The 220223-nt window shown below is 66.6% G+C and carries 231 protein-coding genes, 4 tRNA genes and 5 pseudogenes (2 of these 240 cut by a window edge); 112 read left to right on the top strand and 128 right to left on the bottom strand.

Going from position 1 to position 220223, the window contains the following annotated elements; translation table 11 throughout:
- The 3 genes and pseudogenes from ACGFK1_RS04615 to ACGFK1_RS04605 form a co-directional block, all read left to right on the top strand.
- Window positions 1-426, top strand: the 3' portion of a protein-coding gene (locus ACGFK1_RS04615) for an alpha/beta fold hydrolase (protein WP_393426187.1). 405 nt of this gene lie to the left of the window's left edge; the window shows 426 of its 831 coding nt (coding positions 406-831); its start codon lies beyond the left edge, outside the window; its stop codon occupies window positions 424-426.
- An 18-nt stretch (window positions 427-444) separates the two neighbouring features.
- Window positions 445-1800: pseudogene (locus tag ACGFK1_RS04610) on the top strand (molybdopterin-dependent oxidoreductase); the annotation flags it as partial.
- 301 nt (window positions 1801-2101) lie between these two features.
- Complete coding sequence (locus ACGFK1_RS04605; RefSeq protein ID WP_393426365.1) at window positions 2102-2419, top strand: molybdopterin dinucleotide binding domain-containing protein; 318 nt, start codon at window positions 2102-2104, stop codon at window positions 2417-2419.
- Between the two features lie 58 nt (window positions 2420-2477).
- Here ACGFK1_RS04605 and ACGFK1_RS04600 read toward each other — a convergent pair whose 3' ends face one another.
- The 15 genes from ACGFK1_RS04600 to ACGFK1_RS04530 form a co-directional block, all read right to left on the bottom strand.
- The gene (locus tag ACGFK1_RS04600) at window positions 2478-2897 is read right to left on the bottom strand and encodes an ester cyclase (protein ID WP_393426184.1); all 420 of its coding nucleotides are present in this window, start codon (window positions 2895-2897) and stop codon (window positions 2478-2480) included.
- Window positions 2894-3649 carry a YebC/PmpR family DNA-binding transcriptional regulator gene (locus tag ACGFK1_RS04595; RefSeq protein ID WP_393426181.1) on the bottom strand — a complete coding sequence of 252 codons (756 nt, stop codon included), beginning with the start codon at window positions 3647-3649 and terminating at the stop codon, window positions 2894-2896. The genes ACGFK1_RS04600 and ACGFK1_RS04595 overlap by 4 nt, the downstream gene beginning before the upstream one ends.
- 138 nt (window positions 3650-3787) lie before the next feature.
- Complete coding sequence (locus ACGFK1_RS04590) at window positions 3788-4459, bottom strand: SDR family oxidoreductase (RefSeq protein ID WP_393426178.1); 672 nt, start codon at window positions 4457-4459, stop codon at window positions 3788-3790.
- 77 nt (window positions 4460-4536) lie between these two features.
- Window positions 4537-5121, bottom strand: a complete 585-nt coding sequence (gene pdxT / locus ACGFK1_RS04585; protein ID WP_393426175.1) for a pyridoxal 5'-phosphate synthase glutaminase subunit PdxT — start codon at window positions 5119-5121, stop codon at window positions 4537-4539.
- Window positions 5118-5957 (bottom strand): acyl-CoA thioesterase II, encoded by an 840-nt coding sequence (tesB, locus tag ACGFK1_RS04580; RefSeq protein WP_393426172.1) that lies wholly within the window; start codon window positions 5955-5957, stop codon window positions 5118-5120. Before tesB ends, pdxT begins: the two co-directional genes overlap by 4 nt.
- Window positions 5958-5967: 10 nt before the next feature.
- The gene (pdxS, locus tag ACGFK1_RS04575) at window positions 5968-6921 is read right to left on the bottom strand and encodes a pyridoxal 5'-phosphate synthase lyase subunit PdxS (protein WP_393426170.1); all 954 of its coding nucleotides are present in this window, start codon (window positions 6919-6921) and stop codon (window positions 5968-5970) included.
- Between the two features lie 77 nt (window positions 6922-6998).
- A complete protein-coding gene (locus tag ACGFK1_RS04570; RefSeq protein ID WP_393426167.1) occupies window positions 6999-8027 on the bottom strand; it encodes an NUDIX domain-containing protein in 1029 nt (342 codons plus the stop codon).
- On the bottom strand, window positions 8027-9238 hold the full coding sequence (locus tag ACGFK1_RS04565) for a glycosyltransferase family 4 protein (protein WP_393426164.1): 1212 nt from the start codon (window positions 9236-9238) through the stop codon (window positions 8027-8029). Before ACGFK1_RS04565 ends, ACGFK1_RS04570 begins: the two co-directional genes overlap by 1 nt.
- Window positions 9238-10143, bottom strand: coding sequence for a phosphatidylinositol mannoside acyltransferase (locus tag ACGFK1_RS04560; protein ID WP_393426161.1), 906 nt, complete (start codon window positions 10141-10143; stop codon window positions 9238-9240). Before ACGFK1_RS04560 ends, ACGFK1_RS04565 begins: the two co-directional genes overlap by 1 nt.
- A complete protein-coding gene (gene pgsA / locus ACGFK1_RS04555) occupies window positions 10140-10817 on the bottom strand; it encodes a phosphatidylinositol phosphate synthase (protein WP_393426158.1) in 678 nt (225 codons plus the stop codon). The genes ACGFK1_RS04560 and pgsA (ACGFK1_RS04555) overlap by 4 nt, the downstream gene beginning before the upstream one ends.
- Window positions 10814-11371, bottom strand: a complete 558-nt coding sequence (locus ACGFK1_RS04550) for an HIT family protein (protein ID WP_393426155.1) — start codon at window positions 11369-11371, stop codon at window positions 10814-10816. The genes pgsA (ACGFK1_RS04555) and ACGFK1_RS04550 overlap by 4 nt, the downstream gene beginning before the upstream one ends.
- The gene (thrS, locus tag ACGFK1_RS04545) at window positions 11368-13422 is read right to left on the bottom strand and encodes a threonine--tRNA ligase (RefSeq protein WP_393426152.1); all 2055 of its coding nucleotides are present in this window, start codon (window positions 13420-13422) and stop codon (window positions 11368-11370) included. The genes ACGFK1_RS04550 and thrS overlap by 4 nt, the downstream gene beginning before the upstream one ends.
- Before the next feature lie 61 nt (window positions 13423-13483).
- Window positions 13484-13903: a TIGR02611 family protein gene (locus tag ACGFK1_RS04540; protein ID WP_393426150.1), complete on the bottom strand. Its 420-nt coding sequence runs from the start codon at window positions 13901-13903 to the stop codon at window positions 13484-13486.
- Window positions 13900-14520, bottom strand: coding sequence for a PaaI family thioesterase (locus ACGFK1_RS04535; RefSeq protein WP_393426147.1), 621 nt, complete (start codon window positions 14518-14520; stop codon window positions 13900-13902). Before ACGFK1_RS04535 ends, ACGFK1_RS04540 begins: the two co-directional genes overlap by 4 nt.
- Window positions 14521-14541: 21 nt before the next feature.
- Window positions 14542-15414 (bottom strand): aldo/keto reductase, encoded by an 873-nt coding sequence (locus ACGFK1_RS04530; protein ID WP_393426144.1) that lies wholly within the window; start codon window positions 15412-15414, stop codon window positions 14542-14544.
- Window positions 15415-15450: 36 nt separating this feature from the next.
- Here ACGFK1_RS04530 and ACGFK1_RS04525 point away from each other — a divergent pair, with 36 nt between their 5' ends.
- The 3 genes from ACGFK1_RS04525 (at window position 15451) to ACGFK1_RS04515 (ending at window position 17751) form a co-directional block, all read left to right on the top strand.
- Window positions 15451-15948 carry a DUF1990 family protein gene (locus tag ACGFK1_RS04525; protein WP_393426141.1) on the top strand — a complete coding sequence of 166 codons (498 nt, stop codon included), beginning with the start codon at window positions 15451-15453 and terminating at the stop codon, window positions 15946-15948.
- 57 nt (window positions 15949-16005) lie between these two features.
- A complete protein-coding gene (locus ACGFK1_RS04520) occupies window positions 16006-16731 on the top strand; it encodes a GAF and ANTAR domain-containing protein (protein WP_393426138.1) in 726 nt (241 codons plus the stop codon).
- Between the two features lie 150 nt (window positions 16732-16881).
- Window positions 16882-17751 carry a L,D-transpeptidase family protein gene (locus ACGFK1_RS04515; RefSeq protein WP_393426135.1) on the top strand — a complete coding sequence of 290 codons (870 nt, stop codon included), beginning with the start codon at window positions 16882-16884 and terminating at the stop codon, window positions 17749-17751.
- Window positions 17752-17876: 125 nt separating this feature from the next.
- Here the strand turns inward: ACGFK1_RS04515 and ACGFK1_RS04510 are convergent, their stop codons facing one another.
- Window positions 17877-18389 (bottom strand): hypothetical protein, encoded by a 513-nt coding sequence (locus ACGFK1_RS04510; protein WP_393426132.1) that lies wholly within the window; start codon window positions 18387-18389, stop codon window positions 17877-17879.
- A gap of 373 nt (window positions 18390-18762) precedes the next feature.
- Here ACGFK1_RS04510 and ACGFK1_RS04505 point away from each other — a divergent pair, with 373 nt between their 5' ends.
- The gene (locus ACGFK1_RS04505; protein WP_393426129.1) at window positions 18763-19173 is read left to right on the top strand and encodes a phage holin family protein; all 411 of its coding nucleotides are present in this window, start codon (window positions 18763-18765) and stop codon (window positions 19171-19173) included.
- Entirely contained in the window at window positions 19160-19456 is a 297-nt protein-coding gene (locus ACGFK1_RS04500) for a DUF3618 domain-containing protein (protein WP_393426127.1), read from the top strand. The genes ACGFK1_RS04505 and ACGFK1_RS04500 overlap by 14 nt, the downstream gene beginning before the upstream one ends.
- Here ACGFK1_RS04500 and ACGFK1_RS04495 read toward each other — a convergent pair.
- From ACGFK1_RS04495 to ACGFK1_RS04480, 4 genes are all read right to left on the bottom strand, one after another.
- Complete coding sequence (locus ACGFK1_RS04495; protein WP_393426124.1) at window positions 19383-20198, bottom strand: universal stress protein; 816 nt, start codon at window positions 20196-20198, stop codon at window positions 19383-19385. The two genes, ACGFK1_RS04500 and ACGFK1_RS04495, sit on opposite strands and share 74 nt — an antisense overlap.
- A gap of 70 nt (window positions 20199-20268) precedes the next feature.
- Window positions 20269-21990 (bottom strand): GAF domain-containing sensor histidine kinase, encoded by a 1722-nt coding sequence (locus ACGFK1_RS04490; RefSeq protein WP_393426121.1) that lies wholly within the window; start codon window positions 21988-21990, stop codon window positions 20269-20271.
- Between the two features lie 121 nt (window positions 21991-22111).
- On the bottom strand, window positions 22112-22537 hold the full coding sequence (locus ACGFK1_RS04485) for a DUF302 domain-containing protein (protein WP_393426118.1): 426 nt from the start codon (window positions 22535-22537) through the stop codon (window positions 22112-22114).
- A gap of 12 nt (window positions 22538-22549) precedes the next feature.
- The gene (locus tag ACGFK1_RS04480; protein ID WP_101949625.1) at window positions 22550-22819 is read right to left on the bottom strand and encodes a metal-sensitive transcriptional regulator; all 270 of its coding nucleotides are present in this window, start codon (window positions 22817-22819) and stop codon (window positions 22550-22552) included.
- Between the two features lie 367 nt (window positions 22820-23186).
- Here ACGFK1_RS04480 and ACGFK1_RS04475 point away from each other — a divergent pair, with 367 nt between their 5' ends.
- The 3 genes from ACGFK1_RS04475 to dosR are packed head-to-tail and all read left to right on the top strand — an operon-like array spanning window position 23187 to window position 25173.
- Window positions 23187-24188, top strand: coding sequence for an Acg family FMN-binding oxidoreductase (locus ACGFK1_RS04475; RefSeq protein ID WP_393426115.1), 1002 nt, complete (start codon window positions 23187-23189; stop codon window positions 24186-24188).
- 59 nt (window positions 24189-24247) lie between these two features.
- Window positions 24248-24484: a hypothetical protein gene (locus tag ACGFK1_RS04470; RefSeq protein WP_393426112.1), complete on the top strand. Its 237-nt coding sequence runs from the start codon at window positions 24248-24250 to the stop codon at window positions 24482-24484.
- Window positions 24485-24528: 44 nt separating this feature from the next.
- Window positions 24529-25173 carry a hypoxia response regulator transcription factor DosR/DevR gene (dosR, locus tag ACGFK1_RS04465; RefSeq protein WP_393426109.1) on the top strand — a complete coding sequence of 215 codons (645 nt, stop codon included), beginning with the start codon at window positions 24529-24531 and terminating at the stop codon, window positions 25171-25173.
- A 139-nt stretch (window positions 25174-25312) separates the two neighbouring features.
- On the opposite strand, the pseudogene ACGFK1_RS04460 reads toward dosR, so the two are convergent.
- The 3 genes and pseudogenes from ACGFK1_RS04460 to ACGFK1_RS04450 all read right to left on the bottom strand — a co-directional run bounded on the left by ACGFK1_RS04460 (window position 25313) and on the right by ACGFK1_RS04450 (window position 27197).
- Window positions 25313-26303, bottom strand: a pseudogene (locus ACGFK1_RS04460) (Acg family FMN-binding oxidoreductase).
- A gap of 198 nt (window positions 26304-26501) precedes the next feature.
- The gene (locus ACGFK1_RS04455) at window positions 26502-26708 is read right to left on the bottom strand and encodes a hypothetical protein (RefSeq protein WP_393426106.1); all 207 of its coding nucleotides are present in this window, start codon (window positions 26706-26708) and stop codon (window positions 26502-26504) included.
- A gap of 417 nt (window positions 26709-27125) precedes the next feature.
- Window positions 27126-27197, bottom strand: a tRNA-Val gene (locus ACGFK1_RS04450).
- Between the two features lie 212 nt (window positions 27198-27409).
- Between ACGFK1_RS04450 and ACGFK1_RS04445 the strand changes: the two genes are divergently transcribed.
- The 6 genes from ACGFK1_RS04445 to ACGFK1_RS04420 all read left to right on the top strand — a co-directional run bounded on the left by ACGFK1_RS04445 (window position 27410) and on the right by ACGFK1_RS04420 (window position 28899).
- Window positions 27410-27482 (top strand) — tRNA-Gly (locus ACGFK1_RS04445).
- Window positions 27483-27508: 26 nt separating this feature from the next.
- A tRNA-Cys gene (locus ACGFK1_RS04440) sits at window positions 27509-27582 on the top strand.
- Window positions 27583-27592: 10 nt separating this feature from the next.
- Window positions 27593-27667, top strand: a tRNA-Val gene (locus tag ACGFK1_RS04435).
- 87 nt (window positions 27668-27754) lie between these two features.
- Window positions 27755-27913: a hypothetical protein gene (locus ACGFK1_RS04430; protein ID WP_393426103.1), complete on the top strand. Its 159-nt coding sequence runs from the start codon at window positions 27755-27757 to the stop codon at window positions 27911-27913.
- 96 nt (window positions 27914-28009) lie between these two features.
- Complete coding sequence (locus ACGFK1_RS04425; protein ID WP_393426100.1) at window positions 28010-28390, top strand: hypothetical protein; 381 nt, start codon at window positions 28010-28012, stop codon at window positions 28388-28390.
- A gap of 83 nt (window positions 28391-28473) precedes the next feature.
- Complete coding sequence (locus tag ACGFK1_RS04420; protein ID WP_393426097.1) at window positions 28474-28899, top strand: hypothetical protein; 426 nt, start codon at window positions 28474-28476, stop codon at window positions 28897-28899.
- A 6-nt stretch (window positions 28900-28905) separates the two neighbouring features.
- On the opposite strand, the gene ACGFK1_RS04415 is transcribed toward ACGFK1_RS04420, so the two are convergent.
- On the bottom strand, window positions 28906-29262 hold the full coding sequence (locus ACGFK1_RS04415; protein WP_393426095.1) for a helix-turn-helix domain-containing protein: 357 nt from the start codon (window positions 29260-29262) through the stop codon (window positions 28906-28908).
- A gap of 107 nt (window positions 29263-29369) precedes the next feature.
- Here ACGFK1_RS04415 and ACGFK1_RS04410 point away from each other — a divergent pair, with 107 nt between their 5' ends.
- From ACGFK1_RS04410 to ACGFK1_RS04385, 6 genes are read left to right on the top strand one after another with little or no spacing between them, the layout of a single operon-like run.
- Entirely contained in the window at window positions 29370-30083 is a 714-nt protein-coding gene (locus ACGFK1_RS04410; protein ID WP_393426092.1) for a Clp protease N-terminal domain-containing protein, read from the top strand.
- A 35-nt stretch (window positions 30084-30118) separates the two neighbouring features.
- Window positions 30119-30601, top strand: coding sequence for an RNA polymerase sigma factor (locus ACGFK1_RS04405; protein ID WP_393426089.1), 483 nt, complete (start codon window positions 30119-30121; stop codon window positions 30599-30601).
- Window positions 30598-31191, top strand: a complete 594-nt coding sequence (locus tag ACGFK1_RS04400) for a methylated-DNA--[protein]-cysteine S-methyltransferase (RefSeq protein WP_393426086.1) — start codon at window positions 30598-30600, stop codon at window positions 31189-31191. Before ACGFK1_RS04405 ends, ACGFK1_RS04400 begins: the two co-directional genes overlap by 4 nt.
- Before the next feature lie 41 nt (window positions 31192-31232).
- The gene (locus ACGFK1_RS04395; protein ID WP_393426083.1) at window positions 31233-31655 is read left to right on the top strand and encodes a PPOX class F420-dependent oxidoreductase; all 423 of its coding nucleotides are present in this window, start codon (window positions 31233-31235) and stop codon (window positions 31653-31655) included.
- Between the two features lie 46 nt (window positions 31656-31701).
- Window positions 31702-32226 carry a hypothetical protein gene (locus ACGFK1_RS04390; RefSeq protein ID WP_393426080.1) on the top strand — a complete coding sequence of 175 codons (525 nt, stop codon included), beginning with the start codon at window positions 31702-31704 and terminating at the stop codon, window positions 32224-32226.
- 4 nt (window positions 32227-32230) lie between these two features.
- On the top strand, window positions 32231-32761 hold the full coding sequence (locus ACGFK1_RS04385) for a GNAT family N-acetyltransferase (protein ID WP_393426077.1): 531 nt from the start codon (window positions 32231-32233) through the stop codon (window positions 32759-32761).
- Window positions 32762-32834: 73 nt separating this feature from the next.
- Here ACGFK1_RS04385 and zapE read toward each other — a convergent pair whose 3' ends face one another.
- On the bottom strand, window positions 32835-33854 hold the full coding sequence (zapE, locus tag ACGFK1_RS04380; RefSeq protein ID WP_393426074.1) for a cell division protein ZapE: 1020 nt from the start codon (window positions 33852-33854) through the stop codon (window positions 32835-32837).
- A gap of 34 nt (window positions 33855-33888) precedes the next feature.
- Between zapE and ACGFK1_RS04375 the strand changes: the two genes are divergently transcribed.
- The 3 genes from ACGFK1_RS04375 to aftC are packed head-to-tail and all read left to right on the top strand — an operon-like array spanning window position 33889 to window position 37570.
- Window positions 33889-34662, top strand: a complete 774-nt coding sequence (locus ACGFK1_RS04375; protein ID WP_393426071.1) for a pyrimidine reductase family protein — start codon at window positions 33889-33891, stop codon at window positions 34660-34662.
- 25 nt (window positions 34663-34687) lie between these two features.
- A complete protein-coding gene (locus ACGFK1_RS04370; protein WP_393426068.1) occupies window positions 34688-36253 on the top strand; it encodes an alpha/beta fold hydrolase in 1566 nt (521 codons plus the stop codon).
- 21 nt (window positions 36254-36274) lie between these two features.
- On the top strand, window positions 36275-37570 hold the full coding sequence (gene aftC / locus ACGFK1_RS04365) for an arabinofuranan 3-O-arabinosyltransferase (protein WP_393426065.1): 1296 nt from the start codon (window positions 36275-36277) through the stop codon (window positions 37568-37570).
- 58 nt (window positions 37571-37628) lie between these two features.
- Here aftC and ACGFK1_RS04360 read toward each other — a convergent pair whose 3' ends face one another.
- Window positions 37629-40892: a LuxR C-terminal-related transcriptional regulator gene (locus ACGFK1_RS04360; RefSeq protein ID WP_393426062.1), complete on the bottom strand. Its 3264-nt coding sequence runs from the start codon at window positions 40890-40892 to the stop codon at window positions 37629-37631.
- Window positions 40893-41162: 270 nt separating this feature from the next.
- On the opposite strand from ACGFK1_RS04360, the gene msrB reads away from it, so the two are divergent.
- Window positions 41163-41576 carry a peptide-methionine (R)-S-oxide reductase MsrB gene (msrB, locus tag ACGFK1_RS04355; protein ID WP_393426059.1) on the top strand — a complete coding sequence of 138 codons (414 nt, stop codon included), beginning with the start codon at window positions 41163-41165 and terminating at the stop codon, window positions 41574-41576.
- Here the strand turns inward: msrB and ACGFK1_RS04350 are convergent.
- The gene (locus tag ACGFK1_RS04350) at window positions 41573-42316 is read right to left on the bottom strand and encodes a class I SAM-dependent methyltransferase (protein ID WP_393426056.1); all 744 of its coding nucleotides are present in this window, start codon (window positions 42314-42316) and stop codon (window positions 41573-41575) included. The genes msrB and ACGFK1_RS04350 overlap by 4 nt on opposite strands.
- A gap of 144 nt (window positions 42317-42460) precedes the next feature.
- On the opposite strand from ACGFK1_RS04350, the gene ACGFK1_RS04345 reads away from it, so the two are divergent.
- Complete coding sequence (locus tag ACGFK1_RS04345; protein WP_393426053.1) at window positions 42461-45391, top strand: RND family transporter; 2931 nt, start codon at window positions 42461-42463, stop codon at window positions 45389-45391.
- A complete protein-coding gene (locus ACGFK1_RS04340; RefSeq protein ID WP_393426050.1) occupies window positions 45391-45570 on the top strand; it encodes a hypothetical protein in 180 nt (59 codons plus the stop codon). Before ACGFK1_RS04345 ends, ACGFK1_RS04340 begins: the two co-directional genes overlap by 1 nt.
- A 158-nt stretch (window positions 45571-45728) precedes the next feature.
- Here the strand turns inward: ACGFK1_RS04340 and ACGFK1_RS04335 are convergent, their stop codons facing one another.
- From ACGFK1_RS04335 to hemE, 4 genes are read right to left on the bottom strand one after another with little or no spacing between them, the layout of a single operon-like run.
- Window positions 45729-47375: an NAD-dependent malic enzyme gene (locus tag ACGFK1_RS04335; RefSeq protein ID WP_393426047.1), complete on the bottom strand. Its 1647-nt coding sequence runs from the start codon at window positions 47373-47375 to the stop codon at window positions 45729-45731.
- 23 nt (window positions 47376-47398) lie between these two features.
- Window positions 47399-48094 (bottom strand): hydrogen peroxide-dependent heme synthase, encoded by a 696-nt coding sequence (hemQ, locus tag ACGFK1_RS04330; RefSeq protein ID WP_393426044.1) that lies wholly within the window; start codon window positions 48092-48094, stop codon window positions 47399-47401.
- 5 nt (window positions 48095-48099) lie between these two features.
- Window positions 48100-49452, bottom strand: a complete 1353-nt coding sequence (locus tag ACGFK1_RS04325; RefSeq protein WP_393426041.1) for a protoporphyrinogen oxidase — start codon at window positions 49450-49452, stop codon at window positions 48100-48102.
- The gene (hemE, locus tag ACGFK1_RS04320; protein WP_393426037.1) at window positions 49449-50513 is read right to left on the bottom strand and encodes a uroporphyrinogen decarboxylase; all 1065 of its coding nucleotides are present in this window, start codon (window positions 50511-50513) and stop codon (window positions 49449-49451) included. Before hemE ends, ACGFK1_RS04325 begins: the two co-directional genes overlap by 4 nt.
- A gap of 158 nt (window positions 50514-50671) precedes the next feature.
- Here hemE and ACGFK1_RS04315 point away from each other — a divergent pair, with 158 nt between their 5' ends.
- From ACGFK1_RS04315 to ACGFK1_RS04305, 3 genes are all read left to right on the top strand, one after another.
- Window positions 50672-51253 (top strand): DUF3000 domain-containing protein, encoded by a 582-nt coding sequence (locus ACGFK1_RS04315; RefSeq protein ID WP_393426034.1) that lies wholly within the window; start codon window positions 50672-50674, stop codon window positions 51251-51253.
- A gap of 2 nt (window positions 51254-51255) precedes the next feature.
- On the top strand, window positions 51256-52536 hold the full coding sequence (locus ACGFK1_RS04310) for an HRDC domain-containing protein (protein WP_393426031.1): 1281 nt from the start codon (window positions 51256-51258) through the stop codon (window positions 52534-52536).
- Window positions 52537-52607: 71 nt separating this feature from the next.
- A complete protein-coding gene (locus ACGFK1_RS04305) occupies window positions 52608-54281 on the top strand; it encodes an alkaline phosphatase D family protein (protein ID WP_393426028.1) in 1674 nt (557 codons plus the stop codon).
- On the opposite strand, the gene ACGFK1_RS04300 is transcribed toward ACGFK1_RS04305, so the two are convergent.
- The 3 genes from ACGFK1_RS04300 to nhaA all read right to left on the bottom strand — a co-directional run bounded on the left by ACGFK1_RS04300 (window position 54271) and on the right by nhaA (window position 58476).
- Window positions 54271-55170, bottom strand: coding sequence for an alpha/beta fold hydrolase (locus ACGFK1_RS04300; protein ID WP_393426025.1), 900 nt, complete (start codon window positions 55168-55170; stop codon window positions 54271-54273). The genes ACGFK1_RS04305 and ACGFK1_RS04300 overlap by 11 nt on opposite strands.
- 68 nt (window positions 55171-55238) lie before the next feature.
- A complete protein-coding gene (gene dxs, locus ACGFK1_RS04295) occupies window positions 55239-57155 on the bottom strand; it encodes a 1-deoxy-D-xylulose-5-phosphate synthase (RefSeq protein ID WP_393426022.1) in 1917 nt (638 codons plus the stop codon).
- A gap of 28 nt (window positions 57156-57183) precedes the next feature.
- Entirely contained in the window at window positions 57184-58476 is a 1293-nt protein-coding gene (gene nhaA, locus ACGFK1_RS04290; RefSeq protein ID WP_393426019.1) for a Na+/H+ antiporter NhaA, read from the bottom strand.
- A 110-nt stretch (window positions 58477-58586) separates the two neighbouring features.
- Here nhaA and ACGFK1_RS04285 point away from each other — a divergent pair, with 110 nt between their 5' ends.
- Both ACGFK1_RS04285 and ACGFK1_RS04280 read left to right on the top strand, forming a co-directional pair.
- The gene (locus tag ACGFK1_RS04285; RefSeq protein ID WP_393426016.1) at window positions 58587-59051 is read left to right on the top strand and encodes a hypothetical protein; all 465 of its coding nucleotides are present in this window, start codon (window positions 58587-58589) and stop codon (window positions 59049-59051) included.
- A 59-nt stretch (window positions 59052-59110) separates the two neighbouring features.
- Window positions 59111-59587, top strand: coding sequence for an Lrp/AsnC family transcriptional regulator (locus tag ACGFK1_RS04280; protein WP_393426013.1), 477 nt, complete (start codon window positions 59111-59113; stop codon window positions 59585-59587).
- Here ACGFK1_RS04280 and ACGFK1_RS04275 read toward each other — a convergent pair.
- Window positions 59584-62172, bottom strand: coding sequence for an ATP-binding protein (locus ACGFK1_RS04275; protein WP_393426010.1), 2589 nt, complete (start codon window positions 62170-62172; stop codon window positions 59584-59586). The genes ACGFK1_RS04280 and ACGFK1_RS04275 overlap by 4 nt on opposite strands.
- 152 nt (window positions 62173-62324) lie before the next feature.
- On the opposite strand from ACGFK1_RS04275, the gene ACGFK1_RS04270 reads away from it, so the two are divergent.
- Complete coding sequence (locus ACGFK1_RS04270) at window positions 62325-62615, top strand: DUF4242 domain-containing protein (protein ID WP_393426007.1); 291 nt, start codon at window positions 62325-62327, stop codon at window positions 62613-62615.
- 1 nt (window position 62616) lies between these two features.
- Here the strand turns inward: ACGFK1_RS04270 and ACGFK1_RS04265 are convergent, their stop codons facing one another.
- Genes ACGFK1_RS04265 through ACGFK1_RS04250 form a run of 4 tightly spaced genes read right to left on the bottom strand, consistent with a single transcriptional unit; the run spans window position 62617 to window position 68450 of the window.
- Window positions 62617-63096 (bottom strand): MSMEG_6728 family protein, encoded by a 480-nt coding sequence (locus ACGFK1_RS04265; RefSeq protein ID WP_393426004.1) that lies wholly within the window; start codon window positions 63094-63096, stop codon window positions 62617-62619.
- Window positions 63096-65204: a catalase gene (locus ACGFK1_RS04260; protein ID WP_393426001.1), complete on the bottom strand. Its 2109-nt coding sequence runs from the start codon at window positions 65202-65204 to the stop codon at window positions 63096-63098. Before ACGFK1_RS04260 ends, ACGFK1_RS04265 begins: the two co-directional genes overlap by 1 nt.
- Before the next feature lie 19 nt (window positions 65205-65223).
- Entirely contained in the window at window positions 65224-66459 is a 1236-nt protein-coding gene (locus tag ACGFK1_RS04255) for a class I SAM-dependent RNA methyltransferase (protein WP_393425998.1), read from the bottom strand.
- Window positions 66456-68450, bottom strand: a complete 1995-nt coding sequence (locus ACGFK1_RS04250; protein WP_393425995.1) for an APC family permease — start codon at window positions 68448-68450, stop codon at window positions 66456-66458. The genes ACGFK1_RS04255 and ACGFK1_RS04250 overlap by 4 nt, the downstream gene beginning before the upstream one ends.
- 98 nt (window positions 68451-68548) lie before the next feature.
- Between ACGFK1_RS04250 and ACGFK1_RS04245 the strand changes: the two genes are divergently transcribed.
- Together ACGFK1_RS04245 and ACGFK1_RS04240 are read left to right on the top strand one after the other, a co-directional pair.
- The gene (locus ACGFK1_RS04245) at window positions 68549-69223 is read left to right on the top strand and encodes a potassium channel family protein (RefSeq protein ID WP_393425992.1); all 675 of its coding nucleotides are present in this window, start codon (window positions 68549-68551) and stop codon (window positions 69221-69223) included.
- A 43-nt stretch (window positions 69224-69266) separates the two neighbouring features.
- A complete protein-coding gene (locus tag ACGFK1_RS04240) occupies window positions 69267-69953 on the top strand; it encodes a potassium channel family protein (RefSeq protein ID WP_393425989.1) in 687 nt (228 codons plus the stop codon).
- Here the strand turns inward: ACGFK1_RS04240 and ACGFK1_RS04235 are convergent.
- The 3 genes from ACGFK1_RS04235 to ACGFK1_RS04225 are packed head-to-tail and all read right to left on the bottom strand — an operon-like array spanning window position 69938 to window position 72418.
- Window positions 69938-71368 carry an MFS transporter gene (locus ACGFK1_RS04235; RefSeq protein ID WP_393425986.1) on the bottom strand — a complete coding sequence of 477 codons (1431 nt, stop codon included), beginning with the start codon at window positions 71366-71368 and terminating at the stop codon, window positions 69938-69940. The genes ACGFK1_RS04240 and ACGFK1_RS04235 overlap by 16 nt on opposite strands.
- Window positions 71358-71990, bottom strand: a complete 633-nt coding sequence (locus ACGFK1_RS04230) for a DUF3159 domain-containing protein (RefSeq protein ID WP_393426362.1) — start codon at window positions 71988-71990, stop codon at window positions 71358-71360. Before ACGFK1_RS04230 ends, ACGFK1_RS04235 begins: the two co-directional genes overlap by 11 nt.
- A gap of 56 nt (window positions 71991-72046) precedes the next feature.
- Window positions 72047-72418, bottom strand: a complete 372-nt coding sequence (locus tag ACGFK1_RS04225; protein WP_393426360.1) for an OB-fold nucleic acid binding domain-containing protein — start codon at window positions 72416-72418, stop codon at window positions 72047-72049.
- A 133-nt stretch (window positions 72419-72551) separates the two neighbouring features.
- On the opposite strand from ACGFK1_RS04225, the gene ACGFK1_RS04220 reads away from it, so the two are divergent.
- Entirely contained in the window at window positions 72552-73253 is a 702-nt protein-coding gene (locus tag ACGFK1_RS04220; RefSeq protein WP_393425983.1) for an alpha/beta hydrolase, read from the top strand.
- Between the two features lie 53 nt (window positions 73254-73306).
- On the opposite strand, the gene ACGFK1_RS04215 is transcribed toward ACGFK1_RS04220, so the two are convergent.
- Window positions 73307-74083 (bottom strand): DUF3710 domain-containing protein, encoded by a 777-nt coding sequence (locus ACGFK1_RS04215; RefSeq protein ID WP_393425980.1) that lies wholly within the window; start codon window positions 74081-74083, stop codon window positions 73307-73309.
- Window positions 74083-74547: a dUTP diphosphatase gene (gene dut / locus ACGFK1_RS04210; protein WP_393425977.1), complete on the bottom strand. Its 465-nt coding sequence runs from the start codon at window positions 74545-74547 to the stop codon at window positions 74083-74085. The genes ACGFK1_RS04215 and dut overlap by 1 nt, the downstream gene beginning before the upstream one ends.
- A gap of 25 nt (window positions 74548-74572) precedes the next feature.
- Between dut and ACGFK1_RS04205 the strand changes: the two genes are divergently transcribed.
- Window positions 74573-75058 (top strand): DUF3093 domain-containing protein, encoded by a 486-nt coding sequence (locus tag ACGFK1_RS04205; RefSeq protein ID WP_393425974.1) that lies wholly within the window; start codon window positions 74573-74575, stop codon window positions 75056-75058.
- Between the two features lie 6 nt (window positions 75059-75064).
- On the opposite strand, the gene ACGFK1_RS04200 is transcribed toward ACGFK1_RS04205, so the two are convergent.
- Window positions 75065-75367, bottom strand: coding sequence for a DUF4193 domain-containing protein (locus ACGFK1_RS04200; RefSeq protein ID WP_024445904.1), 303 nt, complete (start codon window positions 75365-75367; stop codon window positions 75065-75067).
- A gap of 164 nt (window positions 75368-75531) precedes the next feature.
- Between ACGFK1_RS04200 and cei the strand changes: the two genes are divergently transcribed.
- A complete protein-coding gene (gene cei, locus ACGFK1_RS04195; RefSeq protein WP_393425970.1) occupies window positions 75532-76188 on the top strand; it encodes an envelope integrity protein Cei in 657 nt (218 codons plus the stop codon).
- Between the two features lie 34 nt (window positions 76189-76222).
- On the opposite strand, the gene ACGFK1_RS04190 is transcribed toward cei, so the two are convergent.
- Window positions 76223-77059, bottom strand: coding sequence for an inositol monophosphatase family protein (locus ACGFK1_RS04190; protein ID WP_393425967.1), 837 nt, complete (start codon window positions 77057-77059; stop codon window positions 76223-76225).
- A 73-nt stretch (window positions 77060-77132) separates the two neighbouring features.
- Here ACGFK1_RS04190 and ppgK point away from each other — a divergent pair, with 73 nt between their 5' ends.
- The 4 genes from ppgK (at window position 77133) to ACGFK1_RS04170 (ending at window position 81289) form a co-directional block, all read left to right on the top strand.
- Window positions 77133-77942, top strand: a complete 810-nt coding sequence (ppgK, locus tag ACGFK1_RS04185) for a polyphosphate--glucose phosphotransferase (protein WP_393425964.1) — start codon at window positions 77133-77135, stop codon at window positions 77940-77942.
- 183 nt (window positions 77943-78125) lie between these two features.
- Window positions 78126-79667 carry an RNA polymerase sigma factor gene (locus ACGFK1_RS04180; RefSeq protein ID WP_393425961.1) on the top strand — a complete coding sequence of 514 codons (1542 nt, stop codon included), beginning with the start codon at window positions 78126-78128 and terminating at the stop codon, window positions 79665-79667.
- A gap of 27 nt (window positions 79668-79694) precedes the next feature.
- Window positions 79695-80135, top strand: coding sequence for a hypothetical protein (locus ACGFK1_RS04175; RefSeq protein ID WP_393425958.1), 441 nt, complete (start codon window positions 79695-79697; stop codon window positions 80133-80135).
- 77 nt (window positions 80136-80212) lie between these two features.
- On the top strand, window positions 80213-81289 hold the full coding sequence (locus ACGFK1_RS04170; protein ID WP_393426357.1) for a methyltransferase: 1077 nt from the start codon (window positions 80213-80215) through the stop codon (window positions 81287-81289).
- On the opposite strand, the gene ACGFK1_RS04165 is transcribed toward ACGFK1_RS04170, so the two are convergent.
- Both ACGFK1_RS04165 and ACGFK1_RS04160 read right to left on the bottom strand, forming a co-directional pair.
- Window positions 81290-82108, bottom strand: a complete 819-nt coding sequence (locus ACGFK1_RS04165) for an LLM class F420-dependent oxidoreductase (protein WP_393425955.1) — start codon at window positions 82106-82108, stop codon at window positions 81290-81292. It abuts the gene before it with no gap.
- Between the two features lie 65 nt (window positions 82109-82173).
- Window positions 82174-82956 carry a hypothetical protein gene (locus tag ACGFK1_RS04160; RefSeq protein ID WP_393425952.1) on the bottom strand — a complete coding sequence of 261 codons (783 nt, stop codon included), beginning with the start codon at window positions 82954-82956 and terminating at the stop codon, window positions 82174-82176.
- A gap of 80 nt (window positions 82957-83036) precedes the next feature.
- Here ACGFK1_RS04160 and ACGFK1_RS04155 point away from each other — a divergent pair.
- A pseudogene (locus ACGFK1_RS04155) lies at window positions 83037-83406 on the top strand (RidA family protein).
- On the opposite strand, the gene ACGFK1_RS04150 reads toward ACGFK1_RS04155, so the two are convergent.
- Window positions 83403-83762: a DUF952 domain-containing protein gene (locus tag ACGFK1_RS04150; RefSeq protein ID WP_393425949.1), complete on the bottom strand. Its 360-nt coding sequence runs from the start codon at window positions 83760-83762 to the stop codon at window positions 83403-83405. The pseudogene ACGFK1_RS04155 and the gene ACGFK1_RS04150 sit on opposite strands and share 4 nt — an antisense overlap.
- Before the next feature lie 131 nt (window positions 83763-83893).
- Here ACGFK1_RS04150 and ACGFK1_RS04145 point away from each other — a divergent pair, with 131 nt between their 5' ends.
- Complete coding sequence (locus ACGFK1_RS04145) at window positions 83894-84085, top strand: hypothetical protein (protein WP_393425947.1); 192 nt, start codon at window positions 83894-83896, stop codon at window positions 84083-84085.
- 27 nt (window positions 84086-84112) lie between these two features.
- The gene (locus tag ACGFK1_RS04140) at window positions 84113-85105 is read left to right on the top strand and encodes a YihY/virulence factor BrkB family protein (protein WP_393425944.1); all 993 of its coding nucleotides are present in this window, start codon (window positions 84113-84115) and stop codon (window positions 85103-85105) included.
- Here ACGFK1_RS04140 and ACGFK1_RS04135 read toward each other — a convergent pair.
- Window positions 85095-85331: a DUF3039 domain-containing protein gene (locus ACGFK1_RS04135; protein WP_041313890.1), complete on the bottom strand. Its 237-nt coding sequence runs from the start codon at window positions 85329-85331 to the stop codon at window positions 85095-85097. The two genes, ACGFK1_RS04140 and ACGFK1_RS04135, sit on opposite strands and share 11 nt — an antisense overlap.
- A gap of 67 nt (window positions 85332-85398) precedes the next feature.
- Between ACGFK1_RS04135 and ACGFK1_RS04130 the strand changes: the two genes are divergently transcribed.
- The 3 genes from ACGFK1_RS04130 to ACGFK1_RS04120 all read left to right on the top strand — a co-directional run bounded on the left by ACGFK1_RS04130 (window position 85399) and on the right by ACGFK1_RS04120 (window position 87706).
- A complete protein-coding gene (locus ACGFK1_RS04130) occupies window positions 85399-85800 on the top strand; it encodes a DUF3099 domain-containing protein (protein WP_393425941.1) in 402 nt (133 codons plus the stop codon).
- A 147-nt stretch (window positions 85801-85947) separates the two neighbouring features.
- Window positions 85948-86907 carry a sigma-70 family RNA polymerase sigma factor SigB gene (gene sigB / locus ACGFK1_RS04125; protein ID WP_393425938.1) on the top strand — a complete coding sequence of 320 codons (960 nt, stop codon included), beginning with the start codon at window positions 85948-85950 and terminating at the stop codon, window positions 86905-86907.
- Between the two features lie 109 nt (window positions 86908-87016).
- Window positions 87017-87706: an iron dependent repressor, metal binding and dimerization domain protein gene (locus ACGFK1_RS04120; RefSeq protein ID WP_393425935.1), complete on the top strand. Its 690-nt coding sequence runs from the start codon at window positions 87017-87019 to the stop codon at window positions 87704-87706.
- A gap of 8 nt (window positions 87707-87714) precedes the next feature.
- Here ACGFK1_RS04120 and ACGFK1_RS04115 read toward each other — a convergent pair whose 3' ends face one another.
- On the bottom strand, window positions 87715-88764 hold the full coding sequence (locus ACGFK1_RS04115) for a DUF4192 domain-containing protein (RefSeq protein ID WP_393425932.1): 1050 nt from the start codon (window positions 88762-88764) through the stop codon (window positions 87715-87717).
- Window positions 88765-88951: 187 nt separating this feature from the next.
- Here ACGFK1_RS04115 and sthA point away from each other — a divergent pair, with 187 nt between their 5' ends.
- Complete coding sequence (sthA, locus tag ACGFK1_RS04110) at window positions 88952-90358, top strand: Si-specific NAD(P)(+) transhydrogenase (RefSeq protein ID WP_393426354.1); 1407 nt, start codon at window positions 88952-88954, stop codon at window positions 90356-90358.
- Here the strand turns inward: sthA and ACGFK1_RS04105 are convergent.
- Window positions 90355-91170 (bottom strand): trypsin-like serine peptidase, encoded by an 816-nt coding sequence (locus ACGFK1_RS04105; protein WP_393425929.1) that lies wholly within the window; start codon window positions 91168-91170, stop codon window positions 90355-90357. The two genes, sthA and ACGFK1_RS04105, sit on opposite strands and share 4 nt — an antisense overlap.
- Window positions 91171-91378: 208 nt before the next feature.
- Between ACGFK1_RS04105 and ACGFK1_RS04100 the strand changes: the two genes are divergently transcribed.
- Genes ACGFK1_RS04100 through ACGFK1_RS04090 form a run of 3 tightly spaced genes read left to right on the top strand, consistent with a single transcriptional unit; the run spans window position 91379 to window position 94116 of the window.
- Window positions 91379-92350 (top strand): proteasome assembly chaperone family protein, encoded by a 972-nt coding sequence (locus ACGFK1_RS04100; protein ID WP_393425926.1) that lies wholly within the window; start codon window positions 91379-91381, stop codon window positions 92348-92350.
- Between the two features lie 32 nt (window positions 92351-92382).
- The gene (locus ACGFK1_RS04095) at window positions 92383-93405 is read left to right on the top strand and encodes an alpha/beta fold hydrolase (protein ID WP_393425923.1); all 1023 of its coding nucleotides are present in this window, start codon (window positions 92383-92385) and stop codon (window positions 93403-93405) included.
- Window positions 93406-93429: 24 nt separating this feature from the next.
- On the top strand, window positions 93430-94116 hold the full coding sequence (locus tag ACGFK1_RS04090) for a PhzF family phenazine biosynthesis protein (protein WP_393425920.1): 687 nt from the start codon (window positions 93430-93432) through the stop codon (window positions 94114-94116).
- Window positions 94117-94122: 6 nt separating this feature from the next.
- Here ACGFK1_RS04090 and nrdR read toward each other — a convergent pair whose 3' ends face one another.
- Together nrdR and ACGFK1_RS04080 are read right to left on the bottom strand one after the other, a co-directional pair.
- Window positions 94123-94587, bottom strand: coding sequence for a transcriptional regulator NrdR (gene nrdR, locus ACGFK1_RS04085; RefSeq protein WP_393425917.1), 465 nt, complete (start codon window positions 94585-94587; stop codon window positions 94123-94125).
- Window positions 94588-94748: 161 nt separating this feature from the next.
- Entirely contained in the window at window positions 94749-95210 is a 462-nt protein-coding gene (locus ACGFK1_RS04080) for a LysM peptidoglycan-binding domain-containing protein (protein WP_393426351.1), read from the bottom strand.
- A 210-nt stretch (window positions 95211-95420) separates the two neighbouring features.
- Between ACGFK1_RS04080 and lexA the strand changes: the two genes are divergently transcribed.
- Window positions 95421-96125: a transcriptional repressor LexA gene (gene lexA, locus ACGFK1_RS04075; protein WP_393425914.1), complete on the top strand. Its 705-nt coding sequence runs from the start codon at window positions 95421-95423 to the stop codon at window positions 96123-96125.
- Between the two features lie 5 nt (window positions 96126-96130).
- Here lexA and ACGFK1_RS04070 read toward each other — a convergent pair whose 3' ends face one another.
- Both ACGFK1_RS04070 and ACGFK1_RS04065 read right to left on the bottom strand, forming a co-directional pair.
- Window positions 96131-98038: a hypothetical protein gene (locus ACGFK1_RS04070; protein ID WP_393425911.1), complete on the bottom strand. Its 1908-nt coding sequence runs from the start codon at window positions 98036-98038 to the stop codon at window positions 96131-96133.
- A 248-nt stretch (window positions 98039-98286) separates the two neighbouring features.
- On the bottom strand, window positions 98287-99447 hold the full coding sequence (locus ACGFK1_RS04065) for an acyl-CoA dehydrogenase family protein (protein ID WP_393426348.1): 1161 nt from the start codon (window positions 99445-99447) through the stop codon (window positions 98287-98289).
- 174 nt (window positions 99448-99621) lie between these two features.
- Between ACGFK1_RS04065 and ACGFK1_RS04060 the strand changes: the two genes are divergently transcribed.
- The 3 genes from ACGFK1_RS04060 (at window position 99622) to ACGFK1_RS04050 (ending at window position 102731) form a co-directional block, all read left to right on the top strand.
- The gene (locus ACGFK1_RS04060; RefSeq protein ID WP_393425908.1) at window positions 99622-101910 is read left to right on the top strand and encodes a molybdopterin guanine dinucleotide-containing S/N-oxide reductase; all 2289 of its coding nucleotides are present in this window, start codon (window positions 99622-99624) and stop codon (window positions 101908-101910) included.
- Window positions 101907-102410 (top strand): hypothetical protein, encoded by a 504-nt coding sequence (locus ACGFK1_RS04055; RefSeq protein ID WP_393425905.1) that lies wholly within the window; start codon window positions 101907-101909, stop codon window positions 102408-102410. The genes ACGFK1_RS04060 and ACGFK1_RS04055 overlap by 4 nt, the downstream gene beginning before the upstream one ends.
- A gap of 81 nt (window positions 102411-102491) precedes the next feature.
- Window positions 102492-102731 carry a CsbD family protein gene (locus ACGFK1_RS04050; RefSeq protein ID WP_393425902.1) on the top strand — a complete coding sequence of 80 codons (240 nt, stop codon included), beginning with the start codon at window positions 102492-102494 and terminating at the stop codon, window positions 102729-102731.
- Between the two features lie 62 nt (window positions 102732-102793).
- On the opposite strand, the pseudogene ACGFK1_RS04045 reads toward ACGFK1_RS04050, so the two are convergent.
- The 7 genes and pseudogenes from ACGFK1_RS04045 to ACGFK1_RS04015 form a co-directional block, all read right to left on the bottom strand.
- Window positions 102794-103501 (bottom strand): annotated as a pseudogene (locus tag ACGFK1_RS04045) (GvpL/GvpF family gas vesicle protein).
- 252 nt (window positions 103502-103753) lie between these two features.
- A complete protein-coding gene (locus tag ACGFK1_RS04040) occupies window positions 103754-105454 on the bottom strand; it encodes an amidase (RefSeq protein WP_393425899.1) in 1701 nt (566 codons plus the stop codon).
- The gene (hflX, locus tag ACGFK1_RS04035; RefSeq protein WP_393425896.1) at window positions 105455-106870 is read right to left on the bottom strand and encodes a GTPase HflX; all 1416 of its coding nucleotides are present in this window, start codon (window positions 106868-106870) and stop codon (window positions 105455-105457) included. It lies immediately after the preceding gene.
- Window positions 106871-106915: 45 nt separating this feature from the next.
- Window positions 106916-107776, bottom strand: coding sequence for a diaminopimelate epimerase (gene dapF / locus ACGFK1_RS04030; RefSeq protein ID WP_393425893.1), 861 nt, complete (start codon window positions 107774-107776; stop codon window positions 106916-106918).
- Window positions 107777-107780: 4 nt separating this feature from the next.
- Entirely contained in the window at window positions 107781-108686 is a 906-nt protein-coding gene (gene miaA / locus ACGFK1_RS04025) for a tRNA (adenosine(37)-N6)-dimethylallyltransferase MiaA (RefSeq protein WP_393425890.1), read from the bottom strand.
- Window positions 108683-109360 carry a hypothetical protein gene (locus ACGFK1_RS04020; protein ID WP_393425887.1) on the bottom strand — a complete coding sequence of 226 codons (678 nt, stop codon included), beginning with the start codon at window positions 109358-109360 and terminating at the stop codon, window positions 108683-108685. Before ACGFK1_RS04020 ends, miaA begins: the two co-directional genes overlap by 4 nt.
- Before the next feature lie 16 nt (window positions 109361-109376).
- Window positions 109377-110246, bottom strand: coding sequence for a DMT family transporter (locus ACGFK1_RS04015; protein ID WP_393425884.1), 870 nt, complete (start codon window positions 110244-110246; stop codon window positions 109377-109379).
- 158 nt (window positions 110247-110404) lie between these two features.
- On the opposite strand from ACGFK1_RS04015, the gene ACGFK1_RS04010 reads away from it, so the two are divergent.
- On the top strand, window positions 110405-111799 hold the full coding sequence (locus ACGFK1_RS04010; protein WP_393425881.1) for a DUF349 domain-containing protein: 1395 nt from the start codon (window positions 110405-110407) through the stop codon (window positions 111797-111799).
- A gap of 64 nt (window positions 111800-111863) precedes the next feature.
- Here the strand turns inward: ACGFK1_RS04010 and ACGFK1_RS04005 are convergent, their stop codons facing one another.
- Window positions 111864-112472 carry a hypothetical protein gene (locus tag ACGFK1_RS04005; RefSeq protein WP_393425878.1) on the bottom strand — a complete coding sequence of 203 codons (609 nt, stop codon included), beginning with the start codon at window positions 112470-112472 and terminating at the stop codon, window positions 111864-111866.
- Window positions 112460-114073, bottom strand: coding sequence for a tRNA (N6-isopentenyl adenosine(37)-C2)-methylthiotransferase MiaB (gene miaB, locus ACGFK1_RS04000; RefSeq protein WP_393426345.1), 1614 nt, complete (start codon window positions 114071-114073; stop codon window positions 112460-112462). The genes ACGFK1_RS04005 and miaB overlap by 13 nt, the downstream gene beginning before the upstream one ends.
- A 121-nt stretch (window positions 114074-114194) precedes the next feature.
- On the opposite strand from miaB, the gene ACGFK1_RS03995 reads away from it, so the two are divergent.
- The 4 genes from ACGFK1_RS03995 to ACGFK1_RS03980 are packed head-to-tail and all read left to right on the top strand — an operon-like array spanning window position 114195 to window position 117402.
- Entirely contained in the window at window positions 114195-114923 is a 729-nt protein-coding gene (locus ACGFK1_RS03995; RefSeq protein WP_393426342.1) for an amino acid ABC transporter ATP-binding protein, read from the top strand.
- 25 nt (window positions 114924-114948) lie between these two features.
- Entirely contained in the window at window positions 114949-115764 is an 816-nt protein-coding gene (locus tag ACGFK1_RS03990; protein WP_393425875.1) for a glutamate ABC transporter substrate-binding protein, read from the top strand.
- A 17-nt stretch (window positions 115765-115781) separates the two neighbouring features.
- Entirely contained in the window at window positions 115782-116462 is a 681-nt protein-coding gene (locus tag ACGFK1_RS03985) for an amino acid ABC transporter permease (RefSeq protein ID WP_393425872.1), read from the top strand.
- A 52-nt stretch (window positions 116463-116514) separates the two neighbouring features.
- Window positions 116515-117402 (top strand): amino acid ABC transporter permease, encoded by an 888-nt coding sequence (locus tag ACGFK1_RS03980; protein WP_393425869.1) that lies wholly within the window; start codon window positions 116515-116517, stop codon window positions 117400-117402.
- A gap of 6 nt (window positions 117403-117408) precedes the next feature.
- Here the strand turns inward: ACGFK1_RS03980 and ACGFK1_RS03975 are convergent, their stop codons facing one another.
- The 3 genes from ACGFK1_RS03975 to recA all read right to left on the bottom strand — a co-directional run bounded on the left by ACGFK1_RS03975 (window position 117409) and on the right by recA (window position 119847).
- Entirely contained in the window at window positions 117409-118233 is an 825-nt protein-coding gene (locus ACGFK1_RS03975) for a TIGR03560 family F420-dependent LLM class oxidoreductase (RefSeq protein ID WP_393425866.1), read from the bottom strand.
- A 62-nt stretch (window positions 118234-118295) separates the two neighbouring features.
- Entirely contained in the window at window positions 118296-118829 is a 534-nt protein-coding gene (gene recX / locus ACGFK1_RS03970) for a recombination regulator RecX (protein ID WP_393425863.1), read from the bottom strand.
- Window positions 118795-119847 (bottom strand): recombinase RecA, encoded by a 1053-nt coding sequence (recA, locus tag ACGFK1_RS03965; protein ID WP_393425860.1) that lies wholly within the window; start codon window positions 119845-119847, stop codon window positions 118795-118797. Before recA ends, recX begins: the two co-directional genes overlap by 35 nt.
- Window positions 119848-120036: 189 nt before the next feature.
- Here recA and ACGFK1_RS03960 point away from each other — a divergent pair, with 189 nt between their 5' ends.
- The 20 genes from ACGFK1_RS03960 to ACGFK1_RS03865 all read left to right on the top strand — a co-directional run bounded on the left by ACGFK1_RS03960 (window position 120037) and on the right by ACGFK1_RS03865 (window position 136911).
- A complete protein-coding gene (locus ACGFK1_RS03960; RefSeq protein ID WP_393425857.1) occupies window positions 120037-120927 on the top strand; it encodes an alpha/beta hydrolase in 891 nt (296 codons plus the stop codon).
- A 68-nt stretch (window positions 120928-120995) separates the two neighbouring features.
- Window positions 120996-121325, top strand: coding sequence for a hydrogenase maturation nickel metallochaperone HypA (locus ACGFK1_RS03955; protein ID WP_393425854.1), 330 nt, complete (start codon window positions 120996-120998; stop codon window positions 121323-121325).
- Between the two features lies 1 nt (window position 121326).
- Complete coding sequence (hypB, locus tag ACGFK1_RS03950; protein ID WP_393425851.1) at window positions 121327-122082, top strand: hydrogenase nickel incorporation protein HypB; 756 nt, start codon at window positions 121327-121329, stop codon at window positions 122080-122082.
- Window positions 122083-122206: 124 nt separating this feature from the next.
- Entirely contained in the window at window positions 122207-123262 is a 1056-nt protein-coding gene (locus ACGFK1_RS03945; protein ID WP_393425848.1) for a hydrogenase expression protein HypE, read from the top strand.
- Window positions 123263-123359: 97 nt separating this feature from the next.
- Window positions 123360-125156 (top strand): nickel-dependent hydrogenase large subunit, encoded by a 1797-nt coding sequence (locus ACGFK1_RS03940; protein WP_393425845.1) that lies wholly within the window; start codon window positions 123360-123362, stop codon window positions 125154-125156.
- A gap of 3 nt (window positions 125157-125159) precedes the next feature.
- The gene (locus ACGFK1_RS03935) at window positions 125160-126050 is read left to right on the top strand and encodes a NifU family protein (protein ID WP_393425842.1); all 891 of its coding nucleotides are present in this window, start codon (window positions 125160-125162) and stop codon (window positions 126048-126050) included.
- On the top strand, window positions 126050-126694 hold the full coding sequence (locus tag ACGFK1_RS03930; protein WP_393425839.1) for a DUF5947 family protein: 645 nt from the start codon (window positions 126050-126052) through the stop codon (window positions 126692-126694). Before ACGFK1_RS03935 ends, ACGFK1_RS03930 begins: the two co-directional genes overlap by 1 nt.
- Window positions 126691-127338 carry a DUF6084 family protein gene (locus ACGFK1_RS03925; RefSeq protein ID WP_393425836.1) on the top strand — a complete coding sequence of 216 codons (648 nt, stop codon included), beginning with the start codon at window positions 126691-126693 and terminating at the stop codon, window positions 127336-127338. Before ACGFK1_RS03930 ends, ACGFK1_RS03925 begins: the two co-directional genes overlap by 4 nt.
- Window positions 127335-128603, top strand: a complete 1269-nt coding sequence (locus tag ACGFK1_RS03920) for a hypothetical protein (protein ID WP_393425833.1) — start codon at window positions 127335-127337, stop codon at window positions 128601-128603. The genes ACGFK1_RS03925 and ACGFK1_RS03920 overlap by 4 nt, the downstream gene beginning before the upstream one ends.
- Window positions 128594-128713, top strand: coding sequence for a DUF6893 family small protein (locus tag ACGFK1_RS03915; protein ID WP_393425830.1), 120 nt, complete (start codon window positions 128594-128596; stop codon window positions 128711-128713). Before ACGFK1_RS03920 ends, ACGFK1_RS03915 begins: the two co-directional genes overlap by 10 nt.
- A gap of 16 nt (window positions 128714-128729) precedes the next feature.
- Complete coding sequence (locus ACGFK1_RS03910; RefSeq protein WP_393426339.1) at window positions 128730-129212, top strand: hydrogenase maturation protease; 483 nt, start codon at window positions 128730-128732, stop codon at window positions 129210-129212.
- Window positions 129213-129214: 2 nt separating this feature from the next.
- A complete protein-coding gene (locus ACGFK1_RS03905) occupies window positions 129215-129502 on the top strand; it encodes a HypC/HybG/HupF family hydrogenase formation chaperone (RefSeq protein ID WP_393425827.1) in 288 nt (95 codons plus the stop codon).
- On the top strand, window positions 129499-131772 hold the full coding sequence (gene hypF, locus ACGFK1_RS03900) for a carbamoyltransferase HypF (protein WP_393425824.1): 2274 nt from the start codon (window positions 129499-129501) through the stop codon (window positions 131770-131772). The genes ACGFK1_RS03905 and hypF overlap by 4 nt, the downstream gene beginning before the upstream one ends.
- Window positions 131769-132467 (top strand): DUF6390 family protein, encoded by a 699-nt coding sequence (locus ACGFK1_RS03895; RefSeq protein WP_393425821.1) that lies wholly within the window; start codon window positions 131769-131771, stop codon window positions 132465-132467. The genes hypF and ACGFK1_RS03895 overlap by 4 nt, the downstream gene beginning before the upstream one ends.
- Window positions 132464-133180: a hydrogenase assembly protein HupF gene (locus tag ACGFK1_RS03890; protein WP_393425818.1), complete on the top strand. Its 717-nt coding sequence runs from the start codon at window positions 132464-132466 to the stop codon at window positions 133178-133180. The genes ACGFK1_RS03895 and ACGFK1_RS03890 overlap by 4 nt, the downstream gene beginning before the upstream one ends.
- A complete protein-coding gene (locus ACGFK1_RS03885) occupies window positions 133177-133848 on the top strand; it encodes an SIS domain-containing protein (protein WP_393425815.1) in 672 nt (223 codons plus the stop codon). Before ACGFK1_RS03890 ends, ACGFK1_RS03885 begins: the two co-directional genes overlap by 4 nt.
- Entirely contained in the window at window positions 133845-134930 is a 1086-nt protein-coding gene (gene hypE / locus ACGFK1_RS03880; RefSeq protein WP_393425812.1) for a hydrogenase expression/formation protein HypE, read from the top strand. Before ACGFK1_RS03885 ends, hypE begins: the two co-directional genes overlap by 4 nt.
- A gap of 13 nt (window positions 134931-134943) precedes the next feature.
- Entirely contained in the window at window positions 134944-135216 is a 273-nt protein-coding gene (locus ACGFK1_RS03875; RefSeq protein ID WP_393425809.1) for a HypC/HybG/HupF family hydrogenase formation chaperone, read from the top strand.
- Window positions 135217-135226: 10 nt separating this feature from the next.
- Window positions 135227-136351, top strand: a complete 1125-nt coding sequence (gene hypD / locus ACGFK1_RS03870; RefSeq protein ID WP_393425806.1) for a hydrogenase formation protein HypD — start codon at window positions 135227-135229, stop codon at window positions 136349-136351.
- A 125-nt stretch (window positions 136352-136476) separates the two neighbouring features.
- A complete protein-coding gene (locus tag ACGFK1_RS03865) occupies window positions 136477-136911 on the top strand; it encodes a hypothetical protein (RefSeq protein WP_393425803.1) in 435 nt (144 codons plus the stop codon).
- A 24-nt stretch (window positions 136912-136935) separates the two neighbouring features.
- Here the strand turns inward: ACGFK1_RS03865 and ACGFK1_RS03860 are convergent, their stop codons facing one another.
- Both ACGFK1_RS03860 and ACGFK1_RS03855 read right to left on the bottom strand, forming a co-directional pair.
- Window positions 136936-137130 (bottom strand): DUF3046 domain-containing protein, encoded by a 195-nt coding sequence (locus tag ACGFK1_RS03860; protein WP_393425800.1) that lies wholly within the window; start codon window positions 137128-137130, stop codon window positions 136936-136938.
- Window positions 137131-137139: 9 nt separating this feature from the next.
- Window positions 137140-138312, bottom strand: coding sequence for a glycosyltransferase (locus ACGFK1_RS03855; RefSeq protein WP_393425797.1), 1173 nt, complete (start codon window positions 138310-138312; stop codon window positions 137140-137142).
- A 73-nt stretch (window positions 138313-138385) separates the two neighbouring features.
- Here ACGFK1_RS03855 and ACGFK1_RS03850 point away from each other — a divergent pair, with 73 nt between their 5' ends.
- On the top strand, window positions 138386-138829 hold the full coding sequence (locus ACGFK1_RS03850; RefSeq protein WP_393425794.1) for a limonene-1,2-epoxide hydrolase family protein: 444 nt from the start codon (window positions 138386-138388) through the stop codon (window positions 138827-138829).
- Complete coding sequence (locus ACGFK1_RS03845; RefSeq protein WP_393425791.1) at window positions 138826-139239, top strand: DUF5313 domain-containing protein; 414 nt, start codon at window positions 138826-138828, stop codon at window positions 139237-139239. Before ACGFK1_RS03850 ends, ACGFK1_RS03845 begins: the two co-directional genes overlap by 4 nt.
- Here the strand turns inward: ACGFK1_RS03845 and ACGFK1_RS03840 are convergent.
- The 5 genes from ACGFK1_RS03840 to pgsA (ACGFK1_RS03820) form a co-directional block, all read right to left on the bottom strand.
- On the bottom strand, window positions 139236-140051 hold the full coding sequence (locus ACGFK1_RS03840; protein WP_393425788.1) for a hypothetical protein: 816 nt from the start codon (window positions 140049-140051) through the stop codon (window positions 139236-139238). The genes ACGFK1_RS03845 and ACGFK1_RS03840 overlap by 4 nt on opposite strands.
- 18 nt (window positions 140052-140069) lie before the next feature.
- On the bottom strand, window positions 140070-140882 hold the full coding sequence (gene pspA, locus ACGFK1_RS03835; RefSeq protein WP_393425785.1) for a phage shock protein PspA: 813 nt from the start codon (window positions 140880-140882) through the stop codon (window positions 140070-140072).
- Window positions 140883-140975: 93 nt separating this feature from the next.
- Window positions 140976-141302: a transcriptional regulator ClgR gene (clgR, locus tag ACGFK1_RS03830; RefSeq protein WP_393425782.1), complete on the bottom strand. Its 327-nt coding sequence runs from the start codon at window positions 141300-141302 to the stop codon at window positions 140976-140978.
- A gap of 109 nt (window positions 141303-141411) precedes the next feature.
- Window positions 141412-141900: a CinA family protein gene (locus ACGFK1_RS03825; protein ID WP_393425779.1), complete on the bottom strand. Its 489-nt coding sequence runs from the start codon at window positions 141898-141900 to the stop codon at window positions 141412-141414.
- On the bottom strand, window positions 141878-142474 hold the full coding sequence (pgsA, locus tag ACGFK1_RS03820; protein WP_393425776.1) for a CDP-diacylglycerol--glycerol-3-phosphate 3-phosphatidyltransferase: 597 nt from the start codon (window positions 142472-142474) through the stop codon (window positions 141878-141880). Before pgsA (ACGFK1_RS03820) ends, ACGFK1_RS03825 begins: the two co-directional genes overlap by 23 nt.
- 42 nt (window positions 142475-142516) lie before the next feature.
- Between pgsA (ACGFK1_RS03820) and ACGFK1_RS03815 the strand changes: the two genes are divergently transcribed.
- The gene (locus tag ACGFK1_RS03815; protein WP_393425773.1) at window positions 142517-143059 is read left to right on the top strand and encodes an amino-acid N-acetyltransferase; all 543 of its coding nucleotides are present in this window, start codon (window positions 142517-142519) and stop codon (window positions 143057-143059) included.
- A 73-nt stretch (window positions 143060-143132) separates the two neighbouring features.
- Window positions 143133-143375, top strand: coding sequence for a hypothetical protein (locus ACGFK1_RS03810; RefSeq protein WP_393425770.1), 243 nt, complete (start codon window positions 143133-143135; stop codon window positions 143373-143375).
- Here the strand turns inward: ACGFK1_RS03810 and ACGFK1_RS03805 are convergent, their stop codons facing one another.
- On the bottom strand, window positions 143376-145853 hold the full coding sequence (locus ACGFK1_RS03805) for a DNA translocase FtsK (protein WP_393425768.1): 2478 nt from the start codon (window positions 145851-145853) through the stop codon (window positions 143376-143378). It abuts the gene before it with no gap.
- A 98-nt stretch (window positions 145854-145951) separates the two neighbouring features.
- Between ACGFK1_RS03805 and ACGFK1_RS03800 the strand changes: the two genes are divergently transcribed.
- The 7 genes from ACGFK1_RS03800 to ACGFK1_RS03770 all read left to right on the top strand — a co-directional run bounded on the left by ACGFK1_RS03800 (window position 145952) and on the right by ACGFK1_RS03770 (window position 149565).
- Window positions 145952-146404, top strand: a complete 453-nt coding sequence (locus ACGFK1_RS03800) for a DUF2834 domain-containing protein (RefSeq protein WP_393425765.1) — start codon at window positions 145952-145954, stop codon at window positions 146402-146404.
- A gap of 59 nt (window positions 146405-146463) precedes the next feature.
- Window positions 146464-146778 carry a putative quinol monooxygenase gene (locus ACGFK1_RS03795; RefSeq protein WP_393425762.1) on the top strand — a complete coding sequence of 105 codons (315 nt, stop codon included), beginning with the start codon at window positions 146464-146466 and terminating at the stop codon, window positions 146776-146778.
- On the top strand, window positions 146778-147596 hold the full coding sequence (locus ACGFK1_RS03790; RefSeq protein ID WP_393425759.1) for a mycofactocin-coupled SDR family oxidoreductase: 819 nt from the start codon (window positions 146778-146780) through the stop codon (window positions 147594-147596). The genes ACGFK1_RS03795 and ACGFK1_RS03790 overlap by 1 nt, the downstream gene beginning before the upstream one ends.
- A 2-nt stretch (window positions 147597-147598) precedes the next feature.
- Entirely contained in the window at window positions 147599-148471 is an 873-nt protein-coding gene (locus ACGFK1_RS03785; protein WP_393425756.1) for an SAM-dependent methyltransferase, read from the top strand.
- A 109-nt stretch (window positions 148472-148580) separates the two neighbouring features.
- On the top strand, window positions 148581-148820 hold the full coding sequence (locus ACGFK1_RS03780; RefSeq protein ID WP_393425754.1) for a hypothetical protein: 240 nt from the start codon (window positions 148581-148583) through the stop codon (window positions 148818-148820).
- Complete coding sequence (locus ACGFK1_RS03775) at window positions 148808-149170, top strand: hypothetical protein (protein ID WP_393425751.1); 363 nt, start codon at window positions 148808-148810, stop codon at window positions 149168-149170. Before ACGFK1_RS03780 ends, ACGFK1_RS03775 begins: the two co-directional genes overlap by 13 nt.
- Entirely contained in the window at window positions 149167-149565 is a 399-nt protein-coding gene (locus ACGFK1_RS03770) for a hypothetical protein (protein WP_393425748.1), read from the top strand. Before ACGFK1_RS03775 ends, ACGFK1_RS03770 begins: the two co-directional genes overlap by 4 nt.
- Here ACGFK1_RS03770 and ACGFK1_RS03765 read toward each other — a convergent pair.
- From ACGFK1_RS03765 to thyX, 3 genes are all read right to left on the bottom strand, one after another.
- Window positions 149562-151238: a ribonuclease J gene (locus tag ACGFK1_RS03765; protein WP_393425746.1), complete on the bottom strand. Its 1677-nt coding sequence runs from the start codon at window positions 151236-151238 to the stop codon at window positions 149562-149564. The genes ACGFK1_RS03770 and ACGFK1_RS03765 overlap by 4 nt on opposite strands.
- Window positions 151238-152140 carry a 4-hydroxy-tetrahydrodipicolinate synthase gene (gene dapA / locus ACGFK1_RS03760; RefSeq protein ID WP_393425743.1) on the bottom strand — a complete coding sequence of 301 codons (903 nt, stop codon included), beginning with the start codon at window positions 152138-152140 and terminating at the stop codon, window positions 151238-151240. The genes ACGFK1_RS03765 and dapA overlap by 1 nt, the downstream gene beginning before the upstream one ends.
- 129 nt (window positions 152141-152269) lie before the next feature.
- The gene (gene thyX / locus ACGFK1_RS03755; RefSeq protein ID WP_393425740.1) at window positions 152270-153022 is read right to left on the bottom strand and encodes an FAD-dependent thymidylate synthase; all 753 of its coding nucleotides are present in this window, start codon (window positions 153020-153022) and stop codon (window positions 152270-152272) included.
- A 95-nt stretch (window positions 153023-153117) separates the two neighbouring features.
- Between thyX and ACGFK1_RS03750 the strand changes: the two genes are divergently transcribed.
- Window positions 153118-154077, top strand: a complete 960-nt coding sequence (locus ACGFK1_RS03750) for a hypothetical protein (RefSeq protein WP_393425737.1) — start codon at window positions 153118-153120, stop codon at window positions 154075-154077.
- Here ACGFK1_RS03750 and ACGFK1_RS03745 read toward each other — a convergent pair.
- The gene (locus tag ACGFK1_RS03745; protein WP_393425734.1) at window positions 154067-154846 is read right to left on the bottom strand and encodes a FadR/GntR family transcriptional regulator; all 780 of its coding nucleotides are present in this window, start codon (window positions 154844-154846) and stop codon (window positions 154067-154069) included. The two genes, ACGFK1_RS03750 and ACGFK1_RS03745, sit on opposite strands and share 11 nt — an antisense overlap.
- A 66-nt stretch (window positions 154847-154912) precedes the next feature.
- Here ACGFK1_RS03745 and ACGFK1_RS03740 point away from each other — a divergent pair, with 66 nt between their 5' ends.
- The 3 genes from ACGFK1_RS03740 to ACGFK1_RS03730 all read left to right on the top strand — a co-directional run bounded on the left by ACGFK1_RS03740 (window position 154913) and on the right by ACGFK1_RS03730 (window position 158390).
- Window positions 154913-155836 (top strand): proline iminopeptidase-family hydrolase, encoded by a 924-nt coding sequence (locus ACGFK1_RS03740; RefSeq protein ID WP_393425731.1) that lies wholly within the window; start codon window positions 154913-154915, stop codon window positions 155834-155836.
- 38 nt (window positions 155837-155874) lie between these two features.
- Window positions 155875-157284 carry an APC family permease gene (locus ACGFK1_RS03735; protein WP_393425728.1) on the top strand — a complete coding sequence of 470 codons (1410 nt, stop codon included), beginning with the start codon at window positions 155875-155877 and terminating at the stop codon, window positions 157282-157284.
- 224 nt (window positions 157285-157508) lie between these two features.
- Window positions 157509-158390, top strand: a complete 882-nt coding sequence (locus tag ACGFK1_RS03730; protein WP_393425726.1) for a cyclopropane mycolic acid synthase family methyltransferase — start codon at window positions 157509-157511, stop codon at window positions 158388-158390.
- Window positions 158391-158399: 9 nt separating this feature from the next.
- Here the strand turns inward: ACGFK1_RS03730 and ACGFK1_RS03725 are convergent, their stop codons facing one another.
- The 4 genes from ACGFK1_RS03725 to ACGFK1_RS03710 form a co-directional block, all read right to left on the bottom strand.
- Window positions 158400-159650, bottom strand: coding sequence for a KasA/KasB family beta-ketoacyl-ACP synthase (locus tag ACGFK1_RS03725; RefSeq protein ID WP_393425724.1), 1251 nt, complete (start codon window positions 159648-159650; stop codon window positions 158400-158402).
- Between the two features lie 134 nt (window positions 159651-159784).
- Complete coding sequence (locus ACGFK1_RS03720) at window positions 159785-161005, bottom strand: winged helix-turn-helix domain-containing protein (protein ID WP_393425721.1); 1221 nt, start codon at window positions 161003-161005, stop codon at window positions 159785-159787.
- Window positions 161006-161039: 34 nt separating this feature from the next.
- Window positions 161040-161561 (bottom strand): dihydrofolate reductase, encoded by a 522-nt coding sequence (locus ACGFK1_RS03715; protein WP_393425718.1) that lies wholly within the window; start codon window positions 161559-161561, stop codon window positions 161040-161042.
- Window positions 161562-161590: 29 nt separating this feature from the next.
- Window positions 161591-162391: a thymidylate synthase gene (locus ACGFK1_RS03710; RefSeq protein WP_393426337.1), complete on the bottom strand. Its 801-nt coding sequence runs from the start codon at window positions 162389-162391 to the stop codon at window positions 161591-161593.
- 43 nt (window positions 162392-162434) lie between these two features.
- Here ACGFK1_RS03710 and ACGFK1_RS03705 point away from each other — a divergent pair, with 43 nt between their 5' ends.
- On the top strand, window positions 162435-163175 hold the full coding sequence (locus tag ACGFK1_RS03705) for a dienelactone hydrolase family protein (protein ID WP_393425715.1): 741 nt from the start codon (window positions 162435-162437) through the stop codon (window positions 163173-163175).
- A 1-nt stretch (window position 163176) separates the two neighbouring features.
- On the opposite strand, the gene ACGFK1_RS03700 is transcribed toward ACGFK1_RS03705, so the two are convergent.
- From ACGFK1_RS03700 to ACGFK1_RS03675, 6 genes and pseudogenes are all read right to left on the bottom strand, one after another.
- Complete coding sequence (locus ACGFK1_RS03700) at window positions 163177-163635, bottom strand: hypothetical protein (protein ID WP_393425712.1); 459 nt, start codon at window positions 163633-163635, stop codon at window positions 163177-163179.
- A gap of 8 nt (window positions 163636-163643) precedes the next feature.
- Window positions 163644-164288 carry a phosphate signaling complex protein PhoU gene (gene phoU / locus ACGFK1_RS03695; protein WP_393425709.1) on the bottom strand — a complete coding sequence of 215 codons (645 nt, stop codon included), beginning with the start codon at window positions 164286-164288 and terminating at the stop codon, window positions 163644-163646.
- A gap of 4 nt (window positions 164289-164292) precedes the next feature.
- Window positions 164293-164508, bottom strand: a complete 216-nt coding sequence (locus ACGFK1_RS03690) for a hypothetical protein (RefSeq protein ID WP_393425706.1) — start codon at window positions 164506-164508, stop codon at window positions 164293-164295.
- A gap of 321 nt (window positions 164509-164829) precedes the next feature.
- A pseudogene (locus tag ACGFK1_RS03685) lies at window positions 164830-165563 on the bottom strand (SDR family NAD(P)-dependent oxidoreductase).
- The gene (locus ACGFK1_RS03680) at window positions 165550-166449 is read right to left on the bottom strand and encodes a TIGR03619 family F420-dependent LLM class oxidoreductase (RefSeq protein ID WP_393425704.1); all 900 of its coding nucleotides are present in this window, start codon (window positions 166447-166449) and stop codon (window positions 165550-165552) included. Before ACGFK1_RS03680 ends, ACGFK1_RS03685 begins: the two are co-directional and overlap by 14 nt.
- Before the next feature lie 87 nt (window positions 166450-166536).
- Window positions 166537-167160, bottom strand: a complete 624-nt coding sequence (locus ACGFK1_RS03675; RefSeq protein WP_393425701.1) for an NADPH-dependent F420 reductase — start codon at window positions 167158-167160, stop codon at window positions 166537-166539.
- 92 nt (window positions 167161-167252) lie between these two features.
- Between ACGFK1_RS03675 and ACGFK1_RS03670 the strand changes: the two genes are divergently transcribed.
- On the top strand, window positions 167253-167732 hold the full coding sequence (locus ACGFK1_RS03670) for a MarR family winged helix-turn-helix transcriptional regulator (protein ID WP_393425698.1): 480 nt from the start codon (window positions 167253-167255) through the stop codon (window positions 167730-167732).
- A 36-nt stretch (window positions 167733-167768) separates the two neighbouring features.
- On the opposite strand, the gene ACGFK1_RS03665 is transcribed toward ACGFK1_RS03670, so the two are convergent.
- From ACGFK1_RS03665 to dapB, 3 genes are read right to left on the bottom strand one after another with little or no spacing between them, the layout of a single operon-like run.
- A complete protein-coding gene (locus ACGFK1_RS03665) occupies window positions 167769-168221 on the bottom strand; it encodes a flavodoxin family protein (RefSeq protein WP_393425695.1) in 453 nt (150 codons plus the stop codon).
- Window positions 168218-168685, bottom strand: coding sequence for a hypothetical protein (locus tag ACGFK1_RS03660; RefSeq protein WP_393425692.1), 468 nt, complete (start codon window positions 168683-168685; stop codon window positions 168218-168220). Before ACGFK1_RS03660 ends, ACGFK1_RS03665 begins: the two co-directional genes overlap by 4 nt.
- Window positions 168682-169419 carry a 4-hydroxy-tetrahydrodipicolinate reductase gene (gene dapB, locus ACGFK1_RS03655; protein WP_393425689.1) on the bottom strand — a complete coding sequence of 246 codons (738 nt, stop codon included), beginning with the start codon at window positions 169417-169419 and terminating at the stop codon, window positions 168682-168684. The genes ACGFK1_RS03660 and dapB overlap by 4 nt, the downstream gene beginning before the upstream one ends.
- A gap of 641 nt (window positions 169420-170060) precedes the next feature.
- Here dapB and ACGFK1_RS03650 point away from each other — a divergent pair.
- Complete coding sequence (locus ACGFK1_RS03650; RefSeq protein WP_393425686.1) at window positions 170061-171767, top strand: hypothetical protein; 1707 nt, start codon at window positions 170061-170063, stop codon at window positions 171765-171767.
- 64 nt (window positions 171768-171831) lie between these two features.
- Here ACGFK1_RS03650 and ACGFK1_RS03645 read toward each other — a convergent pair whose 3' ends face one another.
- The 3 genes from ACGFK1_RS03645 to ACGFK1_RS03635 are packed head-to-tail and all read right to left on the bottom strand — an operon-like array spanning window position 171832 to window position 176129.
- The gene (locus ACGFK1_RS03645) at window positions 171832-172848 is read right to left on the bottom strand and encodes an LLM class flavin-dependent oxidoreductase (RefSeq protein WP_393425683.1); all 1017 of its coding nucleotides are present in this window, start codon (window positions 172846-172848) and stop codon (window positions 171832-171834) included.
- Window positions 172849-172901: 53 nt separating this feature from the next.
- On the bottom strand, window positions 172902-175604 hold the full coding sequence (locus ACGFK1_RS03640) for an AAA family ATPase (RefSeq protein WP_393425680.1): 2703 nt from the start codon (window positions 175602-175604) through the stop codon (window positions 172902-172904).
- A 9-nt stretch (window positions 175605-175613) separates the two neighbouring features.
- The gene (locus ACGFK1_RS03635; RefSeq protein ID WP_393425677.1) at window positions 175614-176129 is read right to left on the bottom strand and encodes an Lrp/AsnC family transcriptional regulator; all 516 of its coding nucleotides are present in this window, start codon (window positions 176127-176129) and stop codon (window positions 175614-175616) included.
- Window positions 176130-176222: 93 nt separating this feature from the next.
- On the opposite strand from ACGFK1_RS03635, the gene ald reads away from it, so the two are divergent.
- Window positions 176223-177338 carry an alanine dehydrogenase gene (gene ald / locus ACGFK1_RS03630; RefSeq protein WP_393425675.1) on the top strand — a complete coding sequence of 372 codons (1116 nt, stop codon included), beginning with the start codon at window positions 176223-176225 and terminating at the stop codon, window positions 177336-177338.
- Between the two features lie 610 nt (window positions 177339-177948).
- Here ald and ACGFK1_RS03625 read toward each other — a convergent pair.
- The 7 genes from ACGFK1_RS03625 to ACGFK1_RS03595 form a co-directional block, all read right to left on the bottom strand.
- Window positions 177949-178638 (bottom strand): LuxR C-terminal-related transcriptional regulator, encoded by a 690-nt coding sequence (locus ACGFK1_RS03625; protein WP_393425672.1) that lies wholly within the window; start codon window positions 178636-178638, stop codon window positions 177949-177951.
- A 147-nt stretch (window positions 178639-178785) separates the two neighbouring features.
- The gene (gene bla / locus ACGFK1_RS03620; protein ID WP_393425669.1) at window positions 178786-179682 is read right to left on the bottom strand and encodes a class A beta-lactamase; all 897 of its coding nucleotides are present in this window, start codon (window positions 179680-179682) and stop codon (window positions 178786-178788) included.
- Window positions 179683-179699: 17 nt separating this feature from the next.
- On the bottom strand, window positions 179700-181046 hold the full coding sequence (locus ACGFK1_RS03615) for a M16 family metallopeptidase (RefSeq protein ID WP_393425666.1): 1347 nt from the start codon (window positions 181044-181046) through the stop codon (window positions 179700-179702).
- Window positions 181024-183300 carry a polyribonucleotide nucleotidyltransferase gene (locus ACGFK1_RS03610; RefSeq protein WP_393425663.1) on the bottom strand — a complete coding sequence of 759 codons (2277 nt, stop codon included), beginning with the start codon at window positions 183298-183300 and terminating at the stop codon, window positions 181024-181026. Before ACGFK1_RS03610 ends, ACGFK1_RS03615 begins: the two co-directional genes overlap by 23 nt.
- A 287-nt stretch (window positions 183301-183587) precedes the next feature.
- On the bottom strand, window positions 183588-184403 hold the full coding sequence (locus ACGFK1_RS03605) for a class I SAM-dependent methyltransferase (protein WP_393425660.1): 816 nt from the start codon (window positions 184401-184403) through the stop codon (window positions 183588-183590).
- Between the two features lie 58 nt (window positions 184404-184461).
- On the bottom strand, window positions 184462-184731 hold the full coding sequence (rpsO, locus tag ACGFK1_RS03600) for a 30S ribosomal protein S15 (RefSeq protein ID WP_324398576.1): 270 nt from the start codon (window positions 184729-184731) through the stop codon (window positions 184462-184464).
- 95 nt (window positions 184732-184826) lie between these two features.
- Window positions 184827-185801 (bottom strand): bifunctional riboflavin kinase/FAD synthetase, encoded by a 975-nt coding sequence (locus tag ACGFK1_RS03595; RefSeq protein ID WP_393425656.1) that lies wholly within the window; start codon window positions 185799-185801, stop codon window positions 184827-184829.
- Between ACGFK1_RS03595 and mntR the strand changes: the two genes are divergently transcribed.
- Window positions 185773-186585, top strand: a complete 813-nt coding sequence (mntR, locus tag ACGFK1_RS03590; RefSeq protein ID WP_393425653.1) for a manganese-binding transcriptional regulator MntR — start codon at window positions 185773-185775, stop codon at window positions 186583-186585. The genes ACGFK1_RS03595 and mntR overlap by 29 nt on opposite strands.
- Here mntR and ACGFK1_RS03585 read toward each other — a convergent pair.
- From ACGFK1_RS03585 to ACGFK1_RS03565, 5 genes are read right to left on the bottom strand one after another with little or no spacing between them, the layout of a single operon-like run.
- A complete protein-coding gene (locus tag ACGFK1_RS03585; protein WP_393425650.1) occupies window positions 186582-188261 on the bottom strand; it encodes an MFS transporter in 1680 nt (559 codons plus the stop codon). The two genes, mntR and ACGFK1_RS03585, sit on opposite strands and share 4 nt — an antisense overlap.
- On the bottom strand, window positions 188262-188696 hold the full coding sequence (locus ACGFK1_RS03580) for a MarR family winged helix-turn-helix transcriptional regulator (RefSeq protein WP_393425647.1): 435 nt from the start codon (window positions 188694-188696) through the stop codon (window positions 188262-188264).
- A 40-nt stretch (window positions 188697-188736) separates the two neighbouring features.
- A complete protein-coding gene (truB, locus tag ACGFK1_RS03575; protein WP_393425644.1) occupies window positions 188737-189618 on the bottom strand; it encodes a tRNA pseudouridine(55) synthase TruB in 882 nt (293 codons plus the stop codon).
- A complete protein-coding gene (locus tag ACGFK1_RS03570) occupies window positions 189615-190289 on the bottom strand; it encodes a 4'-phosphopantetheinyl transferase (protein WP_393425641.1) in 675 nt (224 codons plus the stop codon). Before ACGFK1_RS03570 ends, truB begins: the two co-directional genes overlap by 4 nt.
- Window positions 190286-191236 carry a metallophosphoesterase family protein gene (locus ACGFK1_RS03565; protein WP_393425638.1) on the bottom strand — a complete coding sequence of 317 codons (951 nt, stop codon included), beginning with the start codon at window positions 191234-191236 and terminating at the stop codon, window positions 190286-190288. Before ACGFK1_RS03565 ends, ACGFK1_RS03570 begins: the two co-directional genes overlap by 4 nt.
- Window positions 191237-191390: 154 nt before the next feature.
- Here ACGFK1_RS03565 and ACGFK1_RS03560 point away from each other — a divergent pair, with 154 nt between their 5' ends.
- The 3 genes from ACGFK1_RS03560 (at window position 191391) to ACGFK1_RS03550 (ending at window position 194080) form a co-directional block, all read left to right on the top strand.
- The gene (locus tag ACGFK1_RS03560) at window positions 191391-191975 is read left to right on the top strand and encodes a DUF3558 domain-containing protein (RefSeq protein ID WP_393425635.1); all 585 of its coding nucleotides are present in this window, start codon (window positions 191391-191393) and stop codon (window positions 191973-191975) included.
- Window positions 191976-191985: 10 nt separating this feature from the next.
- On the top strand, window positions 191986-193671 hold the full coding sequence (locus ACGFK1_RS03555; RefSeq protein ID WP_393425632.1) for a CocE/NonD family hydrolase: 1686 nt from the start codon (window positions 191986-191988) through the stop codon (window positions 193669-193671).
- A gap of 130 nt (window positions 193672-193801) precedes the next feature.
- Entirely contained in the window at window positions 193802-194080 is a 279-nt protein-coding gene (locus ACGFK1_RS03550; protein WP_393425629.1) for a hypothetical protein, read from the top strand.
- 142 nt (window positions 194081-194222) lie between these two features.
- Here the strand turns inward: ACGFK1_RS03550 and ACGFK1_RS03545 are convergent, their stop codons facing one another.
- Entirely contained in the window at window positions 194223-194771 is a 549-nt protein-coding gene (locus ACGFK1_RS03545) for a DUF1802 family protein (RefSeq protein ID WP_393425626.1), read from the bottom strand.
- A complete protein-coding gene (locus ACGFK1_RS03540) occupies window positions 194768-195034 on the bottom strand; it encodes a DUF2277 domain-containing protein (protein ID WP_393425623.1) in 267 nt (88 codons plus the stop codon). Before ACGFK1_RS03540 ends, ACGFK1_RS03545 begins: the two co-directional genes overlap by 4 nt.
- Window positions 195035-195056: 22 nt before the next feature.
- Between ACGFK1_RS03540 and ACGFK1_RS03535 the strand changes: the two genes are divergently transcribed.
- Together ACGFK1_RS03535 and ACGFK1_RS03530 are read left to right on the top strand one after the other, a co-directional pair.
- The gene (locus tag ACGFK1_RS03535) at window positions 195057-195824 is read left to right on the top strand and encodes an enoyl-CoA hydratase (RefSeq protein WP_393425620.1); all 768 of its coding nucleotides are present in this window, start codon (window positions 195057-195059) and stop codon (window positions 195822-195824) included.
- Window positions 195821-196384, top strand: a complete 564-nt coding sequence (locus ACGFK1_RS03530) for a class I SAM-dependent methyltransferase (RefSeq protein WP_393425617.1) — start codon at window positions 195821-195823, stop codon at window positions 196382-196384. Before ACGFK1_RS03535 ends, ACGFK1_RS03530 begins: the two co-directional genes overlap by 4 nt.
- Window positions 196385-196437: 53 nt before the next feature.
- Here the strand turns inward: ACGFK1_RS03530 and ACGFK1_RS03525 are convergent, their stop codons facing one another.
- The 7 genes from ACGFK1_RS03525 to rimP all read right to left on the bottom strand — a co-directional run bounded on the left by ACGFK1_RS03525 (window position 196438) and on the right by rimP (window position 204037).
- Window positions 196438-197763: an MATE family efflux transporter gene (locus tag ACGFK1_RS03525; protein WP_393425614.1), complete on the bottom strand. Its 1326-nt coding sequence runs from the start codon at window positions 197761-197763 to the stop codon at window positions 196438-196440.
- Window positions 197756-198772 (bottom strand): bifunctional oligoribonuclease/PAP phosphatase NrnA, encoded by a 1017-nt coding sequence (locus ACGFK1_RS03520; RefSeq protein WP_393425611.1) that lies wholly within the window; start codon window positions 198770-198772, stop codon window positions 197756-197758. Before ACGFK1_RS03520 ends, ACGFK1_RS03525 begins: the two co-directional genes overlap by 8 nt.
- A complete protein-coding gene (gene rbfA, locus ACGFK1_RS03515) occupies window positions 198732-199238 on the bottom strand; it encodes a 30S ribosome-binding factor RbfA (protein WP_393425608.1) in 507 nt (168 codons plus the stop codon). Before rbfA ends, ACGFK1_RS03520 begins: the two co-directional genes overlap by 41 nt.
- A 14-nt stretch (window positions 199239-199252) precedes the next feature.
- On the bottom strand, window positions 199253-201955 hold the full coding sequence (infB, locus tag ACGFK1_RS03510) for a translation initiation factor IF-2 (RefSeq protein ID WP_393425605.1): 2703 nt from the start codon (window positions 201953-201955) through the stop codon (window positions 199253-199255).
- A 67-nt stretch (window positions 201956-202022) separates the two neighbouring features.
- On the bottom strand, window positions 202023-202403 hold the full coding sequence (locus tag ACGFK1_RS03505) for a YlxR family protein (protein WP_393425602.1): 381 nt from the start codon (window positions 202401-202403) through the stop codon (window positions 202023-202025).
- Between the two features lie 60 nt (window positions 202404-202463).
- Window positions 202464-203507 (bottom strand): transcription termination factor NusA, encoded by a 1044-nt coding sequence (gene nusA, locus ACGFK1_RS03500; RefSeq protein WP_393425599.1) that lies wholly within the window; start codon window positions 203505-203507, stop codon window positions 202464-202466.
- Window positions 203504-204037 carry a ribosome maturation factor RimP gene (gene rimP / locus ACGFK1_RS03495; protein WP_393425596.1) on the bottom strand — a complete coding sequence of 178 codons (534 nt, stop codon included), beginning with the start codon at window positions 204035-204037 and terminating at the stop codon, window positions 203504-203506. Before rimP ends, nusA begins: the two co-directional genes overlap by 4 nt.
- A gap of 146 nt (window positions 204038-204183) precedes the next feature.
- Between rimP and ACGFK1_RS03490 the strand changes: the two genes are divergently transcribed.
- Complete coding sequence (locus ACGFK1_RS03490) at window positions 204184-204696, top strand: hypothetical protein (RefSeq protein WP_393425593.1); 513 nt, start codon at window positions 204184-204186, stop codon at window positions 204694-204696.
- Complete coding sequence (locus tag ACGFK1_RS03485) at window positions 204693-205160, top strand: ferritin-like domain-containing protein (RefSeq protein ID WP_393425590.1); 468 nt, start codon at window positions 204693-204695, stop codon at window positions 205158-205160. The genes ACGFK1_RS03490 and ACGFK1_RS03485 overlap by 4 nt, the downstream gene beginning before the upstream one ends.
- Window positions 205161-205163: 3 nt before the next feature.
- Here ACGFK1_RS03485 and ACGFK1_RS03480 read toward each other — a convergent pair whose 3' ends face one another.
- From ACGFK1_RS03480 to mqo, 11 genes are all read right to left on the bottom strand, one after another.
- Window positions 205164-206906 carry a proline--tRNA ligase gene (locus ACGFK1_RS03480; RefSeq protein ID WP_393425587.1) on the bottom strand — a complete coding sequence of 581 codons (1743 nt, stop codon included), beginning with the start codon at window positions 206904-206906 and terminating at the stop codon, window positions 205164-205166.
- Between the two features lie 11 nt (window positions 206907-206917).
- The gene (locus ACGFK1_RS03475) at window positions 206918-207913 is read right to left on the bottom strand and encodes an ABC transporter permease (RefSeq protein ID WP_393425584.1); all 996 of its coding nucleotides are present in this window, start codon (window positions 207911-207913) and stop codon (window positions 206918-206920) included.
- A gap of 7 nt (window positions 207914-207920) precedes the next feature.
- The gene (locus ACGFK1_RS03470; RefSeq protein WP_393426334.1) at window positions 207921-208592 is read right to left on the bottom strand and encodes a VOC family protein; all 672 of its coding nucleotides are present in this window, start codon (window positions 208590-208592) and stop codon (window positions 207921-207923) included.
- On the bottom strand, window positions 208592-210097 hold the full coding sequence (locus tag ACGFK1_RS03465) for an MFS transporter (protein ID WP_393425581.1): 1506 nt from the start codon (window positions 210095-210097) through the stop codon (window positions 208592-208594). The genes ACGFK1_RS03470 and ACGFK1_RS03465 overlap by 1 nt, the downstream gene beginning before the upstream one ends.
- A 57-nt stretch (window positions 210098-210154) precedes the next feature.
- Window positions 210155-211639, bottom strand: coding sequence for an MFS transporter (locus ACGFK1_RS03460; protein ID WP_393425578.1), 1485 nt, complete (start codon window positions 211637-211639; stop codon window positions 210155-210157).
- Between the two features lie 129 nt (window positions 211640-211768).
- Complete coding sequence (cobA, locus tag ACGFK1_RS03455) at window positions 211769-212995, bottom strand: uroporphyrinogen-III C-methyltransferase (protein ID WP_393425575.1); 1227 nt, start codon at window positions 212993-212995, stop codon at window positions 211769-211771.
- Entirely contained in the window at window positions 212992-214341 is a 1350-nt protein-coding gene (locus ACGFK1_RS03450; RefSeq protein ID WP_393425571.1) for a cobyrinate a,c-diamide synthase, read from the bottom strand. The genes cobA and ACGFK1_RS03450 overlap by 4 nt, the downstream gene beginning before the upstream one ends.
- A gap of 105 nt (window positions 214342-214446) precedes the next feature.
- A complete protein-coding gene (cobO, locus tag ACGFK1_RS03445) occupies window positions 214447-215061 on the bottom strand; it encodes a cob(I)yrinic acid a,c-diamide adenosyltransferase (RefSeq protein ID WP_393425568.1) in 615 nt (204 codons plus the stop codon).
- Between the two features lie 10 nt (window positions 215062-215071).
- The gene (locus tag ACGFK1_RS03440) at window positions 215072-216895 is read right to left on the bottom strand and encodes a magnesium chelatase subunit D family protein (protein WP_393425565.1); all 1824 of its coding nucleotides are present in this window, start codon (window positions 216893-216895) and stop codon (window positions 215072-215074) included.
- The gene (locus ACGFK1_RS03435; RefSeq protein WP_393425562.1) at window positions 216892-217350 is read right to left on the bottom strand and encodes a GNAT family N-acetyltransferase; all 459 of its coding nucleotides are present in this window, start codon (window positions 217348-217350) and stop codon (window positions 216892-216894) included. The genes ACGFK1_RS03440 and ACGFK1_RS03435 overlap by 4 nt, the downstream gene beginning before the upstream one ends.
- Complete coding sequence (gene mqo, locus ACGFK1_RS03430; protein WP_393425559.1) at window positions 217347-218870, bottom strand: malate dehydrogenase (quinone); 1524 nt, start codon at window positions 218868-218870, stop codon at window positions 217347-217349. The genes ACGFK1_RS03435 and mqo overlap by 4 nt, the downstream gene beginning before the upstream one ends.
- A 78-nt stretch (window positions 218871-218948) precedes the next feature.
- On the opposite strand from mqo, the gene ACGFK1_RS03425 reads away from it, so the two are divergent.
- Together ACGFK1_RS03425 and mtr are read left to right on the top strand one after the other, a co-directional pair.
- Complete coding sequence (locus ACGFK1_RS03425; RefSeq protein ID WP_393425556.1) at window positions 218949-219962, top strand: alpha/beta hydrolase; 1014 nt, start codon at window positions 218949-218951, stop codon at window positions 219960-219962.
- Window positions 219963-219966: 4 nt separating this feature from the next.
- On the top strand, window positions 219967-220223 hold the 5' end (the start) of the coding sequence (gene mtr / locus ACGFK1_RS03420; protein ID WP_393425553.1) for a mycothione reductase. It continues 1159 nt past the right edge of the window; the window shows 257 of its 1416 coding nt (coding positions 1-257); the start codon lies at window positions 219967-219969; its stop codon lies beyond the right edge, outside the window.

Here is a 220223-nt window from a genome sequence, read left to right as displayed (position 1 = left end):
GCATGGCTTGCCAGCCGCAACACGCTCACCTTGTCGCTCGCGATGCGCCAGCTCAGGGTCGGCTGGCTACGCAGGCAGTGGCTGATATTCGGCCAGATGGCGAAAAAGCCTGTCCCCCAAGACATCGTCGATCACTGGATGGAAGCCGGGCTTGCCGACAGCCGACTGAGGCGCGACGTCGTCAAGTACTGTCACACCCGGTTCGACAACGCGGATCTGATCCGAGCCACCACTCGGCTGTCCGAATTCGACGGTGACGTGCTGGTGCTGTGGAGCCACAATGCGGTGATGCCTGACGAACATGCCATTCGCCTTGCCGACCTCACCGGCGGCACGCTGCGCTACGTCGACGATGCCAACGTGTTGATCATGCTGGATCAGCCTGCGCAGACGGCGCGGGAAATCGGGGCGTTCCTGACCGGCTGAGAGTAACGTTTCCCGACCGTGAGAACGGTGCGCAGCTTCTGCCGGATCTGCACATCGGTGTGCGGCATCCTCGTCGACATCGATGACGACCGGGTGATCGCGGTGCACGGCGATGCGGAGAATCCGTTCTCGCGTGGCTATACGTGCCCGAAGGGCCGCGCGCTGCCGCAGATTCACCACCATCCCGACCGGTTGGAGCGGCCGCAGATGCGGGTCGACGGCGCTCTGCAGGACACCACCTGGGACGCCTGCCTCGACGACCTCGGGGCCACGCTGCGCGAGACCATCGACACCTACGGACCCGCGTCCGTCGGGATCAACTTCGGCACCGGTGTCGGCATGGACGCGGTCGGCTATCGCGTCGCTCAGCAGTTGCACGCCGCGATCGGCACACCGGCGAAGTTCAGCCCGCTGACCATCGACGGCACCGCCAAGGTGCTGATGTCGGAGTTGATGGGCGGCTCATCGGCGCTGACCGCTCGGCCGGACTATGACAACGCCAGGCTGGCGATCCTCATCGGCAGCAATCCTGTTGTGTCTCACGGGCACAGCGTTGGGATGGCCAATCCGCGCGGCGTCATCCGCGATCTCGCGGAACACGCCGAGGTGTGGGTGATCGACCCGCGCTACACCGAGACGGCGCGGCTGGCGACCCACCACCTCGCGCCGCGGCCGGGCACCGATTATGCGGTGCTCGCCTACCTGGTGCGTGAGGTGCTGCGCGACGGCGTCAAGGCCGCGGCCCAGGATGTCGACGCGCTGGCCGCGGCCGTCGAACCGTTCAACGCGCAGCATGCGGCCGCGATCGCTGATGTCGCCGAAAACGATCTGGAACGGTTGCTCGGCGCGGTACGCAACGCGGGTCGTGTGGCGGTGGATACCGGCACCGGGGTCACGATGTCACCGAGCGCCAATGTCACCCAATGGCTTTCGTGGGCTCTACTGGTGATCACGGATTCGATGAATCAGCCCGGCGGGATGTGGTTCCACCCGGGCTTCGGCTACCAACTCGAGAGCTTCGAGCTGCCGATCACGCCGGCCGAAGGCCGCTTCGGGCCGGGCCCGCGCAGTCGTCCCGAGGCGCAGGCTTTCCTGCGGGAGTGGCCGTGCGCCGCGCTGTCCGACGAGATCGACGCCGGCAACATTCGCGCGTTCCTCAACCTGGGCGGCAGCCTGCTGACCGCGTTTCCCAACGCCGCATCGCTGCGGCCCGCACTCGAAAAGCTCGACGTGTTGGCGACCACCGAGATCCTGCCGAACGAGACGACGGCGTTGTCGACGCATGTGCTGCCCACGAAGGATCAGCTGGAGCGACCCGACGTCACGCTGTGGGACTTCCTCTGTCCACGAGTGTCGGCGCAGCACACCGACGCCCTGATTGCGCCTGTCGGACAACGTCGTTCGATGTGGTGGGTGTTGGCGGAGATCGGCCGCCGCCTCGGCCATCAGCTGGCCGATACCGCCGCGACCGATGAGGTGATGCTGGCGACAATGAACTCCGGCGGCAGGGTGCCGTACGGCGAACTCGTCGAAACCGGATGGGCGCAAGCCGATCACGAGCTGCCCGCGCCGTGGGTGGACCGGCACGTCCAGCGGCTTGGCGGCTGGCGGCTGGCGCCTCGCCCCGGGCGTGCTCGTCGCGCAGCTGCACACGCTGCGCGAGCCCGCCCCGCTGATGCTGGTACCGCGGCGCCAACTGCGGCGGCTCAACGCGCAACTGGAGTTCCTCGGCGAGACCCCAGAGATCGTCCTCAATCCGGACGACGCCGCGGCGGCCGGCGTCTCCGACGCTCAGCGGCTGATCGTGCGAAGCCAACACGGCGAGCTGACCGGGATCGCCCGGGTCGATGCGTCGGTGCGCCGTGGCGCGGTTTCGGTGCCGCACGGCCACGCCGGTGCGAACGTGAACGTACTGACCAGCAAGGACGACATCGACGTGGTGACCGGGATGACGCGTTATTCGGCGATCCCGGTCAGCGTGCACCCGGCATGATTCGCCTCGAAACTGCCGTTGTAGCTGACACCACAACCGCAATCTCGGCGATCACCCGTCAGGTCGGGATCACACCGATCTGCTTCATCTGCGCGTAAACGTCGACAACACCCCAGGTCTCGACGATGCGACCGTCGGCGAAGCGGAAGATGAACATCTCGTTGTAGGTCACCGGCTTGCCGGTGGGCGCGACGCCCATGAACTCACCGCGATGCGTCCCGCGCACCGTCGTCCTGGTCACCACCTTGTCCCCCTCGGCGATCATGTCTTCGACCGTGAGGTGGATGTCGGGGTAGATCGCGTACAGCGCCGCCCAGATCTGCTTGAGCGCTTCCGGGCCCGTCGTGTCGATGGGTAGCGGGGTGCGGATCACCGCGTCCGGATGGACCACCTCATCGATGGTCTTGGCGAGCACCGCCATATCGCCGGTGTTGGCCGCGTCGTGGAACCGCTTGACCGCCACCTTGTTAGCCGTCACTCCTCGTCGAGGAGGGCGGCGACGTCGTCGGGGATGTCGACGTTGGTGTACACGTCCTGAACGTCGTCGAGATCTTCGAGCGCGTCGATCAGCTTGACCACCTTACGGGCGCCGTCGACGTCCACGGGCACGCTGACCGACGGCTGGAAGCTGGCCTCCGCCGACTCGTAGTCGATGCCCGCTTCTTGCAACGCTGTCCGCACAGCAACGAGATCGCTTGGCTCACAGACGACTTCGAAACTGTCGTCGAGATCGTTGACTTCTTCCGCGCCCGCGTCGAGCACCGCGGTCAGCACATCGTCCTCGGTGAGGCCGTCCTTGGCCAGCGTCACCACGCCCTTGCGTGAAAACAGATACGACACCGATCCGGGGTCTGCCATGTTGCCGCCGTTGCGGGTGACCGCGACGCGCACCTCACCCGCGGCACGGTTGCGGTTGTCGGTCAGGCATTCGATCAGCACCGCGACGCCGTTGGGGCCGTAGCCCTCGTAGGTGATGGCCTGGTAGTCGGCACCACCGGCCTCCTCACCGGCGCCGCGCTTGCGGGCCCGCTCGATGTTGTCGTTGGGCACCGAGTTCTTCTTGGCCTTCTGTATGGCGTCATACAGCGTGGGGTTACCGGCGGGATCACCGCCACCGACGCGCGCGGCCACCTCGATGTTCTTGATCAATCGGGCGAAGTTCTTGCCGCGACGGGCGTCGATCACGGCCTTCTTGTGCTTGGTGGTGGCCCACTTGGAATGGCCGCTCATGCAGGTACTGCTCCGTTTCTTGCGTGACAAGTCCGAAGAACGAGTCTACGTGGACGTTTACCTGCTATCGACACCGCCCGGCGGTGCGGTTTGTGTGCCTTTTGTTGCGCTCAGCGCTGTAAATCGCCACAAATTGCGCTACTCGGACAGTCCGGCCTTCACCTGGCGAGTCAGGTCGTCGGCGATGATCTCCGGCTGACCCGCGAACAGGCCGTCAAGCGCGAGCTTCGCCACTACCGACGGGTCGGTCTTCTGGTCAGCCGGGACGGAATCGGCCATATCTGTGTCCATGTAGCCGACATGCAAAGACGCGACATGGATCCCGCGGGAGGCAAGCTCCTCGCGGAGCGCATCGGTCATCGCCCAGCCCGCCGCCTTCGCCGCGGAATAGGCGCCGAACACGGGCGCGTGGAACCACGACAACACGGATAGCACGTTGAGGATCGACCCGCCGCGGTTGGCCTCGATGACCGGAACGAACGCCCGGGTGACGGCGAGCGTGCCGAAGTAGTGCGTCTCCATCTCCAGACGCACGTCGTCGAACGACCCGGTCAGCAGCGACGCGCCGGTCGAGACGCCTGCGTTGTTGATCAGCACGTTGACGTCACTGGCCAATTTCGCGGCGTGGGAGACGGATTCGGGATCGGTGATGTCGAGCTGGACCGGGATGACACCGGGCACGTCGATGGTCTCGGGGCGTCGCGCGCCGCCGTAAACCTTCACGCCCCGCTCGACGAGTTGGGCGGCGAACCTCTTGCCCAGTCCGCGATTGGCTCCGGTGACGAATGCGGTGATCTGTTCTGTAGTCATGGCCGGTGCAAGGCGAATTTCGTACCGATCATTCCATAACTGGCGAATTGTGACACGCATCACGCCCCCGTCAGGGCCTAAAGCATGTCGACGAACAGCTTGTGAATGCGACGGTCACCGGTCATCTCCGGATGAAACGCCGTCGCCATCACGCGGCCCTGCCGAACGGCGACGATGTGGTCGCCTGCCCGGCCAAGCACCTCAACCTCGGGGCCCACCCGTTCCACCCATGGCGCGCGGATGAACACCGCGTGGACGCGGTCATTGAGCCCCTCGAACGGGAAGTCCCCTTCGAACGAATCGACCTGTCGGCCAAAAGCGTTGCGGCGCACCGTCATATCGATCGCTTTCAGCGGGACGGCGGCGCGGCCCTCGGCACCGGCGTCGAGTATTTCGGTGGCCAGCAGGATCATCCCGGCACACGACCCGTAGGCGGGCATGCCATCGGCCAGGCGCGCGCGCAACGGCTCCAGCAGTCCGAACTCGCGCAGCAGATGGCTCATCGTGGTGGACTCCCCGCCTGGGATCACCAACGCGTCGACGGCTTCGAGCTCGGAGACACGGCGCACGGTTGTGGCCTCGGCACCGGCTTCACGCAGCGCGGCCAGATGCTCGCGGGTGTCGCCCTGCAGCGCGAGGACGCCGACGCGCGGTGTGCTCATGGCCGATAATCACGCTGGTAGCGGGTCAACCCCTCCTGCATCACCGCCGCGACCATCTCACCGGTCTGGGTGAAGATCTTGCCCTGGGTCAGCGAGCGGCCCCCGCACGCCGATGGCGACGACTGGTCATAGAGCAGCCATTCGTCGGCGCGAAACGGCCGCATGAACCACATTGCGTGATCCAGCGAGGCGACCATCAGATGTTTGCGTTCCTCGACGTGGTTCACCTGCGCGGAGCCCAGCAGCGTGAGGTCGCTCATGTAGGCCAGCGCGCAGATGTGCAGCACGTGATCGTCGGGCAGCGGGTCGCGGTGGCGGAACCACACCTGCTGTTGTGATGCTTTGCCGGGCAGCAACTTCATCTCGTCGCGCGGGACGATGCGGACGTCCCACTCCGCGAACTGCGCGAACCCGGCGTCGTCAAAGGCGCCGCCCTTCGAGATGAACCCCGGCAGGTCGTCGGGCGGCGGTGCGAACGGCATCGCGTCCTGGTGCTCGATACCGCTCTGGTCGGTCTGAAACGACGCGGACATCGAGAAGATCGTCTCGCCGTGCTGGATCGCGTTCACCCGCCTGGTTGCAAACGACCCACCGTCACGCAGGCGTTCAACGATGAAGACGGTCGGCGCCTTGGCGTCACCCGGCCGCAGGAAGTAGCCGTGCAGCGAATGCACCGCAAAACGTTCGTCGACGGTGCGCACCGCCGACACCAGCGACTGACCTGCCACGTGGCCACCGAAGGTCCGCTGAAAGTAGCCCGACTCCGGACTGAAGACACTTCCGCGGTAGATGTTCACCTCGAGTTGCTCGAGGTTCAGGATCTCTTCGATCGCCATGCAGAGTTGTCTACCAGCCCCGTTCAGCAAGCCTATGCGGGGCTGGCACGTCTTCCACGTTGATGCCGACCATGGCCTCCCCCAGCCCGCGCGACACCTTGGCCAGCACGTCGGGGTCGTCGTAGAAGGTCGTTGCCTTCACGATCGCGGCCGCCCGCGCCGCGGGATCACCGGACTTGAAGATGCCCGAACCGACGAACACGCCCTCGGCGCCCAGTTGCATCATCATCGCCGCGTCCGCCGGGGTCGCGATGCCGCCCGCGGTGAACAGCGTGACCGGCAGCTTGCCCGCCCGCGCCACCTCGACGACGAGCTCGTACGGTGCCTGCAATTCCTTTGCCGCAACATACAACTCGTCTTCCGACAGCGATGTCAGTCGACGGATCTCGCCGCCGATCTGGCGCATGTGGGTGGTCGCGTTCGAGACGTCGCCTGTGCCGGCCTCACCCTTGGACCGGATCATCGCCGCACCCTCGGTGATGCGACGCAGCGCCTCGCCGAGGTTGGTGGCGCCGCACACGAAGGGCACGGTGAACTTCCACTTGTCGATGTGGTGGCTGTAGTCGGCGGGCGTCAGCACCTCGGACTCGTCGACGTAATCGACGCCGAGGCTCTGCAGAATCTGCGCCTCGACGAAATGTCCGATTCGCGCCTTCGCCATCACAGGGATGGTGACCGCGGAGATGATGCCCTCGATCATGTCGGGGTCGCTCATCCGCGACACGCCGCCCTGGGCGCGGATGTCGGCAGGCACCCGCTCCAGTGCCATCACGGCGACGGCACCCGCGCCTTCGGCGATGCGGGCCTGCTCGGGGGTGACGACGTCCATGATCACGCCGCCCTTGAGCATCTCGGCCATGCCGCGCTTGACCCGCGCCGTCCCGGTCTGGCTGTTGGCCGACCCGTTCGATCCAGCTGCCCCGGTGTTACCCCGGTCGCCTCGCTTTTGCTCGCCGGATTCCACTGCTATCTCCTCCAAATCGCTACTGATCCAGTCTAAAGGTGGCGGCAAATCCAATGAATCCGCAGCTTCCGCACTTGTCAGCGGATCGACTGCAACTGCCGGCGCGGCGCTGCGCCCCGTGCATCGGCCAGCGCGTTCGCCTCTTCGAGAAGCTCGCCGAGCTGCAGCGGATAGACGGTCTCACCCATAGCGACTAGCTCGGCGATCATTGTCGCATCGCACCACCGATGGCCGTGAATATAGGCCCGCTCCAGCCCGGTCCGACCGGCCGGCGACGGCTCGAACCGCGCGGTGCGGTGCACGAAGAACATCTCTTCGCTGCGGATGACCGCCCCGTTGAAGTCGATGACCGCTTCTCGCCGCCACACCGGCCCCACCACGTCGTCCGGCGCGACGTGTAAGCCAGTCTCTTCTTCGAGCTCGCGCACCGCCGCCTCGGGCAGCGTCTCCCCCTGTTGGGCCGCCCCGCCGACGGTGAACCACCACCGCGGCGCGTCCGACTTGGCGGGGTCCGACCCGCAGAACAGCAGCACGGCGCCTTCGTCGTCGAGCAGCACGACGCGCGCCGAGATCCGCCGATTGACGAGGCCGACGTCACGTGGGGTCACCTCCGCCCGTTCGGCGATTTCGAAATAGCTTGGCAGCGCGGCGGTTCCGCCGAGCCGAAGGATCCGCACGGCGGGCCGCTCGCGCAGCGCAAGCGTGTCGCGCACGGCGTCGTTGTGGAATCGACGGGCCAGCAGTACCCGCGCCTCGGCGTCGGCGAGCTCGGCGACAAGCGCCACCGGCAGCGACACCGGGTCCACGAGAGCCAGCGCCGCGGAAAGCTCGTTCTCGGCGGCCTCGCGACCGTTGCGCGGCGCCCGCTCCGCGGCGTCGGCCAGTGCCGCCAACCGCTTGCCGTCCGGTCCTCCCGCGTAGGCCTCCACGGCGACGGCTCGGGCCACCACCGCGCGCCGTGCCAATGCGCCGTCGAGCGCCTGCCAGGACAGGTCGTAGCGCACGTGCAGCCGGTCCAGCCGGTGCGCGGTCTGATAAGCCCAGGCGGCGGTCAGCAGCACGATCACCAGCAGCAGCGCCAGTGCGGTGACCACGAGCCAGGTCATCAACTACTCCCCCCGGTCGTGCCCTGCGCTTCGCGCGTGGGTCCACCGCTCTGCCCAGCGGTGCGGGGACTCCTGCCCGCCGTTCCCGCCACCCGCACCTTGGTGCCCGCGCCGGCCACAGTCTCGTAGACCCGCATGATCTGCCGCTCGACAACCGACCAGTCGTAGCGCCGCACCGCCTCGGTGGCCGCCGCCACGTAGTCGGTCCGCAGCGAATCGTTCTCCAGCATCTCGACGAGGCCTGCGGCAAGGCCCGCGGGATCGTCGACCGGCACCAACCGGCCTGCCTTGCCGTCGACGAGGACCCGGCGGAACGCGTCAAGGTCGCTGGCCACCACCGCGGTGCCCGCCGCCATCGCCTCGACCAGCACGATGCCGAAGCTTTCGCCGCCCAGGTGCGGTGCGCAGTACACATCGGCGCTCCGCATCGCCGACGCCTTCTGCGCATCGTCGACCTGGCCGAGGAATCGCAGATGCCTCGCCAGTTCTCCTGCGCTCTCCCGAAGCTCGTCCTCGTCGCCGCGGCCGACGATCAGGATTTCTACGTCAGGGAATCGCTCGGCCAGCGTCGGCAACGCACGAAGCAATACCGCCATGCCCTTGCGGGGCTCGTCGAACCTTCCGAGAAACAGCACCGTCTTGCCTGGCCGCGGGTAGCCCTCGAGAAGTGGCGCGTGCGCGAACGATCCCACGTCCACCCCGTTGGGGATTTCGACGGCGTCGCTGCCCAGCGCCTCCATCTGCCATCGTCGGGCCAGATCCGAAACCGCGATCCTGCCGACGATCTTCTCGTGCATCGGTCGCAGGATCGGCTCGAAGACGGTGAGCGTCAACGACTTTGTGGTCGAGGTATGAAATGTCGCGACAATCGGGCCCTCGGCGATGTTCAACGCCAGCATCGACAGACTCGGAGCGTTGGGCTCGTGCAGATGCAGCACATCGAATTCACCGTCGGCCAGCCACCGCTTCACCATTCGGTGGGTGGCGGGCCCGAACCGCAGCCGCGCCACCGACCCGTTGTACGGGATCGGCACCGCCTTGCCGCCGGACACCACGTAGTCGGGCAGTGAGGCGTGCGCGCCGGAAGAAGTCGGCGCCAGCACGCTGACGTCGTGGCCGCGTCGGTGCATCACCTCGGCCAGTTGCAGTACGTGCGACTGAACCCCGCCGGGGACGTCGAACGAGTACGGGCAGACCATGCCGATACGCATTACGCCTCCAGTTTCGCGCGGCGCTCGTCTGATAGGTCGGCTATCCATTGCGGCTGCATCATGTGCCAGTCCGCCGGGTGGGCGGCGATGTTGGTGGCGAAGTGGTCCGCCAGCTTCTGGGTGATCACAGAGACGTCGCAAGATGACGTGTCCAGCGGCTCGCTGACGCTGAGCCCCCACCCACGCTCGGTGAACCAGCAGTGCACCGCCATCAGGTCCGCGCCCGTCTCGATGGCCAATTTGGCCGATCCGGCAGGCATCCGGGTGGGTTCCCCGAAGAAGTCGACTTCCACGCCGTTGCGGCTGAGGTCGCGGTCGGCCATCAGGCAGACGGGGCCGCCGGCGCGCAGTCGTTCGGCCAGTATTTCAAACGGCGGCCGCTCACCGCCGGTCAGCGGCAGCATCTCGAAACCGAGGCTCTCCCGATAGGCGATGAACCGGTGGTAGAGCGATTCGGGCTTGAGTCGCTCGTTGACGGTGGTGAACGGGCCGTGCTTCCACACCAGCCACACCCCTGCCATATCCCAGTTGCCGCTGTGCGGCAACGCCATGATCGCGCCCCGGCCCGAATCCAGCGCAGTGGCGATGTGCTCTTTGCCGTCGAACCAAGGGTCGAGCAGTTCGCCCTGGCTCATCAGATCCATCGAGGGCAACCTGAATGCCTCCCGCCAGTACCGCGCGTAGGAGGACAGCGACGCACGAATCAACGCGTCAGGCACTCCCTCCGGCGCGGTACCGATGACGCGGGCCAGGTTCTTGCGCAGCTGTTTGGGTCCGCCGCCGCGGGCGGCATACTGAGCTCCAGCGTCAAACGCGTTGCGTGCCAGGAACTCCGGCATCGCCCGCACCAGCCGCCAACCGGTGGCGTATCCCAGATCGCTGATCTGCCCCCCGAGCGAGATCATGGCTGCGTCGCCTCGGGTTTCTCGCCGTTGCCGGCATCGGATTTGGTCAGCGGATCCATCGCGCCCGGTGACATTCGCACGCTGTGCATCCGCTGCCCCACCGTCACCAGGCTGGCCACTGCAAGCAACCACATCGCCACGTGCAACAGCCACGGCACATGTAAGAACCACACCCCGGAAAGCCCCGCGCCGACCAACACGATGATGAGTCGCTCGGGCCGCTCGATCAGGCCGCCCTCACCGGACAGCCCGCTGGCCTCGGCCCGCGCCTTGATGTAGGAGATGACCTGCGAGGTGACCAGGCAGATCAGCGTGGCCACCACCAGCGATGTGCTGCGTACACCGAATGCCGCCCACCAGAGCAGGCCACAGAACACCGCGCCATCGCCGATGCGGTCGCAGGCGGCGTCCAGCACAGCCCCGAATCGCGTACCACCGCCGCGCTCGCGGGCCATCGCCCCGTCCAGCATGTCGGCCAGCACAAAGATGAATACCGCGAACGCGCCCCACCACAACTGACCGATCGGGAACAACGTCAACGCGCTCAGGACGGTCCCGGCCGTGCCGAGAATGGTGATGCTGTCGGGTGTGAATCCGGCCCGCAGTGCGGCCTTGGCGACCGGCTTGGACAGCTTCGCATACGCCGCGCGGGTCATCAGGTAGAAATCGCTCACGGCTGCTTGGCCCACTCGGTGGCCAGCAGCTCACGCGTCTCCCGCAGTAGTTGCGGGACGATCTTGGAGCCGCCGATGATCGTGATGAAATTGGCGTCGCCACTCCACCGCGGCACCACATGCATGTGCAGGTGCTCGGCGAGTGACCCGCCCGCCGAACTGCCGAGGTTCAGGCCGACGTTGAATCCGTGCGGACGAGACACCGACTTGATCACCCGAATCAGCTTCTGCGTGAACGCCATCAGCTCGGCGCTCTCGTCGGCGGTGAGGTCTTCGAGTTCGGAGACCCGCCGGTACGGCACCACCATCGAGTGGCCCGGGTTGTACGGATACAGGTTGAGCACGACGTACACCAGCTCGCCTCTGGCCACCATCAGCCCTTCCTCATCGGGCATTCCGGGGATGTCGGTGAATGGTTCCCGAGACGCCGCCGACCCGCCCTTCATCGGCGCCTCGGCGATGTAGGTCATCCGGTGGGGTGTCCACAGCCGCTGCAGGTGGTCGGGCTCACCGACGCCGTGGTCGACGATCGTCCGGTCGTCGGGATCACTCACTTGTTCGAGCCCAACTTCAGCAGTTCGGCTGTCGGAGCGGCATTTTCGCGGCTGGTGATCCACTGGACAATTGCGGCGACCGCCTCCTCCCGCGGTACGCCGTTGACCTGAGTGCGGTCGCCGAAGCGGAAGCTCACCGCGTTGGCTTCGACGTCGCGGTCGCCTGCCACGAGCATGAACGGCACCTTCTGATTGGTGTGGTTGACGATCTTCTTCGCCATCCGGTCGTCGCTGACGTCGACCTCGGCCCGGATTCCGTGCATCTTCAGTTGCGTGACAAGGCCGTTGAGGTATGGGATGTGGCCGTCGGCCACCGGGATCCCGACCACCTGCACCGGTGCCAGCCACGCCGGGAACGCACCCGCGTAGTGCTCGGTGAGGATGCCGAAGAACCGCTCGATCGACCCGAACAGCGCGCGGTGGATCATCACCGGGCGCTGCCTGCTGCCGTCCGGGGCGGTGTATTCCAGTTCGAACCGCTCGGGGAAGTTGAAGTCCAGCTGAATGGTCGACATCTGCCAACTGCGGCCCAGCGCGTCCTTCACCTGCACCGAGATCTTCGGACCGTAGAACGCCGCACCACCCGGATCGGGCACCAACTCCAATCCTGAGGCTGCGCCGACCTCGGCCAACACGTTCGTCGCTTCCTCCCACAACTCGTCGGACCCGACGGACTTCTTCGGGTCCTTCGTCGACAGCTCGAGGTAGAAGTCGGTCAGGCCGTAGTCACCGAGCAGATCGAGCACGAACCGCAGCAGCGACGTCAGTTCATCGCGCATCTGGTCCCGCGTGCAGTAGATGTGCGAGTCGTCCATCGTCAGTCCGCGCACCCGGGTCAGGCCGTGCACGACGCCCGACAGCTCGTAACGGTAGACGGTGCCGAACTCGAAGAGCCGCAACGGAAGTTCGCGATACGACCGCCCGCGCGACCGGTAGATCAGGCAGTGCATCGGGCAGTTCATCGGCTTGAGGTAGTAGTCCTGGCCGGGCTTGCGTACGGTGCCGTCCTCGTTGAATTCCGCGTCGAGGTGCATCGGCGGGAACATGCCGTCGGCATACCAGTCGAGGTGTCCGGAGATCTTGAACAGTTCAGCCTTGGTGATGTGCGGGCTGTTGACGAACTGGTAGCCGGCCTCGATGTGCTTGCGGCGCGAATAGTCCTCCAACTCGCGGCGGATGATGCCGCCCTTGGGGTGGAAAACCGCCAAGCCGGAACCGATTTCGTCGGGGAAGCTGAACAGGTCCAGCTCCGCGCCGAGCTTGCGATGGTCGCGGCGCTGCGCCTCTTCGATGAACTCGAGATGCGCGTCGAGCGCCTCCTGCGACTCCCATGCAGTGCCGTAGATGCGCTGCAGACTTGCGTTGTTCTGATCGCCGCGCCAGTACGCGGCCGAGCTGCGCGTCAACTTGAACGCCGGAATGTAGCGCGTCGTCGGGATGTGCGGGCCGCGGCACAGATCACCCCACTCGCGTTCGCGGGTACGGGGATTGAGGTTGTCGTAGGCGGTGAGCTCGTCGCCACCGACCTCCATCACATCGGGGTCACCCGACTTGTCGTCGACGAGTTCGAGTTTGTACGGCTCGTTGGCGAGTTCCTCGCGGGCTTCGTCTTTCGACGCGTACACCCGACGGGAGAACAGCTGGCCTTCCTTGACGATCTGGCGCATGCGCTTCTCCAGCGCCTCCAGATCCTCCGGCGTGAACGCGCGGGGCACGTCGAAGTCGTAGTAGAAGCCGTCGGTGATGGGCGGCCCAATGCCGAGCTTGGCCTCGGGGAACATGTCCTGCACCGCCTGCGCGAGCACATGGGCGGTCGAGTGCCTGATCACGCTGCGGCCCTCGTCCGTGTTGGCGGCGACCGCCGTCACCTCGACGTCGCTGTCCGGCGTCCACGACAAGTCGTGCAGTTTGCCGTCGGCGTCGCGCACGACCACGATCGCGTCATCGGCGCCCCGGCTCGGCAGGCCGGCGTCACGAACCGCTGCCCCGGCGGTGGTCCCGGCAGCGACCCGGATCGGGGCTGCAAAGGCGGGGCTGGCGGGCGCGCTCATCGGTTGGTCTCCAAACTTTCAGGGGGTGTGTCGATCGCGACCATGCTATCGGTGCGAGTCGTCAGTCCCCCACGCCAATAGGACTGTTCAACCATGGGTGCTCGATCCCGACGAGCTCCGCTGACCAGTCGAGCGCGCCGAGCAGCCACAGCGTCGCGACCACGATGAGCGCGGTGAGCACCCCACCGAATACCTGCCAGGCGGCATGCTGCCGGTGAAACCAGTCCATCGCCTTGTCGTAGCGCGCCTTGGCATAGGCGAGCAGCCGACGCGCCCAATCGAACTCGGTGGCCAGGATGCCCAGGCCGAGGAACACGATGGCCCAGCCGGGTCCTGGATACGGGATCGCGAGGATGCCGACGCCGAGCACCGCGACCCCGACCACCGCGATCGCGATGCGGTAACCGAACTCGACCCGCGGCCGGTCGCGCAGCCGGTCACGCCACCGCGCCCAGCGCTTCCTGACGCCGGATACGTTCACGGCTGCCCCGGATTCAGCTTGACGAACAGCGCATTGGCCTCAGCCAGCACGGTGTCGCCGTCGAGCACCCGGCCCGAGATGAACATCTTGCGGCCGTCGACGCGGTCGACCCCGGCGTCGAGCTGCAGTTCCGTCTCGATCGGCACGATCTTGCGGTAGTCGACGTGCAGAAAAGCGGTCCGCTGATAGAGGCTCTGGGTGAGCCGGAACGCGGTGAAGCCGAGCAGCGAGTCGAACAATTGCGCGATGCATCCGCCGTGGGCGGCGCCGTTGCGACCCAGGTGGAAGCGGCGGAAGCAGACGGTGCCAGCGACCCGCCCGCCGTCGGTTTTGTGATAGTCGCCGGGGACGCTCAACACGCTGCCCCGGTTCGGCAGGTCCATCCGGCGACCCGACGGTGACGACCACTCGTCCGCGTCGTAGGGCGCGAGCAGCTTCGAGGCGGCCTCGATCAGGTCGGCGGCCTGCGTGATCACGTCGTCCGGGGCGTCCGCGGCTCGGGCATGGTCCTGCAGCGTGCGAACCGCCTCGACGAAGCGGCCGTAGTCGGGTCCGCCGTGGGCGGTCGGCTCGGCGGGGCTGAAGTCTCCGCCGCGATGCTCCTGTGCGTAGGCCACCCGGCCACCGTATTGGGTGCCTCAGCCGTCGGCGGACCCGGCTTTGCTCAGCGTGTCGAACTCGTCGTCCGACAACTCGATCTCGGCGGCGGCGACATTCTCCTCCAGATGCGCCACCTTCGACGTTCCTGGAATCGGCAGCATCACCGGCGACCGCTTCAGCAACCATGCGAGGGCCAGCTGAGACGGGGTGGCGTGATGATCGTCGGCGATGCGCTGCAGCGGCCCGCCCGGTGCGGCCAGCGGGCCGGCTGCCAACGGGAACCACGGGATGAACCCGAGGCCGCCGGCTTCGCAGGCGTCCAGCACGGGCTCGGCCGACCGAACAGTGATGTTGTACATGTTCTGCACCGACACGATCGTCGCCGTCTTCTGCGCCGCCTTTAGCTGGTCCACGTTCACCTCGGACAGGCCGATATGCCGGATCTTCCCTTCTTGCTGCAGCTTCACCAGCTCGCCGAGCTGGTCTTCGGCGGGGAACTTGGGGTCGATGCGGTGCAACTGGAACAGGTCGATGGTGTCGACGCCGAGTCGGCGCAGGCTCAACTCGCATTCCTGGCGCAGATAATCCGGGAATCCCAGCGGCGACCATTCGTCGGGCCCGGTGCGCACCAGGCCGGCCTTCGTCGCGACGACAACACCGTCATACGGGTGCAGTGCTTCGCGGATCAGCTCCTCGGAGACGTACGGCCCGTAGGAATCCGCGGTGTCGATGAAGTTGACGCCGAGCTCGGCTGCGCGGCGCAGCACGCGGATGCATTCATCGCGGTCGTCGGGCGGACCCCAGACGCCCTTCCCGGTGAGTCGCATCGCGCCGAAGCCGAGGCGATTGACCGTGAGGTCACCGCCGATGGTGAACGTTCCGGATGCTTGCGCGATGCTTTGCGTGGCCATTCACAGACCGTACGCCCGCGACGAGAATGTGTCCTTGTGAAGCTGCTGGATCTCGCGACGCTGCCGTTGACGTACACCGAAGTGGGCGCGACGGCGGGTGCGTTGCCCCCCGGGTATCACCATGTGCAGAAGTCGGCGGTGATCGGGCAGGGACGACGACGCTTCGAGGACGCCGCCGACGAAGGCATGCGCTGGGGCATGCTGCGCGGCGCGGGTCTGCGAGTCGACGCGACGAGCGAGGTCGCCGGCACGGGATCAGAAGTGCTGGTGCATTTCGGTCCAGTCGCTGCGCCGTGCCGCGTGGTGTACGTCGTCGACGAGCCGAACCGGCGTGGGTTCGCGTACGGGACGTTGCCGGGCCACGCGGAATCCGGTGAGGAACGCTTCACGGTGTGCTACGACCCGACCACCGAGGAAGTGCGTGCGGAAGTCACCGCGTTCTCCCGGCATGCGACGTGGTGGAGCAGACTGGGCTCGCCCGTCACGTCGCTGATTCAGCGAATCGTCACCGATCGGTACCTGCGCGCGCTGTAATCGGCTCGGTATCCGTGTTGCGGGCTTGAGCAGCGCGTACCCTAAGAATGGCCAGCCATGAAGGATGATCAGATGGTGACGGTGAACGACCCGGGCAGACTGGATGCCACCCACCTCCGCATCGCGGAACTGGTGCACGGGCTGCACAGCCGGTCGGACGCGGACTCCGACTCCGTGCTCGACGAATTGGTGGAACACGCCGCCGTCGAGATTCCGGGGGCCCAATATGCCGGCATCACGGTCACCCGCAACGCCAAACACATCGACACGCCCGCTGCGACGCACAAGTGGCCTATCTTGCTCGATGAGATTCAGCAACGTCATCGCGAAGGCCCCTGCCTGACAGCGGCCTGGGAAGAGAAGATCGTTCACGTGGCGGATCTGGAGACCGACAACCGGTTTCCGCGCTACCGCGAGGATGCGCTCGAGAGGACGCCCATTCGGGCCGTCATGGCGTTTCAGTTGTTCATCGCCGACGAAACCATGGGCGCGCTGAACGTCTATTCCGAGAGCCCGTACGTGTTCGACCAGGCGTCGAGAGACATCGGGCGCGTCTTCGCCGCACATTCGTCGGTGGCGTGGAACTCGGCGCGGCGTGAAGAACAGTTCAAACGCGCATTGGCCAGCCGCGACACGATCGGCCAGGCGAAGGGCATGATCATGGAGCGTTACGGCGTCGACGCGGTGCAGGCGTTCGAGGTGTTACGCAAGCTGTCACAGGACTCGAACGTGCCTCTGGTCGAGGTGGCCACCGACCTCATCACCAAGGCTCAAGACAGCTAGCCGCTTTCCTCGGCCACGCCACAGTTATCCGCTGTGGCCAAAGCGTGATGGATCCTTGACCGAAATGCCAAGGGGCACCTACACATAGAAATCCGCACGGCACCCTACGATCTAATTAACACTGTTGTTATTTCAAAGGAATCGAAAGCCATGCGTGGGGTTGCGCTATGTGTTCTCGCGGCACTCGGGATCAATGCGGTGGTGGCGGCGGGGCCTGCCGATGCCGGCGTGGCGATCCCGAACCGGTCGAACGTTGCTCCACCGGTGGCGAATCCGTTGTTCAAGCCGGCCATTGCTTCCGTTTTACCGGCGCGCGACGCGGTGGTGGGCGTGGCGCACCCAGTCGTGGTCACGTTCAACGCGCCGGTTCTCGACAAGCACGCCGCCGAACGGGCCATCGACATCACATCGGCCCCCGCGATGACGGGCAAGTTCGAATGGCTCGACAATCGCGTCGTGCAGTGGCTGCCGGACCGATTCTGGCCGGCGCATAGCACGGTGGCCTTGTCAGTGGGCGGCTTCAAGACGGAATTTGCAACGGGCCCAGCCGTTATCGGCGTTGCGAGCATCTCGGATCACACGTTCACGGTGACCATCGACGGTGTCGGCGCGGGACCGTCGACCGAGTTACCTTCGCCACACCACCGACCTCACTTCGGTGAGCCGGGTGTGTTCCCGGCTTCGATGGGCCGACCGGAGTATCCGACGCCCGTCGGCACCTACACGGTGTTGTCGAAAGAGCGTGACGTGATGATGGATTCCAGCAGCGTCGGCATCCCGGTCGATGCTCCCGACGGTTACCTGCTCGACGTGGAATACGCCGTACGTTTCACTCGCCGTGGGCTTTTCGTGCATTCCGCGCCATGGGCGGTCAATTCACTCGGGTATGAGAACACCAGCCACGGTTGTGTCGGACTCAGCACAGAGGACGCCGAGTGGTACTTCAACACGGCCAACGTCGGTGACCCAATCATCGTGCAGGAGAACAGCATCGAGGTTCCGCGCGCGGTACCGAAGTGACCCGCGCGGGATCATTGGCATCCCGCATGGAGTCCCGCACCGAGCAGTCGGTCAACATGTTTCGGCCCGGCGGCGGATCGGTACTCGCCGCCGGGCCGAACCCGGATCAGGATCTGTGCGCGTTGTCAGCCGGTCGGGCCGGGGATGATCGGTTGACCATCCACAGGCGCACCTGGCGCCGGCGGGCCCGTCGGCACACCCTTGCCCGTGCCGGCCATCTCGACGAGCGGTGCACCACCGGCCAGCGGCGCACCCACCGGAATCGGCGCGCCCACCGGCAGCCCGCCCAGGGGGACCGGGGCGCCCACAGGCACCGGCGCGCCCACGGGGACCGGGGCGCCGACGGGCACTGGAGCCGCCACGGGAACCGGGCCTGGTAAGGCCATCGGAACGCCGGCCATCTCAGACAGCGGCGCGCTGGGGGCGCATGCGGCAGGGCCCGCGCCTGCCGCGCCTGCAGCACCTGCCGCGGCAGGTGCTCCAGCGGCGCCACCCGCCGACGTTTGAAGGCATGCGTAATCTTCGCCGCCGGTTATCAGCGGGGCGGCCGCCGCCTGCGGGCCCAACGCCATCGCGACGCTGCACAATCCAGCGCCAGCAGCAACCACTGTGACGGTGACTCGATCAAAGATCGTCATCGACATCGAACCCTTCATTTGCGCTCAGCCATTCGGCATTCGTTTGGCGCGGCAAACCCGCGTACCGTACAGAAGTCGTGGTGAAACGACCGCGTCAATTATCAGCAGCCAACGTGGGCAACGCGCCGCGCCGCACCACACTGTGTCCAAACGGTGACGTTCGGTCTGCCATGCCGGATGTGACGATCGCGGCTCCCGCAAAACCCGTTGACGTGCAACGATCTTGAAAACGCAACCGCCGCCGCGACTCCACGGATCCGCGGTTACGCAACCGATGCCACGCCGATGCCGAGCCGTCACCGGGTTTCGGTTCGGCGCTGTTGGGCATCACTGATGAGGGAGGCCACCGAACTAGGACAGGGGTTGGTATGTGATGAGTGTTGAGTCCAAACGGGCCGCGGAGCCGACGATCGGCGAGTTGATGAGCCAGCTGTCATCACAGGTGTCACGGCTGATCCGCGACGAGATGCGGCTCGCGGAGAAGGAATTCCAGGAATCCGCCAAACACGCGGGCATTGGCGCTGGCCTGTTCAGCGTTGCAGGTCTGTTCGCGTTCTTCGGCGCGGCGGCTGTCCTCGCGGCGGCAGTTGCCGCCCTGTCGCTGGTGCTGCCGGTGTGGGCGGCCGCGCTCATTGTCGGCGCCGTGCTGTTCATCGCCGCCGGCGTCGCCGCGATCGCCGGACGCGGCCAGGCCAAGGAGGTCACTCCGGCGGCGCCGAGAACCGTCGAAACCGTAAAAGCCGATATTCAGGAGATCAAGGATGCCCGCCATGGCACGACCTGACCCCATGCCGCAGGAACCCGGCCCCGACGCGGGCGTCGACGACATTCAGGCCGACATCGAGCGGACCCGAAAAGAGTTGGGCGACACCGTCGGAGCGCTGTCGGAGAAGCTGGACGTGAAGCAGCGCGCCAAAGACAAGGCCGCCGAGACCAAGGGGCGCATCGTCGACACGACGCATTCGGTGGGTCAGATCGCGACGCAACCGAAGGTCAGTGGCCCAGTGATCGCGTTTGTGGTCGGCGCCGCAATTGTCGGGCTGGTGCTCTGGCGGCGCCGTCGTTAGTGCGGACCATCAACACCGAACAGTTTGGATATCCGAGAATCGGATGGCAATTCGGGGTGGTCAACGTGGCGACCGCTGCGGCATCCGAGTCGCCGACCACAGCTAGCTGGACGTCTGCGCCGTCGCCGTCCGACCGTCGGTATTGCCGACCGGTGCCTGCCGCCACCACCTCCACGGGCACATCCGGATAGCGGCGGATCCAACTGTCGACGCGGCGATCGATCTGTCGCACAGTGGCTTTCCGCAGCCGGCCTTCCTGCATTGCCTGGTGCACCACTTCGTCGTTGTCGGGGTGATCGTCGAGGACGACCGAGATGACGCCGCAGTCACGGGGTCGCCCGCCAGCGTCGGAGCGGATCACCGCCACGGGGCAACGGGCATGTTCCATCAGCGCAACGGCGATGGCGCCGAACAACTTTCCACTCGACGAGGCGGGTTCGCCGATACACACCATCGCAGCGTGGCACGACTCGGCGATCAGCACCTCAGCCGGCTCCCCCACCGTCCGTCGTAGCTCCAGCCCGACCGGCTTTCCCACGTCTTCGATGACGTCCTCGGCGGTGAGCAGCACGATGTCTGTGCAATCGCAAGGCCGTCCGGCCGCCCGGCGCTCGGGCACGGCGTGCACCAGGCGGATCGGAACGCCGCGGAATACCGCGTCTTTGACTGCCCACCTCAGGGCGTTGAGCGAGGCTGTCGATCCGTCGACACCCACCACGACGGGCTTGTCGTCATCGGGCATGGTTGCAGGTTATCGATACCGGTGAGGGCCTGATTAGGGCCTTTGGTCGTCTGCCCGGGGTTCGTTCGACCTATGACTGCAACGGCGCCGACCACCTGATCATGGTGCCGTTGCCGGCAACACTTTCGATCGCGAAACTGCCGCCGACGTCGTGGGCGCGTTTCTGCAAGTTGGTAAGGCCACTGCCGGTGATCTCGCCGGAGATCCCGCTGCCGTTGTCCACGACTTCGACGATCAAGTCATCTCCGACCGTGACGCTCACCGACAGCGTGGTGGCCTTCCCGTGCCTGATCGCGTTCCTGACGGCCTCACGGACAACGGCCTCCGCGTGGTCGGCCAGCGTCGCGTTCACCACCGACAGCGGGCCGACGAACTGCGTCGTGGTCCTCACGTCCGAATTGGCGAACTGAGCCACCGCTTCATCGAGACGCTGACGCAGACGAGTCGTCCCCGAGGACGCGCCGTGCAGGTCGAATATCGCAGTCCGGATTTCCTGTATCACTTCCTGCAGGTCGTCGACGCAGCACGAAAGGCGTTGTTGCACTTCGGGTACGCGTGCCCTTGAGATGGTCCCTTGAAGGGACAGCCCGACTGCGAAGAGGCGTTGGATGACGTGGTCGTGCAGGTCTCGTGCGATGCGGTCGCGATCGGTCAGGATGCTGAGTTCCCGCATTTGCCGCTGTGCGTTCGCAAGCTGCCACGCCAGCGCGGCCTGATCGGCGAATGCCGCCATCATGTCGAGCTCTTCGTCACTGAAGGGTTGCGCGCCCACAGCGCGCAGCGCAACGAGCACGCCCGCAACGGCGTCCGTCGCCCCCAACGGCAATACCAGCGCGGGCCCCGTCGACGCGGTCTCACTGGCAACGAGATCGAACCGGTCGAACCGGCCGGGAACGCGATCGATGAAGGCCTCGCCCACCGATGTCCCCTCGACCGGAATCGACACCAACTCCGTCGCCGGGCCGTCGCCGGATGTCGCGGTCACCAGCAGTTCGTCGACCTCGCTGGCCGGCACATCCGGATCCGCGGGAACGGCCACCAGCGTCACTTCGGCACCGCTCAGCGTTCTCACCTCGTCGGCGACCAAACGAAACACCCTGGTGGGATCGGTGCCGGACAGCAGCTCCGTCCCGACGTCACGGGTCGCTTCTATCCAGGACTGTCGCGTCTTGGAGGTCTGGTAGAGGCGCGCGTTGTCGATCGCAATGCCCGCCGCCGCGGCGAGGGCCTGGACCAAGACCTCGTCGTCCTCGCTGAACGGCTGCCCGTTGGCCTTTTCGGTGAGGTACAGGTTTCCGAAGACCTCGTCGCGGATCCGGACGGGTACCCCGAGAAAAGTCCGCATCGGCGGATGATTCGGCGGAAAACCCACCGATGCGGCGTGGTTGGCGATGTTGTCCAACCGGATGGGCTTGGGATCGTCGATGAGCACGCCCAGCACGCCGCGGCCCTCGGGAAGATGCCCGATCTGCTCGCGCATCTCCTCGTCGATTCCCTCGTAGATGAACTCGACCAATTCATGGTCGCGCCCACGGACGCCGAGCGCTCCGTATTGGGCGTCCACCAACTCGATCGCGGTGTGCACGATCGTGCGGAGGGTTTGGTCCAGTTCGAGGCCCGACGTGACCACCAGCATGGCGTCCAGAAGGCCGGCGAGCCTGTCGCGGCCCTCCACGATCGCTTCGACGCGGTCCTGGACTTCCAGGAGCAGTTCTCGCAGCCTGAGCTGAGACAACGTCTCGCGGAGTGGGCGCATGTTCGTTTGGACGCCCGACTCGACGGGGTCGGTCACCGATTCATCGTCGCATCGGCTAAGCGGATTCGCGAAGATTTCGGCAGACTATTTGACCTCGCCGACAGACTCCTGAACCGGTTGCGAATTGGCGCAGTCGGCGCGATCTTGATGTAGCCGTTCAGTCCTGCCCGCGGACGCGGCCCGCGGACGCTGCCAACGAGTCGATCGCAGTTTGCAGTTTCTCGCCGACTTCGTCGGCTACCGGGCGGAGTTCGGGCTCACTCGTAACATCAACGAGCACTTGAGGATCCATCGCCTCGACCAATACCCTGCCGCTGACATCGGGGTCGGACCGGACCACGACGTTGCAGGGCAGCAAGAGTCCGATCTGGCGGTCGATGTTGACCGCACGGTGCGCCAGCGGCGGGTTGCAAGCACCGAGGATCAGGTAGTCCTCCATGTCCTCGTCGAGTTTGGCTTTCAGCGTGGCCTTGACGTCGATTTCGGTGAGCACTCCAAAACCCTGCTCCGCTAGCGCATCCCGGGTGAGCCGAACGGCGTAGTCGAACGACGTGTGCAGCGCAGTGGCTACCGCGATACCCATATCAACTCCATCTCAGGCCAGCGCCAGGAACAGCTTCTCCAACTCAGCTTCGCTCATCGGCTTCGCGCCGTCGGCAGCCTCGCCTGTGACACATTCCCGCAGGCCGGTTGCGACGATCTTGAAGCCAGCACGATCCAGTGCACGCGACACCGCCGCCAGTTGGGTCACGACGTCCTTGCAGTCTCGGCCGTGTTCGATCATCGAGATCACGCCGTCGAGTTGCCCCCGCGCGCGCCGGAGTCTGTTCAGCACCGCCGCGATGGCGTCTTCATCACCAACCATGCAGCTACTCCCTTCCAAGCCTCGCAACTATGGTACCCGCCGGGGTATTCCGCGTATATCACGTCGCCCCAGCGGCGACGCCGTACCTGATGACCATCCGGCGCAGCGGGCAGTGGGCGTATCGGGTGGCAAATCGTATCTTCGACGAGAAATACCACTTCTGTGTGAGTTCCACGTACTCGGGCGTCAAGGCCGCCCCAGCCCAAAGCTGCCTTGCCTGGAAGAGCCGCTGACAGTTGCATGTCCCAACCCCCAACCAGGATGCGCGGTACCAAGGGTCCTAAGGCCCCGACATGGGGACCATCGACTCTGGTTCGCGGACCCCCGCAGAAGGACAGTGGGATGCCAACAGAAAGCGGAGGTCGTGATGCCCGCCACGATGGTGGATACCGAGATCATCAGGGAAGCCGTGCGACTGGCGTGCCGCGCACCGTCGCTGCACAACAGCCAGCCGTGGCGATGGGTGCTGGAAGGGAGCACCCTGCATCTGTTTGCGGATCCGTTCCGGGTTCCCCGTGCCGCAGACGAGTCGGGCCGAGAAACGTTGATCGCCTGTGGGGCCGCCCTCGACCATCTCCGGGTGGCGATGGCCGCCGCGGGGTTCGTCGCGCACGTCGAACGATTCCCGAATCCCAACAACCTCCTCCACGTAGCGGGCGTTGAGTTCACGCCCCTCGAATTCGTCACCGCCGGCCACCGTCAGCGTGCGAACGCGATTCTGCTGCGACGCACCGATCGGCTTCCGTTTGCGCCCCCTCCGGACTGGGAGTCCTTCGAACCGGCGCTTCACGACACCGTCCGGTCCGACCGCGTGCGCATCGACATCGTGCCCGACGATCGTCGTCCGCAACTCGCAGAGGCATCTCAGCTCACGGAGTCGGTCCGGCTCTACGATTCGACGTACCACGCCGAACTCCAATGGTGGACAGCGGCATTCGCGCTTTCCGAAGGCATTCCGCACAGTTCGTTGGTGTCCGCGGCCGAAAGCGACCGCGTTGATGTGGGCCGGACATTCCCCGTAACGCACCATCGTGAGCGCAGGCCAGAGATCGACGAAGACCATGCCAAAGTCGCAGTGCTGTCGACATACGACAACACGCCTCACAGCGTGGTTCTCTGCGGTGAAACGCTTTCCGCCGTGCTGCTCGACGCCGCCATGGTGGGACTGGCGACGTGCACGCTCACCCACATCACGGAGATACCGGCGAGCCGAGAGATCGTCGCGGAATTGATCGGCCACAGCACTCAAGACATCACGCCGCAGGTGCTTGTCCGCATCGGTCGGGCCCCGTCGATCGAAGATTCGCCACCCGCGACACCTCGACGACCGGTCGACGAGGTGTTCGAGGTGCGCACCGCGGACCAATGAACACGCAAAAAGGACTTTTGCCTCTCTGCGGTTTGCGACGACGTCGATAGCGTCAGCGCATGCAAGACGACAGGACGTCGGGGCGCGCCGTCGTGGTCGGCATCGACGGCTCGCGCTGCGCGGTCGACACTGCGATGTGCGCGGTGGATGAGGCGGTCAGCCGCGATAATCCGTTGCGGCTTGTGTACGCAATTGATCCGGTGTGTGCGGGTAGGGGCGCGCAGGACGCGGCGCGTGAGCTGGCCTGTGCGGCGTTGAACGACGCCCAGATTTGCGAACAGCAGCACGTATTGTGAGCAGTACGTTCAGGGTTCCGGCAACATCTACGGAAGGCCATCGCGTGGTCAAAGTCTTCCTCGTTGACGATCACGAGGTGGTGCGGCGAGGACTCGTCGACCTCCTCGGAGAGGATCCCGAACTCGAAGTGGTGGGCGAAGCAGGCTCGGTGAGCCAGGCTCTCGCGCGTATCCCCGCCCTCCAGCCGGATGTGGCGGTGCTCGATGTGAGACTGCCCGACGGCAACGGCATCGAACTCTGCAGAGACCTCCTGTCGCGGATGCCGAATCTGCGCTGTCTGATGTTGACGTCGTTCACTTCCGACGAGGCCATGCTCGACGCGATCCTGGCCGGCGCGAGCGGGTACGTGGTGAAAGACATCAAGGGCATGGAACTCGCTCAGGCCATCAAGGAGGTCGGCGCCGGCCGATCACTGCTCGACAACAGAGCCGCCGCAGCGTTGATGGCCAAACTTCGTGGCGCCGCAGAGCATTCCGATCCGTTGTCGGGACTCAGCGACCAGGAGCGGGTGCTGCTGGACCTGCTCGGTGAGGGACTGACCAACAAGCAGATCGCAGCCAGGATGTTCCTCGCGGAGAAAACGGTGAAGAACTACGTGTCCCGGCTGTTGGCGAAGCTCGGCATGGAACGGCGGACACAAGCCGCGGTGTTCATCTCCAAGTTGGATCAGTCGCACCGGCGGCAATAGCCCTCACGACGGTTCATTGCCGAAGTGCTCTGGGAGAACCATTTGATGTTTCGGTGCTCACGGACGCCGGGTAGCCGTGCACACGGCGCCTCGAGGGCTCGGTGTTACACATCACGGTCGAATTGGACGCGGGGACCCATCAGGTGAACGGTGAACCATCAAGCCGCGCAACCATTTTCGCCAGCGCACGCCGCGGCGTCGATGGCAGCGGATCGGCGTTCACCGGTGCCCAGCCGATGCGCAGCATCATTTGCGGATACTCGTCGTCGCCGAAAACGTCGGCCCGCACGGCGGTCCGCGTTTCTTCGATCTCCAACGGTTCCGTGATGGGGCAGTTGGCCAATCCCAGTGCGGTCGCCGTCAGCAACACCAAGCTGGTGGCTTCGCCTGCGCGTAACCGCGACACCTCGTCGTCGGCCGCGGTGCCCAAAGCAATGACCACGGCGTTGTCCTCTGTCGGATCGACGTCCGCTGTCTGGGCCAATACTGGACCGGCGAACACACGCGCCGGAATCGTTGCGGCCGAGACCGGTTCGGGAGTGGAACGCGCCGGGACGCCCGCGGTCGCGCCGTACCTGCCGCTCCACGCGGCCAACTCGGCCAGGTACTCCTGATCGCCGGCATGCCGGATCGCGGCCTGAGAGACAAGATCTTTGAGATGTTCAAGCCCATCGACTCGGCGCAGGGCGACACCCGCGAGCGCCGCCCGGGAAGCCATCAGGGCGAGGTCGCCTTGGGGCACCGGCCATGCGCTGTAGTGGCGCCTGTCGGTGCGACGGCGCGGGATGGCGGCGGCAAGGGTGATGTCTATCTCGTTGGCGGGTAGCGGTAGAGCTCGATAGAGGCCAGCCGGTGCTGTTCGTCCGGATTGGGCAGCCGATGGACCTTCGACTGCCATCCAGCGCGGCGAATGCGACGACGCAGTGATTCAATGCGGCGCCACAACTGAGCATCAGGTCACGACTGTCGGGGTCGGTGTGCCGCAGGTGCAGGTCGGGGTCGGCGTAGAGATGCAGGCTGTTGTCCCCGACCCGCCACTGCCATGGCTGTGAGTTGTGCACGGACGGAGCCCGGGCGGCCAGCGAGAGGGCGGACCGGATGGTCTCGACGTCTGGCAAACGTGCGCTCATAGCTCCACAATGGCGACTCGTCCCCGCGATGAGCAGAGCACAAAGACCCTGGTGCCGAGGACTAGGGAATCCACCCGCAACGACGGCTGTCGGACGATTGCGCCACATCCCGCGCAACCGATCGGACAGTGGAACGAAAGCGGCTCGCCGACCGCAAGTTGGGGTAAGTCAGGGAGATCGCGCAGCACTCTGCGGGGGTTAGTCGCCGTGGCGCTGGTGTCGCCGCCTGATGGTGCCGACCGGCCGTGTGCTCGGGTTGCTCAGCTGCGCTTGCTGGCGCGCGACTTCGGTGAGAAGCAGGGCCAGTCTCACCAGGTTCTGGTCCAAGTCCCGAATGAGGTTCTCCCATCGCTCGCCGGGATCGTCGTGCGGGTTGGGGAAGCGTGTGTGTGCGAAGTCGACCACTAGGGCGCCACGTAATCAGGCACCTGGGTTGCGGGCGCGAGTCAACGACTCGATTACTTCCGTCATAGCCGGCAGCGCGAGGCCGGGACCCAAGTCGCAGCCACTGCCTTAATCGACAGCGTTGGATACCCTGCGAACCACCGCCCGGCCCCGGTGGCGCGGCCGGAAAACGGCGCCAGCGCATCATGCACTCGGTTCACAACCTAACGGAAGTGCTTAAGGCACAACATCTCTCAGTACCTCGACCGCGTCCTGCAAAGCCCGAGCGCGGTGAGTGCGCCGCAAACGTGCGCTGAACACGGTCACTGACCGATGAAGCCGACGCCCAACTGGGCTCGGACTCGACGATGTGACGTGGCGTTCGAATTCGGAGGACGAGAAGAATGCCCAGGGGCAACTCGACCCCAGAAAATGTTGTGGTCCCGACTGGGATCGAACCAGTGACCTTCCGCGTGTGAGGCGGACGCTCTCCCGCTGAGCTACGAGACCGGGGAGCCCGACCCGAACAGGTCGAACGACGTCGAAGACTAGCACGTCGGGACACCCGACCCGAATCCGCGGTGGCGCGCGGCGGCCGCAGATTCCCGACTTCGCGCGCGGCGTGCCCGTTGTTCTGACCTCGGATCCATACAGATTTGTGCGGCCCCACTTTGGTGGACTATCGTCGTGCTTCGCGACGGGCGACGAGTCGTTCGTGGCGCGCGGATGTAGCGCAGTTGGTAGCGCATCACCTTGCCAAGGTGAGGGTCGCGGGTTCGAATCCCGTCATCCGCTCGAGGTGCAGTCGCATCAACCCCAGCGGTGGAGTGGCCGAGTGGTGAGGCAACGGCCTGCAAAGCCGTGCACACGGGTTCGATTCCCGTCTCCACCTCCACGTTGGACTCGCGCGATTAGCTCAGCGGGAGAGCGCTTCCCTGACACGGAAGAGGTCACTGGTTCAATCCCAGTATCGCGCACCACAGTTTCGCAACGAACCACGTGTTGTCAGCCTCCGCTCAGGTCTTGTGCCCAAAATGGGCTGGACCGGTCTGATCGCTGGAGCCCCCATGAACCCCTACGGCTGTCCCCGCCAGTGCGACTGCCACCACCCGGGTGAATGCCTCTTCAAGCAAGCCGCGCCCGAGCCGCCGAGCTTCGCAGTGGTGTGGATCGTGGGCGCGTTCGCCGTCGCGGCGCTAGTGGCCGTCCTCATCCTTCTGCTGTAGGCCCGCGCGGTATTGCTGCGCGCGCCAGTCCCGATACGGGCCAACTGATCCAGTTCACCTCAATGTTTGCTGTCACTTCCGGTAATTTCGGCAGACATGCGGCTAGCCGGAGCGTTCTTCGCGAACAAGGCGGAAGTCGTCGACGACATGCTCAATGTCGAGGGCGGCTTCTGGGCCAGCACGACCGTCCCCGCAGGCGCCACCAGCTTCCAGTCGAGTTGTGTCGTGCTGTGCGACACGAGGCGCCGCGACATCGGCTCCCACTACACCCTTCACATCGACGCGTCGGGCCCCACGGGGCAGCGCTGGGCGCCGGCCTGGTCGACGAGATTCCAGTTGCCCAGCGCCATGAAGTTCATGGTGCTCACCCAGATTGCGCTCCCGATGGAGCATGGCGGAGGCCGGCACGTCTACAGCTTCCGACTGGATGGCGCCCATGAGCGCTTCGACATTCCGCTCGACGTCCTCATCCGCTGACGGCTCGGAAACTGTTCACTGTCCAGATCGCAACCGTTAGGCTTCGCGGAGACCAACCGGTCACGACGACCAGAGGGTGGGACATGATTCGCATACTTCTCGCCGCCGCTGCGATCACGGGCGCCGCCGTCAGCACGGCACCGGCCGCGCTCGCCGACGACGGCGACAACCTGTATTTCGACAAGCCCACCCACTACTCCACCGACGTGCCGGGGATGAACTACGACGCCCACCTCAGCGCCCCGTGCGACAACATGGAACTGTTCACCTTCGGGCGCGGCCCCGGTGGCGAGGCGCTGCAATGCCGGTGGATCGAGAACCAGTGGCCGCCCGTCGACACCGGCTTCTGGGTGTCGACTTACGAGTTGTTCGGCGTCCAAGAGGTCGGCTCGCCATGCCCGAAGCCACAGGCCGCCGCCCAGGCTCCCGACGGTCGGCCATTGCTGTGCCTCGGTGACCAAGGCTGGCAACCCGGCTTCTTCACCCGCGAAGGCTTCTTCCCGCGGTAGCCGACGCTATGCGCCCCGCAGCGTCCGACTCGGCGGGGTCCCGAACGTTTCCCGGTAGGCGATGCTGAACCGGCCTGCATGGCTGAACCGCCATCGCCCGGCGATCGCCATCACGGTGTCAACTGCGGGATCGGCGGCCAGCAGATCGCGGTGCGCCCTGTCGAGGCGGACCTTCCGCAGATACTCCAACGGCGTCGTGCCGAGATGCCTTCGGAAGGTGTATTGAACCGACCGCGGAGTGACGTTGATCGCCGCGGCGATGTCGCTTAACCCGATGTCCCTGTGCGCGTTCTCGTGAATGAACGCGATTGCCCGGCGCAACGTGCGAGGTTGCGGTGCAGACGATTCGACGTAGTACCCCATTAGCCGGTGTCATACCCGGCGATCGGCGTCCCAAACCGAAGTCTTTGCCACTTTCCCGCGTCAACCGAGGGTTGACGGCGCTCCGACGTCAACCTACAGTTGACGCTATGACCGAGCCAGTCAAGATCTCCAACCCCGTTCGCCTCGACGACCTGATCGACGCGATCAAGACGGCTCACGACGAACCGCTCGATCAACTGACCGACGCCATGATCGCCGCCGATGCCCTCGGCGACATCGCCGACCATCTGATCGGCCACTTCGTCGACCAGGCCCGCAAGTCCGGCGCGTCGTGGACCGAGATCGGCAAATGCATGGGCGTCACCAAGCAGGCCGCGCAGAAGCGGTTCGTGGCCAAGGCCGACGCGGCACTCGACCCGAATGCGGGCTTCGGCCGATTCACGCCTCGCGCGCGCAACGTGATCGTCGTCGCGCAGAACAAGGCAGGCGAGGCAGGCAACAACGAGATCGGCACCGACCACCTTCTTCTCGGCCTGGTTGCCGACCCGGACGGGCTGGCCGCCAAGCTGCTCGCGGGACAGGGCATCGGCGCGGACGCCGTCACCAAGGCGATCACGCTGCCGCCGCGCGCCGACGATGTGCCCGTGCTGATTCCGTTCAATGGGCAGGCCAAGAAGGCGCTGGAGTTGACGTTCCGTCAAGCACTTCGGTTAGGCCACAATTACGTCGGCACCGAACACATTCTGTTGGCGCTGTACGAGGCCGAGGACGACGACGGCACGCTGCACCGGGTGGGCGTCGACCGGGACCGCTTCGAGCGCGAACTGGTCGCAGCGCTCGAGTCGCTGACCAAGGGCTGATCTCACACCCATGACCGCCGCGTCGTCTTCATGATGTGAGAGTGCGACCGTTTGAGGACGTGGTGGCCGAGCACGGCGCGACCGTATTGCGCGTCTGCCGGGCTGTCGTCGGTCCCGTCGACGCCGAGGACGCCTGGTCCGAGACGTTCCTCTCGGCGCTACGCGCCTACCCTGACCTGCCCGTCGACGCCAACGTCGAGGCCTGGCTCGTCACGATCGCCCATCGCCGCGCCATCGACGTCGGGCGCGCCCGCTCGCGGCGACCCCTGCCCACCGATACCCTGCCCGAGCGTGCCGCCGCCCACGCTGACCCGGCGGCACGCGACCCCGACTTGTGGACCGCGTTGGCGCGGTTGCCGACAAAACAACGTCAAGCGCTGGCCTACCACCACATTGCGGGCCTGCCGTTCGCCGAGATCGCCCAACTGCTCGGCAACTCCCCCGACGCCGCGCGCCGCGCCGCCGCCGACGGCCTCAAGACTCTCCGGAAGTACTACCGCGAGGACGAAACCGCATGACTGCCAATCTTTTCGACGCACCAGACGGCGATGCCGACGCGCTGGCCCGGCTGCACAACCGGCTCGAACGCGATGCCGCCGCCGCCGATCTACTCGACGTCGCATACCGCACCATCGACACCCCGGTCGGCACCCTGCTGCTGGCCGCGACCACCGCCGGCCTGGTCCGGGTGGCGTACGACATCGAAGGCCACGACGCCGTGCTGGGCGGCCTGGCCGACCGGATCAGCCCGCGGGTGCTGCACGCGCCCGCGCGACTGGACCCCGTGGCGCGCCAGATCGACGAGTATTTCGCCAAGTGCCGCACCGCCTTTGAGGTCGCGGTCGATCTTCGGCTCGCAGACGGCTTCCGCCGCACCGTGATCGAGCATCTGCGTGAGATCGGCTACGGGCGCCGCGAGAGTTATGCGACGGTGGCAGCCGCCGTCGGGAACCCGCGCGCCGTGCGGGCCGTCGGCACCGCGTGCGCGCACAACCCGTTGCCGGTCGTGATCCCCTGCCACCGCGTCGTGCGGTCCGACGGGTCGACGGGCCAGTACGTCGGCGGGCCGCTGGCCAAGACGACCCTGCTGGACCTCGAGGCCGCCTGAATGCGGGAATGAATACGCCGGTGTGGCGGTAGAAGTAGGACATGAAACTCAACGACGCCGCGCGCGACCTCATCGGTGAGGGCGCCGACGCGACGCTGGTCACCATCAATGCCGATGGCAGCCCGCAGGCCACCGTGGTCTGGATGACGCTGGAATCCACGCCCGACGGCGACGAACTCGTCTGCGCGCATCTGTCCGAATACCAGAAGACCCGCAACATTCGCCGCGACCCACGGGTGGCCGTCACGATTCTGTCCACGAAGCATCCCCATCAGCAGACGCCCTACCTGGCGATCACCGGAACCGCCCGAATCGAAGAAGGCGGCGCCCCCGCGCTGTTGAAGAAACTGGCCACGGTGATGTTGGGTAGCGACGAGCATTTTCCGCCGCCGAACGCGCCAGAGGGTCTGCTCACCCGCATCCGGATCGACAGGGTCGGCGGCCTGGGGCCGGGGGCGGCCTGACGACCAACTGGCTGTAACACGTTTCAGTTTGTGCCATCATGCGTGGATGCGCCGCTGCCTCGTGCTCCTCGTCGCCCTGCTGACGGCCGTCCCCGGGTTGCTGGCCCCACCCGCCTCAGCGGAAGGCACCCCGATCGGCAACCTCGGCGACACCCTGCGCGTGGAGTTCAAGGGCATCGTCGCCGACGTGACTGTGCATGACGTGATTCCCACGGATCCGCCGCCGGGCTACCGGGCGACCGGTTCGCCGAGGTGGATCAACGAGGGCGGCCCGTGGAAGGCGCTGATCACGGTGCACACCATCCAGGCGCCGAACCCGTACGCGATGGCCGTCGCCTTCGCCTTCAACGGCGTCACTCCGTACGCCGACGCGTACATCCCGAAGAACACCGATGCGCCCGACGGATTGCAGTACGCGCTGCAGAACGCGCCGCCGGGGTCGACGGTCAACGGCGCTGTCTACTGGCAGGTGTACCGCGCCCTGGTGACCAACGTCGTGTTGATCAACCCCGGGACGGGCACCCACCTCGCGCAGTGGAACATCTGGCAGCCAGGAGACCCACTACCGTAGAGACGTGGCCATCGACGTCGCCGCGGCCGCCGAGGCCGACCTGCCCGAACTCGCCGACGTTGCGGCCGTCACCTTCCCGCTGGCGTGTCCCCCCGGCGCGACGCCGGAGAACATCGCGGCCTTCATCGCCGAGAACCTGTCACAGGCCCGGTTCAGGGCGTACCTCGCCGATCCCGATCGTGCGGTGCTGGCCGCGCGATCGGCGGGCCGAATCGTGGGTTACGCCATGCTGATTCACGGCGTTCCCGACGATGACGATGTGCAGCGGGCAGTGACCCTGCGCCCCGCCGTCGAGCTGTCCAAGATGTACGTGCTGCCAGACGGCCACGGCGCGGGCGTCTCCGCGGCGCTGATGACCGCAGCGCTGCAATACGCCGCCGAACTGGACGCCAAGAGCGTGTGGCTGGGCGTCAACCAGCAAAACCAACGCGCGCAGCGCTTCTACGCCAAACACGGGTTCACTGTGAACGGCACCAAGACGTTTCGCTTGGGTGCCGGCGTCGAGAACGACTACGTGATGGTGCGCCCGCTTTAGCGTCGGCGAGCTGGGCCCACACCGCAGGTAGGGGAACGCAGAAGTGTGCGACACGCCGACGATTTACACGTTTCTATGTCTGCTCGCGGGACAGCGCCAGCAGCCGGGACATCGCCCGCAGATACTTCTTCCGGAAACCGCCCGCGAGCATCTCGGCCGAGAAGATGGTGTCCAGCTTGGTCCCCGACGCCACCACGGGAATGCCCGCGTCGTACAGCCGATCGGTCAGCGACACCAGCCGCAATGCGACGTTCTGGTCGTCGATCGGATGCACGCCGGTGATGAACACCGCTGTGACACCTTCGATCAGGGTGAGATAGCGCGACGGGTGCATGGTCGCCAGGTGATCGCACAGCGCATCGAAATCGTCCAGTGTCGCGCCCGGCACCTCGGCTGCACGCGTCGCGACTTGGTCATCGCTCGGCGGGTCAGGAGCCGGCGGCAGATCCCGATGCCGGTAGTCTGGCCCGTCGATCCGCACTGACGTGAAAATGCTTGCGAGCGTGTGGATTTCGCGCAGAAAGTCCTGTACGGCGAAGCGGCCCTCGCCGAGCTGGTCGGGCAGCGTGTTGGACGTCGCCGCCACCGACACCCCGCGCGCCACCAACTCCGACAGCAGCCTCGAGATCAGCGTGGTGTTACCAGGGTCGTCAAGCTCGAATTCGTCGATGCACACCGCGGTGTAGTCGGCCAGCAACTCGATGCAGTCGGCGAAGCCGAACACCCCGGCCAGCTGGGTCATCTCGCCGAACGTGGCGAACGCCTTCGGCCCGGGAAGTTCGAAATACGACGACGCGAGCAGGTGCGTCTTGCCGACGCCGAACCCGCCGTCGAGGTAGATGCCCACCCCTGGCAGCGCCTCACGCCTGCCGAAAAGCTTCTTCTTGCCTGCCCGCCGCTCGACGGCCTGCTCGCAGAAGTGCCGGCACGCGTGCACGGCCGCCGCTTGTGTCGGCTCCGCGGCATCCGGCTTGTAGGTGTCGAAGCTGACGTCGGAAAACGTCGGCGGCGGGACCAACTGGGCGATCAGTCGCTCGGGCGTGACGCTCGGGTGCCGACCGACCAGATGTGCCACCCCGCTGGACCCGTGCATGCACGCACCTTAGCGACGTGCTGCAATTCTGCGTATGCCTGACGACGGTGCCGGGACGCAGCTCACAGTGCTCGGCTCTACCGAATCGGTGGAGGAGCGACGCCTCGCCGAGTTCTACGCCTACCCAGACGGTCTGCAGTCGTGCTGGGTGCGCGGCAACATGATCGCGAGCCTCGACGGCGGCGCCACCGATGCGGGCAAGGCCGGTGGCCTCGCCGGAGCAGGCGACCGAGCGGTGTTCGCGTTGATGCGACAAACCGCCGACGTGATCCTGGTCGGCGCCGCCACCGTGCGCATCGAGAACTACTCGGGCGCCCAACTTCCGGTTGCCGCCCGACAGGAACGTCAGCGCCGCGGCCAGGCCGAGGTGCCGCCGATCGCTGTGGTCACCCGGTCAGGTGAACTCGATCCGTCCGCGCTGTTGTTCACCCGCACCGAGGTGCCGCCGCTGATCCTGACCTGCCGCCGGTGGTTCGACGACGCCGTGCGCAGGCTCGGGTCAGTGGCCGAGGTGATCGACGCGTCCGGTCCGCAGCCCGACACCGTCGACCCCGCCACGGTGTTGTCGATTTTCGCCGAGCGTCGACTGCACCGGGTGCTCACAGAGGGCGGCCCGATGTTCCTGGGGTCGCTGATCGAGGCCGCCCTGCTGGACGAGCTGTGCCTGACCATCGCCCCGGTCCTCGTCGGCGGGCCGTCCCAACGCATCGCCACCGGTACGGACCAGGTGCGCATCGGGATGCGCTGCGCTCATGTGCTCACCGACGACGAGGGCTACCTCTACACCCGCTACGTCAGAGGTGTCTAGGCCGACCATCAGTACCCTGGTCGGCATGGGTCGGCGTCGTCAGCTCGTCCAGGTTCTGAGCCTGGCAACCGTCTTGGCCTTCGTCGCCGCGTGCGCACCAGGCCTTGCAGCCAACCCCCGCTACGCGACCGATGCCGGTGCGCATCCGCAGGGCGCGCCGCAGACCACGAAACCGGCGGCAGGCCCGCCGCCGATCGCGGCGCCGAAGAACGACCTGTCCTGGCGTGACTGCACGTCACGTGTATTCAGCGAGGCCGCCGTCCAGTCGATCCCAGGCGTGAAGCTGGACTGCGCCAGCTACGACGCCGACCTCGACCCGATCAACGGCGCCACCGGGACAGTGAGCATCGGCGTGGTGCGAGCCACCTCGGTGCAGACGCCGAAGGACGCCGGCCCGCTGGTGATGACCACGGGATCGGATCTGCCCTCGTCGACGCAGCTGCCGGTGTGGCTGAACCGCGCAGGCGCCGACGTGCTCAAGTCCCGTCCGATTGTGGCGGTGGACCGCCGTGGCACCGGCATGTCAGGGGCGCTGGACTGCCGCGACCTCTACGACCGCCAGGAGATGATCGACCAGGCGCAGTTCCAGTCCGGCGACGACCCGGTGGCCAACCTCGGCGCGATCACGCAGACGGCCTCCACCAGTTGCACCGACACCATCGCGCCCGGCGACTCCGCCTACGACAACTCGCACGCCGCAGAGGACATCGAACGCCTGCGCAGCACCTGGGACGTGCCGACGGTCGCGTTGCTCGGTGTCGGCAACGGGGCGCAGGTCGCGCTGGCGTACGCGGGGTCGCATCCGAACAAGGTGGCCCGGCTGGTGCTGGACTCACCGCTGCCGCTTGGCATCGCCGCCGAGGCCGCCACCGAGCAGCGGGTCAAGGGTGAGCAGGCCGCACTGGACGCCTGGGCCGCGCAATGCCTGGCGACCAACTGCCCGCTGGCGCCGGACCCCAAGGGCGCGATCGACGCGCTGCTCGACTCAGCCCGAAGCGGCAGCGGACCGGGCGGGGCGTCGGTGTCGTCGGTCGCCGATGCGATTTCGACGGCGCTGGCCTATCCGCGCGGTGACCGCGTCAACTCCGGCAACGACCTGGCCGGGGCCGTCGCAGCGGCGCGGGCAGGCGACACCAACCAGATGACCAACCTCATCACCGCCGCCGAGAATCTGCGCCAGACCGACGGCCAGTTCGTCAACGGCTGCAGTGACGCGCTGAACCGGCCAACCCCCGACCGGGTCCGCGAGTTGGTGGTCGCCTGGCCCAAGCTGTACCCGCAGTTCGGCGCCGTGGGTGCGCTCAGCCTGGTCAAGTGCTTGAACTGGCCGAGCGGCTCGGCGCCGCAGGACCCGAAGAACCTGAAGATCCCGGTGATGCTGCTGGGCGTGCAGAACGATCCGATCGTCGGCAACGAGGGCGTGGCGGCGGTCGGCGCGACGATGATCAACGCAGGCACCACCAGCAAGCGGGTGATCTGGCAAGGCATCGGGCACGGCGCCAGCATCTACTCGCAATGCGCGCTGCCGCCGGTCATCGGCTACTTGGACAGCGGTAACCTCCCGCCGACCGACACCTACTGCCCGGCCTGACACGGGCCTGCAGGCTGATCGGTGTACGGTGCGCTGGTGGCGGCTGCTGACTCCATCCGAACCGGCCTGTTGAAAGCGTTCGCGCCCCGTACCTCGGCGCCAACCATCGCGACGGTGCTGCGGTCCATCCTGTGGCCGATCGCGATCGTGATGATCATCCATCGCAGCTATGTCCTGGCCACCAACGGCTACATCACCGACGACTACGGCCCGGTGTACCGCGCGGTCGTCAACTTCAAAATGGGCTGGGACATCTACAACGAACACTTCGACTACGTCGACCCGCACTACCTCTATCCACCCGGCGGCACGCTCATCATGGCGCCCTTCGGCTACCTGCCCGTCGACGCATCGCGCTACTGGTTCATCACGTTCAACACGATCGCGATCATCATCGCGGCGGTCCTGCTGGTGCAGCTGTTCAAGTTCTCGTGGACCTCGGTGGCGTTGCCCGCTCTGCTGGTCGCGATGTTCTGCACCGAAAGCGTGGTCAACACACTGGTTTTCGGCAACATCAACGGCTGCATCCTGCTGCTGGAGGTGTTGTTCTTCCGGTGGCTACTCGACGGCAAGGTCAACCACCAGTGGTGGGCGGGGGTGGCGATCGGGCTGACGCTGGTGGTGAAGCCGCTGCTCGGCCCGCTGTTGTTGTTGCCGCTGCTGAACCGGCAGTGGCGCGCGCTGGTGACCGCGTTCCTGATGCCGTTGATTTTCAACGCGGTCGCGTGGCCGTTGGTCAGCGACCCGATGAACTTCGTCACCGGCACACTGCGGTACATCTTCAAGACGCGCGACTATTTCAACAGCTCGATCGACGGCAACGGCACGTACTACGGCCTGCCGTCGTGGCTGATTCTGTTGCTGCGCTTGGCGTTCCTGGTGCTGGCGGTCGTCAGCCTGTGGCTGCTGTACCGCTACTACCGCACCCGCGATCCGCTGTTCTGGATGGCGACGTCGTCCGGTGTGCTGCTGATCGCGTCGTACCTGGTGCTGTCGCTGGGCCAGGGCTACTACTCGATGATGCTGTTCCCGTTCCTGATGACGGTGGTGCTGTCGAATTCGGTGATCCGCAATTGGCCTGCGTGGCTGGCGATCTACGGCTTCATGAGCGCCGACAGATGGCTGCTCGGGCACTGGCCGACGACCGGGCGGTACCTGGAGTACATGAAGTTCACCTACGGCTGGTGTCTGATGCTCATCGTTGTGTTCAGCGTGCTCTACTTCCGCTACCTCGACGCCAAGGCCGACGGTCGCCTCGACGACGGCATCGACCCGGTGTGGGTGAAACCGAAGGAACCGGTGCCGGTTCAAGCGTGAGCAGACGCAAAACTGCCTATTTCGCGCCAAAAATGGGCAACTTTGCGTCTGCTCGCGCTCACGTGTGCCTGCTGGCCTCTTGGGCCAGTTGCATCCGTGAGGTGACGCCCAGCTTCGAGTAGACGTGTGACAGGTGCGCCTGCACCGTGCGGGGCGACACGACCAGCCGCGATGCGATTTCCTTGTTGGCCAGGCCGTCGCAGGCCAATCGGACGACGTCGAGTTCGGTCGGCGTCAACGACGCCCATCCCTTCGACGAGCGTTTGCGCTCGCCGCGGCCGCGACGCACGTAGGCGATTGCCTCCTCGATGGTGAGCGCCGCACCCTCATCCCATGCTGACTGAAAGTCGTTGTCGCCCAGATTGTCTCGAACGGCCGCAAGTCGGTGTGCGTGTTCATCGTCGAATATCTTGAAGCGAGTGATGCCGGTTTGCCGCCGAGCGGCGTCAGCCATGCCGAACAGCCGAGCGGCTTCGCGGTGGTTACCGGCATCACCGGCCAGGTAGCCGAGGCAATCGAAGGTGTCCGGAATCATCACATAACCGTGGCATTCGGCGCCAAGGGCCAGCGCCTCACGCGCGTCGAGCTCCGCTCGTTCGGACTCGCCCTGGGCGAGGGCAACGCGGGCCCGCACCGCCACCCCGGCCACCAGCGAAATACCCGTCGACGCCGCCGCGATCTCGTCGGCCAAGCGACGGGCGGCACCGAGATCGCCACAGGCCACCAGTGGCAGCGGAGCGATCACGTACGTGGACACCGTCTGCGGCGTCAGCGGCGTGCGCTGCAGCGCCACTGCATAGGCGTCGCGCGCGGCGACAGCATCGCCGGCCGCCTGCCTCAACAGCCCGATCCCCGAGTGCACCACCCGGTCGACGAGGTCGCCGAGTGAAACCTGGTCGCTGAGAAGCACATCCAGCACCTCTTGAGCGCCGTCCACGTCGCCCCGCCAGGCCAGCGCGAAGAGCCGATTCAGCTGGGCGGTCAACTCGCAGAACGGATCGCGTGCAGTCATTGCTTCTGCCAGTGCGTCGGACAATTTTTCCACCGCCTGGTTCACTTCCCCGCGATACGTATGCGCGTTGCACACCCCCAGACGGCATATCCGTGCGTTGTAACCGTCGCCTATCCCATCGGCCAGCGCACTGCCTTCGCGCGCCACCGCTTCGATCGCAGCGTGGTCCCCCACGGCCATAGCTGCCATCACTTGCCAGCCGAGCACCTGACTCAACCGCCACTGATCGCCGAGTTCGCGAGCGACAGTGGCGGCTTCCTCAAAGTCAGCACGAGCAGTCCCGGCGTCTTGGGCATATCCGACACCGTGCGCGATGAGAGCGCTGATGAGGACGTGAGATTCCTCGATCTGCCGCGCGAGCGCAAGCGCCTCGTCAACGATCGGCATGCCTCCGGTGATGCCGGTGAAGCACATCAGCATGCCTTGATATGCCAGCGCTCGCACACGCGCCGGATCGTCCTTTGAGGTTTCTGCGGCGAGGGCGGCGGCCAGCCAAGCCAGACCTTCACGGTGACGCCACCTGCAAAACCACAGCGGCAACAGCGATGTTGCGAGCCTGAGAGCGGGTTCGCTCGCCTCGTTCTCCAGACTCCATGCGAAGGCTCCCCTGAGGTTGTCGAACTCGGTTTGCACATGTTCCAGCCGCTGCGCGTCTGCGACGTCACCCGGCGAGTCCAGACCGGCCGCCAACGAGGTGTAGTAATCGCGGTGCCGGTCACCCAGCGTTATGGCCTCCCCCGATTCGCCCAGCTTCTCCAGAGCGTATTGGCGCACGGTCTCCAGGAACCGGTATCGCGTTCTGCCGCTGACGTTTTCGGTCGTCAGCAGAGACTTGTCGACGAGCAGGCTGAGTTGGTCGAGCGTCTGGTAGCGCTGCGCGCCGTCATCCCCGGCGACGGCGTGGGCGGCCTCCAGATCGAATCCGCCCAGAAAGACCGCCAGTCGACGGAACAGCGTCCGTTCACCATCCGTCAGCAACGCATGCGACCAGTCCACCGACGCGTGCAGCGTCTGCTGGCGCCGCACCGATCGACGGGCCCCGCCGGTCAACAAACGGAAGCGATCGTGCAATCCGTCGAGAATTTCGTCGAGCGTCAGCGCCCGCACCCGCGCGGCGGCGAGTTCGATGGCCAACGGCATGCCATCGAGGCGTCGGCAGATCTCGCCCAGCGTCGCGGCATTGTGTTCGGCGACGGCGAATTCCGGCTGTGCTCGCCTGGCACGGTCGGTGAACAATTCGATCGCCTCGTCGTCCAGCGACAGTGATGGCACCACGAATGTCACTTCCCCTGGGATCCCCAACGGTTCCCGACTCGTGGTCAGCAGTTTGAGTTCAGGGCACGCGCCGAGGAGGGTGCCGATCATCGAGGCGCTGGCGTCGAGAAGGTGCTCACAGTTGTCGAGCACGATCAACAACTGCCGATCACCGATGAACCGGATCAGCGTGTCGTCGGTCGAGCGACCCGGTTGATCGGGTAGGCCCAATGCACGCGCGACCGCGACGGGCACCACCTCGGGATGCGTGATCGGTGACAGGTCGACGTACCAGACACCGTCGGGCACATGAAGTTGACCCGCGACTTCGATCGCCAACCGGGTCTTACCCGCGCCGCCCGCACCGGTCAGCGTCACCAGTCGGTTTTCGTCGAGTAACCGACTCACGTCGGCGATCTGAGCGCCGCGCCCGACAAAACTGGTGAGATGGACCGGAAGATTCTGTGCTGCAGTGGGTTTCGCGGCTCGTAGCGGTGCGAACTCGTTACACAGATCGGGATGGCACAACTGCACCACCCGTTCGGGACGGGGCAGGTCCCGCAGCGGATGAGAACCGAGTTCGCGCACCCACACCCCATCCGGAAGTCGATCCGCCACCATCTCGTAGGTCGCCCCGGAGAGCACCGTCTGACCGCCATGGGCCAGATCCCGCAGGCGCGCAGCGCGGTTGATCGTCGAGCCCATGTAGTTGCCCTCGTCGCGCAACTGCACCTCGCCGGTGTGCACCCCGACCCGCAGTCGCAGCGGCGCCAGTGGCGCCAACTGCAGATCCAGGGCACATCCGACCGCATCGCTGGCACGCGCGAAGGCCAGCACGAAGCTGTCGCCCTCGCCTTGCTCGACGGGGCGGACGCCATGATGGGTGGCGACCACCTCGGCGAGCACACCGTCCAGTCGCGCGACCGCCGCCGTCATCTCCTCGGATCGGCTCTGCCAAAGCCGGGTAGACCCCTCGACGTCGGCAAGAAGCAGCGTCACCATGCCTGTTGGCAGTAGCTCCGTCATGCCGAGGTCGCTCCAGTCGGTCTGGCTCATGTTAGCCAGCGTGGGGCCACCGCGACGGCGAAACATCGGCCAAATGGCCTACTCGAATGGCGCGAGCAGACGCAAAAGTGACCATTCCGCGGCAAAAATGGGCAGCTTTGCGTCTGCTCGCGACGTCGGGCGCGACGGCGAGCGGTACGCATGGACGCGGCTCAGCGTGGCGGAGTTCCGCGACGGACAGATGGTGACAGAGCGCGAGTTCGACGTCGCCCACGAAGCGGCCGCATTCGCATATGCGCACGAACGAGCTAGCGTGGAGCCATGACCACACCGGCCCCCAAACTGCAGCTCACCAACGACGAATGGCGTAAGAAGCTGACGCCTGAGGAGTTCCACGTCCTTCGCGAGGCGGGCACCGAGCGGCCCTTCACCGGTGAGTACACCGACACCAAAACCGAAGGCGTCTACGCGTGCCGGGCCTGCGGCGCCGAACTGTTCCGCAGCAGCGAGAAGTTCGAATCGCACTGCGGTTGGCCGTCATTCTTCGACCCGGCCGACTCCGATGCGGTGATCCTTCGCTCCGACGACTCGCTGGGCATGCACCGCGTCGAGGTGTTGTGCGCCAACTGCCACAGCCACCTCGGCCACGTCTTCGAGGGCGAGGGTTATCCGACCCCGACCGACCAGCGGTATTGCATCAACTCGATCTCGCTGCGACTGGTGCCGGCAGGCTAGTCGACCCGGCTGGCGTGTAGCTCCCAGAACGGCATGTGCATTCGGCCGTCGACCAGCCACGGTTCGATGACGCGGATGCGTTCGATCAGCGGAGCAATCTGCGCGGCGGCGTCCGGGTTGCGCGCCGCCATCGCCTCGAACGTTTCCAGGCTGATATTGCCCTGGTAGGTGGTCGGGCCCAGGTAGGTGATCTCCCAGCCCGCGGGCGGCAACACCAGGCGGAAGTCGTCTTCTGAAAGCGACCGCGGCATCTTGAAGCCGTTGACGTTGTGCGCGCCGAACTCGAACATGTACAGCCGCGCGCCCGGCTTGGTGGCGCGGTGCAGGGCCTGCGCATACGACCGCTGCAGGTCGGGCGAATCGGTGAAGACGTGATAGAAGGCGCAGTCGACGACCGTGTCGAACCGGCCGTCCAAACCGTCGAGCTTTGTCGCGTCGGCGACCTGGAACTCGACTTCGACACCGGCGACTCGAGCGTTCTGCCGAGCCCGTTCGATAGCCGCGGGTGATGCGTCGATGCCGGTGGCCGACAGCCCCTTCGATGCGTAATGGATTGCGTGGTGGCCGGGACCCGTGCCCGGATCCAGCACGTGGCCCTTGATCGCGCCGAGCGCCACCAGTTGCTGCACGACGGGTTGCGGACCGCCGATGTCCCACGGCGTAGCGGCGGGCAGACCATGAGATCTCCGCTGGTCGCGATACATCTCGTCGAAGCGGTCCGGATCCGTGGGAGCAGTCATGCCGCCGAGGATAGGCCGACTAACTGAACGCGCCGGTCAGAGCCCAGATCGGCCGCCGACCGGCCGCGAACGATTCGAACGGGAGCTAACTAATATCCGGCGGGATCTGGTTGACTAGGCGCAAACCAACCCCCGAGGACGGTGTTGAGCACTCCGACTATCGCCCCCGCAACCGCCGCGGACAAGTCACCGCGACTCGGCATAGCGAAGTGGATTCGCCGGTTGGCGATCCCGATCATCCTCGGCTGGGTCGCTCTGATCGTTTTCCTGAACCTGACCGTGCCGCAACTCGAGGTCGTCGGCGAAATGCGGTCGGTGTCGATGTCTCCGAAAGAGGCGCCGTCGGTGGCCGCGATGATGCGCATCGGCATGGTCTTCGAAGAGTTCGATTCCGACAGCTCGGCGATGATCGTGCTGGAGGGCGACAAGGCTCTCGGCCCTGACTCGCACCGGTTCTACGACGACATGGTCGCCAAGCTGAAGGTCGACAAGAAGCACGTCCAGCACATCCAGGACTTCTGGGGCGACCCGTTGACCCGCGCCGGCGCCCAGAGCGAAGACGGCAAGGCCGCGTACGTGCAGGTCTATCTCGCCGGAAACATGGGCGAGGCCCTTGGCAACGAGTCCGTCGCCGCGGTGCAAAAGCTCGTCGACGGCCTGTCTCCGCCGCCCGGCGTCAAGGTCTTCGTCACCGGAGGCCCCGCACTGCAGGCCGACCAGGAACAAGCGGGCAACAGCAGCGTCCGAATGATCGAGATTGCCACGATCGTCGTCATCATCACGATGCTGCTGTTCTTCTATCGCTCGATCTTCACCGTCGTGCTGGTGCTGCTGATGCTGATGCTGGGGTTGTCGGCGACCCGCGGTGTGGTCGCGTTTCTCGGTTATCACAACCTGATCGGGCTGTCGACGTTCGCCACCCAGTTGTTGGTGACCCTCGCGATCGCGGCCACCACCGACTATGCGATCTTCCTGATCGGCCGCTACCAGGAAGCCCGCACCGCGGGCGAGGACCGAGAGTCGGCGTTCTACACGATGTTCCACGGCACCGCCCACGTGGTGCTCGGTTCGGGCATGACAATCGCGGGCGCCACGTTCTGCCTGTCGTTCACCCGACTGCCCTACTTCCAGACGTTGGGTATCCCGCTCGCGGTGGGCATGGTTGTCGGTGTGTTCGCGGCGCTGACTCTTGGCCCGGCGCTGATCACCGTGGCAAGCCGGTTCGGATTGCTAGAGCCCAAGCGCGCGATGCGAATCCGATTCTGGCGACGTCTGGGAGCCGCCATCGTTCGATGGCCGGGCTGGATCTTGACCATGACGATCTTTCTCGCATTGATCGGCCTGCTGACACTTCCCGGTTACGAACCCAGCTACAACGACCGCAAGTACCTACCGCCCGACCTTCCCGCCAACGAGGGTTTCGCGGCGGCTGAACGACACTTCCCGGTCGCCAGGATGAACCCGGAGATGCTGCTGGTCGAGACCGATCACGACCTTCGCAATTCGGCGGACTTCCTGGTGATCGAGCGGATCGCCAAGGCCGTGACCAGAGTGCCCGGCATCGGTCGGGTGCAGGCGATCACGCGGCCTGAGGGTAAGCCGATCAAGTTCAGCACCATTCCGGCGCAGATGAGCATGAGCGGCACCTTTCAGGAGATGAACCGCGACTACATGAACAACGTGATGGCCCTGATGAAGGTGCAGGCCAACGACATGCAGAAGACCGTCGACACGATGGACCGGATGATCGTGCTGATGGAAGAGATGAGCGCGACGACGCACAGCATGGTCGGCAAGTCGAATCAGATGGCCGTCGACGTCGCCGAATTGCGGGACCACATAGCCGATTTCGACGATTTCTTCCGGCCCGTGCGTAACTACCTCTACTGGGAACCGCACTGCTACGACATCCCGATCTGCTGGTCGCTGCGGTCCACTTTCGACGCGCTCGACGGCGTCGACACCATGACCGACGACTTCATCAGTCTGCTGCCCGATCTGAATCGACTCGACGCTCTCATGCCGCAGATGATCGCGACGATGCCGCCGACGATCGAGACGATGAAGAACGCGCGCGACATGATGCTGAGCATGCAATCGAGTCAGTCGAGCATGCAGGATCAGCAGCATGCGATGAACGAGAACCAGACCGCGATGGGTGATGCGTTCAACGACTCGCTGAACGACGACACCTTCTACTTGCCGCCAGAGATCTTCAACAACAAAGACTTTCAGCGCGGCATGGACAACTTCATCTCGCCCAACGGCCATGCCGTCCGGTTCATCATCTCCCACGAGGAAGACCCGCTGTCGGCCGGCGGCATCAAGCGCATCGACGCCATCAAGAATGCCGCGTTCGAAGCCATCAAGGGCACGCCACTGGAGGGCTCGCGGGTCTACATCGGCGGCACCGCGTCGACGTTCAAGGACATGGAGGACGGCAACCGCTACGACCTGTTGATCGCAGGCGTCGCCGCGCTCACCATGATCTTCATCATCATGTTGCTCATCACGCGCAGTGTGGTGGCAGCGGCCGTCATCGTCGGCACCGTTGTGCTGTCGCTCGGCGCCTCGTTCGGGCTGTCGGTGCTGTTCTGGCAGCACCTGCTGGGCATCCAACTGCAATTCATGGTGATGGCGATGGCGGTGATCATCCTGTTGGCGGTCGGTGCCGACTACAACCTGCTGTTGGTGGCGCGGATGAAAGAGGAGATCCCGGCAGGAATCAACACCGGCATCATCCGCGCCATGGGCGGCAGCGGTTCCGTCGTTACCGCGGCGGGCCTGGTATTCGCCTTCACGATGATGTCGATGGCGGTGAGCACCATGGTGGTAGTCGCCCAGATCGGCACCACTATCGGCATGGGCCTGTTGTTCGACACGCTGGTCATTCGCGCGTTCATGACACCGTCGATTGCGGCGCTGCTCGGCACCTGGTTCTGGTGGCCGCAGCGGGTGAAGTCACAACCGATGTCGGCGCGAATGAGGCGGTTGGTCGCTGCCAGGGCTAGGGAATCGGCGCCTGCGGGTTCGAGTCCGGCCCCTCCCCCGCGTACAACGGGGCAGGACCCGTGATGCTGGGCACCGCTTTCGTGATCGCCGGCTTCGTTGGAGGTGTCGACGTGGCGGGACCTGCCCCGCTCGAGCTTCCCGCCGCGGTGACGTCGGCGCCCTGGGTATGGAAAACCGCCGCGCCACCCAGCACGATCAAGGTGCTGCTAGCCATCAGTGCGGCACACAACCGCAACTGCTGAATCGGTCTGAGGTTCATCGCTGTCTGCTCCATCGTGGACTGTGCTTTTAGTCAACGCCGCCAAACTGGAATCGGGCTGACGACAGGATGCGAATCGACTATGCGCACCGTTCACAGCGTTCAGGCAGCTGTAAGGCGCTGCGCCACAACGCCGTAGCTTCAGCTGTGGTACTGCGGAATCCAGCGAACCTCGGCGATTCGTTGGTTGAGCTGTTCGGCGGTGCGATGCGGAGCAACGCCGTCGGCGATGGCCTGCAGTCCCACCGCATGCGCAATGCGGATGGCGACCGCGGGGACGTCCGTCCAGGCAGGCAGCAGCGGCTGAGTCGGGTCGACCAGCGCGGGTGACTCGTCGCCGAGCGCGGCAGCGGCGACGCGCATCATCTCGTCGGTCACCCTGGTGGCCTGCGCCGCGGTGACGGCGAGGCCCATCGCCGGGAAGATATAAACGTTGTTGCACTGTGCTATTGGCCGTTCGACCCCGTCACGATGCAGCGGCGCGAACGGCGAGCCCGTGGCGATCAGCGCCCGCCCGTCGGTCCAGGCGTCCAACTCGGCGGGGTGCGCTTCCGCGCGACTGGTCGGGTTCGACAGCGGGAAGATGATGGGCCGTTCGGTCTTGCCGGCAAGCTCACGCACGATGTCTTCGGTGAAAGCTCCTGCCGCCGTGGATAAACCGAGCAGCACGCCCACATCGACGTGGTGTACCACGTCGGCGAGTTGCGCGGGACCCGACAGGCCCCAAGCTGACACCACCTCCGGTGGTTTCGCGAACTTCCGTTGCTCCGCAGACAGGTCGGTGCGGTCGTCGGTGAGCAGTCCGACCACGTCGACGACCCAGATCCGGTCCGCGGCATCAGCTTCGGTCAGTCCCTGGGCCACCATCTCGCGCTGCACCATGTCGAGAACGCCGATGCCCGCCGAGCCCGCACCGAGCATCACGACCTGCTGTTGCGATACTGGACGGCCGGCCACCTTCGCCGCGCCGTGCAGCGCGCCGAGCGTCACCGCGGCGGTGCCCTGGATGTCGTCGTTGAATGTCAGCAACTTGTCGCGGTAGCGCTCGAGGATCGGCAGTGCGTGTGACGTCGCGAAGTCCTCCCACTGCAGCAGGACATCGGGAAGTTCCTCGTGCACCGCGGCGACGAATTCGTCGATGAACGCGTAGTACTCGTCGTCGCCGATCCGCCGGTGCCGCCAGCCGAGATACTGGGGGTCCTCCAGCAATTCGACGTTGTCGGTGCCCACGTCGAGCACGATCGGAAGTGTGCGCGCCGGGTCGATGCCGCCGATCAGGGTGTAAAGCGAGAGCTTCCCGATCGGGATGCCCATTCCGCCGATGCCCTGATCGCCCAACCCGAGGATGCGCTGACCGTCGGTCACCACGATCACGTCGACGTCACGATGGGGACGGTTGCGCAGCACCTCGCGCAGTTCGGCCCTGTCCGGATACGACACGAACAGCCCCCGCGGTCGACGGTAGATCTCGCTGAACCGCTGGCACGCTTCACCAACCGTCGGGGTGTAGACAATCGGCATCGTCTCGGCGATGTTGTCGCGCAGCAGGCGGTAGAACAACGTCTCGTTGCGATCCTGAAGCGCGCGCAGGTAGATGTGCTTGTCGAGACCCTCACGGCGAGTGGAGAACTCGTTCCAGGAATGCTGGACCTGCTGTTCCAGCGTCTTCTCCGCGGTCGGAAGAAGTCCCAGCAGGCCGTACGTGCGCCGTTCTTCGTGAGTGAAGGCTGTGCCCTTGGTCTGCAACGCGTCGAACAGCAGGTCTCGTCCAGTCTTGGCCTCAGACAACTGGGGTCCTTCCGGCGGAGAGGTTACGGGAGTTTGTTGACCAACTCTTCCACTGGAATGCGCGGGCCGGTGAAAAACGGGGTCTCCTCACGCGTGTGTCGCCTGGCGTCGGTAGCCCGCAGGTCGCGCATCAGATCCACGATGCGGTACAACTCCGGCGCCTCGAACGCCAGGATCCACTCGTAGTCGCCGAGCGCGAAGGCGGGCACGGTGTTTGCCCGCACGTCCTTGTAGCTTCGTGCGGCCATCCCGTGCTCGGCCAGCATCCGGCGGCGCTCCTCGTCGGGCAGCAGATACCACTCGTAGGAGCGAACGAACGGATACACGCAGACGTAGTTGCCCGGTTCCTCACCCGCGAGGAACGCGGGGATGTGGCTCTTGTTGAATTCGGCGGGGCGGTGCAGCGCGACGCTGCTCCACACTGGAGAACTGGCCTGGCCCAGCGTGGTCGTCCTGCGGAAATCCGAATACGTCGCTTGCAGCGCCTCCACTGTCTCGGCGTGCGTCCACATCATGAAATCCGCGTCAGCCCGCATGCCCGCGACGTCGTACAGGCCGCGCACCACGACGCCACGCTCCTCCTGCTGTTTGAGGAACGTCGCCATCTCGTCGATCACACCCGCACGCTCGTCACCAAGTGCCCCAGGTTGTGCCGCGAACACCGAGAACATCAGGTAGCGGATGGTCGCGTTGAGCTCGTCGAAATCCAGCTTGGCCATACCGTCTATCGTGCCACGCGCGCGGTGACCAGCGACGCGGCCGCCCTTGTCGCGGCGGCCACACACGCGGGCACCCCGATGCCGTCCAGATAGCCGCCCGCCACCGCGAGCGTCGGGGGCAGGCCGGCCCGCAGTTCGGCCACCACGTCCTGGTGCCCGGGCCCATACTGCGGCATCGCGTCAATCCAGCGCTGCACATGGCAATCCACTGGTTCGACGGCGACACCGAAGACCGTGGCCAGATCCCGCGATGCCCACTCCAGCAGGTCCTCGTCGCCTGCGTTGCGCGCCAGATCGTCGCCGAACCGGCCGTACGACAACCGAACCAGTTCGACGTTGCCCCGTTGACCCCATTTGCGGCTCGACAACGTGATCGCCTTGGCCCGCACGGGTTCTCCGCCGGCCACCAGCACGCCCGACTGGTCCGGCAGCGGTGTGCCACCTGGCAGGCCCAACGCCACCAGCGCCGAGGACGCCACCTCGATGCGGCGTGCGGCCACGGCCGTTCGCGGTGCCACTGTTTCGATCAGCCGCGGCAACCGTGGCGCCGGAACGGCAAGCACCGCAGCGTCGGCGTGCCAGCGCTGCCCTTCGTCGTCGACCAGCGCCCAGCCCTGCGGCACACGGTCGAGGTGTTGCACGGCGACCTGGGCCCACCGGATCCCCGCCCTGCGCACCAACTCATCGACCAGCACCGCGTAGCCGCCATCGACCGCCCCGAACACCGGCCCCGTCGACGGGGGTGGCAGCGCATCGCGCACGGCCTCGGTCAGGCTGCGCGCTCCCCTGTCCAGTGCAGTTGCCAGGGTCGGGACGGCCGAGCGCACGCCGATCGTGGCCGCCGATCCGGCGTACACCCCGGCCAGCAGCGGATCCACCGACCGAGTCACCACCTGCTCGCCGAACCGGTCTGCGACCAGGTCGGCCACCGAGGGGTCGGCGCCGGGCCGCCACGAGAACGGCCGGGTCTGTTCGGCGAGCATCCACCCGATCGCGCTGTCGTCGACGAGCCCGGCCAGCGCCTGCGGCTGCGACGGAATGCCCTGCACAGTGGCGGCGGGCAGCGGGTGCAGCTTGCGCTGGCTGTAGATCAGCGGCCGGGCCCCCGTCGTGGCGATCTGCCTGCCTGTCAGGCCGAGTTCGGCCAGCAGCGCGGGCACCTCCGGCCGTCGCGCGATGAACGCCTCGGCGCCGACGTCCAGCGGCTGGCCGCCGATCCGCTCGGTGCGCAGCACTCCGCCAAGTCGATCGGCCGGGTCGAACACCGTGATCGTCGCGGTCGGCCATGCCACGCGCAGCCGGTAAGCTGCGACCAACCCCGAAATCCCGCCTCCCACAACGGCATACGAGGTGGTCACAACGAGTGCACCAATGTCACGACGTCGGTGATGACGGCCGGGTCGGTGCTCGGCAGCACACCGTGGCCGAGATTGAACACGTGGCCGACCGCACCGGCGTCCACGGCACGCCGACCGTCCTCGACCACAGCACGCACCGCGTGCTGGGCCACCTCGACGCCGGCCAGCAGGACGACGGGGTCGAGGTTGCCCTGTAAGGCGGTGCCGGGTTGTACCCGGGAGGCCGCGTCGGACAGCGAGGTCCGCCAGTCGACTCCGACCACAGCAGGCGCGCCATGCGCCGAGACCGCCTCGGACATCGCGCCGAGCAACTCGGCGGTGCCCACCCCGAAGTGCGTCATCGGCACCCCGGCACCGGCCAGTGCGGCGAACACGTTGGTGCTGTGCGGCAGCACGTAGCTGCGGTAATCGGCCAGCGACAGCGTTCCCGCCCACGAATCGAAGACCTGGATCGCGTCGACGCCCGCGTCCAACTGGGTTCGCAGGAACGCGATCGTGATGTCGGTCAGGGCCGACATCAGCGCGTGCCAGGTTCCGGGGTCGCCGAGCATCATCGCCTTCGTCCGCTCGTGATGTTTGCTCGGTCCACCTTCGACGAGATATGAGGCCAACGTGAACGGCGCACCGGCGAACCCGATGAGCGGGACATCGCCGAGCTCGGTGATCAACTGCGAGACGGCCTGCGCAACGGGGGCAACCTGTTGTGAGTCAACGTCTTTGATCGCCTTGACGTCGGCGATGGCGCGCACCGGGTGCTCGATCACCGGCCCGACGTCGGGCACGATGTCCAGTTGGACGCCTGCAGCGCGCAGCGGCACGACGATGTCGGAGAACAAGATAGCCGCGTCGACCCCGTGCCTGCGGATCGGCTGCAGGGTGATTTCGGTGATCAACTCGGGGTCGAAGCACGCCTGCATCATCGTGTTCTTGGCCCGCAGCGCCCGATATTCGGGCAGCGATCGGCCGGCCTGCCGCATGAACCACACCGGCACCCGGCTGGGTTTGCGGCCGGTGACCGCGGCCAGGTAGGGCGAGTCGGGCAGCGTGCGGCGGTTAGTCATCGGCTCCAATGCTGCCACGCCTGCTCAGCCGCCTCCTGCAGGTCGCTGCAGCAACCGTGCAGAACAAGATCATTACGCCTTGGAGTGGGGGTACCGGTCGGGCACAAAATCGGCGCGCCTGCGCACAGACCAGCCAATATGGTCTAGCGTCAAACGGCATGACCACCGCTGAACCGGCTCAGTTCCGTGAAGCGGTGGCGGCGATGAATGCCACCACCGTGCGACCGGAAATCGAGCTCGGCCCGATTCGCCCGCCGCAGCGGCTGGCGCCGTTCAGCTATGCGCTGGGCGCCGAGGTTCGGCACCCCGAAACAGCGATCGTCCCCGAGCGGTCCGAAGGTGATGCGTTCGGTCGGCTCATCCTGTTGCACGATCCCGAGGGCGCCGAGGCGTGGGACGGCACGATGCGGCTGGTCGCCTACATCCAGGCCGACCTCGACCCCAGTGAGGCCCTCGACCCGCTGCTGCCCGACGTGGCGTGGAGCTGGCTGGTCGAGGCGCTGGAGTCGCGCGCCGAGCACATGACCGCGTTGGGCGGCACGGTCACCGCCACCACGTCGGTGCGCTTCGGCGACATCTCAGGGCCGCCGCGCGCCCACCAACTCGAGCTGCGGGCGTCATGGACCGCGACCACGCTCGAGCTGGGCCCGCACGTGCAGGCGTTCTGTGCGGTGCTCGAGCACGCGGCGGGCCTGCCTCCGGCCGGGGTCACCGATCTGAGCTCCCGCACGCGCGCCTGACGATGGCGGATTCCGAACAGGCCGCCGAGGCGCTGCAGCAGGAGGCCGAGGCCACCCCGCTGCTCGCGCCACGTGACGGCGTGCCGCCGTTGTCGGTCAGCCGCAGCGAAATCGCTAGAGCCGCAGATGTTTTGGCATCAGGCCACGGGCCGTTTGCGGTCGACGCCGAGCGCGCATCGGGCTTCCGGTATTCCAACCGCGCTTATCTGGTGCAGATCCGGCGCGCCGGTGCGGGCACCGTGCTCATAGACCCCGTCAACCACGGCAGCGACCCGATCGAGACGCTGGCCCCGGTCGCCGCCGTGCTGGCCACCGACGAATGGGTGCTGCATGCGGCCGACCAGGATCTGCCGTGCCTGGCCGAGATAGGGATCAGGCCGCCGAAGCTGTACGACACCGAACTGGCGGGCAGGTTGGCAGGCTATGACCGGGTGAATCTGGCCGCTATGGTGCAGCGACTGCTGGGGCTGCAGCTGATGAAAGGTCACGGCGCGGCCGACTGGTCGAAGCGCCCGCTGCCGCACGACTGGCTGAACTATGCCGCGCTCGACGTCGAGGTACTACTCGACCTGCGCGACGCGATCGACGCGGTGCTGGCTGAACAAGGCAAAACTGATTGGGCGGCACAGGAATTCGAGTTCGTGCGGACGTTCGAGCCGACGCCGACCCGACGCGACCGGTGGCGGCGCACGTCGGGCATCCACAAGGTACGCAATCCGCGGGCGTTGGCCGCTGTTCGGGAGTTGTGGCAGACACGGGATCACATCGCCCGCCGACGCGACATCGCGCCGGGGCGGATTCTGCCCGACTCGGCGATCATCAACGCCGCAACGGTCAACCCGGACACCATCGAAAAGCTGACCGAACTACCGGTGTTCGGCGGCAACCGGCAGCGCCGCAGTGCACAGGTGTGGCTGGATGCGCTCGCCAGGGCCAGGACCGCGGAGCCCCCCGAGGCGCAGGAATCGACGAACGGGCCACCGCCCGCGTCACGCTGGTCTCGACGTAAACCCGAGGCGGCGGCCCGACTGGAGGCGGCCAGGGCCGCGCTCAATGAACTGTCGCAGAAGGTTTCGGTGCCGGCGGAGAACCTGGTCTCACCCGAAATCGTCCGAAGGCTGTGCTGGGACTGGCATCCGGTCGCCGATACCGTCGCGGCTGTCGACACCTTCCTGCGCGACGCCGGGGCCAGGCCGTGGCAGTGCGAACTCGCGGACCCGGTCCTTGCCGAGGCGCTCAACTCCGAGGGCGAGCCAGGGACACCGCCCGGCGACCAGACGTGAACTCGCACAAAACGGCGCCGCAGATGCGGGTTTGTGTCTGCTCGCGGTAGGTGGGTGCCTAGTCTGGGTTGGTGGCGCTGCTGCTCGGTCCCGTGCTCCGACATGTCGACGATACGACCGCGCTGGTATGGGTGCAGACCGATCGTGCCGCCACGGTCACGGTTCTCGGTTGCACCGCAACGACTTTTGAGGTCCAGGATCACCACTACGCGCTGGTCGAGGTGACCGGTCTCGCCGAGAACTCCACGACTGCGTACCATGTGGACATCGACGGCGAGCGGGTGTGGCCGCTCCCCGATTCGCCGTTTCCGCCCAGTGTGATCCGCACTCGCGGCGGGGACTCGGCACACCGGCTGAGCGTCGTCTTCGGCTCCTGCCGATATCCCAAGACTGGGGTGCCCGACATCGACGACGAATTCGGCGACGACGCACTCGACCGGTACGCCGACCGGATGGCCACGCAGCCGATCGATCAATGGCCCGACATGCTGATCCTGCTCGGCGACCAGGTGTACGCCGACGAACTCACGCCCGAGGCGCGCAGGCGCATCGCGGGCCGCCGACGCAGGCACGGAACACGGCCGCCCGAGGAGGTCGTCACGTTCGGCGAGTACGAGCAGCTTTACCGCCACTCGTGGAGTGACCCCGAGATTCGCTGGATCATGTCCACGATTCCCACCGCGATGATCTTCGACGACCACGACATCCGCGACGACTGGAACACGTCAGCGGCATGGCGGGCCGAAATCAACACGCAGCCCTGGTGGCGAGACCGGATCCGGGCCGGGTTGGCGTCGTACTGGGTGTACCAGCATCTGGGAAACCTCAGCCCACAGGAGTTGGCCGCCGATCAGGATTACCAGGGCCTGCGCGACATCGACGGCGACATCTGGTCGGCGCTGGTTGAGCTGGCCGACCGCGCGGACGCCGAGGTCGACGCGAACAAGGGTGTTCGGTTCAGCTACCGATGGGATCTGGGCCGCAGCCGGTTCATCATGATGGACAGCCGCAACGGCCGGATCCTCGACTCCGGGATGCGCATGATGATCGGCGAACGGGAGTTCGGTTGGCTCGAGGACCAGGCCGCCGACGGCATCGACGAAGTCGACCACCTCATCCTGGGCTCATCGGTGCCGTGGCTCCTTCCGCCCGTCCTCTCCGATCTGGAAACGTTGAACGAGATGGCTGCCGACCGCGGTGGGTGGCGCGGTAAGTTGGCCGAAAACCTCCGCCAGGCAGCAGATTTCGAGCACTGGGGGGCGTTCTTCAAGTCGTTTGTGCGCTTGACCGAGATGATCACCCGGGTGGCTACGCATTCGGGCGGCCCGACGACCGTCACCGTGCTCTCGGGGGACGTTCACCACAGCTACGTCGCCCGCGCTCGACTGCCTTCTTCGCGCCGCGGTTCGCCGACCGCGGCGGTCCATCAGCTTGTCTGCTCACCGGTACACAACAAGGTGCCCGGCTACGTCAAGCCAGCCTTCAAGATCGGATGGTCGCACCGGCTTGCGCCGGTGATGCGCCGGTGGGCACGGCGCCGAGGGGCGCCGGCGTTGCCGGTGACGTGGACCGATGTCTGCGGTCCGCTGTTCGGCAACACCATCGCGCTGCTGCAGATCTCCGGCCTCGATGCCGAAGTCGTCTTCGAGCAACCGACCGAATCGGGCGCCCTCGAAACCGTCAGCAGGGTGCCGCTGACCGCGCCTGACGCCGAGCGGGTGGGCCCGGTTCGCGCTAGGAGGTGACGCGCTCGATGTGGGCCAGAAAGTGTTCCAGCACCGCATCGGGCGCCTCGATCTGCGGCCAGTGCCCGATCGCGTCGTCGAGCATCACGACGTCGGGATCGGGGATGACCTCGAGATAGCGCTGCGCCATGTGCCTGCCCGAGTTCGGGTCGACGGGTCCGTCGATCAACCGCATCGGGACAGCCGTCTCCCGCATCGCCCGCACCCACCGATTGCGGTGCGCGTAGCGGTCGGTGACGAACCGGCCGACCTTGTGCAGCACACGCTTTCCGTCGTTGTACTCCAGCACTTCGTGGAACAGGTCGAGCATCCGCCGCGTCGGTTTGGTTTTCGGGCCGAACATCTCGTTGATCGTCGGCTCGATGATCCGCCTCGACAGCGGGCTGCCCTGCAGCGGACTCATGATGTCGCCCAACGGAGTTCGTGACATCAGCTTCTGCATCAACCGAGGGGTGTATGCCTCGTTGAACAGACCGCCGTTGAGCCAGGTGATCGACTCGATGTGCAACCCGCCGTAGACCTGTTCGCGAAACTGATGACGGGCCAACAGTTCTTGTCCGACGGAGTCGCCAAGGTCATGGGCCAGGATGTGCGCCGAACCGACACCCAGATGCGTCAACAGCGCCGCGTGCATGTCGGCGTGGTCGTGCACGGAGTACTCGTAAGCGACGGGTTTGGCGGAGAATCCCATGCCGAGCATGTCGGGGGCAACGACGGTGAAGCGCTCGGTCAGGCGATCCCACAGCGGCGCCCAGTCCCACGAATTGAACGGGTAGCCGTGGATGAGTACCAGGTGAGGCCCACTGCCTTCGACCCGGTAGAAAACGTCGAAACCCAGGTAGTCGAAGTGCTGCCCGCCGGACTTCCAGCGCTCGAGCTCAGCATCCATATCCGCGAGGCTCCTGTCTGGTCACGAGCAGACGCAAAAGTCCCCGACACGCCGCGCTTTCGGGCGAGTTACGTCTGCTCGCGGAGTGAGGGTTCGGGCTCTGAGGCGCGGGTACCGAGCGCCGCCACCCAACCGGTGATCTGGCGGGCGATGTTCGCATCGGTCAGGCCGATAGTGGCAAGCACTTCACCACGCGAGGCCTGGTCGAAGAACTCCTGCGGCAAGCCGAGGTCGCGGCACGGGACGTCGATCTCCGCACCCCGCAGCGCACCCGACACCGCCGAACCGATGCCGCCGGCGACGCCGTTGTCCTCGACGGTGACCACGAGCTTGTGCGAACGCGCCAACTCGCCGAGAGCCGCGGGCACCGGCAGCACCCAGCGCGGGTCGACGACCGTGACTCCGATGCCCTGGTTACGCAGCCGCTCGGCGACGGCCAACGCCATCGGGGCGAACGGGCCGATTGCGACGAGCAGCACGTCTTCCGACATGCCGTCGGCGGGCACGGCCAGCACGTCGATGCCGCCGCGCCGCTCGAGTGCCGGAATATCCTCGCCCACATCACCTTTCGGGAACCGAATGGCGGTCGGACCATCGTTGATGTCCAACGCCTCGCCGAGTTCCTCGCGTAGCCGGGCGCCGTCGCGCGGTGCCGCAACGCGCATGCCCGGCACGATGCCCAGCATGGACAAGTCCCACATGCCGTTGTGGCTGGCGCCGTCGGGTCCGGTGACGCCGGAGCGGTCCAGCACCATGGTCACCGGCAGCTTGTGCAGCGCGACGTCCATCATCACCTGATCGAACGCCCGGTTCAGGAACGTCGAATAGATGGCCACCACCGGGTGCATGCCGCCCATCGCCAGGCCCGCGGCCGACGTCATCGCGTGCTGCTCGGCGATGCCGACGTCGAAGAACCGGTCGGGGAACCGCTGCCGGAACGCAGTGAGGCCGGTCGGGCCCGGCATGGCGGCGGTGATCGCGACGACGTCACGCCGTCGCCCGGCGTAGCCGATCAGCGCATCGGAGAACGCCGACGTCCAGCCAGGCCCGGGCACCGAGGTGGCCAGACCCGTCTCCGGGTCGATCACGCCGCACGAGTGCATCTGGTCGGCTTCGTCGTTCTCCGCGGGCGGATAGCCCATGCCCTTGCGGGTGACGACGTGCACGATCACCGGCGCCTTGAAATTGCGGGCCTGGCGCAGCGCGGTCTCCACCGCGTGCTCGTCGTGGCCGTCGATGGGGCCGACGTACTTCAGGCCCAGGTCGGTGAACATCACCTGCGGCGACAATGCGTCCTTGATGCCCGCCTTCACGCTGTGCAGGCACTGGTAGCAGAGCTCACCGACGAGCGGTACACCGCGAAGTGCGCGCTTGCCCTCGTCGAGGACTTTTTCGTAGCCCGGTTGCAGCCGCAGTCCGGCCAGGTGTTCGGCGAAACCGCCGATGGTCGGTGCGTAGCTGCGGCCGTTGTCGTTGACGACGATCACGACCGGCCGCCGTGCGCCTGCGATGTTGTTCAGCGCCTCCCAGCACATGCCGCCGGTCAGCGCCCCGTCGCCCACGACGGCGACGACGTGCCGGTTACGGTGCCCCGACAGCTCGAACGCCTTGGCGAGACCGTCGGCGTAGGACAGCGCCGCGCTGGCGTGGCTGGACTCCACCCAGTCGTGCTCGCTCTCGCTGCGTGACGGATAGCCCGAGAGGCCGCCCTTCTTGCGCAGCGTGCCGAAGTCGTGGCTGCGGCCCGTCAGCATCTTGTGCACATAGGCCTGGTGGCCCGTGTCGAACAGGATGGGGTCGTGCGGGGAGTCGAACACGCGATGCAGGGCGAGCGTCAGCTCGACCACACCCAGATTGGGGCCGAGATGCCCGCCGGTTGCAGCGACCTTGTGGATCAGGAACTCGCGGATTTCCTGCGCCAGATCGCTCAGCTGCGACTGGGAGAGGTGCTGCAGATCAGCGGGACCGCGGATCTGTTCAAGCATTAGGCCAGTGTAGCCACGCGCCGGTGGCTCAGTCGTGCCGAGACTCGTAGATGTCGGGCACCCCGTCGTGATCCGCGTCCGCAGTTTCGGACAGGTGGATTCGACGGTAAGCCGCGTTGCGGCTCGACAACACCGCCGCAGCCAATACACCTGCGATAACGGATCCGACGAGCACCCCGATCTTGACGTCGATGCCGGCCGGGGTGCCGTGACCGAACGCAAGTTCACCGATCAACAACGAAACCGTGAAACCGATGCCTGCCAGCAGCGACACGCCGAATACGTCGCGCCATGCCAGGTCCTCGTCGAGGGCGGCATGGGTGAACTTGGCCAGCAGCCAGGTGGTGCCGAACACGCCGAGCGGCTTGCCGATGACCAGGCCGGCAATGACACCGAGCGCGGCGGGGTGTCCCAACGCGGCGCCAAGGCCCGACCATCCACCCACCGTCACCCCCGCGGCGAAGAAGGCGAACACCGGCACCGCAAGCCCCGCAGACAGGGGCCGCAGGAGGTGTTCGAAACTCTCCGCCGACGCGTGCCTGCCGAGCACAGGCACGGTGAAGCCGAGCAGCACGCCCGCCACGGTGGAGTGCACCCCGCTGGCATGCACCAGCGCCCAGGTGGCGACGGCCAACGGCACCAATAACCACCACCGCACGAACCCGCGCTGAACGGCCACCGCAAACAGCCCGGCCGGGATCAACGCCAGGGCCAACGGCACCGGTGCGAGGTGGTCGGTGTAGAAGCCCGCGATGACGATGATCGCCAGCAGATCGTCGACGACGGCCAGGGTCAGCAGAAAGGTACGCAGCGCGGTGGGCAGGTGTGTCGACAACACCGCGAGTACTGCGACCGCGAACGCGATGTCGGTGGCCGTCGGCACCGCCCAGCCGATCACATTCTCGCGATGGCCTGCGGCAAGGTTGATGACGACGAAGATCGCGGCGGGCACCACCATGCCACCGACGGCCGCCAGGATCGGCAGGGCCGCGCGCCGCGGATCGCGGAGATCGCCCGCGACGAACTCCCGCTTGAGTTCCAGCCCAACGACGAAGAAGAAGATCGCCAGCAGCCCGTCCGCCGCCCACGCTGAGACCGGCAGCTGCAGGTGTATCGACTGGGGGCCGACGGTGGAATCGGACAGCGTGTGGTAGAGGTGCGACCACGGCGAATTCGCCCATCCGACAGCCAGTCCCGCGGCGATCAACAACAGCACGCCGCCGACGGTTTCCTCCCGAAGAATCCCGGCGAACCGCTTGGCCTCCGACCATGAGCCGCGCGTCAGCAGGCGGTTGCGGGCCTTGTCGCGGCGATCGGTCATCGTGTGTGCTTTCTGGTCAGCGTCCATCGACTGCCGACCAGCCTTCCCGGCACACCTGCGGCTCAACGTAGCGCCCCGAAGGGCGGCGCGCACGTTTACCGTGAATCGTCATGATCATCGAACGGCAGAGCGTCATCGATGCGCCTGCCGACCAGGTCTGGGCGCGGGTGGTCACACCCGAGGGCATCAACGACGAAGTCCGCCCGTGGATGACCATGACGATGCCGCGCGCCGCCGTCGGGCTCACTGTGGACAATGTGCCGGTCGGCGTGCCGATCGGGCGGGCGTGGCTGCGGTTGTTCGGCGTCGCCCCGTTCGACTATGACCGGCTGACCATCGCGGAACTGCAGCCGGGACGCAGCTTCGACGAGCGCTCGACGATGATGAGTATGCGTGTGTGGCGGCACCAGCGCTCGGTCACGCCCGACGGAGGATCCAAAGCCGTTGTCCGCGACCGCATCACATTTCAGTTGCGGGCGCCGCTGCGCCCTGCGACCCCGATAGTGGCAGCGGCGCTGCGCGCGCTGTTCGGACACCGGCACCGACGGTTGCAGCGGCACTTCGCCCGAGGATAGCGACACGACAGTCGCGGCAATGGCCGGTAAAACCGCGGCGGCAGTGCAGAATCGAGGCCATGGCTGACATCAGCGGTTCGGCCCAACGGCCGCCGCTCGATCACATCTCGAAGGCCATCATCAGCGCGCTACAGCACGACGGGCGGCGCTCGTACTCGGCGATCGCCGAGGAGGTGGGCATCTCCGAGGGTGCGGTGCGCCAGCGGGTGCAGCGCCTGATGAGCACAGGTGTGATGCAGATCGTGGCCGTCACCGATCCGACGGAACTCGGCTTCGGCCGTGAGGCGATGATCGGCATCTGCTGCTCCGGCGACAGCATGCAAGTCGCCGAAAAGCTCACCAAAATCGATGCAATCGACTACGTCGTGATGACCGCAGGCAGATTCGATGTGGTGGTCGAGGTGGTGTGTGAGGATGACGGGCACTTGCTGGACATCCTCAATACGCAGATCCGCGCGCTGCCCGGGGTCTACCTCGCAGAAACCCTGGTCTACCTGAAAACGCTGAAGCAGCAATACAACTGGGGGACGCGTTAGGTCAGCAGGCCCAGTTCACGGGCCCGACGGACGGCGTCCCGGCGTTTGGAGACATCCAGCTTCGTCAGGATCGCCGAGACGTGATGGTCGACGGTCTTCACCGACAGATACAGTCGCTCAGCGAGTTCGGCGTTGGTCAGGCCGTCGTCGAGCAGGCGCAGCACTTCGGCCTGCCGCGTGGTCAACCCGGCGGGATTGGCAAGGGTCGTCCCACGCCGCCGGGCAGGCACCACCGAGACGCCCTTGGCCCGTAGCCCGCGGCGGATCTTCCCAGCCACCGCGTCGGCGCCAAGCCGATCCAGGATGTCCAATGCCCGCGCGGCCTGCGCAGGAACGCCGGAGTCGACGAGCGCCAGCGCGGCGTCATAGGGCATCGAACGGCGATGGAAGTCGTCGGCCGCGGCGTCGTACGCCCCGTCCAGAAGCAACCGATACGGTTCGGCGACGCCCACGACGTCGACGTCATCGCCCAACCGTCGCAGCCAGACCGCCAACTCGCCGCGCGACCACTCCAGGCCGGTCACCGGCCCGCCGGTCAGCAGCTCCCGGCACTCGTTGATGCGGTCATCGGATTCGCCTGTCAGCCAAACCAATTCGGCGATTGCGGACGCTACGGGCAACATGCGGATCGGTTCGGCGAACCGGCATGCCAGCGTCCACGCGTCATCGAGGCATGCGCCTGGCGCCCCGCTTTTACGCATGTCCACCACGGCGCGGATCAGCGACGGCCACGTCCGGGCCAGCGGCGCGCTGGGAAACTCCAACAAGCGGTCCGCGTCCGCCGCCGCGTCGTCCCAGTCGCCGACCATCAGCGCAAGCCTTGCGCGCGAACCCATCTGCCAGACGCGACAGATCGGAAGGTCATGCTCGTGCATGAGCGGGATGCTGACGTCGAGAAGATCGGCCGCCACGTCGAGCCTGCGCTGCTCGACGTCGAAGTAGGTGATGTTGCTCCACCCGCCGGAGTACAACTCGTCGATGTGTGTGGGTGCCGAGTTGAGGATGGCCATGATCGCGTCGCGTCCGGCCTGGTCGCCTGCGAGCACCGCACCGTAGTTCTCGATCAACCGGACGCGGATCGACAGATCGGAATTCCCCGTTTTCTCGGCGACCTCGCGCGCGCGGGCGATCAATGCCTTGGCCCGGTCCAGATCGGTCGCCTGCACCGCGAGGTAGCTCTGCATGGCGAACGCGTGCCCGAGTTGCACCAGTTGAGCGGTGTCGTCGGCGTCCGTATCGAGCACCGACATCGCTTGGGCGGCATGCCCTTCGGCCTGCCCGCGGTCGGCGTTGTACCACTGGTAGACGGCCAGCGAGTGATGGTTGGCGCTGACCGCGGCAGGCTGACCCAACTCCTGGCGGATCCGCATCGCGCGGTGGCAGGCGGTGATCGCGTCGGCCAACCGGTCTGTCAGGTAGTACTCCCAAGCAAGCTGTTCGAGCAACTCGGCTTCGGCCTGAGGCTGAAATGGGCCGCCCCGCTCGAGCGCGATCGTGAAGAACTCCGTCGACTGAGTGTGGGCGCCCGAGCGTGCCGCCGTGGCGCCCGCCTCCCCGGCATATCGTCGGATCCGGTCAATATCGCCTGCGCCGAGCGCGTGGTGGGTCAACACCGCGGCGTCGAGGTGACCGGTCGCCTCATACGCGTCGATCAACCGGCGATGGAGTCGCGGTTCGGCCCCTGCCGGGATCACGCTCCGGATCGCAAGTCGGCACAGGTCGTGCCGGAACGCGACGCCGCGCGAGCTTCTGCGGATCAGGCCCGCTTCGGTCAACGCCTGCGATGCGTGCAACGTGACGCCGAGGTCGGCCAGCAGGTAGTCGGGGATGACACCCGGCGAGCAGGTCAACAGGTTCAGCAGATCCCACGCCGAGGGATCGAGCCCGAAGGTGCGCGCCAGCACCGCGTCGCGCACGGTGGTCGGCAGGTCGTCGCCGTCGTGGTCGAGCATCTCGCACACGAAGAACGCGTTGCCACCCGTGACGCCATGCAGCCACGCCGGATCGACGCCGCGTTCGCCGACCAGCGATGCGACCGCGTGCAGTGACAGCGGCGGGATCGACAACGACTCGGCGCGCGGCGACCTGGCGACATCGCCGAGGAGTTCCCGCATGCGATGGTTCGCCCCCACCTCGTCGTCGCGAATGATGCCGACGATCAGGGAGCGGGTCTGCGAGATCCTGCGCAGTACGAACCGCAACAAGTCGATGGTGCCTTGGTCTGCCCATTGCAGATCGTCGAGCACGAGAACTGAAGGCGCAGTGCACAAGTCGTCATGAAGGGCGGCGAAGATGTCATAGGGCGCATCGCTGTGTTCGAGAAGCTCCCTGCTTGCCGGCGCCAGCCGGTGCGCCAGGTCGCGCAGGGGGCCAAGCGGCCGCGGTGTCGGCAGCGGATCGCATACCCCCCACAGCAGACGTTCGTCACGGACCCATTCGGCGACGAACGATTCGACGAATGACGTCTTGCCGGCACCCGACTCCCCGGTCACGATCAGCATCGCGCCGCGTCCCGCACGCGCGCTGTCAGCCCTTCCCCGCAACCTGCCGAGCTCGTCGCTGCGCTCGATGAGCTTCACGGTCATCGATGCTACGGGTTGACCAGCCTCTGAACAGCGAAAATGTCAGGCCCCGCAAAGATGGGTGACTTCTCCCCATGCCTGGGCCCCCGATGGGGCCGAGTGTTGTCTTCGCGCGGCGAACGGCCGCGGAACGTCCATCAGACAAGGAGACGACAATGAAGCGCTTTCTGATCGAGCGGGAGATCCCAGGAGCCAGCGAGCTGACCGAAGAGCAGTTGGCAGGCATCGCCGCGAAGTCCAACGACGTGGTGGCCTCCCTCGGCGTCCCGTATCGGTGGGTCACCAGCTACGTGGCCGGCGACAAGATCTACTGCGTCCACGAAGCCGACGACGAGGAAACGATTCGGGAGCACGCCCGGCGTGGCGGATTTCCGGCGAATTCGGTCACCGTGGTCGCCAATGAGTTCGGCCCGCACACGGCCGAACGGTTGGTCACCACGCACTGATTCACCTCGGTACCCGGCGTGGTCGGTCGGAGGCCGGCCACACATACGGCAGATCGTCAGGCACATCAGGGAAGACGGGCCGATAGTAGGCAGGGTCTTTGCGCAGCAGTGCCGATTGGTGGCTGCGATGGAAGCCCGGCTCACCCAGCCATGGCGGCAGTTCGCCGGCGTGCGCCAGCTCCGCCTGTTCGCGTGGCGCCGAGACTCCGGTGCCACGCGTCAGGTCGGTGATCAGCGTGGTCGCGCAGGTGTCGGCGTTGCCGAACGCACACCACACCGCACAGATGTCGAGCCCGTAGCGGACAAGCGCCTCTTCGTATCCGGCCCACATCGCCGCGGCGGGGTGATGGCGCCAGCCGTAGCCGGCCACAGTCAGGGCACGCACCACCTGAATGGTCTCCACCCGCTGCTTACCGAGCCGACGCTTGTCGAGCACCTTTGCCGTGGCGACGAATTCGGCGTACGGCAGGAACGTCTGCATCAGGCGGGCACGGGGTCAGTCTCCCGGTCCCAGGCGCGATGCTTCGCGAGTTCCGCGGCGAAGGCGTCCGCGAACTCGTCGGTGAGGTCGTCGGCGGCTGCCGCCGTCGACACGACACCGTTCGACACCACGACCTCGGTGTCGTCGGCGAGTTGCTCGGCGATGCCGAGCTTGCGCAGTAGGTCCACGCCGGAACCGAAGGCGCCGACGGCCTTGAGGTGCTTGTAGGCCTCGGTGATGAAGTGCTTTGCGTAGCCGTCGTTGGACAGCGTTTCAACCGACTCCGGACCGCAGGGCACCACCACCGCGTCGTAGAGCACCGACGCCATCGTGGTGATCGCCCGGTCGACGGCCACCTCTCCCCCGGACCCGCCTGCCAGCGTTCCGCCCGCGACCGGCGCCAGAACTTCCACGATCGCGCCCTGGCGCTCCAGTGCGCCCTTGAATCGCTCGACGCCGGTGGCGTCGACACCGGCAGCCGCCAGCACCGCGACCTTGCGGGTGGCGACGCTGTCGGTGGCAGCGTTCAGTTGTGACAACGCTGGAGATGCGGCCATCTTGTCGTCGACCGGTTCCTCGGCGGGTTCGGGCAACCCGAGCTTGCTCGCGACTCTGCTCGCCAGGTCGTGGTCGACGAGATTGAGCTGATCGACGACGCGGACCCGGATCTCCGGTGTCTCGACCTTGCCCAATTCGAACGCATACGCGGCGACGATGTGTTTGGCCTCGACCGCCGACATGCTCTTCCAGAACATCCTGGCCTGGCTGTAGTGGTCCTGGAAGCTCTTCGCGCGCTGGCGGATCTTGTGCCCGTCGACCTTCTCGGTGTAGTGCCGGAACACACCCTCGTCGGCCAGCGCGGGGCAGCCGCCGCCCAGCGTATTGGGGAAGTAACTGCTCCTGCCCCGCGGTATCGCGTGCTGGCCGTAGCCATCCTGCTGGTTGTTGCGGACATCGGCCAGCGGCCGGTTCACCGGCAGCTGCGCGAAGTTGGGGCCGCCAAGCCGGATCAGCTGCGTGTCCAGGTAGGAAAAGTTGCGGAATTGAAGCAGCGGGTCGTTGGTGAAGTCGATTCCGGGCACCACATTGGCGGTGTGGAACGCGACCTGCTCGGTTTCGGCGAAGAAGTTCTCCGGGTTGCGGTTGAGCACCATTTTGCCCACCGGACGGACCGGAACCTGTTCCTCGGGAATGAGTTTGGTGGCGTCAAGCAGATCGAACTCGAAGTTGAACTCGTCGCTTTCGGGCACCAGCTGCACACCGAGCTCCCACTCGGGGAACTCGCCCGTCTCGATGGCCTCCCACAGATCGCGCCGGTTGAAATCGGGATCCTTTCCGGCGACCTTCTGGCATTCGTCCCAAACAAGGGAATGCACACCGAGTTTCGGCTTCCAGTGAAACTTCACGAACGTGCCCTCGCCCTTGGCGTTGACGAGTCGGAAGGTGTGCACGCCGAAGCCCTGCATCATTCTGTAGCTGCGCGGCAGGGCGCGGTCCGACATCAGCCACATGATCGTGTGCAGCGTCTCCGGCTGCAGGGAAACGAAGTCCCACAGCGTGTCGTGGGCGGACTGTGCTTGCGGAATCTCGTTGTGCGGCTCCGGTTTGACCGCGTGTACGAAGTCGGGGAATTTGATGCCGTCCTGGATGAAGAACACCGGAAAGTTGTTGCCGACGAGGTCGTAGTTGCCCTGCTCGGTGTAGAACTTCGTGGCAAAGCCACGCACGTCGCGAACCGTGTCGGCCGATCCGCGCGAACCGGCGACCGTGGAGAACCTGACGAAGACGGGAGTTTGCTTGCCCGGGGTTGTCAGGAAGCTGGCGACGGTGTACTCGGCGAGCGAGTCGTCGTACGGTTCGAAGTAGCCGTAGGCACCCGCGCCGCGCGCATGAACGACGCGCTCAGGAATGCGCTCGTGATCGAAATGGGTCATCTTCTCCCGAGCGTGGAAGTCCTCCAACAGCGTGGGACCGCGTTCACCGACCGTCAGCGAGTCGTCGGTGTGATCGACCCGGACGCCCTGCTGGGTGGTCAGGTAGCCTGTCTCCCTGCTGACGCGCGAGCCGTCGAGTTGGTCTTGTTTAGCACTTTGCCCGTTGTCCACCATGTCGGGCGGGGTACCCAAATCAGCGGGTGAGAACCGCGACGCATTCGACGTGGTGGGTCAGCGGAAACGAGTCGAACACCCGCAATTCCTCCACCCCGTACCCGGCGCCGAGGTAGAGCCCGATATCGCGGGCGAAGGAGGCCGCCTCGCAACCGATGTGGATGATGCGTGGTACTTCCGCGGCCGCGAGCAGGTCGATGACGTCGCGGCCGGCCCCCGATCGCGGCGGGTCGAGCACTGCGACGTCGGCGCGCCCGGTCTGCGCCATCTGCGATACAAGGGCTCGCCGGACCGAGTCGGTCACCACCGACACCCAGCCGAGGTCGCTCATCGCGGTACGCGCCGAGCGCGACGCAGCCCGCGAGGTGTCCACGGTGACGACCCTGCCGCCTTCCCCGACGCCTTCAGCCAGCACCGCGGCGAAAACCCCTGCGCCACCGTACAAGTCCCACGCCGTCATACCGTGCGTCAGCTGGGCCCAGTCGGCCACCAGCTGGCTGTAGGCGGCGGCCGCGTCGCGGTGGGCCTGCCAGAACGCCGTCACCGGCACCCGCCACACCCGCCCGCCGACCCGCTGCGCGGCCTCGTATCGACCCTCGGCCACCAGCGTCGAGGTCTTGCGACCGGTCCGCGGCCCCGACTGCACGACGTGCCGTTCCCCGTCGTCGTCGATCACCACGTGCAGCTGGGCGCCCGGCGGCCACATCCAGTCGTTGATGCCGTCGAGCATCCCCGCCGGCAGCTGCGCGCAGTTCAGCTCGGTCACCAGCTCGGAGCTGTGATATCGGTGAAAACCGGCCCGGCCTTCGCCCGTGGTGTCCAGACGCACCCGGGTGCGCCAGCCGGTCGGCTCGCCGGTGCCGATCGGTTCGGCGACAGCGGAATCCTCGTCGCGCCATTGGTAGCCGCCGAGCCGCGCAAGTTGGTTGGCGACCACCTCACCTTTGAGCCTGCGGCCTGCCTGCGGGTCGGCGAACGCCAGATCGCAGCAGCCGGCGCCGTCCACACCCGCGATCGGGCACAGCGAGTCGATCCGGTCCGCGGACGGCTCGATCACCTCGACAACGTCTGCGTGCCAATAGGATCCATGGTCTCCGACCACCCGAACCCTGACCGTCTCACCAGGCAATGCGTAGCGCACGAAGACCACCCGGCCCTCGTGGCGCGCGACGCAGCTGCCGCCGTTGGCCGGTGCCCCGGTGGTCAGCGTGAGATCCTCCGGCCATGGCGGGGGCTCGTCGATGTGTTCGGTCAATCCAGGAAACCCCTGCGGATGTCCCCCGGAGCGGCGTGCGGCTGCAACGTCTTGAGCCGCTCCGAGGAGCTCAGTTGCCACGGCACCGACGTCACCATCACGTTCGGCATGAACAGCAGCCTGCCCTTGAGCCGCAGCGCGCTCTGGTTGTGCAGCACCTGCTCCCACCAATGCCCGACGACGTATTCCGGGATGAACACCGTGACGACGGTGCGCGGTGACTCCTTGCTGACCCGCTTGACGTAATCGAGCACAGGACGGGTGATTTCGCGATACGGCGAGGCGATCACCTTCAGCGGCACGCTGATGTCGCTGTCCTCCCACTGATGCACCAACTCGCGGGTTTCCCCGTCGTCGACACTCACGGTGATGGCCTCGAGAACGTCCGGTCGCGTGGCCCTGGCGTAGGCCAGCGCGCGCTTGGTCGGCAGATGCAGCTTGGACACCAGCACCACGGCGTGGTTGCGGCTCGGCAGCACCATGTCGTCGCCCTGTTCCTCGGCCTGCTCTTCGAGTTCTCGGGAGACGGTGTCGTAATGCTTGCGAATCATCCTCATGATGACGAACAGCGCGCCCATCGCGAGGATCGCGATCCACGCGCCAGCGACGAACTTCGTCACCACCACGATGATCAACACAGTGCCGGTGCAGACGAAGCCGATGGTGTTGATCACCCGCGACCGCATCATGTGCCTGCGCACCGCGGAGTCGGTTTCGGTGCGCAGCAGCCGGGTCCAGTGCCGGACCATGCCGATCTGGCTGAGGGTGAACGACACGAACACCCCGACGATGTACAGCTGGATCAACGCCGTCACCTCGGCGCGGAACGCGACGACGAACGCGATCGCGGCGAACGCGAGAAACAGGATGCCGTTGGAGAAGGCCAACCGGTCACCGCGGGTATGCAGCTGACGTGGCAGGTAACGGTCCTGAGCGAGAATCGATCCCAGCACCGGAAAGCCGTTGAACGCGGTGTTGGCCGCCAGGATCAAGATCAGCGCGGTGACTCCGGCGATCAGATACAGCCCGATCGGGAAGCCGTGGAACACGGCATCGGCCAGCTGTGCGATCAGCGTCTTCTGGTGATAACCGGGCGGGGCGCCGATGAGTTGCTCGGGGCGACCCGCGATCTTCACCCCGGTTTCCTTGGCGAGCATGATGATTCCCATGAACAGCGACACGGCGATCAGCCCGAGCATCAGCAGCGTCGTCGCGGCGTTGCGCGACTTGGGCTTCCGGAACGCCGGCACGCCGTTGCTGATCGCCTCGACACCGGTCAGCGCCGCACACCCGGACGAGAACGCGCGCGCGACGAGGAACACCATCGCGAACCCGAGCACTTCGCCGTGTTCGGAATGCACTTCAAAGCCCGCGGATTCGGCGCGCAGCTGATCGCCGAGGATGTAGATCTGGAACAGCCCCCAGGCCAGCATGATGTACATGCCGATCATGAACGCGTAAGTGGGGATCGCGAACGCGGTGCCCGACTCCCGGAGGCCGCGCAGGTTGATCGACGCCAACACCAGGATGGCAAGGACGGCGAACAACACTTTGTGATGGTTGATGAACGGGATCGCCGAACCGATGTTCGCCATTGCCGAGGACATCGACACGGCGACCGTGAGTACGTAGTCGACCAGCAGCGCGCTGGCCACCGTCAGCCCGGCGGTGGGCCCCAGGTTGGTGGTGACCACCTCGTAGTCCCCGCCGCCTGACGGGTAGGCGTGCACGTTCTGCCGGTAGCTGGCGATGACGATGAGCATCACTGCGGCGACGGCAAGCCCGACCCAGGGCGCCATCGAGTATGCGGTCAGCCCCGCAATGGAGAGCACAAGAAAGATTTCCTCAGGCGCATAGGCGACCGATGACAGCGCGTCGGAGGCGAACACGGGCAGCGCGATGCGCTTGGGTAGGAGCGTGTGGGCGAGCTTGTCGCTGCGGAACGGCCTGCCGAGGACCAACCGGCGTGCAGCGGTCGAAAGCTTGGACACGAGAGCCAAGAGTAAGCCCGACGGCCACCCGCCGTCGGAAAGCGGTAGCGTTCTGGATTGCGCGGGTTCGCCACAGACATGCCGGAAAGGACTGTCAGGTGCGGGTAGTGGTCATGGGGTGCGGCCGGGTTGGCGCGTCGTTATCGGACAGCCTGGCCCGAATCGGCCACGATGTGGCTGTCATCGATCGCGATAGCACCGCCTTTCACCGCCTCTCCCCCGAGTTCCCGGGCGAACGTGTGCTCGGCATGGGCTTCGACCGTGATGTCTTGCTGCGTGCGGGCATCGAGGAGGCCGGGGCGTTCGCTGCGGTGTCGTCGGGCGACAACTCCAACATCATCTCGGCGCGGGTGGCCCGGGAGACCTTCGGCGTGGAGCGTGTGGTGGCCCGCATCTACGACGCCAAGCGTGCGGCCGTCTACGAGCGCCTGGGCATCCCGACGGTGGCCACCGTGCCATGGACCACGGACCGACTGCTCAACGTGTTGACCCGGGAAACCGAAACCACCAAATGGCGCGATCCGACCGGCAATGTCGGCGTGACCGAACTCGCGCTGCACGAGGAGTGGGCCGGGCACCGGATCACCGCGCTGGAGAGCGCCACCGGAGCCCGGGTGGCGTTCATGATCCGGTTCGGCGCGGGCCTGCTGCCCGACCCCAAGACCGTCATCCAGGCCGGCGACCAGGTGTACATGGCGGCGATCGCCGGGCACATCGCCGAGGCGCTGGCCATCGCCGCGCTGCCGCCAAGTGAAGACTTGGAGTCGGCATGAAGCGCGTCCGTGACGACGTGAAGGACTTGGAGGATCGGCGCCAATGAAGGTCGCAATCGCCGGTGCGGGAGCCGTCGGCAGATCCATCGCGCGCGAGTTGGTCGAGACCCACGACGTCACGCTGCTCGAGCGCAACCCCGACCACATCGACGTCGATGCCATTCCGGCCGCCCATTGGCGCCTTGGCGACGCCTGCGAGCTGAGCCTGCTGGAGTCGGTCAAGCTCGAGGAGTTCGACGTGGTGATCGCCGCGACGGGCGACGACAAGGTCAACGTCGTGGTCAGCCTGCTGGCCAAGACCGAGTTCGCCGTGCCGCGAGTGGTGGCCAGGGCCAACGATCCGCGCAACGAGTGGCTTTTCGACGAGAACTGGGGCGTCGATGTCGCGGTGTCCACGCCGCGCATGCTGGCGTCACTGGTCGAGGAGGCGGTCGCCGTCGGTGATCTGGTGCGGCTGATGGAGTTCCGCAAGGGTCACGCCAACCTCGTCGAGATCACGCTGCCCGACGACACGCCGTGGGGCGGGAAGCCGGTCAAGCGGCTCGAGCTGCCCCGCGACGCGGCGCTGGTGACGATCCTGCGTGGACCGCGGGTGATCGTGCCCGAGTCCGACGAGCCGCTGGAAGGCGGCGATGAGCTGTTGTTCGTGGCCACCACCGAGGTCGAGCAGGCGCTGCGGGACCTGCTGCTGCGTCCGCAACGACGCGCTGAGGGTCAGCCGCGCGCGTAGGCGGGCGGCGGTGGTGTGCGGTCTCGACAGCGTGCCGCCTGCCCGGCCGTTACCCGCTGGAAGTCGCATTCCGCATTACGGATACCGATCGCGGAGATGAGTCCCGCGACCACAAACAGCGCGGCGGCCACTAGTGCGCCCTGCCGAAAACCCGCGAAATCGACTGTCCCGCCGAGAATTACACCGGTGAACGCGACTGCGATCAGCCCCGCGATCCGGGACACGGCGTTGTTGATCGCCGATCCGATACCGCTCTGAGCCGGGTCCACCGCGGCAAGGATGGCCGCCGTCAGCGGCGACACCGTGATCGACAGGCCGAGCCCGAAGACCACCAGCCCCGGCAGCATCTGAATCCAGAAGTCGAACGGCTCGCGCGCCATCGTCATCCAGAGATAGCCTGCCGCGGCGATCGACGGGCCCGCGGCCATGAACAGCCTCGGCCCGTGCGCGCCTGCCAGCGTGCCGAACCGCCGGGCCAACAGGAACGACAGCACCGGTATGGGCAGCGTGGCCAAGCCCGCTTGGGTGGCAGACAGCCGGGCCGCCTCCTGCAGGAACAGCGTGACGATCAACGTGCCCAGCGACACCCCCGCATACAGGAACACCGTCGCGAGGTTGCCCACCGCGAAGTTGCGGGCGGTGAAGATCCGCAGGGGCATCATCGGATGCGGGCAGCGACTCTCCCAGCACGGAAACACCGCGAGGCACGCCACCCCGACCACCAGAGCGATGGCGACCGCCGGATGCGAGAAGCCGAGTCGCTGTCCTTCGATGAGCCCGTACACCGCACCCGTCAGTCCGAGCGCGGTGAGCACGGCACCGGTCACATCGATACGGGCCGAGCGGTCTCCGGTGTCCGGGTCAAGCCTGGTCGTGAGATAGACGGTGGCGGCCAGCGGCACGATGTTGACCCCGAAGATCCAGCGCCAACCAACGGCGTCGACCAGAAGACCGCCGAGGAGCGGGCCGACCACGAACGCGGTGCCCGTCCACGCCGTCCACGTGCCGATGGCGCGGGCCTGCGCGGCGCCCGAGAACCGCGCATTGATCATCGCCAGTGAACTGGGCACCAGGAACGCCGCGCCGAGGCCCTGCAGGCAGCGCGCGGCGATCAGAATCCAACCGCTTGGAGCCAACGCGCACAGCACCGACGCGACGCCGAACACCACCACGCCCATCCGCAGCACAGACAGCCTCCCGAACTGATCCGATATCGCCCCCGCGACCAGGATCAGCGCACCGAGGGTGAGCAGATAGCCGTCGAGCACCCACTGTTGCAGCGCAAGCCCGCCGCCGAATTCGCGGCTGATCGCGGGCAGGGCGAGGTTGACCACCGATCCGTCGAGGAACGCGACGAACGAAGCCAACACCGCGACCGCGATCAGCGGCCTGTCACCACCCGCCTTAGAGGGCATCGGGTTGCGCTAAGTCCCCGTGCTCCTCGGCAGTGGTCGCGCGTTGGTGGGCATGGGCGTGCAGCGCACGTTGGGCGGCGCGGATGGCCAGATACGTGACGAGCGCCGCCACCGCGGTGAGCGGCCATCCCATGGCGATGCGCGCCACCCCCAGCCAGCCCGTCTGGTCGGAGTCGTAGAGGTGCTGCTGCACGACGAAGCGCGAGGTGAAAACCAGAACCCACACGAACGTCGCGAGGTCGAACGCGAGCACTGCCTTGCGCAGGCCGCGCCAGTCCCGGTCGTGCGAGTTGACCCAACCCCAGATGTAACCGACGGCCGGGCGGCGGATCAGGATCGACACCCCGAACACCACCGCCCAGAACAGCGACATCCAGATGCCGAGCAGGAAGTAGCCCTTCGACGCGCCCACGATGTAGGCGATCAGGGCGCTGATGCCGACGCCGATGAACCCGGAAATCGCCGGCTGGGCGGATTCGCGGCGGAAAAGCCGCCACACCAGGATCAACGCCGCCACCCCGAGGGCCGCGCCGATGGCGGGCATCAGTCCCAGCGTGGTGGAAACCGGTACGAACACCACGACAGGCAGCGAGGAGTAGATGAGGCCACTCACGCCGCCCATCTGTTCGAGGACTGCGTTTGCCTTTGGTTGCTTCCCCGGTTCAGTTCCGGGATCGCTCACTTTTGAATCTCGTAATGCGGGTTGTAAATCGCCTTCACGCCGCTGTCGAGCTTCCCGACGCGGCCGTGCACCCGAAGCGTGCGGCCGGATTCGATGCCGGGGATGCGGCGCTGTCCGAGCCAGACGAGCATCACGGAATCGGTGCCGTCGAATAGTTCGGCCTTGACGCCGCCGGAGCAACCCTTGCCGTTGCACTCCACGCTGCGCAGGGTGCCAACCATCGTCACTTCTTGGCCGCGTTGACAGTCGATCGCCTTCTGGGCGCCGGTACTGGCGGCTTCGTCGCTGAGCTCTTCTACGTCGAGTTGCTCCGGGTCTTCCGTCAGCCGACGGGTGAGCCGGCGAAGATACCCTTCGGCCGTAGCCATGGCCTCTCCTGACTTTTGCAGATCCACCATGGATCTACCCAATCCAACGCCACCGTAGACCTCTTGGTTCCGCTACGCCACGTAGGGTCGGGTCGCCACGCCGACGAGCCGGTGAACGGGGGACGATCATCCGATGACGGTCAATCTTCGCGGCGTCACGACGGTTCTGCTGGCGGGTACCGGATCCGACGACGACTACGTCTACCGGGCGTTTTCGGCTGCTCTGCACGACGTCGGCGCGGTGGTCGTGACGCCGGCGCCCCAGCCGGGCAGGCTGATCGACGGCTACCGTGACGCGCTCGACAACGCCTCGCGCGGCGGCGCCATCGCGGTCGGTGGGGTGTCCATCGGCGCGGCGGTGGCCGCGGCGTGGGCGCTGGCCCACCCCCGCCACGCCGTTGCCGTGCTGGCCGCGCTGCCTGCCTGGACCGGGGAGCCTGAGGCCGCACCAGCGGCGCTCGCTGCGCGGCACTCGGCCGAGATGCTGCGACGCGACGGCCTGGCGTCGGCGACCGCGCAGATGCGGGCAGGCAGCCCGGCGTGGCTGGCCGACGAGCTGACCCGGTCCTGGGTCGGCCTGTGGCCGGCGCTGCCGGACGCGATGGAGCAAGCCGCCCGCTATGTCGCGCCGACGTGCGGGCAACTGGCGGGGCTCACCGTGCCGATGGGCGTGGCGTCTGCAACAGACGATCCGATCCACCCCGTGGAAGTCGGCTTGGAGTGGGTGGCGGCCGCGCCGCGCGCCGCACTTCGCACCGTCACCCTCGTCGAGATGGGTGCGGACCCCGCGGTGTTGGGTGCGGCATGCGTGACGGCACTTGCCGACATCGAGTGATTTGTGTGCGTTGACGCGCGGTGAGCGCTCGGAAACGCACACAAATCGCGGGGTCAGCCGCCGGTGATGGTGCGCAACTGCTGCATGGCCGAACCGAGTTCGCTGCGCCGGGCGGCGGGCGCAGGCGCCTGCTGCTGGGCTTGCTGCATCTGCTGCGCCTGTTGCATCGCGGCCTGTTCGGCGGCGGCACGCAACTGCGCTGCCATCGGCTCGGGTAGCTGAACCTGCAGCGGCGTGCGGACGGGTAGCGGAGTGTCGCCGCGTCGAACGACCGTGTCCGCCAATGCATTTCGCGCCTCTGCAGCAAGCGCTGCGATTCGATCCTGTGGGCCGTTGACCACACACCGGATCATCCAGCGGTAGCCGTCGACCCCGATGAACCGAACAACGCCCGCCTGCTGGTTCTGCTCGGCCTTCGATACGCCGACCACTTCGCGGCCCCACGGGCCGTCCTCGATGCCGACCTGGGCGACCTCCTTGCGCAGCGAGTCGGCCAGTTCGGTCGCGACCTCCCGCCACAGCCCCGCGGACTTCGGCGCGGCGTAGGCGGCGATCGTGAAGCGACCGTTGGGCGTCACCACCCACACGGCGCTTGGCACGCCGACCTCGCTGAGCTCAACTTGCACCTGGCCGGCTTCCGGCATGGGGATCAGTACCGAGCCGAGATCCAACCGGCCCTGCGCCGCTGTCGCCGGGTCGTCGAAGTCGTCGACGTCGAACGGACCCTCGAGGTCCTCGTCGACGGGATCGCCCGTGAGGTCCTCGTCAGGGCTGTGCACGTCGTCACGATCGTCACGATCGTTGTGGTCTCTGTGCTTTCCGAATGCCATCACAAACTCGCATGTCCGCCGGAGGAACCGTGGCCACCGTCGCCACGGGATGTGTCGGCCAATCCGGCCTCGTCGAACGACGTCACCTCGATCAGTTCGGGCAACTCGACCCGCTGGACCAGCAATTGGGCGATCCGATCACCCCGATTCACCGTGATCGGCGTCTCGGGATCCAGATTGATCAACGACACCTTGACTTCACCGCGGTAACCCGCGTCGATCGTGCCGGGGCTGTTGACGATCGAAAGTCCTACTCGCGCAGCCAAACCCGAACGCGGATGGACCAGCCCGACCATGCCGTGCGGGATGGCGACGGCGATGCCGGTCGGCACCAGCGCCCGCTGACCCGGCGCCAGTTCGACGTCGAGCGCGCTGAACAGGTCGACGCCCGCGTCGCCGTCATGCGCTCGGCTGGGCATCGGCAGATCGCGATCAAGGCGCACGACCGCCAGAGAGGTGGACACGACGTCAGAGATTACTCTTGGCCGCGTGTCCGACACGCGCGCCACGGCGCAAACTGTGCGCTACCGCGAACGGTTGCGCGTGCCGTGGTGGTGGTGGCCGCCCGGCTTCGGCCTGGCCGGCCTGATCGCGCTCGAGGTGAACCAGGGCGTGCAAGCCCTGCCGAACTGGATGCCGTTCGCTGTGCTGCTGCCAGTCGCCGCCGCGGTGTTGCTGTGGTTCGGCAGGATCGAGGTCAGCGTCGTCAGGCGGGCCGAGGACACCGAACTGTGGGTGGGCGACGCCCACCTGCCGGTCAGTGTCGTGACGCGGTCGGCCGAAGTGCCCAAGAGCGCCAAGTCGGCCGCGCTCGGTCGCCAACTCGATCCGGCTGCCTACGTCGTGCACCGGGCATGGGTCGGCCCGATGATTCTTCTTGTTCTCGACGACCCCGACGACCCGACGCCGTACTGGCTGGTCAGCTCCCGCCATCCGGAGCGCGTGCTGGCCGCGCTGCGCGCGGAATCAGCTTGACTGTCGCTAGGCGGCGCAGTCCGTGCAGATCATCACGCCGTTCTTCTCACTGGCCAGTCGGCTGCGGTGATGAACCAGAAAGCAGCTCGAGCACGTGAACTCGTCGGCCTGCTTCGGGATCACCCGCACGGACAGTTCCTCACCGGACAAGTCGGCGCCTGGCAGCTCAAAGGATTCCGCGGACTCGGACTCGTCAACATCTACGACCGCAGACTGGGCCTCGTTACGCCGCGCCTTCAGCTCCTCGAGCGAATCCTCGGAAACGTCGTCGGTCTCAGTGCGCCGCGGGGCGTCGTAATCGGTAGCCATCTCGTGTCCCCTCCGTCAGACCTTGCAGCAGAGCTTTGTACCAGCGTCGAACGCATTCCCCAAACGATTCGTGCCCGTTCTGGTACCCGTTACGGTGTGATTTACATCACAGTGTAGGTGTCGTCACAGGAAGCGCCCACTGTCTTTGGCTCTAGAGTGCAGGCGTGGTCGCGCAAATCACCGAGGGCACCGCGTTCGACAAACGCGGCCGGCCCTTTCGCCGGCGCAATTACCTGCCGGGGATCCTGCTGTTCGTCGCCCTGGCGGTGGTGACTCTGATGGTCTGGGTGATGGCGCTCAGCCGACCCCCGGACATCCACGAAGCCACCATCTGCAACGCGCCGCCGCCCCCGGCGGATCCGGCGGCCCCCGCGCCGCAACTCGGGGAGCAGGTGACCCGCGCCGACATGACCGACGTGGTGCCCGCCAAGCTCGTCGACGCCAGGATCCGCGTCCTCAACGCGAGCGGCCAGGGCGGTCAGGCCGCCGAGGTGGCGGGCGAACTCCGCGACCTCGGTTTCGCCGAGCCGACGGCTGCCAACGACTCGGTGTATGTCAAGGCACGGCTGGAATGCCAGGGTCAGATCCGCTTCGGTCCATCCGGGCGCGCTGCCGCCGCCGCGGTATGGCTGGTGGCCCCCTGCACCGAGCTGTTTCAGGACCAGCGCACCGACGGCACCGTCGACCTCGCGATCGGAACCGAGTTCACCGAATTGACCCACAGCGACGACATCGACGCGGTGCTGGCCAGCCTGCGTCCCGACGCCACCCAGCCCGCCGATCCGACGCTGCTCAAGAAGATCCACTCGGCGACCTGCTAGTCCCCTACTGCGTTGCAGCGCAAGGACGTTCGCTTCAGAATGCTCCCGCTTCCCGCAATGCTTCGGTCAGCGCATCGGCAATGCCGGGGGCGGCCGCGACAATGAAGCCGCCCTCGCCGTCGACGGGTGGCAACCGCAAGGTCACCCCTGCCTCTGCGGCGATCAGCGCGCCCGCGGCCCAATCCCACAGGTGCACGCCGTCCTCGTAGTAGCCGTCGAGTTCGCCTGCGGCGACCATGCACAGATCCAGTGCGGCCGAACCCATCCGCCGCACGTCTCGCATCGCGGGCAGCAGCTTGGCCAGCACCTGGGCCTGCCTCGCCCGCTGGTCCTGCGCGTACGCAAACCCGGTACCTATCAACGACATTGACAACTCCACGGCCCCGCTCGACCTCAGCGGAGTCAGCACGCCGCGCCGTTGCATCCGGGCCCCATGGCCCAGCGCGGCGGAGAAGAGGATCTCGCCGGGCACGTTGGCCACCGCTCCCGCCACGGGTGCGCCGTCGCGCAGCACGCCCACCGACACTGCGTACTGCGCGAGTCCGTATACGAAGTTCACGGTGCCGTCGATGGGGTCGAGCACCCAGGTGAGCCCCTCGCGCACGGTGGTCGCGCCGCCTTCCTCTTCACCGAGGATGTCTTCGCCGGGACGCAGTTCGGCCAACCGCTCGCGCAGCAGTCGCTCGGTTTCGGTGTCGACGACGGTGACAGGGTCGGTCGGTGTGCTCTTGGTCCGCACGCTCGCAGGGGCGTCGGGGTCGGGGTTCCCGAACACCTCGACGCGGCGGCGCCGGACGAAGTCGGCGGCCTCGCTCGCCAATCGCTCCGCGATCGAGCGCAACTCAACAAAATCGGTGTCGTTTTCCGTCACTCGTCCATCGCAGCACATTCTGAAGCTACTAATGTGTGTGGCGCGTCCCACCTGCCCCGCCTGAGGAGCGCTCATGACCGCCACAGAGCCAGCCGCCGCCGACCCGAGCACCAACGGCGGTCCACAACGCCGCGGATTCGGCATCGACGTCGGCGGGAGCGGCGTGAAGGGCGGCATCGTCGACCTGGACACCGGGCAACTGATCGGCGAGCGCTTCAAACTGGAGACGCCGCAACCGGCGACGCCGGAATCCGTCGCCAAGACGGTCGCCGCGGTCGCCAAGGAATTCGGCTGGACCGAAAAGCTCGGCGTCACGTATCCCGGAGTGATCACCGACGGCATCGTGCGCACGGCGGCCAACGTCGACAAGCGATGGCTCGGGGTGAACGTGCGCGACGCGTTCGCCACCGCCCTCGACGGCCAACAGGTGACGGTGCTCAACGACGCCGACGCGGCGGGGCTGGCCGAGGAGAAGTTCGGGGCGGGCAGGGACAACTCCGGGGTGATCGTGTTGCTGACCTTCGGCACCGGTATCGGCTCAGCGGTGATTCACAACGGCGTGCTGTTGCCGAACACCGAATTCGGCCACCTCGAGGTCGGCGGAAAAGAAGCCGAGCATCGAGCGGCGTCGTCGATCAAGGAGAAAAAGGGCTGGAGCTACGAGCGCTGGACGAAAGAAGTGACCAGCGTGCTCGTTGCGATTGAAAACGCGATTTGGCCCGACCTGTTCATCGCGGGCGGCGGCATCAGCAGGAAGGCCGACAAGTGGATTCCGCTGTTGAAGAACCGCACACCGGTGGTCGCCGCGGCACTGCAGAACACCGCGGGCATCGTCGGCGCGGCGATGGCCGCTGAGGTGGATGTCACCGCTACCGCCAAGTAGCAGTCCAACCGACGCGCCAAATTTGCCGCTCAACCCGGCGGTACCTCACACTGTCGTTACAATGGTCAACGGCGGCCGCATCCCGGATAGCGGCGAGATCAACCGCCGATACTCGACATAGCCGACGCTTTTCGATGGCGCACGACCGTGCCCTTCGGAAATTGCAAGATCGAAAGGGTGTACGTGGCAGCGACAAAGGCACGCCCGGCAACCGATGAGCCGGTGAAGCGCACCGCTACCAAGGCCCCTGCCAAAAAGACTTCCGCGGCACGGGCCGCAGATTCGACCGGGGCGGCACGGGCCGCAGATTCGACTGGGGCGGCGAAATCCTCCAACGGCTCTGCGGCCGCGAAGCGGGCCACCAAAGCCGCCGCCAAGGCTCCCGCGACGAAGGCCGCCAAGGCACCGGCCAAGGCCGCCAAGGCCAAGGCCGACGGTCCCGCTCCTCGCACCCGCGCCAAGAAGGCCACCTCGCCAGAGGGCGCCGTCGACGAAGAGCTCACCGAAGAGGTCGAGAGCGACGACGAGCTCGAGGCCGAGCCCGGTGAGGACCTCGAAGACGCGGATCTGGACCTCGAGGATCTCGAGGTCGATGACGAAGGGGCAGGCGAAGAGGAAGCCGCCGACGAGGAAAGCTCGGAGGAAGAGACCGAGCCCGCAGCCGACGCCACCAAGGACGCTGCGGTGGCCGAGGACGACGAGATCGCCGAGCCCAGCGAGAAGGACAAGGCCTCCGGGGACTTCGTCTGGGACGAAGAGGAGTCCGAGGCGCTGCGGCAGGCCCGCAAGGACGCCGAGCTCACCGCGTCGGCGGACTCGGTGCGCGCCTACCTCAAGCAGATCGGCAAGGTGGCGCTGCTCAACGCCGAGGAAGAAGTCGAGCTGGCCAAGCGGATCGAGGCAGGCCTTTATGCCACTCAGCTGATGGCAGAGCTGGCCGAAAAGGGCGAGAAGCTGCCCGCCGCGCAGCGGCGCGACATGGCGTGGATTTGCCGCGACGGCGACCGCGCGAAAAACCATCTGCTGGAGGCGAACCTGCGGCTGGTGGTGTCGCTGGCCAAGCGGTACACCGGTCGCGGCATGGCGTTCCTCGACCTCATCCAGGAAGGCAACCTGGGCCTGATCCGTGCTGTCGAAAAGTTCGACTACACAAAGGGTTACAAGTTCTCCACGTATGCCACCTGGTGGATTCGGCAGGCGATCACCCGCGCGATGGCCGACCAAGCCCGCACCATCCGCATCCCGGTGCATATGGTCGAGGTGATCAACAAGCTCGGCCGCATCCAGCGCGAACTGCTGCAGGACCTCGGCCGCGAGCCAACTCCTGAAGAGCTGGCGAAGGAAATGGACATCACGCCGGAGAAGGTGCTGGAGATCCAGCAGTACGCGCGTGAGCCGATCTCGCTGGACCAGACCATCGGCGACGAAGGCGACTCGCAGCTTGGCGATTTCATCGAGGACTCCGAGGCGGTTGTCGCGGTCGACGCGGTGAGCTTCACGCTGCTGCAGGATCAGCTGCAGTCGGTGCTCGAGACGCTCTCCGAGCGGGAGGCGGGCGTGGTGCGGCTGCGGTTCGGCCTGACCGACGGCCAGCCCCGCACGCTCGATGAGATCGGTCAGGTTTACGGCGTCACCCGCGAGCGGATCCGCCAGATCGAGTCGAAGACGATGTCAAAGTTGCGTCACCCCAGCCGTTCCCAGGTGCTGCGCGACTACCTGGACTGAGCCATTCGCGTTTCACCGTCCACGACTGTGCGTCTGGTCGTCGCCGCGGGTGTTCTGATCGTCGGGGTGGCTGCCTGTTCTTCCACAGAACACGGCGGCCCTTCGCACGCCGACACGCTGAAGGCCTGGCGCAACCAAGCTCAACCGACCATCGACAAGATGAACGACGCGTTGGCGTGGTTCGAAGGTGCGGTGCGAAGCTCAGACTACCCCGGCGCCCAAAGCGCCTGCCGGTCCTTCGCCGAGGGTGTGAGCAGGCTGGAACACGAACTGCCGTCGCCGGACGACGACGTCACCGCGGTGCTCGAGGAAGCCGTCGGACATTTCCGCGACTTCGATCGGGAATGCGTGACGGTCAACCCGGAGATGACCCAGGATCAGGCCAACACCGTGGTGTCCCTGCGCGACAAGGGCATCGAGCGAATCAAGACGGCAGTCGCGATGATGGACCGCCTCGAACAGCAGTGAAGCCAACACGCCGCCGAGCGGATGCAGCTGTGAAGTTGCTGAGAGGGTAAGGTCTCGCCGTGCCCGAAAAGCCTCCGATGATCCCGCCTGTTCCTGTTGTCCGTGCCGTCAACGCCGTTCGCGCCGGCGCGCAGCGCGTGAGCCGTCTGTTGGCGCCGGGAGGCGTCAACGCACTCGAGTTGCTGACCGGCGCATGGACTGCGCAGGCGATCTATGTCGCGGTCAAGCTCGGCATACCGGACGAATTGGCCAAGGGTCCGTTGTCGGCGGCCGAAGTGGCGCGCCGGGTCGGTAGCGACGGCGATGCGACTTACCGGTTGATGCGTGCGCTGGCATCCCGCGGCGTTCTGCGCCAGCGCGCCGACCGCACGTTCAAGCTGACGTCGGTCGGCAAGGCGCTGCGCGCCGGTACACCAGGCTCGGTGCACGGCTTCGCATTGTTCTTCGGGCATCCACTGCGCTGGGAGGACTGGGGAAACCTGCTCTACTCGGTGCAGACCGGCAAACCGTCGGTGGCCATGCTGCGCGGCATGCCGTTCTTCGATTACGTGGAAACCGATCCGGATCTCGCCGCGGCGTTCAACGACGCGATGACGGCGGGCAGCGAGTTCGCGATTCACGCCGTGTTGGCGGCCTACGACTTCAGCGGCTTTCGCAAGATCGTCGACGTCGGCGGCGGCCATGGCAGGCTGCTCTCGACGATCCTGGCGAAGGCGGCCACGCCCCGCGGCGTGCTCTACGACCTGCCCGCCGTCGTCGATGGCTCGGGCCAGGAACTCACCAAGGCCGGAGTCGCCGCGCGATGCGAGGTCATCGGCGGGTCGTTCTTCGACTCTGTGCCCGAAGGCGGCGACGCCTACCTGATGAAGGCGATCCTGCACGACTGGAGCGACGACGACGCGCTGACCATCCTGGCCAACGTGCGCAGCGCGATCCCGCCGGACGGTAAGCTGCTGCTACTGGAAAGCGTTCTGCCGGAACGGTCTTCGTCAGACCTCGGCCTGATGATCGATTTAGAGATGCTGGTCGCGGTCGGCGGCAGGGAGCGTACCCGCGCCGAGTGGGAGAACCTGTTGGGAAGAGCCGGCTTCCGGCTCAACCGTGTCGTGCAAACGGCCAACCCGATATCGATCGTCGAAGCCGTCCCCGTCTGATCAACCGCGCGAATCACGCCATGCCAGAGCCGCTTTGAGCTCTGCCAGGTCGTATCCGCTCGGCGATGCGAAGACAGACACCGTGAACATGGTGGCACCGGCATCGGCGAAGCTGTCTGCGGCGTCGGCGCTGACCCATGACACCGCACGTTCGATCTCAGCGTCATCGCGGCCGATCTTCGCGGCCTGTTCGGCGAGGACGCCGTTCTTGCGCACGAACAGATCGAGTTCACTGCTGGTGTGCCATATGTCGGCGAACCGCGCTGCAGCGGGGATGGTTTTCTTCTCGCCGCCACCGCCGATCAGCACCGGGATCTTGCGTAGCGGCGGTGGCGCCAAGCTGGGCAGCCGGTCTTCGATGCGTTTGAGCGCGGCGATGAACAATTCATGCCGCGACGACACCGTGCCGTAGTCGTAGCCGTACTCGGTGTAATCGGGTTCGTACCAACCGGCGCCGATGCCAAGGATCAGGCGACCGCCGCTGATGTGATCGACGGTCCGCGCCATATCAGCGACCAGGTCGGGGTTGCGGAATCCCGCGCCTCCGACGAGCAGGCCGAGTTCGGCGCGGGAGGTGAACTCCGCCCACGAGGCCAGCGCGGTCCAGGCTTCGAAGTTGTTCTGCACGGGCGGGTTCGGGTCCGTGATGGGACGCCCATTCGCATCGCGCCCAGTGACCGCGGGAACGAGGAAATGGTCGTAACCGAAAATGGCGTCGACGCCAAGGTCTTCGGCGCGCAGCACGGCGTCACGCCACGCAGAGTAATTCGGTGACGCCGCCGGCGGGATCTGCGCTGCGATGCGTATCGGTCGAGTCATACGACCTCCGACGGTGCCGCACGGCGGATTATTCCGTCGCCCGGCGTGTCTGTGACGCGCCTGGGTCAGCGCTTCTTGTCGCGCACCTTGTAGGTCGACGGCCACGACTCACGGGTCTCGTCACCAACCAGCGGAACACCCTTGCTGCCGATCCGGATGTCGTAGGCCTCCTTGCCCGCGCCTACCTCACGGTTGGCGTGTTCCGTCGCAAGGTAGATCAGCTGATCGATCTCGGCTTCGGCGAACGCGACGAACGTCGTCTTACGAACGACGTCCTCAGGCGGCGGCGCCATCCTCTCCGGCAGCACCCGCGATGCCAGCGCGGCCAAGCCGAGGAAGGAGAACGGAATGACCCAGTAGCAGACGAACGACAGCGGTGTCTTGGTGTCGAGAATCGTCGCGTCCCCCTGCACGATGGGCGGGATCGCCGACGACACCGTCATGCCTGCGAATGCGGCGATCCAGATCCACGTCAGCACCGACGTGATGCGGAGGAAGACGTCGCTCTCGATCACCTCTTTCGGCTGATCGGCCTCGGCGATCTCACGCACGAAGGGTCTGCCTGCGAGAGCGCTGATCAACGCGACCAAGAAGATCCCGGCATTGCTCAGCGGCTGCATCCAGCGCTCCATGAAGGACTGACTCAATGTGAATGTCAGCACCGTCAGGACCAAAAACGTTGCGACCGCGCCAATTTCGAGCGTCCGACCCGGCGCTTTCCTGACCCGCCCGATGACGAACGACAACACGGCGACCGCAAGCGCGACCAGCACCGCCGCCGTGAACGGGACGTTGCCGACAAGCACCCAATAAACGATCCACGGCGCGAAGCCCAACAGAATGCCCACGAGTGGTCAGTCTAAGTTGTCAGTCAACGGCACAACTGTAAACCTATTGCCCCCGCCGCCTGCGCCGCTACTTTGTACGCATGACGCTGCAGCGCCGCACGGTGAGCACTGGCACCGAATACGAGTCGTTCGTCGGGTACTCGCGCGGTTCGGACCGGTCCGCACATCGCCGTGGCGGGCACAACGGGAGCGGGCCCGGATATCGCCGCCCAGACACGAGAAGCATTGCGGCGCATTGAAATTGCGTTGACCGAAGCCGGCGGATCACTGTCCGACGTGGTGCGCACGCGGATGTACGTCACCGACATCTCGCTGTGGGCGCAAGTCGGTGCGGTGCACGCCGAGGTGTTCGGCGACATCCGTCCAGTCGCCACCATGGTCGAGGTTTCCGCGCTGATCGCGCCGGAACTCATGGTCGAGATCGAAGCAGACGCGTACCTGAACGGCTAACCCGTTAGCGTCCCAAACCTGCCGGTTTCGTCCGGTCGGTAAGTCGTGACGTTTATCACAGCCTGAACGGGTAATTCTCCGTACAGATGAGGGAACACCACGCCATCGGGATCGGTCGGAACGCCAGGCTCCCAGCGAACCGGAGAGGACAGCCGTGCAGGGTCGATGCGCAACAGCACCAAGTCGGTGCGACCGGCGTAGAGCCGGTTGGCTGGCAGGTGCACCTGCTCAGGCGTCGACAAATGGACAAAGCCGACCGTTTCTAGCGACTCGGGACGAAGTGCGCCTCCCTGCTGCGCGGCCTTCCACTCATCGTTGCTGCAAAGGTGAACCAGGACGCCGGACGCGTGATGCATACCGCCAGCCTGCACCCGCTGCAAATCGACGCAAGCGTGAGACACGACACACCCGTAAACGTTCGGGGAACAAGGCCGGAACCGAAAACGTCTGAGACAGTGGATGTACGCGAAGCATTACGGAGGTCGCCATGAACGCAACGCTCACCAGTCCCGAATTCACCAGGGCTGACCGCTGCGATCGCTGCGGGGCGGCCGCGCGTGTACGCGCAAAGCTTCCTTCCGGAGCGGAGTTGCTGTTCTGCCAGCATCACGCAAACGAGCACGAGGCCAAGCTGGTCGAGTTGGCCGCGGTCCTCGAAGTCAGCCCGCTGGAGCCCTAGCACCGAATAGGCAATGCTGGACTGGTCATGAGCGACCAGCCCCAGCCTCTGCCGGTTCCGCCGTCACGCCATCACATCTGGCACATCGTCCGGCGGACGCTATCGAAAAGCTGGGACGACTCGATCTTTTCGGAATCCGCGCAAGCGGCGTTCTGGTGTGCGCTGTCGCTGCCTCCCCTGCTGTTGGGGATGCTCGGAAGCCTGGCGTACATCGCGCCGCTGTTCGGGCCTGACACATTGCCGACGATCCAGGAACAGTTGATCAGCACGGCGGGCCGGTTCTTCTCGCCCAACGTCGTCAACGAGATCATCGCGCCGACCGTGCGCGACATCGTCAAGGGCGCTCGCGGCGAGGTGGTCTCTCTCGGGTTCGTCATCTCGCTGTGGGCCGGCTCATCGGCGATATCCGCATTCGTCGACTCGATCACCGAGGCGCACGATCAGACGCCGCTGCGGCACCCGGTGCGTCAGCGGTTCTACGCGCTCGGCCTGTATGTGGTGATGCTCATCGGAGCGGTCGTCGCGGCCCCTCTGCTGGCGTTGGGCCCGCGCAAGGTCGCCGCGTACCTTCCCGACAGCTGGGACAACGCGCTGGCATACGGCTATTACCCGGTGCTGTTCGTCGGCCTGGTGTTGGCGGTGAACATCCTCTACCGGGTGTCGCTGCCGAAACCGCTGCCATCACACCGGCTTTTCATCGGATCGGTCCTTGCCACGCTGGTGTTCTTGATCGCGACGTTCGGGCTGCGGGTGTATCTGACGTGGATCACCAGCACCGGCTACACCTACGGCGCGCTTGCGACGCCGATCGCGTTCCTGCTGTTCGCGTTCTTCCTCGGCTTCGCGATCATGACCGGCGCCGAGTTGAATGCCGCCATCCAGGAGGAGTGGCCTGCGCCCGTCACGCATGCCAGACGGCTGCGGGGGTGGCTCGAAGAGAAGGCCGAGTCGCTGAACGGCAACGGCGCCGCAACCACCCAACCGGCGGCCTCGACGGCCGACGGCGACACTACTTCTTGAGCTTCTCGTAGATCCGCTTGCACTCCGGGCACACCGGCGAACCGGGCTTGGCGGCACGCGTCACGGGAAACACCTCGCCGCACAACGCGACGACATGCGTACCCATGACGGCGCTCTCGGCGATCTTGTCCTTCTTCACATAGTGGAAGTACTTCGGGGTATCGCTATCGGTGCCATCGTCGACGCGTTCGTCGGTGTCCGTGCGCTCGATCGTCTGGGTTCGCATGTCGTCCATTCTGCCTATCGGGAATCCGAGGCGTACAGCCAACGACAAGTGTGGAACAGTGGTGGATATGAAACACGGCCCCGAGCTGAGTTTCGACGACGATGGCAGGCCTGTCCTGATCACTCGCGCCGCGCCCTCCTACGAAGTCCAGCACCGCGAACGAGTGCGCAAGTATCTGACCCTGATGTTCTGGCGGGTGCCCGCCCTGATCCTGGCCGCCGTGGCATACGGCATCTGGCACAACGGGCTGATCTCGCTGGCGATCCTTCTGATATCCGTGCCGCTGCCGTGGATGGCCGTGCTGATCGCCAACGACCGGCCGCCCCGGCGAGCCGAGGAACCGCGGCGCTACGACGCGCAACGTCGGATACCGCTGTTCCCGACGGCTGAACGGCCCGCCCTCGAACCGGGCGCACACCCGACGCCGCAACCGGACGACGTCGATCCGCCGCGCGATGTGCCCAGCTGAGACGCTTCTGTCTCTTTTCTAAGGACATTCTCAGGTCGAGCGGGAAAAACCGCAGATCAGAACGTGTGATCCCGGAGTGGGGTGGGAACTCTTAGCGGCACGTGGGCGTTGTAGCTCATGACAGATCGACCCGATCAGGAGGCCGTCATGGCAAATGCCACCACTACCCGCGTCGACTCCGACCTGGACGCCCAAAGTCCGGCCGCTGACCTCGTGCGCGTGTACTTGAACGGCATCGGCAAAACGGCCCTGCTGAATGCCGCTGACGAGGTCGAGCTCGCAAAGCGCATCGAGGCAGGCCTTTACGCGCAGCATCTGCTCGATACGCGGAAGCGCTTGGGCGACAACCGCAAACGTGATCTTGCCGCCGTCGTGCGCGACGGCGAGGCCGCCCGTCGGCATTTGTTGGAGGCCAATCTCCGGCTGGTGGTGTCGCTGGCGAAGCGCTACACCGGGCGCGGGATGCCGTTGCTGGATCTGATCCAGGAGGGCAACCTCGGTCTGATCCGCGCGATGGAGAAGTTCGACTACACCAAGGGATTCAAGTTCTCGACGTACGCCACGTGGTGGATTCGTCAGGCCATCACCCGCGGCATGGCCGACCAGAGCAGGACCATTCGGCTACCAGTCCACCTCGTGGAGCAGGTCAACAAACTCGCACGGATCAAGCGCGAGATGCACCAGAACCTCGGCCGCGAGGCCACCGATGAGGAACTCGCCGCCGAGTCCGGGATCCCCGCCGAGAAAATCGCCGACCTGCTGGAGCACAGCCGGGACCCGGTAAGCCTGGACATGCCCGTCGGCAGCGATGAAGAGGCCCCGCTGGGCGACTTCATCGAGGACGCCGAGGCGATGTCGGCTGAGAACGCCGTGATCTCCGAGTTGCTGCACACCGACATCCGCCACGTGCTGGCGACGCTCGACGAGCGTGAGCAGCAGGTGATCCGGTTGCGGTTCGGCCTCGACGACGGCCAACCGCGCACCCTCGACCAGATCGGCAAGTTGTTCGGGCTGTCCCGCGAACGGGTCCGCCAGATCGAGCGCGAGGTGATGGCCAAGCTGCGCAACGGCGAGCGTGCCGACCGGCTTCGGTCATACGCAAGCTAGCTACCAGACGAACGAGCCCGCCGGTCCCCCCGCCGGCGGGATCGTCGCCGTGTGGGGCCCAGTTTTCCCAGCTTGACCGGTAGACTCTGGCATGACGGAGGGTTGCCTAATGAACGATCTTGTCGATACCACCGAGATGTATTTGCGGACCATCTACGACCTCGAAGAAGAGGGCGTGGTGCCGCTGCGTGCCCGCATCGCGGAGCGTCTGGAGCAGAGCGGTCCGACCGTCAGCCAGACCGTGTCGCGGATGGAGCGTGACGGGCTGCTGCACGTCGCAGGTGACCGCCACCTGGAGCTGACGGAAAAGGGCCGGGCGTTGGCGATCTCCGTCATGCGCAAGCATCGCCTCGCCGAGCGGCTGTTGGTCGACGTGATCGGGCTGCCGTGGGAAGAGGTGCACGCCGAGGCCTGCCGGTGGGAGCACGTGATGAGTGAGGACGTCGAGCGTCGGCTGGTGCAGGTGCTCAACAACCCGACCACCTCGCCGTTCGGCAATCCCATCCCCGGTCTGTCCGAGCTCGGCGTCGACGACTTGGGCGGCGACCAGATCAACCTGGTGCGGCTGACCGAACTGCCGTCGGGGATGCCCGTCGCGGTCGTGGTGCGACAGCTCACCGAACACGTCCAGGGCGATACGGAATTGATCTCCCGGCTCAAGGACGCCGGTGTGGTGCCGAATGCCAGGGTGACCGTCGAGGCCAACGACCAGGGCGGCGTGCTGATCGTGATCCCCGGCCACGAGCAGGTCGAACTCCCTCATCAAATGGCGCATGCCGTGAAGGTCGAAAAGGTCTGATTTCAGGCTCATCCGGCACGACTGCCGGGCGCCCGCACCGGCGGCAGCGCCACGCCCAACTGGTCCGCCAGCCGGTACCCGGTGAGCGCGAGATTGCGGATCTTCTCCGGCCGCAGCCCCGACTGCAACGCGGTGTCGAGCATGCCTGCCATCCGATGGGCCGGGTCGGCGCGCAGCGCGGCCTCCAGTGACACGCCGGCCAACGGTCCGTCGCCGCGTGCGTAGGCCGAAAAAGCCAGCAGCACCAGGGCCTCGACCCGCCAGGGTTCCGGAAGGGTGCGTGACAACAGCGCCCACAACTCCTCGGCCTGGTCGGCGTTCTGGCCGATCGCCAGCGCGTAGAGGGTGTCTCGCACCCGCAGGTCAGTCAGCGCCCACGCCAGCCGAGCCAGTGCGTGGTCGTCGAGTGCGGCGCCGTCGGCCACCCGCGCTGCCGCTGCGATAGTCGCCTCGACGTCCGCGCGCGCCGCCTGTCTGGGCCGCTCCGCCGACGCCGGTGCGCGCGCGTCGATGACTTCGGCGAGAGTCTGTGTCCGGACGCGGTCGGCGATCGCGATCACGTCCTGCAGTTCGGCTCGTCGGCCGTACAGCCTGCGCCCGTCGAGCACAGCCGCCACCGCCAGCGGCGACGCCGACGGGTCTTCGACGGTGCCTGCGTTGCCGCAACCGTCGGCACAGTGCCAGCGCGCGCCTGCCGCGACCTTGCCGACGATATGGGCCGCCAGCAGTTCGACACCCTGTTCGGCCAGTGCGGTCGCGAGGTCGCCGGCCAGTTCGCGGTACTCGTCGCTGCACAACCGGCAGTTCACACCGTTCTCGTCGATGATCACCGCGATGGCCGCGTCGGGTTTGGCCGCCGCAGCGACCTCGGCGATGTGTGCCAACGAGTCTGGCAGTTCGTCTGAAAGATCAACGCGCATAACACATCCCATCTCGCCGCGGTCGACTGTCACGAGCACGAGGGATTTCTCCGGCACGAAGCCGAGCACGGCGGGCAACGCGGCGATCAAAACGCCGGGCCGGTTGAGGTGGAAGTCGGGTGATTGCGATGTCGTCATGACGCAAAGCTGCCAAGCGGCGGTGTCGCGGTTGCGCGCAGAAATTACTTTTTGGGGGGGCCTGTGGACGAATTCGGGTCTGGGGAAAACCGGCGCGCTGGTGCAACAGACAAATATTCACCAACCGTTGATGCCCGTCAGCGTGCGAACTGGCCGCAAGCGGCGTAGACCTTTTGCCATGGGTTCCATGGTTGAGTACGACCTCGTCGTCATCGGTTCGGGCCCTGGCGGCCAGAAAGCCGCGATCGCGGCGGCAAAGCTCGGCAAGTCGGTGGCGGTCGTTGAGCGCGGCCGGATGCTCGGCGGTGTTTGCGTGAACACCGGAACCATCCCATCCAAGACCCTGCGCGAGGCGGTCGTCTACCTCACCGGCATGAGCCAGCGCGAACTGTACGGCGCCAGCTACCGCGTGAAGGAGAAGATCACCCCCGCCGACCTGTTGGCCCGCACCCAACACGTCATCGGCAAGGAGCAGGACGTGGTGCGGTCGCAGTTGATGCGCAACCGGATCGACCTGATCCAGGGCCACGGCCGGTTCGTCGACGCGCACACAGTGCTGGTCGAGGAACCCACCCGGGGCGAGCGCACCACAGTCACCGGCGATTACATCGTGATCGCGACGGGCACCAAGCCGGCTCGTCCGACCGGCGTCGAGTTCGATGAGGAGCGGGTGCTCGACTCGGACGGGATCCTCGATCTGAAGTCACTGCCCGCCACGATGGTGGTGGTCGGCGCGGGGGTAATCGGCATCGAGTACGCGTCGATGTTCGCCGCGTTGGGCACCAAGGTCACCGTCGTCGAGAAGCGCGACAGCATGCTGGACTTCTGTGATCCCGAGATCGTGGAGGCGCTGAAGTTCCACCTGCGCGACCTCGCGGTCACATTCCGGTTCGGCGAAGAGGTGACCGCGGTCGACGTCGGGGCGGCGGGCACAGTGACCACGCTGGCCAGTGGCAAGCAGATCCCTGCCGAGACGGTGATGTATTCCGCTGGCCGCCAAGGTCAGACCGATCACCTCGACCTGTCCAACGCCGGCCTCGAAACCGATTCCCGCGGGCGCATTTTCGTCGACGACCAATTCCAGACGAAGGTCGACCACATCTACGCCGTCGGCGATGTGATCGGCTTCCCCGCGTTGGCCGCGACGTCGATGGAACAAGGTCGACTGGCCGCCTACCACGCGTTCGGTGAACCCACCGCGGGCATAACCGAAATCCAGCCCATCGGCATCTACTCCATTCCCGAGGTGTCGTACGTCGGGGCCACCGAGGTCGAGCTGACCAAGGACTCAATCCCTTACGAGGTCGGGGTGTCTCGGTATCGAGAACTCGCCCGCGGCCAGATCGCGGGCGACTCGTACGGCATGCTGAAGCTGCTGGTGTCCACCGAGGACCTGAAGCTGTTGGGAGTGCACATCTTCGGTACCAGCGCCACCGAGCTGGTACACATCGGCCAGGCGGTCATGGGCTGCGGCGGCACTGTCGAATATCTCGTCGACGCGGTGTTCAACTACCCGACATTCTCCGAGGCGTACAAGGTTGCCGCACTTGACGTGATGAACAAACTGCGCGCGCTGAACCAATTCAGGAGCTAGTCGCAGTCGTCCGCGAACGCCGTCGGCGCCGCGTCCGCAGGCCCACCCGCCTCGGCGCGGGCAAGAAGCTGCTTGACAGCATCGCCGAAAGGCGGTGAGTACGAGATGCTTTCGTCTGCGCAACCGCCCCCGTTGAGCCCACCGATCACGCCGATGACCGATGATCCCTCGATCCACGGCGCACCCGAAAGGCCGTCGACCAACTGAGCGCAGTCCACCGACGGAAAACCGTTGGTGTCGGGCGCGGTCGTTGTTTGACAGCCGACTGGGCCGCCACCGACCCCCATCCCGTAGCCGCTGACGCTGACTTGCGTGCCTGGCTTCGGGGCCGCGCCCAACTGCAGACCACCGCCGGCCTGTGCCTCCACCGATCCGCCCGCGTCACGGCTGACCCGGGCGATGGCGAAATCGGCCATCGGGTCCTGGTTCTGCACCCAGCGCGGATCGAGGTAGACCGCGTCGACATGCCAAATGGCCGCCGGCGCGGCGGAGTCCTTCAAACCGGCCACGAACGTCGTGTCGGTACCCTCAGCCATGCAGTGAGCGGCGGTGATGATGAGATCGCCTGCGGTCGAGTCGAGCACGCCGCCGGTGCAGGTGTGTAGTTCTCCCGCGCCCAAGAACACCGCGCCCACCCTTGGATCTGGCGGCACCGGCGCCGCCGTGGGTGGCGCCTCGGCGCCCGCAACCGAAGGCTGGCTGGTCGCAGCTGTCGCCGGGTCGGCAACCGTCGGCTGTTTGGTACATGCCGCGGCCAGCAACACCAACAGCCCCGTCACCTGCGTGGCCCGGCGTGCGGCGGAGAAGCGCATGACCATCGATCTTGCCCGATGCAGGCGGCGCGCATCCGGGTGATCTGCGGTACGGCGCGGACGGCAAACTTTTCGCAACAACCGATTGATGCGGTGCCGTCGCGGGCACCCCCGCCGGAATGCGAGATCGGTGCGGTTGTGTTCGAACAATGCGAGGGTGGCAATCGCATCCACGGCGAAATGCGCGACACTAGGGGCAGGAGGAGCAATGGCTGAGAACGCCGATCGACCAGAACAGCACTACCAGCCCGAGCAGACCGGGATGTACGAGCTGGAGTTTCCCGCGCCGCAGCTGTCGTCGCCGGACGGCAGCGGACCGGTGATGATCCATGCGCTCGAGGGCTTTTCGGACGCCGGGCACGCGATCCGGCTGGCGGCGCAGTATTTGAAGAACAACCTCGACACCGAGTTGGTCGCCTCATTCGCCATCGACGAACTGCTGGACTACCGGTCGCGGCGACCGCTGATGACGTTCAAGACCGACCACTTCACGGCATACGAGGAGCCCGAACTCAATCTGTATGCGCTGCATGACAGCGTTGGCACGCCGTTCCTGTTGCTCGCGGGCATGGAGCCGGACCTGCGCTGGGAGCGGTTCATCACCGCCGTGCGGCTGCTGGCCGAGCGGCTGGGCGTTCGGCGCGTCATCGGGCTCGGCACCATCCCGATGGCGGTACCGCACACCCGTCCGATCACGATGACCCCGCACTCGAACGACAAGGAGCTGATCTCCGAGCACACACCGTGGGTCGGCGAGGTCCAGGTCCCGGGCAGCGTGTCCAACCTGCTGGAGTTCCGGATGGCCCAGCACGGTCACGAGGTCGTCGGCTTCACCGTGCACGTGCCCCACTACCTGGCGCAGACGGACTATCCGTCGGCGGCCGAGGCGCTGTTGGCCGAGGTTGCCAAGAGCGGCTCGCTGCAGATCCCGCTGGCGGGTTTGGCGCAGGCGGCCGCCGAAGTGCACACCAAGATCAACGAGCAGGTCGAGGCCAGCACCGAAGTCGCGCAGGTGGTGGAGGCGTTGGAGCGCCAATACGACGCGTTCGTCGCGGCCCAGGAGAACCGTTCGCTGCTGGCGCGCGATGAGGAGTTGCCCAGCGGAGAGGAACTGGGTGCCGAGTTCGAGCGGTTCCTGGCCCAGCAGGCGGACAAACGGAACGACGACGACTCCAAATAGCGAGCTCCAGGAACGTTGGCTAAGTTGTCGCAATGACCGCACGGAAGGCCAACCTGCGCTCGGTGCGGGAACTGACGCCGTCGCTGCAGTTCCGCACCATCCACGGATACCGGCGCGCGTTCCGGGTAGCAGGCTCCGGTCCGGCCATCCTGCTGATCCACGGCATCGGCGACAACTCCACCACGTGGAGCACGGTGCAAACCAAACTCGCGCAGCGGTTCACGGTCATCGCGCCCGACCTGCTCGGCCACGGTAAGTCCGACAAGCCGCGCGCCGACTACTCGGTGGCCGCCTACGCGAACGGCATGCGCGACCTGTTGTCTGTTCTCGACATCGACAATGTCACCGTGATCGGGCATTCGCTCGGCGGCGGCGTAGCAATGCAATTCGCTTACCAGTTCCCGCAATTGGTTGACCGATTGATCCTCGTCGGCGCCGGCGGCGTGACAAAGGACGTCAACATCGCGCTGCGGTTTGCGTCGCTGCCGATGGCCAGCGAGGCGCTGGCGTTGCTGCGCCTTCCGTTGGTACTGCCCGCATTGCAGCTGACAGGCCGCGTCGCCGGTGGCATCCTCGGGTCCACCGGCCTTGGCCTGGACCTGCCGAACGTGCTGCGCATTCTCGCGGATCTGCCGGAACCGACCGCCTCGTCCGCGTTTGCCCGCACGTTGCGCGCGGTCGTCGACTGGCGTGGCCAAGTCGTCACCATGCTCGACCGATGTTATTTGACCCAATCCGTTCCCGTGCAACTGATTTGGGGCAGCCGTGATTCGGTGATCCCGGTGAGCCACGCCCATATGGCGCACGCGGCGATGCCGGGCTCACAGCTGGAGGTCTTCGAGGGCTCCGGGCATTTCCCGTTTCATGACGATCCCGACCGTTTCGTCGAAGTCGTCGAGAAATTCATCGATTCCACCGATCCGGCGGTGTACGACCAGGACTACCTGCGCGGCCTGCTGCGGGCGGGCATCAGCGAAGTTGCCATCTCCGGGCCGGTCGACACCCGAGTGGCCGTGCTCGACGCAATGGGCGCCGACGAGCGCAGCGCCACCTGATCGACGCCACGTAGCATCGGCTTTATGCCCATCGACGTGACAGTGCTGCGCGTTTTCACCGACCAGGACGGCAACTTCGGTAACCCACTCGGCGTCGTGGACGCCAGCCAGGCCGCACCCGAGGAGCGGCAGCGGATCGCCGCCGAATTGGGTTACAGCGAAACGATATTCATCGATGTGCCGAGCGCAGGCGCAACCTCCGCCCAGGCACGCATCTACACACCCGCCACGGAGTTGCCGTTCGCCGGGCATCCGACCGTTGGCGCCTCATGGTGGCTGCGCGACCGAGGCACCCCGGTGCACACGCTGCGGGTGCCGGCCGGGATCGTGCAGGTGACACACGAAGGTGACCTGACCGCGGTCAGCGCCCGGTCGGAGTGGGCCCCGGAATTCGCGATCTATGACCTCGACTCGACCGACGAACTGTTCGCCGCCGACCCGGACGATTATCCGGACGACATCCAGAACTATCTTTGGACGTGGATCGACCGCGACCGCGGCGCGATCCGGTCGCGGATGTTCGCCGCAAATCTGGGGGTACCCGAGGACGAAGCCACCGGGGCGGCGGCAGTGCGGATCACCGACTACCTCAGCCGCGATCTCAACATTCTGCAGGGCAAGGGCTCGGTGATCGAAACGAAGTGGAGCCCAGAAGGCTGGGTGCGGATCGCAGGCCGCGTCGTGGACGACGGCGTCAAGCAGATCGACTGACGGGCTTCAGCTCTTGGCGGGCAGCGTGCGCGCCGCGCGCAGCGCCTCGATCTCCCGCTCGAAATCTTCTGCCGACTCGAAAGACCGGTACACCGAGGCGAACCGCAGGTAGGCGACTTCGTCGAGTTCCCGCAGCGGACCGAGGATCGCCAACCCGACCTCGTGGCTCTGCACCTCCGGCGAACCGGTGGCCCTGACCGCGTCCTCCACCTGCTGAGCTAGCAGGTTCAGCGCGTCGTCGGCGACCTGGCGGCCCTGGCATGCGCGGCGCACACCGCGCACCACCTTCTCCCGGCTGAACGGCTCCGTGACGCCGCTGCGCTTGACGACCGCCAGCACCGCGGTCTCTACAGTGGTGAATCGCCTGCCGCACTCCGGGCATGACCTACGCCGCCGGATGGCCTGACCTTCATCGGTCTCGCGGGAATCCACCACCCGGGAATCGGGATGGCGGCAGAACGGACAGTGCATCACCGCTCCTTCGCCGCGACGACAAACAGCTACCTCGAACCTCTTCGAGCGTACCTGCGTGTCGATGCGGGGACCCCACAGCGGCGTGATTCGGCCGCCCGCCGTCGTTGCGTCTACCGAAGACGTTGAGCGGCAGAACCTTTCGCCCCGGTGATCCGCGGTCACGCGATAGGTGCGATGAGGGTCTGGCCGGCGTCGAGCGCCACCGAGTCCAACTGGTTCAGTTCGCGGATGCGATCGACCACCTGGGCGACCGGCGCGTCGGGGGCGACCCGGTGGGCTACCTGCTGAAGGGTCTCCCCCGTCTGCACCTGGACCACGGCCAGCCGGGCAGGCACCGGCGCATCGCCGCCTGAGACGCCGCCGAATTGGGCCACCAGACCGAGCCACACCGTGATCCCCGCAGCGATCAGCGCGAGGAACACCGTGGTTGCGGGGGTGATGGGCCGCCTACGGTGCGACGCGCGCGAGATCATGACACCGGTACCGCGGTAGCGCATCGGGGCAGTGGCCGGGCGCTTCGAGCATGGCCGACGCCGCGTGGTGGCCGCCCGGTAACCGGGCCGGGCCAGCGGCCTGGACGCCGAATCTGCCTGCATATCTCGGGTATCGAGGACGGTCATCTGCCTGCCTTCCGCTCCGGCTCTTTCGCTCTTGTGTTCGAACATACTCGCTCATGTGTTCGATTTGTAGAACGTGTGATCGAACTGTTGCCAAACGATAGGACAGGGCACCGACAAATCTGGACGGCCGCGGGCGGGACCTGCAGCGAACCGCGACACGCGTCGAACACATGTTTGATTCTCGGCTTCCCACGGACTACATTCGGCGCCATGGGTGACGAAACGGGCACTTCGGACGGCACGGAAAGCACATGCGGACGCCGAGGCCTCGACACGGGCCTGACCGAGCGTCAGCGCACCATCCTCGAGGTCATTCGCGCATCGGTGACCAGTCGCGGTTACCCGCCGAGCATCAGGGAGATCGGCGATGCCGTCGGCCTGACATCCACCTCGTCGGTGGCGCACCAACTGCGCACCCTGGAGCGCAAGGGCTATCTGCGACGCGACCCCAACAGGCCGAGGGCCGTCGATGTGCGTGGCGCAGACGACAGCGTCACCCCGATCGTCGCCACCGACGTCGGCGGTTCGGACGCGCTGCCGGAGCCCACCTTCGTTCCGGTGCTCGGCCGCATCGCGGCCGGCGGACCGATCCTGGCCGAGGAGGCCGTCGAGGACGTGTTCCCGCTACCCCGCGAACTCGTCGGCGAGGGGTCGCTGTTCCTCCTGAAGGTGGTGGGCGACTCGATGGTCGACGCGGCCATCTGCGACGGCGACTGGGTGGTCGTGCGCCAACAGAACGTGGCCGACAACGGGGACATCGTCGCGGCGATGATCGACGGCGAGGCGACGGTGAAGACGTTCAAGCGCACCCGAGGTCAGGTGTGGCTGATGCCGCACAACCCGGCCTTCGACCCGATCCCCGGCAACGACGCGGCCGTGCTGGGCAAAGTCGTCACTGTCATCCGCAAGATATAACGGGACTAGTTGGCTCGGACGAAGCCGTTCGTCCGAGCCAGTTCTTCACTGGCGAACCAGATTTCGGCCTGCGCCTCGTCGTAGAGGGTGCTGCCCGGCACCCAGTACAACCCGGATTTGGTGTCGGCTTTGATCGGATAGCCGTCAGGAGCCTCGCCCGGATCGTCAAGCGGCAGGTGCAGCGCGGTGCCGTTGGGGGACGGCTCGTCGACCTCGATCCGCGCATGGCGCCCGGTATCGGTGAGTGGATCCCGTTGAGCCGACGTCGGCACCTGCGTCGGGGTGGTGTCGACTTTGTCCGGATCGTCCTGATCCGCTTGCGCCGCAACGAATTCCGGGGCCGCCGCGGTCTCCCGAGTGGTATCGGCCTCGTCGGTCGGAGCTGACTCGGCCGCGGGCGGCGCTCCCCACGGGTTGGCAGTCGCCTCGTGGTACTCGCGCTCCGCCGGCGGCGACCCCAGCCCGGGCTGGGCGTAGCGCGCGCTGAACAGCTCCCCTGAGTGGTCGTCGTGCGGGGCGAATTCGCCGACTTCGCCGCTGCCGAAGGTCTCGTCATCGTGCCCGCGCCGGTTCCGCATCGCGGCGAAAGCCACCAGCCCGAGCAACACCAGCACCGGGATGATCGCCAGCAGCCACCACCAACTCCACCCGAACCAGTTCCTGCCTTTACCGTTCGAGGCCTGGTTATTCGAGGGAGGCGGCGCTTTGGGCGTATCCAGCCCGGGGACTTGCAGGCCGGCGAGCTGCGGGGCCAAGTTGGCGGGTTCGGTGCTGAACGTGTCCTTGGCGCGATCCCACGACACCACACCGCCGGTGAACCGCTGGGTTGTCACGTTGCCGCTGCCGGTTTCGTCGGCCATGGGCGCACCCAGTGGGCCCGTCGCACCGCCCAATTTCTGCCATGCGGCGTTCATCGCGCCGCGGACGATGACGGCTCCGTAGTCGGGAGTCCAGAAGATGACCGGCTGATCTTTGGCCGAGAACGTGCTCATCCTGCTGTTGGGCAGGCCGCCGTCCTGCTCGTTGGACGTGGGCAGGCCCAGGTCACCTTGAGGGCCGCCGACACTTTCGTACTTGGCCAGCACCTGTCCGGTGACGACGCTGGCTCCGGTCGCCGGGCTGTAGAAGATCTTGCCGCCCGCGAAGTCCTGACCGAGGCCGTCGGCACCGACCTTGTAGGGCTGGCCCTGCGCGGCACCCAGCGGGCCCAGTGGTCCCCCTGCGGCCCGGCGCGCAGCGTTGATCGCCGACGTCGGGTCGTCCGCGATTTGTAGATCGGCCAACTGGTCTGCGAGTTCGGGCGGGTCCGTGGTGAAGGTCTTGGCCTTCCTGTCGTAGGTCACCTCGCCGCCGGTGAATTTCTGAGTGACCAGGTTGCCGCGGTACGTCTCGTCGTCGCTGGGCACACCCAGTTGCCCTGCCGAGCCGCCGAGCTTGTCCCATGCGGCGTTGATCGGTCCGCGTACGACCCGCGCGCCGGTGTCGGGCGTCCAGAAGATGACCGGGTTGTCGGGCGCGCTGAATGTGGTGTTGCGGCTGTCGGGTGCCTTGCCCGGCCCCTCGTCGATGGTCGGGAAGCCGAGGTCGCTGTCGGCGGGGCCGCCCAGCGACATGAACTTGTCAAGGATTGCGCCCGTCATGACGTGGGCACCGGTGGCGGGGGTGAAGAAGATCTTGCCGCCGGGAAAGTTCTGGCCGAAACCGTCACCGGCCGGGTACACCCCGCCGTCCTTGGGCCCGAGAGGGCCGGTGTCGCCACCTGCCGCCTGCCATGCAGCGGTGATCGCGGCATCGGCGTCGTCCTGGGGAGTGGCCGACGCGTTGGGTGCCGCAAGCACGAGCGCAGCAGCGGACAGCAACCCAACGGCAAGCCGCCTCCACCGTGTCCGGCGAGCGCTGCGCTGCCCCTTCATCAACCCTCCCGCCATCGACCGCGATTTCATCGGTGATTATCGCGTCCGTCAACTCTGCGTCAGCAGACGTCGATTACCAAGGAACATCGCCGACGTTGGAGGAGAAAATACCCGGCGTGCGGCGGATGGCCGAGGTTTAGCCTCGGCTAAACGCCCATGCTGCAGTCATGGCATGGGCCGCTAAACGCCCATGCTGCAGTCATGGCATGGGCCGCTAAACGCCCATGCTGCAGTCATGGCATGGGCCGCTAAACGCCCATGCTGCGGCCGATGATCTCTTTCATGATCTCCGTCGTGCCGCCGTAGATTGTTTGCACGCGCGAGTCGAGATATGCCCTGGCTACCGGATATTCACGCATGTAGCCGTAGCCACCGTGCAATTGCAGGCAGCGGTCGATGAGGTGGACCTGCTTTTCGGTGGAATACCACTTCGCCATCGCCGCCTGCTCTGCGGTCAACTTTTCGTCGAGATGCAGTTTGATGAATTCGTCGACCATGATTCGCACGACGGTGGCTTCGGTCGCGAGTTCGGCCAGAAGGAAGCGACTATTCTGCTGGCTGCCGATCGGTCGGCCAAAAGCCTTGCGCTCCTTGGTGTATTGCAGCGTGTCCTCGAGCACGGCCTCCATGGCGGTGGCGGCCATCACCGCGATGCCGATGCGCTCCTGCGGCAGGTTCTGCATGAGGTAGATGAAGCCCTGGCCCTCCTCGCCGAGCAGATTCTCGGCGGGCACCTTGACGTCGGTGAACGACAGCTCCGCGGTGTCCTGCGCGTCGAGGCCGATCTTGTCGAGTTTGCGGCCGCGGTCGAATCCTTCCATGCCGCGCTCGACGACAAGGAGTGAGAAGCCCATTGCGCCCTTGTCAGGGTCAGTGCACGCCACCACGATCACCAGGTCGGCGTTGATGCCGTTGGTGATGAACGTCTTTGCGCCGTTGAGGATGTAGTGGTCGCCCTCTTTGACGGCGCGGGTCTTGATGCCCTGCAGGTCGCTACCGGTCCCCGGCTCGGTCATCGCGATCGCGGTGATGATTTCGCCGCTGCAGAACTTCGGCAGCCAGCGGGCCTTCTGCTCGTCGGTGGCCAGTCGCAGCAGGTACGGCGCGACGACGTCGTTGTGCAGGCCGAATCCGATGCCGCTGTACCGGCCGGCGGTGGTCTCCTCGGTGACGATCACGTTGTAGCGGAAGTCAGGGTTGCCACCGCCGCCGTACTCCTCGGGCACGGCCATCCCGAGAAAGCCCTGCTTGCCTGCCTCCAGCCAGACGCCGCGGTCGACGATCTTGTCGCGCTCCCACTGCTCGTGATACGGCGCGACGTGGCGCTCCAGGAACGCGCGATACGACTCGCGGAACAGATCGTGCTCGGCCTCGAAAAGGGTGCGGTCGTATTTGACGACGCTGCCCATGGTGACCTCCATGAATTGGTACGGGCTGTTACCGGTCACCGTACCCCAGCCAACCGGATGGTTGGTCGGCGGTCGAGTGGCGCCCACGCCAGCAGCTCCCGGACAGCCAATAAACTTCGGGAAAGACCTGCCTGAACGGCGACGAGCGACGCACGACTGAGGAGGAGTCGCGGCATGACCCACGCCCCCACCAGCCTCGCGCATTGGGGCGGGTTCTCGGCGGATATCGAGTCGGGCGACATCGCGTCCGTCACCCCGCTCGAGGGCGACACCGATCCCTCTCCGCTGCTCGGCAACCTGCCGGGCGCCATCCGGCATCGCGCCAGGATCGCCACCCCGGCGGTTCGGCGCGGCTGGCTGCGGGACGGGCCTGGTCCCACTGCGAGGCGCGGCGCCGACGAGTTCGTCGCGGTGTCGTGGGACGAGCTCACCGAACTTCTCGCCGGCGAGTTACGGCGAGTCGTCGACTCCCACGGCAATCAGGCGATCTACGGCGGCTCATACGGCTGGGCCAGCGCGGGAAGGTTTCACCACGCGCAGAGCCAGGTGCATCGATTTCTCAAACTCCTTGGCGGATATACGTTTTCGCGGCATTCATACAGCCTTGGTGCGACCGGCGTCATCATGCCGCGCGTGCTCGGCACCCACGACGACCTGTTCAAGCGGTCCACCGCCTGGGACGTCATCGTCGAACACACCGACCTGCTCGTCTGTTTCGGCGGCCTGGCGCTGAAGAACACCGGCACCAACCACGGTGGCACCACCGGCCACCCCGCCCGCGCGGCGCTGCGACGGTTCCGCGCGCGTGGTGGCCGCATCGTGTCGTTCTCGCCGCTGCGCGACGACGTCGATGGCGACTGCGAATGGCATGCGCCGGTGCCGGGCACCGACGTCGCCATCATGCTGGCGCTGGGTTACGTGCTGGCCACCGAGTCCCTGGCCGACCGGGAGTTCCTGAGCACCTACTGCACGGGCTACGAGCGTTTCGAGCGCTACCTGCTCGGCCTCGACGACGGCGTACCGAAGTCGCCGCAGTGGGCATCACAGATCTGCGGGCTGCCCGCCGACAGCCTCGCCACACTGGCGCGAAGGATGGCGGCGCACCGCACGATCGTCACCGTCAGCTGGTCGCTGCAACGGGTCCGGCACGGCGAGCAGGCGCCGTGGATGGGACTGACGCTGGCCGCGATGCTCGGCCAGATCGGCCTTCCTGGAGGGGGTTTCGGGCACGGCTACGGCTCCATGAACGAGCCTGGGCTACCGCCTCTTCGCTTCCGGCTGCCTGCTCTGCCGCAGGGACCCAATCCGGTGCAGACCTTCATCCCCGTCGCGGCGGTCAGCGACATGCTCCTTCGTCCCGGTGAACAGTTCGACTACAACGGCCGTCGGCTGACCTATCCCGACATCAGGCTGGTGTACTGGGCGGGAGGCAACCCGTTTCACCATCACCAGAACATTGCGCGGCTGCGGCGTGCGCTCGGCCGCGTCGACACCGTCGTGGTGCACGACCCGTACTGGACGGCGATGGCCAAACACGCCGACATCGTGCTCCCGTCCACCACGCCCTACGAGCGCGACGACTACTCCGGATCCCGCACCGACCCGGTGCTGATGGCCATGCCCAAACTGGTCGAACCGTATGCGCAGTCCAGGGACGACTACACCACGTTTGCGGCATTGGCGGACACGCTCGGCTTCGGGGCCCAGTTCACCGAGGGGCGCAGCGCGCGACAGTGGCTCGCGCACATGTACGACAAGTGGGCCGCGGGATTGGATTTCGCGGTACCGGCGTTCGACGAGTTCTGGGCGATGGGGCGACTGCGGCTGCCGACCGAGAACGGGCTGACCCTGCTCGCCGACTTCCGCGCCGACCCGACGACGCACCGGCTGAACACCCCGAGCGGGCGCATCGAGATCTTCTCCGAAGACATCGATTCGTTCGGCTACGACGACTGCGCGGGTCACCCGACATGGTTCGAGCCGTCCGAGTGGCTCGGCGGTGCTCGCGCGGCCGACTATCCGCTGCACCTGTTGGCCAACCAGCCTGCCACCCGGCTGCACAGTCAGCTGGACATCGGCTCAGTCAGTGCCAAATCGAAAGTACGAGGGCGCGAACCGATTCGGATGCATTCCGCCGACGCACACGAGCGCGGGCTGGCTGACGGGGACGTGGTCCGAGTGTTCAACGACCGTGGCGCGTGCCTGGCCGGTGTGGTGATCGATGATCGGCTGCGCCGCGCCGTTGTGCAGTTGTCGACCGGCGCGTGGTTCGATCCTGACGATCCCGACGACCCCGATGCCATGTGTGTGCACGGCAATCCGAATGTACTGACCGAGGACACCGGCACGTCGGCTCTCGCACAGGGCTGTACCGGCGCGCACGTGCTGGTGCAGGTGGAGAAGTTCACCGGACCACTTCCGCCGGTTCGGGCCCATGAACCGCCGGTGATCGTCGATCGATGACGGAGGCGCTCACCGTCGAAGAACGTGGCGAGACAATCACTTTCGCGTTCGATGACATGATGCGCTTCCACGGGCCGCACTCCCCCGCCGGCGTCGCAATCGCGTTCAAGGTGTTACAGCGCGCCTTCGCGCTGCTGTGCCCCGGCGCCGTGCCCGACCGTCGATCGATCGGGGTGCGCACCGCCTTTCGGGGTCCGGGTGCCCGCGACGGATTCGAAGCCGTGACCCGCGCGGTGTCAGAGGGCCGCTATCTGGTCGATCGCGACTTGGTCCGGGTAGACCGCGGTCGATTGTTGGAGGACTTCGTGTTCGAGGTGGACGTCGGGGGGCGCACCGTGACCCTGGGCCTTCGCGATGGGTTCGTCGACGACGAGTTCATCGACCTCGCCCGCACGCAGAACCGCAGCGAAGTCCAGGAAGCCCGCCTCGACGCGCTCAAGGCTCGACTAGCGCGGAAAGTGATGGCCACCGCTGCCGAGGATTTGCTAGATGCCCTGTGAGCTACGGCACCCCGATGTTTGGCAAACCGCCCGGTTTGGGAACACCGGGGTCACCATCAGATTGACAGGGAGGAACCTGCCATGTCGGAGAAGAACAGTGGGCCCGAGGAAGCCGTGAAAGGCGTCGTCGAGGGCGTGAAGGGCAAGGCCAAAGAGGTAGTCGGTGCGGTCGCGGGCCGCGACGATCTGTACCGCGAGGGGCAGGCCCAGCAGGACAAGGCCGATGCGCAGCGCAACGCCGCGCAGAAGGAAGCCGAAGCCGAAAGTGCCCGCGCGGCAGCCAAGACCGCCGAAAAGCGCCAAGAGGCCGAGCAGCGCTGACAGTAGACCGCGAGAAGACGCAAGGCGAACCCGAGGGGTGCCTTGCGTTTTCTCGTTTGCCCTCAGATCGCGACGAGATCGTCGGCGAAGGAGTCGGGCGGCCAAGGCCCTGTCACTTCGAGTCTGATTCTGGCGGTTGACCTTTCCAGCGCCGTCACGGTCTCCATGAACAGACCCACCACATCTCCGTCGACGAGATAGGACCCGCTGAGCAAAGTCCACGGATCCTTCTTCGACGCGTTGTCGTCGAGCGGCGGCTTGCGCTTACCGTCGACGGCGCAACGCAACAGTGCCGCATGCACCCGATCCGCTTCCGCCAACGCCATTTGGTAGCCCTGCTCCCGCGCGGCGAGCTGGCGCCTCCTAAACAAGAGATGAGGAACACGCGAAAAGCCGCCCGATTGCGAATTGACCAGATCCGCCTGGCCCGCCAGGTTTCCGGCGTCGGCGTAGACCTTGACGCCGAGTTCGTCGCGACCCGATATCCGGCGCAGCGCCGTCACATGCCTTCATGCTCGTTCAGCATCAGTTGGCTGACTCGCCGGTCGTCGCGCGCTGACGACGGCATTGTGCGCTCGCGCGTTCGTGGCGAACACGTTGACGTCCTCGAGGGTGCGGCGAAGTCGCGCACCCCTCAAGTCGTCGAGCCCCACAGTCCCGACTGCTGCGGCCAGATCACCTGCGACCACAGCCCGCACCGGTTCTTCAGCGACGCCGCGCAGGCCGCGCGCCCGCTCCGCGGCACGGTCGGCTCGCGCGATCGCGTACACCCAGACTCCGAGGTCCGTGTCGGCAACTTCTGCTTGCGTTGATATCACCCTCCAATCGCCCTCAGCACTACCCGATTGACCGCCGCGTCAACCAGAAACTATCCAGGTGAACAGAGGTTTTTCCGCGGTCGTCAACGCCGCAAACGCCGATCGGTAACTGCCTACTGACGTCAGCGTCTATTCTCCGGTTCGCTGCGCTAATTCACGCTGGCGCGGAGGATCTCTGCGATCACCAGGTTCCACCTGAGGACGCTACCAATGCAGAGGTGGTGTTCGGGGCGGTGACGTTCGCCGCATGCCGGTCGCTTCGAACGCGGCGGCGAACCGCAGCAGTGCGACGTCGTCGTAGGCCCTGCCGGCAAGCGTCAGCCCCACCGGCATGCCGATGTCGTCCATCGTGCCCATCGGCACCGTCACCGTCGGGATGCCGAGGTGGCGTATCGCCAGGTTCCCGTTGGCCACCCACACGCCATTGCGCCACCCCAGGTCGGCCGACGACGCGTTGACGTCCATATCCGCGGGGCCGACGTCGGCGACCGCCGGGAAGATCACCGCATCGAGGTGCAGACCGTCCATCCATTCGTCGAGATCGGCGCGTCGAGTCTCCTCCAGTCCGCGCAGCCCTGTTTCCAGATCCGGGATGTCCCGGAAGGAATCGATCGGATGTTTCCTCACATGCGCCGGATAGCTGGCGATGTCATCGTCGAAGCCGGCGTACCGATCGGGCAGCGCACCATGCGGGTACGGGAAGATCCGCGAGCCGTCCACGTCGGCCAACCGGTTCAGTCCGGGGTCGCCGTTGTCGGCCAGGAAGTCGTCCCAGGCCCATGCGCTGAGGTCCAGTAGTTCCCTGGCCAGGTAGGCAGGGCTGACCAGGCCGCGCGTGAAAATCGTTGGCGCGCCGGGTCTATCGCCCTCGTAGTTGCTGACTGCCGGAAAGTCGACCTCCACGACGTCGACTCCGGCGGCCTGCAGCTCGCGTCGAGCCGCTTCGAACAGCGCCAGCACCGACGGCCGGGTCTCGATGCGCTGTCCCGTCGGCCCGCCGATACCCGGCCGCTCAGCGGTCCCCGCGTCCGGATCGGCATTGATGTACATCCGCGGCACCCCGAAACGCCGCCCGGCAAGGCTCGCGGGCGGCAACCGGTGGTAGGACGCCGGCCGCACCTCGCTGGGTCGCGGCAGCGTGATCCATGGCTGGCTGCGCCAGAAGTCGCCGCGCGTGATCGTGTCGTCGGTGACGATGACGTCGAGCACCTCGAACATGTCGGCCATCGTCCTGGTATGTGGCACAACGACATCCATCGTCGGCACCAACGGCCAGCCACCGCGGACCGAGATGATCCCGCGCGAAGGCGTGTACGCGCACAGCGCATTGTTGGAGGCGGGGGAACGGCCTGACGACCACGTCTCCTCGCCGATGCCGAACGCGCAGAGCGACGCCGCTGTTGCGGTCGCCGACCCATTCGAGGAGCCCGATCCGAATGCGGCGGTGAGGTAGTCGGCGTTGTACGGGCTTTCCGCTCGCCCGTACAGACCGCGCTGCATGCCGCCGTTGGCCATCGGCGGCATGTTGGTCAGCCCGACCAGTACGGCGCCGGCAGCGCGTAGCCGTTCGATCACGAACGCATCCTTCTGCGCCACCAGCTCGGCGAAGGCGGGACTACCCGCCGCGACGGTCAGACCGCGTGCCAGATAACTGTCCTTGGCCGTGTAGGGAATTCCGTCCAGCGGGCCGCGCGTGCGTCCTCGAGCGTGGCGTTCATCGGAGGCCTCGGCATCGGCGCGGGCTTCCTGGTTCAGCACGACGACGGCGTTCAACCGGATACCGCCGCTGTCGTAGGCCGCGATGCGGTCCAGATACCTTTCGAGCAGGCCGACGGCGGTCACTCGGCCGGTGTCGAGTGCGCTACGCAACTCGGCAATGGACGCGTCGACGACGTCGAACGCCACTTAGAACGTCGCGAACTCTTGCAGGCTGGCGGCCAACGAGATCGGCACGCGCGCCTTGATTCTGGTTCCCTCGGCGGTGTGTTCGGTGGCATCGACGCGACCGTCGGCGTGCACCTTGTTGACCAGGTCGCCGCGGTCGTACGGGATGGTCACGTCGACCACCTTGTCGGTCGGTTCGATCATTTCGGCCATCCGCTGTTGCAGGCGGTCCACACCCTCGGCGGTGCGGGCGGACACGAACACCGCATCGGGCAGCGCACTGCGCAACTGCGCCAGCGTGAGGCCGTCGGCCGCATCGATCTTGTTGACCACCAACAACTCCGGTGCCGGCTTGCCGTCGTGTTCGGTGATCACCTCGTTGACCACCTGCCGCACCGCGTTGATCTGAGCCAGCGGGTTGACATCGGAACCATCCACCACGTGCACCAGCAGAGTGGCGTCGACGACTTCCTCCAGCGTCGAACGGAACGCCTCGACCAACTGCGTCGGCAGATGCCGCACGAACCCGACCGTATCAGTCAGGACGAACGGCCTGCCGTCGGTGAATTCCCCACGCCGCGTAGTGGGTTCGAGCGTCGCGAACAACGCGTCCTCGACGAGTACACCGGCCCCGGTCAACGCGTTCAACAGGCTGGACTTGCCCGCGTTGGTGTAGCCGACGATCGCGATCGACGGCACGTCGCTGGCCAACCGCTTGCTGCGCTGGGTATCGCGGACCTGCTTCATCGCGCGAATATCGCGGCGCAGCTTGGACATTCGTTCACGGATACGACGCCGATCGGTTTCGATCTTGGTCTCACCAGGGCCGCGCAGACCCACGCCGCCGCCGCTGCCGCCTGCACGTCCACCGGCCTGCCGGGACATCGACTCGCCCCAACCGCGCAGTCTCGGCAGCATGTACTCCATCTGCGCCAGCGCCACCTGCGCCTTGCCTTCCCGGCTGGTGGCGTGCTGAGCGAAGATGTCGAGGATCAGCGCGGTCCGGTCGACGACCTTGACCTTGACCGCCTTCTCCAGCGCGGTCAGTTGCGCGGGGCTGAGCTCGCCGTCGCAGATCACGGTGTCGGCGCCCGTCGCCAGCACCACTTCGCGCAACTCCTGGGCCTTGCCCGAGCCGATGTAGGTGGACGCGTCGGGCTTGTCGCGGCGCTGGATCAGTCCCTCCAGCACCTCGGAGCCCGCGGTCTCGGCGAGGGCGGCCAACTCGGCCAGGCTGGCTTCGGCATCCCTGGCGCTGCCCTCGGTCCACACGCCGACCAGCACCACGCGCTCCAGCCGCAGCTGTCGGTACTCGACCTCGGAGACGTCGGCCAGTTCGGTCGACAAACCGGCCACGCGGCGCAATGCCGTGCGGTCCTCTAGAGCGAGCTCACCCGCGCTGGGGGCGTTGTTGACAGGAAAATTGGGATGAGTCATAAGCGATTACAGATTTGCACGGCCAGCAGTGCGCGTGCATCCCAATTAACGCTGCGCAACGCGCCACCATTCCTCGGCCACCTCGCCGTGTGCCACCAGCACCGAGGGGCCGCGCAGGAAGCTGTTGGCCTCGGTGACGGTGACGGTGACCTCGCCGCCAGGGATACGCACCAGCAGTGCGCCGGTGCTCGCACCTTCGTATGCGAGCGCCGCGACGGCCGCGGCGACCGTTCCGGTACCGCACGACCTGGTCTCTCCGACACCTCGCTCGTGTACCCGCATCGAGACCGCTCCACCGTGCGGGGCGGTCAGAACCTCGACATTGACGCCCTCGGGGAATTGCTCGCGGTCGAACGACACCGGCGCCGCGACGTCGAGATCTGCGAGTTCGTCGACGGACAGGTCGGCGTCAACGCACGCCAGGTGCGGGTTGCCGACGTCGACGGCCAGGCCCGCGAACGGCCGTCCGCCGACGATCGCCTCACCGGTGCCGAGTCGGTTTGTCTTGCCCATTTCGACCGTGACGTCCGCGGTGGTGGCGTCCCAGTGGTGCAGCGCCACGGGGCGCGGCCCTGCCAGCGAGCCGACGGTGAACTCGTCGCGGTTTTCCAGGCCGCTGGCCCGCAGGTAGTGCGCGAACACCCGAACTCCGTTGCCGCACATCTGCGCGACGGACCCGTCGGCGTTGCGGTAGTCCATGTACCAGTCGTCAGCCGCCACACCTTCTGGCAGCCGGTCGAGTCCGGCGACCCCGGCCCTGGTCACCCGCAGGACCCCGTCGGCGCCGAGACCGCGGCGCTGGTCGCACAACACCGCCACCCCGGACGGCGTCAACGACAGCCGACCGTCCGGGTCGGGCAGCAGCACGAAGTCGTTCTGCGTGCCGTGGCCCTTGGCGAATTCCACGAGTTCAGGATACGTGCCGCCATATCCGCAGCGTGCGCTCGACGTTGTCGGGTGCGCCGCCGTCGAGCCATGTGATGCGGTGGTCGCGGCGGAACCAGGACCGCTGCCTTCGGACGTAGCGGCGGGTGCCGAAGAAGGTCGGCTCGCGGGCGGCCGACCCGTCGCCGCCCTCGTCGAGATCGGCGATCACCTGTGCGTAGCCCAGCGCGCGCGACGCGGTGACGCCATCGCGCAAACCTCGCCGCAGCAACCCGCGGACCTCGCCGACCAATCCATCGGCGAACATCTTGTCGGCGCGTTGAGCCAGCCGTCCGTCGAGAACCTCTGTGTCCCAATCCAATCCGATGATCGCGGTGTCCCAGCGCGGCGAGCCGATCACCGGCGCCGACGCGGCGAAGGGCCGACCCGTCAGCTCCACCACCTCCAACGCCCGCACGATGCGGCGGCCGTCCGTCGGCAGGATCGCGGCGGCGGCATCGGCGTCGACGCGCGCGAGTTCCCGGTGCAGGGCGTTGACCCCGATCTCGGCAAGCCGGGTTTCGAATTTGGCGCGCACGGCGGCGTCGGTGGCCGGGAACGACCACGCGTCGAGCAGGGATTGGATGTACATCATCGATCCCCCGACGACGATCGGCACCGCCCCTCGGGCCGCGATCGCCTCGACATCGGCCGCCGCGGCCTGCTGGTAGCGCGCGACCGTGGCCGTTTCGGTGACCTCGAGAACATCGAGTTGATGGTGTGGGATGCCTCGGCGCTCCGGTGGCGGCAGCTTCGCGGTGCCGATGTCCATGCCGCGGTAAAGCTGCATGGCGTCGGCATTCACGATCTCGCCGCCGACGTGCTCGGCGACGGCCAGCGCCAGGGCCGACTTCCCCGTGCCCGTCGGGCCGATGATCGCGATCGGCCTCATGGTGTCCAGACGCCGGCGAAATACCCGACGCCATAGGGCGCGCCGCGGTACAACTCCCTGGCCGACCGGGGGTGCACCAGCCCGGCGAGTATCTGGTAAGCGACACGGCCGACGATCGCGTCGGGCAGTCGGCTCAGCGCGACGGCATCACCGGCGGCGAGCGCGTCGTCGAGCGCAGCCTGCACCGGGATCGAGTCGGGGTCGTAGCCGCCGGGCGCGGGCGGGGCGAGCGTGTGCGCGCCGTCGGCGACGATCAGGACGCCGACCGGTTCGGGGGTCCCGTCGATCTCTGCACGCAACTGGCGACCGCGGGCCAGCGCGATGTCGGCGTGCAGTCCCGTGTCAGAGACTCGCACCTGTGCGCGCGCGCCGGGTGCGGCCTGGTCACGGATCCAACCGGTGATCAACGCACACAACGGAAGTGTGGTCGGGGCGCCGGCGTCCGGCGACAGCCGGACGCGCCGGTCGACGCCGTAGCCCGCGAAGGTGCCCGCACTGCCGGGTCCCAGCACCGTGTCGCCGGCGCCGACACCGACCGCGATCCACCGCGGCGGCAGCGCCTCGGCCGCGGTGAGGACCGCACGCCGCAGGTCGGCGAGTTCGCCGGCCGTGCCTGCGCCGAGCTCGGGGACCATGACGGGTGCTGACGGGACGATCGCGATGGCGCTCAGCACGCCACCAAGGTAGTGCTCACACCGGTCGGGCGGCGGCACCGGCCGCCTCGCCGCGGGCCAGCGCGGTCGTGGCGACCACCATCACGACCACCGCGACGATCAGTGTCAGCCAACCCGCATCGCCCGGCCGCAGCGTCTCCCCCAGCACCACGATGCCGAGGACGGACCCGACCACCGGTTCGGCGACGGTCATGGTCGGCAGGGACGCGGTCAGCGCGCCTGCGCGAAACGATGACTGCTGCCATGCGGTCCCAGCGACAGCGACGAGCGCCCAGACATACAACTCTGGCGTGCGCACCAGCGCCCACAGTCCGTGATCGAGGCGGTCCACCACCCCCTTGGTCAACACCGCGAACACCCCCCACAGCGCGCCCGACACCAGTGCCAACAGCACCGCGCTGGTCGGGCCCGACCAGATCCGCGCGCCGACCACGCAGAGCACCAGCGCCGGGCCGAGCACGGCGACCACAACCGTCCACGTCTGAAGCGACGCCCGGGAATGCCCCTCCGTCGGATTGCCGACGGTCACGATCACCGCGACCGCGATGGCCAGAAGCGCCGCCCACGTCCACTCCCAGCGCGTCACCCGCCGGTGCGACAACCGGGCGTTGATCGGCAGCGCGAACAGCAGCGACGTCACCAGCAGCGCCTGCACCAACAGCACCGAGCCCAGTCCGAGCGCAGCCGCTTGCAGCGCGAACCCGACGGCCGCGACCGTGCTGCCGAGCCACCACTTGCCGTCGCGCAGAAGGCGCAGGAACAGGTCGACGTGGCTGACCGGTTCGTCGGTGACCTCGTGCGCCGAGCGCTGGTGGATGACGTCACCGATCGCGATGAAGAACGCAGCGCCGAGGGCGAGCAGGGCGGCGATATCCGCCTTGTCCATCCAGGCCTCCCGTCATGTTCAGACGAGCGTAGGCAAAAGCATGGCGAAAGCCGTGGGCACGTGCCGCCGCGACCTGTTTGAATAGCGGTCGAGCTAGCAGGCGCCGCGTCGCGCGGCAGGTGCGCGGGAACCCGCGCGGAGGGTCGAGGTAACTACAGATGACGACCAGCGAGCAAGGCGGATCGGCGGGCAGGAGCGCAGGCGGCACCACCCACCCGGAAGGTAGGGCGACGACCGGGGAACCGGCGCAGTCCGGTGTCCCGAAGCCCGCCCCCCGGCCTGGGCCGCCACGGCCCGCGCCGCGCCCGGGGCCGCATCCGACGCCGACGGTCGCCGTGCCGGTGGCGAGCGATCCACACCGGTTCGGCCGCGTCGACGCCGACGGCACCGTCTGGCTGATCACAAGCGCCGGTGAACGCGTCATCGGCTCGTGGCAGGCCGGTGACACCGAGGCCGCCTTCGAGCACTTCGGCCGTCGTTTCGATGACCTGCACACCGAGGTGGCGCTGATGGAGCGCCGGTTGGAGTCGGGTACGGGCGACGCACGCAAGATCAAGGCCGCTGCCGCGACGCTGGCCGAAACGCTGCCGGAGGCGCACGTGCTCGGCGACGTCGACGCGCTGGCGGCCCGGCTGACCGCGATCGTCGAGCACGCCGACGAGGCCGCCCAGGCGGAGCGGGCCAAACGCGACGAGTTCCGTGCGGCGCAGACCGCTCGCAAGGAGGCGTTGGCTGTCGAAGCCGAAGACATCGCGGCGAACTCCACGCAGTGGAAAGCCGCGGGCGATCGGCTGCGTGAAATCCTCGAGGAATGGCGGACGATCAGCGGGCTGGACCGCAAGGCCGACGATGCCCTGTGGAAGCGGTATTCGACGGCGCGCGAGACCTTCAACCGCCGCCGCGGCTCGCATTTCGCCGAACTCGACCGCGAACGCGCGGGCGCGCGGCAGGCCAAGGAGGCGCTGTGTCAACGCGCGGAGGAACTGTCGGGCTCCACGGACTGGGGCGCGACCAGCGCGGCATTCCGTGACTTGCTGACCGAGTGGAAGGCGGCGGGCCGCGCGGCCAAGGACGTCGACGACGCGCTGTGGCAGCGATTCAAGGCCGCACAGGACATCTTCTTCTCGGCCCGCAACGCGGCCAGCTCCGAACGCGACGCGGAGTTGCGCGCGAACGCGGAAGCCAAGGAGGCGCTGCTCGCCGAGGCCGAGAAGGTCGACACCTCCGACCTGGACGCCGCACGAGCGGCGCTGCGCGCCATCGGCGAGAAGTGGGACGCGATCGGCAAGACGCCCCGCGAGCGAGGCGCCGAATTGGAACGACGGCTGCGTGCCATCGAGAAGAAGGTGCGCGACGCGCCGACCGGCGGCGTCGATCCGGAGGCGCAGGCAAGGGCGGACCAATTCCGCGCTCGCGCAGAGCAATACGAGCGACAAGCGGAGAAAGCCGAAGCGGCCGGACGGACCAAGGATGCCGAGGAGGCGCGGGCCAACGCCGAACAGTGGCGGCAGTGGGCCGACGCGGCGGCACAGGCACTGGGCAGGCGCAGCTAAGGCCTTCGCGTTCACTCTGTGCGCACAGCGTGCGCTTTCGCACCGGCGGCGCAGAGTCGACGGGCTAAGACTCCGACGGACCGTCGTCGCTGTCGTCTCCGAAAGTGTCCATTAGACCCTTGTTCTGCCGTTTGGCGGCCTCGTTACGCCGCTGCTCCTCGGCCGCGAGTTGCAGCGCCGTGCGCGCCCACACCGCGCGTGCCCAGTTGAACGCCAGCACGATCACCGCGAGCCAGGCGATGATCAGGCCGATGCCCGGCCCCGGGTGGTGCGCGGGCGCGGTCTGCCGCGACCACACCGCCAGCAGACCCGTGAACGACGCCACCGTCGATCCGGCCAGCGCGATCCACGCCAAACCCCAGCGGCGGGTCAGCAGCGCCAGCATCGAGAAGCCCACCCCAAACACAAGGGCCAACCAGCAGAACACCCGGTGCGGCAACGCGATGCCGTTGGAGATCGCCGCGTCGTCACCCACCAGCACGTCCCAGCCCGTCGCACGGCCGGTGTGCGGCAGGATGAACGTGACCAGCAGCACGAACACCGCGACCGCGATCGCCAAAGCGCGTGCCCCCGGGTCGATTTCGCGCGCCACCCGGCGTTCAGCATCCTCGAGGTCGCCCTTGAACTCGTCGAACTTGCCGTTGTTGTGGTTATCCGAGGTCAACAGACACATCCCGACGGAGTCGCCTGCGAGGCGGCCATGCCCACGCTCGGTATCCCAAGGCCCACGCTGGCTGTCGCGGGCGCTCCGGCGCCCGTGCGGGGCTTGCGGCCTGCCGCGTGCGCGTCGCCCGCCCCGGTGCGCCGGTGGGTGTGCGGGCCGCCGTCGGCGATCAGGTGATGCGGCGCGGCGCCCGTGACGGTGACGGTGACCACGTCGCCGGGGCGGATGTCGAGCCCCGTCGGGTCGAAGTGCACCAACCTGCCGTCGCGGGCGCGGCCCGACATGCGGGCGGTGCTGGCGTCCTTGCGACCTTCGCCGGCAGCCACCAGCAGTTCGACGGTGCGCCCGATCTGTGCGGTGTTCTCCTCTAGCGAGATCCGCTCCTGGAGATCGATCAACCGTTGATAGCGATCCTGGACAACGGTTTTCGGCAGCTGATCGGGCAAAGCCGCGGCAGGTGTACCGGGCCGCTTGGAGTACTGGAAGGTGAACGCGCTGGCGAACCTGGCCTGCTCGACGACGTCGAGGGTGGCCGCGAAATCCTCTTCGGTCTCGCCGGGGAACCCCACGATCAGATCGGTGGTGATCGCGGCGTCCGGAATGGCCGCGCGGACGCGGTCGATGATCCCGAGGTACTTCTCTGCACGGTAGGACCGCCGCATCGCGCGCAGGATCCGGTCGGAACCGGATTGCAGTGGCATGTGCAGCGTCGGACAGACATTGGGCGTCTTCGCCATCGCCTCGATCACGTCATCGGTGAACTCGGCGGGGTGCGGCGAGGTGAACCGCACACGCTCGAGGCCGTCGATACCCCCGCAGGCCCGTAGCAGCTCGGCGAACGCGCCACGGTTACGTGGCTGGTCCGGGTCGTTGAATGAAACCCCGTATGCGTTGACGTTCTGCCCGAGCAGCGTCACCTCGAGCACGCCTTGGTCGACCAGGGTCTGCACTTCGGCCAGCACGTCGGCAGGCCTGCGGTCCACCTCCTTGCCGCGCAACGCAGGCACGATGCAGAACGTGCAGGTGTTGTTGCACCCGACGGAAATGGAAACCCAAGCAGCGTAGGCGGATTCACGTGACGCGGGCAGCGCCGACGGGAATTCCTGCAAGGCTTCCACGATTTCGACCTGGGCCTCGCGATTGTGTCGCGCTCGCTCGAGCAACGTCGGCAACGAACCGATGTTGTGGGTGCCGAAGACGACGTCGACCCACGGTGCCTTGGAGAGCACGGTGTCACGGTCCTTCTGCGCCAAACAACCGCCGACCGCGATCTGCATATCCGGATCGGCCTGCTTGCGTGGCGCGAGGTGGCTCAGGTTGCCGTACAGCTTGTTGTCGGCGTTCTCGCGGACCGCGCAGGTGTTGAACACCACCACATCGGCGTCGGTGCCGTCGGCGGCGCGCTCGTAACCTGCCGATTCCAGCAACCCGGCCAGGCGTTCGGAGTCATGCACATTCATCTGGCAGCCGTAGGTGCGGACCTGATAGGTGCGCGCCGACGAGCGCTCGCGCGAGGAGATGACAGCCTCAGTCTGGCGAACAGCACGCTCTGCCGTCGCCTCCTGGGTCGCCGCTGAAGTCACGGCCCCATGGTACGGACCTGCCGACATGGCGATGGGAGTGGATTCGCGAGTTCCAGGCAAGCTGGGCATTCCCTGGGTAATGTCTGCAGCCATGAAAGCCACCGGGGCCGATGCGGAAGTGGTGAATTCGACTCCGTCAGGCGTGCCGATGATCTCGATCAAGGGTGTCAACAAACACTTCGGCAGTCTTCATGTGCTCAAGGACATCAACCTCGAAGTCGATCGCGGCCAGGTGATCGTGGTGCTGGGGCCGTCCGGATCTGGTAAGTCGACGTTGTGCCGCACCATCAATCGGCTCGAGCCAATCGACGGGGGCACCATCGCGATCGACGGTGAGGTGCTGCCCGCGGAGGGACGCAAGCTCGCTCAATTGCGTTCCGACGTCGGGATGGTCTTCCAATCCTTCAATCTGTTCGCGCACAAGACAATTCTGGACAACGTCATGCTGGCGCCGATGAAGGTGCGCAAGGTGTCCAAAGACAAGGCCCGCGCGAAGGCCATGGAGCTCCTGGAGCGGGTCGGCGTCGCCAACCAGGCCGACAAGTATCCGGCGCAGCTATCCGGCGGTCAGCAGCAGCGGGTTGCGATCGCCCGCTCGCTGGCGATGAATCCGAAGGTCATGCTGTTCGACGAGCCGACCAGCGCGCTGGATCCGGAGATGATCAGCGAGGTGCTCAACGTCATGACCGGGCTGGCCAAGGACGGGATGACCATGGTGGTGGTCACCCACGAAATGGGTTTCGCGCGCGGCGCCGCCAACCGTGTCGTGTTCATGGCCGACGGCGCGATCGTCGAGTCCTCCGAACCGGCCGACTTCTTCGAGAATCCGCAGTCCGACCGAGCCAAAGACTTCCTCAGCAAGATCCTGAAGCACTAAACGCCCCGCGAAAGGAACTAAAACCATGCGGTCCATCTCAGTGCGTGTCGTCGGTGCCGTCGCACTCGCCATCGCCCTGCCGTTCGCTGCGACGGCCTGTGGCGGTGGCGGCGGCGGTGGCGACAAGGTCGTCATCGGGACGAAGTTCGATCAACCGGGCCTCGGCCTGAAGAACCCCGACGGAACGATGAGCGGCTTCGACGTCGACGTCGCGAAGTACGTCGCCAAGGAACTCGGATACACCGAGGACAAGATCGACTGGAAGGAATCCCCCTCCGGCCAGCGTGAAACGCTGATCCAGAACGACCAGGTGAAGTTCATCGTCGCGACGTACTCGATCACCGATGCCCGCAAGGAGAAGGTCAGCTTCGCCGGACCGTATCTGGTCACCGGGCAGAGCCTGTTGGTGAAGTCCGACAACACCGACATCACCGGCGCCGAGTCGCTGCAGAACAACAAGAAGCTGTGCTCGGTGTCGGGCTCCACGCCGGCGCAGCGGATCAAGGACAAGTATCCGGGCGTTCAGTTGCAGCAGTACGACACCTATTCGGCGTGCGTGGAAGCGCTGAAGAACGGCGCCATCGACGCGGTGACCACCGATGAGGTGATTCTGGCCGGCTACGCGGCGCAGAGCCCGGGCGCATTCAAGATCGTCGGCAAGCCGTTCTCCGAGGAGAACTACGGCATCGGCCTGAAGAAGGGTGACACCGACCTGTGCACCAAGATCACCGACGCGATCAAGAAGATGGAGTCAGACGGCGCATGGAAGGCCGCGTGGGACAAGAACCTCGGCCCGGCCGGTCTCGCCGCCCCGGCACCACCGACTCCAGCCGCCTGCTGACCCGGTAAAGGCGCCAGGTGATTCGTTTCGGCACCAATGAGTACGACGTCCTTGGAGCGTTCTGGACGACCATCCAGCTGACGGCGATATCGGCCATCGGCGCGCTGATCTTGGGCACGGTGTTGGCGGCCATGCGGCTTTCGCCCGTGCCGATGCTCAACGGGATCGGCACGGCCTACGTCAACGTGGTGCGCAACACGCCGTTGACACTGATCATCTTGTTCTGCTCGTTCGGTTTGTCGCAGACGCTGGGCATCACGTTGGTCAACTCGAAATCGGCGACGTCGATCGAGGACAGCAACTTTCGGCTCGCGGTGCTCGGGTTCGTGGTCTACACAGCGTCATTCGTGTGTGAGACGGTACGCTCCGGCGTCAACACGGTGCCGCTCGGCCAGGCCGAGGCCGCGCGGTCACTGGGGTTGACCTTCGGCCAGAATCTGCGGATCATCTTGCTGCCGCAGGCGTTTCGCGCGGTGATCAATCCGCTGGGCTCGGTGTTGATCGCGTTGACCAAGAACACCACGATCGCATCAGCGATCGGGGTGGCCGAGGCTGCGCTGCTGATGAAGGAGATGATCGAGAACGAGGCCGCGCTGCTGTCCATCGGTGCCATCTTCATGTTCGGATTCGTCATCCTGACCCTGCCGATGGGGCTGTTCTTCGGGTGGCTCGGAAAACGGTTGGCGGTGGCGCGGTGATGTGGGGGTACCGCCCGCTTGCGGGGGACGCTTGCGTGAAGAACGGAGTGCCATGACCGGATCATCGGTCCTGTTCGACGCGCCGGGACCGCGGGGGCTGATCCGCAACCGCATCGTCACGATCGTCACGGTCATCGTCATCCTGCTGGTGTTGTGGGTGGTGTACTCCAAGCTGGAGTCCAAGGGCCAGCTGACCGCGGCAAAGTGGGAACCGTTCGTGACGCCCAACCTGTGGAAGACCTACATCCTGCCCGGCGTCCAGGGCACGCTCACCGCGGCCGCGGTGTCGATCGTGTTGGCGCTGGCGCTGGGCTTCCTGCTGGGTGTGGGCAGGCTGTCGACTCACCCAGCGATCCGCATACCGTCCGCCGTGTTCGTCGAGTTCTTCCGCGCGGTGCCGGTGCTGATCATGATGATCTTCGCCTACTTTCTCTATGCGCAATACGACGTGTTCCCGTCCAAGCACCTCGCACTGGCGGGTGTCATCACCGGTCTGACGCTGTACAACGGCGCGGTCATCGCCGAGATCGTCCGGGCCGGCGTCAACGCGCTGCCCCGCGGCCAGTCCGAGGCCGCCTCCGCGCTGGGCTTGCGGTGGGGGCAGACCATGCGGTCGATCCTGCTGCCGCAGGCCATCACGTCGATGTTGCCGGTGTTGATCTCGCAGATGGTGGTCGTCCTCAAGGACACCGCGATCGGCTACCAGATCACCTTCCTGGAGATGGTGCGCCAGGGCACCCAGGTCGGCTCCGCGTACGGCAACTACGTTCCCGCGTTGATCGTCATCGCGGTGTTGATGATCGCGGTGAATTTCACGCTGTCCTGGTTCGCGACGTGGCTGGAGGGGAGGATGCGCCGATCCCGGCGCGGTCCCGAGCCGATGCACATCCAGCCCATCACGCAGGGGACGTTCGCCGCCGGTGGCGGCGGCACCATTTGAGCTCCGCTACATCAGCGCGGCACAGCGCTCGAGTTGCTCAATCGTCGGCGGCTGGTAGAACGACAACACCGCATGCCGACACCCGACGCTCGCCAGCTCATCAAGCCGGGCCAACTGATCCTCGAGATGACCCTGCTGCGCCGGATGGATGAACAGTTGGACGGAGCGGCGGATCTGCGCAGGGTCGCGGCCGATCTGCGCGCAGGCCTGGTCGAGGCGCGCGCTGGTTTCTGCCCACACGGCGACATCGCCGTGGCTGGGCACATTCCACTCGTCGGCGTGCCGTGCGATGACGCGCAACATCTTCGGCTTCTCACCGCCGATGACGATCGGCGGATGCGGCCGCTGCACCGGCTTCGGATTGCCCAGCGCGTCGTGCACCCGGTAGTGCTTGCCGTCGAACGTGACCGTGTCCTCGGTCCACAGTCGCCGGATGATCGTCAACGCCTCGTCGAGCATCTCGACCCGCGTGCCCGCGGCGGGAAAGTCGAGCCCGTACCCGCGGTGCTCGTCTTCGTGCCATGCCGCGCCCAGCCCGAAATCCAGTCGGCCGCCGCTGATGTGGTCGACCGTCACCGCCATCTTCGCGAGTACCGCGGGATTACGGTACGTCACGCCGCTGACCAGACAGCTGACCCGTGCGCGCCGCACGACCACCGCCATCGCGGCCAAGGAGGTCCAGCCTTCGAAGGTCGGATCCGCCGGGTCGACAAGGCCGTAAAAGTGCTCGTAGTTCGCGACCGAATGGAACCCCAACTGGTCGGCCCGGGCCCAGAACTCGTGCAGCACCGGGTAATCGAAAGTCGGGGCGATCTTGGCGGAGAGCAACATCTGCGCAAGTATGCCGTGATTCGGCGTGATTCCGAGCGACCGCGGGTTTTGCCACCGACTCGCTAGACCCGCCGGCGCTCCCGTTCGCCGGCCAGTTCGACCTTGACCACGTCGAAGGCCAACGACTGGCTGTAGCCGCGGCGTGCCAGCATCCCGACGAGGCGCCGCGCGACGTTGGCGTCATCGTCGCCGCCGAGTTTCTCCCGGCGCAGCTTGTCGCGCACCAACTGCTCGGCACGCTGGCGTTCCGCTCCGGCGTCGATGTCGGCGAGCGCCGCCGCGATCACCTCGTCGTCGACGCCCTTGTTGCGGAGCTCAGCTGCCAAGGCGCGCTTGCCCTTTCCGGCGTTCACCCGCCGCGACCGGATCCAGTGTTCGGCGAAGCCGGCGTCGTCGACCAGGCCGACTTCGGCCAGCCGGTCGAGCACGCGCTCACTGACCTCGTCGGGGTAGCCCCGCTTGGCCAGCTGCCCCTCGAGCTCGGCGCGGGTCCTGGCCCTCGCGGTGAGCAGGCGCAGACACAGATCGCGCGCCTGCTCCTCGCGTTTGGGCCCGGGCGCCTCAGAAGTCGACTGGGGCGGGCAGGACGTCGTCATCGGACGGAGCAGCGGTCACGTCGGCACCGATGCCGAGCTTTTCCTTGATCTTCTTCTCGATCTCGTTGGCCACGTCGGCGTTCTCCAGCAGGAAGTTGCGGGCGTTCTCCTTGCCCTGGCCCAACTGCTCACCTTCATAGGTGAACCAGGAGCCGGACTTGCGAATGAAACCGTGCTCGACACCCATGTCGATGAGCGAGCCTTCCTTGCTGATGCCCTTGCCGTAGAGGATGTCGAACTCGGCCTGCTTGAACGGCGGTGACACCTTGTTCTTGACGACCTTGACACGGGTGCGGTTGCCGACCGCTTCCGTACCGTCCTTGAGCGTCTCAATCCGCCTGACGTCCAAGCGAACCGACGCGTAGAACTTCAAAGCCTTTCCACCCGTTGTCGTTTCAGGGCTTCCGAACATCACTCCGATCTTTTCGCGGAGCTGGTTGATGAAGATCGCGGTGGTGCCCGCATTGTTCAGCGCGCCAGTCATTTTCCGCAGCGCCTGGCTCATCAACCGAGCTTGCAAACCGACGTGGCTGTCGCCCATTTCACCCTCGATCTCCGCTCGCGGCACCAGCGCGGCCACCGAGTCGATGACGAGGATGTCGATTGCGCCGGACCGGATCAGCATGTCGGCGATCTCAAGCGCTTGCTCACCGGTGTCCGGCTGGGACACCAGCAGCGAATCGGTGTCCACCCCGAGCTTCTTGGCGTACTCCGGGTCCAGCGCGTGCTCGGCGTCGATGAACGCCGCGATGCCGCCTGCGGCCTGCGCGTTGGCCACCGCGTGCAGCGCGACGGTGGTTTTACCGGAGGATTCCGGGCCGTAGATCTCGACAACCCGGCCGCGCGGCAGCCCGCCGATGCCGAGCGCGACGTCCAGCGCGATCGACCCGGTGGGAATGACCGAGATCGGCTGACGCACCTCTTCGCCGAGCCGCATCACCGAGCCTTTGCCGTGGCTCTTCTCAATTTGTGCGAGCGCCAGTTCGAGGGCTTTCTCGCGATCAGGTGCCTGGGCCATGGGGTGGTCTCCGTCCTCGTCGGGTGTTCGGTTGATCGGTTGTCGATCAGTTGGCCGTGACGTTAGAGGCCGCTACCGACAAGTCGGCCTGACCAGCATCTAGCCGTCGAACACTGCCCACAATAGACGAACACGTGTTCGACTCAAGTGGACACGCCGTTCGACCGCGCACGGGGCTAGATTCGGCCTATGACCGCCGCAGACGACGTCCGTATCCCGTGCAACGGTGAGCAGATCGCCGCCTATCTGTACCGGCCCGCGCCCGCCGACCGCGCCGTGCCCTGCGTCGTCATGGCACACGGGTTCTCCGCCACCCGCGACGACGGACTACCCGCCTACGCCGAGGCGTTCCGCGATGCCGGGTTCGCCGTCGTCGTGTTCGACTACCGGCACTTCGGCGCGTCGACAGGTCAGCCGCGCCAACTGCTCGACATCAGAGCCCAGCACGACGACTACCGCACGGTCGTGGCCTGGACCCGCCGCCTCGACGGCGTCGACCCCGACAGGATCGTGCTGTGGGGATCGTCGTTCAGCGGCGGACACGTGCTGGCCGTAGCGGCCGACGATCCGCGCATCGCTGCGGTGATCTCGCAGGCGCCGTTCACCGATGCCATTCCCGCGATGTTGAAAGTGCCGCCGAAGAACAGTCTCCTTCTCGTCATCTCCGCCCTGCGCGACCAGTGGCGGGCGTGGCGCGACCGGCCGCCCGTGCTGGCGCCCGCAGTTGGGCGGCCCGGCACGTTCGCGGCGATGACGGAACCCGACGCCGAGCCCGGTTTTGGCGCCATCGTTGGGCCGGAATCGCTGTGGCGCAACGAATTCGCGGCGCGATTGATGTTGCGGTTCCCGTTCTATCGACCCGGTCGCGGCACCGCGCGTCTGACGATGCCGCTGTTGGTGTGTGTCTGCGAGAACGACACCACCACACCGCCGGCCTCGTCCATCAGGGCAGCCCACCGGGCGCCGCGCGGTGAACTGCGCCGCTACCCGTACGGACACTTCGACATTTACCGCGATCCGAAGGTCAAGGCCGATCAAGTCGCGTTCCTGCGCCGGGTATTCGCGGAAGTCACCGCCTGACCGGAACCCTGGACCGGTTCTCCACACGGGTCCTATCGTGAACTACATCCGGCAAGAACGGACCCGACATGCACGAGATGGCGATCACGCAGAGTGTCGTCGACGCGGTGTGTGAGCACGCCGCGGGTCGCCATGTGCACAGCGTCAAGGTAGAGGTCGGCGCGTTGTGCGCGGTTGTTCCCGATGCCATGCGGTTCTGTTTCGAACTCGCTGCCGAGGGCACGCTCGCCGACGGCGCACGCCTCGACGTGAACGTGCAACCCGGTTGCGCCCACTGCCGCAGCTGCGGCGACACGTTCGAACTGCAGGACCTGATCCTGTTATGTCCGTGCGGCAGCGCGGATGTCGAGGTGCTCGCGGGACGAGACCTGCGAATCCTGTCGATGGAAGTGAGCTGACATGTGTGCGACATGCGGATGCGGCGACGACAGTGCGACGGTGACGGTCGCTGGGGAGGAGCATCCGCACCCACACGATCACAAGCCTCACCCCGAGACGATCACGCTCGAGCAGAAGGTGCTCGCGCGAAACGATCAGATCGCCGAGCACAACCGGCAGTGGCTGGCCGAGCGGGCAATCCTGGCTCTCAACGTGACGAGTTCACCTGGTGCCGGGAAGACGACGCTGCTCGAACGCACCGTTCGAGAGCTCGGCAGCAACCATCCCGTCGCCGTCATCGAGGGCGACCAGGAGACCCTGCTCGACGCCGAGCGGATTCGGGCGGCGGGCGCCCGCGCGGTCCAGGTGAACACGGGCGCGGGCTGCCACCTCGACGCCGACATGGTTCACCGGGCGCTTCACTCGCTGAACCCGGACCCGAACTCGCTGCTGTTCATCGAGAACGTCGGAAATCTGGTCTGCCCGGCGCTGTTCGATCTCGGCGAGCACAGCAAAGTCGTGGTGATCTCGGTGACCGAAGGTCAGGACAAGCCGCTGAAGTATCCGCACATGTTCGCGGCCGCGGGACTGGTGCTGGTCAACAAGATGGATCTCGTTCCGTACGTAAACTTTGATCTTGAAACGTGTTTCGGCTTCGCGCGGTCGGTGAACCCGGGCGTCGAGATCCTTCCGGTCTCCGCGACGAGCGGTGAGGGATTGGACACATGGTACGACTGGATCCGCGCGAAAATCGGCTTTCTGGCAAACCCCGGTTAGGTCCGTAAGACCCGTTGACAAGACATACCCGCCGGAGTAAACCCAGGTTTGGTGCTGAAGAACTTGGCACCGCTTATTCCTGCTACGGGAGCCGCCAGCCCCGGCGCCCAGAAAGCTGTTACGCATGCCAAGCGAAGCAGCAGTCAAAGCGGAAGAGGCGTTGATTCATGTCCTGTGGATCAACGCGGGTTTGAGTTGTGACGGAGATTCGGTGGCGTTGACTGCCGCCACCCAACCCAGCATCGAGGAGATCGCGCTCGGCGCGCTTCCCGGGCTGCCCAAGATCGCCGTCCACTGGCCCCTGATCGATTTCGAATGCGGGCCCAACGGGGGCGCTGACGACTTTTTGGAGTGGTTCTTCAAGGCCGATCGGGGCGAGTTGGATCCGTTCGTTCTTGTTGTCGAGGGGTCCATTCCGAACGAGCAGATCAAGGATGAAGGCTATTGGTGCGGGTTCGGCAACAATCCCGCGACCGGTCAGCCGATGACGACGAGCGAGTGGCTGGACCGGCTGACCCCGAAGGCCACGGCGGTCGTCGCGGCGGGCACCTGCGCCACTTACGGCGGCATCCATGCGATGGCCGGTAACCCGACCGGTGCCATGGGCGTGCCCGATTATCTTGGATGGGACTGGAAGAGCAAGGCCGGCATCCCGATCGTGTGCGTGCCGGGCTGCCCGATCCACCCGGACAATCTCGCCGAGACACTGACGTATCTGCTCTACATGGCGACCGATCAGGCGCCGATGATTCCGCTTGACGATGCGTTGCGGCCCAAGTGGCTGTTCAGCGCCAGCGTGCACGAGGGTTGCGACCGCGCGGGCTATTACGAGCAAGGTGATTTCGCGACCGAATACGGATCGCCGAAATGCATTGTCAAACTGGGTTGTTGGGGCCCCGTGGTGAAGTGCAACGTGCCGAAGCGCGGCTGGATCAACGGCATCGGCGGCTGCCCGAACGTCGGCGGTATCTGCATCGGGTGCACGATGCCCGGCTTCCCCGACAAGTTCATGCCGTTCATGGACGAGCCTCCCGGCGGCAAGGTCTCCACCACGGCATCCGGCCTGTACGGCTCGGTGATCCGCAGTCTTAGGCAGGTCACGGGCCGCACGGTGGACAAGGAACCGAAGTGGCGGCACCGCGGCACGAAACTCGAAACCGGAGCGACCCGCACCTGGTAGGTGCGGGCCCTTCGGGGCGCTGCGTGCTTCTGGCGATTGTTGAAACTTCTGTGGCCTTGCCACTGGACGAAGCCACTAGACGAAAGAGAACAGTTCGATGACAACGACCATCCCCGAGCCGTCACACGTCAAGCGGGATCCCGGCCAACTCGTGGAGATGGCATGGGATCCCATCACCCGCATCGTCGGCAGCCTGGGCATCTACACCAAGATCGACTTCGACAACAGGCAGGTAGTCGAGTGCCACAGCACCTCGTCGATCTTCCGCGGTTATTCGATCTTCATGAAGGGCAAGGATCCTCGCGACGCCCACTTCATCACCAGCCGCATCTGCGGCATCTGCGGCGACAACCACGCCACGTGTTCGTGCTACTGCCAGAACATGGCATACGGCGTGAAGCCACCGCACCTCGGTGAGTGGCTCATCAACCTCGGTGAGGCAGCGGAATACATGTTCGACCACAACATCTTCCAGGAGAATCTGGTCGGCGTGGACTACTGCGAGAAGATGGTGTCCGAGACCAACCCGAGTGTGCTGGCCAAGGCCGAGAACACCCAAGCCCCGCATGCGGACATGCACGGCCACCGCACGATCGCCGACATCATGCGCGCACTCAATCCGTTCACCGGCGAGTTCTACCGCGAGGCGCTACAGGTCAGCCGGTGGACGCGAGAGATGTTCTGCCTCATGGAGGGCAGGCACGTGCATCCGTCGACGCTGTATCCCGGCGGCATCGGCACCACCGCAACGGTGCAGTTGATGACGGACTACATGACCCGGCTGATGCGGTACGTCGAGTTCATGAAGTCGGTCGTGCCGATGCACGACGACCTGTTCGACTTCTTCTACGAAGCGCTACCCGGCTACGACCAGGTCGGGCTGCGGCGCACCTTGTTGGGCTGCTGGGGATCCTTCCAGGATCCGGAGGTGTGCAACTTCGAGTACAAGGACATGGAGCGGTGGGGCAACGCGATGTTCGTCACCCCCGGCGTCATCATCGACGGCAAGCTGCACACCCACTCCCTGGTGGACATCAACCTCGGCATTCGGATCCTGTTGGGGCACAGCTATTACGACGACTGGACCGATCAGGAGATGTTCGTCAAGAACGATCCGCTCGGAAACCCGATTGACCGGCGGCATCCGTGGAATCAGCACACCAATCCACGGCCGCAGAAACGTGACTTCGAGGACAAGTACAGCTGGGTGATGTCGCCGCGGTGGTTCGACGGCAAAGACCACCTGGCGCTGGACACCGGCGGAGGTCCGCTGGCCCGGCTGTGGTCGACCGCGCTGGCCGGACTTGTCGACATCGGCTACGTCAAGGCCACCGGCAGCAGCGTGCAGATCAACCTGCCGAAGACCGCCCTGAAGGGTCCAGTCGAGCTCGAGTGGAAGGTGCCGCAGTACGGCAGCAACACCCTCGAGCGCAATCGTGCCAGGACCTACTTCCAGGCCTACGCCGCGGCGTGCGCACTGCACTTCGCGGAGAAGGCGCTGACGGAGATTCGCGCGGGCCGCACGAAGACATGGGAGAAGTTCAACGTGCCCGACGAAAGCATCGGATGCGGGTTCACCGAGGCGGTGCGTGGAGTGCTGTCGCACCACATGGTGATTCGCGACGGCAAGATCGCGAACTACCACCCGTATCCGCCGACACCGTGGAACGCCAACCCGCGGGACAGTTACGGCACACCGGGGCCGTATGAGGATGCCGTGCAGGGCCAGCCGATCTTCGAGGAGAACGACAGGGAACACTTCAAGGGCATCGACGTGATGCGCACGGTGCGCAGCTTCGATCCGTGTCTGCCGTGCGGGGTGCACATGTACCTCGGCAAGGGTAAGTCCCTGGATCTGCTGCACTCCCCCACCCAATCGCTCACCGGGGAATAACGTATGGCCCCGCCGACACTGCCAGGCCTTCCCGATTCCCAGGACGACGCGCAGTGGCGCACCGCGGGCGAACGAATACAAACCCTTCTCGACGCGTCGTCGGCGGGTGGCGCGGTGGCGCGTGAACGCGCCGAACAACTCGTTCGTGAAGTGACCGACCTGTACGGGGCGGTGCTGATGCGAATGATGGAAATGGCGTTGGACGCGGATCCGGTTCTTGCCGACCGCTTTGCGGCCGACGACCTCGTCGCCAGCTTGCTGCTGGTGCACGGACTGCACCCCCACGACGTGTCGCGTCGAGTGGCTGACGCGCTGGACAATGTGCGGCCCTACCTCGGGTCGCACGGCGGCGACGTGTCATTGCTCGGGGTCGACGACGGTGTGGTGCGGCTTCAGTTCCAGGGCAGCTGCAAGAGTTGTCCGTCGTCGTCGGTGACACTGGAACTGGCCGTCGAGGACGCGGTCCGCGCCGCCGCGCCCGAGATCACCGCGATCGAAGTCGTTGCGCCGCAGAACGACAACGCGCCGAACGTGATCCCGGCCGAGGCGCTCATGCACCGCGTGCACGGCAACGGACACCGGTGGCAGCCCGTCCCGGAGCTGGCCCAATTGGCCGACGGCGAAGTCGGTGGCTTCCGCGTCGCAGGCCTCACCGCGCTGGTATGCCGGATCGGCGACGACGTGTTCGCCTACCGCGACAGGTGCGCCAGTTGCTTCGGGGCACTGGCAGGCGCGCAACTGCACGGGGCGGTGTTGCACTGCCCGGCCTGCGGCGCCGGCTTCGATGCCGTTCACGCAGGGGCAGGCGTCGGAGGCGACAGCCATCTCGAGCCGCTGCCCCTGCTGGTGCGGGACGGCACCTTGTCGATGGCCGTGCCGGAAGAGGTGGCGTGATGGACACCAACGGCAACGTGGTCGACGTGCTCGCCCGCATCCGTGCCAGTCGCGGCAGCCCTCAGGCGGCTGGTGAACGGTGCGAGATGTGCGCAGAGGAGATCGCCGACGAGCACCAGCACGTGGTGAATATCGAAGGTAGACAGCTGATGTGCGTCTGCCGGGGCTGCTATCTGCTGTTCACCGACACCGCGGCCGAGTTGCGTTACCGCGCCATCCCCGACCGCTACCTGGCCTTCGGCGACTTCGCCATGGACCGCGGGGCGTGGGAGTCGCTGCAGATTCCGGTCGGGTTGGCGTTCTTCTTCTACAACTCGACACTGGGCCGCACCGTGGCCTTCTATCCCGGACCTGCGGGCGCCACCGAGTCCGAACTGGAACTGCAGGCGTGGAACGACATCCGGGCAGCCGATCCGCGCGTTGATTCCATCGCCCCCGACACCGAGGCCCTGCTCGTGCGGGTACCCGACGACGAATCAGCTTGTCCTCGAGCATATCTGGTACCCATCGATGCCTGTTACGAATTCGTCGGCACGCTGCGGATGATGTGGCGGGGGTTCGACGGCGGCCAGGATGCGCGCCAGTACATCGACGAGTTCTTCAGCCACCTCGACAGCCGCAGCAAGATGGTCGACCGCCGATGACCGACATCACCTTCGCCGTCGTCGACGTCACGCCGGAACCATACGCGGTGACGCCGATCCTGACGGCGCGAGTCGGCATCGCCTCGGTCGCCGAGGAGCCGGTACACGCGATCGCCCTGCGGTGTCAGGTCCGCATCGAGCCGTCGCGCCGCCAGTATTCCGATGACGAGGCGGCCGAACTCGTCGATCTGTTCGGGCCGCGCGACCGCTGGGCAGCGACCCAGCACTCGTTCTTGTGGCAGCACGCCACTTCGATGGTGCCGGGCTTCACCGGTGCCACCCAGGTGCACCTGCCGCTCGAATGCACCTACGACTTCGAGGTGGCGGCGGCGAAGTACTTACACGCGCTGCGCGACGGCACCATTCCACTGCAGTTCTTGTTCAGCGGAACGGTGTTCGGCCGCGGCACCAAGGGTTTCGCCGTCCAGCAGGTGCCGTGGGACCGCGAGGAACGCTACGACATGCCCGTGTCGGTGTGGCGGGACCTGATCCGGCAGCACTTTCCCCACACGGGATGGCTGCGGCTGGACCACGACACCATCGAGGCGTTGGCCGGGTACCGGTCGGCGCGCGGCCTGCTGAGCTTCGACGAGGCCGTCACCTCGCTGCTGGCGCAGGACTCGGCGGCCAAGGAGGTCTCATGACCGTCGGCTGGGACCAGGCCCGCGCCGTCGCCGACGCGGTGCTGTACGAGGGCTACCTGCTGTATCCGTACCGGGCCACCTCACGAAAGAACCAGATTCGCTGGCAGTTTGGCGTGTTGGGGCCGCCAGGTGCCGCGGCCCAGGGCATCGGCGAGGAGGACACCCTGTCCGCCCAGGTGCTGGTGCGGCCGGACGGTGTCCCACGCCTCTCGGGCGTGGTGCGTTTCCTTCAGTTGCAGCACCGCGACGCCGCAGGCACGAGCTGGCTCACCTGGGATGAGGCCGTCGAACGCGAGATCGAAATCGAGCCGGCGCCGCTCACGGGTCTGCCCCGGACGGTGGACATCTCGGTCCCGTCGGGCACCGACGTCGAAAGCCTCGATGATGCCCAACTGGTGCGTACCCGCCGGGCCTTGCACGGGCAACTCGGCATCTCCGCCGAGGCGGACGGCGACTTGGTGCGGCTCTCGCTGATCGTGCGTAATGCGGCCGCACCGGCCGCCGACAAGGACGAAGCGATCGCAACGTCGCTGATCGGCACCCACCTTCTGCTGAAGGTGACAGGCGGTGAATTCGTATCACTCTTGGAGCCACCCGATTCGGCGACCGCCGCCGTTGCGCGGTGCCGCCACCACCGGTGCTTCCCTGTGCTCGCGGGACCACCGGGTAGTCGAGACCTCATCCTGGTTTCGCCGATCATCCTCTACGACCATCCCGAGATCGCCGAACAGAGCAAGGGCGCGCTCTACGACTCCACCGAAATCGACGAGATCCTCACGCTGCGGATCATGACGATGACCGACGAGGAGAAGGCGCAGGCCCGCGCAACCGATCCCCGCGCCGCTGAAATCATCGACCGCTGCGACGCGATGTCACCGGAAGCCATGCTGGATCTGCACGGCGTGCTGCGAGACCCGCATGGGCTGATCCCCGAAGTGCCCTCGGACGTGGACTGGTGGGATCCGAAAGCGGACAACGCTGTCCGCCCGGATATCGATGCGATCCTGGTCAACGGCAGGCGGGTGAGCCGCGGCAGCCGCGTCCGCCTGCATCCGTCGCGTCGGGCTGATGCGCAGGACCTGTTCTACGCCGACAAGATCGCGCGAGTCACCTCGGTGCATGAGGACGTCGACGGCGCACAGCACATCGGCGTAGTCATCGAAGACGATCCGGCCGCCGACCTGCACGACTGGTATGGCCGATACCTGTACTTCGCACCCGATGAAGTGGAACCACTCACCGAAAGGAGTTCGACATGGACGTAGTGGGCAGGGCCGCCGTGACGGTCATCGCGGCCGTCGTCGTCGCGGGCGTGATCGTCGGACTGGTCAACATTCCCGACGCCCGCCGGTACATGAAGATGCGCCGGATGTGACCGTGAGCGAGGTGCCATCACGTCTCGGATTCTGGTAGCCGGGATCGGCAACATCTTCCTCGGTGACGACGGTTTCGGTCCCGAGGTGATGCGTCACGTCCCGCAACGACTCGCCGGTTCGCGGGTCGAGTTGGTCGACTACGGGATCAAGGGCATGCACCTGGCCTACGACCTGCTCGACGGCTGCGAGGCGCTCGTCCTGATCGACGCCATCCCGAACCGTGGCGCACCGGGTACCGTCCACGTGTTCGAGGCCGACCACGAAAACCTCACCGCTACAGCGGGTCTGGATGCCCATGCGATGGACCCAGGGGCAGTCTTCGCGGCCCTCAACGCGCTGGGGGGCACGCCGCCGCACACGGTGGTGATCGGTTGCGAAGCCGCCAACGTCGATGAAGGTATCGGGTTGTCGACCGCTGTTGCCGCCGCGATACCGGAGGCGGTGCGCGCGCTCGAGAACGTCCTCACCCATCTGCTGGACCCCGTGAAGGGAGGCTGACCATGTGTCTGGGCATCCCTGGCCGCGTGATCCGCATGCTCGAGGGTTACGGCGACCAGCTTGCGCTCGTCGACGTCGCCGGTGAGCAACGCAAGGTGAACGTCGGGATGCTGCCGGAGCTGACGTTCTCGCCCGGCGACTGGGTCATCATTCACATGGGTTTCGTCGTCGAGAAGACCGACAAGGCCGGCGCCGACGCGGCAATGGCAGGCCTTCAACTGATGGGCTCGGGCAGCGAGGCTCGACGAGAGTCCGAAACTGTCAGCCGGGAAACCGAGACGTCGCCATGACGACCCGGCGCCGATTGCGCGTCTGCGTGCGCGGTGTGGTCCAGGGCGTGGGCTTCCGCCCATTCGTCTACACCGCCGCGGCCGCGTTGGGGCTGTCCGGGTCGGTACGCAACGACACCGCGGGCGCCGTCATCGAGGTGGAGGGCCATCCAACAGATCTCGACCGCTTCCTGAACCGGCTGCGGGACGGTCCACCACCACTGGCCGTCATCGAATCGATTGAGCCGCATGCCATTGCGACCGTGGGTGGTACCGGCTTCACAATCGCGGACTCCTCGCGATCCGGCGGCGGCCGCACGCTCGCCTCCCCCGACGTGGCGATGTGCGCGGACTGTGCGGCCGAACTGCGCGACCCGACCGACCGGCGCTACCGCCACCCGTTCGTCAACTGCACCAACTGCGGTCCACGCTTCACGATCATCGCGAGCCTGCCCTACGACCGCGCCGCCACCACGATGGCGCCGTTTCCGATGTGTGCCGAATGTGCCCGCGAATACGCCGATCCCAGTGACCGCCGGTTCCACGCCCAGCCCGTGTGCTGCCCGAACTGCGGTCCGCGACTGCGCTACACCGACGGCGCTGGCGTGGCCGGCGCCGACGACGCCATGGTGTCCGCACGGCGGTTGTTGCGCGACGGCGGCATTCTCGCTGTCAAGGGTGTCGGCGGCTACCACCTGGCCTGTGACGCCGCCAACGAGCGGGCGGTCGCCGAACTACGACGGCGTAAGCGGCGCGGAGACAAGCCGTTTGCTGTGATGGTGCCGGACCTGGCCACGGCGCGTGCCATCGCGCACGTCGACGAGGCGGCGGCGCGACTGCTCACGGGTCCGCAGCGGCCGATCGTGCTGATGCCCCGCCGGCATGACGCGCCGATCACCGGGGCGGTGGCGCCGCGCAATCCCGACGTCGGTGTCATGACCGCCTACACGCCGCTGCACACGCTGCTGTTCGGATTGCGCGGCGATGCCGAAGGGCCACAGCTGCTGGTGATGACGTCGGGCAATCGCGCAAGCGAGCCGATCTGCTTCACCGATGACGATGCGCTGCAGCGACTTTCGCACCTGGCCGACGGCTGGCTGATGCACGATCGGGAAATCCTGGTGCCGTGCGACGACTCCGTGGTGCGGGTGGTTGGCACCCATGAGCTGCCGATCCGGCGATCCCGTGGTTACGCGCCGCTGCCGATCGCGCTGCCGGCGTCGGTGCCCCCGACCATGGCGGTCGGGGCGGACCTGAAGAACACGATGGCCGTCGCGGACGGCAAGTACGCGTGGCTGAGCCAGCACATCGGCGACATGGATGACCTCGCGACGCTGGCGGCCTTCGACGCGGCGCAGCGGCACCTGTGCGCGCTGACCGCCGTCGAGCCCGAAATGTCTGTCGCCGACGCTCATCCGTTGTACCGGTCGACTGCCTGGGCACACCGAAACGCCGCAGGCCGGCCCGTCCGGACAGTGCAGCACCATCATGCGCACATCGCCGCGGTGATGGCCGAACACGGCATGGACGGGTCACAGCAGGTGCTCGGCTTCGCGTTCGACGGGACGGGTTACGGGCCGGACGACGCGGTCTGGGGCGGTGAGGTGCTGCTGGCCAACTACAAGGGCTACCAACGACTCGCACACCTGGCCTACGTACCGCTCGCCGGGGGCGACGTCAGCGTGCTGCGTCCTTACCGGATGGCGCTCTGCCACCTGTGGTCGGCCGGGATCCCGTGGGACCAGGACCTGCCGCCGGTGGCCGCCTGCCCGCCAGACGAACAACGGGTGCTGCGCCGCCAACTCGAAACGGGTGTGGGTTGCGTGCCGACGTCGAGCATGGGTCGACTGTTCGACGCCGTGTCCGCACTCGTCGGCGTGCGGCAGCAGGTGGCGTACGAGGCGCAGGCCGCCGTCGAACTGGAGGGGCTGTCCCGCGGGTCCGACCGCGGCGGCGACGTCTACACCTTCGACGTGCGCGACGAGGTGATCGACCCGACGCCCGTGCTGCGTGAGGTGGTTCGCGATCAGCGCGCCTGCGTGCCTGCGGGCGTGATCGGCGCGCGGTTCCACCACGCTGTCGCCGATCTGGTTGTCGGTCTCGCCGAGTCCGCATGTGACACCACGCCAACCGTCGCGCTGTCCGGCGGCGTGTTCCAGAACGCGCTACTGCTGCAGCTGGTGTTGAAACGGCTGCGGGCCAAAAGAATACATGCGATCACGCACCGCGCGGTGCCCCCCAACGACGGCGGGATCGCGCTGGGTCAACTGATGGTGGGTAACAGCGGATGACCCTGTTCGCGCAATACGCGTATCCGCCGAACGAGCTCGGCTACTGCGGGCCCGCGGACGGTGGCGGCACGTCGGGACTGGCCGGACATGCCGAGGAGTTCGACGGCGCCTGGCCGTACCTGTCGGTGATCGCTGAGGCGGTCGGGGCCTCAGATCCTCTCGACGACGAGATCGTCGGCAGCTACTGGGTGGGCGGCCCGGCGCTGGCGAAAGTCGATCCGGCCGATCTGCTGACGACGCTGCGCACCTCGTTCACCGGGCAGGTCACCGGGCTGCTCGATGCGGTGGCCCCCGGGCCGGACGTGCTGGCACATCACAGCTTCCACGTGTTCGTGGTGTACCCGTGGGTCCGTTTCCTCGACCGCGATTCGGTGACGGCACTTGGCGTGATGCAGGACTGCCGGATCCGCTGGGGAACCGTCGAATCGGTCGACGGTGAGTACGCGGTGATCATGTCGGCGCCGCTGCAATACGTCAACGGGGCGCTCACGCTCGGCGCACCGCGACCCGAACGCGTGCAGTGGAAGAAGGACGAGATCGTGCTGGCCTCTGTGCCCGAGCCGGGATCAGTCGTTGCCGCGCACTGGGGTTGGGTGTGCGAGGCGCTCACCGACGAGCGCGGAGCCGCGCTGGAGTCGGCCACGTTGGCCACGCTCGACGTGGTGAACAACATTCTGAGGGGAGACCGGATATGACGACGACGCAACTCGGGGGGTCGTACATCGGTGTCGAACTGTCCAGCGACCTGGCCGCCGCGGCGCTCGATCTCGCGCGCAGGTTCCACGACGGCGCCACGTTGTGGGTGATCGCGCCCCAATGGGAGCCGCACGCCCACCATGTCGCCGTCGAGTTCGTCCACCCGGTGATCATGGGCAAGCGGGCGCTGCCGTCCGTGGCCCTGGTCGAACCGGATCCCGTCGCGCAGGCACGGGTCGCGAGCCAGCCCGGCGATCTGTTGATCGCGGTCGCGTCCGCGGATCAGCCCGCAGTGGTCGAGGCGATGCGACGCGCACCCGCTTGGGGGGTGCACACGTTGTGGATCGGATCGGGTCCGCGACCACCCGCCGGTTCCGCCAACCACATCCTGTGGGTCGACTCCGACGACCCGATGGTGCCCGCCACCGGCACCTTCGTGCTGATGTATCACCTGCTGTGGGAACTCACCCATGTCTGCTTCGAACATCCCGGGCTGCTGAAACCACCAGCGGCAGAACAGGTGTGCGTGACATGCGGCGACGAGGGCCGACTGGGTGAGGTGATGCTCGAACCGGTGAACGGTCAAGCGCTCGTGCGCACCGCGGACGGCGAGGAGTGGGTGGACACCACGGTGCTCGGCGAGGTGCGTGTCAACGATCTGATCCTGGTGCACGCCGGAGCGGCGATCACACGTCTGGAGGCCAACGCATGACGACCCACGAGAACACGGGTTTTCTGTACCCGTTCATCGAATCCGAGGAGAGCGACGCCACCAGCCTGCTCGACGACCTGGCCGCCTCGGCGCGCGGCAAGGCAACGGAAAGTGCACGGCTGCAACAGGAATCGCTCGACGAGTACGCGGCGGGGCTGACCGCCGCAGGGATCCAGATGGCCGAACGGTTCCTGCGCGGCGGCAGGCTGTACACGCTGGGCAACGGCGGCAGTTCCACCGACGCCGCGACGCTGGCAACTCTGTTCAGCAGGCCGGCGCGGGGTCGTCCGGTGCCGGCGTGGTCGCTGGCCGCCGACGAAGCGGTGGTGACCGCGTTGGGTAACGATGTGGGGTTCGACCTGATCTTCAAGCGTCAGATCATCGCCCACGCAAGGGATCGCGACGTCGCTATCGCGTTGTCGACGTCCGGCAACTCCGAGGATCTGATGACCGCAATCACCGAAGCCAAGCAGCGGGGGCTGCTGACCATCGGGTTCTCTGGACACGACGGCGGCAGGATGGCCGCCGCCGACGATCTCGACTTCTGTTACACGGTGCACTCGCAAAGCATTCACCGCATCCAGGAGAGCCACGCGATGCTCGGCTACCGGCTGTGGTCGGTGACCCAGGAGCACATGGCGCGGCCGACGTCGGGGGCGCGCGCATGAGCACCACCGCCGACCGGGAAGATCGTGTGCTGGAACGGATCGACAAGTTCCGGCAGCGCAGGCCGCGACTGCTCGACGACGTGGTGACACTCGCGCACGGCGCGGGCGGCAAGTCGTCGGCGGCGCTCATCGACGCGGTGTTCCTCGAGGCGTTCCGCAATCACGAACTCGAACAACTCGGCGACGCCGCCTCGCTGCGCACAGCATCGGGCGAGCGACTCGCGTTCTCGACCGACTCGTATGTTGTTTCACCCCGGCGCTTTCCCGGTGGCTCCGTCGGCCACGTCGCGGTACACGGCACCATCAACGACCTCGCCGTTTCAGGTGCACGCCCGCAGTGGCTGTCGGCGGCGTTCGTCATCGAGGAAGGTTTTCCGATCGCCGAACTCCGCGAAATCGTCGCCGACATGAGCGAAGCCGCGGCGAACGCCGGCGTGCAGATCGTCACCGGCGACACCAAAGTCGTCGGCAAGGGCGCCGCCGACGGTGTCTACATCTGCACCGCGGGCGTCGGGGTGATCCCCGAGGGCAGGCACCTGTCTCGCGGCAGCGTCGCGCCCGGCGACAAGGTGCTGCTGTCCGGCACCATCGGCGAGCACGGGATGGCCGTCATGCTGGCCCGCGGCGACCTGGCCATCGACGCCGACATCGCATCTGACACCGCGCCCGTGCATGAGCTAGTCGAAGCCCTGCTGGCGGCGGCGCCATCGACGCGATGGATGCGTGACGCGACACGTGGCGGCGTCGGCACCGTGGCCAACGAACTGGTCAAGGACTCCCCCGTTGCGCTGATCCTCGACGAGGCCGCGCTGCCGGTGCAACCGCAGGTGCTCGGCGCCTGCGACATGCTCGGCATCGACCCGCTGTACGTGGCGAACGAGGGCAAGTTCGTCGCGATAGTCCCGGCCGATGAAGCCGATGCGGCGGTGGCGGCCTTGCGCGGGCATCCACAAGGCGCCGATGCAGCGGTGGTTGGCGAGATCGTCGCGGAACCGCACGGAATCGTTGCGCTGCGAACATCGTTCGGTGGCAGCCGAATCGTCGACATGCTCGTCGGCGACCCGCTGCCGCGTATCTGTTGAGAGGAGATTGGCGATGTGTCTTGGAATACCGGGCCAAGTCGTCGAGATCGTCGACGCTGAACAGTCGCTGGCCAAGGTTGACGTCAACGGGGTGCGGCGCACCATCAGCGTGCGCCTGCTGGCGGACGACAACCTTCGGGTGGGCGACTGGGTACTTGTCCATGTCGGGTTCGCGATGGCGAAGATCGACGAACACGAAGCGGCGATGACGCTCGACCAGGTGCAGAAGATGGGCGAGAACTACCAGCAGGAGATCGACGCGTTCAACGAATCCGAAATCGCTTGAGAGGCTTGAGATGAAGTTCGTCGACGAATTCCGCGACCCGGCCGCGGCGCGCGCATTGGTCAAATCGATCACCGAATTGGCCGGCGCTGACGAGTTCAAGTTCATGGAGGTGTGCGGCGGGCACACCCACACCATCTATCGGCACGGCATCGAACACCTGCTGCCGGAAGCGGTCGAACTCGTACACGGGCCCGGCTGCCCGGTGTGTGTGATCCCGATGGGCCGGGTGGACGACGCGATGTGGCTGGCCGAGCAACCGGACGTGATCTTCACCACGTTCGGCGACATGATGCGCGTGCCGGGATCGAAAGGAAACCTGATCGAGGCCAAGGCCCGCGGCGCCGACGTGCGATTCGTGTACTCGCCGCTCGATGCGCTCAAGGTGGCCGTCGACAACCCGGACCGGCACGTGGTGTTCTTCGCGGTCGGGTTCGAGACGACGGCGCCGTCGACCGCCGTCACGCTGGTCCGCGCGCGCACACTCGGGGTGCGCAATTTCAGCGTGTTCTGCAACCACGTCACGATCGTTCCGCCGATCAAGGCCATCCTCGAGTCGCCCGATCTGCGGCTCTCGGGGTTCCTCGGGCCCGGTCACGTATCCACCGTGGTGGGCCTGCGACCGTACCGGTTCGTGCCGGAGGTATACCGAAAGCCGATGGTGGTGGCGGGATTCGAGCCGCTCGACATCCTCGCGTCGGTGCACATGCTGCTGCAGCAGATCCGCGACGGTCGCTGCGAGGTGGAGAACCAGTACACCCGGGTGGTGCGGCCGGAGGGCAACACCCAGGCGTTGAAGCTGATGGCCGAGACATTCGAGCTGCGACCCCACTTCGAATGGCGCGGAATGGGATTCATCTCGCAGAGCGCGTTGAAGGTGCACCCCGACTATGCGGAGTTCGACGCGGAGCGCACGTTCGACATGCCCGGCGTGCGGGTCGCCGATCCCAAGGCATGCCAATGCGGTGAGGTGCTCAAGGGCGTGATCAAACCGTGGGAGTGCAAGGTGTTCGGCACCGCGTGCACGCCCGAGACCCCGATCGGCACATGCATGGTCTCACCCGAGGGTGCGTGCGCCGCCTATTACAACTTCGGAAGGCTGCACCGCGAGACCGCGCAGCTGCTCGGCCAGCGCTAGCGTTTTGCGGCGAGCAGACGCAGAAGCGTGTAACCGGGGCCGGAATCGCACGTTTCTGTGTCTGCTCGCGCTTGGTCGCACGTCGGCGCGGGTAACCCCTTCACAGGTCACTGTGAGGAGTTGCCATGACCAAGCCAGAGGAAAAGGGATCGCGAGACACCGGATCAGACGAGCCGTCAGCCGGAACCGACCGGCCGTCCGGCGCATACGAGGGCGACGAGTCGGTCCCCCAATACGGCGAAGAGGGCAAGCCCGATTTCGAGACGGGCTTCACCACGGAGCCGCCAAAAGACGTCGAACCCGCGGTGCCGCCGTACGAGGGCCGGCAACGCACGGCCAAGCAGGACAGCGGTCAAGGTGATGCGGGTGATGTGCGCACCGGCGGCGCCGTCAAGCCGACCGCCGACGCCACCTCGAAGGACTCGTCGTCCAGCGGCGGAACCGCCTCACCCGCTGACGAGCAGCCCGCATCGCAGGCCGGGGGCGCAGATCGGGGTGACGATGGCGTCGACGCGCCTGCACACACGCCGGGCACCGGCCGCGCCGAGGACAAGCGGTAGCGAGAGCGCCGCGACGTACACAGGTCACCATTGATCGCGCGGGACGTCGAAGTCCGCGCACAGCGCACGCCAAACATCGCGTGGGTCGACGCCGTCCTCGATGGCCTGCGCCGCGGTCCGGCCGCCGAATCCTGACAACGCGTGGTCGACGAGCATCGATGCGCCGCGCACCGGCCCGAACTGGCCCTCGACGAGTTCGTGGAATTCGGTCAACCGCACGCGACCAACTTACGCCGACGGTGCGAGCGCTTCATGGCACACCCGTACCGGATCGTCGACGTCCGCGATGCCGGTTGCGGCCGCTCGAGCCGCTTCGCGGTAGCGGGGCGACGACAGTACCTCACTGACGGCGGCCACCAGCGATTCGGAGGTCAACGGCCGGATCAGTTGCGCACTGCCTTGTCGCACAAGGCGATTGGCGATTTCCCACTGGTCGCCTCCGCCGGGGACCACCACCATCGGCACACCTGCGAGCAATGCCTTGGCCACCAGTCCGTGGCCGCCGCCACAGATCACCAGATCGGCGCGCGCCAGCAGTTCGTTCTGTCTGCCGAGGCCGGCGACCGCCCACGGCGGCAGGGTCAGGTTGGACCCACCCAACCGGGACACCGCAATGCGCGCACCGTCGGGCAACGTCTCCCCCGGTCGCAACGCCTCAAGGGCCACCTCGGCCAGACCGCCTGCGCCGGTCACCGCCGTCGACGGCGCCACCACCACCAGCGGACCGGGACCCGATGGCACCTCCAGCACCGCGTCGGTCGGTTCGAAGTGCAGCGGTCCCACCAATTTGGCCTCCGCAGGCCAGTCGGGTCGCGGCACCTCGAGCGCGGGCAGTGTCGCGATGAGCCGGCGCCGCGGTCCGGGATCTGCGGCAGGCAAACCGATTTCGACTCTGGCCGACGATCGCTGCCGCAGCCCCTTGCGCCAGGATCGCGCGGTCAGCGCCCGCATCGCGGAATCGCGTAGCCGTCCACGCAGTCCGACGCCGGGAGCCAAGCCGCTACCCAGCGGCGGCAGGCCCTTCGACGGCCGGTACAGCGGGGAGGGGCTGAGTTCTACCCACGGCAGCCCGAGCAGGTCGGCCGCCAAGCCGCCGCACGCGGTGATCACATCGGAGACCACGAGGTCAGGCGCGATGTTGCGCAGCAGCGGCGCGTTCAGTACCGCCATCCGGGCGGCGCGCTGATGGATCTTCGCCCCCGCGTCGGCGTCGTCGTCGGCCGCGGTGGGGTCGAGCCCCTCGAGTTCGACGGCGTGCAGCCCCGCGCGGCGGGCGGCGTCCAGCCGCTCGGCCCCCGTGAGCAGCGTCGGGGCGTCCCCTGCCGCGAGAAACCGGAGGCACAGCGCTATGGCAGGAAAGGCGTGCCCGGGATCGGGCCCGGCAATCACGGCGACCCGCACGCGCCTACCCTGCCATAGCGGCCGACGGCGACGACGAGCGCTTGCGTGAAATGCGGGGGACTAGGCTGGCTGCATGACTGACCAGGCTTCCGGGGTGAGTTCGGACGTCGACAACGCCCGCACCGTCGAAACCTTTCTCTACGCCCTCCAGGACGAGGACTACGACACTGTCGAGGCCGCGTCGGCAGACACCATCGTGTGGCACAACGTGGGTTGGGCCACCGTGCGGGGCCGTCAGCGGCTGATGAAGATCCTGCGCAGCGGACAGGGCCGCGTCGGTTTCGAGGTGAAGATCCACCGCATCGCCGCCGAGGGCAACGCGGTGCTGACCGAACGCACCGATGCGCTGATCATCGGCCCGCTGCGTCTTCAATTCTGGGTGTGCGGCGTATTCGAGGTGCACGCGGGACGAGTCACGTTGTGGCGCGACTACTTCGACCTGTGGGACATCAGCAAGGGCACACTGCGGGGGCTCGCAGCGACCGTGTTCCCCTCCCTGAGGCAGACGCTGAGATGACCGCGAGCACAAGGAGCAAGCCGAACCTGTGGGAATACATCGGCTATTGCTACGGGCGGCGCCTTCCCGACTCGATGCGCGACTGGGTCCGGCAAGACCTCGCAGGCAGGGGCGCGACGGCCAGGATGATGGTCCGGGTCTTCATCCCGGCGTTTCTGCTGATGGTGCCGTTCTGGTTCATCCCGACCACTCTGGATGTGCACCTGTCGATGACGCTGCCCATCCTGATTCCGTTCGTGTTCTTCTCTCACGCGCTCAACAAGGTCTGGCGCAGGCACATGTTGCGTAAACACGGCCTGGACCCGACGCTGGCCGACGAGCTGAAACGCAAGAAGGACGCACACATCCACGAGGCCTACATCGCGAAGTACGGCCCTCGGTCTGGGCCGTCGAGCTCACACGACATCTAGGCGCCGCGCAGGCGCCCGAGTTCGTCGAACGCCTGCGCCCAGCCCATCAGCCGGTCGGTGGCGTTGACCAACTCGTCGCGGTAACGCTGCTGCGACATCGGCGAACTGGACAGCGACCCGCTGTTGGCGGCCGACACGAGTTGTGCTGCGGCGGTGACCAACTCGTTGTACTGGCGGGCGCCGTGGTCGAGTTGAGCAGTGAACGCCGCGATCGTCGGCGCAAGGTATGCCCGCGACTGGGGTGCGGACCTGACGGTGCGCTCCATCGACACCACCTCGTTGGCGGTGGCCGCCATCGTGGCGGACGTCTGGTTGGCCGCGATGGTCAACTCGCGCAATTCGTCGGCGGGCAGCATGCGGCCACGCTCCAACACGCCGAGCAGGTTGAACAACCCGCGCTCAGAGGCGGCCAGTGCCGACATCGGCTGCCGGGCCGCGGACCCCCACGGCGGCAGTCGCCTGCCCACCCGCCGAGGCGGCGGCAGCGGCTCACCGCGCAGCCAGCGGTACCGCAGGAACGCCAGGGTGGCAAGGAAGGCCGCACCGACGGCGATGGGCGCCGGAATGAACAACGCCCACACCGGCGAGCTCCACGACGCGAGCAACGCCGTCACGCCGATCCAGAACAGAGTGGACACCGTCAAGAAGACGGCCAGCCGCAGCGCCCACCGCCGCTTGCGCATCAGCTTGGCGCGCGGATCCGCTGCGGCGTTGAGCTTTTCGGCCATTACGTCCGACCACTCCGCGGCGGTATCGACCGCCCGCTGCGCCAGCGTGCGCCACGCTTCCGGCCGTCCCGTGCGTGTGTTCACTGCCCTGCCCTACGAAAGTTATTGCGACAGCGGGTTTTCCGGTGTCGCCTGCTGGTTGGTGGCCGGTGTCGCCGGCGCGCCTGCGGCTGTGCCGCCCGTGGGCAGCTGCTCACCGCGCATCGAGGCGCGGATCTGCTCGAGCCGGGAATGGCCAGCCATCTGCACACTGGCCTGTTGGACCTCCATCATCCGGCCCTGCACCGAGTTCTGCGCCAACTCAGCGGCGCCCATGGCGTTGGCGTAGCGGCGCTCGATCTTGTCGCGCACCTCGTCGAGGCTCGGGGTGTTGCCCGGGGCGGCGATCTCGCTCATGGACCGCAGCGACGCGCTGACCTGCTCCTGCATCTTGGCCTGCTCGAGCTGAGACAGCAGCTTGGTGCGCTCGGCGATCTTCTGCTGCAACACCATCGCGTTCTGCTCGACGGCCTTCTTGGCCTGACCCGCGGCCTGCAGCGCCTGATCATGCAGGGTCTTGAGGTCCTCGACGCTCTGCTCTGCGGTCACCAACTGGGCGGCGAAGGCTTCGGCCGCGTTGTTGTACTCGGTGGCCTTGGCGGCGTCGCCGGCGGAGGTGGCCTGGTCGGCCAGGGTCAGCGCCTGACGGACGTTCACTTGCAGCTTCTCGATGTCCGCGAGCTGGCGGTTGAGCCGCATCTCCAGTTGACGCTGGTTGCCGATCACCTGCGCCGCCTGCGTGGACAGTGCCTGATGTTGGCGCTGCGCCTCCTCGATGGCCTGCTGGATCTGGACCTTCGGGTCGGCGTACTCGTCCACCTTGGAGCTGAACAGCGCCATCAGGTACTTCCACGCCTTGACGAACGGATTGGCCATCAGATCACTTCCGCCTTCATGTCGTTGTGTGTGCTCAGTGCCAACTTATCGGTTCCGCGCAGATCACTACACCCCGTGCGGCTGATTTGCGGCTCAGGCAACCGCCATCGAGACGACCTGCGGGATGACCACCTTCGTCGTGGCGTCGATGTTGGCCGCGCTCGCGCCCGTCAGGGTGGCCAGCTCCTCACGCGCCATGTCGCCGGCCGCATCGGAGAGCACCCGCGACAGCGGCACGTCCAAGGCGCCGCAGATGGCGCTGAGCAGTTCGCTGGACGCCTCCTTGCGGCCACGCTCGACCTCCGACAGGTAGCCGAGGCTGACCCGGGCGGTGTCGGACACCTCACGCAGGGTGCGGCCCTGCTCGGTGCGGGCACGACGCAGCACGTCGCCGATCACCTCGCGCAGCAATGCCGTCATGATCGTGCTCCTCCCTCGCTGGGCTCAGTTACTAGGGCAACGCGGGCGCCTGCGGGTTGGTTCCCGGCCGCCGAAGATCACTGTGTTCTGTTCTTCGCGCAAGCGCTCATCACTGAGATTCGACGAGAGCACGCACCCGGGCGATGGCCTCGTTCACCGCCGCCATCCGGATGTCCCATCGCGAACCGGCCAGTGCCAGCTGGACCACGTCCGTGTCGACGGGACCGGCGAGACCGAGGAAGACGGTGCCGACAGGGTGCCCGCCGTGCGGGTCCGGGCCGGCCACCCCCGTCAGCCCGACGCCCCAGGTGGCACCGCAGCGCTGCCGGGCCCCGACAGCCATGGCACGCGCAGTCGGGGCGGCGACGGGCCCCACCGCGTCAAGCAGCTGTGGTGCCACCCCGGCCAGCGAGATCTTCGTTTCCTCGATATAGGTGATCAGGCCGCCGCGCAGCACGACGCTGGCGCCCGCGACCCCGGCCAGCGTCGCGGCGAGCAGCCCGGCGGTCAGCGACTCGGCGGTCGCGATGCTTTGCCTGCGGACGGTCAGATCGGCGACGAGCGCGCGAGCATCGTCACTGACGAGTGGGTCGTCCACGCGAATCCTTGATGGCTGAAACGACATAATCCGCGCCGGTGAGCACCGTGAGCACCACGGCCGCTCCCATCACCACCCACGCTCCTGTCAACCAGGCACCCGACAGCGGCAACACGAACAGGCCGATCGCCACGGCCTGGACGAGGGTCTTCAGTTTGCCGCCGCGGCTGGCAGGGATGACGCCGTGCCGGAGCACAGCGAATCGCAGCACCGTGATCCCGATTTCACGCACCATGATGACCACCGTCACCCACCACGGCAGATCACCGATCATCGACAATCCGATCAGTGCCGCTCCGATCAGCGCCTTGTCGGCGATCGGGTCGGCCAGTTTGCCGAACTCGGTGACCATCCCGTAACTGCGCGCCAGCGCGCCGTCGAACCGGTCGGTGATCACCGCAACCGCGAAGACGACGAATGCGGCTATCCGCCAGAACGTTTCATGACCGTCCCCGACGAAGAGCAACGCGAGGAACACGGGAACCAACACCATGCGGACACCGGTGAGCACGTTGGCGATATTCGCAACCCGGGCGCGCGGGACCGCCGGATCGATATGGGGTTGGCCCGACACCGCAACAGAATATCGGTTGCCCGAACCGATACCCTCGCACGTGTGAGCGCTGTGTCCGATGACTCCTCGCCCGAGTGCTCGTCGGTACCCGAGCCGTTCGGCGTTCGTCGTGCCCGCACGTCCGATGTCCCTGCCATGAAATCGCTCGTCGACATCTACTCCGGCAAGATCTTGCTGGAAAAGAACCTCGTCACGCTGTACGAGGCCGTTCAGGAGTTCTGGATCGCCGAAGCCGACGGTGAACTGATCGGCTGCGGTGCGCTGCACGTGTTGTGGTCCGACCTCGGCGAGATCCGCACGATCGCCGTCCACCCGAAGGTCAGGGGCCAGGGCGTCGGGCATGCGATCGTCGACCGACTGCTCGGCGTGGCCAGAGAACTGCACCTGGAGCGGATCTTCGTGCTGACCTTCGAGGTGGACTTCTTCGCCCGGCACGGCTTCAAGGAGATCGACGGCACACCCGTGACGGCCGAGGTTTACGAAGAGATGTGCCGGTCCTACGACACCGGCGTCGCGGAGTTCCTCGACCTGTCCTACGTCAAACCCAACATCCTCGGCAACACCCGAATGTTGTTGACGCTGTAGCGATTTGTGTGCGCTTAGGAGCGCTCAACGCAACAAAACGCACACAAATCGCAATGGGCGTACCGTGGCAGCCATGCGACGTCGGATTGTCGTCTGCGCCGTCGCCGCGTTCATCGCCGCGGGGAGCGCCAATGCGCCCGCCCACGCGGACCCATTGCAGTGTGACAGAGGGCCGATCGTGGTGGACGGGTGCACGCCCGGCGGCGTCTGCACCGCCGTCATCGACAACCAGTGTGTGGGGGTCCAGCCGCCTCTGCTTCCGCCGCCCCCGCCGATCAGGGTCGGCATCGAAGGCGGCGTGGGTGTGGGCGGCTAATCACTCGTCGTCGTCGGCGTCGCCGCCGTCGGCATTCGAGCCGCCGCGGATCAACGCCAGCGTGCCGGCCAACTCGTCGGGTTTGACCAACACCTCGCGCGCCTTGGAGCCCTCGCTGGGCCCGACGATGTTCCGGGTCTCCATCAGGTCCATCAACCGGCCAGCCTTCGCGAAGCCCACCCGCAGCTTGCGCTGCAGCATCGACGTCGAGCCGAATTGGCTGGACACCACGAGCTCGACGGCCTGCAGGAAGACATCCATGTCGTCACCGATGTCCGGATCGACATCGGTGCGCTCACTGTTGGTCTTGGCCTTGGTGACACCTTCGGTGTACTCGGGCTCCGCCTGGTCCTTACAGGCCTGCACGACGGCGTGGATCTCCTCGTCGGTGATGAACGCGCCCTGAAGACGCAACGGCTTGTTCGCGCCCATCGGCAAGAACAGCCCGTCGCCCATGCCGATCAGCTTCTCGGCGCCTTGCTGATCGAGGATGACGCGGCTGTCGGTCAGCGATGACGTCGCGAACGCCAGTCGCGACGGCACATTCGTCTTGATCAGACCGGTGACGACGTCGACCGACGGGCGCTGTGTCGCGAGCACGAGGTGAATGCCTGCGGCGCGCGCCTTCTGGGTGATCCGCACGATCGCGTCTTCGACATCGCGTGGCGCCGTCATCATCAGGTCGGCCAACTCGTCGACGATCGCCACGATGTACGGGTACGGCCGATACTCGCGCTGGCTGCCCAGCGGTGCGGTGATCTCACCGGAGCGCACCTTCTTGTTGAAGTCGTCGATGTGACGCACCCGCGACGCCTGCATGTCCTGGTAACGCTGCTCCATCTCCTCGACCAGCCACGCCAGCGCCGCCGCGGCCTTCTTCGGCTGCGTGATGATGGGCGTGATCAGATGCGGAATGCCTTCGTACGGCGTCAGTTCCACCATCTTTGGGTCGATCAGGATCATCCTGACCTCCTCCGGAGTGGCCCGAGCCAGCAGCGACACCAGCATCGAGTTGACGAAGCTGGACTTACCGGAACCTGTCGAACCTGCCACCAGCAGGTGCGGCATCTTGGCGAGGTTGGCCGAAATATATTCGCCTTCAATGTCTTTGCCGAGCCCGATCACCAGGGGGTGGTGATCGCCCCGGGTCGACGGGTCGGTCAGCACGTCGGCAAGCCGCACCATCTCGCGGTCGACATTGGGCACCTCGATGCCGACCGCGGACTTGCCGGGGATCGGGGCGAGCATGCGCACGCTCTCGGTGGCCACCGCGTATGCGATATTGCGGTGCAGCGCAGTGATTTTCTCCACCTTGACGCCGGGGCCGAGTTCGACCTCGTAGCGGGTGACGGTCGGCCCGCGGGTGCAACCGGTGACCGCGGCGTTCACCTTGAACTGGTCGAGCACCTCGGTGATGGCCTCGATCATCCGGTCGTTGCCCGGGCTGCGGCGCAGCGGCGGATCCCCCGCGATCAGCAGATCCAACGACGGAAGCGCGTACGGTCCGTCGACCACGCGATCCATGACGATCGCAGGCTTCTTGGCCGGCTTCTTCTTGCGCGGCTTGACCGTTGGCTCGGGAACTGTCGGCGCCTCGTCGTCGAGTGGGTAATTCTCCATCGGCGTGCCGCCGCCAGGCCACGGCTGCGCTTCGTCGCTGCCGAGCGAGGACTGATCGTCGTAGTAGCCGTCCGAGAAGTCTTCGTGCTCTTCGGCGTACGCCTGCTCGTCGTCGTACTCGTCGTCGTAGTCCTCGTCGCGGAATGCGCGTGCCGAGAACATCCGCTGCACCGTCGAGGGCACCTCACGGATTGTCGTTCCTGTCACCAGCAGCAGTCCGAACAACGCGCCGATGAACAACAGCGGCCCGGCAATCCATGCCGTCAACCCATCGGACAGCGGCCCGCCGATCGCGAAGCCAAGGAAACCCGCCGCGTGCTGCCGTCCCGCCGGGTCCATCGGCGACCCTGCCCACAAGTGCCAGAGTCCGAGGGTGGGCAGCGCGATCATCGCCGCACCGAGGATGAGCCGGGGCCGCGCGTCGGGATCGGGTTCAGTACGCATCAGAACAACCGCAATCCCACCGAGAAGGAGCGGGACGAGCACGACCGCCGAGCCGATCATCAGCCGCAGCGACGTATCGATCCACGCACCGACCGGGCGCGCGGCGTCAAACCACGAGCTGGCGGCGATCACCACCGCGATGCCCAGCAGGGCCAGCGCGATGCCGTCGCGGCGGTGGCCAGGCTCGAGGTCGCGGGCCCTGCCGACGGACCGGGCGGTCGAGCCTGCCCCCTTGGCCAACATCAACCAGCCGGCACGAACGCCGCGGCCGACGGTCGCCCCCGCCGATGAAACCGCCGACGAGTTGCGCCGAGGAGCCGGCTTGCGGCGGGCCGCCGGGCGGGACCCACCTCGCGGACCAGCCTTTGACCTGCTCGAACGGCCTCCTGAGCGGGCAGCGGTCTTACTTGGCATGCGTCCCAGCCTAGTCGCATTAGCCCCACATTCACCATCTGCCACACGGGTCACAGAAACGTATCGATTGGGCGGCTGAAAGGCCCTACGGTGCCGAAATGACGACTACTCAGGTTCAACCGGCGCTGCCCACGTCGAGCAAGGTGCTCTGCGCGGTGTACGCCGTGATCGCGGTGGGGGCCCTGATCGCCACCTGGAGCCAAAACGTTGCTTATCTCGACAACCCGGGCGGATTCTTGCTCGACTTCTTCAAGGACTCGAGGGTCACACCCGCGTCCCGGTCGCTCACCGTCGACATCACGCTGTTCTTTCTCGCCGCCGCGGTCCTGATGATCGTCGAGGCGCGCAAGCACGGGGTGAAGTACGTGTGGGCCTACATCGCGGGCGGCCTCGCCATTGCGATCAGTGTGACCTTCCCGCTGTTCCTGATCGCCAGGGAGCTTCGCGTCGACCGGACTCAAAGAACACAATTGGGCACCGTCGACACCGTGCTGCTTGCCCTGCTCGCGATCTTCGCGGTGGGGTTCACCATCTGGGTCGACATGGGCTGAAAGCCCCTCGGTAGGCTTGGCAACCGTCCAGCACGCACTCAGCGAGGAGTCCATCGCCCATGTCCGTCACTGTGGTTGCCACCTTGAAAGCCAAGCCGGAGTCGGTGGACGCGGTCCGAGACGCGTGTAAGCAGGCCATCGAGGCGGTGCACTCGGAGCCCGGTTGCGATCTCTACTCGCTGCATGAGGCCGACGGCACGTTCGTCTTCGTCGAGCAGTGGGCCGATGCGGAGGCGTTGAAGACGCACAGCGCCGCGCCTGCAGTCGCCACTTTGTTCGGCACGGTCGGTGAGCATCTCGACGGCCCACCGGACATCAAGATGTTGCAGCCCGTCGTCGCCGGTGATCCCAGCAAGGGCCAGTTGCGCCCGTAATGTCCTCCCTGACAGGCAAAGTCGCGTTCATCACCGGGGCTGCCCGCGGTCAGGGTCGCGCGGAGGCGGTCCGGTTGGCTGCCGACGGTGCCCACATCATCGCGGTCGACATCTGCGGCCAGATCGCTTCTGTGCCCTATCCGATGTCCACTGCCGACGATCTGGCCGCCACTGTCAAACTTGTCGAGGATACCGGCGCGCGGATCGTCGCGCGCGAGGCCGACGTGCGCGATCAGGCGGCGCTGGCATCGGCGCTCCAGTCGGGAATCGACGAACTGGGCAGGCTCGACATCGTCGTCGCGAACGCAGGCATCGCACCGATGGAGTCGGGTGCACAGGGCTGGCGAGATGTGATCGATGTCAACCTCACCGGTGTGCACAACACGGTCGAGGTGTCGATGCCGCGGATGATCGACCAGGGCGATGGCGGGTCGATCGTGCTGATCAGTTCCGCGGCAGGTCTGGTCGGCATCGGCGGCGGCGATCCGGGATCGCTCGGCTACACGGCGGCCAAACACGGCGTCGTCGGGTTGATGCGGGCCTACGCCAATCATCTTGCGCCGCATAGTATCCGGGTGAACTCGATTCACCCCAGCGGCGTGCTCACACCGATGATCGACAACGACCACACCCGACAGTGGCTGGCCAACGTGATCGCCAATTCGGACAAGCCGCCGGACATGGGCAATGCGATGCCGGTCCAGGTGCTCGACCCCGAGGACATCGCGGCGGCGGTCGCATGGCTGGTATCCGATGAGGCGCGCTACATCACCGGCGTGACGCTGCCGGTTGATGCGGGGTACGCCAACAAGCGCTGACCGTGGCGCGAAATCCCGTCGCACAGACCGCCTTCGGCCCGATGGCGCAGACGGCCATCGAGCAGTATGAGCCGCCGGACCGGCGCTTGGTGTTCGACGACTTGGCCGTGCGGTTGCTGCCGCCCGGCCAACGCGCGGTGGTGCGGGCGATGCGCTGGCCAGTGCTGAGGCACCTGGCGATAGCGGCGGGCGAGCGTGCGGTGCCTGGCTCGTGGGCGCTGATCACCTGCAGGAAGCGCTTCATCGACGACACGCTGGAGCGGGCGCTCGCCGATATCGGCGCCGTGGTCGACCTCGGCGCGGGCATGGACACTCGGGCCTACCGTCTTGCGCGGCGTTCCGACGTGCCCGTCTTCGAAGTGGACCTTCCCGTCAACATCGACCGCAAGCAGGTCGCAGTGCAACGCGCGATCGGCCGCGCACCCGCGACGGTTCACCTGGTGCCGTTGGACTTCGAGCGGGACCATCTGATGAGCACACTGGCCGAACACGGCTACCGCGCCGACACCCGAACGTTCTTCATCTGGGAGGGCGTCACGCAATACCTGACCGAGGATGCGGTTCGGGCGACACTGGCCGCACTGCGCGACGTGCCGAGCGGCAGCCGTCTGGTGTTCACCTATGTCCGCAAGGACTTCATCGATGGCGCCAACATGTACGGCGCCACCATCCTCTACAAACGATTCCGGCAACGCCGGCAGATCTGGCAGTTCGGGCTCGACCCCGACCAGGTTTCGAGTTTCGTCGCCGAATACGGCTGGCGGCTGGTCGAGCAGGCCGGACCGGACTACTACTTGCGCACCTACATTCGTCCGGCGGGCCGCAATCTGGGGGCGTCGCAGCTCGAGTGGTCGGCGTACGCGGAGAAGGCGTAGCCCCTAAGCCCCTACCGGATTCCATCCGCGGTAAGCCCTAATCGCCCTCGGCCGACAGGGGTTGATGTCCCGTTTCCACAGGTCGGCGCCGCACGCCAGCATTTCAATCATGAATACCGAGCAGCAAGCGTCGACCGCGGTGTTGCGGTCACGCACGCCCGGGATCGTCACCGTCTACCGGGTGCGCATCGGCCATTTCTACGCCGCCTGTTCATGCGGTTGGTCGGCGCGCCGGCGGATGTGGAAAGCCATGGCGTGCCAAGACGCGTGGTCGCACTCGGCCCGCGGCGGTTGTGACGTCAACGTCCCGTTGATCACTCCGGTGGGGAGAAACGCATGTCGGCTCTGAAACTGTTGACCGCACTCGTGATCGCTGCGGGCCTCGGCGCCGGCGTGGTCGGGTCGCCCATGATCGGCGTCGCCGCGGCCCGCCAATGGGATGAGGCCGGCTTCACCAACTGCGCCCAGGGCTACGAGGCGCAACGCGAGGACGACTACGTGAGTTGGTACTACGGCGTGCGCCAATGCTGCATCTCATTCGGCGGAGTGTGGCGCGAGCAGCAGCCCGGACAAGCAGCGCGCTGCGATCCACCGCCGCAGATTGTTCGGGTACCGCCCGGCCTCATCGTCGAAACACTCTCGCCCGCAACGTCACCCGTGACTCGGACGCCTAGCAGCCGACCAGGAGAACGATCATGACATCACCCAAGGCCGCACTCTGGCCGCGCTTACTGCAGGCCGCGCTCATCGCCGCGGCGGCCATCCTGGGCGGCAGCGCCGTCGGACATCCCGCGATCGGATGCGCCGCCCCCGCGGGCAGTGCAGCGTCCTACGACGAATGTGTCTCCAGAGGGTCGAACGAACGGCTCTGCTGCAGCCTGGCGGGCGGGGACTGGAGAGAAACCAGGTACTACGACAAGAACGGCAAGTACCTCTACTCGAGCTGGGATTGTGCTGGCCTCGCCCTTCAGCAGGGACGACCCACGATGCCACCGGAGGTGGTCACCCACACTCTTGAACCCGCTGCGCCATCTGTCCGCAACCCCGGAGTGATTGAGCCGTTCACCGCCGCGCCCATGGCCTCAGTCGGCTAGATCTCGATGACCGTCGGCACGATCATCGGCTGGCGCCGGTAGGTCTCGCCCACCCACTTCCCGACCACGCGACGCACCGCCTGCGCGATGCGCGCGACTTCGGTGATGTTCTCACAGGCAAGGGATTCCAGCTCCGCTTCCACCTTGCGCGCCACGGGCTCCAATGCCTTTGGATCTTCGGAGAAGCCCCGCGAATGCAGATGAGCGGGGGCGGCGGGCTTGCCGGTGCCGCGGCGCACCACCACCGTCACCGCGATGAAACCTGAGGAGAGCACGAGGCGCTCACCCAGCGTCGCGTCCCCGACGTCACCGGTGATCAGCCCGTCAACGAACATCTTGCCCGTCGGCACCGCTCCGGCGATCGAGGCCCTGCCGGCGACCAGGTCGACGCTGACGCCGTTCTCCGCCAACATGATCGACCCCGGCTCCACACCTGTGCGCTCGGCCAGTTTGGCGTTCGCGCGCAGCATCCGCCACGTTCCGTGTACCGGCATCACGTTGCGCGGACGCACCGCGTTGTAGAGGAACAGCAACTCCCCCGCGTAAGCGTGACCGGAAACGTGGATGCGCACTTGGGCATTGGTGACGACACGGACGCCGATCTTGGCCAGCGCGTCCAATACACCGAAGATCGCTTCCTCGTTACCGGGGATCTGCGACGACGACATGATGATCAGGTCACCTGATGTCAGCGTGATGCTGCGATGCTCGCCGCGCGACATTCGCGACAGCGCGGCCATCGGCTCACCCTGGGTGCCGGTGGTGATCAACGTGACGCGCTCCGGCGCCATCATCTCCGCAGCGCCGATGTCGATCACGTCGTCGGTGTCGACCCTGAGATAGCCGAGTTCTTTGGCTATTCCCATGTTGCGCACCATCGACCGGCCCACGAACGACACCTTGCGGCCGAGCGCCACCGATGCGTCGATGATCTGCTGCACGCGAGCGACATTGGAGGCAAAACACGCCACGATGACCCGGCCCTCGGCGCCGCGGATCAGCCGGTGCATGTTCGGCCCGATCTCGCTTTCCGATGGCCCGACGCCGGGGATCTCGGAATTCGTTGAGTCACAGAGGAACAAGTCAACGCCGGCATCACCCAACCGCGACATACCCGGCAGGTCGGTCGGCTTGTCGTCCAGCGGCAGTTGGTCGAGCTTGATGTCGCCGGTGTGCAGCACCGTTCCTGCTCCGGTGTGTATCGCGATCGCCAGGCAGCCCGGAATCGAGTGGTTGACGTGAAAGTATTCGCACTCGAACACTCCGTGGCGGGAACTCTGCCCCTCGTCCACTTCGACGCACACCGGCTTGATCCGGTGCTCGCGGCACTTCTCCGCCACCAGCGCGAGAGTGAATTTCGAGCCCACCACCGGGATGTCGCCACGCAGCTTGAGCAGGAACGGGATTGCGCCGATGTGGTCCTCGTGCGCATGCGTGAGCACCAGCGCCTCCACGTCGTCGAGGCGGTCCTCGACGTGACGCAGGTCTGGCAGGATCAGGTCGACGCCCGGCTCATCGTGACCGGGGAACAACACGCCGCAGTCGACGATCAGCAGTCTGCCCAGATGCTCGAAAACGGTCATGTTCCGGCCGATTTCGCTGATGCCGCCGAGAGCAGTCACCCGCAGACCGCCGGGAGCCAATGGCCCGGGCGGCTTGAGTTCTTCGTTCACTACCGCAGCACCGCGGCGGCGCGCATGTCGGCGGCCAACCCTTCGACCTGTTCGGGGGTGGCCGGAATCTGAGGCAACCGCGGGTCACCGACCTCGATCCCCTGCAAGCGCAGCCCCGCCTTGGCCAGCGTGACGCCGCCGAGTCTGGCCTGAGCACCGCTGAGCGGTCCAAGGGTGACGTTGATCTTGCGTGCGGTGGCGACGTCACCAGAGGTGAACGCCGACAACATGTCTCGCAGTTGACCGGCGGCCAGATGCCCCCAGACGCTGATGAAACCGACGGCGCCCATCGCCAGCCACGGCAGGTTCAGCGCGTCGTCACCCGAGTAGTACGCCAGCCCGGTCTCGGCGATGATCTGCCCGCCGCCGTGCAGGTCGCCTTTCGCGTCCTTGACGGCGACGATGTTCGGATGCTCGGCGAGCGTGCGAATGGTGTCCCATTCGATCGGCACCACCGAGCGCGGCGGAATGTCGTACAGGATCACCGGCAACTCGGTGGCGTCGGCCACCGCGGTGAAGTGGGCCACCAACCCGGCCTGCGGTGGACGCGAGTAGTACGGCGTCACCACCAGCAGGCCGTGTGCGCCCGCTGCCGCGCACTGCTTGGCCAGGTGCACGCTGTGCGCGGTGTCATAGCTGCCCGCACCCGCGACGATCCTGGCCCGATCACCGACCGCCTCCAGCACCGCGCGCAACAGTCTGAGCTTCTCGTCGTCGGTGGTGGTCGGCGACTCCCCCGTCGTGCCGAACAGCACCAGGCCGTCACAACCCGCGTCGACGAGGTGGGTGGCCAGCCGGGCCGCGGCATCGGTGTCCAGCGACCCGTCGCGCTTGAACGGCGTGACCATCGCGGTCAGCACGGTGCCCAATCGGGCGGTCACGTCGATTCCGCTGGTACTCACGGGCACCAAGATTACCCGCTCAACCTCAGCGTTCCGTAGCTATATCCGCCCAGCTCCGGCTACGCCTCCGTGGCTGCAGCCGGGCCAGCTCCGGCTACGCCTCCGTGGCTGCAGCCGGGCCAGCTCCGGCTACGCCTCCGTGGCGAGCGGACTCGTCGCCACCTCACTCCCGTCGGCAAGCGTGGAGATCTCGAAGTCGGCGAACACTTGAGGCGCGACGTCGATCAGTTGCCGCAGGCACTCGATCGCCAGCCGACGGATCTCCACATCGGCGTGCTCACTGGCCCGCACCGCAATGAAATGACGCCATGCCCGGTAGTTTCCGGTCACCACGATGCGCGTCTCGGTCGCGTTGGGCAGCACCGCGCGCGCCGCCTGCCGAGCCTGTTTGCGCCGCAACACCGCGTTCGGCTGGTCGGCGAATCTGGCCTCCAGCTTGGCCAACAACTCGATGTAGGTAGCGCGGCTGGCGTCGGCGGCGGCGGCGAAAATCGCCTGCAGTTCCTCGTCGTCCTCGATGCCCGGCGGCACCACTACCTGCGAGTCGTCTTCGGGCACGAACCTCTGCGACAGCTGCGAATACGAGAAATGCCGATGCCGGATCAGCTCATGCGTGCACGACCGCGAGATGCCGGTGATGTAGAAGGACACCGACGCATGCTCGAGCACCGAAAAGTGCCCGACATCGATGATGTGCCGCAGGTAGGCGGCGTTCGTCGCGGTCTTCGGATTCGGCTTCGACCAGCTCTGGTAGCAGGCCCGCCCGGCGAACTCGACGAGCGCGGGTCCACCGTCGGCGTCAGTGCTCCAGGGCACCTCGGGCGGCGCCACGAAGTCGGTCTTGGCGATCAGCTGCACACGCAGCGGCGCACTCTCGGCCACCAGCACACAGTATCCGGCGTCGATGCGCGCCGGTGCCGCCCGTCACCTGCTACGTTGGCGCAGTCGAGGCACTCCAACCCGTTAGCTGGAGATTGATGGGCGGCTCGAACGTGATCCAGCTCTTACGCGAAGCGACGTCGTCGTCCTGCGAGTTGTGGTTGCAGTTCGATTTCTCGCAGTCCGCGGGAAACTACTCGCAGCTTGCCGGCGTACTTGCCGGCTTCGCCTTCCTCGCCATCATGCTGGTGGTCAGCCGTCAGCATCGTCGAGGCAGCGAGAACGACGCGGTACGCGAATACGAACAAGACAACCGCTTCGTCACCGCGTTGGCATGCGCGTGTCTGGGTCTGGTCACGGCGGCCGCGTTGTTCTCGTTGTTGTCGGGCGAGGAAGGGTGCGCATTGATCAGTGGGCGGGCGCTCTCGAAAGAAGTGCTGGCCGGCGTCGCGTTCTTCTTTTCGGTCTACACGCTGCTTTTCGGTGCGGTGCAACTGGTTTCGGCGTCAGCGTTGGGTAAGCACTTTCGATTCATCGTCGCTGTTCTCGCGCCGCCGCTGGTGGTGTCGTTCATCGTCGCCAGCCTCAACGATCTTGCGCTGTCCCTGGCGAACCCGCCGGACCAACCGGCAACACCACACGAATCGATCCTGCCCGGCTGGACTGACAGCAGCGCCTCGTTGTGGAACTTCGCCCACGGCGTGATGACGTGGTTGATACCGACGGTGCTCGCGATATGTTTCGCGCTGTGGCTGGGCGGGTTCCGGTGGCGGCGCGCCAGCGGCACCACCGGGCCAGTCGGGGCCGCGCTGACGCGCGTCGTCGCCGCAGCGTTGACCTTTCTGCCTTACGCGAGTCTCGGGCTGGTCATGTACGCGGTGTGGCGGACCGCCATGCTGGGCCGCCTTTCGGCAGGCGCGCACATCGGTGCAGGGCAGGCGAAGGTACTCGTGCTGGTCTGCACCGTCGTGGTGGTTCTGCAGAGCGCGAGCCTGTCGCTGGCTCGCGGTGACGATCGCACGCCCGATTTCGAGGACGCCTCCGGCCTCAGTCGATGAGCACACCCGCACGATGCATCGCGGTGGTGATGAGCTCGAAATCGATCGCACCGTGATGACGTGCCAACTCCTCGGCGTCATCACCGCGACCGTCGGTGATCGCCTGCACCAACTGCTCGTGTTCGCGCAGCGCCCGTAATTCCATGCTGCGCATGGTCGATGGCTCGCCCCACGGGTGCGCGGGTGATCCGATGCTGACTGTGGCTTTGAGATCGAGCAGCACCTGTTTGAGGACGTCGTTGTGCGCAGCGTCCATGATCGCCAGATGGAACTGGCTGTCGGCTTGCTGGGCAGGCAGTCCGCTGTCGGCAGTCCGGTAGGCCTCGAATCTCGTTCGCAGCACCGACACGTCGTGAGCGGACCGAGACTCTGCCGCGGCGCGGCAGACGGTTCCCTGCAAGCGACAGATCGCGTCGCATCGGTCGCGCAAGTCGTCGAGCCGGGCCCGCAGCGTTCGGCCCACCACGTCGGTCGATGACTCAGGCCATTGGTCCAGCACGTAGGACCCGCCGCCGCGGCCGCGTCGAGTCTCGATCAAGCCCCGGTCGAGCAGCCGTGCCAGCGCCGCTCGCACCGTCATCCGGCCCGCACCCAGCGACGCCGCGAGATCCCGTTCGACCGGCAGCCGCGCGCCGGGCAGGTACTCACCGATCGCGATCGCGGTGATCAATCGATCGGTTATCTCGTCGACCCGCGACGAGCTGTCCAGCTGCTGCTGCAGCAAACCCGGCATGGCCGATCCGTCCGCGGGTGCACCGGTGTGCGCCATGCCAGAAATGTTAAATCTCGATCAATGGTCTTGTCATGAGACCTTTACGGGTTCATGCTGAGCGCCATGACTTCCACGACCCAGCTGGTGCCCTTCCGCGACCACGAGACCTGGGTGCAGATCACCGCACCCGACAAGGCGCGCGACGGTGCCCTGCCGCTGCTCGTGCTGCACGGCGGCCCGGGAATGGCGCACAACTACGTGAGGAACATCGCCGGACTGGCCGCGGAGACCGGGCGCACGGTCATTCACTACGACCAGATCGGCTGCGGCAACAGCAGCCACCTCCCGGATGCGCCCGCAGACCTCTGGACGCCGGAGCTGTTCGTCGAGGAGTTTCACGCCGTGCGGACCGCGCTGGGCATCGAGGAGTACCACGTGCTCGGCCAGTCATGGGGCGGCATGCTCGGCGCCGAGATCGCCGTCCGCCAGCCGCCTGGGCTCGCCTCGCTGGCAATCTGCAATTCGCCCGCGTCCATGGAGCTGTGGATGGCGGGCTGCGCCGAACTGCGTGCCCAACTGCCGCCCGAGACCCGGGCCGCGCTGACCCGCCACGAGGAGGCCGGCACCGTCGACGATCCGGAGTACGTGCAGGCCACCAACGAGTTCTATTTGCGCCACCTGTGCCGCGTCGACCCGATGCCGCAGGACCTCGTCGACACCATCACGCAGATGGAGGCCGAGCCGACGGTCTACCACACGATGAACGGTCCCAATGAGTTCTATGTGCTCGGCACACTGCGCGGTTGGACCATCATCGACCGGCTTGCGCAGATCACCGCGCCGACGCTTGTCATCGCCGGTGAGTTCGACGAGGCGGTGCCCGCCGCCTGGCAGCCCTACGTCGAGCACATTCCCGACGCGCGCGGCCACGTGTTCCCCGACACCAGTCACTGCTCCCATCTCGAAAAGCCAGAAGAGTTCCGTGCTGTCGTCGGCGACTTCCTCGCCAGCCACGACGCCAGCCGCGATGCCTCGGCCCGTATCTAGCTTCCGCGCAACCCATTCGAACTCCCGATAGGACAGTCATGGCAGGCCAGCGCACGCTCGAATCCTTTGGCTACAAGCAGGAATTGCACCGATCGGTATCGACCCTCGATTTGTTGGTGTACGGGCTGGTGTTCATGGTGCCGATCGCGCCGTGGACGATCTTCGGCGTCGTCTACAACAGCGCCGAAGGCATGGTGCCGCTGGTCTATCTCATCGGCTTGGTAGCGATGGTGTTCACGGCGTTGGCGTACGCGCAGATGGCCAAGTCGTTTCCGTTGGCCGGATCGGTCTTCGCCTATGTGGGCCGCGGAATCCATCCGGGCGTCGGGTTTTTTGCCGGCTGGGCGATCCTGTTGGACTACCTGCTGGTCCCGACGCTGCTGTACGTTCTGGCCGCCGAATCGATGATCGGCCTGTTCCCCGGAACCCCCCGGTGGGTGTGGGCCCTGGTGTTCGTCGCCGTGAACACCGTGATCAACCTGCTCGGCGTCGATTCCCTGAAGATGGCCAACCGCGTGTTCCTGGCACTCGAACTGGTCTTCCTCGCGATCTTCGTCGTCATCGCGGTGCGGGCCATCAGCGGTGACCGGTTGCCCAATGTGCACTGGAGCACCACACCGATCTGGAATCCCGAAACCGTCAGCGCGCCACTACTCGCGGCGGCGTTGTCCATCGCGGTCCTGAGTTTCCTTGGCTTCGACGGTATTTCGACACTCGCCGAGGAATCCACCGGTGATCGGAACCCGGCGGGCAAGGCGATGATCGGTGCGCTGTTCATCGTGGCATTCCTGTTCATCGGTCAGACGTGGCTGGCCAGCCTGCTGGCCGGCGGGCGGTCGTCGTTCAGTGACGACGAAGCGGGCAATGCGTTCTTCAAGCTGGTCGAGGCGGCGTCGAGCACCGGTTGGATGAACGCGTTCTTCGTCGTCAACGTGCTCGCCGTCGGCTTCGCCAACGCGATGGCCGCGCAGGCGGCGACCAGTCGGTTGCTGTACTCGATGAGCCGCGACCGGCAGTTGCCGAGCTTCCTGTCGAAGGTGAGCGCACGCCAGGTGCCGATGGCGGCGATCCTGCTGGTCAGCGCGATCAGCGTGGTGCTGGTGCTGTTCTTCGTCGGCCAGATCGCGCTGATCTCTTCGCTGGTGAATTTCGGTGCTCTGTTCGCCTTCTGCCTGCTGCACGTGTCCGTGGTCTGGTACTACCTCGGCCGCAAGAAGTCGAAGAATTACCTGCTGCACCTCGTCGTGCCCACGCTCGGTTTCCTGATCATCGGCTACGTGCTGTTCAACGCGGACGCGCTGGCCAAGATCGGCGGCCTGGTCTGGCTGTGCCTCGGGGCGGCGGTGTTCATCGTGAACAAGGTGCGCGGCCGAGGCGTGCCGCAATTCGGCGCCGAGCACGCCGTACCGGGTGAAGGCCAACCGAACGCGGACGCGACCCTCAGGTAGCGGGGTCGGGCCTCGCCTGACCGACCGAAGTGCGTTAACTGGATAGCGCACACAGCGCGCCCGCAGCGGGTTCAAAGCCAGTTCCATACTTGGATTTACCCGACTTTCGTTGATCAAGCATGCAGTGTTTGAGTATGCGCGTGTCCCGGGTATCGTCGCGCGGGAGTGTTGAAGCAACTGACACTGTTCCGATTTCCTTCACCGACATCTCAGGAATCACCGTGGTGGCAGACGGCTCAACCAGAACGTGCGGCTCAAACGCCAAAGACATCCAGTTTCACTATGACCTGTCGAATGAGTTCTTCAGGCTCTGGCAGGACGAGAACCAGGTCTACAGCTGCGCCTACTTCGAACGCGACGACATGACCTTGGCCGAGGCGCAGATCGCCAAGATCGATCTTGCCCTTGGCAAGTTAGACCTTCAACCGGGCATGACGCTGCTCGACGTCGGCTGCGGTTGGGGTGCGGCCATGATGCGGGCCGTCGAAAAATACGATGTGAACGTCATCGGTCTGACGCTCTCTCACAACCAGAAGAACCACATCGAAGAGCACTGGTTCGCTAATTCGAAGAGCAAGCGGCACATGGAAGTTCGGCTGCAGCCGTGGGAGGAATGGCACGGTTCCGTTGACCGGGTGGTGTCGATCGGCGCGTTCGAGCACTTCGGATTCGACAAGTACGCGGATTTCTTCAAACGCATGCACGGCTCGCTGCCGGGCGACGGCAAGATGCTGCTGCATACCATCGTCATCCCGAGCAACGACGAAATCGACCAGCGCCAACTCGGGATGACGATGTCGCTGCTGCGATTCATCAAGTTCATCATGGATGAGATATTTCCCGGCGGTCGACTGCCTTCGGTCTCCATTGTCACTGACCACGCCACTCAAGCCGGCTTCAATGTGACACGCGTGCAACATCTTCGGCCGCACTACGCCCGCACCCTGGACACCTGGGCGGCCAATCTCGAGTCGAAGCGAGACGAAGCCATCGCCGTGACGTCGGTAGAGGTCTACGACCGGTACATGAGATATCTGACCGGATGCGCCGACTTGTTTCGCGAGGGCAGAACCGACGTATGCCAATTCACTTGTGAGAAAGGCTGATTCGACGCCTCACGGCGCACCGAACAGCAAGGCAACGTTCTCTCCGCCGATGCCAAAGGTGTTCGATACGGCGTAGCAGTAATCGCCGCGGCGAGGTGCCCCTGCCACCACGTCCAGGTCGATCTCGGGGTCGGGTTCGTTGAGGTTGAGCGTGGCGGGCACGACGCCGTCACGCAACGCCTGCACCGTGAGCACGGCCTCCACCGCGCCGGTGGCGCCGAACGAATGGCCGAGGGCCGCCTTGGACGCGTACACCGCGGCCGAATGTCCGCCCAGCGCATGACGTATGGCCCGCGCCTCGGCCAGATCGCCGAACGAGGTCCCCGTGGCATGTGCGTTGATGTGGTCGACGTCGCGAGGGGTGAGACCGGCGAGTTCTATTGCTCGGGCAATCGCCTCGCCCGCCGGCTCACCGCTGGGGTCCGGTTTGATCGGGTCGTAGCCGTCGGAGGTGATCGCCGCGCCCATCAGGCGCGCCAGCACGGGGGCTCCCCGCGCTTCGGCGTGTTCCTCGGTTTCGACCAGCAGCAGCGCGCCGGCCTCGCCGAGAACCATGCCGTCGCGATCCTTGGCGAATGGCCGGCACGCTCCCGCCGGGTCGTCGTTGTTCGTCGACAACAATCCGGACTGGGACAGTGAGGCAACGGGAACCGCCTCGATCTTGGCCTCGACGCCTCCACAGATCGCAACGTCCGCCTCGCCGAGCACGATGCGGCGCCATGCCATCGCAATGGCGGCAGCGCCGGAGGCATCGGCGAGTATGGGGCTGATCACCCCTGCCTTCGCCCCGCGGTCCAATCCCACGGCGGCCGCCGCGCCGTTGGGCATGTTCCTCTGGACGGCCAGCGGGTTGGCCGCCCGCAAGCCGCGCTGCACCCATTCGTCATACAACACCACCAGGTCCTCGTTGCTGGCCAGTGCCAGTCCCACCGAGACCAGCAGTCGTCTGGTGTCGACGTCCGGCGACCCCGCGGAATCCCACAACCTACGGTTCAGCACGATGGACATCTTCTGCAGCGACGACAGGCGGCGAAGTTCGACGCGGCTCAGGTGTTCGTCGAAGTCCTCTTGCAGCACTCCGCCGATGCGCACCGGCGATTCGAATTCCGAGATGAAGGGATTGTCCAGACGGCGAACACCGCTGCGTCCCTCGAGCAGCAACTGCCACGTCTTCTCTGCTTCCGACGACAACGCCGTGGTGCTGCTCACGCCCGTGACCACGACATTCGGGAAGCCCTCCCCGGTCCTCAGCGGCGGCATCCGGGCACGACTCCAGTGGCAATTTCAGTTGGGCACACGTTCATCCCTGCATCAAAGGGTGGACAACGCGCCAACTGTCTGTAGCGCCTAGACATGTTGATGGTAAACCAGTCGAATTCCCGACGCCCAGTGTGTCAGCGACGCGTGAGCGCTGCACCGAGGTCTGCGACCAGATCGCCGTTACCGCCCACCGTCACGTCAGCAAGGCCCAGCCACGACGCCATGGTGCGTAACTCGTCGGCCAAGGAGGCGGCGACGCGCGACTTGTCCTGCCCGGGTTCGGCGAAGGCGCCGACGACATGCAACGCATCGCGGGTGCGCTCAGCCTTAAGGTCGACGCGACCGACAAGCCGACCATCGAGCAGGAAAGGCCAAACGTAGTAACCGAATTGGCGCTTCGCGGCCGGAACGTAGATTTCGATGCGGTAGTGGTAGCCGAATAGCCGCTCCACCCTTGGCCGGAAGAAGATCAACGGGTCGAACGGGCAGAGCAGCGCGGTTCCCCGGTCTTGTCGCGGAATCGCCTGCCCCGCAGGCAGATACGCGGGCGCATTCCAGCCGTCCACTTCGACCTGTTCCAAAACCCCGTCTGCGACCAGTTTCGCGATAGCGGGTTTGGACAGCTTCGGCGACAGCCGGAAGTAGTCGCGAATGTCGGCTTCGGTGCCGACGCCGAGCGCCGTCGCCGCCCTCAGCGTGAGCTCACGCAGTGCCTGATCGTCGTCGACCTCACGAGCAACCACCTCGGGCGGCAGCACGTTCTCGACCAGGTCGTAATGGCGGGCGAAACCGACCCGGGTCTCAGTGGTCAGCACGCCTGCGGCGAACAGCGCCTCGGTCACCCATTTGGTGTCGCTGCGATCCCACCACGGCCCCTTCTTGCCGCGTCGTTCCGCGCCGAGGTGCGCCTCGATCTGCCCGGCCGTCGACGGCCCGAGTTCCTTCACCGCCGCGATGACGTCGTCGACGAGCTTGGGGTTGTTCTTGACGATGTGGGTGCCCCAGCGGCCGTGGGTGTACTCACGCATGCGCCACCGCAGCAGCGGCCAGTCGTCGACTGCCATCAGCGCGGCCTCATGCGCCCAGTACTCCACCAGAAGGCGCGGTGAGCGCGTCGAGTGGCTCCAGGCCGCGCGGTCGAGCACCTGGCGGTCGTAGGGCCCGAGCCGGCTGAACACCGGCGCATAGTGGGCACGCACCGCCACCGACACCGAGTCCAGTTGCAGCACCTGTATCCGTGAGATGAGCCGCCGCAGGTGCGCACGGGTGACCGGGCCCCGCGGCTTCGGCTCCGCGAATCCCTGCGCGGTGACGGCGATACGGCGCGCTTGAGCCGCCGTCAGTGTTGTCGGCACCCCGTCATGGTGCAGCACACCACCGACAAGCCGCTCATCGGCTGTAGCTGTGATACCGGTACCGCAGCCCGGAACTGCTGGTGAGCCACTCGCCGGTGGCGCCCAACCACGTGTCGTCCAGCACGGGCGCCACCGCGTCGGCGTCCTCGCGGGGCAGGTCGATCTCCACCTCGGTGACCTCGCAGCGAGTCGCGACGGGCAGCGCAAGCGCGTAGATCTGTTCGCCGCCGATCACCCAGACCAGGTCATCGCCCAGCGCCGCATCCAGCGACTGCGCGACGTGTGCGCCTTCGGCGGCATAGTCGGCTCGGCGGGTGACGACCACGTTGCGGCGGCCCGGCAACGGACGCACCTTCGCCGGCAGCGACTCCCATGTCAGCCGTCCCATCACCACGGTGTGGCCCATGGTCAGTTCCTTGAACCTCGCCTGGTCCTCCGGCAGCCGCCAGGGAATGCCGCCGTCGCGGCCGATGACGCCGGAGGTCGACTGGGCCCAGATCAGCCCGACCCGGCGAACGTGAGCTTGTGTGCGATTCTTGGTCGAAGTTTCGAACATATCTTCACGTTCGGCGCGGAGCCCCGGCGTCATACCGCGACGGGGGCCTTGATCGCCGGATGCGGGTCGTAGTTCACGATCGCGATGTCGTCGTAGGTGTAGTCGAAGATCGAATTACGCTGCGCCAGTATAAGTTCCGGATATGGCCGCGGGTCACGGGACAGCTGCTCGGTGACCTGCTCGACGTGGTTGTCGTAAATGTGGCAATCACCGCCGGTCCAGACGAAGTCGCCCACCTCCAGGCCGGCCTGCGCGGCCATCATGTGGGTGAGCAGCGCGTAGCTGGCGATGTTGAACGGCACGCCGAGGAACAGGTCGGCGCTGCGCTGGTACAGCTGGCAGGACAACCGCCCATCGGCGACGTAGAACTGGAAGAACGCATGGCACGGCGGCAGCGCCATCTGCGGGATCTCGCCGACGTTCCAGGCCGACACGATGTTGCGGCGCGAGTCCGGGTCGGTCCTCAACAATTCCAGCGCCGCGCTGATCTGGTCGATGTGCTCACCCGACGGCGTCGGCCACGACCGCCACTGCACGCCGTAAACCGGACCCAAGTCGCCTGTCTCGCTGGCCCATTCGTCCCAGATGGTGACGCCGTGTTCCTGCAGCCAACGAACGTTGGAGTCGCCGCGCAAAAACCACAACAACTCGTAGACGATCGACTTGGTGTGCACCTTCTTGGTGGTGATCAGCGGGAAACCGGCCGCCAGGTGATAGCGCATCTGGTGGCCGAACATGCTGCGGGTACCCGTGCCGGTGCGGTCCGATTTGGGCGTGCCCTTCTCGAGCACCAGCCGAAGGAGATCCTCATACGGCGTGGCGATCGGCACGTCGGTCAGCTTACGGGCAGCCGCACCGAGTAGAACGGAAGCCATGCCGAGCATCTCCGCCACCGTCACCACGCCCGACGGCACCTGTCCCGTCACCCTGCACACCCCCAACGGCACTGGGCCCTGGTCGGGTGTCGTGATGTACGTCGACGCGGGCGGTGTCCGGCCGACCTTTCAGGAGATGGCGGCCAGGCTGGCGGGCTTCGGACACGCGGTCCTGCTGCCCGACGTGTACTACCGCCACGGCGACTGGCAGCCATTCGACATGAGCACTGCGTTCACCGACCAGAGCGAACGCAGGCGCCTGTTCCGGATGATCGGCAGCGTCACGCAGGACATGATCGCCTCCGACGCCGCCGCGTTCTTCGACTTCCTGGCCGCGCGACCGGAGGTCAAGGGCGATGCGTTCGGCGTCTGCGGGTACTGCATGGGTGGGCGCACGTCGGTGATCGCCGCAGGCCGGGTGCCCGATCGGGTGGCGGCGGCCGGGTCGTTCCACGGCGGCGGTCTGGTCACCGACGACGCGAGCAGCCCTCATCTGCTGGCCGACCGGATCAAGGCGACCGTCTACGTCGCAGGCGCCGAGAATGACGCGTCGTTCACGCCGCAGCAGGCCGAGACGCTGGACAAGGCGCTGACCGCCGCCAACGTCACACACACCGTCGAGTTCTATCCGGCCGCGCACGGCTTCGCCGTGCCCGACAACCCGCCGTACGACGAGGAGGCCGCCGAGCGGCACTGGATCGCGCTTCAAGAGTTGTTCGAATCCGCGCTGCCCAATTGACTTACCCGTCGGGCTCGTTCCTGCGCGTGAAACGGTGGATGGCGCGCAACAACCCGCGGCCCGCATAAATGCCTGCGACGACCGAGACGATGATCATCACGATGAACATCACCAGCCAGTTGGCCCGGCTGTGACTGACGTTCCACCAGACGATCGTGAACAGCACCGCGCAGATGAACACCACGATGTCGCGCCAGTTTCCGCTGTACGACATCGCGGCGATGCGCAGTTCACGGCTGCGTTCGTCAGCCTTGATGAGAGCGTCGATTCGGCGGTCGATGCTGTCCTTGAGCCGCGCCTTGAGTACGGGTCGATCGTCGGGGATCCGCTCGAGCAGGTCCATGTCCTTGGCGATGTTGCCGCGTACATCGGGTGGCTTGAGGTTTCCGGCGGCGACGCCCAACAAGGCCCCACCGGCGATAGGTGCTGCGCCCAAGGCGAGTTCGGCGATGCCGGGCATGTCGTCCCCTATTCCGTTGCTTGACCGGTGGCCTGGAAGATGACCCGGCGTCCGATCTCGACGGCGTGATCGGCGAATCGCTCGTAGTAGCGACCCAGCAATGTGACGTCGACAGCGGCGGCGACACCGTGCTTCCACTCCCTGTCCATCAGCACCGTGAACAGGTGTCGATGCAGGTTGTCCATGTCGTCGTCGTCATCGTCGAGTTGCGCCGCTCGATCCGGATCGCCGGACTGGACAACGTCTTTCACGCTGTTCCCGATATCGACTGCGATGCGCCCCATCTCGGTGAAGTAACCGTTCACCTCTTCGGGCAACGCATTTGCGGGGTGGCGTCGACGCGTCAGCTTGGCGACGTGCAATGCGAGCGCACCCATGCGGTCGACGTCGGCGAGGTTCGACAATGAACTGACGACCATACGCAGGTCGCCTGCCACCGGCGACTGCAACGCAAGGACCGTGATCGCTGCTTCTTCGGCCTTTTTGATCCGCGCCGCGAACGCCTCATGTGTCGAGATGACGTCTTCTGCCAGCACGAGATCCGCCTGGAGCAAGGCCTGCGTCGCGCGCTCCATGGCCGTACCCGCCATCCCGCATATGTCGGCGATGTCGGCAGCAAGAGCCTCGAGCTGCTCGTGAAACGCGGTCCGCATAACGTCACACTGTATTGGGTGGCAGCTTGCGCAGCCGGGCAGAGAGCCGCTTGGCTTCGTTCAGTTGTTCCCGCAGCCGCACCAATCGGGCAGGGGTCTCGACATCGCCGTGACTGCGGCCGCGGCGGTCGTCCCATCGTTTCTCCGCCTTGCGGAGCTGTGCCCGCAGCGTGGCGACTTCGGCGGCCAAGATGTCGGCGAACAGCGCGGCCTGTGCCATGTCGCATGGCCCCATCGGATGAGACACAGATCGCTTCGAGTGGGCCCTCTCCCCCATCGACCGCTACCTAACCCTCGAAGACGTTGGCTCACCGAACGATACCGCCAAGCGTGCACGATCATCAGTGGAACGGCCTACCGTCGCCTCCAGATCCCAGCGCGACTGCAGATCGCCTTTGCTCTTCGCCCGACACATGAACGTACTCAGCGGCTTTCACCAACCGACTCAGTCCGCGATGGCCGTGACGCCGTTCGCCGCTCCTTCGGCGCCCTCTTTGCCATGCCCCGCTCACGTTCGGGGCCCCCGCTCGAGCGTGATGCGTTAGACCGCCGTGGTGCCGCCGTCGACCATCGACTCCATACCATTCACATAGCTTGAGTCGTCCGAGGCGAGAAACAGTGCGACCCTCGCGATCTCCTCCGGGCGGCCCATCGTTCCCCGTGGGATCAATGCCTCGAACTGCGCTTTCGTCTCCTCGTCGAACAACTGCTCTTGTATCGGCGTGGCGACCTGGCCCGGGGTCAGCACGTTGACCCGGATTCTTCTGGCCTTCAACTCGGACAACCACACGCGGGCGTAGGCATGCAGGACAGCCTTGCTCGCCGCGTACACGCTCCAGGAAGGAAAGCCTTTGACCGACGCAATTGACCCGGTCATGAAGATCGAGCCACCGTCGTTGAAAAGTGGCAGTGCCTTCTGCACCGTGAAGAGGGTGCCGCGCGCGTTCAGCCCGAAAGTGGCATCGAAGTGCCTCTCGGTGATGTCGCCGAGCCGGCGCTGCTCGCCCATCCCGGCGCTTGTCCACAACACGTCGACGGCGCCCTTTTCGCGCCTGACCGTGTCGAACAACCGGTTCAGATCGTGCAGATCGGCCGAATAGCCTGCACGCCAGTCACATTCCGGCCGATCAGCTCGACGGCTTCAGCCAGAGCGTCATGCCGGCGGCCCGAGATGAAAACGTGAGCTCCCTCGTCAACGAACAACTTCGCACCGGCCAACGCCATACCGCTTGATCCACCCGTGATCACGGCGACCTTGCCGTCAAGCTTTCCCATGATCACTCCATCGGGCGATCACCTGACCGGCGAAGTCAAGCAACTGGTCAAGTGTGGAGAACATTGCGAAGGCATCCACGATTGCCTCATCCGTGCCGGACCCGTCGAGGCGCTGGAGCTTGTCGGCAACCGAGTCCACAGACGTGCCCGGTTCGAGGTTGATCCGCATGGCCGTCTTCAGCTCGTCAGGATCACGTCCGGCGTCCTTGGCCGCAGCGCGGGCAATCGACCAGAGGTGGTCGGTGACCTCGTCCTGCAGGCCCTCGACCCCGAGCCATCCGGTGCCGCTGCGGCCTACCCGGCGCATCGCGGCCTCGCTGGCGCCGCCGATCCAAATGGGCGGACCGCCAGCCTGAACCGGGCGCAGGTCGGCATGGACCGCTGGCAGGGAGAAGAACTCGCTGTCCCAGGACACCGGGGTGGTCGTCCACCACTCGCGCAGGAAGGCCAGCAGGTCATCGAGCATCCGCCCGCGCCGGCGCCAGTCCGCGGCGCGGGCGATGTCGTGCTCGTCCTTCATCCACCCGATTCCCACGCCAACGTCAAGGCGGCCGCCGCTGAGCACGTCCAGCGTGGTCAGCGCCCGGGCCAGGTGCACCGGCTCGTAGTAGAACGTGCTGAGCGTGCTGGAGTTCAGCCGCACCCGGCTGGTCGCCGTCGCGGCGACCGTCCACAGCAGCACCGGATCGAGATACCGGGTCATCTGCGGCGGATACGGCTGCTCTTTGCCCGGGTAGGTGCTCTGCATATCGACCGGCGTGACCAGGCGATCGCCAACCCACAGCGTGTCGTAGCCGAGGTCCTCGAGTCCGCGGCAGAACGCACCCAAGCTAGCGGCGCTGTTGACAGCGGGTCCGACTATGGGAAGTGCGAAACCGAGCTTCATTGCAAAATCCTTTCGTTGATCCATCAACCAGTGCGACGGCGCACGTCGCCTTTGTCTCGTTCGCGGCGGAGACCCGCGAAGGTGCGATCAGGCAGGAAGGGTGGCGCCGAGCGCGAAGTCAAAGCTCCCCATCCCGTGGCGGGCGAGACCCATCACGACCAGGCCCGTCCCTTCGAGCCAGTGCGCCATGCTCAAGCCGCCGACGTCCAGCGGGCGCAATCCGAGGCTCTCGATGAACTCCGCCACGTCCGCCTTGGCCTGCGCGTCGTCTCCTGCGAAAAAGACGTCGAGTGGCCGACCCTTGGCCAGAACAACACCGAAGATGGTGTTGAATGCCTTCACCACACTGGCGCTGGCGGGTGCCGCCTTGGCAACTTCCTGTGCGATCGAGGTGCCGTCGGGGACGGCTAACCCATCCGCTGCGGAATTGAACGGGTTGCTGATGTCGACGACGATCTTGCCCGCGAGCGCGTCTCCGTACTTGGCGACGACCGGAACGACGTCGGCGTACAGCAGCGCCACGATGACGATGTCCCCGGCTGGGACCGCACCGAACTGTCCTGCCGTCGCGCTGCCGCCGAGCGCCCTGGCCAGATCGACGGCCTTGGCGTGATCTCGGCCGATGATCTCGACGGTGTTGCCGCCCGCGACCGCCAGCGCGCCAATGGCGCGGGCCATGTTCCCGGTGCCGATGATGCTGATGCTGCTCATGAGATGCCCCTCCTACGACGAAAAAAGTTGACTCCTCAACCTTATGTCGATTTAGGTGATGCGTCAACCAAACTGGGATACCATGAACAGCGATGGAACCGAACTGGCTGAACCCTGGCGAAGACCGCGCGTGGCGGGCGTTCATGCACGCGCATCACCAGCTCGTCGTGCACCTGAACCGGGGCCTGCAGGAATCCGGCCTCTCCGGCGCCGACTACGAGGTCCTGGCGGTGCTCTCAGGTCACGACGAGGGCCGCATGCCCGCGCACGAGCTGTGCAACACGCTGGGCTGGGAGAAAAGCCGTGTCTCCCACCAGGTGCGGCGCATGCAGAAGGACGGGTTGATCGACCGCGAGCCCAACCCGGACGACGCCCGCAGCACCATGGTCCGCCTACTGCCGGCCGGCCGTGCCGCCATCGAGAACGCGGCGCCCCGGCATGTGGAGGACGTCCGCCGGAACTTCATCGACCTGCTCACCCCGGCTGAGCTCGACATGCTCGCCGCCCTCAACGAACGCATCCTGCGCCATCTCGACGACGACGACTCCCCCGCCGCAGACGAGCCCTCGTAGCCTTCTTCAGCCGTGAGCATCTCAGCGGCGAGGGGCTCAGCCCATCAGTTGAGCGGCGACCGTCGCGCCGAGGTTCCAGCACGCCTCGACGTCGGCCTTGGTCGGCTTGCCCATCACCACGACCGTCTCCGCCGCCTTCACCCAGCCCAGCCCGGCGGTGATGCCGTCGACGGCGCGCTCGGCGCCCTCGGTGCCCTCGTTGCCGTGCAGGTAGACGCCGAACGGCCGCCCCCGGCTGGCGTCGAGCAATTGGTAGTAGGCGCAGTCGAAGGCGTGTTTCATGGCCCCGCTCAGGTACCCGAGATTGGCCGGGGTGCCCAACAGGTAGCCATCGGCCTGCAGCATTTCGACCGGCGAGACCGTGAGCGCCGGGCGGCGCACGACGTCCACGCCTTCGATGTCGGGATCGGTCGCCCCGGCCACAACTGCCTCGAACATCTCCTGGCAGTGGGGACTTGGGGTGTGATGGACGACGAGAAGTGTCTTCATCGCCCGCGCTCCTGCATCTCGACCGCCTTGCGCATCGTCTCTCGGGCCCGGCCGCGGTCACCGGCGTAGTCGTAGGCGCGAGCTAGCCGATACCAGCGCCGCCAATTGTCGGGATCGTTTTCCACTTCGTTGCGCACCGACTCGAACAGCGCGTCGGCGGCGTCGCGCTCGATGCGCCCCGACGGCATTCGCGGCAGGGCGCTGACGTCGAGTTCCATCCCTTCCTCTTCGGCGATGCGGGCCAACCGCTGATGGGCCAGGCCTGCCCGCAGCGTGCTGACCATCACCCAGATCCCGATCAACGGCAGGCCCATGAGCGCAAATCCGAGCCCGATGGCGGCGGGGCTGCCCGACCTGATGAACCCCATGGCGATGCGACCGAGCATCAGGAAGTAGACGCCCAGGGCCACGCACATGAAGCCGATCACCAGCTGGATGCGCAGTGCGCGTGCCCCATCGCTCATGTCAGGTCGAGGAAGGGCTCGAGACCCACTGTGAGACCGAAATGTTCACCGATGGCACGGACCGCCAGCAGCACGCCGGGGACGAACGAAGTCCGGTCCATGCTGTCATGCCGGATGGTCAGGGTTTCTCCTTGCGTACCGAAGAGCACTTCCTGATGCGCAACCAACCCGGCCAACCGCACCGAGTGGACCGGGATGCCGTCGACGTCGGCACCGCGGGCACCCTCGATTCCGGTGCTGGTGGCATCTGGGTTGGGGGGCAAGCCTTTTCGCGCTTCCGCGATCAGGCGGGCGGTGCGAGCCGCGGTGCCCGACGGTGCGTCGGCCTTGTGCGGGTGGTGCAATTCGATCACTTCGGCGGATTCGAAGAAGCGCGCAGCCTGCTTGGCGAAGTGCATGGACAGCACCGCGCCGATCGCGAAGTTCGGTGCGATGAGGACGGCGGCGCCGGGTTTGTCGTCAACCCATGCCTTGACCTGGCTCACGCGTTCGTCAGTGAAGCCGGTGGTGCCGACAACGGCGTGAATCCCGTTGTCGATCAGGAACTTCAGGTTGTCCATCACCACGTCGGGGTGGGTGAAGTCGATGACGACCTGGGTTCGGTTGTCGGTCAAGAGGCTGAGCGGGTCACCGGCATCCACCCCGACCGTGAACGTGAGGTCGGCCGCGGACTCGACGGCCGCGACCATCGTCGCGCCGACCTTGCCCTTGGCGCCCAGAACTCCCACTCGCATGGGCCTACCCTAGCTTCCGCGCAGCCGGGGATACGACGACGAGGGCTGCGGGTGAAGCAGCACGCCACGTCGGCGTGGACGGTCATCGCGGCGGCCCGGCCCTACCGCAGTCACGACCTACTCGTCGCGCGGTGCGGCGTCGGCCGGCCGCGCTGTCGCAGCGATGACCCGGCACGACATAGCACCTCGTCCTTCATCTTTCTCAATGGGCGATCGTCGATGTGCTGTGCGCCGCTGCCCGCCATTCGTTACCGCCGTGCGCTCACTATCCGCCGCAGCAACTCACCGATACTTATGCAAACCGTCTAATCACTTTGCCAGTGAGATTGCTGATATTTGCGTCACCGTCGATTAATGGACTTGGGAACATTGCGACAAGATCGACGCAAATCCGGGTTTCCCGGCAATGGTCGGCACGGTACTGGCGGACATAGCTGCAATTGGTATGTGCTTAGCCGATCAACCGTGTGGCGAATGTCAGATGCTCAGGTCAAAGCTGGCGCGATACGACACGTGAAAAAATCTTCTCGATTTTGCTATGGCAATCAGATTATTAGTGGCATTATGTTGCTCGCTGACCTAGATCTATTAGCTGTCCAGAGTGCAGAACTGCAATCGGCGACGAAAGGTATCCCGGGGAGATGGCCAACCACAGCACGAAGAAGACCTCAAGGAAGCTCAAAGTAACCACATATCTCGCCGCCGGCGTGCTGGCGAGCGGTGGTGGCGCAGCGGCGCTGACGGCGGCGATCACTCCGGCCCCGCCGCCGACCGCCGCGCCGCACGACGTGCAACTGACCGGACTCGGGGGCCTGCTCGGCTCGCTGGTCAAGAAGGTGGTGGCGCCGGTCGTGTCCACGGTGTCCGACGTCGTGTCGACGGCCGTGCCGGTCGTGACGGCCGTCCCGACGGTGGCGACTCCGATCGTCACGACCACCGTGGACTCGCTGGTTGCCCCGACATCGCCACTGGCACCATTGGCGCCGGTCGTGACGCCGCTGATCAGCAACGGCACCACTAATCCCGATGGCACCGCCACCAACGGTGGCCTGCTGATCGGCAACGGCGGCACCGCAACTGGCGCGGGCGCCGACGGCGGCAACGGCGGCCTGCTCCTCGGCAACGGCGGCATCTCGGCCACCGGCGACGGCGGCAACGGCGGCCTGGTCCTCGGCAACGGCGGCATCTCGGGCACCGGTGACGGCGGCAACGGCGCCGTGTTGATCGGCAGCGGCGGCACCTCCGTGCTCGGCGGCAACGGCGGCGATTCCGGCCTCGTGCTCGGCAACGGCGGTTCCTCGGTCGTGAGCACCGACACCGACCCGACGACCGGCAACGGCGGCCACTCGGGCCTCATCGGTGACGGCGGCAGCGGCGCCACCGGCCTGGTCGGTACGGCCGATGGCGGCGACGGCGGCAACGGCGGCATCCTGATCGGCTCCGGCGGCAGTGGCGGCGGTGGTGCCTCCACGCTGAGCGGCGGGGCCGGTGACGGTGGCGACGGCGGCAACTCCGGCATCGTCATCGGTGATGCGGGCGACGGTGGCGCCGGTGGCGCCGCGGTAGGCGTCGGGAACATTGCCGGTGGCGACGGCGGCGACGGCGGCCACACCGTGTTGCTCGGCTCCGGTGGTGACGGCGGCGCGGGCGGTAGCTCCTCGGGCCTGCTGGGCACCTCGACGGGCGGCGCAGGCGGCGACGGTGGCGACGGCGGCATCGTGACGGGGACTGGCGGTTCGGGCGGTACCGGCGGCGACGCGGCGAGCACTTTGGGCACCGCGTCGGGTGGTTCGGGTGGCTCGGGTGCCGACGGCGGCGTGCTGGGCGCAGGCGGTGACGGCGGCTCCGGTGGCGACGCCAGCGGTCTCGGCGCGACCACGGGCGGCGGCGCCGGCGACGGCGGACACACCACCGTGGTCGGCGACGGCGGCACCGGCGGCACCGGCGGAAACGCCACCAGCACCGGCACCGGCGGCAGCAGTGATGCCAAGGCCGGCTCCGGTGGCAGCGGCGGCGACGGTGGCAGCGTGCTCGGCGACGGCGGCTCCGGCGGCAGCGGCGGCACTGCCACGTCGGGCAACACCACCACTCACGTCGGCTCGGGTGATGCCACCGGCGGATCGGGCGGCAGCGGCGGCACCGGCGGCAGCATCGGCAGCAACGGCGGCGACGGCGGCACTGGCGGGTCGGCCACCACCGGCACCAATGCCACCGGCGGTAAGGCCACCGGCGGCGACGGCGGCGACGGCGGTGCCGGCGGCGTCGGCAACACCGGCGGCACCGGCGGCACGGGCGGAACCGGAACCGGCAAGACGGGCGGTAGCGGCTCCGACGGCGCGAACGGCTGACGCCTCAACACTCAGCAGGGTCGGCGCCCCCACTTCGGTGGGGGCGCCTTCTCTTTGCACCTCGTCATGACCGGTCCGGAAATGCCGAGAGCACATACCGCGCGAAAAGCCGCATCTGTTCGAGCATTTCATCGACGGTGTTCGCGACGAACAGCGTCGCGAAGAAGCCGTCGAGGCCGGCTTCCGCGAAGGCTGCAACCTTGGCGCACACTTCGTCGGGCGTGCCGATCAGGTTGTCGGCCAGGTACTTGTCCAGGTCGATCCCCTTCATCATGGTGTCCTTCAACGACCTGCGGAAAAGATCAAAGGTGGATCGCTGCAGCCTTTCGCGCGCCTCATCGGCCGTATCGGCAATGCAGACCACTGATTGCAGCCCGATCGTCACCGCTGCCGGATCACGGCCCGCCGCGCGGGCGTACGCCGCCACCTTGTCGCGGCCCGCGGCGATCTCCGAGGGGCCGATCTTCGCCGGCAGCCAGCCCTGGCAGCGCTCACCCGCCCGCTGGAGCGCACCCGTGCCGTTGCCGCCGGAGAAGATCGGCAGTGGGTTCTGCACCGGCTTCGGATACGACTCGACGTCGAGGAAGCGGCGGTACTTGCCTTCGTAGCTGGACCGAGGTCGCTCGAAGAGCGTGCGCAGCGAATCGATGCCCTCGGCCATCAGGTGGACCCGCGACGCGTCAGCCAGATCGGGGACCACGCTTTCGAATTCATCGCGGTACCCGCCGGCCGCGACCGCGAGCGTGACGCGGCCCCCGCTGATGTGGTCAAGCGTGGCAACCTGTTTGGCCAGCAGCACCGGCTCCCGCATCGGCAGCACCAGAATGCCCGTACCCAGTCGCACCACCGACGTCTTGGCGGCGATCGTGGCCAGCATCATCAGCGGCTCGAAGTAGTCCGGCGGTTGCGGCCACGCGTCGCGGACGAACCGTTGGGTGCTGAGGTGATCGTTGCCCGACACCTCGTGATAGCCGAGTTGCTCGGCCTCGACCGCCATGCGGATCACCTCGTCGGCGGTCGCGAAGGGCACCGGGTAGGCCATGCCTGCCAGGCACGTGGGGACGTCGACTCCGAACTTCATGCGCCAACCATGACGTGAGCACGCCGCCGACCGAATCTGTCGGATGACTGTATTCAGGTCAGGTCGAGCGCGGCCAATTCGTACCGGGCGGCGACGCCCAGCTTGGGAAACGCCTTATAGAGGTGGTAGCCGACAGTTCGCGGGCTGATGAACAGCTGCGCGGCGATGTCACGGTTGGACAAGCCCGCCGCGGCGAGCCGGACGACCTGCAGCTCCTGCGGCGTCAGCCGTGCGTGGCGCGGTTGTATCGCGACGGCGACGGCCTCCCCCGTCGCGCGCAGTTCGGCCCTCGCGCGATCAGCCCACGACTTCGCCCCGATCCGGTCGAAGACCCGCAGCGCGCCGCGCAGTGGTTCGCGGGATTCCGACCGTCGTCGCATTCGTCGTAGCCACTCTCCGTAGAGCAGTTCGCTGCGCGCCCTTGCCATCGGCCGGTTGACGGCGTCATACAGACGAATTGCGGCTTGGTAGTGGGCTTCTGCGTCGTGATCGGGCCCGAGCAGCGCGTGGCAACGGTGTAGGTGGGCCTGAACAACCGGGCTGTCGCGGTGCAACGCCCACGGCTCGTAGGCAGCCATCGTCTCGGCGGCGCGCTCCGGCTGCCCGCATCGCGCCGCGGCCTCGGCCCACTCCGGCGGTGCAAGATAAGCGAAGGTGGGATGCCGGCGCAGCTGCGGAGGCAACGACGCGAGCCGTTCGAGGGCGGCGGAATACCGTCCGAAGCCCAGCTCGAGCACCGCTAGCGCCAGCACCGCCAGCCCGACACTCGACGAATGTCGTTCCGCGCCCGAATGTATTGCCTCTTTTGCCAATTCGACGCAGGTCTGCTCGTCCCCGGTCATCGCGCTGATCCTGGCGACGACCCCTCGAAGGTTGGCGGCGGAGTGGCTCTGGCCGGTGTCCTGCGCGATCTGGATGCCCTCGGTTGCGGCCCGCAGCGCCTCACGCAGACGACCACCCGCCAACGCCGCCTGCGAATGCTGCAGCAGGATGTGCGGCAATCCACCGATCAGCCCACGCGCGCGGGCTTCGATCAGCATCCGCTCGGTTTGCGCCGACGCTTCGTCGGCGTCACCGATGACCATGAGCAGGAACGCGCTGTGGACGGCCAGGTTGCCGATCGTCATTCCCAGCCGTTCGGGACGGATGGCACGCACCGCGGGCGCCAGCGGTGGAATCCGCTCGACCGGCTCGCCGGACTGCAGCCGCGCAAGGATGGCACTGGCGGCGAGCATCGGGCGCAGCGGATGGTCGTCGGCCAGCGGCACCGCGTCGATCAGTTGAGTGGCGCGAACCAGTTCCGGTGCCTCGTCGGCGAAATAGGCCATCCGGACCACTTCGATCAGCATGCGGGCCGCCTCTTCGGCATCACAGTCGTACACCGTCTGCGCGCCCGTCAGCACCATCTCCGACGCGTGCCGCGCAGTGCCGCGCTCGAATTCGAGTCGGGCCCTCACCCACTCCAGTTTCGCCAACGCCGTGGGATCTTCGGTCAGTATCGCCGCCTCTTGCGCCAGGTCGGCTGCGCGGCGCAGTTGACCGGAATCGCGCGCGCTCATCGCGGCCGCGGTCAGTCGGTCACCGCGCAGCGACCGATCGGCGGTCAGTCGCGCCGCCCGCTCGTGGGCTGCCGCACTGGCCGCGTATCCGCCGCGCCGATCGGCGCGCAGCGCCGCCGCCTCCAGCGCGTCGGCGGCCTCGTCGTCGAAACCTGCTGCGGCGGCGGCGAGATGCCAAGCACGTCGATCGTCGTCGTCGGGCAGCACGTCGCTAAGCGCACGATGAACCATGATTCGGTCCGACGCAGATGCGCGCTCGTAGACAGCCGACCGGATCAACGGGTGCCGGAAGGCGACCACCTGGTCTCCGACGTGAATCAGTCGGACGCGCTCAGCAGATTCGAAGTCGTTGAGCGCGAGTCCTATTCGACCACCCGCGGACAGAACGGGGCCGAGCTCACCGGTTCCCTCTGCGGCGGCCGTCAACAAGGCCAGCCGGGTGGCCGGCGGCAACCGGTCCACCTCGGAGCCGAAGGTATCGAGCACCCGGCGCGCGGCGGCCGTCGCGACGGTAGCCTGTCCCGACCGTGCTGTGGCGGCAAACTCGATGAGCGCCAAGGGGTTTCCGCGAGCTTCTTCGACCAACCGGTCGCGCACCTCCGGGGTGAGATCATCGGCCTGCTCGGCGATCAGCGCCGCGGCGGCCGAGTTGCTGAGGCCGCCCAGGGTCATCACCCGCACGCCGCGTAAGTCGGTCACCGCGTCCTCACGCACCGCGAGCAGCAGCACCACGCCTTCCGCGCCCAACCGTCTGCCCGCGAAGAGCAGCGCATCCCACGACTCGCGATCCAGCCACTGGGCGTCGTCGATCAGGCACAAAAGCGGCCGCTCCGCGGCGGCCTCGGATAGCAGCGTCAGCGTGGCCAGCCCCGTCAGGAAGCGGTCGATGCCGGGGCCTTCGGTCAACCCGAAGGCGGACCGCAACGCCGACGCCTGCGGGGCGGGGAGCGCGTCCACCCGGTCCAGCCAGTCACGGAGCAATAGATGCAGCGCCGCGAACGGCAGGTGGAACTCGGATTCCACCCCGGTGCAGCGCACGATCCGTAAGTCCTTCGCTTCGGACGCCGCATGCTCCAGAAGGGCGGTCTTGCCGCTGCCTGCCTCGCCTGCGAGCACCACCAGCGAGCTGTGCCCGGCCCTGGCAGCGGCGAGCAATTCGCCGATCTCGCCCTGCTCTGCCGCCCGTCCGTGCAGCACGACACCAACCTATAGTGGCGACGCTCCGCGGAGATGTTCGAAGATCAGCGAAGTTTGGGTGCCCGCCACATCGGCGTCGGCGTTGAGGTTCTCCACCACGAACGCGCGGAGGTCGTCGGTGTCCCGCGCGGCGACGTGGAGGATGAAGTCGTCCGCTCCTGCCAAGAAGTAGACATCCATCACCTGCGGCTTTGCCCTGATGTGCTGGATGAAGTTGCGAATCTTCCCGCGGGCGTTGGATTGCAGGCTGACGGAGATCATCGCCTGCAAGGTGAGTCCGATCGCGGCGGGGTCGATGTCGGCGTAGAAGCCGCGGATCACGCCCAACTCCTGCAGGCGCCGGACCCGGCCGTGACACGTCGACGCCGCCACTCCAACGAGATCGGCCAGCGCGCTGTTCGATATCCGTGCATCGGCGTGCAGTGCGGTCAAGATGCGCCGGTCGACGTCATCGATGTCCACGGGCCGAACATCCTTCGACGGCCGCGCCGCCGGGACCAACGTTTTCGCCGTTCCTTCTGACATAGCCAGAGAGTACCGAATTCTCTTCGGAGTTATCGCCATCACATCGAAATTTCTTCACACTTTACCTAACCAACACGCCTTTTAGGAGCCGTCATGCGCGTCGGAGTCCCGACCGAGATCAAGAACAACGAATACCGAGTCGCCATCACCCCGGCGGGGGTCGCCGAGCTGGTCCATCGCGGCCACGAGGTGATCATCCAGTCCGGCGCCGGCGACGGCTCCGCGATCACCGACGCCGACTTCAAACGCGCCGGCGCGCAGCTGATCAACGGCGCAGACCAGGTGTGGGAAGAGGCCGAACTGCTGCTGAAGGTCAAAGAGCCGATCGAGCCCGAATACTCCAGGCTGCGTAAGGGTCAAACGCTCTTCACCTACCTGCATCTTGCGGCGTCCAAGCCGTGCACCGACGCCCTGCTTTCATCCGGCACCACCTCGATCGCCTACGAGACCGTGCAGACCGTCGACGGCGCGCTGCCACTGCTGGCTCCGATGAGTGAGGTCGCCGGGCGGCTCTCGGCTCAGGTGGGTGCCTACCACCTGATGCGCAGCCACGGCGGGCGTGGCGTGCTGATGGGTGGCGTTCCCGGCGTGGCGCCCGCCGAGGTGGTCGTCATCGGCGGCGGGGTTGCCGGCTACAACGCGGCGCGCATCGCGAAAGGCATGGGCGCCCACGTGACCGTGTTCGACCTCAACATCAACACGCTGCGCAAGATCGACAACGAGAACAGCGGCGCCATCGAGACCCGCTACTCGTCGATGCTCGACCTCGAGGACGCGGTGAAGAAGGCCGACCTGGTGATCGGCGCAGTGCTGGTGCCCGGTGCGAAGGCGCCCAAGCTGGTCAAGAATTCGACTGTCGCCCATATGAAGTCGGGTGCGGTGTTGGTCGACATCGCGATCGACCAGGGCGGATGCTTCGAGGATTCGCATCCCACCACCCACGACAATCCGACGTTCGCTGTGCATGACACGCTGTTCTATTGTGTGGCCAACATGCCGGGCGCAGTGCCGCGCACGTCGACCTATGCGCTGACCAACGCGACGATGCCCTATGTGCTGAAGCTGGCCGACAAGGGCTGGCAGGCCGCGTGCCAGGCCGATGCCGCGCTGGCGAAGGGCCTGTCCACGCACGAGGGCGCTTTGCTCTCCGAGCAAGTGGCAACCGACCTCGATCTTCCGTTCACCGACCCGGCCGCCGTTCTGGCCTGACCTCTTCATCACCCGCGAACCCGGGCACCGAGTCAGTCGGTGCCCGGGTTTGTATTTGTCCGGCCGTCACCAGCAAATCATCGGCGTGCCGACAGCTACGTGCGCGACGCTGACCTGATCGAGTCCGTCCTGCCGATCGCAGCCGACTGCCGAATACATCTTGGGACCAATGGCCCTATATTTGCTGTCCGCGTCCGTGCACGATTGCCGCACGGATCGACCAAGCACTGCGCCCCTCGGATGACGTTTAGCATCGGGACACACACTCTCGGTACACGAGGACCGCATCTCCGGGTAAAGTCCAACAACAGAAGACTTGTAGCGCATCAGCGGCCAACCCAGAGGCGCTGATCCGGCTGCAGCAGGAGACCGGTCGCCCGACCGCGAGGGGTTGTCGGGCGACTCGGTCACCGACTCCGTCTAGCGTTGCTCAAATCGCGATGTCGTGCACATACCGTGTTGCTGTGGGCATTCCCCGCCGGATGGGCCATCACGTCATTCGCGCACATCGACCGTCGGTCGGACCCGAGAAATAGTCGGCGCTTGGCGATCTCAGCAACTAATTAGAAGAGCTGACGGCTACGCCTGACCTGGTGTTACGTGTAGAACGCTAGATGTGGTCGACGTTGACGATGCCGTCCTGGATGGCGCGCGCCACCAGCGCGGCCTTGGTGGCGGCCGGGCGCCCCACGGCCGCGTACTTGGCCCGCACGCGCTGCAGATGCGTTCGCACGGTGGTCGGCGCAATCTGCAACTGGCGGGCAACGAGATCCTTGCTCTCGGTGCGGAACCAGGCGACCAGGACTTCCTTCTCCCGTGGGGCCAGGTTCGCGCGTCCGACCGTGCTGTTGTTGATCATCGCCAGCGCCATCCTGGGCCCGACGTAGGGGGTATCCGTTCCCGCCGCCCGTATCGCGTCGATCAGGTGTTCCTTGCTCTCCGACTTCGTCAGATAGGTGACCGCGCCGCGGTCCAACGCCGTCAAGATCACCTCGTCGGTTGCGATGTGCGAGTAGACGATCACGCGATGTCGCCGCGAGACGATGCGGTCCAGTGCCGAGAAGTCCACTCCGTTGCGGTATTTCTGCAACTCCAGCACGACCGGGCCGACGGCGGGCGCGCCGGGATGCTCAGCGAGAAACTGCTCAGCCGAAAAATAGTTGCCTCCGAACGGAATCGGCGGCTGCGCTTGGTGGCACCACAGCTGCACTGCGGCGTGGATAGCGTCGTGTTCGTCGACCACCGCCACTGCGGCCGTACCGTTGTGTGCTGCAGCGCGTGACAGATCACGGCTGTTCATGTCGTGATGAATCGCTATTGTCTCGATGGCCAACGTGTATCGCTCCCCCTGTGTGCCCGGTCGCCAGCAGGCAGGACCCGTCTGCCCGGCAAAAAAGCTATTGCAGAAGGGGCGTCAGAGGAATCAGGTGTTTCCCTCGAACTTCGCCTAGGCAAGCAGTTCGGGTATCAGCAGCGTGGCGAGCTCGCCGATCAGCGGCCGCAGATTCTGCGCGTTCGGGTCGCTGAGCTGCGATCGCGTCATCAACGCGATGAGCACCCGCCGACCTACGGGACCGTAGGCGATTCCGACGTCATTGGCCGTGCCGTAGTCACCGCTGCCCGTTTTGTCGGCAGTCGTCCAGCCTTCGGGCAGGCCCGCGCGCATGCTCGACGTCTCGTTGACCCGCATCCAGCCCTCGAGTTGTTGTCGTTGCGGCGCGGCAAGCGCATCGCCGGCCAGGAGGTCGCGATACCCGCCCCCGAGCGCTTCCGGCGTGCTGGTATCGCGAGGGTCGCCAGGAATCGCGGAATTCAACGCAGTCTCCCAGCGGTCCAGCCTCGATCTCTGGTCGCCGATGCTTCGAGCGAACGCCGTGATGGCCGGCGGGCCGCCGATGGTCTTCAGCAGCAGATTGCCCGCGGTGTTGTCGCTCACCTGCAGCGCGGCTTGACACAGCTCGTCGAGAGTCATGCTGCCGCCTGCCCTTGGCTCGGTCCGCGGTGAGTTCGCGACAATCGCGGCCGGATCGACGAACACCTGCTGATCCAACGTCAGCTGGCCCTGTTCGACCATCTGCAGTACCCGTCCGGCCGCGTAGCCCTTGAACGTCGAGCACATGGCGAACGTCTCCTGGCCGCGATGCGACAGCGATCGGCCGCCGATGAGGTCAACGGCGAACACGCCGACGTACGCGTTGTGGCGTTGCTCCAATGCTGCGACGCGATCCTCGATGGGCGGCAACGGCTCCGCCGGGTCGGCCAGCACGGGTTTGGTTGCGCATGCGGCCGCTGCCGCGAATGTCAATCCGCCGAGGAGCGCCTGGCGCCGAGACAGTCCGGTCATCGCGTCCAGGTTACCGATCAGCAGGCGATCCTCCGAAGCGGCTGCGGCAGAGACCTTTTCGACCGGTGCGGGCCAAGGACCGCGGCGCCGAAAGGACGCGACAGCAGTTGATGCGCGACCGCATTCACTTCCTCCAGGGTGACGGCGTCGATCTTGCTGAGCGTGTGCGCGATGCTTCGGTGTTCGCCGTAGTTGAGTTCGCTGCGGCCGATCCGGTTCATCCGCGAGCCGGAATCCTCGAGGCCGAGCACCAGTCCGCCGCGCATGGAGCCCTTCGCGATTCGGCATTCGGCCGCGGTGATGCCGTCGCGCGCAACCTCTTCGAGCACCTGTGTGGTCACCCGGACGACCTCGTCGAACCGCTCGGGCTGGCACCCGGCGTAGATCGACAACGCCCCACTGTCCGAGAACGTGTCGATTGTCGAGTACACGGAGTACGCCAGTCCACGCGTCTCCCGAATCTCTTGGAAGAGGCGGGAACTCAGTCCGCCGCCTAGAGCGGTGTTGAGGACCGACAGCGCCCAGCGGTGGTCCCAGTGCCTGCCGGGGGTGCGCACGCCGAGCGACAGGTGGGTCTGCTCGGCGTCGCGGTTGACAAACCGCAGCGTGGGTTTGCCGGTGACCCGGCCGCTGCCCTTGCGGGGCGGAACCGGGCGTCTCCCGCGAATCATGCTCGGGCCGAAGTGTTCACGCACCAACGCCACGACCTCGTCGTGATCGACGTTGCCCGCCACCGCGACCACCATCCGCTCTGGGGTGTAGCGACGAAGGTGGAACGAATGTAGTTGTGCGCGTGTCATCGACGAGATCGACTCGACGGTGCCGATCACCGGTCGGCCGACCGGGTGCTCGCTGAACATCGCGGCGAGAAACAGGTCGCCCAGCGTGTCCTCGGGGTCGTCGTCGCGCATCGCGATCTCCTCGAGCACCACGTCCCGTTCGACCTCGACGTCCTCGGCCGCACAGTGGCCACGCAGCACCACATCGGCGACCATGTCGACGGCAAGCGCCAGGTCGGTGTCGAGCACGTGTGCGTAATAGCAGGTGTGCTCCCTGGCGGTGAACGCATTCAGCTCGCCGCCGACGGCGTCGACCGCCTGGGCGATGTCGACGGCCGTCCGATTCGGAGTCCCCTTGAACAACAGATGCTCGAGGAAGTGCGCGGCGCCGGCCACGGTACGGCCCTCGTCGCGCGATCCGACACCGACCCACACCCCGACCGACGCCGAACGCACCGCGGGAATGAACTCTGTGACAACTCGCAGGCCACCGGGCAACGTGCTGCGGCGAACCACATCCGACGATTTGTCGGCGATGGCGCCGCGATGCAGCGCCCGGGACCTAGCTGCTGGCAGTTGCGGCATCGGCAGGCGCGTCCGCGGGTGCGTCGGCAGCGGTGTCCGCGGCATCCGCAGCGTCCTCTTCGGCGACCAGGACCAGCGAGATCTTGCCGCGGTTGTCGATATCCGCGATCTCCACGCGCAGCTTGTCGCCGACCTTGACCACGTCTTCGACCTTGGCGATGCGCTTGCCCTTGCCGAGCTTCGAGATGTGCACAAGCCCGTCGCGACCCGGCAGCAGTGACACGAAGGCACCGAAATCGGTTGTCTTGACCACTGTTCCGAGGAACCGCTCGCCGATCTTGGGCAGCTGCGGATTGGCGATCGCGTTGATCTTGTCGATCGCGGCCTGTGCCGACACACCGTCGGACGCCCCGACGAACACCGTGCCGTCGTCCTCGATCGAAATCTGGGCGCCGGTTTCCTCGGTGATCGAGTTGATCATCTTGCCCTTGGGCCCGATCACCTCGCCGATCTTGTCCACTGGCACCTTGATGGTGGTAATGCGCGGTGCATACGGGCTCATCTCGTCGGGGGTGTCGATCGCTTCGGCCATCACCTCGAGGATGGTCAGCCGGGCGTCCTTGGCCTGCGCCAGTGCGCCGGCCAGCACCTGCGACGGAATGCCGTCGAGCTTGGTGTCCAACTGCAGCGCGGTGACGAAGTCCTTGGTGCCCGCGACCTTGAAGTCCATGTCGCCGAACGCGTCCTCGGCACCGAGGATGTCGGTCAGTGCGACGAAGCGACGCTCCGTACCGCCACCTTCGGTCTCGACATCATCGGACACCAGACCCATCGCGATACCCGCCACCGGTGCCTTCAGCGGCACACCGGCATTCAGCAGCGCCAGCGTCGACGCACACACCGAGCCCATCGACGTAGATCCGTTGGAGCCCAATGCCTCCGACACCTGCCGGATCGCGTACGGGAACTCCTCGATGCTGGGCAGCACCGGCACCAACGCCCGCTCCGCCAGCGCGCCGTGGCCGATCTCGCGGCGCTTCGGCGAACCGACGCGGCCGGTCTCACCGGTCGAATACGGCGGGAAGTTGTAATGGTGCATGTAGCGCTTGGTGGTCTCGGGCCCGAGCGAGTCGATCTGCTGGGCCATCTTGATCATGTCAAGCGTGGTGACACCCAGGATCTGAGTCTCACCGCGCTCGAACAGCGCGCTGCCGTGCGCCCGCGGCACCACGGCCACCTCCGCGGACAGGGCGCGGATGTCGGTGATGCCGCGACCGTCGATGCGGAAGTGATCGCTCAGAATGCGCTGGCGCACAAGCTTTTTGGTCAACGACCGGAACGCGGCGCCGATCTCCTTCTCGCGGCCGGCAAACTGCTCGGCCAGTCGCTCGAGCACCTCGGCCTTGATCTCGTCGGTGCGCTCGTTGCGCTCGTTCTTGCCCGCGATGGTCAGCGCCTCGGACAGCGCGTCCGTCGCGACGGAAGCGACGGAGTAGTAGACGTCCTCGGCGTAATCGGGGAAGACCGGATACTCGCCGGTCGGCTTGGCGGCGCGGTCGGCCAACTCCTGCTGGGCCGCGCACAGCGCCTTGATGAACGGCTTGGCGGCCTCCAGGCCTTCTGCCACAACGGTTTCCGTCGGCGCCTGGGCGCCGCCCGCGACCAGTTCGACCACGTTCTCGGTGGCCTCGGCCTCGACCATCATGATGGCGACGTCACCGTCTTCGAGAACCCGGCCCGCGACCACCATGTCGAACACGGCCTTCTCATCCTGTTCGACGGTGGGGAACGCGACCCAGGTCCCGTCGATCAGCGAAACCCGCACGCCGCCGATCGGACCGCTGAACGGCAGACCGGCCAGCTGGGTGGACATCGATGCCGCGTTGATCGCGACGACGTCGTACAGCTCCTGCGGGTCCAGCGACAGCACGGTCACCACGACCTGAATCTCGTTGCGCAGCCCGTCGACGAACGACGGGCGCAGCGGCCGGTCGATCAGCCGGCAGGTCAGGATCGCGTCGGTGGAGGGTCGGCCCTCACGACGGAAGAACGAGCCGGGGATGCGCCCGGCGGCGTACATGCGCTCCTCCACATCGACGGTCAACGGGAAGAAGTCGAAGTGGTCTTTGGGGTTCTTGCTGGCGGTGGTCGCCGACAGCAGCATCGTTTCGTCGTCCAGGTAGGCGACGGCGGAACCGGCGGCCTGCTGGGCCAGCCGACCGGTCTCGAAGCGGATGGTGCGGGTGCCGAAGCTCCCGTTGTCGATCACAGCGGTTGATTCGTACACGCCGTCTTCAATTTCGACTACAGACATGGGTGTCCGTATGGCCTCTCTACAAGCAGTGTTTGCACTGTTCAGCTGTTTCGCGTCGTCACAGCGTGTGAACCACCGGCCTGGATGCGGCTACGGCCATCGATCGAAGCTGTCGGGATCGCTACCCGGCAGCCACTACCGAAGACCGCGCGATCAAGCGGGTTCCGATATGAGACGCGGGAACGGTGCTCGCGGATATGCGAGAGCCGCACCCGGTTGTTCGAGCCAAGCGGCTGACGAACAGGAACATCCTACCTTGTTGCAGGTACGCGCCCGAAACCGAGCGTTCAGGGGCGCTTTGCCCACCCGCCGACCACAGTCGGCAACGTCACCACCGCGTTCGCGGCGTCTATCTCTTGTCCGAGACGCTCCGCCAAAGTATCGAGATCCATCTCTGCCTCGGTGGTGACGCCGGAGGCCACGATCGCGGCCTTGATCGCGCAAACCACGCTGGTCAGGTAGGCAACAACCTGCGGTGTGCGTGGGGGCCAGTAGAGCTGGAACCCGAGCGTGTTGACGTCGCGGTACCCCGCTTGATCGAAGAGGACCGGAAGGCGCATCCCGGTGTCGAGGTCGGCGCGCGCGTGCGCGAAGCCCGCCCTCAGCCACTGCACCATCCGCGAATACAGCTCGACCTCGGGCAGCGTGCGCATACCGCCCCCGTCGTAATCGATCGCGACGACGACTCCATCCGAGCGAAGGTTGCGCCGTTGGTGGGCCAGCACGTCGACCGCGTCCGGCAGGTGCATCAGCAGCAGTCGACAGACCACCGCGTCGAAGGGCTCCTCATCGACGAAGCTGCGCACGTCGCCCTCGCGGAACTCCACGTTGTCCCAACCGAGCTGATCGCGACGCTGGTTCGCGGCCGTCAGCTGCGCGGCATCCCGCTCGACGCCGACCACCCGGCCGTCGGGGCCGACCATCTGCGCCACTTGGAACGCGACGTCGCCAGGACCGCTGCCGAGGTCGAGAACGCGCATGCCCGGGCGAATGCCGCCGCGCTGCAGGAGAAAGGCAGTCGGTTCGGCGAGGAGTGCGGCCTGCGTCTGCAGCCGGGCGATTTCGACGTCTTCGCTACCAAAGACATACGCGGAGTCGGTCACACATCGCTCAACGCGGACCGCCTCGCTTTTAGTCAGCGGCGGGAGCCCGATTCGCCGCTCAGCGGCGCAAGCCGAGCCGCTCGATCAGCGAGCGGTACCGCTCGACGTCCACCTGGGCGACGTACTTGAGCAGCCGCCGGCGGCGGCCGACGAGCAGCAGCAGCCCGCGCCGCGAGTGGTGGTCGTGCTTATGCACCTTGAGGTGCTCGGTCAGGTCGGCGATGCGCTTGGTCAGCAGCGCGACCTGGGCTTCCGGCGAACCGGTGTCGGTGTCATGCAGGCCGTACTGGCCCAGAATGTCCTTCTTCTGTTCGGCAGTGAGCGCCACGAATTAACTCCATCAAATCGGTCCGCGACAAATTACGAGGGCGGGCCACCGCGAACTGCAGCACACGCCGGGTCGGCAGGCAGTCTAGCAGCGGGTCACGTCGCGGACAGAATCGTGCGGGCGTGCTCGGTGTCTTCGCCCATGGTGGCGACCAGGTCTTCGACCCGATCGAACCTCTCCTGGCCGCGGATCCTCGCGACGAAGTCCACCGCGACGTGCTGGCCGTACAGGTCGGCGTTGGTGTCGAGGACGAACGCTTCGACCGTGCGGGTGCGGCCGGAGAACGTCGGGTTGGTACCCACCGAGACCGCGGCCTGATACCGCTCCCCCGGGACGACACTCCCTGTGATCGGACCGTGTCCGAGCACGGTGAACCACGCGGCGTACACGCCGTCGGCCGGGATCGCCGAGTACATCGGCGGCGCGACGTTGGCCGTCGGGAACCCGAGCACCTGTCCGCGGCCCTCGCCGCGGACCACCACGCCCTCGACTCGGTGCGGACGACCAAGGGCCTCGGCGGCCGCCACCACGTCGCCGGCGTCCACGCAGGACCGGATGTACGTCGACGAGAACGTGATGTCTTCGTTCTGGTGGTGCTCGCTGACCAGGGACATGCCCTGCACGGCGAAGCCGAACCGCTCACCGGCCTTGCGCAGCGTGTCGACGTTGCCCGCCGCCTTCTTGCCGAAGGTGAAGTTCTCCCCCACCACGACTTCGACCACATGCAGGTGCTCGACGAGCAACTCGTGGATATAGCGGTCCGGGGTCAGCTTCATGAAGTCAGTGGTGAACGGCATCACCAGAAAGACGTCGATGCCCATTTCCTCGACCAATTCGGCGCGCCGCGTCAACGTCGTCAACTGCGCCGGGTGGCTCCCGGGGAACACCACCTCCATGGGATGCGGGTCGAACGTCATCAGCACCGAAGGCACGCCGCGGCTGCGTCCGGCCTTGACGGCGTGATTGATCAAATCCTGATGCCCGCGATGCACACCGTCGAACACGCCGATCGTCACGACGCATCGGCCCCAGTCCGTCGGGATGTCGTCTTGCCCCCGCCAGCGCTGCACAGCACCCAAGCCTACGGCGCACCAATGCGGGGGGCTGCGCAGGACCACCAGATCAGGTGAAGATTGCCTAAACTTCTTACCCGTGAGTCCTGAAGACGCCCCTCGCGACCTGACCACGGTCGCTCAGGACTACCTCAAAGTGATCTGGACCGCCCAGGAATGGTCGCTGGAGAAGGTCAGCACCAAGTTGTTGGCCGAACGGATCGGTGTGTCGGCCTCCACGGCATCCGAATCCATTCGCAAGCTCGCCGACCAGGGCCTGGTGGACCACGAGAAGTACGGCGCGGTCACGCTGACCGAGGCGGGCAGGCGGGCGGCGCTGGCGATGGTGCGCAGGCACCGGTTGATGGAGACGTTCCTGGTCCGCGAACTCGGCTACAGCTGGGACGAGGTACACGACGAGGCGGAGGTGCTCGAGCACGCGGTATCCGACCGAATGCTCGACCGCATCGACGCCAAGCTGGGGCATCCGACCCGGGACCCGCACGGCGATCCGATCCCGGCCAAGGACGGCCAGGTACCGACGCCGGATGCGCGGCAACTGTCGGTCTGCCACGACGGCGAGTCAGGGACAGTGGCCCGCATCTCTGATGCCGACCCCGAGATGCTGCGGTACTTCGACACGGTGGGCATCAGCCTGGACTCCCGGGTACGGGTGGTGGCCAGGCGCGACTTCGCGGGGATGATCTCGGTCGCGGTCAACAATCCCGAGTCCGCTGGCGATACGGAAATCACCGTGGACTTGGGAAGCCCTGCGGCAGAAGCGATTTGGGTCGTCGGTTAGCCACGCGGCGAGCGCCCGCGAGCCAGCGAGGCGACGCCGGCCAAGATGGAAAGGGCGATCGAAACGCCGAACACCACGACAAGTCCGTGATGGAAGGGATCGGAGATCAGGTGGGGGAAGAACTCGCCACCGGTGATCGTGGCGACGTTATGGGCGGGCAGGTGGGCCAAGACTCCGCTCGGCTCCAGCAGGTGCTCGAGCGGATTGACGCCCAGCACTGCGGCGAACAGCGTGGACACCGGCGGCAGCCCGGCGACCTGTTCAGCGACCGCATGCGGCACACCCTGACCCTGTAGACCACTCGTCAGAGCGGCGGGCAGGGTGCCGGCAAGGCCGACGATCATCAGCGAGAAGAACACGCCGATCGACAGGGCGGTACCGCTGTTCTGGAACGTCGCGCGCATCCCCGACACCACCCCGCGTTCTTCCGGCGGCACGCTACCCATGATCGCCGACGTGTTCGGCGCCGCGAACATGCCGCTGCCAATTCCGTTGAGCGCGATCAGCGTTGCGAACGCCCAATACGGAAAGTTGATCGGCAGCAACAGCAGCCCGACGAAGCTGAGCCCGAACGCCAACATGCCGATCGACGCGATGCCGCGTGCGCCGAATCGGTCGGACAGCGCCCCGGCCGCCGGGCCGGCAATGAGAAAGCCGGCGGTCAACGGCAGCATGAAGATGCCCGCCCACAGCGGCGTCTCTGCGTAGTCATAACCGTGCAGCGGCAACCAGATGCCCTGCAGCCAGATGATCAACATGAACTGCAGGCCGCCCTGCGCCAGCGCCGCGGCCAGCGCGGCCATATTGCCCGCGGTGAATGCGCGGATCTTGAACAGGGTCGGCCGGATCATCGGTTCGGCGACCCGCGATTCGATGACGACGAACGCGATCAGCGAGAGCACACCGGCCGCCAGCGTGGCCAGCACGAACGGACTGTGCCACCCGGTGGTGTGGCCGCCGTGGGGCTGAATCCCGCTGGTGATCGCGATCAGAACCGCGGCGAGCCCGAGCGCGAACGTGATGTTGCCCCACCAGTCGATGCGTCCGCGGTGTCGTCGTCCGTTGTCACGCAGGCGCCGGTAGGCCCACACCGTGCCGAACACGCCGACCGGCACATTCACCCAGAACACCGCCCGCCAATCCCACGCCGCCAGCAGCCCGCCCGCGACAAGGCCGATGAATTGGCCTGCCAACGCGGCCACCTGGTTGAAGCCGAGCGCGAAGCCGCGCCGGTCCGGCGGGAACGCGTCGGTGAGGATCGCCGCCGAGTTCGCCGTCAGCATCGATCCGCCGACGGCCTGCAGCAGCCGCCAGCCGATCAGCCACTGCGCGGCCGCCGCGCCACTGAAGGGGTCGAACGACAACAGGATTGACGCGACCGTGAACACCGTGAACCCGAAGTTGTACACCCGGACCCGGCCGTACATGTCGCCGATGCGGCCGAGCGTGACCACGAGCACCGATTGCACCAGCCGGTAGCCCATGATCATCCACAACAGGTACGCGATGTTGGTGGGCGCGAGCGGATCGAGATGAATGCCACGGAATATCGCGGGCAGCGAGATGATCACGATGGACCCGTCGAGCGCAGACATGAACACCGCAGCGGTGGTGTTGGTCAGAGCGACCCAACGGTAGTTGTCGCGGGTGGTCACCTCGAGCTGGTCGGTAGCCATCTAGAGGTGGTATGCCAGTCGCTCGATCAGGGGCGCGGCGACCGCGAGCTGTTCGAGCTCGGTGGGGGTGAAATCAGCCAGGCCGTTGGCGAGCTGTTCGACGCGCGCGCTGCGCCGCCGGTTGAGAACGCGTCTGCCTGCGGCGCTCAGGGACAACAGGATGCGCCTGCCGTCGTCAGGGTCCGGCTGCCGCTTGACGAGGCCGCGCGCCTCGAGGTGGGCCAGCGTGGCCCCCATCGACTGCGGGCTGATCTGTTCCTGACGGGCGAGGTCGGCCGACGTGGCCGGACCACCGCGGTCAAGCCTGCCGAGCGCCGCGGTCTCGGGAAAGCTGAGCTCATCGGTGACGGGCACCTGTCGCAGTCGTCGGCGCAGCAGACCCATGCACAGCAGCAGCGCCCCGGCCACGTCCTCGGCCAATTTGTCGGCGGGCATATTCATCAGCCTAGGCTGATAAGGGGCAGCTGATCAATGGTCAGAGCGTGGCCGGGCGCAGCACCACCACCGACTTGGTGCGACTGGCATGATCGGTCAACAACGCGATGACCTCGCCGCCTGCGCTCGTCGCGGCGTAGACGCCTTCGATGCCGGCTGGCGTCAACGGCCTGCCGTGCTGGGTGTCCTCGGCCTCGGCGTCGGTCAGGGTGCGGCACGGAAACGACTGCAGGCACGCCTCGTCCAGGGAATAGCTCAGCTGCGGCCGCTCGGTCAAGTCGTCGAGCGTGCGGGCCTGATCCAGCCCGAACCGGCCGACCCTGGTGCGCCGCAGCACGGTGAGATGACCGCCGACACCCAACGCGGTGCCCACGTCACGGGCCAGCGCGCGGATGTAGGTCCCGCTGGAGCAATCGACCTCGACGTCGACGTCGATCAGATCGTCATCGCGGTGGACGGCCAGCACATCGAATCTGTCGACACGAACATCGCGGGGCGCCAGTTCGACGACCTGCCCCTCCCGGACAAGCTTGTATGCGCGCTTGCCGCCGACTTTCACGGCACTCACGGTCGACGGCACCTGTGCGATCTCGCCCCGCAGCGCGGCGACCGCGTCCCGGACCTGCGCGTCGGTCACCTCGCGAGCCGAAACAGATTGCAGCAGCTCACCTTCGGCGTCTTCGGTGGTTGTGGTCTGGCCCAGCCGAATGGTCGCGGCATACGACTTGTCGGTCGCGGTCAGCAGGCCGAGGATCTTGGTGGCTCGTTGCACTCCGACGACGAGGACGCCGGTGGCCATCGGATCCAGCGTGCCGGCGTGGCCCACCTTGCGGGTGCCGAAGATCCGCCTACAGCGGCCGACCACGTCATGGCTGGTGATGCCGGCCGGCTTGTCAACGATGACCAATCCGGGATCGGTCACAGCACGATCGCTGTCAGCGCCAAGCCGTCGCGAACCGACCAGCGTCCCGACAGCGTTTCCAGCGGTGGGCCGTGTTCGGCGGCCGGATCGATGAGAATGCGGGATTGGAAGCGCCCCGCGCTGCCCGTCTCGTCGACGTCGAACGTGATGTGGGCGTCCTCGAACCCCAGCCACCGGTGCGTCAGCGGGAACCACGCCTTGTAGGTAGCTTCCTTGGCGCAGAACAAGATTCGGTCCCAGTGCAGGCCTGCGGGCATGACCTGCAGTTCCAACCGCTCCTTCGGCAGGCTGATGGCGTCCAGCACGCCGTCGGGCAGCACGTCATGCGGTTCGGCGTCGATGCCGACCGACCGCACCGCGCCGACGCGGCCGACGGCCGCGCCCCGAAAACCCGTGGTGTGGGTCAGGCTGCCGACGATGCCATCAGGCCAGCACGGCTCCCCCTTGTCCCCCTTCAGGATGGGCACCGGCGGCACACCCAGTTCACCCATGGCCTTTCGGGCGCAGTACCGCACGGTGACGAACTCGTTGCGGCGCTTGGCGACCGACTTCGCGATCAGCGGCTCCTCTTCTGGCAGCGGCGCCAATTCCGGTGGATCGTCGTACAGTTCGGCGGCGGCAAGCGCGTCGGCGCCGGGCAGCACGACGCCGAGCAACGGGGCGCTGGTCATGACTGCCGTGTCCTGATGCGCGCCTGCACCTTCTCGGCGTGCTCACGCATCTCCTGGGTGATCTGGAAGTGGCCCCCGAACTCGTTGAGGTATCCCGGCGCGTACTGGGGGTCAGGAAGGATCTGCCGAAGCCACCGATATGGTTTGCGCCGCCGCCATTCTCGCGGGTAGCCCACCGACACCTCTTCGTGCCGCACGCCGTCATACCACGTGGTGCGCGGGATGTGCAGATGGCCGTAGACGGAGCAGACGGCGTTGTAGCGAGTGTGCCAGTCGGCGGTGGCGGTGGTGCCACACCACATCGCGAACTCCGGATAGAACATCGCATCGCAGGGTTCGCGGAGCAGCGGGAAGTGGTTCACCAGCACGGTCGGTGTCATCCAGTCGAGGTCCTCCAGTCGCTTACGGGTGTAGGCCACCCGGTCACGGGACCACGCGTCGCGGGTGGCGTAGGGCTCGGAGGACAACAAGAACTCATCGGTGCCGACCACGTTGCGCTCGCGGGCGATCGCCAGCCCCTCGGCCTTGGTCGCCGCGCCCTGCGGTAGGAAGGTGTAGTCGTACAGCAGGAACATCGGCACGATGGTGGCCGGGCCCCCCTCTTCGGTCCACACCGGGAATGGATGCTCGGGGGTGATGATGCCCATCTCGTCGCACATGTTGACGAAGTAGTCGTAGCGCGCCTTGCCGAAGATCTGCATCGGGTCGCGGTTGGTGGTCCACAGCTCGTGGTTGCCCGGTACCCAGATGACCTTGGCGAAGCGCTTTTGCAACAGGTCGAGCGACCAGTGCACTTCGTCGGTGCGTTCGGCGACGTCCCCTGCGACGATCAGCCAGTCGTCGGGCGACGACGGATACAACGACTCCGTGACCGGCTTGTTGCCCGTGTGACCGGTGTGGAGGTCGCTGATCGCCCAGAGCGTGGGTCGGCGGCCGTCTCGTGTCACAGCCGACCAGCCTACTTGCGCTAGCGTGGTGCCCCGATCCGGCAACTAGAACATGTTCTCGTTTACCGGCCTGGCGGCTTCCGCGGACGGCTACACTCCCCCGCAGGGTCGGACGACGCAGGCGGCCCAGCCGCCACGACAGCAAGGGGGTTCGATGGCCGCCAGACTGCGCGTCCTGTCGGCACTGTGTGCGCTGGTCGCGGGCGTGTTCGCGGTCTGTCAGGCAAATCCGGCCGAGCCGAAAGCCCCCGGCGCCGTCGAGTTACGGTCGACGGCCGCCCCGCTGTCCGATGTGGCGACGACGATCAAGTGGCCGGTCATCCAGACGGTCGACCCGCGGCCGTTCGACCCCTGCGAAGACATCCCGCTCGACGTCGTCCAGCAGATCGGGCTGGCATTCACCCCGCCCGCCCACGAAGACGGGTTGCGCTGCCACTATGACGCGGGCAACTACCAGATGACCGTCGAAGCATTCGTCTGGCGCACCTATGAGGCGACGCTGCCGCCCGACGCCCTCGAGATGGACATCAACGGCCACCGGGCGGCGCAGTACTGGGTCATGAAGCCCACCGACTGGAACGACCGCTGGTGGATCACCTGCGGGATCGCGTACAAGACCAGTTACGGCGTCATCCAGCAGACGCTGTTCTATTCGCCGAAGTACTCCGCCGACGACGTCGACTGCCTGCAGACCAACCTGCAACGCGGCCGTGAGCTGAGCAACTTCTACAAGTACTAGCCTTCGACAGGTGACCGCAGTAAGCGTCGGCGCCTCGTCACCCCTCATCTCGCGGGTCCGGCAGGTCGCCGGCCGCACACTGAGCAAACTGCTCGACCTGCCGCCGCACACCACCGAGTTCCACGTCATCCGGGACGTGCGGGTGCCGATGCGGGACGGCGTCGAGTTGATCGCCGACCACTACCACCCCGCGACTGCGAATCCCTCGGGCACCCTTCTGCTTCGTGGCCCCTACGGCCGCGGCTGGCCGTCCTCACTGCTGTTCGCCCAGATGTTCGCCGCTCGCGGCTATCACGTCGTCTTCCAAAGCGTCAGAGGCACATTCGGCTCCGGCGGCGTATTCGATCCGATGGTCAACGAAACCGCCGACGGCGCCGACACCGCAGCCTGGCTTCGCGACCAACCGTGGTTCACCGGTTCGTTCGCCACCATTGGGATGTCCTACCTGGGATTCACGCAGTGGGCGCTGCTCACCGATCCCCCGCAGGGAATGGCGGCGTCGGTCATCATCGCGGGGCCCCACGACTTGAGCGGACCGCGTTGGGGCACAGGGTCTTTCGGGCTCGATGATTTCCTCGGTTGGTCCGACATGGTGGCCCGGCAGGAGGAACCGCGCACCATCCGGACCGTCGTCCGCCAGATCCGGGCCCGGCACGCGCTGACGGCGGCGACCAACGCGCTGCCCCTTGGGGAATCGGCCCGCCGATTCCTCGGCGCGGGCGCACCGTGGTTGGAGGACTGGCTCGATCACCCCGAGTACCGCGATCCGCACTGGGCGAAGCTGCAACTGCATCAGGCGCTGGAACGCGCACGGATTCCTGTGCTTCTGCTGAGCGGTTGGCAGGACGTTTTCCTGGAGCAGTCACTGGCACAGTACCGACGCCTGCGCGAGCGCGACGTTCCCGTCGCCCTCACTGTCGGGCCGTGGAACCACGGCCAGATGATGACCAAAGGCGCCGGGACCCTGGTCCGGGAATCGTTGCAGTGGTTGGACACTCATGTCGCGGGCATCCGCACGGTGGCGCGCAAACCAGTGCGGATCCACCTCAACGGCCACGGCTGGCGCGTGCTCGACGACTGGCCGCCGGCCATGCCCGAACATGCCTTGTATCTGCGGCCAGCAGGTCACTTGGGCGCCGCGGCACCGGATCAGGACGTGCCGGCGGCGAGCTTCACCTTTGATCCGTCGGACCCGACACCGACCATCGGTGGCCGGCTGCTGGCATCGGGCGGCTACCTCGACGACACCCGGCTGGCCGAGAGGGCCGACGTGCTCGCGTTCACCAGCGCCCCGCTGCCGGCGGACCTCTACGTTGTCGGGACCCCGCTGATGCAGCTTTCGCATTCGTGCGACAACACGAACCACGATCTCTTCGTCAGGCTCAGTGAGGTCGATGCGCGGGGCCGGTCTCGCAATGTCAGCGACGGGTACCTCAGTGCCACAACGGATTCGCCGGATCCGCGCACCATCCGGATGGAACTGGACGCGATCGCCCACCGCTTCCCCGCCGGAGCGCGCATCCGGGTGCTGATCGCGGGTGGGTCGCATCCGCGGTTCGTCCGCAACCTCGGCACGGGTGAGCCGGTGCTCACCGGCAAGCGGCTCGCGACGGCGAAACACACCGTGCACCTCGGCGACGGCGGTACCTCGCGGCTTGTGCTCCCGGCGGGGCCGCGACCGCCGTCGGGTCGGTGACAATGCGTCGTTTGCACGGGCCGATCCGGGGCCACCACTGACGGCGTCAAGGACATGCACCCGTCGCTGCAGATCAGAGCTGCGTGACTCGATCGTCAAGGCCCCACTCGACGAGCCCGTCGGGCTTATCGTGGACGTCAACGATCTCAACGTGCCTGCACCGTCGGCGGTGGCGGTGTTCACCAGCGCCTGTTGGCAACAAAACCGGTGGCCTGAGGTGCCGCTGAAGCTGGTGTCTTGTGAGGTGGCCACCCGCGAATTACTCGCCCGAAACGGTGTCACCCGTTACGTTCCCGAAGCGCCGCGAAGTGGACTCGAGATGGTGGCCGAAGTCAGTCGCGCGTGGGGGTGTGATCCCCCATTGAGCGGAAAGACGGTGTGGGCCAGCCTGGCCGTAGACGATCGATGACCCGGTCACGGTGTGCACCTTGCCGTAGACGACGGTCCTCCTTCCGCCACTCGAGGGAGATACCCGCGGGCGGCCACGCGCCTCGACTGCGACGGCGGATTATTCGCGAAAGGGCCGTTGTCTTCGCGTATCGGACCAGTCGTCAGCCGACGGCGGCGCGCACGCGGGCGGCGATCCGCTGCAGCGCAGGATCGTCGTGCACCGGAGCCGCCCAGATCGGATCGATCGGCAGTGCCACCCAACTCTTGCAGCCCGCGTACTCGGGTGCCCTGGCCAACGGCAGCGGCTGGGCAAGTGGGCTGGCCTCCACGACCAGCACGGTGAGCCGGTGTTTGGGCCGGAAGTCCAGTCGGTCGTTCTTGACGGAGTCGGCGGTCCAGATGTGCAGGTCGGCGATCTCGTCGAGCGCGTCAGGCCGCTTCACCTCCACGGCGGCAACGACTTTCGCCCCCGCGCGAACCACCAACCCCTCGTCGGTGCTGTCGGCCGCGGCCGAATCGAGTAGATCGCGGTGTTCCGGTCGGACCCGCTGGGCGTGGCTGTGAGCGACGGTGGGAAACAACAGGAAACGGGAAGCCGCTACGGCGAAGCGCTTTTCGTGGATGCCACCTTTACGCAGCAGGACGGTCTGCCTGCCGTCGAGTAGCGCGTGCACCGCGGCGCTCCACTCCTTGAGCGCCGGCTCGGTCATGTCACGTTGAGCCGCGCGCGCACCTCGGGACGGCGCAACGGCGGCACGGTCTTCGGCGGTTGCCGTCGCGGCGCCAGGCTGGCCAGCAGCCGGGCGGTGACGTCGGCGACTTCGGCGACCGCTGTCTCGAAGGGCTCGACGTTGGCGCCCGTCGGGCGGGTCATACCGCTGACCTTGCGGACATACTGCCGCGCGGCGGCCTCGATCTCCTCGGCGGTGGCCGCCGGTTGCAGGCCGCGTAGCTCGGTGATGTTTCGGCACATACTGCCACGATAGGTTTGCTTCATGACGAGGCCCAATAGCAATGAGATCCTGCTCATCGAAACCGAAGACCGGGTTCGCACCTTGACGCTGAACCGGCCGCAGTCACGCAATGCGTTGTCGGCGGAGCTTCGCAGGTGCTTCTTCGCCGCGCTGCGCGACGCGGAGGCCGACGCGGACGTCGACGTCGTGATCGTGACCGGCGCCGACCCGGTGTTCTGCGCGGGGCTCGACCTCAAGGAACTGGGCGACACGTCGCAGCTGCCGGACATTTCGCCGCAGTGGCCGCCGATGACGAAGCCGGTGATCGGCGCGATCAACGGCGCGGCGGTGACGGGCGGGCTGGAGATTGCGTTGTACTGCGACATCCTGATCGCCTCTGAGCAGGCCCGGTTCGCCGATACGCACGCTCGTGTCGGGCTGCTGCCCACGTGGGGGTTGAGCGTGCGGCTGCCGCAGAAGGTGGGCGTCGGGCTGGCCCGCCGCATGAGCCTGACCGGTGACTATTTGTCGGCCGACGACGCGTTGCGGGCGGGACTGGTCACCGAGGTGGTGGCACACGACGAGTTGCTGCCTGCGGCGCGTCGGGTCGCCGGGTCCATTGCAGGCAACAACCAGAAGGCCGTCCGGGCGCTGTTGGCGTCCTATCACCGCATTGACGACGCGTCGACCGGGCCGGGTCTGTGGATCGAGGCGGTGTCGGCCAAGCAGTGGATGAACTCGGCGACCGGTGACGACATCGCCGCCAACCGGGACGCCGTGCTGCAGCGCGGAAGGGCGCAAATCCGATGAACAAGGCACACGAGGCGTGTGGCAGCGACGAATGGCGCCAAGCGATCCGGGAGGACATCCTGCCGTGGGCGTTGGGTGGGACGGATCTCGGCGACAACGTGCTCGAGGTCGGGCCCGGCTACGGTGCGAGCACCGATGTGCTCAGCAAGACGGTGCCTCGACTCACCGCAGTGGAGATCGACGACGAACTGGCGGCGATGCTGACGGGCCGGTTCGCGGACGTCCCGTCCGTGCAGATCGTGCACGGCGATGCGACCGCGCTGGAATACCCCGACGACAGCTTCTCGGGCGCGGCGTGTTTCACGATGCTGCACCACGTCCCAACGGCCGAACTGCAGGATCGGTTGTTCGCCGAAGTGGCGAGGGTGCTGCAACCGGGCGCCGCGCTGGTGGCCAGTGACAGCCTCGCCAGCGAGGACTTGAGGGCCCACCACGAGGACGACACCTATAACCCGGTCGATCCGGCATCCCTGCCGGACCGATTGGCGGGGGCAGGGTTCGGCCACGTCCAGGTGAAGACCAACGAATTCGGCTGGGCGGTGATCGCCCGACTCGGCTAGCAGAACCCGCCGCCGGGCGGCTAAGAGCCTCAACCAGGGCGGCGCGACGACCGTCAGCCGGTGCCCGGTACCAGCCAGTGACCGGAGAACGCACGCCATCCGACAAAAGCCAGCCTCAGCACCATGAAACTGCTGAGGCCAGACCAGATTCCGAGCAGGCCCCAGCCGAACGCAAGCGACAGCCAGATCAACGGCAGGAACCCGACCAATGCGCTGATCAGGGTGGCGTTGCGCATGAATTTCGCATCACCGGCGCCGAGCAGCACCCCGTCAAGTGCGAAAACGATTCCGGCAACCGGTAATTGGGCCACCATGAACCACCACGGCACCCCGATCGCATCGAGCACGGATCTGTCGTCGGTGAACACGCTCGGGAACACCGACGCCCCGACCGCGAACACGATGGCAAGCACCGCCGCGGCCAGCGTCGAAAAGATCGTCACCCGCCATGCGACGGACTTCGCATGCGCCAACTGGCCCGCACCCAGTGCCGCGCCGACCAATGACTGCGCGGCGATCGCCAGCGAATCAAGCACCAGCGCAAGGAAATTCCACAGTTGCAGCACCACTTGGTGCGCAGCGACGGCGGCCGCGCCGAACCGGGCGGCCACCGCGCCCGCCGACACGAAACAGGCCTGGAAAGCCAACGTTCGCAGCACCAGGTCGCGGCCCATCACCACCTGCGCACGCAACACCGCCGGATGAATACGCAACGACACCCGCTCGACGAGCAGCGAGCGCATGAAGAGCACGGCGGCCACCCACTGCCCCACCAGGTTGGCCACGGCCGACCCGGCCAGCTCCCACCGTGGCATGCCGAGCCAGCCGTACACCAACAGTGGACACAACACCGCGGACACCGCGAAGCCGGTGACCACGTAGCGCAGCGGCCGTACGGTGTCCTGCACTCCGCGCATCCAGCCGTTGCCGGCCGCCGAGACCAGGATCGCGGGCACGCCGACGATCGCGATGCGGACCCACGGCATTGCCTCACTGGCGATCTCGCCGCCGGCCGCCAACACCGACACCAGCGGCTTCGCGACGGCCTGCACCACGACGACGATCGTGGCGCCCAACCCCAGCGCCAGCCAGGTGGCCTGCACACCCTCCGCGACTGCGGCGGCGCGGTCGCCCGCGCCGAAGAACCGCGCCGAGCGCGCGGTGGTCCCGTAGGACAGGAAGGTCATCTGCGAGCTGACCGTGCTCAGGATCAGCGCGCCGATCGCGAGGCCGGCCAGCGCCAGGGCGCCGAGTCGGCCGACCACGGCGAGGTCGAAGAGCAGATAGATCGGCTCGGCCGCCAGCACCCCGAGCGCGGGAAATGCCAGTGCGGCGATCCGCCGACCGCTGGCGGGGGCCAGGGGCTGCGGTTCAGCCAAGGGCGTTATACAGCGCCTGAACGACGTCGTCGACAGACCCGGTGGCCGAGTAGCCCGCCGCATGCGGATGGCCTCCGCCGCCGAACGCGCTCGCCACCCCCGTGAGGTTGAAGGACTTGGCCCGCATCGACACCGACCAGTGGTCGGGTTCGATCTCCTTGAACACCGCGGCCACCTCCGCTTGCTGCGTGGTGCGCACGATGTCGACGATGCTCTCGACTTCCTCGGGCCGCGCGTCGGCCCACTCCTCGTGTCGCACAACGGCATACACCAGTCCACGGCCCCCGGCCGCGTCGGGAAGAAGCTCCGCGGAGGCCAGCACACGCGACAACATGGGCAGCCACGCGAACGGATGCGTGTCGAGCAGGGTGCGGCTGATCGACGCGTTGTCCACCCCGAGCTCCACCAGCCGGGCCGCCAGCCGATGCGCGTGGGCGCTGGCCCAGCGGAACGACCCGGTGTCGGTGGTCAGTCCGGCATACAGGCAGTGCGCGACACCGATGTCGATCGGCTTGCCCCAGGCGTCGAGCATCTCGGCGACCAGCATCGTGGTCGAGTCGGCCGACGGGTCGACATAGTTGGCGGTACCGAACAGCTGGTTGGAGGCGTGGTGGTCGATGACGAGCACTTCGCGGCCTGGGTCGGCGAGTTCGCCGAGGGTGCCGAGCCGATTCACGCTCGGGATGTCGACAGTGACGATGAGTTCGGCGTCACGACGCATCTCGTCCGGCCCGACCAGCAGGTGGCCACCGGGCAGCGACTGCAACGATTCGGGCAGCAGTGCAGGCGCGGCGAAACTCACTTCGACCGCCTTGCCCGCCTTTTCGAGCACCAACGCGAGAGCCAGCCCTGCTCCGATGGTGTCGGCATCGGGATACACATGGCAGACCACGCTGATGGTGGTGGCCGCATCGAGCAGATCGGCCGCCGCTCTGGCGTCGACGCGCAGGCCTGTGAGAGCAGGGGCGTCAGTCATCTTGTCGGTTGCGGTCACCGGTGTCCTCAGCATCAAGCCCGTCGTCCAAGTCCCCGCCCGAACCCTCGGCCCCGACCTTACGGTACGGGTCCTCGTCGCCCGCGTGCTTGGCACCCTGCCGAACTCTAGCCAAATCCTCATCTGCGGCGCGCGCGCGAGCCAGCAGATCCTCCATCCGGTGTGCCGCATCCGGCACGGTGTCGCGTTCGAACGCCAGCGTCGGGGTGAACCGCACCCCGAGCGCCGCGCCCACCTTCGTCCGCAGGACGCCCTTCGCCTTTTCCAGCGCGGCAGCCGCGCCCGCGTAGTCCGGCTCGTCCTCGAGACTGCGACCGATCACCGTGTAGTACAGCGTGGCGTCGTGCAGATCGCCGGTCATCTTGGCGTCGGTGATCGTGACACCCGCCAGCCGGGGATCTTTGATCTCGTACTCGATCGCCGTGGCGACGAGGGTTGAGATGCGCTTGGCCAACCGCTTTGCCCGTGCGGGGTCAGCCATTGATATCGACGCTCCTACACACGCGCTTTTTCAACCAACTCGTATGTCTCGATGATGTCGCCTTCCTTGATGTCGGAGTAGGTCAGCGTCAAACCGCACTCGTAGCCTTCGCGGACCTCGGTGACATCGTCCTTCTCGCGACGCAGCGACGACACGGTGAGGTTCTCGGCGACCACCACGCTGTCACGCAACAACCGGGCCTTGGCGTTACGGCGGATGATGCCCGACTGGACGAGGCAACCCGCGATGTTGCCGACCTTCGACGACCGGAAGATGGCGCGGATCTCGGCACGGCCGAGTTCGCGCTCCTCGTACACCGGCTTGAGCATGCCCTTCAGCGCGCTCTCGATCTCATCGATGGCCTGGTAGATCACCGAGTAGTAGCGGATCTCCACACCCTCACGGTTGGCCAGTTCGGTGGCCTTGCCCTCGGCGCGGACGTTGAAGCCGATGATGATCGCGTCCGAGGCCGACGCCAGGTTGACGTTGGTCTCGGTGACGCCACCGACGCCGCGGTCGATGACGCGCAGTTCGACCTCGTCGTCGACCTGGATGCCCAGCAGGGCCTCCTCGAGCGCCTCGACCGTACCGGCGTTGTCGCCCTTGAGGATCAGGTTCAGCTGGCTGGTTTCCTTCAGCGCCGAATCCAGGTCCTCCAGGCTGATCCGCTTGCGACTGCGGGCGGCCAGCGCGTTGCGCTTGCGCGCGCTGCGCCGGTCGGCGATCTGGCGGGCGATGCGGTCCTCGTCGACGACGAGGAAGTTGTCACCGGCGCCAGGCACCGACGTGAACCCGATGACCTGCACGGGCCGCGACGGCAGCGCCGCCTCCACATCCTCGCCGTGCTCGTCGACCATGCGGCGCACGCGACCGTAGGCGTCGCCTGCCACCACCGAGTCGCCGACGTGCAGCGTGCCGCGCTGGATCAGCACGGTGGCCACCGGGCCGCGACCGCGGTCCAGGTGCGCTTCGATCGCCACACCCTGAGCCTCCATATCGGGGTTGGCCCGCAGGTCCAGCGATGCGTCGGCCGTCAGCACGACCGCCTCGAGCAGGGCCTCGATATTGGTGCCCGCCTTGGCGGAGATGTCGACGAACATCGTGTCGCCGCCGTACTCCTCGGGGATCAGACCGTATTCGGTGAGCTGCCCGCGGATCTTCTGCGGATCGGCACCTTCCTTGTCGATCTTGTTGACCGCAACCACGATCGGCACCTCCGCCGCCTGCGCGTGGTTGAGCGCCTCCACCGTCTGCGGCATCACGCCGTCGTCGGCCGCGACCACCAGGATCGCGATGTCGGTGGCCTTCGCGCCGCGGGCACGCATGGCGGTGAACGCCTCGTGACCCGGGGTGTCGATGAAGGTGATCGGCCGGATCGTGCCGTCGAGGTCGACCTCGACCTGGTAGGCGCCGATGTGCTGGGTGATGCCGCCGGCTTCGCCCTCGCGGACAGTGGCGTTTCGGATCGTGTCGAGCAGTCGGGTCTTGCCGTGGTCGACGTGGCCCATGACCGTGACGACCGGCGGACGGACCTCGAGGTCGTCCTCGCCGCCCTCGTCCTCGCCGTAGGTGAGGTCGAACGACTCGAGCAGTTCGCGGTCCTCGTCCTCCGGGGACACGACCTGCACCTTGTAGTTCATCTCGCTGCCGAGCAGCTCGAGGGTGTCGTCACCGACCGACTGCGTCGCGGTCACCATCTCGCCGAGGTTGAACAGCGCCTGCACCAGCGCGGCCGGATTGGCGTCGATCTTCTCGGCGAAGTCGCTCAGCGAGGCGCCGCGGGCCAACCGGATGGTTTCGCCGTTGCCGTGCGGCAGCCGCACGCCGCCGACGACCGGGGCCTGCATGTTCTCGTATTCGGCGCGTTTCGCCCGCTTCGACTTGCGGCCACGCTTCGGCGCGCCGCCGGGACGACCGAATGCGCCCGCCGCTCCGCCGCGCTGACCTGGGCGTCCACCACCGCCGGGGCGGCCGCGGTAACCGCCGCCTGCAGGAGCGCCTCCTCCGCCACCGGCGCCGCCGCCGCGGTAGTTACCGCCGCCGCCACCACCACCGCCAGGACGACCACCGGTGCCCGCACCGGGGCCACGGCCGCCGGGGCCTGGACGCGGTCCACCGGGACGCCCGCCGGGAGCCGGGCGGGCTCCGCCGGGACGCGGCGGCATGTTGCCCGGCGACATGCCGGGGCGAGGGGCGCCCGGCCGTGGGGCACCGGGACGCGGTGCCTGCGGGCGAGGAATCGGCCGGTCGACCGGCTGCTGCGAGGAGAACGGGTTGTTACCCACCCGCGGAGTGCGCGCCGCCGGCTTGGGTGCGCCCGGTGTCGGGCCGGGCCGAGGACCTGGGGTCGCGCCGGGAGTCGGGGCCGGTCGGGCCGGCGTTGGTGCCGCAGGCGGGGCCGCTGCAGCGGCCGCTGCCGGGGGCGCAGCCACGGGCTCTGCCGGGGCCGCGGGCGGCGCGGGTTTGGGGGCGGCCGGCTTCGCGGGCGCCTTCGGCTCTGCGGCCTTGGCCGGCGCGCCGTTACCCGCGGCCGCGGCCTTTTCGGCGGCAGGCTTCGCGCCACCGAACGATTCGCGCAGTCGACGCGCGACGGGTGCCTCCACTGTGGAGGACGCGGATTTGACGAATTCGCCCTGTTCGCTCAGCCGGGCGAGTACTTCCTTGCTGGTGACACCGAGTTCCTTGGCCAACTCGTGTACACGGGCCTTACCTGCCACTACATCTCCTGTCTGAGAGGCGACAGCGGTGGTAGGCGCCGCGCCTCGGGTTAGCTATGACGCATGGTCATCGGGACTTCACGGTGTGCTCATGTTCTTCGCTACCTGTTCTCTTGCCGGGTGTATCAAGCCCTTCACCTGCTTTGAAGTGCTCTACCACCGCAGTGATGTCCGGTGAACCGGCGATCCGCAGCGCTCGGACGAAAGCTCGCCGCCGAATTGCCGCGTCTAGGCACGCCTGCTCGGGATGCAGCCACGCACCCCGCCCCGGCAACTTTCTCGCTGGGTCAACGGTCACGGTGTGTTCACCATTCCCGTCAACGGCGACTACCCGAAGCAGTTCGACGGCCAGCTCTCGCTTTCGGCAGCCGATGCAAGTCCGCACCGGTCCCCTGGGGGCGTCGGCGGCGGCGCGGGCATCAGTAGCCGAAGTCTCGCGCTGGGTCACAGCTGAGTCTACCGTCCCACCGGTCGCAAACGACAAACGGCAGTGCTGGTCTGACGGCGTTTACCGGTCGCGGGCCGCTCCATGGGCCGGATCCGGCTTTGAAGTCGGCCTATCGGCTGGAACAGCGTCGCTTCGGATGTCGATCCGCCAGCCGGTCAACCTGGCGGCCAACCGCGCGTTCTGGCCCTCCTTCCCGATCGCCAGCGACAGCTGGAAATCAGGCACCACGACACGGGCGGCGCGCGCCGCCTCGTCGATGACGGTCACCGACACCACCTTGGCGGGCGACAGCGCGTTGGCCACAAACCGGGCCGGGTCCTCGTCGTAGTCGATGATGTCGATCTTCTCGCCGGACAACTCACTCATCACATTGCGCACCCGCTGCCCCATCGGGCCGATGCACGCACCCTTGGCGTTGAGGCCGGGCACCCGCGACGTCACCGCGATCTTGGAGCGGTGGCCCGCCTCGCGCGCCACCGCGACGATCTCGACGGACCCGTCGGCGATCTCGGGAACCTCAAGCGAGAACAGCTTGCGCACGAGGTTGGGATGGGTGCGCGACAACGTGATCAACGGCTCGCGGGCACCGCGGGTGACGCCGACGACGTAGCACCGCAACCGGTCGCCGTGCTCATACCGCTCACCGGGCACCTGCTCGGCGGCGGGAATCACACCCTCGGATCCCTTGGTCTCACTGCCCATTCGGACCACGACCAACCCGCGGGCGTTCGCGCGCGCGTCGCGCTGGATGACGCCGCCGACGATGTCGCCCTCGCGGGCCGAGAATTCGCCGTAGTTCTTCTCGTTTTCCGCGTCACGCAACCGCTGCAGGATCACCTGGCGGGCGGTCGTCGCGGCGATGCGGCCGAAACCCTCAGGGGTGTCGTCCCATTCGTGGATGACGTTGCCGTCGTCGTCGGTCTGACGCGCCAGCACCTTGACCACGCCGGTCTTGCGGTCGATGTCGATGCGGGCGTCGGCCTCATGGCCCTCGGTGTGCCGATAGGCGGTCAGCAGCGCCGACTTGATGGTTTCCACGACGACGTCGACGGAGATGCCCTTGTCGGCCTCGATGGCGTGCAACGCCGCCATGTCGATGTTCACGCTGAAGCCTCCTTCCCCCGTTGGCCCGCCAGCTCCAGCTCGCGCTGGCTTGGCGGCGAAAACTCAACCTGCACAACGGCTTTGGTAATCGCGTCGACTGGAAGTTCACGGACCGAAAAGTCCGCTCTGGCACCTTCGCGAACCACGAGTCGCACAGTGCCGTCACGGATTTCGCCGAGCCGTCCGATCAGTTGCGAGCCGTCGGAGAGCGTGAGGTCGACCTTGCGCCCGCGGGCGCGCCGGAAGTGTTTCTCGGTGGTCAGCGGTCGGTCGACGCCAGGCGAGGTGACTTCAAGGACATACGGCGCAGTTTCGATGCGGTCGAGCACATCGGAGGCCGAGCGCGACAGCGCAGCAATCGAATCAAGATCGAGTGGTTGGTCGCCGTCGGCGACGACGGTGATCCGGGGTGGGCGCGCGGCGGTGTCGATCACCACGTCTTCGATCTCGTAGCCCGCCCGCGCGAACTCTCCGTCGAGTAGCTCGAGCACCTGTTTCTGCGACGGTAATCCCGCAGACCACTCCGTCACGGCGAGCTCCTCATCTTGAATTGTCCGGACACGATTCCGCGCGGCGCAGCTTGGAACCGTCTATCAACGATACGCCAGCGCGGCCGCCGCAAGCCGCAAACGCGCACCGGCGTCCAGCGAATACGCAGCCCGCGCGCAATGGCAGGATGTTGCACGTGCCGAGCTTGCCGCCGACCGTGAGCAGACGACAAATATTGTTCTCAGCCACAGTGTTGGCCCTGCTCGGCGGTGCTGCCGCGGGGTGCGGAGAGCCTCCGCCGCCACCCGAGGTCGGCGAACTCGCCGCGCAACTCGACCGTGCGCGCGCCGACAGTCAACTGGCCAGCGACGCCGCATCGGCCACGCCGCCGCCGCCGACAGCTCAAGCGTTGACCGCGGTGGCTTCCGAGCGGGCGGCCCATGCGCAGGCGTTGTCCGACGAACTCGTGCGGATGGCGGGCAGCAAGGCGCCGACGGCGACGTCGACCACCACCACCGCACCGGCCGCCAAACCGCCCACCACGGCGGACGTGATAGCGGCGCTGCGTCAGTCCGCCGACACCGCTACCGAATTGGCGACCACACAGTCCGGCTATCGCGCAGGCCTGCTGGGCTCCATCGCCGCCTCGTGCATCGCGGCCTACACCGTCGCGCTGGCCCCGGCAAAGGCCGCGCAATGACGTCGCCACAGCCCTCCCCCGACAGGCCGGCCAATGCAGCGGACGGCGCACTGTTCGACGCGATCGCCGCCGAGCACGCGACCATATACGGCTATGGGTTGGTGTCGGCGCATTCGACGCCGGACGTCAACGACCTGGTGTCGGCCGCGATGGCCGAGCACCGGGACCGACGAGAAGCGGCCATCGCGCTGCTCGAGGCACGCTCGATCGACCCGCCGCTGCCTGCCGCCGGCTATCAGTTGCCGACCAAGGTGGGCAATCCGACCGCGGCCGCCAACCTCGCGGTGCGCATGGAACAGGACGACGCCGTCGCGTGGCGCGCCGTGATCGAGCAGGCAGGCGACGACAAGACCAGATCCTTCGCGGTGACCGCGCTGGCGCAATGCGCGGTGCGGGCGGCCCAGTGGAGCAAGGTGCTCGGCATTTCGCCGATCACCGTGGCGTTTCCCGGCGGCAGCGAATAGCCGCTACGCGGCGAGCGCCGCCGAGATGTCGGCCGCCGCGTTGGCGACCGGGATCTCGCGCGTCTCGCCGGTGAACCGGTTACGCAGCTCGACGACGCCGTCAGCCCAGCCGCGGCCCACGACGATGATCCACGGCACGCCGAGCAGCTCGGCGTCCTTGAACTTCACCCCGGGGGATGCCTGCCTGTCGTCGAGCAGGATCTCGACGCCCAGCCGGTCCAACGCTGCGGCGAGTTCGGCGGCGCCGGCGCGCGCGGCCTCGTCCTTGTTGGCGATCACCACATGAGCGTGGAACGGCGATACCGACGATGGCCACCGAAGGCCCAGCTCATCGTGGTGCTGTTCGGCGATGACGGCCACCAGCCGGGACACGCCGATCCCGTAGGAACCCATGGTCAGCCGGACCGGCTTGCCGTCCTCGCCGAGCACGTCGACCTCGAACGCGTTGGTGTATTTGCGGCCGAGTTGGAAGATGTGGCCGATCTCGATGCCGCGGGCCGAGACGAGCGGTCCTGCGCCATCGGGCGACAGATCGCCGTCGCGCACCTCGGCCGCCTCGATCGTGCCGTCGGCGATGAAGTCGCGTCCCGCGACCAGGCCCACCACATGCTTGCCGGGCTCGTCGGCGCCGGTGATCCATGACGTGCCGACCACCACCCGCGGGTCGACGAGGTAACGAACTCCGTTGGCCATCAACCCCTTCGGCCCGATGTAGCCCTTCGCCAGGAACGGATACTTCGGCCAGTCGGCATCCTCGAGCAGCGCGTACTCAGCGGGATCCAGCGCGGCAGCCAACCGCTTCTCGTCGACCTCGCGATCACCGGGCACCCCGACTGCGAGCAGCTCCCAGTCGCCGCCGGGCCTTCGCGTCTTGAGCACCACGTTCTTCAGGGTGTCCGCAGCGGTCACCTCGCGGTCCAACACGGAATTGGCCCAGGCCACGAGCGTGGCGATCGTCGGGGTGCCAGGGGTGTCGTACACCTTGGCTTCGGGCTGCCCTTCGACCGGCAACGGTTCGGGCACGGCGGTCACGACGGCCTCGACGTTGGCGGCATATCCCGATTCCAGGCACCGCACGAAGGTGTCCTCGCCGATTTCGCTTTCCGCGAGGAACTCCTCGGATGCGCTGCCGCCCATCGCGCCCGACACCGCGGAGACGATCACGTAACGGATGCCCAGCGCGGTGAAGATCCGCTGGTATGCCTCCCGGTGCCGCAGGTATACCGCCTCGAGCCCGGCGTCGTCGACGTCGAAGGAATACGAATCCTTCATCACGAACTCGCGGCCGCGCAGGATGCCCGCGCGCGGCCTGGCTTCGTCGCGGTATTTCGTCTGAATCTGATACAGCAGCACAGGAAAGTCCTTGTAACTGCTGTACTCGCCCTTGACCGTCAGCGCGAACAGCTCTTCGTGCGTCGGGCCAAGCAGGTAGTCGTTCTTGCGCCGGTCCTGAAGGCGGAACACGCCGTCGCCGTATTCGGTCCACCGATTGGTCACTTCGTACGGCCCCTTGGGCAACAGCGCGGGAAACAGAATTTCCTGTCCGCCGATGGCATTCATTTCAGCGCGCACGATCCTCTCGATCTTGCGCAGTACGCGCAGGCCGAGCGGCAGCCAGCTGTAAAGCCCAGGACCGATCGGGCGGACATAGCCGGCCCGGATCAGCAGCTTGTGGCTGGGCACCTCTGCGTCGGCGGGGTCGTCACGCAGGGTGCGCAGGAACAGCTCGGACATGCGGGTGATCACAGCGGGTCAGCTTACTGACGTGGGTGCTTGACGACCGCCGAGCCCACCAGCGTCAGCGTCGCACCGCCGATGATCCACACCGCGAGCACGACGATCGGATGGGTGAGGCCGTGCGCGTCGAAATAGACGATGCGCCGAATGGCGTCGGTGCCCGCGCCGTTGGGCAGGTAACTGCTGATCGCCCGCCAGAGCGGCGGCAGCAACGGTGCCTGGTACGCACCGCCTGCCGACGGGTTGCCGAGGATCACGAAGATCACCGCGGTCAGCGCGATGCCGATGACTCCGAACAGCGTCTGCAGCGCGATCGTCACCGTGGCAGCCGAAAGTGTCACCAGCACACCGATTACGGCGACCGGCCAGAAGTGGCCGTCGAGCGCGCCGAGCATCGGTCCGGCGATCGTCGCGCCGCCAAGACCGGAGACCAGCGCATACGGCAGTGTCGCGCCCAGCCGCCATCGCGCCCGCGGCAGCGCGGCCGGACGCGAGCCCTTGGCGACACCGAGCATGGCCGCGAACAGGCAGCCACCGACAGCCCAGCCGATGACGAGGTAGAAGCCGGACAACCCACGCACATCCCCGCGGCTGAGCGGCACGAGGTCTTGCACGGCCACGGTGCGGCCGTGCTGTTGTGCGGCGAGGGTGAACAACTGCTCGGCGGCGGTCGCGACGGACGTCCCGCCGCCGGATGCGACCAGCAGCGAATCACGGGTTCCCGCGCGGCTGACCACGTAGACCGCGGAGGTCTCGCCACGGCGCAGTGCCTGCCTCGCCTCGATCTCGTGGTTCGACGCGGTGGCATGCACCGGTTCACCGGACACCGCGTTGAGTTGGTCGACCAGCTGATCGGCGACCTGCGGCGGCGCCACGACGGTCACCGGAATCCGGTGCGGCTGCGGCGAGTGGAAGGCGCCGAGGTAGGACAGGATGAACGCGAACTGCAACACCAGCACGCCGACACCAAGCAGCAGCGTGCGCGGCGTGATGGCGTCGCGGAGGCGGTCGGCCACAGCCACGTCAATCGCGGCCCTGCCATGTGCACACGCATGCCTCGTTGCCCTCGGGATCGGCGAGCACCCAGAACGCGGGCGCGGCGGCGTCGGACAACAGCCTGCCGCCCGCGGCGATCGCCGCATCGACGCGCGCCCTGGCCGCCCGGTGCGGCACGTCGACGTCCAGGTGAATCCGATTGCGTTGCGGTCGAGGCGTTTTCATCTGCTGGAACCAAATCGCGGGTGCCAGCCCGGCGGGGTCGATCAGCGCCGCGTTCAGTTCGGAACCCGGTTCGTCGACGTACCCGGTGACCGCCTTCCAGAACGGCCGGACCAGTGGTATGTCGATGGCGTCGATCGCGATCTCGAGTGCCTGCACGGTGCCGGGCCCTGGCCGCCACCCCCGCGACTCCAGTACGCCCGACACCTGGTGGGCCAACCTGATGTCGCGGCCGGTGACCCGGCAGCCATCGGCGGACTGCAGGCGCAGCACGGCGCGATCCGCGCGGATGTCGACGGTCAGATGCCCTTGGCCGTCGCGGCCTGCGGCCGAAACCGCAAGTGCCGCAACCTCCGTCGCCTCGGCCAGCGTCGAGGCGGGCACCTCTGCGCAGATGGCGCCGAGGATCAGGCACCAGCCTGCCGGGTCGACCGCGGCGGAGATCTGCTGCCGCGTCGGTCTCGCGTCGTCGTCGATCACAGCTCACCGGCTTCCACCGCGTCGCGGGTGTGCTGCGCGGTGGCGATCTGGCGCGCGGAAAAGCCGATCCAGAACGCGGCGACACCGACGATGACCGCGATGCCCGCCACCCACAGCAGCGAGTAGGTGTAGCCGTGACCCAGCGCGTCCAACTGCGCGGGCGTCATGTCCTTGACCGGTCCGGTCGTTCCACCCAGCCACAAAGTGCGCGACGTCTGCACGGCCTGGATCACCACCAACACCAGCGGTCCGCCGAGGTTCTGCACCATCAGCGTGATCGATGACACCGGGCCGATCTCGCGCGGACCGACCTCGGCCACCGCGCACAGCGGCAGGATCACCGCGATCATCCCGATGCCGAATCCGCCGACGACGATCGGGGCGAACAGGTCAGGGAAATACGGGATGCTGCGATCGAGCGTCGAACCGTAGAGCATTGCGCCGAGAACGAAGATCCCGCCGCCGATGATCAGCCAGCGCGGCGCGACGTGCGGGGCCAGTCGGGCCGCCGCAGCGCTGCCGATGCCGAACGCGATCGCGAACGGGATGAAGCCGACGCCCGCCTTCAGCGCCGAATAGCCGAGCACGTCCTGCACCAGAAGTCCGATCATCACGGTCAGCGTCAGCAGTACCCCGCCTGCCAAGAACAGCGAGACGAACGTCATCACCCGGTTGCGGTTGTCGAACACCGAGAACGGCACGATCGGGTGCTCGGCCGTGCGCTCGACGATCAGGAACGCGATGAAGAACGCCGCCGAGGCGATCCCCGCGCCGATCACCCACGGGTCGACCCAGGCGCGCGGCGGCCCCTGCGTGAACACGAACACCGCCGATGTGCAGCCCAGCGTGGCCAGCAGCGCACCGGTGACGTCGAGCTTGAGTCGTTCGTGATACGTCTCACCCAACCGGAACACCGCGATCGCGATTATCGCGATGCCGATCGGCACGTTGATGAGGAAGGCCAACCGCCACGAGATCACCGTGAGCGCACCGCCGAGCACAAGGCCGAGCACCGAACCGATGCCCTGCATCGCCGCCGACACCGCGAGGGCTCTGTTGCGGGCTTCGCCGACGGCGTATGTCGTCGCGATCAGGGCCAGGCCGGTGGGCGCCGCCACCGCCGCGCCCGCCCCCTGCACAGCGCGGGCCGCGATCAGCGTGGCCGGGTCGATGGCCAGCCCGCAGACCAGCGAGGCGATCGTGAACACTCCGACGCCGGACAGGAACGCCCGTTTGTGGCCGATCGCGTCGCCCACGCGACCGCCGAGCAGCAGCAGCCCGCCGAACGTCAGGACGTAGGAGGTGATGACCCAGCTCTTGGTCGCGTCGGAGAGGTCCAACTCGGCCTGCATGCGCGGCAGCGCGACGATGACGATGGTGCCGTCGAGCGTGGACATCAGCTGCATGCCGGTGATCGCGATGATCGCGACGCCGAGCACCGACGACGAGAGTGGTTGCGCAGCGGGCGCCGCGGAGCGCTCAGTCGACTCCCCGGCAGACATGGCTTGCCAGCCTACCGAGGCTCAAATCGATAAAGCTCGCTCACACCCAATGTCGAGCTAAAGCTCTCCGCTGTCGATCGCGTCCTTGACTTCCTGCGCGTGCGCCACCTGCTCGGAGGTGTAGCCGATGAACAGCGCCACCGCGCCGACGATCACCGCGACCGCGGCCACCCACAGCAGCCCGTAGGTATAGCCCTGGTCGAGGGCGTGCAACTGCGTGCTGTCCATGTTCTTGACCGGCCCGGTGGTGCCACCGAGGTACAGCGTGCGCGACGTGATGACCGCCTGGATCACGGCCAGCACCACCGGCCCGCCGAGGTTCTGCAACATCAGCGCGATCGCCGACACCGGTCCGATCTGGTCGAAGCCCACTCCCGCGATCGCGGACACGGTCAGCGGAACGACGATCATGCCGATGCCGAAACCACCGACCGTGATGGGCAGCACCAGGTTCGGGAAGTACGGGATGCCGCCGTTGAGCGTCGAGCCGTAGAGCATCGCCCCGAGCACCAGCACGCCACCGGCGATGACCAGCACCCTTGGCGGGAACAGCGACACCAGATGCGACGACAGGCCGAGGCCGACGCCGAGCGCGATGACGAACGGGATGAAGCCGACACCCGCCCGCAACGCGCTGTAGCCCATGATGTCCTGCACGTACAGGCCGATGAGCACCGTCAGCGTGAACATCACGCCGCCGGCGAGGAAGACCGCGGCGAAGGTCGCCACCCGGTTGCGCTCTTTGAAGAGTTCGAAAGGCACGACGGGGTTTTCCGCGGTGCGCTCGACGTAGAGGAACGCGATGAAGAAGGCGAGCGCGGCCACTCCTGACCCGACCGTCAACGGCTTGAGCCAGCCATGTTCGGGGCCCATCGAGAAGCCGAACACCGCGAACGTGCACGCCAGCGTCGCAAGAATCGCGCCGGCCGCGTCGAGCTTCAGCCGCTCCCGGTGCGTCTCGCGAAGCGTGGTGCGTGCCAGCTGGATCATCAGCAGGCCGATCGGGATGTTGATCAAGAACGCCCACCGCCAGGACACCTCGGTCAGTGCGCCCCCGACGATCAGGCCCATCACCGAGCCGACACCGGTCATCGCGGCGAAGATCGCGGTGGCGGCGTTGCGCGCAGGTCCCTTCGGGAACGTGGTGGCGATCAGCGCCAGCGCCGTCGGCGATGCGATCGCCGCGCCGACCCCCTGCAGCAGTCGCGCGGTGACCAGTGTCGCCTCGTTCCACGCCAGCCCGCACAGGATCGAGGCGATGGTGAACAGCGCGACACCGGCGATGAAGGTGCGCTTGCGGCCGATGGTGTCGCCGAGCCGACCGCCGAGCAGCATCAGGCCGCCGAAGGTGAGCACGTAGGCGGTGATCACCCAGCTGCGACCGGCGTCGGTCAGGCTGAGCTCATCCTGGATCTTAGGAAGCGCGACGATGGCGACAGTGCTGTCCATGGTGGCGAGCAGCTGCATGCCGCCGATGGCGATCACCGCGGCGACGAACCGTCGCGACGGCAGCCAGGCTGGGGACCTGCCCGTTTGCCCCATTCCCGTGTGCTCCACGTGCAATGGACGCCCCCTGTTAGCCCCGCCCTCGGCATCGCGGCGGATGGCAGCTCGCTCTGCGTCGTTGAGAGCCGTCATAGCTGGTTACCTTACAGTAATCTTAAGAATCCTTTAACCGGCGAAGGCCGCTACAGACCCGATCACGATGATCGCGGGCGGCCTGATGCCCTCCTCACGAATGCGATCAGACGCGTCGGCGAGCGTGGCGCGCAAAGTTCGCTGTGCGGACGTCGAGCCGTGCTGCACGACGAGCACCGGCGTATCCGCAGGTCGACCGCCCTCGAGCAACGCCTTGGCGAACAGTTCGATGCGCTCGACGGCCATCAGCAACACGATCGTGCCTGACATCGCAGCCAGCGCATTCCAATTCACTAACGATTCGGGGTGGTCGGGCGCAACGTGGCCGCTGACCACCACGAATTCATGCGTGACATGCCGATGGGTGACCGGAACGCCGGCCAGCGCGGGAACTGCTATGGCACTTGTCACACCCGGCACCACGGTGACGGGAATCCCGGCGTCGGCACACGCGATCACCTCTTCGTACCCGCGCGCGAACACGAACGGATCGCCGCCTTTGAGCCGGACGACGAACTTGCCTTCCTTGGCCCGGTCGATCATCACTTCGTTGATCGCGTCCTGGGCCATCGCGCGGCCGTACGGGATTTTTGCCGCATCGATGACCTCGACGTGCGGCGGCAGTTCGGCCAACAGTTCCTGGGGTGCCAGCCGGTCGGCGACGACGACGTCGGCATGCGCCAGCAGCCGCCTGCCTCGCACGGTGATCAGCTCAGGGTCGCCGGGTCCCCCGCCGACCAGCGCGACGCCGCCCTGCACCACCCCCGGCGTCTCCGCCGTGATGACACCCTGTTGCAGCGCCTCGTGGATGGCCGATCGGATGGCCGCCGACCGGCGGTGCTCACCGCCGGCCAGCACTCCGACGGACAGCCCTTCGTATTCGAATGAGGCCGGTGTGACCGCAGTGCCCTCGCGGGCGATGTCGGCGCGCACACAGAAGATGTGCCTGCGATCGGCCTCGGCGACGACGGCGGCGTTGACGGCCGGGTCGTCGGTGGCCGCGATCACATACCAGGCGTCGTCGAGGTCACCGTCGCGAAACTCCCTCAGCGTCAACGTGATTCCTGGCATGCCTTCGACGGCAGGGGTGGCGCTGCGGGTGATCACGTGCACATCGGCACCGTTGGCGATCAGCAGCGGCAGACGGCGCTGCGCAACGGTGCCACCGCCGACGACGACGACCTTCTTGCCGGCCAGGCGCAGGCCGACGAGGTAGGCGTTCTCCGAGGTCGTTTCGCCCCTCGCGTGCGCGGAAGTCACCCGGCGAGCTTAGAGGCTGCGGCCGTGGTGACGAAGCGGGAGATCGCCTGCGGATGCGCGGCCGGGTGGGTGTGCAGATACGACGCGTGCACGCCACGGTCGACGGCGCCGTCGCGGACTCCCCCGGCGAACATCCATGCGGGCGGGTAATCCTCGGCGAACGAGACTGTGGTGCGGTGAAATTCGTGACCCATGGCGCGGTCACCGACGGCGTGCAGCGAGGATTCGGCCACCGCGACGACCTCCCGGTAGCCCAGCGCCAGCCGATCGGTGAACCGGGCGGATCCGGACAGCACACCGCACATCGGATGCCCGTCGAGGTCGTCGACCAGATACGTCAATCCCGCGCATTCCGCCTGGATCGGGGCGCCGCGGGCAGCCAGCTGATGGATCTGCTGGCGGACAACGTCGTTGGCCGAAAGGTCGACGCCGAACTGTTCGGGGAATCCGCCGGGTATCACGATCGCATCGGTCGACTGCGGCAGCGGAGCGGTCAGCGGGTCGAATTCGACGACGTCGGCGCCCGCCGCGCACAGCAGTTCCCGGTGTTCGGTGTAGCCGAACGAGAATGCCTTGCCTGCCGCCATGGCGACCGTGACGTTCGCGGCCACGGGTTCGGCGACGGCGGGCTGCCATGGCTCGTCGGCCACCCTGCTGCCCGCCACGGCCGCAATGCCCGCGAGATCGACGTGCCTGCTCACCAATTCGGTCATCGCGTCGACGGCGGCTCTGGCCTGTTCGCCGTGCTCGACAGCGGTGACAAGGCCGAGATGCCGGGACGGCACGGCCAGCGCGTCGGCGCGCGGGATGGCACCGAACACCGGCACGCCCGCGTGCCCGCAGGCCTGCCGCAGCACCTCCTCGTGCCGCGCCGAGCCGACGCGGTTGAGGATGACCCCGGCAATGCGCACCGACTGATCGAACGTCGAAAAGCCATGCAGCAGAGCCGCAATGCTGTGGCTCTGCCCCCTGGCGTCGACCACCAGGACCACCGGGGCGCCCAGCAGCGCGGCGACATGTGCCGTGGAACCCTCGGCCGTCACACTGTCGGTGATGCGGCCGTCGAACAACCCCATCACGCCCTCGACGACAGCAATGTCCGCATCCGCGCTGCCGTGCCGGTACAGCGGGCCGATCAGTGAATCGCCCACCAGCACCGGGTCCAGGTTGCGGCCGGGCCGCAGCGCGGCGAGCGCGTGATAACCGGGGTCGATGAAGTCCGGGCCTATCTTGAACGGCGCGACACGCCGCCCCGCGCGCCGCAATGCACCCATCAAACCCGTTGCGACAGTGGTCTTTCCACTTCCCGACGCAGGAGCGGCAACGACCACCGCAGGCGTACTCACGTCACCCCTGCCCGCGAGTGACCGTGTCTGCACGCCGACACGCCGCAATTGTTGGCAATTCGAGGTCGTCCCCTACTCACGTGTGGGCCCTCGCGCCGGTCGACCTCACCACTCGATGCCCTTCTGGCCCTTGCGGCCCACGTCCATCGGGTGCTTGACCTTCGTCATCTCGGTCACCAGGTCGGCCGCGTCGAGCAACTGCTGCGGCGCATCGCGCCCAGTGATCACCACGTGCTGCGTACCTGGCCGGTCGGCCAACGTTGCGACTACCTCATCGACGTCGATCCAGCCCCACTTCAACGGATAGGTGAACTCGTCGAGCACATAGAAGCCATGCCGCTGCTCGGCCAGCCTGCGCGCGATCTCGGCCCAGCCGTCGGCGGCGGCCGACGCGTGGTCGACCTCGCTGCCCTGCTTGCGCGACCATGACCACCCCGAACCCATCTTGTGCCACTCGACCGGCCCACCCGCTCCGTGCTCGTCGTGCAACCGTCCGAGTGCACCGAATGCGGCCTCCTCGCCGACTTTCCACTTCGCGCTCTTGACGAACTGGAACACCGCGATGTCGAAGCCCTGATTCCAGGCCCGCAGCGCCATGCCGAACGCCGCAGTCGACTTGCCCTTGCCTGCGCCCGTGTGCACTGCGAGCAGCGGCGCGTTGCGACGGGCACGCGTGGTCAGGCCGTCGTCGGGGACGATGAGCGGTTGACCCTGTGGCATCACGGCCTCCTTACGCGGCGGTGCGCACGACGTCGGTGAGTGCGTCGGCCCGCAGATGCGCCAACCGCACCGCGGGGGCGCCCAGCTGGACGGCCAACTGCTCGGCCAAACCCAAACGGACATACGACGTTTCGCAATCCACGACGACAGCCGCTGCGCCCTCTGCGACCAGTAGTCCTGCGGCGGTTCGCGCGCGGCCCAGCGGGTCGGGGCCACCGGTCGCGCGCCCGTCGGTGAGCACGACGACCAGGCTGCGGCGCGCTCTGTCACGCGCCTTCTCCCGCACCACCACATCGCGGGCGGCCAGCAACCCTTGCGCGAGAGGCGTTTTCCCACCGGTGTCGAAGCGCGTAAGCCGTCTGCTCGCGATGTGCACCGACGACGTCGGCGGCAACAGCAACCGGGCCTCCTGCTGCCGGAACGTGATCACCGCGACCTTGTCGCGGCGCTGGTACGCGTCGCGCAGCAACGACAGTGTCGCACCGCCGACCGCAGACATCCGGTCACGCGCCGCCATCGAACCTGAGGCATCGACGACGAAGATGACCAAATTGCCTTCGCGCCCTTCCCTTATCGATCGCCGCACATCGCGTGCTTCTGGACGCGGCCGTCCTGCCCGCTGCTGACGGCCCGCGGCGGCCAGCAGTGTCCCGAATACATGCACGCCGTGGCCCGCATCCCAGTCCTGCGTCGCCGAGATCGCCTTTCCGGTGCGGTTGCGGGCCCGCGACCGGCGACCCGGCGCGCCTTCGCCAACGCCGGGTACCACAAGCGCGCGAGTCCGGAACACCGGTGAGGGCGCCGCGCTCGGCCGCGACTGTGAACCCGAATCACGTTGCGGCATCGAGTTTTCTGTGCCAGTTTCTGATCCGCCCCCGCCCGGTGGATCCGGATCGGGCTCCGGCTCGTCGGCCGATTCGCCTGCTCGGACCATCGCGTCGTCCAGCTGTTGCTCATCCAGCCCAGGGTCGTCGAACGGATCGCGCCGCCGCCTGTGCGGCAGCGCCAGTTCGGCGGCCACCCGAATGTCCTCTTCGGTCACCGTGTCGGCGCCGCGCCAGGCCGCGTGCGCGACCGCGGTCCGCGCAACCACAAGGTCGGCCCGCATACCGTCGACGTCGAACGCCGCGCACAGCGCCGCAATGCGACGTAACTCGTTGTCCGGCAACTCCACTGTCCCCACCAACGCACGCGCGCCCGCCACCCGGCGGGCCACCTCGGCGTCCGCCTCGGCATACCGGTCGGCGAACCCGGCCGGGTCGGCCTCGAACGCCATCCGCTGCCGAATCACCTCCGCGCGCACCTCGACGTCGCGGGAGGCCTGCACGTCGACGGTCAGCCCGAACCTGTCGAGGAGCTGCGGGCGCAGTTCGCCTTCTTCGGGATTCATCGTGCCGATCAGCACGAAACGCGCTTCGTGACTGTGTGAAACGCCGTCGCGCTCAACGTGCACCATGCCCATCGCGGCGGCGTCGAGGATCACGTCGACCAGATGATCGTGCAGCAGGTTGACTTCGTCGACATACAGCACGCCACCGTGCGCGCGGGCCAACAGGCCCGGCGAGAATGCGTGCTCCCCGTCACGAAGGACCTTCTGCAGATCCAGCGAGCCGACCACCCTGTCCTCGGTCGCACCTATCGGCAACTCGACCAGTGCCGCTCCGTCGATTTCGTCGAGCACATGCGCCAACGCGCGGACCGCTGTCGACTTCGCGGTGCCCTTCTCCCCGCGGATCAGCACGCCGCCGATCTCCGGCCGCACCGCGCACAGCAGCAGCGCCAACCGCAGCCGCTCATGGCCGACGATCGCGCTGAACGGATAGCTCGGTGTCACGTGTGCGCGCCCGCCTTGATCATCGGCACGTGAGGGATGCCGTCGTCGAGGAACTCCTCGCCGTCACGGACGAAGCCGTGCCTGCTGTACATCTCCGCGAGGTAGGTCTGCGAGTTGATCCGGCAGGGATAGTCGCCGACTTCTGCCAACGCGGCCTGCAGTAGCCGGTTGGCGTGGCCGTGGCCGCGGGCGCTGCGTTTGGTGCAGACCCGGCCGATGCGGAAGCCCTTGTGCCCTCCGGGATGTTCCTCCATCAGCCGCAGCGTCGAGATCACTTCGCCGTCGGGACCTTCCAGCCAGAAGTGGCGGGTCTCGGCGTCCAGGTCACGACCGTCCAGCTCCGGATACGGGGTGGCCTGCTCGACCACGAACACCTCGACACGCAACTTGAGCAGCTCATAGAGCGTCGCGGCGTCGAGGTCCTTGGCCCAACTGCGGCGCAGCGCGACGGTCACTGCGCGGCCACCGGCGTGTTGCTGACGGAATCCAATTGCTTATCCAACCCCAGTACCTTGGTGCCCCACGACCAGACCTCCTCGAACAGCGACGGTTCCTTCGACAATTCGGTGCCAAGCGAGGGCACCATCTCTTGAAGCTTGGGCGACCACGTCGGATAGCGGTCGGGAAAACAGCGCGCCATGACGTCGAGCATCGCAGGCACCGCTGTCGATGCGCCCGGCGAGGCACCCAGCAGACCGGCGATCGTTCCGTCGCCGGCGGCCAGCACCGACGTGCCGAAGTCGAGCACTCCGCCGCGGCCCTTGACCCGGCGGATCACCTGCACCCGCTGCCCGGCGACGTCCAGCTCCCAGTCGGATTCGACTGCGGTGGGCAGGAATTCGCGCAACGCGTGCACCCGTTCGGAGTGTGACTGCACGAGCTGACCGACCAGGTATGTCACGAACCTCGCCTGCGACGTCGCGGTCGTGACCATCGGCAACAGGTTGTTGGGCCGCACCGACGACGGCAGATCGGTGACGCTGCCGTGCTTCAGGAATTTGGGCGACCACCCGGCGAACGGCCCGAACAGTAGCCATGGTTTGCCGTTGATCACCCGGGCGTCCAGGTGCGAACCGGCCATCGGCGGTGCACCCGGCGGCGGCAAGCCGTACACCTTGGCGCGGTGCGCCGTGGTCAGCTCGGGCTCGTCGCTTCGCAGGAACGCGCCGCCGACCGGAAAACCGCCGAATCCGTTGGCCTCGGGAATCCCCGACTTCTGCAACAGCGGAATGGTGCCGCCACCGGCACCGACGAACACGAACTTCGCCGTCAGCTTGCGCTTTTCCCCGGTGCGGCGGTTGGCGACCGACAGAGTCCAGCTGCCGTCCGATTGCTTGGTGAGATTTCGCACTTCGTGGCCGAACAGGGTGGCCATGCCCCGCGCGGCGCCGTAGCCGATCAGTTGCGCTGACAGCGCCCCGAAGTCGACGTCGGTGCCGTCCTGCGCCCACGCCAGCGCGACCGGTTCGGACGGATCGCGCCCGCCGGCCATCAGCGGTAGCCGCCGCGCGAATTCGTCGCTGTCCTCGATCAACTCCATCGAGGCGAACAGCGGATTGCCGACGAGCGCGTCGTGCCTGCGTTTCAGATAGCCGACCGGCCCAGCCCCCCGCACGAAACTGACGTGCGGAATCGGATGCAGGAAACTGCGGACGTCGGGCAACAGCCCATTTTCGACGGCGTACGCCCAGAACTGCCGGGTCACTTGAAATTGCTCGTTGACCTGGACCGCCTTGCTGATCTCGATAGAGCCGTCGGGGCGCTGCGGCGTGTAATTCAGCTCGCACAGCCCAGCGTGGCCGGTCCCGGCGTTGTTCCACGCATAACTGCTCTCGGCCGCCACCCCGTCCAAGCGCTCGATCAGCGTGATCGACCAGTCCGGCTCCACCTGCCGCAGCAGCGCACCCAGCGTGGCGCTCATGATGCCGGCGCCTACCAGCACGACGTCGGCCTGCGCGGTCTTCGGGTCAGACATCGCTGTTCAGGCTATCCCGCCGGGGTCGGATCCTGATCGGCCCGGGTCGCGGTTCGGCACGCCATTAAGGTGGCTGTTGTGCCTGGATGGGAGCCCGACGTGCTGCCTGGATATTGGCAGCAGACGTTTAGCCTCGGCCCGGATCCCGACGGCGAAGGTGCCCTGGTCGCCACGCTGGTGCGCCGCGGCGAGGCCGATCCGTCGGCGAAACACGCCGTGCTACTGGTGCACGGGTTCACCGACTACTTCTTCAACACCGACCAGGCCGACCACGCCGCGGCCAGGGGCTTCGCCGTCTACGCGCTCGACCTGAACAAGTGCGGACGGTCCTGGCGAGAGGGGCAGACGCCGCATTTCACCAGCGACCTTGCCCGTTACGACACCGAATTGGAGCGGACGCTCGACGTGATCGCGGAGGAGGTTCCGAAGGCCGCCATCCTGGTCAACGGCCACTCCACCGGCGGCCTCGTGGTTGCGCTGTGGCTGGACCGGGTGCGCCGCCGCGGTGACACCGCGAGGCGCCGCATCGCAGGTCTGGTCCTCAACAGCCCGTGGCTGGATCTGCAGGGGCCCGCGATCCTGCGCACCGCTCCGACTGGCGCACTGATCGGCGCGGTCTCCCGGGTCCGCAAGACGCGAGTGTTGCGGACACCGGCCGAAGGCGGTTACGGCGCCACCCTGCACAGGGAGTACGGCGGCGACTTCGACTACAACCTGGCGTGGAAGCCGATCGGCGGATTCCCGGTCACTTTCGGTTGGCTGCACGCGATCCGGCGCGCACACGCCAAGCTGCATCGCGGTCTCGACGTCGGCGTGCCCAACCTGATCCTGAGGTCGGACCACAGCGTGCGAGAGGGCAGGGATCCGAACAAGATTCAACGCGGCGACGCCGTGCTCGACGTCAAGCAGATCGCGCGCTGGGCCGGCTGCATCGGCAACCACACGACGATCGTGCCGATCGCCGACGCCAAGCACGATGTGTTCCTGTCGGTGCCCGAGGCGCGCCAAGCTGCGTATCGGGCGCTCGACCACTGGCTGGATTGGTATCTGGCCGAAACCACTGATGCGGCAATACAGACCGAGCGAGGGTGATGACATGAGCCATTTCGACATCGCGATCATCGGCACTGGCTCCGGTAACTCGATCCTCGACGAGCGCTACGCCGACAAGCGGGTGGCGATCTGCGAGCACGGTACCTTCGGCGGCACGTGCCTCAACGTCGGTTGCATCCCGACGAAGATGTTCGTCTACGCCGGCGATGTCGCCCAAACCGTGCAGGACTCAGCACGATTCGGCGTCGACGCGCACCTCGACGGGGTGCGGTGGACCGATATCGTCTCGCGGGTGTTCGG

The organism is Mycobacterium sp. NPDC048908 (assembly GCF_043197955.1).
Lineage (GTDB): Bacteria > Actinomycetota > Actinomycetes > Mycobacteriales > Mycobacteriaceae > Mycobacterium.
This window is presented reverse-complemented; position numbering and strand designations above follow the sequence as displayed.

What these genes read in the sequence shown, in the direction of transcription:
- ACGFK1_RS04605 (WP_393426365.1), top strand. Translation starts at nt 2,102, where the DNA reads ATGCTGGTACCGCGGCGCCAACTGCGGCGGCTCAACGCGCAACTGGAG.
- ACGFK1_RS04595 (WP_393426181.1), bottom strand. Translation starts at nt 3,649, where the DNA reads ATGAGCGGCCATTCCAAGTGGGCCACCACCAAGCACAAGAAGGCCGTG.
- ACGFK1_RS04590 (WP_393426178.1), bottom strand. Translation starts at nt 4,459, where the DNA reads ATGACTACAGAACAGATCACCGCATTCGTCACCGGAGCCAATCGCGGA.
- pdxT (WP_393426175.1), bottom strand. Translation starts at nt 5,121, where the DNA reads ATGAGCACACCGCGCGTCGGCGTCCTCGCGCTGCAGGGCGACACCCGC.
- tesB (WP_393426172.1), bottom strand. Translation starts at nt 5,957, where the DNA reads ATGGCGATCGAAGAGATCCTGAACCTCGAGCAACTCGAGGTGAACATC.
- ACGFK1_RS04570 (WP_393426167.1), bottom strand. Translation starts at nt 8,027, where the DNA reads ATGACCTGGCTCGTGGTCACCGCACTGGCGCTGCTGCTGGTGATCGTG.
- ACGFK1_RS04565 (WP_393426164.1), bottom strand. Translation starts at nt 9,238, where the DNA reads ATGCGTATCGGCATGGTCTGCCCGTACTCGTTCGACGTCCCCGGCGGG.
- ACGFK1_RS04560 (WP_393426161.1), bottom strand. Translation starts at nt 10,143, where the DNA reads ATGATCTCGCTCGGGGGGCAGATCAGCGATCTGGGATACGCCACCGGT.
- thrS (WP_393426152.1), bottom strand. Translation starts at nt 13,422, where the DNA reads ATGAGCGCGCCCGCCAGCCCCGCCTTTGCAGCCCCGATCCGGGTCGCT.
- ACGFK1_RS04530 (WP_393426144.1), bottom strand. Translation starts at nt 15,414, where the DNA reads ATGGCCACGCAAAGCATCGCGCAAGCATCCGGAACGTTCACCATCGGC.
- ACGFK1_RS04520 (WP_393426138.1), top strand. Translation starts at nt 16,006, where the DNA reads ATGAAGGATGATCAGATGGTGACGGTGAACGACCCGGGCAGACTGGAT.
- ACGFK1_RS04515 (WP_393426135.1), top strand. Translation starts at nt 16,882, where the DNA reads ATGCGTGGGGTTGCGCTATGTGTTCTCGCGGCACTCGGGATCAATGCG.
- ACGFK1_RS04510 (WP_393426132.1), bottom strand. Translation starts at nt 18,389, where the DNA reads ATGACGATCTTTGATCGAGTCACCGTCACAGTGGTTGCTGCTGGCGCT.
- ACGFK1_RS04505 (WP_393426129.1), top strand. Translation starts at nt 18,763, where the DNA reads ATGAGTGTTGAGTCCAAACGGGCCGCGGAGCCGACGATCGGCGAGTTG.
- ACGFK1_RS04500 (WP_393426127.1), top strand. Translation starts at nt 19,160, where the DNA reads ATGGCACGACCTGACCCCATGCCGCAGGAACCCGGCCCCGACGCGGGC.
- ACGFK1_RS04495 (WP_393426124.1), bottom strand. Translation starts at nt 20,198, where the DNA reads ATGCCCGATGACGACAAGCCCGTCGTGGTGGGTGTCGACGGATCGACA.
- ACGFK1_RS04485 (WP_393426118.1), bottom strand. Translation starts at nt 22,537, where the DNA reads ATGGGTATCGCGGTAGCCACTGCGCTGCACACGTCGTTCGACTACGCC.
- ACGFK1_RS04480 (WP_101949625.1), bottom strand. Translation starts at nt 22,819, where the DNA reads ATGGTTGGTGATGAAGACGCCATCGCGGCGGTGCTGAACAGACTCCGG.
- ACGFK1_RS04475 (WP_393426115.1), top strand. Translation starts at nt 23,187, where the DNA reads ATGCCCGCCACGATGGTGGATACCGAGATCATCAGGGAAGCCGTGCGA.
- ACGFK1_RS04470 (WP_393426112.1), top strand. Translation starts at nt 24,248, where the DNA reads ATGCAAGACGACAGGACGTCGGGGCGCGCCGTCGTGGTCGGCATCGAC.
- ACGFK1_RS04430 (WP_393426103.1), top strand. Translation starts at nt 27,755, where the DNA reads ATGAACCCCTACGGCTGTCCCCGCCAGTGCGACTGCCACCACCCGGGT.
- ACGFK1_RS04425 (WP_393426100.1), top strand. Translation starts at nt 28,010, where the DNA reads ATGCGGCTAGCCGGAGCGTTCTTCGCGAACAAGGCGGAAGTCGTCGAC.
- ACGFK1_RS04420 (WP_393426097.1), top strand. Translation starts at nt 28,474, where the DNA reads ATGATTCGCATACTTCTCGCCGCCGCTGCGATCACGGGCGCCGCCGTC.
- ACGFK1_RS04415 (WP_393426095.1), bottom strand. Translation starts at nt 29,262, where the DNA reads ATGGGGTACTACGTCGAATCGTCTGCACCGCAACCTCGCACGTTGCGC.
- ACGFK1_RS04410 (WP_393426092.1), top strand. Translation starts at nt 29,370, where the DNA reads ATGACCGAGCCAGTCAAGATCTCCAACCCCGTTCGCCTCGACGACCTG.
- ACGFK1_RS04400 (WP_393426086.1), top strand. Translation starts at nt 30,598, where the DNA reads ATGACTGCCAATCTTTTCGACGCACCAGACGGCGATGCCGACGCGCTG.
- ACGFK1_RS04395 (WP_393426083.1), top strand. Translation starts at nt 31,233, where the DNA reads ATGAAACTCAACGACGCCGCGCGCGACCTCATCGGTGAGGGCGCCGAC.
- ACGFK1_RS04390 (WP_393426080.1), top strand. Translation starts at nt 31,702, where the DNA reads ATGCGCCGCTGCCTCGTGCTCCTCGTCGCCCTGCTGACGGCCGTCCCC.
- zapE (WP_393426074.1), bottom strand. Translation starts at nt 33,854, where the DNA reads ATGCACGGGTCCAGCGGGGTGGCACATCTGGTCGGTCGGCACCCGAGC.
- ACGFK1_RS04375 (WP_393426071.1), top strand. Translation starts at nt 33,889, where the DNA reads ATGCCTGACGACGGTGCCGGGACGCAGCTCACAGTGCTCGGCTCTACC.
- ACGFK1_RS04370 (WP_393426068.1), top strand. Translation starts at nt 34,688, where the DNA reads ATGGGTCGGCGTCGTCAGCTCGTCCAGGTTCTGAGCCTGGCAACCGTC.
- ACGFK1_RS04360 (WP_393426062.1), bottom strand. Translation starts at nt 40,892, where the DNA reads ATGAGCCAGACCGACTGGAGCGACCTCGGCATGACGGAGCTACTGCCA.
- msrB (WP_393426059.1), top strand. Translation starts at nt 41,163, where the DNA reads ATGACCACACCGGCCCCCAAACTGCAGCTCACCAACGACGAATGGCGT.
- ACGFK1_RS04350 (WP_393426056.1), bottom strand. Translation starts at nt 42,316, where the DNA reads ATGACTGCTCCCACGGATCCGGACCGCTTCGACGAGATGTATCGCGAC.
- ACGFK1_RS04340 (WP_393426050.1), top strand. Translation starts at nt 45,391, where the DNA reads ATGCTGGGCACCGCTTTCGTGATCGCCGGCTTCGTTGGAGGTGTCGAC.
- hemQ (WP_393426044.1), bottom strand. Translation starts at nt 48,094, where the DNA reads ATGGCCAAGCTGGATTTCGACGAGCTCAACGCGACCATCCGCTACCTG.
- hemE (WP_393426037.1), bottom strand. Translation starts at nt 50,513, where the DNA reads ATGACTAACCGCCGCACGCTGCCCGACTCGCCCTACCTGGCCGCGGTC.
- ACGFK1_RS04315 (WP_393426034.1), top strand. Translation starts at nt 50,672, where the DNA reads ATGACCACCGCTGAACCGGCTCAGTTCCGTGAAGCGGTGGCGGCGATG.
- ACGFK1_RS04310 (WP_393426031.1), top strand. Translation starts at nt 51,256, where the DNA reads ATGGCGGATTCCGAACAGGCCGCCGAGGCGCTGCAGCAGGAGGCCGAG.
- ACGFK1_RS04300 (WP_393426025.1), bottom strand. Translation starts at nt 55,170, where the DNA reads ATGGATGCTGAGCTCGAGCGCTGGAAGTCCGGCGGGCAGCACTTCGAC.
- dxs (WP_393426022.1), bottom strand. Translation starts at nt 57,155, where the DNA reads ATGCTTGAACAGATCCGCGGTCCCGCTGATCTGCAGCACCTCTCCCAG.
- nhaA (WP_393426019.1), bottom strand. Translation starts at nt 58,476, where the DNA reads ATGACCGATCGCCGCGACAAGGCCCGCAACCGCCTGCTGACGCGCGGC.
- ACGFK1_RS04285 (WP_393426016.1), top strand. Translation starts at nt 58,587, where the DNA reads ATGATCATCGAACGGCAGAGCGTCATCGATGCGCCTGCCGACCAGGTC.
- ACGFK1_RS04280 (WP_393426013.1), top strand. Translation starts at nt 59,111, where the DNA reads ATGGCTGACATCAGCGGTTCGGCCCAACGGCCGCCGCTCGATCACATC.
- ACGFK1_RS04275 (WP_393426010.1), bottom strand. Translation starts at nt 62,172, where the DNA reads ATGACCGTGAAGCTCATCGAGCGCAGCGACGAGCTCGGCAGGTTGCGG.
- ACGFK1_RS04270 (WP_393426007.1), top strand. Translation starts at nt 62,325, where the DNA reads ATGAAGCGCTTTCTGATCGAGCGGGAGATCCCAGGAGCCAGCGAGCTG.
- ACGFK1_RS04265 (WP_393426004.1), bottom strand. Translation starts at nt 63,096, where the DNA reads ATGCAGACGTTCCTGCCGTACGCCGAATTCGTCGCCACGGCAAAGGTG.
- ACGFK1_RS04260 (WP_393426001.1), bottom strand. Translation starts at nt 65,204, where the DNA reads ATGGTGGACAACGGGCAAAGTGCTAAACAAGACCAACTCGACGGCTCG.
- ACGFK1_RS04240 (WP_393425989.1), top strand. Translation starts at nt 69,267, where the DNA reads ATGAAGGTCGCAATCGCCGGTGCGGGAGCCGTCGGCAGATCCATCGCG.
- ACGFK1_RS04235 (WP_393425986.1), bottom strand. Translation starts at nt 71,368, where the DNA reads ATGCCCTCTAAGGCGGGTGGTGACAGGCCGCTGATCGCGGTCGCGGTG.
- ACGFK1_RS04230 (WP_393426362.1), bottom strand. Translation starts at nt 71,990, where the DNA reads ATGGGCGGCGTGAGTGGCCTCATCTACTCCTCGCTGCCTGTCGTGGTG.
- ACGFK1_RS04225 (WP_393426360.1), bottom strand. Translation starts at nt 72,418, where the DNA reads ATGGCTACGGCCGAAGGGTATCTTCGCCGGCTCACCCGTCGGCTGACG.
- ACGFK1_RS04220 (WP_393425983.1), top strand. Translation starts at nt 72,552, where the DNA reads ATGACGGTCAATCTTCGCGGCGTCACGACGGTTCTGCTGGCGGGTACC.
- ACGFK1_RS04215 (WP_393425980.1), bottom strand. Translation starts at nt 74,083, where the DNA reads ATGGCATTCGGAAAGCACAGAGACCACAACGATCGTGACGATCGTGAC.
- ACGFK1_RS04200 (WP_024445904.1), bottom strand. Translation starts at nt 75,367, where the DNA reads ATGGCTACCGATTACGACGCCCCGCGGCGCACTGAGACCGACGACGTT.
- ppgK (WP_393425964.1), top strand. Translation starts at nt 77,133, where the DNA reads ATGACCGCCACAGAGCCAGCCGCCGCCGACCCGAGCACCAACGGCGGT.
- ACGFK1_RS04170 (WP_393426357.1), top strand. Translation starts at nt 80,213, where the DNA reads ATGATCCCGCCTGTTCCTGTTGTCCGTGCCGTCAACGCCGTTCGCGCC.
- ACGFK1_RS04165 (WP_393425955.1), bottom strand. Translation starts at nt 82,108, where the DNA reads ATGACTCGACCGATACGCATCGCAGCGCAGATCCCGCCGGCGGCGTCA.
- ACGFK1_RS04150 (WP_393425949.1), bottom strand. Translation starts at nt 83,762, where the DNA reads ATGCATCACGCGTCCGGCGTCCTGGTTCACCTTTGCAGCAACGATGAG.
- ACGFK1_RS04145 (WP_393425947.1), top strand. Translation starts at nt 83,894, where the DNA reads ATGAACGCAACGCTCACCAGTCCCGAATTCACCAGGGCTGACCGCTGC.
- ACGFK1_RS04140 (WP_393425944.1), top strand. Translation starts at nt 84,113, where the DNA reads ATGAGCGACCAGCCCCAGCCTCTGCCGGTTCCGCCGTCACGCCATCAC.
- ACGFK1_RS04135 (WP_041313890.1), bottom strand. Translation starts at nt 85,331, where the DNA reads ATGCGAACCCAGACGATCGAGCGCACGGACACCGACGAACGCGTCGAC.
- ACGFK1_RS04130 (WP_393425941.1), top strand. Translation starts at nt 85,399, where the DNA reads ATGAAACACGGCCCCGAGCTGAGTTTCGACGACGATGGCAGGCCTGTC.
- sigB (WP_393425938.1), top strand. Translation starts at nt 85,948, where the DNA reads ATGGCAAATGCCACCACTACCCGCGTCGACTCCGACCTGGACGCCCAA.
- ACGFK1_RS04120 (WP_393425935.1), top strand. Translation starts at nt 87,017, where the DNA reads ATGAACGATCTTGTCGATACCACCGAGATGTATTTGCGGACCATCTAC.
- ACGFK1_RS04115 (WP_393425932.1), bottom strand. Translation starts at nt 88,764, where the DNA reads ATGACGACATCGCAATCACCCGACTTCCACCTCAACCGGCCCGGCGTT.
- sthA (WP_393426354.1), top strand. Translation starts at nt 88,952, where the DNA reads ATGGTTGAGTACGACCTCGTCGTCATCGGTTCGGGCCCTGGCGGCCAG.
- ACGFK1_RS04105 (WP_393425929.1), bottom strand. Translation starts at nt 91,170, where the DNA reads ATGCGCTTCTCCGCCGCACGCCGGGCCACGCAGGTGACGGGGCTGTTG.
- ACGFK1_RS04100 (WP_393425926.1), top strand. Translation starts at nt 91,379, where the DNA reads ATGGCTGAGAACGCCGATCGACCAGAACAGCACTACCAGCCCGAGCAG.
- ACGFK1_RS04095 (WP_393425923.1), top strand. Translation starts at nt 92,383, where the DNA reads ATGACCGCACGGAAGGCCAACCTGCGCTCGGTGCGGGAACTGACGCCG.
- ACGFK1_RS04090 (WP_393425920.1), top strand. Translation starts at nt 93,430, where the DNA reads ATGCCCATCGACGTGACAGTGCTGCGCGTTTTCACCGACCAGGACGGC.
- nrdR (WP_393425917.1), bottom strand. Translation starts at nt 94,587, where the DNA reads ATGCACTGTCCGTTCTGCCGCCATCCCGATTCCCGGGTGGTGGATTCC.
- ACGFK1_RS04080 (WP_393426351.1), bottom strand. Translation starts at nt 95,210, where the DNA reads ATGACCGTCCTCGATACCCGAGATATGCAGGCAGATTCGGCGTCCAGG.
- lexA (WP_393425914.1), top strand. Translation starts at nt 95,421, where the DNA reads ATGGGTGACGAAACGGGCACTTCGGACGGCACGGAAAGCACATGCGGA.
- ACGFK1_RS04070 (WP_393425911.1), bottom strand. Translation starts at nt 98,038, where the DNA reads ATGAAGGGGCAGCGCAGCGCTCGCCGGACACGGTGGAGGCGGCTTGCC.
- ACGFK1_RS04065 (WP_393426348.1), bottom strand. Translation starts at nt 99,447, where the DNA reads ATGGGCAGCGTCGTCAAATACGACCGCACCCTTTTCGAGGCCGAGCAC.
- ACGFK1_RS04060 (WP_393425908.1), top strand. Translation starts at nt 99,622, where the DNA reads ATGACCCACGCCCCCACCAGCCTCGCGCATTGGGGCGGGTTCTCGGCG.
- ACGFK1_RS04055 (WP_393425905.1), top strand. Translation starts at nt 101,907, where the DNA reads ATGACGGAGGCGCTCACCGTCGAAGAACGTGGCGAGACAATCACTTTC.
- ACGFK1_RS04050 (WP_393425902.1), top strand. Translation starts at nt 102,492, where the DNA reads ATGTCGGAGAAGAACAGTGGGCCCGAGGAAGCCGTGAAAGGCGTCGTC.
- hflX (WP_393425896.1), bottom strand. Translation starts at nt 106,870, where the DNA reads ATGACTCATCCCAATTTTCCTGTCAACAACGCCCCCAGCGCGGGTGAG.
- miaA (WP_393425890.1), bottom strand. Translation starts at nt 108,686, where the DNA reads ATGAGGCCGATCGCGATCATCGGCCCGACGGGCACGGGGAAGTCGGCC.
- ACGFK1_RS04015 (WP_393425884.1), bottom strand. Translation starts at nt 110,246, where the DNA reads ATGGACAAGGCGGATATCGCCGCCCTGCTCGCCCTCGGCGCTGCGTTC.
- ACGFK1_RS04010 (WP_393425881.1), top strand. Translation starts at nt 110,405, where the DNA reads ATGACGACCAGCGAGCAAGGCGGATCGGCGGGCAGGAGCGCAGGCGGC.
- ACGFK1_RS04005 (WP_393425878.1), bottom strand. Translation starts at nt 112,472, where the DNA reads ATGTGTCTGTTGACCTCGGATAACCACAACAACGGCAAGTTCGACGAG.
- miaB (WP_393426345.1), bottom strand. Translation starts at nt 114,073, where the DNA reads ATGTCGGCAGGTCCGTACCATGGGGCCGTGACTTCAGCGGCGACCCAG.
- ACGFK1_RS03995 (WP_393426342.1), top strand. Translation starts at nt 114,195, where the DNA reads ATGATCTCGATCAAGGGTGTCAACAAACACTTCGGCAGTCTTCATGTG.
- ACGFK1_RS03990 (WP_393425875.1), top strand. Translation starts at nt 114,949, where the DNA reads ATGCGGTCCATCTCAGTGCGTGTCGTCGGTGCCGTCGCACTCGCCATC.
- ACGFK1_RS03980 (WP_393425869.1), top strand. Translation starts at nt 116,515, where the DNA reads ATGACCGGATCATCGGTCCTGTTCGACGCGCCGGGACCGCGGGGGCTG.
- ACGFK1_RS03975 (WP_393425866.1), bottom strand. Translation starts at nt 118,233, where the DNA reads ATGTTGCTCTCCGCCAAGATCGCCCCGACTTTCGATTACCCGGTGCTG.
- recX (WP_393425863.1), bottom strand. Translation starts at nt 118,829, where the DNA reads ATGACGACGTCCTGCCCGCCCCAGTCGACTTCTGAGGCGCCCGGGCCC.
- recA (WP_393425860.1), bottom strand. Translation starts at nt 119,847, where the DNA reads ATGGCCCAGGCACCTGATCGCGAGAAAGCCCTCGAACTGGCGCTCGCA.
- ACGFK1_RS03960 (WP_393425857.1), top strand. Translation starts at nt 120,037, where the DNA reads ATGACCGCCGCAGACGACGTCCGTATCCCGTGCAACGGTGAGCAGATC.
- ACGFK1_RS03955 (WP_393425854.1), top strand. Translation starts at nt 120,996, where the DNA reads ATGCACGAGATGGCGATCACGCAGAGTGTCGTCGACGCGGTGTGTGAG.
- hypB (WP_393425851.1), top strand. Translation starts at nt 121,327, where the DNA reads ATGTGTGCGACATGCGGATGCGGCGACGACAGTGCGACGGTGACGGTC.
- ACGFK1_RS03945 (WP_393425848.1), top strand. Translation starts at nt 122,207, where the DNA reads ATGCCAAGCGAAGCAGCAGTCAAAGCGGAAGAGGCGTTGATTCATGTC.
- ACGFK1_RS03940 (WP_393425845.1), top strand. Translation starts at nt 123,360, where the DNA reads ATGACAACGACCATCCCCGAGCCGTCACACGTCAAGCGGGATCCCGGC.
- ACGFK1_RS03935 (WP_393425842.1), top strand. Translation starts at nt 125,160, where the DNA reads ATGGCCCCGCCGACACTGCCAGGCCTTCCCGATTCCCAGGACGACGCG.
- ACGFK1_RS03930 (WP_393425839.1), top strand. Translation starts at nt 126,050, where the DNA reads ATGGACACCAACGGCAACGTGGTCGACGTGCTCGCCCGCATCCGTGCC.
- ACGFK1_RS03925 (WP_393425836.1), top strand. Translation starts at nt 126,691, where the DNA reads ATGACCGACATCACCTTCGCCGTCGTCGACGTCACGCCGGAACCATAC.
- ACGFK1_RS03920 (WP_393425833.1), top strand. Translation starts at nt 127,335, where the DNA reads ATGACCGTCGGCTGGGACCAGGCCCGCGCCGTCGCCGACGCGGTGCTG.
- ACGFK1_RS03915 (WP_393425830.1), top strand. Translation starts at nt 128,594, where the DNA reads ATGGACGTAGTGGGCAGGGCCGCCGTGACGGTCATCGCGGCCGTCGTC.
- ACGFK1_RS03905 (WP_393425827.1), top strand. Translation starts at nt 129,215, where the DNA reads ATGTGTCTGGGCATCCCTGGCCGCGTGATCCGCATGCTCGAGGGTTAC.
- hypF (WP_393425824.1), top strand. Translation starts at nt 129,499, where the DNA reads ATGACGACCCGGCGCCGATTGCGCGTCTGCGTGCGCGGTGTGGTCCAG.
- ACGFK1_RS03895 (WP_393425821.1), top strand. Translation starts at nt 131,769, where the DNA reads ATGACCCTGTTCGCGCAATACGCGTATCCGCCGAACGAGCTCGGCTAC.
- ACGFK1_RS03890 (WP_393425818.1), top strand. Translation starts at nt 132,464, where the DNA reads ATGACGACGACGCAACTCGGGGGGTCGTACATCGGTGTCGAACTGTCC.
- ACGFK1_RS03885 (WP_393425815.1), top strand. Translation starts at nt 133,177, where the DNA reads ATGACGACCCACGAGAACACGGGTTTTCTGTACCCGTTCATCGAATCC.
- hypE (WP_393425812.1), top strand. Translation starts at nt 133,845, where the DNA reads ATGAGCACCACCGCCGACCGGGAAGATCGTGTGCTGGAACGGATCGAC.
- ACGFK1_RS03875 (WP_393425809.1), top strand. Translation starts at nt 134,944, where the DNA reads ATGTGTCTTGGAATACCGGGCCAAGTCGTCGAGATCGTCGACGCTGAA.
- hypD (WP_393425806.1), top strand. Translation starts at nt 135,227, where the DNA reads ATGAAGTTCGTCGACGAATTCCGCGACCCGGCCGCGGCGCGCGCATTG.
- ACGFK1_RS03865 (WP_393425803.1), top strand. Translation starts at nt 136,477, where the DNA reads ATGACCAAGCCAGAGGAAAAGGGATCGCGAGACACCGGATCAGACGAG.
- ACGFK1_RS03850 (WP_393425794.1), top strand. Translation starts at nt 138,386, where the DNA reads ATGACTGACCAGGCTTCCGGGGTGAGTTCGGACGTCGACAACGCCCGC.
- ACGFK1_RS03845 (WP_393425791.1), top strand. Translation starts at nt 138,826, where the DNA reads ATGACCGCGAGCACAAGGAGCAAGCCGAACCTGTGGGAATACATCGGC.
- pspA (WP_393425785.1), bottom strand. Translation starts at nt 140,882, where the DNA reads ATGGCCAATCCGTTCGTCAAGGCGTGGAAGTACCTGATGGCGCTGTTC.
- clgR (WP_393425782.1), bottom strand. Translation starts at nt 141,302, where the DNA reads ATGACGGCATTGCTGCGCGAGGTGATCGGCGACGTGCTGCGTCGTGCC.
- ACGFK1_RS03810 (WP_393425770.1), top strand. Translation starts at nt 143,133, where the DNA reads ATGCGACGTCGGATTGTCGTCTGCGCCGTCGCCGCGTTCATCGCCGCG.
- ACGFK1_RS03805 (WP_393425768.1), bottom strand. Translation starts at nt 145,853, where the DNA reads ATGCCAAGTAAGACCGCTGCCCGCTCAGGAGGCCGTTCGAGCAGGTCA.
- ACGFK1_RS03800 (WP_393425765.1), top strand. Translation starts at nt 145,952, where the DNA reads ATGACGACTACTCAGGTTCAACCGGCGCTGCCCACGTCGAGCAAGGTG.
- ACGFK1_RS03795 (WP_393425762.1), top strand. Translation starts at nt 146,464, where the DNA reads ATGTCCGTCACTGTGGTTGCCACCTTGAAAGCCAAGCCGGAGTCGGTG.
- ACGFK1_RS03790 (WP_393425759.1), top strand. Translation starts at nt 146,778, where the DNA reads ATGTCCTCCCTGACAGGCAAAGTCGCGTTCATCACCGGGGCTGCCCGC.
- ACGFK1_RS03780 (WP_393425754.1), top strand. Translation starts at nt 148,581, where the DNA reads ATGAATACCGAGCAGCAAGCGTCGACCGCGGTGTTGCGGTCACGCACG.
- ACGFK1_RS03775 (WP_393425751.1), top strand. Translation starts at nt 148,808, where the DNA reads ATGTCGGCTCTGAAACTGTTGACCGCACTCGTGATCGCTGCGGGCCTC.
- ACGFK1_RS03770 (WP_393425748.1), top strand. Translation starts at nt 149,167, where the DNA reads ATGACATCACCCAAGGCCGCACTCTGGCCGCGCTTACTGCAGGCCGCG.
- ACGFK1_RS03750 (WP_393425737.1), top strand. Translation starts at nt 153,118, where the DNA reads ATGGGCGGCTCGAACGTGATCCAGCTCTTACGCGAAGCGACGTCGTCG.
- ACGFK1_RS03745 (WP_393425734.1), bottom strand. Translation starts at nt 154,846, where the DNA reads ATGGCGCACACCGGTGCACCCGCGGACGGATCGGCCATGCCGGGTTTG.
- ACGFK1_RS03740 (WP_393425731.1), top strand. Translation starts at nt 154,913, where the DNA reads ATGACTTCCACGACCCAGCTGGTGCCCTTCCGCGACCACGAGACCTGG.
- ACGFK1_RS03735 (WP_393425728.1), top strand. Translation starts at nt 155,875, where the DNA reads ATGGCAGGCCAGCGCACGCTCGAATCCTTTGGCTACAAGCAGGAATTG.
- ACGFK1_RS03725 (WP_393425724.1), bottom strand. Translation starts at nt 159,650, where the DNA reads ATGCCGCCGCTGAGGACCGGGGAGGGCTTCCCGAATGTCGTGGTCACG.
- ACGFK1_RS03715 (WP_393425718.1), bottom strand. Translation starts at nt 161,561, where the DNA reads ATGTTCGAAACTTCGACCAAGAATCGCACACAAGCTCACGTTCGCCGG.
- ACGFK1_RS03705 (WP_393425715.1), top strand. Translation starts at nt 162,435, where the DNA reads ATGCCGAGCATCTCCGCCACCGTCACCACGCCCGACGGCACCTGTCCC.
- ACGFK1_RS03700 (WP_393425712.1), bottom strand. Translation starts at nt 163,635, where the DNA reads ATGCCCGGCATCGCCGAACTCGCCTTGGGCGCAGCACCTATCGCCGGT.
- phoU (WP_393425709.1), bottom strand. Translation starts at nt 164,288, where the DNA reads ATGCGGACCGCGTTTCACGAGCAGCTCGAGGCTCTTGCTGCCGACATC.
- ACGFK1_RS03690 (WP_393425706.1), bottom strand. Translation starts at nt 164,508, where the DNA reads ATGGCACAGGCCGCGCTGTTCGCCGACATCTTGGCCGCCGAAGTCGCC.
- ACGFK1_RS03680 (WP_393425704.1), bottom strand. Translation starts at nt 166,449, where the DNA reads ATGAAGCTCGGTTTCGCACTTCCCATAGTCGGACCCGCTGTCAACAGC.
- ACGFK1_RS03675 (WP_393425701.1), bottom strand. Translation starts at nt 167,160, where the DNA reads ATGAGCAGCATCAGCATCATCGGCACCGGGAACATGGCCCGCGCCATT.
- ACGFK1_RS03670 (WP_393425698.1), top strand. Translation starts at nt 167,253, where the DNA reads ATGGAACCGAACTGGCTGAACCCTGGCGAAGACCGCGCGTGGCGGGCG.
- ACGFK1_RS03665 (WP_393425695.1), bottom strand. Translation starts at nt 168,221, where the DNA reads ATGAAGACACTTCTCGTCGTCCATCACACCCCAAGTCCCCACTGCCAG.
- ACGFK1_RS03660 (WP_393425692.1), bottom strand. Translation starts at nt 168,685, where the DNA reads ATGAGCGATGGGGCACGCGCACTGCGCATCCAGCTGGTGATCGGCTTC.
- dapB (WP_393425689.1), bottom strand. Translation starts at nt 169,419, where the DNA reads ATGCGAGTGGGAGTTCTGGGCGCCAAGGGCAAGGTCGGCGCGACGATG.
- ACGFK1_RS03650 (WP_393425686.1), top strand. Translation starts at nt 170,061, where the DNA reads ATGGCCAACCACAGCACGAAGAAGACCTCAAGGAAGCTCAAAGTAACC.
- ACGFK1_RS03645 (WP_393425683.1), bottom strand. Translation starts at nt 172,848, where the DNA reads ATGAAGTTCGGAGTCGACGTCCCCACGTGCCTGGCAGGCATGGCCTAC.
- ACGFK1_RS03635 (WP_393425677.1), bottom strand. Translation starts at nt 176,129, where the DNA reads ATGTCAGAAGGAACGGCGAAAACGTTGGTCCCGGCGGCGCGGCCGTCG.
- ald (WP_393425675.1), top strand. Translation starts at nt 176,223, where the DNA reads ATGCGCGTCGGAGTCCCGACCGAGATCAAGAACAACGAATACCGAGTC.
- ACGFK1_RS03625 (WP_393425672.1), bottom strand. Translation starts at nt 178,638, where the DNA reads ATGAACAGCCGTGATCTGTCACGCGCTGCAGCACACAACGGTACGGCC.
- bla (WP_393425669.1), bottom strand. Translation starts at nt 179,682, where the DNA reads ATGACCGGACTGTCTCGGCGCCAGGCGCTCCTCGGCGGATTGACATTC.
- ACGFK1_RS03615 (WP_393425666.1), bottom strand. Translation starts at nt 181,046, where the DNA reads ATGCCGCAACTGCCAGCAGCTAGGTCCCGGGCGCTGCATCGCGGCGCC.
- ACGFK1_RS03610 (WP_393425663.1), bottom strand. Translation starts at nt 183,300, where the DNA reads ATGTCTGTAGTCGAAATTGAAGACGGCGTGTACGAATCAACCGCTGTG.
- mntR (WP_393425653.1), top strand. Translation starts at nt 185,773, where the DNA reads ATGTCGTCTTGCCCCCGCCAGCGCTGCACAGCACCCAAGCCTACGGCG.
- ACGFK1_RS03585 (WP_393425650.1), bottom strand. Translation starts at nt 188,261, where the DNA reads ATGGCTACCGACCAGCTCGAGGTGACCACCCGCGACAACTACCGTTGG.
- ACGFK1_RS03580 (WP_393425647.1), bottom strand. Translation starts at nt 188,696, where the DNA reads ATGCCCGCCGACAAATTGGCCGAGGACGTGGCCGGGGCGCTGCTGCTG.
- ACGFK1_RS03570 (WP_393425641.1), bottom strand. Translation starts at nt 190,289, where the DNA reads ATGACCAGCGCCCCGTTGCTCGGCGTCGTGCTGCCCGGCGCCGACGCG.
- ACGFK1_RS03560 (WP_393425635.1), top strand. Translation starts at nt 191,391, where the DNA reads ATGGCCGCCAGACTGCGCGTCCTGTCGGCACTGTGTGCGCTGGTCGCG.
- ACGFK1_RS03545 (WP_393425626.1), bottom strand. Translation starts at nt 194,771, where the DNA reads ATGACCGAGCCGGCGCTCAAGGAGTGGAGCGCCGCGGTGCACGCGCTA.
- ACGFK1_RS03540 (WP_393425623.1), bottom strand. Translation starts at nt 195,034, where the DNA reads ATGTGCCGAAACATCACCGAGCTACGCGGCCTGCAACCGGCGGCCACC.
- ACGFK1_RS03535 (WP_393425620.1), top strand. Translation starts at nt 195,057, where the DNA reads ATGACGAGGCCCAATAGCAATGAGATCCTGCTCATCGAAACCGAAGAC.
- ACGFK1_RS03530 (WP_393425617.1), top strand. Translation starts at nt 195,821, where the DNA reads ATGAACAAGGCACACGAGGCGTGTGGCAGCGACGAATGGCGCCAAGCG.
- ACGFK1_RS03520 (WP_393425611.1), bottom strand. Translation starts at nt 198,772, where the DNA reads ATGCTGAGGACACCGGTGACCGCAACCGACAAGATGACTGACGCCCCT.
- rbfA (WP_393425608.1), bottom strand. Translation starts at nt 199,238, where the DNA reads ATGGCTGACCCCGCACGGGCAAAGCGGTTGGCCAAGCGCATCTCAACC.
- ACGFK1_RS03490 (WP_393425593.1), top strand. Translation starts at nt 204,184, where the DNA reads ATGTTGCACGTGCCGAGCTTGCCGCCGACCGTGAGCAGACGACAAATA.
- ACGFK1_RS03485 (WP_393425590.1), top strand. Translation starts at nt 204,693, where the DNA reads ATGACGTCGCCACAGCCCTCCCCCGACAGGCCGGCCAATGCAGCGGAC.
- ACGFK1_RS03465 (WP_393425581.1), bottom strand. Translation starts at nt 210,097, where the DNA reads ATGTCTGCCGGGGAGTCGACTGAGCGCTCCGCGGCGCCCGCTGCGCAA.
- ACGFK1_RS03460 (WP_393425578.1), bottom strand. Translation starts at nt 211,639, where the DNA reads ATGGGGCAAACGGGCAGGTCCCCAGCCTGGCTGCCGTCGCGACGGTTC.
- cobO (WP_393425568.1), bottom strand. Translation starts at nt 215,061, where the DNA reads ATGCCACAGGGTCAACCGCTCATCGTCCCCGACGACGGCCTGACCACG.
- mqo (WP_393425559.1), bottom strand. Translation starts at nt 218,870, where the DNA reads ATGTCTGACCCGAAGACCGCGCAGGCCGACGTCGTGCTGGTAGGCGCC.